Raw genomic sequence first — 227,339 nt, forward strand, 5'->3', positions numbered from 1 at the left:
GGATTTAGGACGCAGGTCGATCCCTTTTGAGTAAGGCAGTGCATCCATAGCGCTTGGCCGTGAACCGAGCTTAGCGGTTGTTCTCAGTCCTAATGCCTTCCTCCTGTGCCCGAGGCCTCGGTGATGTCACTCTGTTGGACGTCGGGCTTTGGCCCAGTGATGTGCCTTCTCCTACTACCTTGGTGAGCAGCATTGATCGACCCTTGTTGATCAACACGCTGACGCGTTGGCAGGCATGGGCGATCGAGAGGTGGGGCGCTCCACTCCCCATCATCATGCGGATCCGCGAGTGATCCAGCGACGATGAAAACAGCCGGCAGGCGCCAGTTCGCAGGTACGAATTCACTTCAGCAATCCGAATGCGCAGCAGCGCAGTGAGCTGCCCTCAGCGTAGCAGGCTCAGGGGGGAGGTTCAGTTGCGTAGGTTGACACATCGAAAAATCTGCATAGAATTCGAAGTTGACATATTTCAGTTTTTGCAGAATTTGAGGATGGCTTGATGATCGTTAACCAACACCCCAGTCAATTCGAACCTCGTCTGCTCCCTGAGTATGTCGATAGGTTTTGCCAAGAGGTCGCTTCGGTGGCGTATAGCGCTCTCGAAGATGCCAGTGGTCAGTACGACACACCCTACACGCGGGGTACGCTGCTTTTTGGCCGTCAACAAGGCCTGTGCAAGACCTTGGCCGCGGACAAGACCATGCCCTGGCTTCAGCTTCGCAATGCAACTCTGGACTTCACGGTCTCGCTGAACGGGGTATTGCTTCAAATTGTCACCGACGACCCCTTCGCCATCAAGAAGGCTCATCGCACCAGGCCCAACCCGATCGAGCTGCATCAGCTCTCGATTTTTGAAGTCTCCCCAGAGGTCTGCACGTGGCGCGTGTACGTGTCGAGCACATACGATTTGGAATTTCCGAAGATCAACGTAGCCATGGTGGGCTTTGATGCCAGCCACGACGTCGTTTGCATTTGGAAACATGAGCAAAACAATGGCGTCTCGGTCAGGGCCATGGAGCAGCACCAACCTGTTGACGTGCCGGAGGCGAAAGTCATGCGTAAGCCGAAAGGCGCAGATGCGGACAACTCCGGTGCCAAGACACCTGATAATGATGAACAGTGATAATGGATGACAGAACAGGCCAGCTCTCTTTTGAGAATGAGTTTTCTCCAGAGAAGCTTCGATTGGCTCGATGCGCTGCGGGACTTTCCCTCGCAGAACTGGGCGTGCTGCTGGGCGTCAGCCGACAATACGCCCATAAGCTTGAAATCAACGCGGTTCCAAACAGAACGCAGCTGGAGCTAATTACGAAAGCGCTCGGGGTGACGGAGGCTTTTCTTTCCAGTCCAAGGCGTGGCTCCGTCGAGCTGGAGCAGTGTCATTTTCGCAGCCTTCGCTCGTCCACTCAGACGGTAAAAAAAAGCATTGCCTCCCAGGTCGAGCTTTTTGAAATGCTCCTCACCGAGCTTGAGAAGGAGGTGGATTTTCCGAAGGTCGGCTTCGATCCCTTTGAGGAACCCATTACGGGTGATGATGTGATCGAAAGAGCCGCAGAAGGTTTCCGCCGCCAGCTTTCGGTTGGGATCGGCCCGATTGCCAACATCACGCGGCTACTCGAAAGTGCGGGTGTACTCGTGGTCAGCCTGGCGGATGCAGATGATCGCGTGGATGCCTTTTCACTGTTCAACAAACGCCCTCTGATCGTTCGAAATACTGCCAAGGAGAATCCATGCCGGCAACGTTTCGATCTGGCGCATGAGCTTGGTCATCTTGTGATGCATCAAGGCATTGAGACGGGCTGCAGAGAAACAGAGGCTCAGGCAAACCAGTTCGCCAGTGCCTTGTTGATGCCGCGGGCGAGTTTTGGTGGTGAGTTTCCACCGATGCGAGGCCAGTACCTGAATTGGTCGGCCTTGGGAGAGCTCAAGATGCGATGGAAAGTGAGCTTCAAGGCCATTATCTATCGTGCGCAGAGTTTGAACCTGATCACCCAGGATCAGGCCAGGTCGGGGTTCACCTACCTCAATCGTAACGGCTTCACCAAGCGTGAGGAGCTGGATGAGCGCATTGAGATGGAGTGCCCTACGCTCGTTCAGAAAGCCATTGATCTCATGGATCATGCCAGTTGGCGTTTGATCCTGAAGGATTCAGGGCTTACTGATTCGCTGGTCACCGACCGTTTCATGCTCAAAGTACCTGCGGCTCCCCTGTCTTTGGTGAAATGAAGGGCTGTGCTGTCTCGTTAACCTGATGTCCGTTCGAAGTGGTTGAGGTATACGAGGCCAAAATAAGACTTGGAGAGCTTAGGCGGTCTAGTGAGATTACTGCTATGAGCAGTGTGGCAAGCAAGTGCTCGATGATGCGGTTATCAATCGAGCGCGTTGCTCATAGCGCCGACCTAAGCACTGTCTTTCCTCCACATGTCATTTACCGTCGACGTGCTCATCCCTAAGCGATCGGCGGTTTCTTTCTGCGTGAAACCTGCGGCCTTATGCCTAAGTACCTCGGCGAGCTTGTCCGCGTTTTGGGGAGTTCCTCGTGGTCTTGATACCAGCTCTCCGTTGACGATCTGGTCACCAAGCATTTCCATTCCGCCTGATTTCTCAAACTGGACGAGTTCCTGCTTCAAGCGAGATAGCAAAGCAGAGGTAGGCTGATCGTCCTGCGTAGCCAGGGTAAGTGCCAGCAGGGTAAGGGGGCTGACCTCTAGTGCACTGCTCAGCGCCTGCAGTTTGTCCAAGGTAGGGGCAGACTCGCCCTTTTCCAGTCGGCCTACATATGGGCGGCTTGTGGAGCGGGCGACCATTTCCTGGGAAAGCTCTTTGCTGCTGCGTATCGCCCTGAGCGCTGCCGCAAACGCTACTTTGATGTCCATCTATTCGCCGCCCAAAGGCGAGTATGTAGCCATGTTGCGTGATACGGCTCTACACCGTATAGTTTTCAATTCCGGATTACCCCGTTGTGGATGGAGGCGCCTGGTACAGGGCCAGCCAGCGGACAGGACGCTCGCTGGGTGTTCAGTTGGGGTCGTCAATGAATCAATTTACGGCTAAATCGAGTTGGATGCTAATCGAAGTGGCATCGCGCGGTGTCGAGCCTCCTGCGATCAATGTTGAACAAACGCCAAGGCTAGCGCTAAGCATGAAGCTCCTCGTTTATTCCGATCTACATAACGAGTTCGACCCATTCTCCCCACCGATGGTCAATGCTGATGTGGTGATTTTGGCAGGAGACATCTCTACGCGGGTTAAGGGCGTCGAGTGGGCGAACGAGGCGTTCAACTGCCTGTGTCTCTACGTTGCGGGTAACCATGAATTTTATGGCGGCCATCTTGACCGTACCTTGGAGAAGATGAAGGCGGTTGCTGCACCCCACACGCGTGTGCTGGAGAACGAGGTGTTCGTTCACGGCAATGTTCGGTTTATCGGGACGACCGGTTGGACGGACTTCACCAGCAGCGGTGACCAGCTACTTGCCATAGGGATTGTGAGCGATTCCATGAATGACTTTCGCAAGATCCGTACAGAAGATCATCGCCGAATCAGGCCGGATGATCTGGTCAAGCGTAACCACATAGCGCGTGACTGGTTGGAGGCTCAGCTCAGCACTCCTTTCGGTGGGAAGACTGTGGTGATCACCCATCATGCGCCGATGGTGGAAGTTACGGGCCAGAGGAATGACGGCCATGTGATGTCGGCCTTTGCCAATCAATGGCGTGGCTTGGTACTGCAGGCTGACGTGTGGGTATTCGGCCACACCCACAAGGCTGTAGACGCACAGGTGGGCTCCACTCGCGTCGTTTCCAATCCTCGTGGTTACCCAAACGAATCCACTGGATTCAACGCAGAGTTTTTGGTGGAGCTTGGTTGTGTCTGAACGGCGGCGAACTGTCGGTGTGGTCGGCAGTTATTGGTACTGCGTGGATGGTGAGATTGGGCCGTCACATGCGATGCCGTAACGCGGGTGCATCGAGCAAGGTTAGCCAGTGGCTGCTCAGACTTCTGGTGGGGGAGCCGCTTAGTGCTGATGAGCGCCGAGTGACTGAGTCAATTAGGGCGCTCAAAACGCTGAAGGTGATCCAGGGTAGGGTTTCGATTGATCCAAGCGAAGTGCTGGATTACCCGGGGTACTTGGAGTCCAGGCAGAGAGCTGCGGAATGGGTCAGACGCGTAAGGCGTTAGAGGCTTGTGAGGGTGTGGCGCAGCTGTATTCGTCAGCGATTGCGCTGACGCTTAATCGAAGAGGGCAGTGTGGAGCAGCACCTGATTTCCGACATCTTGCATGGCCCCGCCTTGGTGATTGGAGGCTCGGGATTAAGTGATTCCGAGGCTATCAAAGCCGCATCGGAGGAGTTTTCCGGCGTACGATTTTATGTTGTGCGTCAGTGGATGCTGCTTGACGTTGTGGTGTCCGCCGAATGGGAGCGTCACCTGGAAGGGCTCGCCCATATGCCGACGGTGTTGTACGCCCACGCAGTGGTGCATGACAGCGCAGGTCAACTCGAAGCCGGGAGTAGTTTCCTGACAGGCCCGGCACTTGAGTCAAAGGATTGTTTCTTTGCCTGTGGTCAAGGGCTGTTCGTATTGGCCGGCTCAGGTGCGCGCAAAAAAATCAGTCTGCCGGCATTACTTGCCTTGAGTAACGCAGTGGGCACAACGTCGTTGATTGATAGGGCACATATCCGCAACGACCCAGCCATTGTGGCGGCGTCCAAAAGCGTGGCATTCACCAAGCCATGATGGAGTGGCTACCAAAGTTGCCATCCTGATCGGTCAGTTGAACACGCCTGATGTTCCGGGCACGTTGAGATTGTCAGCTTAAGGGAGGAGTACTTTTGTGCTCTCGGCTGAACACTCTCGTTTCGGTACAGCCGCGCATGCAATGGGGGTGCCCCGATCGCTTGGTAACCGCTTTGATGAGGACATCGGGGACAGAGACCGTGCGCTTGATCAGGGCTAAGATCCCGGTTGACTGCTCATGCCCTGGCTAGCACACGTTACTCCTCCGGCAAGTGCCAGAGCCTACCGACAGTGGATTTTGGCAGGCCCAAGCGTGCACTCACAGAGGCCTGGGATTCCCCAGCTGCTTTAGCCTGCCGGATGGCCGTGAGTTTGTGCGGGTCGACTTGCCGACCTGGTCGCACCCGGTTCACCTTGCCATCGTGATAGTGCTCACCGATCCGGTCTCGTGCGCCCAGCGCGTCGATCTTTTGAAACTCGCTTCTCAGCAACTCCAGAACCTGGTCATCGCTGAGTCCTTTTTCCAAGGCGCAGGCGAGCACAACCAGCGCTGCAGGCTCTACCTCAAGTCGTGCGGAAACGGCTTCGAGTTTGCCGATGGTGATACTTGAGCGCCCATTTTCAATGTTGTGCATGTGGCGAGCTTCAACAGAGCCCGACATTTTCTCCTGTGATAGGCCTTTGGCATTTCTGATCACGCGTACCAAGGCTGCAATCGCCGGCATCAGTGGCATCAATATTCCTCGAAATCGAGGATAGAGCCATGTTTCCGACTCCCGAACCATGCAATATAGTGCCTCTATCGGGATATCAGGGTGCCATTGCTTTGTGGCTTCCGGCCACGGTAGTGAGCTTTGAGATGCCGAAGCGGCTGTGCCTTGGGGCGACAGCCTGTCGCTGTCCGCATGGACGAATGTACGCACTCGGGAATGATTGCCCAGTGCAGGAATGGAGTGTTTCCAATGTCGGATGCGATTGTGGTGAAGGGCGTCCTGGAAGTGATGGGCCCATACAACAACCTTCCAGAAGGGAGTGAATACACATACGTCAGGTTGAAAGAGGCCAGCGGCGCAGTACGCTTGATCCGGAAGGTCGGGGTAGGGCACTACATTGCGTCCTACCTCAAGCCTGGAATGGAGGGTGAGTTCTATTTCGTGAAGCTGGGGCGGCTTGGCTTTATTTTGTACGCAATCAAGACGGCAGCTGGTGAGAAGCTCTATGAAGCTGGGGATTCCACGCGCACTTGGACACCCATTCCACGAACACTTGGACAGTGATTCCACGCTGACTTGGACACCCATTCCACGGTCACTTGGACACTGATTCCACGAGCACTTGGACAGTGAGCGCTCACTGATCAGCCCCAAGCTCAGGCAGGCAGCAACGCAGGACTATTCACTACCATCGACCTCTTTTTCGAAGCGAAGAGGTCGTCGTGGAGCGTTTATCCATGCGTAAAATCCGAGAGGTACTACGCCTAAAGTTCGACGCCGGCCTGTCCGTGCGCAAGATCGCCGCAAGCCTGCAAATCAGTAGCGGCAGTGCTGGCAATTACCTGCACCGGTTCAACGCCTGCGGGCTGACTTGGCCAACGTCATTGTCGGATGCCGAGCTAGAACGGCTTCTGTTCCCACCGGCCCCAACAGTACCCAGCGATCAACGCCCGATACCAGACTGGGCATGGGTGCACACCGAACTACGCCGCCCCGGCGTAACCCTGGCCCTGCTCTGGCAGGAGTACCGGCTCAGCCACCCGCAAGGCTTCCAATACAGCTGGTTCTGCGAGCACTACCGCTTGTGGGCCGCCAAGGTCGACGTGGCCATGCGCCAGGAGCACCGCGCCGGCGAGAAGTTGTTCGTCGATTACGCGGGCCAAACCGTACCGGTCATCGACCGGCAGACCGGTGAAATCCGCCAGGCCCAGGTTTTCGTCGCTGTTCTCGGAGCATCCAGTTACACCTTCGCCGAAGCCACCTGGTCACAAACGCTGCCTGACTGGCTGGGCTCGCACGCGCGCTGCTTAGCGTTTCTCGGAGCGGCCCCGCAGATCCTGGTGCCCGACAACTTGCGCAGCGGCGTCAGCAAGGCGCATCGCTACGAGCCCGACATCAACCCCAGCTACCGCGACCTGGCCGAGCATTACGGCATCGCCGTCGTGCCTGCCCGTGCGCGTAAGCCCAAGGACAAAGCCAAGGTCGAGGTCGGCGTCCAGGTGGTTGAACGCTGGATCCTCGCGGCATTGCGCAACCGCCAGTTCTTCTCGCTGGGCGAACTCAACACCGCTATCGCACTGCTGCTGGATCGGCTCAACCACAAGCCCTTCAAAAAGCTGCCCGGCTCACGCCGGTCGGCCTTCGAAGCCATCGACCAACCTGCGTTGCAGGCCTTACCGGAACAGCCCTACGTCTACGCTGAATGGAAAAAGGTACGCGTCCACATCGACTACCACGTCGAAGTGGACGGCCACTTCTACTCGGTGCCGTACCAACTGGTGAAGCACCAGCTCGAAGTGCGCCTGACCGCCCAGACCGTCGAGTGCTTCCACGCGAACCAGCGTGTGGCCAGCCACCGCCGCTCGCCGCACAAAGGCCGCCACACCACGCAAACCGAGCACATGCCCAAGAGCCATCGCGAGCATGCCGAATGGACACCGCAGCGACTGATCCGCTGGGCCGAGCAGACAGGGCCCAACACCGCTGGCGTCATCGCCTACATCCTCGAACGCCGAATCCACCCGCAGCATGGCTTCCGCGCATGCCTGGGCATCCTGCGCCTGAGCAAACAGCACGGCGAAGCGCGGCTGGAGGCCGCTTGCCAGCGTGCGCTGGCACTGGGCGCGTGCAGCTACAAAAGCCTTGAATCGATCCTGCGCCAAGGGCTGGAACGGCTGCCGCTGGCCCAGCAAAACCTGCCCCTGCTGCCCGACGAACACACCAACCTGCGCGGCCCCGGCTACTACCACTGACCTGCAAAAGGAACCTTGAAATGCTACCGAACCCCACCCTGGACAAGCTGCAAACCCTGCGCCTGCACGGCATGATCAAAGCGCTGAGCGAGCAACAGGCGACGCCCGACATCAACGACCTGAGCTTCGACGAACGCCTCGGCCTGATGGTCGACCGCGAGCTGACCGAGCGTGAAAACACACGCCTCACGACCCGCCTCAAGGCTGCTCGGCTGCGCCACAACGCCTGCCTGGAGGACATCGACTACCGCAGCCCTCGTGGGCTGGACAAGTCGCTGATCCTGCAACTGGGCAGCGGCCAATGGCTGCGCGATGGCCTGAACCTGATCATCGGCGGCCCCACCGGCGTGGGCAAAACCTGGCTTGCCTGCGCCCTGGCCCACAAGGCCTGCCGCGATGGTTACAGCGTGCGCTACCTACGCCTGCCACGCCTGATGGAAGAGCTGGGCTTAGCCCACGGTGATGGGCGCTTCGCCAAACTGATGACGGGGTATGCCAAGACGGACTTGCTGATCCTGGACGACTGGGGCCTGGCGCCGTTTACCGCAGCGCAACGGCGCGACATGCTCGAGCTGCTGGACGACCGCTACGGCAGCCGCTCGACGTTGGTGACCAGCCAGATGCCGGTGGACAAATGGCATGCACTGATCGGCGATCCGACCCTGGGCGATGCAATCCTCGACCGGCTGGTGCACAACGCTTATCGGATCGAACTGAAGGGTGAATCGATGCGTAAGCGCACGACGAAATTGACGGTGGCAGGGGCTTCAGACTAACAATGCAACCCTGCGTCGCTGCGCTCCGACTGCCTGTCCAAGTGGACGTGGATCAGGTGTCCAAGTGCGCGTGGAACGAGTGTCCAAATGAGCGCGGGCTGGGTGTCCAAGTGTCGTGGAATCCGCAATGAAGCGGAGGGCTTCACCAGCTGGATAAAAAAGATGCGGCTAACGGGACTTGTGCTGTGCTTGCTGTTTGTCCCACTGAGTTTGGTGGGGCTGTTATTTGGCGGATATCTGGGGGTGATTGTGCCGATCGTGTTCGTATACGTCATCTGGAAGTTGATCGTCAGTTTCCCAAAGGTGCTTAAAGACAGTCACCTTCGCGCGCAGCTCGCGAGCCACGGTTTCAGCGTGTAGCAGCAACTCAAGCCTATCCTTTTGAGCCGCAGTGAGTCGGTTATGCCTCCGATTTATCGCGGCCTTCATTTTGCGATTCTCTTGCCACACTACGTTCGCCATGATTTGGCGTGCACAGACTTTCAGTCTTCGTGGGGCCAACACGCTCATCCTCTCTACTCAGTCCGACGGCTCAGTGCTCAAGTGAGTGATAAGGGCTTGTCTCAGCTCGTTGAGGGCACTTTCTAGCCTGCGATTCTCGCGGGCGTCACCAGGAGGCGGCTCGTAGGTTTTGCATAGGTTAAGAAGAGACTCGGCATCGTTGGTGTTCAAGTCAAAAATGATCATTGGCGGCTTACAGTCCAAGGTGGCAAAGACAGTTGTTCGAAGTTGAATTTGAGATCTGGTTCGGTAGTGGCGTTCGCATCCTCCTTCAGCATTTTTCTCCTTATCATGGAAAGGCCCGTCCGGCTATCGAGCGTTGGTGCTCGCAGCAGCTTTTCTTGATCAACATCAGTTATAGGTACAAACAACCGTAAGGCTGGGTGGTAGAGGCTATCCGTGGTTTATTGAATGGCCATACAATAATGGCCTTTTGATGTCGTGGCGCTTTGGCCGATCCCTTGGCCCTCAGCAGACCTGAGATTCTGATTTTTCCTACTACCAGCGAGGCTAAAAGCATGCTGACTAATGCACCGCTTCGTCTGAAGCTTCTTTCCATTTTGCTCTTGCCTCTTCTCGGCTTTCTAGTGCTCGCAGGGTCGTACCTGTCCGACAATTTCCGAACCTATCGCGACATGGAAAACACCGTTGATGCTAGCCGTGTAGCGCAGTCGCTGAGCCAGTTGATCACTGTATTGCAGCGCGAGCGAGGTGCCAGTGGAGTGTTCCTTGGTAGCAAGGGCGCGAGCATGGGCGATCGACTGGGCCCGTTGCGCAGTGAGAGCGACGCGGCCCTGGAAGCCGTCCGGCGCATGCCGAACGCCAACGATGCCGAGCTTGACGCGCTGCTGAGTAAGCTAGACGCCCTTGCGGGCCTGCGCAAACAGGTCGATCAACTCGCAATCGACAACGTCGAATCTGGAGCTAGGTACACAGAGATCATCGGGGCGTCGATTGGCTACACGCACTCCCTGGAGGGGCGCGTCAGCAGCAAGGTCGTTATCCACGCGCTTAATGCCCTCAACCAATTCATTGAGCTTAAGGAAAGGGCCGGGCGAGAGCGCGTGCTGCTTGGCCTGGTTTTTAACCAGGATCATTTCGACGCCAATCTGCTGTCGCGGTTTAGTCGGAATCTGGGCGAGTATTCTGCTTACTATCAGAGCTTTGGGCGGAAGGCTTCCGTTGAAATTCTGGCCAAGTTCAAGCAGAGCCAGGAGGCGCCGGCTGCTCAAGAGGTGGCCAGGCTGCAGCGACTCGCATCCGATGTGCCATTAGGTCAACCATTGGGTGTTGAGCCTGAGGTCTGGTTCAAAACTGCCACGGCCCGCATCGATCAGATGGGCGACATCGAGAAGGCGCTGGCGCAAAGGGTTGAGTTGCTGGCCGATGATGCCCGTGGCGGCGCGATTCGAGCGCTCTGGATAACCGTCGTCGGTGCGTTGTTCGCGTTGTGCATGGTGGCTCTGTTGTCTTGGCTTATTATCAACAGCATCAGCAAGGCGGTGAAGGAGATTAATTCAACCCTGGACGGACTTGCTAACCGCGATCTCACAGCGCGAGTGAGCTTCCGCAGCAGGGACGAATTTGGTCAAATCGCCGAAAACCTGAACCGAATGGCCAATGAACTCGCGGAGATCGTACAGGAAATAGGAAGTGCTACCGCCCAAGTGGCCACGGCTGCCGAGGAATCCTCGGCAGTCACGCTGCAAACGACCCGGAGCGTCGAGCAACAGCGTCAAAGCACAGAGCTGGTAGCGACTGCCATCAACGAAATGAGCGCTACTGTGCGGGATGTAGCGCACAGCACCAACGACGCTGCCAACCTTTCGCAGCAGATCCAGAGCAGTACCGCTCAGGGGCGTGTTGAGGTTGATGGGACTGTTGCGCTGATTCACGACCTGTCGAACCAGGCAGAGCATACATCGACGATCATCGTGGAGCTCAAGCGTGAGTGTGATGAAATCTCGTCGGTGCTTGACGTGATCCGTGGAATCGCCGAGCAGACTAATCTGCTCGCACTTAACGCTGCTATCGAAGCAGCACGCGCCGGTGATCACGGTCGAGGCTTCGCTGTAGTAGCCTCTGAAGTTCGAACCTTGGCACAACGTACTCAAGAATCCACCGGCAGTATTCAGCAGATGATCACCAGGCTGCAGGTAGGTTCGGATCGTGCGAGCACCTCCATGCTTGAAACCTTGAGTAAAGCACAATCGGGTGCTGAGCGGGTAGCGCGTGCGGGTGACCTGCTTACTTCTATCACCGAGGGCATTGCACGTATCACGGATCGCACCATTCAGATTGCATCTGCGGCGGAAGAGCAGAGCGCAGTCTCTGAAGACATCAATCGTAGTGTCAATGAGATCAATGACCTGGTCATTCAAGTGAGCGCTGGAGCTCAACAGACGGCTGTCACGAGTCAGGAGTTGGCCCGCCTGGCTGAGCATCAACAAGAGTTGGTGGGTCGCTTTCGGACTGCATGAGTGGTGTACGATGACATGGCCAGTTTGTTTGCCCAGTGACGCGTATTGAGGTCGTCCAGCTGGGCAACCGGACTGATGGGTTGGACTGTTCTGAGACAAGAGATTGCGGCGCTGCCTTGTTCAGACTCCCCAAGCCAAATGTAGGAAAGGCGCTGGGTGAACGTTGAGCATCCTGCTTACAGCGGACGCTCTTCAGTGCCGCGCTCGAAATGCATCAGACGCCTTGTTGCTCCAATTCCACTGCTCGCTTCCAGCTATTCAGGGAGGTCAAACGTTGGAGGTAGGCAGAGAGGTGTGGATGCGTGTGCCCTTCACCGAGTTGCTCGACGACTGTCGTGGCAACGAAAGCCAGCATGAAATCAGCTCCCGACAATTTGTCTCCCACGATAAAGGTTTTGTCTGCAAGCACGTCATCCAGGAAGCCCAAGACCTTGCCGAATTCGGTCTGAGTGTAGCCATCAAGGAAATTCAGCTTCGTGCCTGAATTGGACTCGAATTGTGTGAAAACCTTAAGCAGGATCGGCACCATCGCAGAGCTTTCCGCGAAGTGTATCCATTGCAGATAAGGGACGTAGTCTGGAGAGGTAATTGGGGGTTCCAGCTCCGGCGCAAATCGGCGGATTAGGTACTCAACGATGGCTCCTGACTCAACCATGACCTGATTCTCAAACTCAATCACCGGCGACTTGCCGAGCGGGTGAATGTTTTTGAGGGTGTCCGGCGCGAGTTGGGTGACGGGGTCGCGTTGGTAGCGAATCAGCTCGTACTTCACGCCCATTTCTTCTAGCAGCCACAGAATTCGCAGAGAGCGCGATGCGTTGAGGTGGTGAAGTTTGATCATGGAAGGTCTCATTTGGAAGTGTCGGATTGTGCCGCGCCTGAACTCTTGAGGAGTCCAGGCAGGCCTACTACTTATTTCAGCTGAGCGACCAGTGCCTTGGCTACGCCCTCAGAGCTCGCTGGATTCTGTCCGGTGATCAGCCTGCCGTCCTCGATTACGAATGGTGCCCAATCACCACCTTTTTCATAGAGACCGCCAAGCTTCTGGAACTCGTCCTCGATCAAGAATGGCACAACCTCCGTCAGTTCGACTGCGGCCTCCTCACCATTGGTAAAGCCAGTAACGCGGCGTCCTTTGATTAGTGGGCTACCGCCAGCAGTGCTGACGTGACGCAGCACACCTGGTGCGTGGCAAACAAAGCCAAGTATCTTGCCCGCACGTTCAAAGGACTCAATCAGGCTGATGGAGGTCTCCGACTCTGCGAGATCCCACAAAGGGCCATGTCCGCCTGGGTAGAACACGGCATCAAACCCTTCCTCACTCACCGAGTCGAGTCTGACCGTATTTGCCAAAGCTGTATGCGCCTCTAAGTCGCCGTTAAAACGGTGGGTCATTTCAGTCTGGAAATCTGGCAGCTCGCTTTTCGGATCAAGCGGTGGCTGACCGCCTGCCGGCGATGCCAAAACAACTTCGGCTCCTGCATCCTTGAACACGTAGTAGGGCGCGGCGAACTCTTCAAGCCAGAATCCTGTTTTCAAGCCGGTGTTACCCAATTGGCCGTGAGACGTCAAAACCATCAAAACTTTCATCACAATTTCCTCAACGTTAGGTTGCACCCTCGATGACAGCGTCAGCCGTGGGCATTTTCAGTACTAGCCAGTACAGCAAGACAACTGCTTAGTTGGTAAAGAACGCTTGCAGCACCCCAGCTTTCTCCGCGTAGGGCGCCCGCAATCGGAGATTCGACGCGCCGTCTTCACTCTGCACTACTACCGGCTTCGCATGGGTAAAGCGACGGAAGCCGTGAATACCATGGTATGCCCCCATACCCGAAGCACCGATGCCACCGAAGGGTAGGCTGTCAATTGACGCATGGGTCATGACGTCATTGATTACCAGGCCACCTGAGGTCGTCTGGTGCACAAACTGTTGTTGTTGAGAGTCATCATCGCCGAAGTAATAGATTGCCAGAGGTCGCGGGCTTGCATTGATGTAAGCGATAGCTTCAGAAGCACTGCGGTAAGTTTTTACCGGGAGCAGTGGCCCGAAAATTTCTTCTTGCATGATCGCCATTTCTTCGGTCACATCGAGCACCAGGTGGGGTGCGATCTTGCGAGTGGCACGGTCAAAAGCTGGCTCGTTCCCAGGTGCGAGATTTATCAGGGTAGCGCCCTTTTTCTCCGCATCAGTCAGAAGGGCGATCAGTCGCTTGAAGTGTCCCTCGTTGATGATTGAGGTGTACTCAGGGTTGGCGATGACCGTGGGAAATGTTTTTTCGATGAAGTGCTTGCTGAGGATCACCAACTGTTCCTGTTGCGCCTCGGTTACCATCAGGTAATCAGGTGACAGGCAGATCTGACCGGCGTTGAAGGTTTTGATGGTCAGGGTTCTTTCGACTGCCTTGTTCAGGTCATAGTCCTCCGCAACTACCACCGGCGACTTCCCTCCCAATTCGAGAGTGACCGGCGTTAGATTCTCTGCCGCCGCCCGCATGACATGACGACCTACGGCAGTGCTGCCAGTGAACACCAGATGATCAAATGGCAACGCGCTGAAAGCAGCTCCCACACCGGCATCGCCCAGAACGACGGCGAGTTCGACTGGGTCGAAATACCCCGCGATAAGCTCGGCCAGTAATTCGGACGTGTTTGGCGTCAGCTCCGACGGCTTGAGCATGGCCGTATTGCCGGCTGCAAACACACCTGCCAAAGGGCCAAACGCCAAGTTGATCGGGAAGTTCCAAGGGCTGATGATCCCGACGACGCCAAGCGGCTGCTGCTCAATCCAAGCCTGCATACCTTGGCCAGGACTCTCAACCTGCTCAAGCTTCATCCATCGCTCTACGTTCATTGCCGAGTCTTCAAGCATTTTGACTGTAGTGGCCATGTCGGCAATCATCGACTGATAGATACTGCGATTACCAAAATCGGCGTTGATGGCAGCGCTGATGGCTGAGTGGTTTTCGCGAATCAACCTGGCGCCACGAAGCAGTCGGTCTTTTCGAAGCGCCGCATCAGCAGGGCCTGTAGCAAGATGTGCCCGTTTCATTGTGCGTAATATGATCTTCAAATCGTCAACACTCGGCTGGAAGCTCATCGTTCTTCTCCTCGGTAGATGCTTGAATTAGCAGAGTCCGCGCCTGCACCTTGGGTCACTGACGACTGCGTTCAATCTGTGCGCTCATCCTAGGGGGCTAGCCCGACAGTGAATAGACAGAGTATTTTGGGGCATGCATAAACAGTATTATGAGTACGGTATGTCACTTCTAAGACTGAGGACTTTCGTTGAGGTGTATCGGCAGCGCTCGATAACTGGCGCGGCTCGCACGCTCAATCTCACGCAACCCGCCGTCTCGCAGCACATCGCGGGTCTAGAAGCCGCGATTGGGAGAAGTCTCTTTGACAGGCAAGCTCGTGGTGTAGAGCCCACCTCTGCAGCGAAGGAGCTTGCTGCAGACATCGGCGACAAACTGGATGACGCGGAGGCAGCACTTGCTTCCGCAAGAGCCCGCTCTATTGAGCTAGCAGGTGCACTGCAGATCGTAGGCCACGCTGATTTTCTCGCAGAGGTAATTTCCAGGCAGTTGAAGCCGCTGCTGGAAGAAGGGATTCGCATTCGAATGCAAAGCGGGAACCATGAGTCGATCTGCCGCTTGCTAACGGAGGGTGAATGCGACTTGGGTATTTCTGCCGCGGCTCCTACCAACCCACAGTTGCGCGGTGAGCTTTTGTATACCGATGACATAATTGCAGTCGCCTCTCCGGTAGTTGCACAGCGACTTGCTGCCGCCAACGACTTCATAATCGCGCTTGAGGATGAGCCGATACTTGCCTACAGCCTTGCTTTGCCGCTCATTGATGATTGGCTGGCCCTGAACAGAGTCACACTGAAAAACGCTATGCCTGCCATGGTGGGCCAGGACTTGAGGGCTTTACGAACACTGCTTATTGACGGCTTCGGTTGGAGCGCTCTTCCTGATTACCTCTGCAGGCCATTCATCGAAAAGGGCGAGCTTCAGGAACTACCCGCGCCGGTTGGCCACTCAAGCCGAAGCTATTACCTGATTTGGACACCAAGTGCTTTGCGCCAGCCCAGGGTTGCCCACGCCAGGCAGGCGCTTCTTTGGCGGCTAAGGGAAGGCCGCCTGGGCTGACAAAACGATTCGCTGCCGCTTTTGTGGATTGGGGCGCGAACCGCTCACGGTTAACGCAGTCATTGATCGTATGCGATCCTCCATCTAGCGCTACCGTCGTCAGGCCAATGATGACCGCGTCTCTGTATCAAAAGGTTCGCCGCTGGATTCCCCTTAGGGTGCCAGCAGCGACCCAAACCCTACGCTTGCATAGCTACCTAAAAGCCCTATCTTTCGAGCTTGTAGGCAATGACATAATCACCCATTTTGGTGCCGAGCGAACCATGGCCACCTACGAAGGACAGGATGTACTGTTCTCCTTTCTTACCCGTGTAGGTCATAGGTGTTGATTGACCGCCCGCCGGTAAGCGCGCAGACCAAATTTCGCGACCCGTGTGGAGATCGTAGGCACGGAGGTACTGGTCAAGCGTGCCGCTCATGAAAGCCAACCCGCCAGCAGTAATGATTGATCCTCCCATACTTGGCACGCCGAGATTCATACCTATCGGAATGGGTGAACTGTCTCTCGACGTACCGTTTCTGTGTTTCCAAACGACTTCGTTGGTTTTGAGGTCTATGCCTGCTACATAACCCCACGCAGGCGCCTGGCAAGGTACACCGAAGGGCGACATTAGCGGGTGCATGATGACTGCATAGGGAGCTCCCGTATTGGGTTGCACGCCGCTTGTCTCACTGACGCGTTTACTGTCAGCCGACACTTCGTCGCGGGGAACCAGTTTGGATACGAATGCCATGTAATTAGGATTGCTGAAGATCAGCTGCTTGTGCGGATCAACTGATATCGACCCCCAGTTGAAGACGCCTACGTTGCCTGGATAGATGATGCTCCCCTGCACGGAAGGCGGGGTGTACTGACCCTCGTATCTGAGGGACTTGAACTGAATACGGCACATCAATTGGTCGAAGGGCGTAACACCCCACATTGATTTCTCTTCCAAAGGGGGAGGGAGCAGGTTCAGGTCAGAAACGGCCTGAGTAGGTGCCGTGTGATCTCCTTCCACGGCGCCAGAGGGCGCGGCAACCTCGCGGATTGGTACGATTGGTTTGCCTGTAATGCGATCTAGAACATAGAGACTGCCTTGCTTCGTAGGCTGAATCAGTGCCTGCTTTATCCCCTCAGGCGTATCGAGATCGATCAGCGTCGGCTGGCTAGGTACGTCCATGTCCCAGAGGTCATGATGAGTAAACTGCGGATTCCACGCCATTCGGACACTCAGCCCACGCTGATCCGGACACCTGTTCCACGATCATTCGGACAGGCAGTCGGAGCGCAGCGACGCAGGGGTTGCATTGTTAGTCTGAGGCGCCCGGCGCCGTCAATTTCTTCACCCGCTTTCTCATCGACTCGCCCTTGAGGTTGATCCGGTAGGCGTTGTGCACCAGGCGGTCGAGGATGGCATCGGCCAGGGTTGGATCGCCGATCAGTTCGTGCCAGTTGTCCACGGGCATTTGGCTGGTCACGAGGGTCGAGCGCTGGCCGTAGCGGTCGTCCAGTAGCTCCAGCATGTCGCGGCGCTGTTCGGCGGTGAACGGGGCCAGGCCCCAGTCATCAAGGATCAGCAGGTCGGTCTTGGCATAGCCGCTCATCAGCTTGGCGAAGCGCCCGTCGCCATGGGCTAGGCCCAACTCTTCCAACAGGCGCGGCAAGCGCAGGTAACGCACGCTGTAACCCTCTCGGCAGGCCTGGTGTGCCAGGGCGCAGGCCAGCCAGGTTTTACCCACGCCGGTGGGCCCGTTGATGATCAGGTTGAGTCCGTCGCGTAACCACTGACCGCTGCTCAGCTGGAGGATCAGCGCCTTGTCGAGTCCGCGCGGGCTGCGGTAGTCGATGTCTTCGAGGCAGGCGTTGTGCTTGAGCCGGGCCTGACGCAGGCGGCTGCTGAGGCGCTTGTCGTCGCGTTCGGTCAGTTCGCGGTCGACCAGCAGGCCGAGGCGTTCCACGAAGCTCAGGCTGTCGATGTCGGGGGTTTTCAGTTGCTCGGCGAGTGCCTTGAGCATGCCGGTCAGGCGCAGGGTCTGGAGCTTGTCCAGGGTCGGATGGGGCAGCATGGTGGGATTCCTTGTGTTCAGTGGTAGTAGCCGGGGCCGCGCAGATTGGCGTGGTCGTCCGGCAGCAGGGGCAGGTTGGCTTGAGCCAACGGCAGGCTTTCCAAACCCTGGCGCAGGATCGATTCGAGGCTCTTGTAGCTGCACGCACCGAGGCTGAGGGCGCGACGGCAGGCCAACTCCAAGCGCACTTCGCCATGGGTCTTGCCCAGGCGCAGGATGCCCAGGCAGGCCCGGTAGCCTTGGGTTGGGTGGATGCGCCGTTCGAGGATGTGGCTGATCACGCCGGCCGTGTTCGGCCCGGTCTGCTCAGCCCAGCGGATCAGCCGTTGTGGCGTCCACTCGGCGTGCTCGCGATGGCTCTTGGGCATGTGCTCGGCCTGTGTGCTGTGCCGGCCCTTGTGCGGTGAGCGAAGATGGCTGGCCACCCGCTGATTGGCGTGGAAGCACTCCACCGTGCGCGCTGTCAGGCGTACTTCCAGTTGTTTCTTCACCAGTTGGTACGGCACCGAGTAGTAGTGCCCATCAACCTCGACGTGGTAGTCGATGTGCACACGCGCCTTCTTCCACTCGGCATACACGTAGGGTTGCTCCGGCAGCGGCCGCAGCACCGGACGATCCAGGGCTTCGAAGGCCGAGTGCCGGGAGCCCGGCAGCTTGCGAAACGGTCGTCGGTTGAGGCGCTCCAGCAATAAGGCGATGGCGCTGTTGAGTTCGTTCAAGGAGAAGAACTGGCGGTTCCTCAGCGCGGCGAGGATCCAGCGCTCGACCACCTGCACGCCGACCTCGGCCTTAGCCTTGTCGCGCGGCTTACGCGCCCGCGCCGGCACCACCGCCACGCCATAGTGCTCGGCCAGATCGCGGTAGCTCGGGTTGATGTCCGGCTCGTAGCGATGGCTCTTACTCACCGCGCTGCGCAGGTTGTCCGGCACCACGATCTCCGGCACGCCCCCGAGGAAGGCGAAGCAGCGGGTATGCGAGCCCAGCCAGTCCGGCAGCTGCTGCGACCAGGTGGCTTCGGCGAAGGTGTAGCTGGAGGCGCCGAGCACCGCGACGAACACCTGCGCCTGGCGGATCTCGCCGCTGTGCCGGTCGATCACCGGCACCGTCTGCCCGGCGTAGTCGACGAACAACTTCTCGCCGACGCGATGTTCCTGGCGCATCACCACGTCCAGCTTGCCCTGCCAGGCCCGGTAGTGCTCGCAGAACCAGCTGTACTGAAAACCCTGCGGCTGGCTCAGGCGATACTCCTGCCAGAGCAGCGCCAGGGTCACGCCGGGGCGACGCAGCTCGGCGTGCACCCAAGACCAATCAGGCAGTGGCCGCTGCTCACTGGGCACCGCAGGGGCCAGTGGGAACAGTTGCTGTTCCAGTTCGGAATCGGACAACGAGCAGGGCCAGGCTAGACCGCTGGCGGCAAAGCGACAGAGGTAATCACCGGCACTGCTGTGGCCTATGCCCAGACTGCGGGAGATCTTACGGACAGACAGCCCGCAATCGAACTTGAGGCGCAACACCTCACGGATTTTACGCATGGACAAACGCTCCACGACGACCTCTCTGCTTCGAAAAAGAGGTCGATGGTAGTGAATAAATCCTGCGTAGCTGCCTGCCTGGAAAGTGTCCGGATGGCCGTGGAATCGGTGTCCGGATGCTCGTGGAATGAGTGTCCGGATCAGCGTGGAATCACTGTCCGGATGTGCGTGGAATGGGTGTCCGAGTCAGCGTGGAATCCGCAGAGTAAACTGATAATTCCATCTCACCTGGCCTGTGGCGATGTCGAGTGCAACGGTGCCAGAGCTGTATTTTTCAGCGCCGGGCGATCGGGCAGCCCCCCACTGATCAGGCATCTGATTGCCGAGCGGTATATAGACGAGCCCTGCGCCCTCGTCGACGCTGGGAATAGACCACATGTTAGGTGAGTTGCGGGTGTAAAACGCGTTCTCAGCAAGAGGTGTAGTCACCTCTGGATTACCTGCGTCCCAGTTCCAGACCAAGTGCCCGTCGTGCACGTCATACGCACGAATGACCCCCGAGGGCTCATCAACAGACTCATTATCCGTCACATGGCCGCCAATGATGACCAAATTCCGCGTGATGGCTGGTGGGGACGTCGAGTAGTACCCGCCCGGAGTGAATGGGCCGATGTTCGCTCTGAGGTCGATGGTGCCGTTCTTGCCGAAATCGCTACAGACTTCACCTGTATCTGCGTTGATGGCCATGAGGCGTGCATCAGCGGTAGGCAGAAAAATCCGTTTGGGGCAGGCTTGAGCCACAGCAGAACCAGCGGTCGAAAGCGGTGATGCACCTCGATCATTATCAGCAGCACTGTATTTGGATTCGTCGTAGTAAGAGACACCCCGGCAGGTCATGTGTGCCCAGCCACGAAAATCGTTGCCATTGGCACTCTGGATTTTGGGATCGAAACGCCAAACTTCTTTTCCGGAGTCAGGATCCAAAGCAAGGAGCTTGCTGTGTGCGGTACACACATACAGGAGCCCGTTGACCTTGAGTGGGGTGTTCTGGTTGGTGATCTCAACGGGATCAAGGCCAGTCGGGAGGTCACCCGTTCTTATGCGCCAGGCTTCTTTGAGCTTATGTATATTAGTAGTATTTATCTGCGACAACGGTGAATAGCGTTGGCCATATTCGGTTCCCCCGTAAGAGCGCCACTCCCCATCGGGCTGTACTTGATTTGCGCTACCGAGCGTGTCCCCGTCACCACTCCACGAGTCGGTGACTTCTCCATAGTTTGTGAACTGCGATATCAGAGCGCACGCGCCTGAAACAACAACGGCAAAGATCAATGCCGATGAGCCATAGGGCGCAGGGCGAGTGAGGGTGAGCGGTTTTCTAAACCAGGGTAACCAGAGCACCAAACCGAAGACGAACCACATCGAGAGGCGGGGTACGAGTTGCCACCAGTCCAAGCCGATCTCGTAAATCGACCAAACAGTGCTGCCTAGAAGGAAAATCGAATATGCGGTGAGCGCAAGAGAGCTACCCAAGAGAAGCAGACAGCCCGTTATAAATAAGGTAAGGCCTGCGATCACGTAATAGGGAGATCCACCCAGAAGAAAAAGTTTTATGCCGCCTGCAAACAGCACCAGACTTACCAAGATAAGAATGGCGCCCACTGCCGTGGGCGGTCTGCGTGTTTTTGAAAATGCACCGTTAAAAGGCATCTATGTATCCTCGCTCTCTACTTCCGCAATTAGAAGCTCGCTGTTTGTAAGGTTAGTAAATTCGTGGTTTAGTTCAGACAGGGGCTGACTAGACGTCGTTCAGTGTACGTTGATAGGTCGCGAGAGGGATGTCGGTAGAATAACCAGTGTTTATTTGTATGTATAACTACAGGTTAATTGCAGGGCGCTGATTTTCTTCGCCGCTAGTGTATGCTGGAAGGCTGTAGTCTCTTTCGTGAGGCGGCATCAATGCACAGTTCATAATGAATGAGGGGCGCGAGTGATGCCTTATTCAAGAAAAATGATTTAAAGCAATGGCATCGTCAGGTTTTCCTGAGGCGGATGATTGAACCCTTAGAGTTGAGCCGTTTAAGTCCTCGAAATAAGAAAATGGCTTGAAAGCCAAGATGAGGTGGCAGCATGAGTATTCATATCTCGCAGACTGATGAGATTCAGGCGTTTTTTAGGCAGGTAGCAGGACTAGATAGCGAAGCAGGCAGTCCGAGGATCAAGCAGATCCTGATTCGAGTATTGCAGGATTGCGCGAAGGCGATCGAGGATCTGGAGATCACCGATGACGAGTTTTGGCGGGCCGTGGACTATTTGAACCGTATGGGAGTAAATCAGGAAGCGGGGCTCCTGGTGGCCGGGCTTGGGCTGGAACATTTCCTTGACCTTCTGCAGGATGCCCGAGACCGTTCAGCGGGGGCTGGAGGCGGCACTCCTCGCACTATCGAAGGCCCACTCTATGTTGCAGGTGCGCCTCTTTCAAATGGGTATGCACGCCTGGATGATGGAACTGATCCCGGTACGGTAATGTACCTGCACGGTCGTGTGACCGACACTCAGGGTAACCCTATCGCGGGTGCAATTGTGGATGTGTGGCATGCCAGCACCCAAGGCACATACTCCTATTTCGATAAAAGCCAGTCTGACTACAACCTGCGTCGTAGAATTGTTACCGATGAACTGGGGTATTATAAGGCCCGGAGTATCGTCCCTAGCGGTTATGGCTGCCCGGTAACAGGTACAACTCAAGAGGTTTTGAATGCCCTTGGGCGCCACGGCAATCGGCCTGCCCACATTCACTTCTTCATTTCTGCTGCAGGACACAAGCATCTAACAACACAGATAAACTTCCAGGGCGATGAGTATCTGTGGGACGATTTTGCCTATGCGACCCGCGAGGGCCTGATCGGTGAGTTGCAGTTCATCGACGATGACAGCAGGGCTAAGCAATTGGGCTTGAATGTTAATTCATTTGCCGAACTCAGGTTTGATTTTCAGGTTCTGAGAGCAATCGAGCCGGAATCTGAGCAGCGAAGCAGTCGCCCAAGGGCTCTGCAGCAGCTCTAAGAGCTTCAGTGTACCGTAACGGTATCATGAGGGAGTCCGGGGGTTCACCACGCATGAATTCCCCGGTTTCAGAGTCCAGCCTGAACTTGTCGCTAGATATTGAGTTTTTTCCTGCGTCGATATGTGAGCTAATTGCCATATTTATGGTCAGTGTTTTAAAGTTACGGTGCGAGCTTTTTGTATTCCGTAGCTTGATGAGTAAGATTGATCCAGCTCCCTCCCATTAGTTTCCATACCCTGGTGAATCTCGCATACTTAGTGGGCTGTAGGGTGCCGTTGGTGACGATGTCGTTGTGGTAATCGCCAGTCGCTATTGCGATATCTTTCTGAATGCTTATATGCATTCTGTCAATGATGAAACTTTTGAATCTGTAATCCGAGTCTATCAAGCCCTGCAAAAATTCATCGCGATTTCTTAATTTTCCATTACTCTCGACATGGATGTAATCGGTAGCAGTCATAGCTTTGAGCTTTTCTATATCTGCGGTCACCAGAGCAGCGGAGCGCGCTGCTTCTGCATTTCGGACTTGGAGCTGGGCCTGTTCAACAGGGCTTTGGGCGCAGGCGGCTGCAGAAAACAGCAACGTAGCTGATAAACCACCCGGGATACGCGCGCAGCGAATTTTAAAAATAGTGCTCATGTGGCTTCCTGTTCAATTGTTAGGTTGTCTCTTCACAAGCTCAGCTGTCATAAGCGTAGAAATCTCGTGAACCAAGAATTACCACAAAGGAAAAAGCGTAAGGGAAGGGGAGAGTAAAACTGGGGGTGTGCCGACGTCTTGTCCAGACGTCGGCCTGTCACGAGGGCTTGGTGTTTAGAAGCGGAACACAGCTTGTAGCCACAGTTTGTCGCCTTCGGCTCTGTTGACGACATTCGACTCGTGTTGCCACTTGGCTACAAAACCCCAAGCAGGCGTTTGGTACTTGATCGCGGGGCCGATGGCGAAGGCCCGGCCTTTGTTATCCTCGTTCAGTCCGGTGTAGTTGTCTTGGTCGTCGCCTGTGATTTGCTTGTAGAAGTATCCACTCACGCCAACTTGCAGGGTAGGAGTAATGTTGTACCCGATGTTGTAATCGACGTTGAATTCATCGCCCGATTTGTAATGTGTAGCACTGTTCTCTTTGTTAATAATGTAAAGGGCCTTGGCGCTAACTTCGAGGTTCTTGATCGGGTAGGCTGTAATGCCGTACCAGGGCGCAAACGACCAGTAATTACGTCCTGGGTTGAACAGGCGATCTTTGTCGTAAGAGCCAGTTGGGGTGAAGATATCAACGGCCACAATTTGGCTGAGGCCGGGTGAGCTCCATCCCAAGAGTAAAGGTACAAGAGTGATGTCGCCGATGCCTTCCTGCTTGTCACTGCGATGAACGCGCCCAGCAGGGGTGTCCACATCGAAACTGACCTTCCCCTTGACAAACGGCACGATGAAACGGCTTGAGAGTGTCGCACCCAGCAGCGAGTAATCCGAATAGACGTAGTCAAAACGCATGGACAGGGCTTTTACGTTCAGGTCGAAATCATGGATGTTAGGCTTTTCCGAACCGTCATTCCCCATTGTCTTGTCCGCTTTGTATTCGGACACATAGACGAAATTAGTGAGACCTGGAGGCGGCAGCTTTCCTGACAGTACAGTGTTTACACCGAGTGGGTAGGTTGAGCCACCACCCTCTGTGGCATGAGTTGGTGCAGAAAAGGCTATCAAGCCGAAGGCGAGACCAACAGGCGTGAGGATGCGCTGTGCAACACAAGGGATGTGTTTCATTGTTATGCCCTACATATGTTTGTTGTTATTTTAAAGCAGAGTCTTTTTGCAGCTTTTAAAGTGAGAGTCAGCGCGGGTTTGACCCCGCGCTTAGGTTCAAACGATTTTGTTTTCGAGCGTACCCAGCCCTTCAATCCACACGGTGAATACGTCGCCGCGCTGAATGAACGTTTGTTTTTCCATGCCGACCCCGGCAGGTGTACCGGTCAAGATGATGTCGCCAGGGAACAGCTCGATACGCTGGCTGATGTAGGCAATCTGGTCAGCAATTGTGTAAAGATGATTTGAGGTATTTGAATCCTGCTGGAGATCACCGTTTCACCAAAGCTTAATGGCAAGATTTTCAGGGGATTCAACGAACTGCGCAGGTGTCAACAGAGGGCCTACCGGGCAGGAGCCATTGAAGGTCTTATGACCGATCCAGTCGAAGCGGAACGGTGAGCTCTCGTCTACCTGGGGGCGTTTCAAATGATCGCGCGCTGAGAGATCGTTCGCGCAGCTATAGCCGGCGACGTGCTCAAGCGCCTCCTCCACCGAGACCTTGTCTGCACGCTTGCCAATGAAGACCGCCAGTTCAGCTTCCCAGTCAAGCATGTGGGTATTTGCGGGAAAGTCGATGTCTTGAGCGTGTGCAGCCAACGAACCTCGGCTGGCCTTGATGAAGTGCCAAGGCGGAATGCCTTCACTTTTCGGATCTGCACAGAGGTTCATGTTGAGCGCTTTAGCCATCGCTTCCACATGATCACGGTAGTTGGCGCCGGCTCCGTAGATCGTGCCTGGACGGGTCAGCAGCGGGGCGTAACGGAGTTTTGTGAGCAGGATCTCATGTGCTCCATAGCCCTGGGGCCATCCTGAAATATCCTTGGCGAGTGAGCCGAGCCAAAGATTGGCTTCCTCCCAGCGCTCAAGGATTTCATCCAGCGTGACGTTTGCTGCAGAAGAGCAAGCGCCTTGAAGGTCATAGGCAGTATCCCCGACCATGATGCCGGGAGCGACGGTGGCGCCGTCTTTGAAATAGTTAAATAATTGGAATTTCATATGTCAGGCCTTACTTATATTGGGTATGCGGATTTAATGGTTGATGGGGCACCTTCCCCTCACCAACCTGATGCTACCCTCAGATGGTTGATAGATCGACCCCGTAGTTGAGCTCCTCTGCGAGGTCTGGCAGTCCGTAACCGATGGTTTTCTTGTAGAACGGAGAGACCTTCGCAGTCGGGGCCTTCTTCTTGTGCTTCGTGGTGTAGAGCATTCGCGCCCGCATCACCTCAAAGGAATAACCTCGTCCTTCACGGTTCTTGTCCTTGGCCAGTCGGTTGATGGACTCCGTGAAAGCGTTGGTGACAGGTATGTCCGTCTCGAAGTAGGTCATGATCTCCTCGCGCCAGTTGCCCACCGCCCTAAACAGATCGCTCCAGACTTCTTTCTGGCCCTTCGGGATGGTGGATATCCACTCGTCCAGGGCGGCTTCTGCCTGGGGTCGTGTGGTGGCGTCCCAGATGCTGTAGAAGCGCTCCTTGTGCTCGTAGGCAGCCAGCAGTTGCGGGAATGCGCCTGTCCAGGTTTCCATGATCAGCCGCTCCCGGTCTGAGACTTCGTGAGCGCGCTTCAGCAGGATTTTCCGGTCTCCCTTGAGGGTTCGGATCTGGGCTGGTTTCAGCTCTTTCCGGAGCCCCTTGCGCACCTTCTCCAGAGCATCGTTGGCCATGCGCACCACATGGAATTTATCGACCACGATGCGGGCCTGTGGCAGCACCGCCCTGACCGCCGTTCGATATGGATTCCACATGTCCATGCTGACGATATCGATCTTCTGCCGGTCTTTCAGCTTCATCAGGTAGTTAGTCACGACGTCCTGACGGCGAGTGGCCAGCAGATCGAGCAGGGTCTTCTCCTCAATGTTGGTCAGGATGCAGCGGTAGCGCTTGTTCAGGTACAGCTCGTCGATGCCCAGAATGCGAGGCGTTTCGAAGCGGTGCCAGCGGCCTAAGAACGCGGCGCGGGCGTTGAAGATGTCCCGTACCGTCTTCTCGTCCAATCCGGTTTGCTGCGCCACGAAAGTGTAGGGGTGGTTAAAGGACTCCTTCTCTACGTATTCATGTAGCCGCAGTGTCATGCGGAAGCCGTCCACCACCTCCGGTAGCTGGGGCCTGAAGGTAGCCTCGCAGGCCCGACAGATGTACCGGCGGCGGAGCACCCAGAGGGTGACCCGCTTGCCGTGGATGGGCAGATCATGATAGGGAACATCACGCTTGCCGAAACGCACGAACTCACCCTGCACCCCGCATTCCTCGCAAGCAATGGGATCGGGCGCGTCTACCTGGAAGTGCATTTCATCGTCGGTGGCTTTGCAGCCCAGCACCTGGTATGAGGGCAGGTGCAGGATGTTGTCGGGCATTTCGGTCATACGTTATTCTCTTAAGACGACTAGCAACTGGCTAAAGCGTTCTTAAGAACCTAGGCAACACGCGAAGGTTGGCGACTAAGAAGAAGCAGGATGCCGAAAGCAATCATTCCTCCACCTGAGGCGCGTTGAAACCAGTGCAGCTTGTTTGCTGCGAAAGCTGCTGCAAAACGCCCTGCTGACGCATATATCGCTATTGCAACGGCCTCTAGCGCGATAAAAACCGTCCCAAGAGTTGCATAGCTCAGCCAGTAATTCGTTATATCCACGAATTGCGGGAAGAATGCCGCGAAAATGAGGATTGCTTTGGGGTTACTGATGGCGATCAGCGCCTCACTACGGAATGCCTTACGAAGCGAAGGTTTCATTGCATCTGCGTTTAGGTTAGTCGAGCCAGATGTTGTTCTGAGGAGCTTGATGCCCATCCAGACCAGATAGGCGGCACCAACGATCTTGATCACGTTGAAGACCAACGCCGAAGCAGACAAAAGCATCCCTAAACCAAGCGCGCTAGCAGCAATCATGGGCACGAAGACGGCAAGCCGTGCTGTGCTTGCCATAAAGGAAAACCCTACGCCCTTTTGCGCACCGTGTGTCATCGCAACGAGGTTATTGGGGCCGAACGCCAGGTTCAGTGCGAAACATGCCGGGAGGAAAACAAGTAGATCGATCATTAGCTTTGTTGTGACCTCAAGGGAGTAGGTTGGATATGCATGGTCAGTGCACCTCGTTCAAGTAGGGCGTGACATTACGCAACATCCGCTCAATGTAGTCTTCCATCTTGCCGACCGGCGCGACATGGTGCAATGCACCCCGAGCCGCCTCAATACCTTCTAGCCGGGCGATGACCCAACTGGGGAGGTACTGAGCCCGTAGGCTACCACTCTTCGTGGCAATATTGCTTTTGGCGAAGAAAGGCTGGCTGAGCACAACGACACCCGCTTCTTGTACCGGGGCTATTGTCAAGACAGATATGCCTAGTTTTCAAGTGTTCCCTACATATGGCTATAGGGAAGGGGATCTGGAAAGACCGGCACGGTTAGCTATCAACCATTTAGTCCGTTGTGGATTTAGTTTTCCCTTCCGCTTTCTACTTCACATATCAACCATTAAATCCGCATACCCCAAAATACTTGCTCAAGATTGAGCTAGCCCGGATTTCTCATGACCGCATAAACAAAAACGGCTGAAAGCCTTATGATTCTTGTCGCCAAACAAAGCCCCATAAGTCTTCAGCCGCGCACAAAATGCTACCAGAAAAACTCCACTTTTCACCCCTCTCTCGCCGCCTCGTCGAGGCCTCTTTCACCGGTGGTCACATCACCTCGGATGCGGGCTTGTTGCTGCTGCGCGAGGTCGACCAGCAACATGGCTTGACCCGCCGCCTGGCCAAAATCGTTCCCGATCGGCGTGATCCTGGGCGTGTCCAGCACGGACTGCAGACACTGCTCGCCCAGCGTATCTATGCACTGGCCGCCGGCTACGAGGATCTCAACGATCATGACGGCCTGCGCCATGACTACGCGCTGCAGACTGCGGTCAACCGCCTGCAACCGCTGGCCGGCAAATCCACTCTGGGGCGCCTGGAACAGCAAGCCGATCGCGAAACGGTGGTGCAAGCCCATCGCCTGCTGTGGGAGCACTTCATCGCCCAGCATGACCAGGCGCCGGCTGAGATCGTGCTCGACTTCGATGCGACCGATGTGCCGGTGCATGGTGATCAGGAAGGGCGCTTCTTCCATGGCTATTACGACCATTACTGCTTCCTGCCGCTCTATGTGTTCTGTGGTCGCCATCTGCTGGTGAGCTATTTGCGCCCGAGCAACATCGATGGCGCCCGACACAGTTGGGCCATCCTGGCACTGCTGGTCAAGTTCATTCGCCGCTTCTGGCCAGAGACCCGCATCGTGTTCCGCGGTGACGGCGGTTTTTGCCGACATCGCATGCTCGACTGGTGTGACCGCAAGCAGGTGGATTATGTGGTGGGTCTGGCCCGCAACACCCGCCTGCAGCGGATGGCGGCGCCGGCCATGCAAGCTGTCGCCGAGGCCTACCAAGAAACCGGGCAGAAGATGTCCGGCGTGTATCGCTTCCTCTATCAGGCCGGTAGTTGGCGTAGGCGCCGCCTGGTCGTGTCGCGCCTGGAACATGGCGAGCAGGGTGCCAATCCACGCTTCATCGTCGTGTCCCGCTTTGCCGAGGATGCTGCCCAGCAGTACTACGAAGACTACTGCGGCCGTGGCGACATGGAGAATCGGATCAAGGACCAACAGTTGGATCTGTTCGCCGACCGCACCTCCAGCCCACGCTGGTGGACCAACCAGTGGCGGCTGATGCTGTCGGCCTTTGCCTATGTGCTGTTCGAACGGCTACGCGATCATCTCCAGGGCACCGCATTGGCGCGCATGAGCATCCATAACCTGCGCTTGAAACTGCTCAAGATCGGTGCGGTGATCATTCGCAACAGCCGGCGCATCCGCGTGCTGATCAGCGAGGCCTATCCGCATCAGGAACTCTTTGCGGGGCTGGTTGCCCGCCTCAAGCCGACCTGAACAGGCGGGCGCCCCCGGCCCGGCTCAATGGGGGAAAGGGGGCAGTGCGCCCCATACGCGGGAATTGAATAAAAAACGATCAATTTTTAGCGGTGGAAGGCAGGTTGTTGATACACCGAGGCTTCACCGGCCACGCCTGCCGGCCTCATGAGAAATCCGGGCTAGATAATTTGATGCCGTAGAAAGGTTGGTCTGGCCGCACTACGCAAAACGTGAAAATAGTCGCCCTGCGTATTTTTTAGTGGAAATACTGCTTTCTCATCTGATGCAATTGGCTCAGCTGCAGTGCGCCTAAGAAAGATGACGCGCTTTCTATCTTGCACTAGTTCGTCAAGTTTAATTTGGAACGCGCCACTTATGAGTGGCATCACGCTTAACCTCCTTCGACAACTAGAGAAACACGAACTGCCCCACGATATCATCGCAGCTATCAATGGCTATCTCCGCAACCATGGCCTGAACTTACGTCAGGTAGTCATTCGCGCATCGAACTAGGCCAATAACAAGTGCGGCAAGCAAGTGCAATCCGCCATTCCATCCAAGACTAAGTATGAATGTCCGCATAAGCGCCTATTAAACATCGATTTTAGATGTTTAACATAGCCGTTACCGCACCCGATGCTTGAGACGTTGCACGGATCGATAGCTAATATGCTACGAGGATAATGTCGTCGGCCGACATGGCCTGGTTAAGAACGCCGCGCGGTTAATCACGTTTCTCGCGCTGCCCAACCAGTCGATGGTGCAAAAATATTTATTAAAGAATGCAGCATACGTGCACTTAAAATTTAGGTAATAGCGGTGACGAAATATTCGCAGCGCACAAAGGCGTCAAATAGGATATCAATTTTATGTTTCTTAACCTTCTTACCACTTTCTAAACCAAAAAACGGGAGCAGACTGAAGTGGCTACTTCAGTCGCTCCTAATAAATGCCAGCACCAGCTGGAGCTTGATTTTCTAGCTCAAAGCATCGGTACGGCATAAAAAAGAGGCCCTTTTTGTATAACCTCCCTCAACAGCTGCTTGAACTAGACTGAGATGAGGCTTTAAATTTTTAAAATTTACGGAGCTCACACCCAACCTAAATGGTTACTTTATGAATTTAGATAAAGCCAATGGCTATCGTCAGTCTCAAAACGCTTAGTTCGCATTTCGAAACAACAAACTCATAACGCAGAATTGAAAAACCATGGCAATTAGACAGGTACAACCTCTATCAGAAGAGCTTCGCTAGCCTAATATTAAATTGCCCGTCTTTTCTGAGGCCGTTTTCAACCTGAATGTCTTGTCCATATTGAAATTGAATATTGAAGTCAGGGGAAACCCAACTGGAAACAGTCGCCAGCCAGCGACTGTTATTTTGCTCATCTGCTCGATTGAATCCATCAACCTCACTTTCACCGTTCCATGAATGATAATACGATATCGACACACTAGAGCTAGCAGTTATTTTATATGTTAAGTGCCCCATAGCACTTACGGCATCATCCTGTTTCAACGTCTTACCATAGTAATCATCATTATCACCATAAATAGCATACTCACCTATTAACTCCACAAATATTCTATCTGATAATCCTTTAGCCAAACCCAACTGAAAGATAGCTTTCCAGCGGTTTTCACCAATATTAATTCCTCCCCGATCAGAGCCATAATCCCCAACAGGTAGAGACAAATAAATAGGTACACCTATCCAAGTTCTTGAAGTCGGATCAGAAACCAGCCAAGTCGTAGCCCCTATGATCGGATCTCCAAAACCCGAATTACTAACAGACTGTTGATTACCTGAACTATTATCAAGCTCAACCTTCCCATATGGCAGTATCGCTTGAGTCGCTACGGTTAGACCACCAACGTCAATAAAACGGACAAGCCTCAGAAGACTAACGCTTGCTTTAAGGTCAGTATCATCAGAAACCTTATCGCCTCCCGCATATAGCCTATTGCCTTTAGAATTTTGATGATACAACGCGATCAACGAGGTGCCGGTCGGCAGCGCAATTACATCACCTGGATCAACAGAGAGCACCTCTGCCCTTACCTCCCCACTAAGAAAAAACACAGCCATTAGAGCAGGAGCAATAGTTCTTTTTATATTTTTTTTTTCTGCATTTTTATACACCTTCGAGATAGATCTTATAGTTATACATATGAATAATTATATTTAGCGTGCTGGTTGGAGAGCGTTACGTGGACGTCGAAACTGCCCTCCATAAGCAACCATTTCTGGATGGTGATGGCATACACGCCATTGCTAATGAACGGGTCTTTACGAATGATCGCTTCTGCATGAACTAAGTCTTTTGCGCGGACGATACTCATGCCGCCCACCGAGCCGGGTGGGGACTCATCCTTCATGAACGGCCCGGATGCAAACAACTCACCTTTTTTCTCGGCTGCGATTGCCCACTTCAAATGATCGTGTAGGAGATCCGGCAATTTGCTCAAGTCCAAAGGGTGGCGCATTACCACATACAGGGGGAGATTGAGCATTCCCTGCAGCAAGTTGAGTGTCTCTTCCGAGGCGGGCATGTTACTTTCGCTCCTCAAAGTTCTCGATAAACTCAGGCGGAGGAGGAGTGGTCGCCCATACCGCTGTCAGCTCCTGAGGCGAAGCATTCAGTGGCTCCCACTCAGAGTCGTCTTCCGAGATGACATCGATATCCCAGAAATACTCAACCAGGCTGTTCCATGGGTCTCGGATGTAATGGAAGTAGTTCGAACCAGCAACGTGTCGGCCAAGCCCAAAAGCACTCTTATATCCGAGATTGATCAGGTGCTGAGCGCCCATCTGAATTTCGTCGATGTCCATCACTTCGAAGCTCAGATGATGTAGACCGCTGTGGCTGCTCTTGGCTAGGCCCAAGACATGGTGATCGCCTCCAGAGCCACAACGCAGGAAAGCAAGAACATCGCCCGCCTGGTCGGATACCTTCATCCCCAATGCCTCGGTATAGAATTCAATCGAGCGGGTAACGTCTGGGGCGAACTTGATCAGATGGCCTAGTCGTAGTGGCGTAGCCTTCTTACTCTGCGAAGCTGGCGTGCATGCACGCTCATTCACACGGCGATATCGCCCTGGGGTATTGATTTCCGGAACGTCTTTGGCCTCTATGGAAGCAGACTCGGCAATGGTAACGTGTACCCAGTCATTGCTGGGATCTTTGAACCAGATGCCCGATGATTCGATCTCAAAAGGCGCCGATTCGATAGCCACACCCAACCGCTCGAGGTTGTCGAGGACATTCTTGAAGCCTTTTGAGTCAGTGCCAAACGCCACATAGCTGAGTTGCTTTGGGCTGCCTGGCATCAGGCGAATTTGATCTTGGTCACGACCTTTACAGCGCAGCACAAGATCATGGCCCGCTATCTGTGCTTCCAGGCCGAATGCCTCATAGAACGTTCTACCGATACCCAGATTGGGTACGGTCATTCCAACGTGATGCAATGACTTAATCATGAGAATGCTCCGTCACCGGATAGGTGAAAAACTCGCACCGCTGAGAATTTCGGCGTGTTGTGCGGTGACAAAGCCACCCGCTTTGCCCAAGAACTCGCGCCATTTGGGGTTTGCAGACAGCGCTGCGCGGCGCGAGTTACGGTCTTCCAGGCTTTCAAAGCCCCAGAGATGAATGACTCGGTTTAGGTCGCCAGTCTGTGGCTGGAAGTACCCAATTAGATTTCCCAGGGCCTCAGACTGATACTCCGCAAACGAGAAATGGTGGCGGGTATCCAGCCATCCGTGATCCTTGCCACCCAGTTTCGAAAAAGGACGTAGCTCAATCATGTTCTGACCTCTGAGAGAATATTCAAGCGAGCGAAGGCTCCTAGGTTCGTTACTGAACATCGGCCTGAACTAGCCGGAAAAGCCAAATAATTAGAACAAAGGTATCTAATTCATCGATCTGAATCAGCCAGACAAGTAAGCACGGGGGCGTCAGCGTATTTACAGAGCGCGGGTATGCGGTTTGCCAAATGCAAACGCTGCGTTCGTGATTTCAGGAAAGTGGCCGCTTCAAGCCGTAATCGCCCTTATATTCAACCTCCATAAGTAAAAAGCGGCGGCCGCTTTCATCCCTTATCGATTCCGGGTTTTGGCGGCTATGGCTAACCCCACCTGCAGCGGTTTACTCTCGACAATCGAGAACAATAAGAAGGTTTTGAGGCGGTGTCATGGATCGTTTACTCAGTGTCGAAGCGTTTGTACGGGTTGCCGAAACGGGTAATTTCGCTAAAGCCGCGTTGCAGTTGGGCGTGACCCGCTCGGTCATCTCGCATCGCATCCAGCAGTTGGAGCAGTTCATCAATGCGCCGCTGTTTCATCGCAGCACGCGGCATGTGCGGTTATCGGACGTGGGAGAGACCTATTACAAGGAATGCTCCGACATGGTCGCGAACTTCAATTCCTTGACCGAGCACATGCGCGAGTTGCGCTCCAAGCCCACCGGGAAACTGCGGATTCAGATGCTGCCAGGGTTTGCAATCGGCCATTTCGGCCGAATGATGGCTGAGTTCAACCGTCTCTACCCGGATATCGAAATCGATGTGGTGGTCAATGATCGTGTGGTCGATCCGATCGAGGAAGGATTCGATGTTGCCTTTCAGATGTTCCCGCCGCTGAGCGAAACCCTGATCGAACGCAAGCTGTTTTCCGTACGCCGATTGTTCTGCATGTCACCCCAATACGCGGCTGAATTCGGTGTGCCGCAGCATCCAGACGATCTGCTCAACCACAAGATCGCCATGTACGCCGGGTACCCCTCGCGTAACCGTTGGGTGTTTACCCACGGGGGCGAGCAGTTGAACCTGAGCCTGCCAGGGCATATGCGCTCCAACTCGGTTCACCTGTTGCGCGATTACGCCGAGACGGGGGTGTGCATTGTTTGCCTGCCGACGCTGGTCGCCAGCGATGATCTGCTGGCAGGGCGGCTGATTCCGGTGTTGCCAGAGTACAGTCTGTCGTCCTTCAATTTCTCTGCGGTGTTTCCGGCGACGCAGCGTCGGGCGCTGAAAGTGCGCGCGCTCATCGAGTTTCTGGTCGAGCGGTTCGGCGAGGAACCCAGTTGGGATCGTCCGTTGCTGGAGCGTGGCTGGGTCGTCTGACATTGAGCAGTGTTCGCGTTTCGCAAACACTGTTGTCGTCGCCTGTGTAATTGTTCCTGATGTGTCATCGCCGTACCGTGACTTCACCCCAATAACAACAAGTGCGGTGAATGCGATGAGTACTGCTGCAATCAAGACCGTCTTCGGCTCGCTGGAAAATTACACCAAAGGGACCGTGGAAATTATCAGTGGCGAAGCCCGCCATTATGCTTTTTCGAACATTTTCGAAGTGGCTGAAAAATCCCCTCCTTACCAGAAGGTCGTAGTGGGCCTGAACCTCGGTTATGTGATCGAAACCCTGCGTGCGGAAGGCCAGTCACCCTGGTTCACCGCCGCTCACGATGAGTTCGCCATCGTCATGGATGGTGAAGTCCGCGTCGACTTCCTCAAGCTAGACACACCTTTGGCAGAGGGCGAGGGCACTCGTCTGGCGGGCGAAATCCCGGCCGGCAAGCCAATGGGCTACGTACTGCTCAAGCGCGGCCACCAGTGCCTGTTGCCAGCCGGCACGGCCTATCGCTTTGAGTCCAGCCGCCCTGGTGTGCTGCTGCAGCAAACCATCAAAGGTCCGCTGTCGGTCGAAAAATGGGCAGAGATCTGCCTGAAGTAATTCGCTGATCGCCACTAATCCCTTCCGAGAACAAGAGGAATTTTTCCATGGCCATGCTGGAATCCGCCGTTGAGGCACCATCGTTCGCTGATGACGAAGTCAATGCGAGCGCTCCCCACCCCATCACCGGGTATCGTTCCTTCCGCCTCGGTGCTTTCGAGTTGTCGCGTGATGAGTACTTCGCCCGTATCACCTGGCCTGCAAAAGGGGAGACCCGTTCGCACCTGATTCCGGCGGACATCTTCCTGCGTGCGCTGATGCGTGACGTGGCCTGGGGCTTTTTCTATGGCTGGGTCAACTTCGACAGCGTCATCGGTACTCGCAACTACTACGGCAAGGTCGACCTGTACGCCGGTACGTTCAACGGCGTATTGAAAGAAGCCGGGGTCAACTACACCGAGAACTTCGAAACCCCGCTGATCATGGCGACATTCAAAGCCATGCTGCGTGACTGGGTGAACTGCACCTTCGACCCGTTCGCCGCGCCACAGGAAACCGGCACTGCGTTCGGTCGCAAGAACGGTGAAAACCTTGAAGCCATCGAGCGTTTCCGGATCGCCACCAAGCGTATGCCTGGCCTGCCGGATGACTCGCCGCTGCGCAACGATCTGGAGATCAACCGTCATTTCGCCGATGTCAGCCAGGATGAGCCGCAGATTCACGCGGCAGAGGGCTTCGAAGGCGAGCTGCACGCGTTCAGCCTGTTCAAATACCTGTCGCGCTCTGACGTGACCTGGAACCCGTCGGTGACCTCGGTGTGCAAGGCCAGCCTGTTCTGTCCAACCACCGAAGAATTCATGCTGCCAGTGTTCCACGGCAACGACCGGGTGGAGTGGTTCCTGCAAATGTCCGACGACATCGTCTGGGACGTCGCCGACAAGGACGAAGGCAATCCACGGGCGCGCATCACCATGCGTCCTGGTGACATCTGCGCCATGCCGGCCGATATCCGCCACCAGGGCTACTCGACCAAACGCTCGATGTTGATGGTCTGGGAAAACGCCACGCCAAACCTGCCAGAGCGCTACGAGAGCGGTGAACTCACGCCGTATCCGATCGAGTTCTAAGCCCTCTCGGGCCCGGCCTGACCGGGCCCGTTTCCAGTCAGTCGCAAGCGCCGTGCAGGTTGCACGGCGAGAGGACAGCACCATGCAAAACCTGCTTTTTATCGATGGTCGATTTGTGGAGGCCGTGGGCGGCGGCATGATCGATGTGGTCTCACCGCACGATGGCGCGCTGCTCACCCGGATCGCTGCCGCCGAAGCGGAGGACGTTGATCTGGCAGTGGCGGCTGCCAAGCGGGCATTTCCGGCCTGGGCGGCGATGGGAGCAGCCCAGCGTGGCAGGCTGCTCATGAAACTGGCAGACAAGATCGAAGAGTGTGCCGAAGAGCTGGCGCAACTGGAGTCGCTCGATACCGGTCATCCTATCCGCGACTCGCGCGGCCTCGATGTGCCGCGCACGGCTGCCTGCTTCCGTTACTTCGGCGGTATGGCCGACAAGGTTGAAGGTTCGGTCATTCCTGTCGATCCCGGATTCCTCAACTACGTACAACGCAAGCCGGTCGGTGTGGTCGGGCAGATCGTGCCGTGGAATTTTCCGCTGATGTTCACCAGCTGGAAGATGGGCCCGGCGCTGGCGGCAGGTAACACCGTTGTGCTCAAACCTTCGGAAATCACGCCGCTGTCGACGTTGCGCATCGCCGAGCTGATGAAAGAGGTGGGCTTTCCGGATGGCGTGGTCAACATCGTGCCAGGCTACGGTCACACCGCCGGTCAACGTCTCGCCGAGCACCCTGACGTCGGCAAGATCGCCTTCACCGGCTCCACCGCCACTGGCCGCCGAGTCGTTGAAGCTTCGCAAGGCAACCTCAAGCGCGTTCAACTGGAGCTCGGTGGCAAGGGTGCCAACATCGTGTTCGCTGATGCCAACCTCGACGCAGCGGTCAACGGCGCGGCGTGGGCGATCTTCCACAACCAGGGCCAGGCGTGTATTGCTGGCTCTCGCCTGATCCTGCACAAGGACATCGCCGACGAGTTTCTGGAGCGCTTCATCACGCTGGCGAGGTCGATTCGCCTGGGTGATCCGATGAATCCGGAAACCGAGATGGGCCCGCTGACCTCGGCGCTGCACCGTGATCGCGTACTGGCGTATGTGGACATTTGCCGGGAGCAGGGCGGGCGAGTCCTCACCGGAGGCCGGGCGCCTGCCGACCCTGCGCTGGCCAATGGGTTCTATGTCGAACCGACCGTGGTCGAAGCCGCGCCGAGTGATCGTGTCTCCCAGGAGGAAGTGTTCGGGCCATTCGTGACGGTTCTGCGCTTTGAAACCGACGAAGAAGCGCTGGCGATCGCCAACTCGACGGAGTACGGGCTGGGCAGCGGTCTGTGGACGCAGAACCTGACGCGAGCCCACAAGATGGCTGACGCGATCCACGCCGGTATGTGCTGGATCAATTGCTACAAGCGCGTAAGCCCGGGCAGCCCGTTCGGTGGTGTAGGGCGTTCCGGATACGGCCGCGAGATGGGCTTCGAAGCGATGCACGACTACACCGAAGCGCGTTCTGTATGGGTCAACGTTGACGCCACCATTCCTGCTCATTTCAAACGCTGAGGCTGGCCATGAATCCATTTGTCTACCAAAGCCTGCCGACACGTGTGGTGTTCGGCTGGGGCAAGCTGTCTGAGCTGGGCCAGGAAATTGATCGGCTGGGCGCCCGGCGCGCGTTGATTCTGACCACGCCGGAGCAAAAAGAGCTGGGTGAGCAGGTCGCGGCCATGCTGGGTTCGCGCTCGGCGGGTGTCTACCCCAACGCGGTGATGCACGTACCGATCGAGGTCGCGCAAGCGGCCCGGATCGAGGCTGCGCGCCTGGATGCCGATTGCTGCGTCGCCGTCGGCGGTGGCTCGACCATCGGCCTGGGCAAGGCGATTGCCATGGATTCGGGCCTGCCGATTCTGGCCGTGCCGACGACCTATGCCGGCTCGGAAATGACGCCTATCTATGGGCTCACCGAAGACCGTCTGAAGCGGACCGGGCGTGACCCCAGAGTGCTGCCCAAAACCGTCATCTACGATCCGCAGCTGACCTTGTCGCTGCCGGGGCAGGTGTCTGCCTGTTCGGGGATGAACGCAATGGCGCACGCGGTGGAAGCTCTGTATGCCCAGGATGCGAATCCGATCATCAGCTTCATGGCCGAGGAGTCGATTCGGGCGTTGGCGGAGTCGTTGCCGTTGATCGTCGATGATCCCGAGCACACCACTGCGCGCAGTCAGGCGCTCTATGGCGCGTGGCTGGCGGGCATCTGCCTGGGCTCGGTGGGCATGGCTCTGCATCACAAGCTCTGCCATACACTCGGCGGCACATTCAACCTTCCGCACGCCCAGGCGCATGCAATCGTTCTGCCTCACGCAGCGCACTACAACTGCGAAGCCGCCGCGCAACCCCTGCAACGCGCTGCCCGGGCACTGGGCGGTGATGACGCCAAGGACGTCGGTCAACTGCTGTTTGCGTTGAATGAAAAACTGGGCATCCCGCTGGCGCTCTCTGAATTGGGAATGCCCAAGGATGGACCCGCCGAGGCGGCCCGTATCGCCTGTGCCAACCCCTACTACAATCCCAGACCGTTTGAACAGGCGCCCATCGAAGCGCTGTTGACGCGGGCCTGGAACGGTTGGTCGCCTGCTTGACATCAACCACGCCGGAACACTCAGTGCTCCGGCGTTTTGCTATCTCCAACCTCATCGGAATAACAACAATGACCGATCATTACAAAGCCGTGGAGGCCTTGATCTCCGACCAGGCTGTCGACAGTTTCGAGACCAGCCCCAACCCGCGCTTCAAGCAGATCATGCAGAGTCTGGTGCGCCATCTGCACGACTTCGTCAGCGAGGTCGAGCTGACCGAACAGGAGTGGTTCGAGGGCATTCGTTTTCTGACTGCAACCGGGCAGAAGTGTGACGGCAAGGTTCGCCAGGAATTCATCCTGCTGTCTGACACACTGGGCGTGTCGATGCTGGTGGATGCGATCAATCACCGGCAGAGTACCAACGCTACGGAGACAACGGTTTTCGGCCCGTTTTTCATCGAAGGCATGCCTGATCGTGGTTACGGCGAGAACATGGCGCTGACCGATGGCGTGCCGGCCCTGGTCTATGGCCGAGTGCTCGATGTGCAGGGTCGGCCGGTGGTCGGCGCCGTGCTCGACGTCTGGCAAACCGCCGACAACGGGATGTACTCGGGACAAGATCCCGATCAGCCGTTTGGCAACTTGCGCGGGCGCTATCGCAGCGACAACGACGGCTGCTTCGCCATTCAGACCACGGTGCCCGTGTGCTACCCGATTCCCACCGATGGCCCTGTAGGCGAGATGCTTGACGCGGCCAATCGTCATGCCTGGCGACCCGCGCATCTGCATTTCATGATTCAGGCGCCGGGCTATCGCAAGCTGGTCACGCACCTGTTCAACAGTGACGATCCTTATCTGGATTCCGATGCTGTGTTCGGCGTCAAAGGGTCGTTGCAAGTGAAGTATGAAGATCGCCCTGCCCACGATGAAGACGCAGGCGGGCTGGACATGCCTTATCCGTACAAGAGCGCTTACTACGAATTCGTCATGGAGGCGGAATAAGGTATGGGACAGTTCTTCGCTGTTTTCGCCACCGACAATGAAGGCTCTCAAGCGTTGCGCGAAAAGCTGCGGCCCACCCACAGAGCCCATTTGCGAGCCCCCGGCAGCCATCACGTAGTGGTGCGCCTCGGCGGGCCGACACTGAACGACGCCGGCGCGGCCATGAATGGCACGCTGCTGGTGATCGAGGCAGCCAGCCTGCCGGAAGTCGAAGCCTTTCTGCAGGACGATCCATACGTGCAGGCCGGTCTGTTCTCACGAATCGAAATCCGTCCGTGGAACTGGAGCCTGGGTAACCCGGCTTTGCGTGATTCCGTATGAGCACCATCACGCTTTGTCAGCTTGAGGACATTGCTGATGGGGGAGCTCTGGGGCTGCCGGATCATAAGCAGCTACACCCGTCAGGTCTGGTTGCTGTGCGCCAGGCGCAAGCGGTGTGGGTGTATTTGAATCGCTGCCCGCACTTCTCGGTGCCCTTGAACTATCGGCCGCAGACCTTCTGTACGTATCGCGGCAAAGTCCTGATGTGTGCCCATCACAGCGCAATGTTCCGTTTTGAAGACGGCATGTGTGTAGAGGGCCCTTGCCAGGGCGCACGGCTGGACCGTGTGGAGGTAAGGGTGGAAGCCGGCAGCGTGGTGATGGACGTTCACGACTGAGGGCAATGCGTAAAAGAGAGGCCCGACCCGCAAGGTTCCTTTTTTGGATGCCTTGCCGGTCGGGCCTCTGTCTTTTTGTGCGGTGTGAACATCAAGACGGGGGTGCCCGGTGGGGGGCAGAGACAACAACTTCCCGTCTGTAAAAAAAGTCGTTGTCTCGTTGCTGTGAACGGTACCCCTCAGGTGACGGGCACACCGCGGTGAATCAGTTGACGTTTTGCTTCAGACGCTTGGCGATGCCGGCGACGTGCTCGCCCTGGAAGCGTGCGATCTGCAGTTCGTTTTCGCTTGGCTGACGGGAGCCGTCGGGGCCGGCGAGGGTCGAGGCACCGTACGGTGTACCGCCGGAAATTTCGCTCATGTTGACCAGGCCTTGCTCGGAGTACGGAACGCCGACGATGACCATGCCGTGGTGGAGCAGGGTGGTGTGGAAGCTGGTGATGGTGGTTTCCTGACCACCGTGTTGCGAGGCGGTGCTGATGAACACGCTACCCACCTTGCCGATCAGTCCGCCGGACATCCACAGGCCGCCGGTCTGGTCGAGGAAGTTGCGCATTTGCGAGCACATGTTGCCGAAGCGGGTCGGCGTACCGAAGATGATGGCGTCCGCTTCTGCCAGTTTTTCCGGCGTGGCATAAGGGATGGAAGCGAAGGCGGCACGGTAGCCCTTGATGCCGCTTTTCACCAGGACTTCTTCCGGCATCAGCTCCGGGATCTGCAGCAGCGTGACCTCAACATCCCCGACCGAACGGGCGCCAGCGGCGATGGCTTCGGCCATCTTGTAGATGTGCCCGTACGAGCTGTAGAAAACGATCTGGACTTTAGTGGTCATGTGAATTCCTGAATACGTCATTGTTAGAAGAAACGGCAACCTACGCGTCATTAAACCTGTTGATCGCCCAATGCAGCATGAGCATGGCAAGGGTACAAAACAACACTAAGCAGGTTTTGAATTTGCAAACGTGGTGGTTGTAAATGGCGAACGCCGACATTGGTGGTTAATGCGCGGAGTTATAAGTGTCATTTGTCCAGTTGAAGCGGGCTAAGTGTCTGGTTTTATGAAGTATTAAGAAAAGTTCATAACGTGGTTGCCGTCCGTGACCTCTTAAAAGCCGATCAGTCTGTTCGCGTTTCGCAAACGTGGCTGTATTGCCTCTCTAAGTTCAGGTGATTAGGCTGAACTCACTCGTCTGATCAATAGCTTCGAACAAGAAGGATCAGGCGCCTTCCCAGCAAATGGGCCGTGATAGGAGACACAAGATGGAAACAATTGAGGGTGTGGTCGTTGTCGGCGGGGGCCCTGTTGGGCTGCTCACCGCATTGAAACTTGGCAAAGCCGGTGTGCGGGTCGTTGTCCTGGAGTCTGAATCAGGCGTTTCACCTTCACCGCGGGCAGTCGCCTACATGCCACCCACCGCCGCAGCACTGGATCGTTTCGGGTTGCTCGACGACATTCGCAAACGCGCCGTATGGTGCCCTGATTTCGCCTACCGTCACGGTAACGGCGAACTGATCGCGAAGATGGACTGGGCCGTTCTGGCACAGGACACCGATTACCCTTACATGTTGTTGCTGGCGCAGAACCATGTGTCCAATGTGATCGTGGAGCACCTGCGCAAGTTGCCCAACGTCGAAATCCGCTGGAACCACAAGGTCGAGGAAATTGACCAGGACGACGACTATGTGACCATGGAAACCAGCGGCCCGGCAGGCAAAGCCAGCTTGCGGGCCAAGTGGGTAGCGGCCACCGACGGCGCTCGCAGCACCGTACGCGGGAAAATCGGCCTGACGTTCGACGGCATTACCTGGTCGGAACGCCTGGTTGCCACCAACGTGTTCTACGACTTCTCCCTGCACGGCTATTCCCGGGCCAACTTCGTTCACGACCCGGTGGACTGGGCTGTCGTCGTGCAGCTCGACAAAACCGGCCTGTGGCGCGTGTGCTACGGCGAAGACCCCGACATCTCCGAGGCTGAAGTCCGCCGTCGCTTGCCGGAGCGCTTCAAGCGCCTGCTGCCGGGGGCGCCGACGCCGGACCAGTATCGGGTCGACTACCTCAACCCGTACCGCGTTCACCAGCGTTGCGCAGCCGAGTTCCGTCGTGGGCGGGTGATCCTCGCCGGTGATGCGGCCCATGCCACCAACCCGATGGGTGGTCTGGGGCTGTCCGGTGGCGTACTCGACGCCGAGCATCTGGCCGAGGCGTTGATTGCGGTGATCAAGGAGGGCGCTTCGACCAAGGTGCTGGACGAGTATTCAGTCGATCGGCGCAAAGTATTCCTGGAGTTCACCTCGCCGACGGCGACCGCCAACTTCACTTGGATGAAAGAAAGTGATCCGGCCCAGCGCGCTCGCGATAACGCGATGTTCGATCATGCGGGCAAGGACTTGAAAGTCATGCGTGAAATTCTGCTGGACTTTGAAAAGTTGAATGGTCGACGTGTGATTGCGCCACGACAACATGCGCCAGAGCATGAACTGGTAGGGGCTTGATAAACAGGCTGTCGCCTTCTGCGTGTCATAGATAATTAGAAATATCCGTAAACATCGAGCGTGCAGCGTGACTGTGCGGACAGTCGTGCTCGCGCTCGATTCAAGATCAAACGCTTCAGCAATACAGTAAGGATTTTTATAAAACAGTAGTGGCATCGCCTCGTCTGAAACTTTCCTGTGACAAGGAAGTTTCCCGAGTGTCCAGAAAATAAAAATTATAAGTCAGGGTTACTCTATGAACGTGAAAGCGAACATCAGCGTTGTACCCGCAAGACCCTCGTTGTGTTACATGCATTTTGCCGTGGCTGCTGCTGTGTTCGGCATACAGGGCATACCGTCTGCACAGGCTTTTCAGATCGACACCGGCAGTACCGATTACTCGGTGGCGTGGGACAACACGCTCAAATACAGCGCCGCCTGGCGTGTCGAGAATCAGGACCATGCTGTCCGGCCCGCCTATAACCCCAACCTCGATGACGGGGATAACAACTTCAATCGCGGATTGATTTCAGATCGTCTGGATCTTCTGTCCGAACTGGACATGAGTTATCGGCATACCTACGGGGTGCGCATCAGCGGTGCTGCCTGGTACGACGATGTTTATAACCGTGGTAACGACAACCACAGTGACACCGTCAACAGCTCATCGGTGCGCAACGATCAGTTCACACACGACACCCGGGATCTGCAGGGCCGGGACGGCGAGCTGCTGGACGCGTTCGCCTATGGCAAGTTCGCCCTTGGCGACATGTCGTTGTCGCTCAGGGGAGGGCGTTACAGCCAGGTCTACGGTGAAAGCCTGTTCTTCGGTGGTAACGGTATCGCGGTGGCCCAGTCTCCGGTCGACATCATCAAGTTGCTGTCTGTCCCCAACTCTACCTTCAAGGAGATCATCCGGCCCGTCAGTCAGGTGGGCGGCACGCTGCTGGTCAATCAGAACCTGACCCTGGGCGCGTATTACCAGTACCGCTGGGAGCCGGCACGGTTGCCCGGAGCCGGCAGCTATTTCAGCTACGCCGACTTTGTCGACGAGGGGGCGAGCAGTTCTTCATCGGCCCCGGCCAAGCCCTCAGGCGCGGCAAGGACATCGACGCTTCCGACTCCGGACAGTACGGCTTCGAGGTCAAGATGCAGTTCGGCGACTTCGAATACGGTCTGTATGCCGCTCGCTACCATGACCGTTTTCCGCAGTTCTACCTGCGCCCTCAGCAAGGTGATTACGAGCTCGTCTATGGCGAAGGCATCAGGACGTTCGGTGCCAGCATCAGCACGCTGATCGGCGAGACCAACGTTGCGGCGGAAGCCTCGGTCCGGCGCAACACGCCGTTGGCCGCCACCGGCAACGTGGTGCTGGACCTCAGTGGCCGGGGCGACGGTGATCACGATCCGTTGTATCCGGTGGGCAACACCTTCCATGCGCAGGTCTCTGCGATCAGCGTCGCGCCCGGAAACTCGCTGTGGGACGGTGCAACGCTGCTGGGTGAACTGGCCTACAACCGCATCACCAGCATCGATAAGAACCGCGACCAACTGGACCCCAACGTCACGCGTAACGCGAGCTCGCTGCGGGTGCTGTTCACCCCTGAATACTTCCAGGTCATGCCCGGCGTCGATCTCAGTGTGCCGATCGGTATCGGCTACGGCATCAACGGCAACACCGCCGTGTTGGGCACTGGCTTCTCGCCGGAAGGCGGGGGTGATGTGAGTCTTGGGTTGCAGTTCGATTACCGCAAAACGTGGCGCGGCGGTATCAGCTTTACCCACTACTACGGAAGCGCGGGCGGGATCGTCGATGCCTCCAACGCCCTGTCGGGCGATCAGGTTTACGCCGACCGTGATTTCGTTTCCGTGTCGTTGCAGCGCACCTTCTAAACCCGAAAGGAACAGAACAATGATCAACAAAACATTCCTTGGTTTGTCACTCGCGGCCGGCCTGGTTTCAGGCGCGCCGGTTTGGGCAGCAGTCAGTGCGCAGGAAGCGGCGAGTCTGGGGGCGGCCTTGACGCCTCTGGGTGGTGAGAAAGCCGGTAATGCCGACGGCAGCATCCCGGCCTGGGACGGTGGCACCCGACAAACACCTGCAGCCGGCAACAACTTCATTCCCGCTGACCTGTTCGCGTCTGAAAAGCCTGTGCTGAAAATCACGGCGGCGAACATGGCCAAGTACAGCGAGAAGCTGTCGGAAGGCACCCGTGCGCTGTTGCAGAAGTACCCGGAAAGCTTTCGCCTCGACATCTACCCGACCCATCGCACGGCCGCTGCGCCGGACTATGTGTACAAGAATACCGCGCTCAACGCGCAGAACTGCAAGCTGACGCAAAACGGCCAGTCGGTGGAAGGCTGCTTTGGCGGCATTCCGTTTCCGGTGCCCAAAAGCGGCCTGGAAGTGATCTGGAACTTCCTGTTGCGGGTAGAGCCCGAGGCCGTGGAGTACGGGTTCAAGAACGTCGTGCTCACCAGCGATGGAGGGCAGACGCTGGCGACACGTAACGACAACGCCTGGCAGTACCCGTATTACTATCAGAAGGGCTCGGCGCAGAACTGGTCGAAAGAGTATTTCCTGCAGCGCTTCAGCACCACGGCTCCGCCCTTCAAGGCGGGTGAGACGCTGGTGATTCGCGACAGTGTCGATCCACAGCAGTCGCGTCAGGCCTGGCAGTACCTGGTTGGGCAGCGCCGCGTACGGCGAGCACCGACCGTTGCCTACGACACGCCCGACTTCGTTGCGTCCGGGGCCAACTACTTCGACGAAGTGCAGGGCTTCTTCGGTATGCCTGACCGCTACGACTGGAAAATCGCCGGCAAGAAGGAAATCTACGTCCCTTACAACACCAACGGACAGGTGACAGCAGCGGCTGACAAAGCGTTTGCACCCCACCATTTGAACCCGGACACCCTGCGCTGGGAATTGCACCGCGTGTGGGTCGTTGAAGCGACGTTGGCCAGCGGCAAGCGCCATGCAGTGCCAAAGCGCACCTTCTATTTCGACGAAGACACCTGGTTGCTGACCCTGCTCGACGGTTACGACGCGGACGGCAAACTCTGGCGCACCTCGCAGGTGTTGCCGTTCGTGGTGCCGTCGGTACCGGCCGTGCTGGTCAAACCGGTCGCGGTGTTCAACCTGCAGGCGGGCACGGTCAGCAACGTACAGGCGTTCAACGGCGAAAACTTCCGGGTGGTGCCGCTCAAGCCCGAGTCCTATTTCACCGGTGATGCAGTGGCGGCCGAAGGCGTGCGCTGAGTCACGAAGACGCGGCCCGGCTCGCGGGCCGCTTGCTAACCGATCGGTGGAATCAAGTGATGATCAGTCTGAAGTTTCACAACGTGTGCACGATGCTCCGGCTCCTCGGTTTGTCGTGTGCGCTGGCTGGCGCTGTCTGCGATGTCGCGTTCAGTGCCCCGATGGACCTGCTGGACACACCGGCAGCCCTCAATCAACACGCCGAAAAAGCGGTTTTACTGGCGATAAGCCGTGCAGGCCAGCGGCTGGTCGCCGTCGGCGAACGTGGCATCGTGCTGCTTTCCGATGACATGGGCCGCAGCTGGCGGCAGGCTCGCGCGGTACCCAGTAGCGTCGCGCTGACGGCGGTCGATTTCGTCGATGCTCATGACGGCTGGGCTGTGGGGCATGGCGGAATCATCCTGCACAGCACTGACGGCGGCGAAACCTGGGAGCGCCAACTGGACGGCAACCTTGCCGCTCAACTGGAGCAGCAGGCCGCGCAAGAACAGGTGGCGCTGGGTGCTGAAGGCGCACAACGGCACCTGGACAACGCCAGGCAGTGGGTCGCCGACGGTGCCGACAAACCGTTTCTCGACGTGCATTTCACTGACGCTCGACACGGCTTGGCAGTAGGGGCGTACGGGCTGGCGATGTTGACCGAAGACGCAGGGGCGCACTGGCGTTCGGTGACCGGCGAGCTGGATAACCGCGCCAGTCTGCATCTCTACAAAGTGTTGCAAGACCGTCAGGGCGTGATGATCGTCGGCGAGCAGGGCACGTTACTGCGCGCAAGCCGCTTGGGCGATTCCTTCAAGCAGGTGCCGACGCCGTATCACGGCACCTGGTTCGGTGCATTGCAATCGGGCTCCGGGTCGGAACTGGTCTTCGGACTCAAGGGCAATCTCTATCGCAGCGGCGACGCTGGCGACTGGCAAGCCATCGCAACAACCGAAAGCAGCAGCCTTACGGCGGGCAGAGAACTGCAGGATGGCAGCCTGGTGATAGCCAGTGAGGCAGGGCGGTTGCTGCGCAGTAGCGATCATGGAGAACACTTTCAGCCGTTGCCGGCCCGCGAACTCGATGGATCGCCCATCACCGATCTGGTGCAGACCGCTGATGGTGCACTAGTGGTGACCGGTCTGCGAGGCGTCAAGCGCCTCGATACCCTCGTCATGAACAAAGAGAATGAGCTATGAATGCGCACCATGAACTCGCCGCAGACGACATTGATTTGATGGCTCAACGAGGGTCATGGGTGGAGCGTTTGCTATTCGGCCATCGCGGGCTTTTCCTGCTGCTCTGTGTGCTTGCCACCTGCTGGCTGGGCTACAAGTCGACAGGGCTGGAGCTGAATGCGGCATTCGAGAAAATGCTCCCCAGCGGCCATCCCTACATCGTCAATTATCTGCAAAACCGTTCGCAGTTGGCAGGTGCGGGCAACACCTTGCGGGTCGTGGTCGAAGCCAGGGAGGGGACGATTTTCGATCCCGGGTATCTGGACACGGTGAAGAAGCTGACCGACGAGTTGTTCCTGCTGCCGGCCGTTGATCGGCCCTACATGAAATCGATCTGGACGCCTGCCGTGCGCTGGACGGCGGTGACGGAAGACGGTCTGGACGGTGGGCCGGTGATGCCGGATGACTACGATGGCTCTGCGCGAAGCCTGGTCCAGGTCAGACAAAACATCGAGCGCTCTGGCGAGATCGGCCAACTGATCGCGGACGATTTCAAATCCAGCATCATCCTGGTCCCGCTCCAGGAGCAGCGTGCAAGCGATTCGGCGCCCATCGACTATCAGGTGCTGTCCGAGCGTCTGGAAGCGCTGAGAACTCAGTATTCGTCCGAACGGATCGACATCCATATCACCGGATTCGCCAAGCTGGTGGGGGACCTGATCGAGGGCATGCGCCAGGTCATGGTGTTCTTTCTGGTAGCTGCCGCCATTTGCCTGGTCATTCTGATCGGCTACACGCGCTGCATTCGCAGTGCGCTGGTGGTGCTGAGCTGCTCGCTGGTGGCGGTGGTCTGGTTGCTCGGTGCGCTCGCCAGCCTGGGTTTTGTACTGGACCCTTATCTGGTGCTGGTTCCGTTTCTGGTGTTCGCGGTGGGTCTGAGCCATGGCGCCCAGAAGATGAACGGGATCACCCAGGACATCGGTCGCGGCGTGAGCCGGCAACTGGCTGCCAGACTGACCTTCCGCCGGCTGTTTCTGGTCGGCCTTTCGGCGCTGGTGTGCGATGTCGTCGGCTTCGCGGTACTGATGGTGATCGACATTCCGGTGATTCAGGATCTGGCGATCTGCGCCAGCATCGGCGTCACCATCCTGATTGTCACCAATCTGATGCTGCTTCCGGTCTTGCTGTCGTTCATCGGCGTCAGTGATTCGGCCGCCAGCCGCGCGGCGTCGCTGGCATCGACGGATCTTGCCGGTCTCTACCTCAGCAAACACCCGGTCTGGGCGTTTCTGGATCACTTTACCCAGCGGCGCTGTGCTGCGGTTGCGCTGCTGACAGCCGTGGCATTGGCGGCGCTCGGTGTCGGTTATGGCAGTCAGTTGAAGATCGGCGATACCAGCCCCGGTGCGCCCGAGTTGCGGGCTGACTCTCAATACAACCGTGACAATGCCTTTGTCGTCAGCCATTACTCAGCCAGTAGCGATGTCTACGTGGTGATGGTGAAAACCCCGCAGTTTGCCTGCGCGCTTTACGATACCGTGCGTTCGGTCGATCGCCTGGAGTTCGAGCTGTCGCAATTGCCCGGGGTCGAGAGCACCAAGTCGCTTGCAGGTCTGGCCAAGGTCGCGGCGAGCGCCATGAACGAAGGCAGCCTGCGCTGGTACGAAATCCCGCGTAACCAGGACATGCTTAACGCGATCATCACACGGGCGCCGAGGGAAATGTTCAACCAGAACTGCGATCTGCTGAGTGTGTACGTTTACCTGCGTGACCACAGGGCTGACACGCTCAACGACGTGGTCAACGTCGTCGAAGGGTTTGCCCGGCGCAACGACTCAACGAGCTACCGCTTCCTCAATGCCGCCGGCAACGCGGGGATCGAGGCGGCCACCAACATCGTGGTCAAGGAAGCCAATCGCAAGATGCTGTGGTTGGTCTATGCCGCCGTGATCATCATCAGCCTGGTGACCTTCCGCTCGTGGCGCGCAGTGTTGTGTGCGGTCTTGCCGCTGATGCTGACGTCGGTGCTCTGCGAAGCGCTGATGGTTTGGCTGAACATCGGCGTCAAGGTCGCAACGCTGCCGGTGATTGCTCTCGGAGTGGGGATCGGGGTGGACTACGCGCTGTACATCATGACGGTGATGCTGCGGTATCTGCGCGAGGGCGTCAGCCTTTCCGAGGCGTATTACCGCGCGCTGATGTTCACTGGGAAAATCGTCGTGCTGACCGGTGCAACGCTGGGCATCGCTGTTGCCACTTGGTATTTCTCGCCCATCAAGTTTCAAGCGGATATGGGCGTGCTGCTGGCGTTCATGTTCATCTGGAACATGCTCGGCGCGCTGATTCTGTTGCCGGCGCTGGCTTACTTCCTCTTCCCGTCAGCAAAGTCGCAACCATTTACGGCAAGTGCGTGAGCAATCGCGGGTAGTAACGGGAGATAAGGCGAGGTGGCCGGACACTGCAGGTATCGGGATTGCCGAGTCCTGCAGTGTCATGTCGATGGAGGCGAGGGATGCGTTCAGCAGTTTGCAAGGGCAGGGGTGGTTTCAGGGCTTTGCGACAGTCCCAGCCGTCTGTCCCATTCGGGCTCCATGGAGAATGTCGACGACAGCAAGTCCAGGAACAGCTTGACCTTGGCGGTCAGGCGATGAGACGTCGGGTAAACGGCGGAAAAGTAGGGGGTATCGGTCTGGTAGTCCGGCAATACGCGGACAAGGCGCCCCTGCAGCAAGTCTTCGCAGGCCACCATGGTAGGAAGGTAGGCAATCCCCATGCCGCGACGGGCAAACTCTTGAATGAGGTGCACGCTGTTGGAGCGCAACGCTGGCGTCAGGGTCACCTCGCTCTGTTGCTGGTGCTCCTGATTGTTCAGCGACCAGCGGCGCCAGGGGTAATAGCGGTAACAGGCGAAGTCGTGCAGGCAAAGATCGTCAGGTGTTTCGATGGGCGGCTTGCCTTCCAGATAACCCGGAGTGGCCACGAAAACGCCGCGCATCAGAAACAGACGTCGTTCGATCAGCGAGTCGGAAGCCGGGGGGAATATCTGCAGGACGATGTCATAGCCTTCCTGTACCGGGTCAACGACCTGATCATTGGCGAAGACATCGAGTTGCACGTTGGGGTGGCTTTTGCGGAACGTTTCGATGACCTTCGGCAGGTGCTCCAGGGCGAAGCCGTTAAGCGCCGCCACTCGCAGCGTACCGCTGACGGAAGCGCAGGCATCGCGCGAGCGTTGCGAGAGGGCTTGCATGTGATCGATCAGTTCCTGGCAATCGGTGTAATACGATGCACCGACTTCGGACAACTTCACGGCCCGGCTGGAGCGGTGAAACAGCGAAACACCCAGGTGCTCTTCCAACTGTTGCACCCGGGTGGTGATGACCGACTTTGCCACGCCGATCTGCCGGGCGGCATTCGCGAAGTTACCTGCTTCCGCGGCACGCACGAATGCTTCGATACTCAAATAAATGTCCATGCTGTGCCTCTATCTTTTTTGTTCTGAGGGCCGGCGGACGGGTATCGATGTTTGCGATACCGGACCGGTCCTTCTGCTGGCTTGACGAGCGCTTTCCTTGAAACATGGCACGTCTTGCGCTTCAGCTTGAGCAGTCGCCGGCGACAAAACAACAGGGCCGTGGTTCGTCATTCGCAAACCTTGCGATTGCCAAATCAGCACCAGATTACTTGGGAACCCGATGGCCCACAAATCCCGACCGGCCCGTTCGCGAACCGCAAACCCTGGCGTGTTGCCTCGTCAAATACTGCTCGTTAGCCTTTGCCGACGCGTCTGATGCTGCTGTTTCTGCGTCAGATACTTGTGTGCAGCTACCTGATGGGAAAAAAACAATATGGAAAGTATAGAGGGGGTGGTGGTAGTCGGAGGCGGGGCCGTCGGCCTGCTGACCGCGTTGATACTTGGCAAGGCTGGCGCCCGGGTCGTGGTGCTCGAATCCGGACCGGACGTTTCACCCTCATCCTGGCCTGTGGCCTATACGCCCTCCGCTATTGCAGTACTGGAGCGGGCCGGATTGCTGGAGGACATCTGCAAGGCCGCCATACGCACGGATGATGTCGCCTACCGCCATGCCGATGGAAACCTGATCGCCCGGATGGAGTGGAACGCGGTGAGCGAGGACAGGGAACACCCGTACATGCTCCTGCTCGCACAGCATCATGTTTCCGGCGTGATCGTCGAGCACTTGCGCAGGCTGCCCAATGTCGAAATCCGCTGGAACCATCAGGTCAAAGGCCTGGAGCATGACGGCTCCTGGGTCACGCTGAGCAAATGCACCCCGGGAGGCGATAGCGAACTGCGGGCACGCTGGGTGGTGGGAGCCGACGGGGCGCAGAGTACGGTACGCAAGCATCTGGGGGTGAGTTTCGATGGCATCACGTGGCCAGAACAGATGGTGGCCGTGAACGTTTTCTACGACTTTGCCCTGAACGGCTATTCCCGAATCAACTTTGTGCACGATCCTGCCGACGCCGCTGCCGTCATCCAGCTCGACCAGAGCGGTCTGTGGAGCGTTTGTTATGAAGAAGATCGCGCATTGTCCGAGGCCGAGATCCTCAAGCGCGTGCCTTTGCGTCTGGCGCGCCTGTTGCCGGGCACGCCGACACCGGATCAGTTCCGTGTCGAGCGCGTCCGGCCATATCGTGTTCAGCAGCGCTGTGCCGGGGAGTTTCTGCGCGGGCGGGTGATTCTCGCCGGCGACGCGGCACATATGGCGAACCCGATGGGCGGCTTGAGTTTGTCCGGCGGCGCCGTGGATGCCGAACATATCGCACTGTCGTTGCTGACCGAACTCAACGAAGCAGCGTCGGATTCGGCGTTTGAGGAGGCGCTGATCGCCCACCGGCGGAGGGTGCTGGAGCTGATATCACCCACGGCGACACCCTATTTGAGCTGGAACAGCGAGTCTGACGCCAGCCGGCGAGCGCAGGACATCGCGCTGTTTGAGGTAGCCGGGAATGATCGCGCGGTCATGCGCTGCTTTTTGCTGGATTTCGAGAGGATCAACAGCCGTCGTCCGAAATCCGTGATGGCCTGGCTGAAGGCGTTGCCCAGCACGTTGAGGTGGTCGGTCCGCCTTGCAGGGCAATGGCTGTCGCGGATCACCATCCAGCCCCCGCTCTGTGTCCGCAATGGCTGTGGGACCCATATCACCCCTCAGTATTTCGAATAGCTCAAGCGACTGGGCGGTGCCGATAGGGGATCGGCACCGATTCGATGTGGAACCCCTGCCTAGCCCACGCTACGCAGGGCTTTGTTCAAACCATCCTGGCAGATCAGCAGCGCTTCCTTGATGCTATCGAGCGCTGTTTGCAGGCGCCAGACCGGGCCGACCACGTCAATGGCGTAACTGCCTTGTGGCGTCTGCAAGCCCACCGCCACAGCCCCCACGCCTTTGGTGTGTTCGTCAAAATCGTAGGCGAAACCTTCTTCACGGATAAGCTGCAACTGGGCCAGCAACTGGCTCATCGTTGGCGTTTGCGGCGTCAACGGCGTGAGCTCCGGCCCCACCAGCTTGATGACCGCATCATCGGACATTCTCGAGAGCAGAACCTTTCCGCCTGACGTGGCGTAGATGCTGAACATGTTGCCTGCGACAGGCGATACCCGCAGGGCCTGGCCGGACACGACCGAATGCAGAATCAGCAGATTGTCGCCGTTGGCGGTTTCCAGCACCGCCGTTTCGCCTGTCATCTGGGCCAGCTTTTCCAGGAACGGGCGAGCCTGTTGCGTGATATCGACATGGCTGTGGGAGGCCAATCGCATCAGGGCCGGGCCCAGGCAAACGCCTCCGGCCCCGTGCAACTCCAGCAGCTCTTCGATCACCAGAGCGTCGACCAGTCGCTGGACCGTGGAGCGAGGCAGCTCAATCCGTTTGGCGATCGCGCCCAGACTCAAACCGTTCGGTTCGCTTTCCAGGCAGCGCAGGATGGCTGCCGCTCGGGTAATCACTTGTATGGCACTGCGACCGGACGACGGTTCTGTCATGTATCTTGCCTCTCGTATCGTTGATCGGTACAGTGTACCGAAATAAAAAGCTGTCCCTAAATTCTAGCGCAAGTTTCGCGCTGGGCCTGTTCTGACATCGATTCCAGGAGCCTTGTGTGTCGCCACCCGCTGCCCCACCCGCTATCACGCCGTTTGGTTGGCGCCTTGCCATTGGTCTGGTAGGGGTACTGATTGCCGCGCTTTCGTCAGGTATCAACGACCGGGTCACTGAAATCACCCTGATCGACACGTTGGGTGTCTTTGGTCTGGGCCATGACGAAGGCACTTGGGTCAGTACTGCCTACGCTGCCGCCGAGGTTTCGGCGATGCTGATCGCGCCGTGGTTGGCGATCACGTTCTCGATACGTCGGTTCGCCATCGTCGCCACCGTGGCGTTCGCGCTGTTGGGCGTGGTGATTCCGTTTGCGCCCAATCTGGCGACGCTGCTGACGTTGCGCGTGCTTCAGGGACTGGCAGGCGGGGCGTTGCCGCCGCTGCTGATGACCGTGGCCCTGCGGTTTCTCCCCTGGAACATCAAGCTTTATGGCCTGTCAGCTTATGCGCTGACGGCCACGTTCGGTCCCAATCTGGCGATGCCGCTGTCGGCGTTATGGACAGAGCACAGCGACTGGCGTCTGGTGTTCTGGCAGATCGTTCCGGCCGGGCTGGCAGGCGCGGCACTGATTGCCTATGGACTTCCCCAGGATCCGCTGCGCCTTGAGCGACTCAAGCAGGCGGACTGGAAGGGGGCGTTGCTGGGCATCGGCTGGATTTCCATGCTGGTGGTTGCACTCACTCAGGGCGAGCGTCTCGACTGGCTGAACTCGCCGCTGATCGTGGTGCTGTTGCTGGGTGCGGCGGTGTGCCTGCCGCTATTCCTCTTGAATGAATGGTTTCACCCATTGCCGCTGTTCAAGCTGCAGTTGCTGGAACGGCGCAATTTCGCCTACGGGATCATGACGTTGTGCCTGTTCGTGATCGTCGCCACTGCTGGCAGCGCGATTCCCGCAGCCTATCTGACCGAAATTCAGGGTTACCGACCGCAGCAGGTGATGCCTATTGCCTTGCTGATTGCGGTACCGCAGCTGCTGCTGGCGCCATTGGTCGCGTTTGTGATCAACCGTCGCTGGGTGGATTCGCGTTATGTCCTGGCCACCGGGCTGTGCCTGCTGACGGCTGCCTGTATCGGCGGATCGCTGATTACCAGTGAGTGGGTACGCGAAGATTTCTACGGCCTGCAGGCGCTGCACGCGGTCGCTCAACCCATGGTGGTGGTGCCGCTGTTGATGAATGCCACCGGCGTCATCGCGCCGATGGAGGGGCCGTTCGCGTCTGCCATGGTCAACGCGCTGCGCGGGTTGGCGGCTGTCATCGCCGGCTCCGCGGTGGAGAACTTCCTCACCCAGCGCGAGCACTTCCATTCCAATATTTTGTTGAACGCTTTCGCCTCCCGTCAGCCGACGTTGGCGCAGCCACTGGATCAGGGTTCGATCCTGGAGCTTGCCGAGCGGCTGCGCGAGCAGGCGTTCGTGCTGAGTTTCAGCGATGCGTTTCTGGCGTTGTTGCTGGTCATCGCGGCGCTGCTGTTGATCCTGTTGACCCTCCCCAAACGAGCCTATCCACCGCAACCTCCGGTAACGCCATGAAACATAGAACTTCTCTTTCTCTCATCACCGCAGCCGTGGCGGTGTGCGCCATTTATGGCGGTTATCGTCTCTTGAGCGGCGGAACGGTCGAGACCACCGACGATGCCTACGTGCGTGCAGATTCGGTTTTCGTGGCCCCTCGGATCTCCGGGCAAGTGGCAAGGGTCGCCGTTGAAGATAACCAGATGGTCAAAGCCGGCCAATTGCTCGCGGAACTCGACGACCGTGATTTCGTAGCCGCGAGGGCAGCGGCGGCGGCAGCTGTACAAGCCGCCGAGGCTGAGCTGAAGAATCTGGGCGCCAATATCGAGCGACAGGCGGCGGTGATTGATCAGGCGGCCGCGACGACCCGTTCCACGGTAGCTTCGCTGAAGTTCGCCCAGGCCAATGCGCAGCGTTACCTGAACCTGTCCAACTCGGGCGCAGGCACGCAGCAGGAACGGCAGAAGGCCGAGTCTGAACTGTCGGGCCTGCAAGCCGGGCGTGATCGCGACGAAGCTTCTCGTGTCGCCGCGATCAGGGCACTGGACGTGCTCAAAGCGAAGGTCGACGTTGCCAAGGCAACGTTGGCCAAAGAGCAAGCGAACCTGCAGCAGGCCGATCTCAATTTGTCCTACACCAAAATCACCGCGCCGCAGGACGGTATGGTCGGACAGCGTTCAGTGCGAGTGGGCGCTTATGTTTCGCAGGGACATCCATTGCTGGCTGTGGTCCCGTTGCATGAAGCATTTTTGGTCGCCAATTTTCGCGAAACTCAGCTCAAGCACATGCAGCAGAAGCAACGGGTCGACATTCGCGTAGACGGTTTTTCCGGACACGCTTTTACCGGATATGTCGACAGCGTCGCGCCGGCCAGTGGCGTGTCTTTCTCGGAAATCGCACCGGACAACGCCACGGGTAATTTCACCAAGGTGACCCAGCGCATCCCGGTAAAGATCGTCTTCGATGAGAATCAGGCTGACCTGGACCGGCTCCGTGTCGGTATGTCAGTGGTGGTCAGCATCGACACGGCTCAGGTGCTATGACATGAGACGCGTATTTTTGATGCTGGCCATCGCCAGCGTGGGTGCCTGTACGGTCGGGCCCGATTTTGAGAAGCCGCAGACGCAGTTGCCGGACAGTTGGCAGGCGCCGGCGCGGACGGGCACCGCCATCGGCGCGGTTGTCGATAGCCAGTGGTGGCAGCAACTGGGCGATGCGCAACTCACCTCTCTGGTGAAGCGTGCTGCGCAGTCGAACCTGGATGTGCGCACGGCAAGCAGCCGTCTGGAGCAAAGCCGGGTGATGCGTCAGGTCACGGGCAGCCAGCAATATCCGGGCGTCAGCACCGGTGGCAGCTATCAACGTCAGCGCAGCAGCTCCGAGGGGCTTCTCGACCCTTCGAACCTTAACGGCAAGGCGCCCTATGAGCTGTGGGATGCTACTGTGGACGCCAGTTGGGAACTCGATCTGTGGGGGCATGTGCGGCGTAACGTTGAAATGGCCGATGCCGACATTCAATTGACTCAGGCTCAGCGCGACGGGGTGCTGTTGAGCATCGCTGCGGAAACCGCGACCGATTACATCCATCTGCGTGGTATCCAGGCGCGGCTGATCGTGGCCAGGCAGAACCTGGAAATCGCCCGACAGAGCGCCCGGTTGACGCAGAATCGCTTCGACAACGGCGTTACCACCAACCTCGACACGGCCAACTCCGCTGCTCAGGTCGCGACAATCGAAGCGACCATTCCGGTACTGCGCGCGCAGGAAGAAAAGCTGATCAACGCGTTGAGCTACCTGCTGGGCGAGCCGCCTCACGCCCTCAGTGCCGAGCTGCTGACAGTCAAAGACATCCCCCATCCAGCGCCGGAAGTGCCGGTCGGTTTGCCCTCCGAGCTCGCCCGGCGGCGCCCGGACATCCAGCAAAGCGAAGCCGCATTGCACCGTGCCACTGCAGCGATCGGTGTAGCCAAAGCCGATTTCTACCCGCGGGTCAGCCTGGGGGCCAGTGCTGGCTTCCAGGCGATGAACGGGTCGGACCTAGGGGCCTGGAATTCGCGCCAGTGGTCATACGGACCGAGCCTGTACTTGCCGATTTTCCAGGGCGGCCGGCTGACCGGCACGCTGGAGCTGCGCAAGCGCCAAGAGCAGGAAGCAGCGTTGGATTATCAAAAGGTCGTGCTGGCCGCCTGGCATGAAGTGGACAACGCGATGAGCGATTACGCCGCAGAGCAAGAGCACCATGCGGCGCTGGAGGAAGCCGTTCGGCAGAACACGCTGGCCCTGAACACCGCACGAGATCGCTACAACCAGGGCGCCACGGACTTCATCAACGTGCTCACCGTACAGCGCGCGTTGTTGGCCACGCAGAGTGATCTGGTCGACAGCGCGACGGATGCTGCAATCGACAGAGTGCGTTTGTACCGCGCCCTGGGTGGTGGCTGGCCGAGGACCTGATTCCCGGCACACGCCGTACCCGGCGGTCGGGCGATCGATACAGCGGATCGCCCGACGCCTTTCAGATCATGCTGATGATCATCTTCCCCGCAGGGCGCGGCCGTGTGCCGTCCAGTATTTCATGGACTTCTCTGGCACGTTCGAGTGAGAAGACCGGACCGACGTGGGTTTTCACCTTGCCCGCGTTCAGCAGCCCGGCAATTGTCGACAAGGCTGCGGCCGATACGTCCACCAGAAAGAAAAACGCCGTCACGCCGTGGCGGGCAGCTGCGGCCTGATCGGGGTTGGAAACGGCCGAGACCAGAAGCCCCCCTGATTTGAGCACGGCGAAAGACTGGGTCTGGGTATCACCCCCTACGAGGTCCACCACAAGATCAATGCCTTTGACCGTGTCTTCGAAGCGCTCGGTCTTGTAGTCAATCACACGGTCTGCGCCGAGTGCTCGGACATACTCTCGATCTTTTGCCGACGCTGTCGTGATGACGTGAGCGCCTGCATCCCTGGCGAATTGAATGGCGTACGCACCGACACCGCCAGCCCCTCCATGCACAAGCACCGTCTGCCCGGGTTTCAGGTGGCCCTTGTCGAACAATGCCTGCCATGCAGTCACGGCAATGACGGGGACAGAAGCCGCCTCGGCTGCTGTCAGCGCATCAGGTTTGCGCGCGATCATGTTCGCCTGGGCAAGCGCGTAGTGCGCATAGGCACCGGTGAACTGCCCGTTGGTCACGCCGAAGATTGCATCTCCCACCTTCAAGGCAGACACCTCGGGCCCCACCGCGACAACGACGCCGGCGAGGTCGGAGCCCAATGTCAAAGGCAGGGGCTGGGGAAGGGCGCTGTTGCCTGATCTGATCCAGCCATCCCACGGTCCGACGCCGGCAGCGCCCACTTGAACCAGTACCTCACCGAGCCCCGGGGCTGGTGTCGGAATCGTTTCTACGGAGATGCATTCAGGGCCGCCGAAGTGATGCACCCGGGCAGCGAGGGTCGTTGCAGGTATTTGCGTAACGGGCTGGCTGCTGGTTGTTGCGTACTCCTCGTTCATGGCGTACCTCGGTGGTTTTTGAGAGAGATCCCGGGATCTTTGGCCGGTGAGTGTAGCTCGCCGCGCTGTCTCGCCATGTTGAATTTAATCAATATCGAGTGATGACCGGTCATTTAAAGAGTTAGTTCGGTTGTTTATGTTGTAAGCGCGGTTTTATAGCGCCATCGCGTTGTAGCTATATACAGGTATACCAATAAAGAAATAATCGAATAGTCCAATTCCTTGCCGTGGCAGATAAGCAGTTTTTCATTAAAATTTATTTGTCTTGATAGGGCGCGGGCAGATATCTATCCTTAAGTAACGTTGGTGATGGCCGAAATATTATTTGCCTCTTCGCAGAAGTTTTAATTTTCATTTCGTGTCGCAAAAAAACACGCTTCAGGCCCTGACGTCATCCAGTGTCGGCGCCTGCATTTGTCTTGTTTCGAGGCGCCGATCAAGCGCCAGTACGCCAAGGAAGTCAGCATGATAGTCAACAACGTTTCAAATACCGCATCGTCGGCTTACGCCAATGCCTCACTACGAAAGACCGCGTTCGATGCAGGTGTCAACGGCTCAATCCCTCGGGCTTACGAGACCCATCAGCCTGACGAGAGCAATCAGGTTGACGGTGTAAGTCTTTCAAGCACGTCGGCGCATTACAGCCATTCCATCGCCAACTATGCGGTCTACTTTCCGGCGCGTCCGGGCATGGCCGCCGATGCTCTGGTACTGGGCGTATCGCAGCCGGGAGCCGTTTCTAGTTCCAAGGGAAAGTTGTTCCCGGAAGTGGCGTCCGATGTACGGTCGCGCCTGGATGACAAATACGCGCTGATGAAAAGCAGCGGAAAACCGTACGACGGTAGTGACACGGACCGCAATTCGCTATTGGGCGATCTTGATCGCCGCTCTTTATACGCTGTGGCCACCAACCAAGGAGGCCAATTCAGTGCTGAAGAACAGGCCGCCGCCAAAGGGCTGATGCGTCAACAAGAACGGCTCGCCACCGGTTATTACAGTGGGCCTGAGGATCAACAGAAAAACTTTACGGATCCTTATGCGAACGACCCGGTAGGTCGTGCCAAGGCCGCACTAGCGTTTCTGGAAAACATGAGCCCGGAAGAGAAAGCGGCACCCGAATGGCTGGTTCAGCACCAGACGCTGAGTGATGCCCTTGAGCAGACTGGCAGCGACAATCCGACGGCCAAAAAGGACAAGGGACATTTTCACAACCTGTCCGAAATCCTTGCCGGCATAGACACCGACGGTTCGGAAGAAAAGCAGACTGCTTTGGGCAGTGGCGAGGGTTCTAACAGCTATGTGTTTGAACAGGTCCAGACTGCACTGCGCGCGCAGCAGAGTGCCGCGGACGCGGAATGACCTGAAAGCCCATCCAGCATCTATATCGATGCTGGATGGGCTAGTTACCTTGTCTTCACCGACATTTGTCATCCCGAGCCGGTTTCAACGGATCCGCTTTACTTGGCCAGCAATTCGTCCAGTTGGCCGAACAAGGTAGCCAACTGCCGTGCAGCCTCTGTGCAGTTGTCGCATGTCGTCAGATGTTTACGCAGTGCGCCATGCTCATCCTGCGTCAGCGCTCTGTCCCGTTCGTCACAAACCAGCATTGCAGCATCGCGGCAACTGATATCGCACTCTGAGTCGTTCGTCATAAGAGCTCTCCCCAACCCCGTACCACGCACTCACGCAGGCGCAACCGCGCGCGGTGCAAAATGACCCGAAGGTTGCCGGGTGTCAGGCGCGTCTGCGCGACGATCTCATCAATGTCCATGCCTAAATACTCTCGCATCAAAAACAACCTTGCACTTTCTCCAGGCAGGGCGTGCATGCAGAGTTCGACCAGCTCTAGCGCTTGTTGATGCACCGCTTCTCCCTGAGGACATTGCGTACTGACAAAGCGAGCCGGGCTCCAGCCTCCTGCCTCGGTGAACATGCCTCCCTCGTTGGGATCTACCGTTGCGGACTCCAGCGACTCGAAGCGGTAGCTACGACGGAAGATATCCGTGACCTTATGCCTGAGAATTCCCACCAGCCACGCCCGCATCAATCCGCGCCCGGTGAAGCTCTGAATGGATGACATTGCAGCCAGCAAGGTTTCCTGCAGGGCATCCTGGGCATCGGCGTGGTTTCCCAGTTGTAACAGCGCCAGGTTCTCAAGGAACCTGCGATGTTCCAGTAGCCCAGCTGGCCAAACGGTGCCGTCAGCCGAGTGAGAAGGGCGAGTGCTCATCTCTGGCGTCTGGCCATCGATACGCCGTAGGCCGCTCCTCGGGCTTTCAGGACCGAATCATCGGGATGGCTTTCGATCCCTTGGGGAAGCTGAGCGGGTGTGAACACCAGGCCTTCGCAAGTCTGGAGTGGAGCGAGTGCGCTGATTTTCAAGTGCCCCAGTTCGATTGCAGCCCCGCCGTCACTACTCCACAGTACCGAAGGATCAGTCAGCGAATCCCCCGGCGCCGCAGGCTGAATCAGCAATGTGAACTCGACCAGCCCCCTCGCGAGGCGTGACCCCAGTTCGTCTTCGAGAAATTTATCGGGTAAGCCGGCTTCTGCTTCAGCATCCAGATACTCCGTGCCGGCAGACGGCAGCATCTGCAAACGCCCCCACAAACTCTCGCCTTGAGCATTGGTAAAGCGGAATGCATGTGTGGCGAAATACGGGGTAGTCGCATAAGACGCAGGCGCTGGGTGTGATGCCAGCAGCGCCGGTTGTAATTTCCCGTCGGGGAACCGTGCTTCGTACGCCCTGATTTTTTCGGGGTCAGGCTTCTTGGTCTCCGGATCAGGCACTCGGGCCCGCAGAAAATGGACAAATGATTCGGGTGTAGCAGCAAAGAACACCGGCTCAGAGATCATCAGCAAATCGAAGGTCTCGTCTGCGCCCTGCAAGCGCACCGATAAACCGCGTACCGAACGGCTCTTGTCAGAGATATTGGGATTTCCGCCACCCACTGACCATCGCACGATTGCTGTTGATGCGCGGGTGAAGAGGGGGGCACGAACGTGGCGTGAAGCATCGCCAGCCGGTACGAAAATGCCTTCGGCGCAGAACCCCTTTGCATGGGATGCACGTGCTTGAGGGTGGCGACCAAAGACGTTGTTCAACGAATCGATCAACAGTTCCGGCGCAGAAAAGGTCGATGTCGCAAGGGTGCCGTCAGGGGTATTCATGAACGCTGGCCTCCGTCGGCCGAGAAAATTAATTCAAGCTGATATCTGCAAAAAAGCTGCACCGATTGATGCAGTTGCAGATATGTCGAGGGAGGGGCTGTATTCGTTACAGGCAGAATGAGATTTTTGGGATTAAGGGGCAGAAATGCACCCTGTCCAGCCAGCTTTGGTTCTATGACTCGATGAATTTATCGAGCAGGCGGCGAAATTCATCGAATTCTTCCCGGCTGAAATGTTTCAACCGTGCGTTGAGTACTGGAGGAACGATTTCCGGGATATGAGCAGCTACCTCCTGCCCTTTTGCGGTGAGCGCCAGGTTGACGATGCGACGGTCGTCATCGCTGCGTGAGCGTTCCAACAAACCTTTGTCTTCCAGCTTGTCCAGTGTCCGCGTCATTAACCCGGTGTCTATTCCCAGCAGGGTCGACAGCTCAAACGGGGTGTTCGCCATCGCGCGATGAAGCGAAAGCAAAATGCCCATTTGCTGGCTGGAGATGTCGTGTTCTTTCAGCGCCGCGTCAATTTCTGCTGTCACCAAGTTACGAGCCTTGGCCAACGTAAAACCGACGCTTTGGGTAAGCATGAAATTTCGTTTGTTGTAGTGATTCACGGTCCCTCCATCGGTGAAACAAGGTCATACCTAGTGTGCACTAACGTTCGCCGCCGATGCAGTCTGTTTTTGAGGATGTGTTATCCAGATTAGCGGCACGATTGCCACGAAAACCACCGAAGACAGCCAGAACATGTCGTTAAGACCTAGCATGGCGGCCTGCGCATTCATTTTCGTCTCCGCAAAGGCTAACGCTTGATCAAGGCCTACGTTCAGCTTGTGCTGCAGCGACGAAATAAACGCTGTGAACGTCGGGTTATAGACCGACAACTGCTCGGCGAGCCGCGCGTGGTGCTCGATGGTGCGGTGGTTCCAACCGGTGGTCAGTAATGATGTACCCACTGCGCCGGCAAAAATCCGAACGAAATTCGACAGGCCTGCAGCAGCGGGGATTTTTTCCGGAGGCAAGCCTGAAAGGATGATGGCTGTCAGCGGCACGAAGAACAGCGCAGTCGGAATTCCTTGCAGCAAGGTTGGAAGCACCAGGGTGTATGCATCGACGCCGGTGGTGTAATGGGAGCGCATGAAAAACACGCCTGCGAAGCCTAGAAAGGCCAACGTCGCCAGAATTCTTGCATCCGTCTTTGGCATGATTTTGCCCATCACGGGGGCGAGTATGACGGCGAATATCCCAAGGGGCGCCGTGACCAAGCCAGCATCTACCGAGCGATAGCCTAAGTAGCCTTGAATCCACTGGGGAAGTAGCACCAGATTGCCAAAAAATATGGCGTAGGCCACCGATATCGCGAGGGTTCCGCCGAGAAAGTTGCGCTTGGTAAACAGCCGCAGGTCAATGATCGGCCGGTCATCGGTGAGCTCCCAGATCAGAAAGAACAGGAAGCTGACCAGAGCGAATACCGCGAGTGCGCAAATTAACGGTGAGCTGAACCAATCCAGATCTTTGCCTTTATCAAGCATGATTTGCAGCGATCCAACCCATGCAATAAGCGAAATCAGACCGACCAGATCAATCGGTAGTCTGCGGCCAGGGGTGTCTCGATCACGATAGATCGCCCAGATAACACCCGCAGCAAACAGTCCTACTGGAATATTGACATAGAAAATCCATGACCAGCTGTAGCTGTCGGTGATCCACCCACCAAGCGCCGGGCCCGCAATGGGTCCGACCGTGGCTGTCATAGCCCAAAGCGAAAGAGCACTGGAGCTTTTGTGCTTCGGAAAAGTCCCGAGCAAAAGAGACTGGGACAAGGGCACAAGCGGTCCAGCAGCAATACCTTGAAGCACTCTGGCGGCGAGCAGTATCGGAAGTGTGGGGGCGATTCCACACAACCATGATGCGAGGGAGAACAGCAGGATTGCTGCTACAAACAGACGCACCTGGCCCAAGCGCTGCGATAGCCAGCCAGTGAGCGGGATTGAAATTGCGTTTGCAGCTGCGAAAAGGGTGATGACCCATGTGCCCTCATCCACCGACACTCCCAAATTGCCTGAAATAGTGGGGATGGCGACGTTTGCGATTGACGAATCCAGGACATTCATAAACGTGGCAAGGGAGACCGCGAGCGCACCAAAGAAGAATTTCGATCCGGTAAGGTCGGGCAGCGGGGAGGGCGCAGTTGCAGAGGGCATCGAGCCTCCAGAGTGAACGGAAATATTGTCTGACTTTGATGTTATCTGACATGTCAGATATATCAAGCTTCCGATTTTTTTTCGGATCGAAGGTCGGGCTTGTACGTGGTTGCGGGTTTGATCCAGATGCTGAAAGCGCTGTCACGCTGACGCGTCGCCAGACCGGGGCAATCGTTGATGCCAATTGGCTGCATGCAGAGGAGGATCTTCCGTCCAGAGCGGACGCTCGTTATCGACTGCCCCGAATCAGGGCTGATCAAACGGTTTGCGATCCAGCAGGCAATCAATGAACGCGCCGAGAGCAGCGGGGCGATGCAACCTGTTCGAGTAGTAGAGGAACAGCCCGGGGCGCGAAATCGACCAGTCGGCCAGGATTTGTACCAGCTGGCCCTGGGCCAGAAACTCACTCACGCCATCTCGTTCAAAATGATAGGCGATGCCCATTCCCTGTAGCGCGGCAGCTACGCCTATGTCAGGGTGATTGGTGATCACGGGGCCGTCCACCGCAACTTCGAATTGTTGCCCCCGTTTCTTGAACTCCCAGCGATAGTGTCTACCGTCCGCCTGGAGCCGCCAGTTGATGCACGCATGTTCATGCAAATCGGCAGGGGATTGAGGTATACCTCGACGCGCGAGGTAATCCGGTGACGCCACGGCAACCATCTTCAAGTCGGTGGTGAGTCGAACGGCAACCATGTCTTTCTCAAGCTGTCCTCCCACGCGGATGCCCGCGTCAAAGCGACCTGCAACGATATCGGCCAGCGCATCATCGACCACGATGTCGAGCACCACATCAGGATGGACCTTGTGGAAGCGTGAGAGTCGAGGGGCAATGATGGTTCTCGCTGCAATCCCCAGCGTGTTGATGCGCAGCGTGCCACTGATCTGCCCGGTCGACTCGCTGGCCTGGGCAACAGCAACGGCCATTTCTCGAAACAACGGAGCGATGCGCCTATAGAGTTGCTCGCCGCTGGCCGAAGGCGCGACGCTTCGAGTCGTACGATTCAGCAGGCGTGCGCCGATACGGTCTTCCAGCTGCCGGATGGTCTGGCTGAGCGCCGAAGGCGACAGGCCCAGATGTTCTGCCGCCCGGGCGAAGCTCTGCCGCTCCACGACAGCAACAAATGCTTTCAACTCGGCAAACTCAGATCCGCGCATTATGCATCACTCTCTACATAGCCAATGCGGATTCTAGGGGATTCTTGAAAGGGTCGCCAAGATGCATCCTTTGAGCCATCTCAACCAAGGAGTCCATCATGTCGGCTATAACGCTCCCCGTTCCCATCGCTGCCTATTTCGTGGCAGACACGCAAGGCCCCGATGCAGTCGCGCGCTGTTTCACAACGCAGGGCGTCGTGAAAGATAAGGGGCAGAACCACAACGGTCGCGACGCCATCAAGGCATGGAACGCCGAGTCATCGACCCTCTATACCTGCACCACCGAGCCTTTTTTGCTTGAGCGGGATGGCGGTATCGATACTGTCCACTGCCATGTGGTCGGTAACTTTCCGAGCAGTCCGATTGATCTGAAGTTCATCTTCCGCCTTGAGCGCGGCCTGATCGCGAACATGGAGATCACGCTATGAGTTTCGATCTTCAACTGGAGGGTCTGCGGGCGGTGGTCACCGGCGGCACGATGGGCCTTGGTGCGGCGGTCGTGCAAACCCTGGTGGAGGCGGGTGCCCGGGTCGCCACATCTGCGCGCGACGTGTCAGCACGACCTGCGCAAGGCGTCACCTACATCCGTGCGGATCTGACGACGGCTGAAGGCGTGGCTCACGTCGCCCAGACTGTTCTGCAGGATTGGGGGGGTGTCGATATCGTGATCAATGTGGTCGGTGGTTCGAACACACCCGGTGGTGGCTTTGCTGCCATCAGTGACGAGCACTGGCTGGCTGAGTTGAACTTGAATCTGATGCCCGCAGTTCGCCTGGATCGCGCTCTGTTACCCGCCATGCTTGCGCAAGGCTCAGGTGTAATCATTCATGTCAGCTCGATCCAGCGCATGATGCCTCTGCCTGAGTCCACCACTGCCTATGCTGCCGCAAAAGCAGCGCTTACCACCTACAGCAAGTCCCTTGCAAAAGAAGTCACGCCCAAAGGGGTCCGGGTACTGAGCGTTGCCCCGGGATGGATCGAAACCGAGGCGTCCGTGAGACTGGCAGAGCGGTTGGCTGCCCAGGCTGGAACAGACTACGAAGGTGGCCGGCAGATCGTCATGGATTCGATAGGCGGGATTCCACTGGGCAGACCGGCCAAGCCCCAGGAGGTGGCCGATTTGATCACATTCCTGGCGTCACCGCGGGCCACCTCGGTTTCGGGATCCGAGCATCGTATAGACGGCGGTAGCGTATCGACGCTTTAACCACGAGTGTAATCAGGCGAATGGCGGTCAGTCTCTGAGGCTGCCAACCAATCAGTTCCGGCAGCAGGTCAAGCATGGCTACTCGTTGTTGTCCGACCGGCGCAAGAAACCGGAAGCTTACAGCTTTCTTCCGGCACTAGCGCTTATTGATCCTGACGTTTTGCGGAAACAAGCAGGCAGACGCTGGCCAATATCAACAAACAGGTGCTCGTCGCCAGCAAACCGGTGAAGCCCCAGGCTGGATAGGCCCAGCCGGCCAGCGCAGCGCCTGCACCAATACCGCAAAACACAAACGCAGCTGTCAGCGCCAAAGCGGCCCCTCGATATGCCGCCAGGTGCTCGATGACTCTGCGTTGTTGCGATGGCCAAATCACGTCTGTCGCAATTGCCCAGACAACCAGCGCTGCAAAGAACCAGGCGAGTGCGTGTGGCCCTACGCTCAGCATCAACATCAGGATGCCCAGCACCCCCATGCTGGTTATCAGCAAACGGTCAGAGCTGTAACGCGCAGCCAGGCGAGTAACCAGAAGGTTGCCCAGCACTCCCGCGACACCCAGCACTAGCAGTGCCACGGAAACATCGTGTGAGCTTCCGTCATAGACATCCTGTACGACCGGGACGATAAACGTATAGGTCGTGTAGACGGCGGCAGTCACAAAAAAGGCGACGCCGAACACGCTTAGCGAATGCAGGTGGGTCAGCATGCGCACAAGCGTGACAAATGCGACCCGCTGGCCCTCGGTTCTGTTAGGGACTTGCCAGGCAATCAGCAGGGCCGTTATCCAGGCCGTAACGCCGATGCCGATGAAAAGGCTGCGAACGCCCACTTGATAGGCCACCCAGCTCGACAACGGAATGCCGACGAGCCCAGCAACGCTGAGCCCTAAAAGGACCATGGCAATCGCGCTTCCCTGACGTTCGCTGCTGACCAGACTTGAGCCCAGTGCTGCAAGGACAGGACCTATGAAGGCGGCTCCCAGGCCCATGACAACCCTGGCGATGATCAACACCGTGTAATTGGGCGCCGCGGCGAATAACAGTGCGCCGAGGCCAAAACTGCAAAGACCGAGCAACACCTGACGCTGCCGGCGAACGTGCCCCAGAAATACTTGAAGCAACGGAGCCGCCAGCGCAAACGTGACGCCGAAAACGGTCATGAGATAGGCGCTTGCCGTGTTGTCCAGATGCCATTCGCGCCCTATGGGCTCCAGGCTGCCGATTACGGAGAGCGCTCCAACAGCTTGAACAAAGTAGGCGACACTCAAAATCCGCAGCGCTCTCGTCGTGGGCGGGTCGATGCTCATCATGATTCCTTGGTCGATCGAACGGGTTGCTTTGTCTGAGGTGGAGCGGGCAGGGGATGCAGCATTGGCGTGACGCTGTTTCCCGACGTACGCCTCTCCATCAGTGAGGGCGTTTCACGGCGCTCACTGATGGAGATGACTGACGATTTCAGCTGTTCAACTTTCGGTACGTCGAGCGCCCTGCGGGTGACCGGAGAGCAAGGTGACTCAATCAAGAAACAATGGGGGCTTCGGCAGTTTCTGGTTGTCCACCGGCTCATGTTGAATGACCAGGGTGGCATGGGTCTTGGCGATGACCTCGTCAAGCTTCTTGCCGGACGTCATGGTTTGCTCATGATCGTAATTCCAGATGGGCACTTGATGACGTTCATGGTTCTCGGTGAAGTGCCACTGGTCGCCAGAGAGAATGTAGGGGCCCGCTTTCTTCAGGTTGAGCAGCAGTGCCATGCTGCCGGGCGTGTGACCGGGCGTCTGGATCGTCTTCATGGTTCCGTCGCCGAAAAGATCGACATCGCCATCAATGACCCTGACATGCTGCAGCTTGTCTCCTGAAAGATGGGAGCTGAACAGATCCGCCATGATGTAGTGCTCGGACGCTTTTTTCGTATCCTTCATCGCTTCCAGCTCGGCGCGCTGAATGATCAACGTCGCGTTGGGGAAGTCGTTCACCTGCCCGGAATGATCGAAGTGAGCGTGCGAGACCGCGACATATTTGATGTCGTCCGGGCGCAGACCCAGGTCGGCGATCTGATCGACCACGGTGCGATTCAGTTTGGTCGTGAAGGTGCCTTCGGTCAGTGGGCCTTTCAGATACTTCTCGGGCAGCCCCGCGTCCCACAGTAACCAGTCGTTACCGTGTTTGATCAGATAGCAGGACATGACAATGTCATAGGACTGCCCTTTGTACAGTCCGGTATCGGACATCATCGATTTGTCACCCAGGGTCATCTGACCGCAGTCGAGCCGGTACATCCTGACCTCCGGGGCTGCCGCGAAAGCGTGCCCGGCGGCCATCAGGGACAGCATGCTTGCCGCAAGTGTCGACAAAAAGCGATTCATTGTTTATCTCCCGCATCTTTATGGATTTCGATCAGGCGTCGCTTGCCGTTCAGCATCCGGCAGACCGTAAACGGCCACCATCACCGCCTGGCATAGAGGGATCTATACGTTTGTATGGGGCTGGCTAGCTGGCGGAGTACGGGGGGTAATCGATGTATCCCCTGGCTGTGCCGATGTAAAACGTGTCTCTGTCCGGCACGGTCAGTGGCCAACCGTGTTTGAGCCTTGCGACCAGGTCAGGGTTGCCGATGTAGGGTTGCCCAAAGGCCGCCAAGTCAATCAGACCGGCCTCTGTCAACGCTCGGGCGCGTTCAATGGTCATGTCGCCGGCGAGTATCAGCGCCGTGTTGCCCAATACTGCTTTGCAGCGCTTGAGCAAGTTGCGAAGTGATTGCTCCTGTTCAGCGCCTTCGCCGCCGTTCAGGAAAAAGTGCGATTGATCCATGACGTGCACGTAGGCCAGGCCGCGCTGACTCAGACCGGCACACAATGCCGTGTAGGTTTCGTCGATCTGCGGGTACACCGGCATGTCGTACAGCTGGCCGTACGGGGAAATGCGATAGCCCACTTTATCTGCGCCGATTCTGGCGCTGACCGCATCCACGACTTCGAAAGCAAAGCGCAGACGGTCTTCCAGATTGCGCGCCGAATACCGGTCGGTCCGGTCATTGACCAGCGGGTTCATGAACTGCTCGAACAGGTAGCCGTTCGCACCATGGATTTCCACGCCATCGAACCCAGCGGCCATGGCGTTCTCTGCCGCTTGCGCAAACTGCTCGACGATGTGCGCAACCTCTTCGGTTTTCAGAGCGCGCGGTGCCGAAGTATCAACAAAGCCTGTTTCACCTGACTCTGCGTAGGCATAGACCGTGGCGCCTTTGGCAACCCTGCTGGTGGAGCTGACAGGTGGCTGGTTATCTACTTGAAGGGATGTGTGGGAAATCCGTCCAACGTGCCATATCTGAGCAAACATTTTGCCGCCGACGCTGTGCACGGAATCGGTGACAAGCTTCCACCCCTCGATCTGTTCCGGGGTGTAGATACCCGGGTTGTAGAGGTAACCGTGGCCTGCCCGGGAGACGGGTGTGCCTTCGGAAATGATAAGGCCCGCTGTAGCGCGTTGCGTGTAATACAGAGCCAGTTGCTCATTGGCCACCTCAGAGCGTGCGCGGGAGCGCGTCAGTGGGGCCATCACAATGCGGTTTTCAAGTGATAAACCCTTGAGATTGAAAGTTTCAAAGAGATCAACCATGTGCCTGTTTCCTGAAGCGGGCATGGCCTGGCTGTCGATCAGCAAGCTGCCCGGAAGGGAGAAGGAGTCGTTTCCGACGAGTCAGGAGAAGTCTATGGCTGTGCTACATTCGCTACAATTCGGCGCCATCGCAAAACAGCAGTGCTAAAAAAACATGGCAAATACCTGCCATTCGTTCTTTTTTTGAACGTGTGTAGAACGTTTGCTCCATTAATCGAAAGGGTAGAGGTGCCCATGCAACTGAAAGCGCAGCGATACCTTGCGATGGTCGCAACCACCGGGAGTTTTTCGGCGACGGCTCGGCATTTCCGCGTGCCATCGTCGTCGGTATCGAGATTCATCGCGGCGCTTGAGCGAGAAGCAGGGCAGCAACTGCTTTACCGGAATACCCGAGGCGTAAAGTTGACCGAGGCGGGCGAGCGGTATTATTCGCAGATCCGTACAGTCCTGGAGTTGCTCGATGCTGCGGATGAGGAGCTGGCGGGCAATGCCGGCAAAATCCGGGGGATTGTCCGAATCAATGCGCCTGCCACATTCGGGCGACTGCATTTCGGAAAACTGATCACTGAGTTGCGGTCGGTCTACCCGGAACTCATCATCGAACTCACCCTCACCGATGAATTGATCGACCCAATCAAGGAAGGCGCAGACATCATTTTCAGGATCAGCCACCTGGAAAGTTCGGGTTTGATCGGTCGCCGTATATGCGAGCAGCGGTATGTCCTGTGTGCCAGCCATGGTTACTTGAGCCGACACACAGAACCACGGCATCCAGAGCAGTTGAGAGACCATGTGTGCCTTGTGCATTCCGGAAACGGCGGCGCCGAGCGCTGGTTTTTCCGTGATACCGGTTCGACGGCAGCCATTGGCGTCGATGTGACAGGTCCCATTCGCAGCAACAACAGTGAATTGCTGCTCCATGCTGCGTCGGCGGGTGAGGGGATTGTGCTGGTCCCGTCATGGCTTCTTCATGGAAAGAACGTTGAAACAGAGCTGAAAGTCCTCATGCCTGATTTCGGTGGAGCACTGAGCACTGTGCCGGCCCAGATGTACCTGATCTCCCCCGAAAACAGACTGCGGTCGCACAAGGTGCGGGCAGTCTGGGACTTTTTGTTGAAGGCGATCGGTTCGCCGCCTTATTGGGATCAATGAAAGATTGGAGGTGCTGTCTGGTTTCGCGGACAGCAGCTCCTTTCTTGCAGTCTATTCCTCGTCTCCCTGCGTCCGGCATCTTTAGGCTTTCTCCGTTGTTCAGCAGGTGACATGCCCATGGTCAGCATCCTTTGTAGCCCGCCGCCACACGCCTTCCAGCAGTGCAGGCACCCATTGTTCTGCCGGGCAGCGACTCCACGAATCACCAAGGAAAACCATCGATTCATCACCACTGGCCTGTCTGGCTTTTTCCAGTTCCAAAAGAAAAAGCGTACCGGACGAGAATGGGCAACCGCTGATTTGTCCCTTTGTGGTCGCTTGGCGAAGCACGACGCCAGGGGCATAAAGACAGAGATGTCCGACCATTTCGGGAGTAAGTGTGTTGCGATGCGACGGGTCGAGGTAAAGCGTACGCATCTGATGCATGCCTTTGACGACATTGTGGATAGCCACGCTAATGCCGTGGACGCCCGCCAGGTCGCCGTTAACTCTCGAAGCAAGCAAAGCCTTGGCTTGAGTCACCTTTCCAGATAGCCGCCAACGGAGATTACGCCACGTGTTACCGGGCGTGAGTGACCCGGCAATCACCTGAGCTGCAGTCCAGGTGTTCTCATCAGCACGGAAATCCTGGTTAAACAATCTACCAATGACCTCCTGGAGCAGTGGACCTACAGCGATATCGCTGTTCGCGTTTCGGGTCCAGTCTGCCAGAGGCTGCAAAGAGTCGGGAGCGGCACGGATTTCTGGAGCCGCTGCGTTGAGTTTTCGCCACAAATCGTCTTGCTGACGTTCTCGACCGCTTGCATTTTTCGCACTCATCGTCGGGAATCGACGCCCCTCGTAAGACAACACCCTGAGGATACGGCCAACCAGCAGAGAGTTCAGAAGTGGTTTGCGGGGCCCGAATGCGCGATCAAACGCGCCATCTCGCGCGATTTTGAGAATATCGGCAGGCTGGTCGACCTTGATGACATCGATCAAGCCAGAAATATGCTTATGTTCCACGATTGTTTCCGTCGAAGAGAGATTATGCTTTCACCTGCCCGGCATGTGCCTGGCAATCCTGGGGGGCTGTGAAGACCGCTGCGCCTGACGACCGTCTTTCTCATCCGTCCCGAGCTCTAATCATCTATTCAAAACACGCTGCTTTCTGTCGGCTAGCCGACACACCGGTGCTAAATGTTTTTTGAAGCTCAACGCTACAGGCCGCAACTGGCAGCCACGTCCTGGTACGGAGGATTACCTGTTGATTTGCAGGACTATCTGCTTGCTCATTCCAGTTTAGTCCGCCTGAACAAGGGCCAGCGTCTATACAGGCGTGGCGATCACTTCTCTGGGCTGTACGCCATCCTTGACGGCGCGTTAGCGATGGGCACGGTGGTTGCGGATGGTAGAGAGGCCTTGCATGCCGTACTCGGCCCGACCGCCTGGATCGGCGAGATTTCCATGTTTGATGGATCGCCGCGCCCGCATGACGCATTAGCGATGACTAATGTGCTCGTACTGCATGTACGTGGCTCAGCTCTGAAAAGCCTACTGAAACAACAACCGGTCTATTGGCGTGACTTTGGGTTGTTGATGGCGCAAAAAATTCGCGTGTCCTTTGAAAACAATGAATCGATGCAGCTTCTATCAGCCGCACAGCGCCTGGCGAGTCGTCTCCTGCTGATCGCCAATGGTTACAGCGGGCTCAATGAACGACAAAGCAGCTTGAGGATTTCGCAGGACGCTTTGGGGTCGATGATTTCGTTGACCCGACAGACAACCAATCAACTGCTTAGAAACCTGGAGAGTCAGGGAATCATCAGCTTGAAGGTTGGAGAAATTACTATTCGAGACTTTGATCGTTTGAGGGCCGCGAGCCTGGGACAGGCTAGTCACTGACTGTTCAGCAGTCAGCCAAGTAACGGTTGATGTCTGTAGGGGCAGTTTCAGTCCAGGTTGATGAACACGCAGCAACATCGGTCGTCATCGACTTCGCAGTGCCTGTCGAGGTAAAGGCGGTCTTGGAAGACACCATCGAAGCCCCAGTCGCTTCCAGCGAAGAGCAGACACTGGAGATTGCTTAGGCCCGCATTGCGCGGTCCCGCGGTGGCCAAACTACGGTAGGGCAACAGGGTGAGTATCGAGTTACTGAGGAAGTCGCTCGGTTACTTGGCGTGATACGCCTTACTGGCCTTGCGCGTCAGCGGATAGAGCGGATTTTGCGGGCGTAAGACGTAAGGAGTTACGGAGCCCTTTCGCAGGGCTCCGCTAATGTCAGAACAGCGATCCAGACTGGGTGCCAATGGGCATCAATCAGCCGTTGGAACAGCCGCTGCCGATGATCGTGTAATCGAGGGTATGAACGAGGCCTCTGGAGTCCTTGTACACCAGGTGCATCGGTATGAAGCCACAGCTGCCATCGTCGGTGGTCTGGCTGATGACCTGGACGATGTCCAGTGCCCGTGCCGAGGCCGGCAACGCGTCCTGTGCGAAGGCATTCGCAGTGAAACAAGCAAAAACGAGTGAAAGTGCGATTTTTTTCATTAGACGCTCTGAGCCTCGTATGCCTGTGGGGCCGGTTTTTCCTGAAGCAATTGGCGAGCAGAATCCGCAATCATGACCACGGCTCCCGCCAGCATCAGCACATCCTTGAGCACAAGTCGCCCGCCTCCCGACAGGTAGGGAAAGCCGAAGTCTGCATCTCCAAGGTTCGATACCCACGCTTCGGGTGTAGTGATCAGGAATGACAGCGTCACCAGCGGCGTCAGAAATGCGAGGACAGAACCGACCATGCCCATGCGTCTTGAGAAGGCGTACGAAAGCACCAGCAGGCCAATCAGAATTTCGACTGTTCCCAGGCCGTCAGAGAATGCGTAAGTGTGGTTGTCGGTTTGCCATTGGCGCTGCACAGGGTCGAGCTGGCCTTCGTGAGTCAGGTGAGCCTTGTATTGCTCGGGGTGTTCGTAGAAGAACGACATGACAGGGCTGTTGGCCACGAACGGCGTAATACTGTCGGCTTCGTACGGCACGAATTTCAGCGCACCAATCCAGATGAAATGATTGCAACGCCGATACGGATCAGATGCACGCCGAGTTTATCGAGCTGTGTTGCCTGGATTAGCAGCTTTTGAATCAGGGTATTTGGGGAGTTCATGATGATGAGCCCTTAAATTGGTGTGGGCTCAGAGTAAAGGGAGGGCCGAAGCCTGTTATTCGCGATGGGATCAATTCTTTGCGTGATCTGCTCAATCTCGGCGTGACGTTTTTCGAGCATTGCTGACAGCAGCTTCAACGAAAACGGCCGCTGCCAAATGGCAGCGGCCGTGCTGTAACACTCACAAGGGATAAGCGATCAGGCCAATGTCGAATAATCGGTGTACCCGTCCGCATAGCCCTGCGGGCTGCTGCCAAAATAGGTGCTGGGGTCGGCGACATTGAGCGGTGCATTGCTTTTCAATCGGCGAATCAAGTCGGGGTTGGCTAGCGTCATTTGTCCGTACGATTCAAGTTCTGCCAGACCGTTGGCAATGTCTTTCCCGACGTCTTCACGCGGTCGCTCAGGTCGGTTCAGAATGAGCGCCTGGTGCCAGAGCTTGCGCAGATCGTGCAAAAGCGCGTCGTCGCCGTAGTGAACAATATGCAGATACGCGAGGCCGAGCTTGTCGAGCTCACCCACCAGATAACGATACAGATCAGGGGCCTCATCACCGTGGTTGAGTCCCATCCCGCCAAAGCCGGGCGACAGGCGAATACCCGTTCGATCCGCTCCGATTTCCTCCACGACAGCCCGTGCAACCTCGATGGCAAAACGTGCGCGGTTCTCCAGCGTACCGCCGTAGCGATCCGTACGCTGGTTGCTGCTGATCGCCAGGAACTGATGAATGAGGTAGGCGATGCCATGAATCTCCACACCGTCGCCACCGGCATCCACTGCCCGGCGCGCGGCGTGGCGGTACTCGTTGATCACCTGCGGGATTTCATCGAGTCCAAGGGCTCGCGGTACCGGAATGTCCTTCATGCCTGACAAGGTGTAGATCTGTTCACCAGGAGCGATGGCCGAGGGCGCCACACCTTGCCGATGATGAGGCGTGTTTAGCGGATGTGACATGCGCCCGGCATGCATCAGTTGAAAGAAGATGCGAGCGCCCTGAGCGTGTACTGCGGCTGTAATTTCACCCCAGCCCGCCACATGTGCATCCGTGTAGATGCCGGGCGTTGCGGGATATCCCTGGCCATCGTCGGAAGGCTGGGTGCCTTCGGTGATGATCAAACCCACGCTTGCGCGCTGTGCGTAGTATTCGGCAGCCAGCGGTCCTGGGGTTCCATCGCTGTTGGCACGGGCTCGGGTCATCGGCGCCATGACGATGCGATTTTGAAGTAATGCGCCGCCAAGTATCGTAGGTGCGAACAGCTGATTCATGCCTGCAACTCCATCTTCACCAGATTGGGACCTGCCAGCGGGCCTGCCGGTGGCTGGAACAATCGACTGCCTGTTTCGATATCTCCCATGTCGGCGCCAAAGAACCCCAGGCGCTCGACCAAAGACGCGATCTCAGCCTTGGCCGCAGCATCCTCGCCTGCGTAGAACAGAATCCGTTGACCGCCTTCTTTCGTGGCCTTGGCGGCCAGATTCCAATAGGCGTGATGATTGAACGCCTTGACCAAACGGGCACCTGGGACCATTTGCGCGACCAGCGCTGAAGAGGCGTGACCGCCGATATCGATGGCTGCAAAGGGCTGTTTTTGCAGTGGGTTAGTCGTGTCCACCACGATGCGACCTTCAAAGTTTGGCAGGCCCGTGAGTGCTTCCTTCAACTGCTTCCAGGGCACCGCCACGAACACGATATCCTTGGCAGCCGCCTCCTCACGTGTCCCGGCCTTGATCGAAGGCCCAAGTTGCCTGACCAGCTCGTCAAGGGTTTCAGGTCCTCGGCTGTTGGCCAGCGTGGCTTCAATGTCCAAACGCGCGAGCTGCTGAGCGATTGCGTTGCCGATTTGTCCGGCGCCAATGATTCCGATGCTTTTCATATCTGCTCCTGTTTATCCTTCACTCGAAGCGGCAGGCTTCCTCGAAGGGCAGCCGAGGGTCGCGTGGGTAGAGGCGCGCGTCATCGCCATGGCCAATGGTGAAAATGAAGTTTGCTTTCCATGACGTACCGTTGAAAAAAGCCTCATCGATGATCGCGTTGTGGAAACCGGACATGGGGCACACATCCAGCCCCAGGCCGCGCGCCGCGATCATCAGGTAGGCCCCTGTCAGCGAGCTGCTGCGGTAGGCAATCGACTCGGCAAAGGCCGCGTCGGCCTCGAACATCGGCTTGAAATTCATGCGGGGGAACAGGCGAGGTGCCTGGTCAAAAAACCTCGTATCCTGAGCCACGATGGCCGTTACAGGGGCCATCCGCACTTGCTCGGGGTTGCTGCCCATGCCCTCAAGCGCGGGGTAAAGCTTGCGTTTCCCTTCCTCGGAGCGGACAAAAACGATGCGGGCAGGCTGAAGGTTCCCGCTGGTCGGGCCCCATTTGGCCAGTTCGTAGAGTGCCTTGAGCGACTCGTCCGATACCGGCCTTTCTGTCCAGTGATGATGGGAGCGGGCGTCCGTGAACAGTTGAGCCAGGACATCGTTGGCCATCGCAGAGCGAATAGACATGGTGTTCTCCTCCGAAGCTGTTATCGGATGTACCGGCGGTCCAGGCGACCTTCTTCGACTAGGCGTTTGCCGATGGTTTGGATGTGGGCTTCTCCGACCCTCAGCGCCTGCGGCGAGGTGTGAACCGAGTAATAGCCCAGAGCGAGGTCGTGTTTGTGAGGTACGGCAGATCCCAGGATGAACTGGGTGTCAGTCAACGCCTCGAAGTGAACCGACTGACTGGAACGTTCGAACACCACCAACTCTTCAGGGTGAAGCTCTTCACCGTTGGCCAGCAGCCGTCCTTCAACGGGTGAAATCCAGAGCACCGTGTGTCCCTTTGGCGAAACATAGGTCCATCGCTCACCGGCCTTGAGTTTCACGGCCAGGAAATTCATGGGCGACGGAGTTTCGATTGTGCTGCTGACACTGCCGTAGCTGCCCAGCAGCACACGTGCCGGGCCTGCGCTGACGATGTCTTCGGCCCTCTGAAAGGCAGAGCGTGTCGGCCCGAGTTCCGACTCAGGTGGCAGAGCAACCCAGAGCTGAAAACCACGCACCCGACCATGATCCTCATCGCCGACGCTGCCGCCGTGCCACATGCCTTTACCTGCCTGCATCCACTCGACGCCGCCGCTGGGCAGAACGACCGTGGTGCCATCCGGATCAATCAAGTCCATCCGCCCATCGATCAGATAAGACAAGGTCGCAATACCCGAATGTGGATGAAGGTCGCCCACAAAAGGCGGACCCTGCATGTCGAAGAAATCCAGGAACACGAACGGTTTGAGGATCTGGCCGAAGTCGGACGGGCTCATCAGGCGCACGGCAGGGCCGTTGCGTCGCCCATGGGTGCGATGAGTGATCTGACGCAGGTGCACATTGGTTTTTTCAGCAGCGCGGGACATGGTCATTTCCTCTATCAGGCGGTTGTGTTGCGGGCGGTTTTGAGGGCAGCCGCCCACCAGAGCAGGTCGTCGATCATGCGTCCCGCCTGATCGTTCTGTGCCTGCAACGCGGCCTCGATTTCATCGGTTTTGCCCTGGAAATGGGCATAGATCGCGCCGACCGGGATATGCACTGCTGTGCGAATCGAAGCCATCTGAAGCTCGGTCGCGATTTCGCGCAGTTGCTGTACGGCGCGGGCGCCACCAACGCTGCCCCAGCTCACGAAACCAATCGGCTTGCGGTTCCACTCCGGGTAGACCCAGTCCAGCGCGTTCTTCAGAACCGCGGGCGGGCCAAAGTTGTATTCGGCCGTGGCCACCACGAACGCATCAGAGGTCGCAATCTGTTCAGTCCAGCGACGAACATTTTCGTTTTCATACGCCGGACGGCCAGGAAAGCCAGGAAGCATGGCGCTATCGAAGAAAGGCAGATCAAAATCGCGCAGGTCGAGCAAGCGCACGTTCAGCCCTTCACGTTGTTCCAGGTGGTGCTTGATCCAGTTGGCTGGGGCGCTGGAGAAGCGGCTGTCACGAGTGCTGCCGACGATGACGGAAACGGTGGTCATGGTGAGTCTCCTGAGAAAAAGTGAGGCGCCTGTGCGCCATGGAGCCCACTTTAGAAAGTCTCCGATCATTCAGAAAGATGGGTGGGTGAGATGCACTCGCTCATAGATGAGTGCAATTAGTGGGACTACTGGCCGGTTCAGGCTCGGTCTAGAATGGGCGGATCTCTCTCACTCATGCAGAAACGGCGGTAATCACGTGGACCTGAATGATGTCGCACTTTTTGTTCAAGTCGTTCGAGCGGGGAGTTTCGCCGAAGCAGGGCGGCGTCTCGGCATGCCACCCAGTACTGCCAGCAGGCGTGTGCAGCAATTGGAGGCCGCGTTAGGTACACGGCTGATGCAGCGCACCACGCGGCGTTTAGTGTTGACCGATGCAGGGACCAATTTTTACGCCAAATCTGCCGATCAGATCGATGCGTTGCTGCGGGTTGCCGGTCAGGTGACGAATGATTCTGCCGAGATTGCCGGTCGCGTCCGGGTGGCGGCTCCTGTGGATTTTTTCAACTGGTTTCCAGCACAGGCTGTGGCGCAATTCACCGCCGAGCATCCGCGAGTACGTCTTGAATTCGAGCTGAATGACGCGCGCGTCGATCTGCTGGGCGAAGGAATAGACGTCGCCATGCGCGGAGGTGATCGCGATCCATCGCTGTTCGCACGCAAACTGGGCACGAGTTATCAAACGATGGTGGCGAGCCCAGACTACTTGGCGGCACATGGCGTACCGGCAGAGCCTGGCGATTTGAGCACCCATCAATGCATCACCTCACCGTCTCACGGTGGTCCTCGCACCACTTGGCGGCTGGGCGGTGTCGACCATCAAGCGGTGACCATCGAAGTGGACGGTCCTTTTCAAGCTAATACCTCTTCTGCGCAGCTTGAAGCGGCGCTGGCAGGATTGGGTATTGCGCTGCTGCCCATAGCACTCAGCGCTGCCCATATCGACGCAGGGCGATTGAAGGAAGTGCTCCCTGATTACACTTCAGGCGCAATAGGCGTGCATCTTGTCTATCACAGCCGCCGTCAACTGCCTCGTGCGGTATCTGCGTTCATCGAATTCGCAGCAAACACCATCAAGGAAATGGGGTTGATGGACAGCGGTAAACGCAGTGAGAAGTCATCGCTCAAAAGATAGAGATCCGCCGGCCAACCGAGTGAGGCTCTCCTTTCGACCCGTAAGGATCCAGAGCCTCACTCGAAATGGGAACCCGTGCCTGACCATCCCGAAAGCTCATTCGGATAGCGTTCAGGGCGCCATTCGTGCGCCGCCCGGTTATCCAGAAATTGCCTCAGCTCAAGTCTTCCCAGGAGGGCATTTCACGGAGCATAGGGATGTTCGGCCAGGCGGGTAGGCGCCCCGGTAGCAAAAATTGACCAGTCCTTATGTCCCAGCCCACGGGCCACTGCCTCTGTCATTTTGGCTCGCACCGCGTCGGCTGCGGGCAATTCCAGGTTTACGCTTTTGGCTGCCTTGATGGCCAGGTTTATGTCCTTCAGACCCAGCGACAACTTGAAGCCAGGCTCGAACGTACCGTGGATGATGTTCTGCCCATACCGTTGATAGCTGGGGGAGGGGAAGAGCGTTTGGGTCATGAGGGGGATGAAAACATCGGGCCTCACTCCGTAACATTCGGCGAGTGCGCTGGCTTCTCCGAGGGACTGGATCGCCTGGGTGATCATCATGTTGCCCGCGATTTTCGCGATGGACGCCTGAATGGGCTGATCGCCGAGAGGCCAGGTGTGCTTGCCCAGCACGTCAAAGATTGGCTGGACAATCGCGATAGCTGACGGCGAGCCGGCCACCAGGATATTCAGCTCGCCTCTGGCTGCCACTGCGGGCACACCAAACACTGGCGCAGCGACCAATGCGACACCGCTGTCGTGATGAGCGGATTGAAGCTCCGTCATCAGCACAGGCGATAGCGTCGACATCACAATGTGTACGCAACCTTTATCGGCGCTGCCCAGAGCGTTCGAAGCGAACAGCACCTCGCGCACTGCCTGATCATCCGCCAACATTGTGATGGCCACGTCTGCCTGGAATGCGCCTGACGGTGAATCCAGAGGGCGTACGTCTGGCAGATCCACCAGCGCATCCGCGCTGCGGTTCCAGGCCGATACACAATGCCCTGCGTCGATGAGCAACGGGATCATGGCTTTTCCCATGCTGCCCGTGCCGATAAAACCGATCTTCATCTCCAACTCCTGCCTTGCTGTTGAGTGAACGTGCCTGCGAGCCAGTATGTGAGTTGGGGGATTGCTACGGGAGTGTCATTGTTGCAACCTCGTCGTTCATTTTTGTACGGGGTGAGGCATGGACTGGAGTGACATGCGGGTCTTTCTGGCGATTGCCCGCAGCGGCTCATTAGGCGCGGCGGCGAAGCAGCTGGGTGTCAGCCATCCGACGGTAGGCCGCCGCTTGCAGGTGCTTGAGCAAAGCAGTGGCCAACCCTTGTTTTTACGCACGGTCCAAGGGCTGGTGCTCACTGACACCGGTGAACGGATTCTCGGTCTGGCGGAGGAGATGGAGCAGAGTGCACTGTCGATCGAACGTCGCCTTGCCGGTGACAGTGATCAGCCTGAAGGGCTGTTGCGAATTTCGTGTGCGGAGTGGTTCGCCGGTTATGTCCTGACGCCAGTGTTTCGTGAGTTGGCTCGACGCTATCCGTTGATCGCGCCCGAGGTAATACCCGGCCATCGACTCTTCGATCTGGCGCGGCGTGACGCAGACATTGCCTTTCGCATCGTGCCTTTCACCGAACCCGACATCGTGCACCGCAAGCTGACCACCATGCGCTACGGCCTGTATGCGAGCGCAGGCAGTGCCGCGCCAAGGTCCGACGGCGAGGGCGTGGGGCTGATATTGATGAATATCGCCCAAGCCCACTATCCCGACGTGCATTGGCTGCAGCAGCGATATCCGCTGGCCCGCACTATGTTCACCAGCAGCAGCCGCACGGTGCAGGCCCAGATGTGCGCGAGCGGCCTCGGAGTGGCGGTCCTGCCGCGACCCCTCGGTGATCGAACGCCGGGCCTGCAATTGCTGGACCCGGACGAGCCGCCACCGGGTAGAGACATCTGGATGGGCTATCACCAGGACATGCGCCAGATGGACAGGCTGCGCGCGCTCGCTGACCTGGCATCCAGCATGATCGGGTCCGACTGACGATGCGCTGAACCTGCTGGATCGGGTGCATCGTTGAGCAGGGGATTATGCGTTACCAGGTTGACGCAAGAGGCTGAAACTCAGCCCTGCACCCAGCGTCAGGAAGGCGGCGATGCAGAGAACGGAAACGCAGAAAGCGTGCGTAATCACTGCCGCGTCCGTGTGCGTCCCCAGCAGGGTATAGAAGACCCCACCAATCACAGCGACGCTCAGCGACGTACTGATCTGCAACGACGCGCTGGTGATCCCCGCGATCATGCCCGAGTAGTCCGGCGCCACCCTTCCCGTGACCATTCGCATTAACGTTGGCAGAGCCAGGCCTTGCCCAAATCCGATCACAAACAGAATGACGGCCAGCAGCGGACCAGACGGAGTGAGGTCAGTGGGCGTCGCTGACACAAGCCATGCCAGCGCCAGGAATCCGATGACCTCCAATGCCATGCCCACAGGATTGACGTAAGCGCCAAAGAGGCGTTTGAACTGGCCGGTCGACAAAGGCCCCAAGAGAAAGCCCGCACCAAAAGGCAGAAAGATCAGACCCGCATGGAGCGGTGTTGCGTGCAGAGCGCCCTGCAGATAAATCGAAAACAACAGGAAGAACACACCGATCGCATAGAAGCACAGCGCGACCAACAGTGCTCGGCACAGGCCTGGCGCCTTTAACGCGGCAGGGTTGAGCAGGGGGGTACCACCGGCGCGATGCAAACGGATTTCGTATTGCCAGAACAGCCAGGCCAGAACGGGGACCGCAGCCAGCGACAGCCAGGCCCACAGCGGCCAGCCGGCTTCGCGGCCTTCGATCAAGGGTACGATCAACGCACCCAACGTCAGGATCGACAACGCGGTGCCGCAGAGGTCCAGCTTGCTTGCATGCGCCGCGCGGGTTTCCTTGAACACGGGAATCCCGAACAATACAACCAGCAGTGCAATCGGTAGGTTCACCAGAAAGATCGCTCGCCATCCCGTCCCCATGACGTTGAGGGCAATCAGAACGCCGCCCAACGCCTGACCGATCACGGACGCCAGCCCAAATACGGCGCCGTAGATGCTCAACGCCAGGGGCTTTTCAGATTCCGGGAAGATGGCTTGCACCGATGCGAGTGCCTGAGGCGCCATCACGGCCGCGGTCACGCCTTGCAGGGCACGCCCGATAATCAGTATCCATGGCGAGGAGGCGAGCCCACAGAGCAAGGATGCTGCCGCGAACCCGGCCAATCCCAGAAAAAACATCCGCCCGCGACCGTACAGATCGCCCAGGCGCCCGCCGGTGATCAGTGTGACGGCATACAGCGTCGCGTAAGAGGAGATCACCAATTGTTCGGCGGAAGAGCCCGTTCCCAAATCATTCTGAATGGAGGGCAGGGCAACGTTGACGATGAAGAAATCCAGAGGCGGCAGGAACGCGCCGACCAGCAGGATGATGAACATGAACCAGCGTTTTGGTTCGAGGGAGAGGGTTGCGTTCTGTGACATGAAAGGGCTTCTTCAAGAAAACTGAGTGGCCCCAACTTAGCGATTTTCTCAGCCGTTTTCGCCTCACAAAAATGCACGGTCCACGTTCAGTTATGGCAGTGCCGCCGCCTGCAGATGCCGCTCACAATGGCTCGACTGGTGTTTCAGTTGATCCACTCATCCAATGCTGAGGAGTCAGGCATGTCAGGTAAATTCACTCATCAGATTGCCGTTGTAACAGGCGCGTCCACCGGCATCGGATTCGCTATTGCGCAGGGGCTTATTGCCGAAGGTGCCAAGCGCGTTTACATCACCGGCCGTTCGCCAGGCACGCTGGAGGCGGCGATTGCCAAGCTGGGCGACAAGGCCGTGGCGGTGATCTCCGATGTTTCCCGCCAGGCTGATCTTGATGAGCTCAAGGCTGTGATCGAGGCACGGGGTGACCAAGTAGATGCTGTGTTTGCCAACGCGGGTATCTGCGAAAAGAATCCACTGGGCGAGACCAGTGAGGCGGCTTACTCCACGATGTTCGACATTAACGTGAAGGGTGTCTTCTTCACTGTTCAGACGCTGCTGCCGCTCATGAAAAATGGTTCGTCGATCGTCCTGACCGCCTCGATCTGCTCCGGCAATGGTATGGAAGGGCTGAGTCTCTACAACGCTTCCAAGGCAGCCGTGCGGTCCTTCGCACGCACGTGGGCCAATGAACTCGGGGGACGCAGAATTCGGGCAAACGTACTGAGCCCCGGTTTCACTCGCACCCCGCTGATGGACAACGGTTTGGGGATGAGCGAAAGCGACATCGCCGAGCTGCGCAAGCACGTGGAGCAAATCACGCCACTGGGCTACATGGCGCAACCTGAGGAGATCGCCTCGTCCGCCCTGTTCCTGGCGTCCTACGATGCGCGGTATGTGAACGGTGTCGAGTTGATGGTCGATGGTGGCTTGTCTCAAATCTGACGTTTCGTTGGGCATTCGCAAACCGACACTAGGCTGCCCTCGGCTTGGACTGGGGCCTACTCATCGGGTAACAGTGCCGGCGCTAACTCCAACTTTTCGCGTACTGACAGTTGACCCACCCGCGCGCGCCATTCGTATGGATTTCATTGCGGAGGAAGGGGGCCGGCCGGGGCGATCATTGCTTAATCAGGAGATCATTATGAACATCGAAACTCTGAGCGCTCGACTCGACGCACTGGAAAGTCGCGCTGCGATAGATCGACTTATCAGCGTTTACGCGAACGCGTTTGACCGTATCGATGCAGCTCTCTTGCGGGACATCTGGCACCTGGACGCCAGCCTGGATCTTCCGGGGTTCGGCAGTGCCGTGGGACGTGACGGGATCCTTGCCATGGCTGAAAGCAGCTGGCGCCAGATGCCTCACATGCACCACTGGATGGCAAATCCTTTAATAGATATCGCAGGGGAAGGCGCAACAGGAACGGTCGCTGCAAACTGCCTGTTCCATGACATTGACAAGGGCCCAGTGCAAGTCAGTGGGCTGTATCACGACCGGTTTGAACGGCGGGCAGGGGTGTGGGCGTTTTTGTCGAGGCGATTCGAACTGCACTATCTGACGCCTTTGCGTGACTGGCGACCGGTTGCGGGAATGGAGGTGTTCTCGGGGGGCTCGATCGCACTGGCCGCAGGTTAAATACAGCTTGCGGATCCCAAGTGGACGCTGCCCTGGCAGCAGGGTTAGCGTTCGCACCGTCTATTCAGGGCTCCCCGACCATGACTGACCGTAAGATCATTATTCCAGATGCTATGAAATTGCTCAGCGAGCGTGCTGGCTATGCACCGGCTGTGAAGGTGGGAAAAACTCTGTACTGCGCAGGTCAGGTAGGCCGGGCGCCGGACTTATCCGTTATCGAAGATCCTGAGCAGCAGTTTTTGGCAGTATGGGACAACCTCCGGCTCGTGTTGGATGCCGGTGGCTGCACATTTGAAGATGTCGTAGAAATGACGACATATCACGTAGATATGCACAATCACATGCCAATTTTTAGACGCGTGAAAGATGCGGTCTTTCCCAGGATCACTTGTGCATGGACGTGCGTGGGTGTCGCTGAACTGGCTCGTCCCGGCCTTCTTGTGGAGATCAAGTGCATTGCAGTGGAGCGATAGTTGCGTTTGGGAACTGGTAGCTGCCCCGACAGAGCCAAGCTTGACGACCTGGCCTGCAGAAAAGAGATTAGTCTTTCGCCTTTGGTCTGAGCGGCTGAATCCACGGTCGATAACAATCACTGGCCACCGCCTCACGTGCGCATGTTTTGTATGGAGGTGATGCGGAATTGACCCAGTTGCCGAGATATCGCTGAACCATTCGGATTTTGTGCAGCCCATCGCCTTTGCTGGATTTGACGCAACATAATTTGGGTCATTCTTGCGTCGGCACCTGGTTCAATTCAGCATCATCACCAACACGCTCAAGTCAGCCAGCCTCCTGACGAGGATGAATTTCCAGTACAAAAGGGAGCGTGTTCGACCGCTCCCAATGGCTTGGCAATCTGGCATCAATCTGTAATGTCATGCGTGCTGTAGATTGGCTGTCAGACCTAAACGGACTCGAAGTGATCAGCAAATGGATAGTCGGTGTAGCCGACTTCACTGCCACCAAAGAATGTTGTTGCGTCGGCGCTGTTCAACGGTTTTCCGTATTTGAGTCGGGAGGGCAGATCAGGGTTGGCGATGAACGTGCGACCAAAGGCAATGATGTCTCCGCGTCCGCTAGACAGTGCTTGTTCGGCGGCTTCTGCATCGTAGCCGCCAGCGAGCATGAGGACGCCGGTGTATCGGGTGCGCAGGTGTTTGATGATGGAATCCCAACGAGGGTCATAGTTCTCGTCACGCACTATTCCGACTATCGCTGGTTCAACTAGATGTAGGTAGGCGAGGTTCATCGTATCGAGCTGTTTCGCGATGTAGCCAAATGTCTCCTCGGGAGTTGCGTCCCCCATACCCATAAACCGTCCCATGGGGGTGAGCCGTACGGACACCCTGTCGGCTCCTACTTCCTCAATAACAGCCTTCGTCACTTCGAGTAGCAAGCGTGCGCGATTCTCGACGGAGCCGCCGTACATGTCGTTGCGCTGGTTGCTGTTGGAGTCGATGAATTGGTCTAACAGGTAGCCATTTCCGGCGTGAATCTCAACGCCGTCCATTCCTGCCAGGATGGCATTGCGCGCAGCAGCTCTGTAGTCCTGAATGATTGATTGGATGCCTTCAACGGAGAGCGCTTGGGGGGGAGGGACGGGCGCCCATATCCCGTTGCCATGTTCGTCGACGATGAACGTCTTGCCGTCGGGGACTGGCACAGCACTGGGGCCTACGGGGGGGCCTCCGTTCACCTGGAAACTCGGGTGGGAGATTCGTCCTACATGCCAAAGCTGCAAGAAGATAATGCCCCCCTCTCGATGTACTGCTTCGCTTACCGCCTTCCAACCCTCAACTTGCTCAGGTGTGTGGACACCTGGAGTCCATGCATACCCCTGGGCTTGTTGGGAGATCTGAGATGCTTCAGTGATAATGAGAGCGGCGCCGGCCCGCTGGCGGTAATACTCTGCGTTCATTACGGTGGGGACATTTCCCGGTTGACCTGCGCGGGAGCGGGTGAGGGGAGCCATCGCTACACGGTGCTTAAGAGTGTGGCGGCCCACTTTGATTGGGGTGAATAACTTCATGGCGATACTCCGAAGGTTTGGGTGAATATCTGAGTGGTAATCAGCCTTCACACTAAACGTTTGGGTTTCGCTGCTGAATCCGTCTTGTAGGCAACGCTGCTTTGCAGGAAGCGCAACGTATTTGTGACGCCATAGGGTACTCAGGTCCATCCACCACATCCCGCCGGAGGGCCATTATTGCTTCAATCTGGGCTTAATCTCTGCTGTCCCAAGCCTCCATCGACTCATCAATTTTATCCGCCAACTGAGGCGTCTTAGAGAGAACGATACATTGGTGACTGCCGACGACTTCTTCCAGCAGATACAACGAATCACCCACGTCCACCCCAAGCTGTTGAAGGGCTTCGTCGGATATACGAATCGTCCGACCCCATCCCAATCTTCGATGGTCACCTTGAACGATTTGTTCATTTCATAGACCTTGCTGAGGTGCGGTAGTGCTGCTGGACACATTCATATCTGCTTGTCGTACCCGGAAGTCTGAAAGTGTCTCTGAGGCAAGCGCTGTAGCCTAATAATCAGACTCCACAAGCAGCGCTTAGGAGGGCGGGAAGTGCTTCGGCAGCTTTTCCGAAAATCATAAGCTCATTTGGCGTATTAAGAGATACATCGACCAAGTTAACGTGAACGACCACGGCTCCATAGGAAAGCGCTATTTGTGGGATCTCTGCCGCTGGTGTGACGATGCCAGATGTGCCGACAGAAACCAGCACTTGGCAGCTTTGGACTGTTGCGACTGCAGACTTCCAAATGACAGTGGAGAGGTCTTCGCCGAACCATACGATGCTTGGGCGCAGTCTGCCATTGCACCGTGGGCATCGAGGTGGGTCGCGCTCGACGGCATGCTGAGGTAAATCAAACTGGGAGGGCTGCAAGTCCGCAGTCCTATGGCATGCGAAGCATTTGGGGCTTTTAAGACTTCCATGAAGATGCGCAACATCCACCGATCCCGCGCGCTCGTGTAAGTCGTCGATGTTCTGCGTGATCACAGCTACGTTCCTGCCTGTACTTGCCAGGCGTTGTACCGCTAAATGAGCAGCGTTTGGCTTCGCTTGATTCATCTGATTACGCCGCCACAGATAGAACCCCCAGACGAGAGCAGGGTTTTCACGAAAGGCCTTAGCTGTCTCCAGTTTCTCGGGATCGTGAGTGGACCAAAGCCCGGTTAGTTTGTCACGAAACGTAGGTATCCCACTCTCAGCGGAAATACCGGCACCAGTAAAAAACACGATGCTATTGGCCGACCTCAACGCGGCGATTGCCCGCTCCATATCAGACATGTTGCCCTCCCTGTCGAAGGTCGAAGTGGATGACTTGACCAGGTACCGGCTGCATCTATACGTATACCCCGTGGTGAATCTGCGAGAGATAACGCTCAACAGTAGCGAACCCGACTGACGTATCGATGAGGTCAACTGGTATGTGGCCCGAGAAATACCTGCATGGTCGACCTAGCCAATCCTCTGCCAGCGTCTGTGTACCAAAGACGGTCGTCGCTTGCTCTAGGGTCTTCGCGAATTGGAATGCTATTGCGCTTTGTTGGGCATTGAGCCGCACCATTCCGAGGCCGGAATTCAGCAGATGAGCAACCTGCTGCTCGGGCTTTCCCATTACTAGGCAGATTACATTTCGCTTCGTATAGAGCGTTGAACTGGACACCATCATCTGTACGTCCTTCAACGCAAACCCTTCCAAGACGAGTATCACAAGATCCAGGTCGCCAAGCTCCTCCAGCGGGCGCTTTGTCAGTGTCTCTGTTGGTCCCCGAACCTGGCGAGGTCTGGGAATAGAGTCCGGTATTAGATCTTTCATTGCACACCTTGCAGGTTTGACGAGATTGCCTGCTACAGGATCCGACCGTTGTCGGCTTACACACTGATGGCGAAAACGCTATCGGGATTTATTGAGGTCGGTTGCAGCGTCGAAGATCACCTGTATCAAGGTGGCATTCTCTAGAACCCCCGAACCAGAAAGGGCATAGCAGTTACCTCCATCGACCTCGAATGCCTCGCATGGACCGCCTAGGCTGGGAGATTCGAGGACAGATATTCTTGTGAGGGGCTCCATAAGCCAGCGATCAGTACCGTTCATGTGTGCTGGGGTGACAATTTGGACCTGCTCAACCCTCATCCGAGACGTTTCGCGACGCACCAGGGAAGCGACGTCCCTTGCATGCTGAATCATAAGCATGAACGTATCCGGTTCAACTGCGCCTACCCGAACCACGTTGAGGTAAAACCACGGGTACATGAGTTCCTGCTCAACGTATGGCCAGATCTGCGTGTCGTCATATTGATGATCGCCAAGGTCGGGTAACTGAATCTCAGAGCTTCGGTAGGTAGTGAACATAAGCCCCTCCAAAATGAACACTATAGATTGTAGCCCTATAGGACTCAAGAAGGCTTCATCGTTCCTTTTGTGAGCCTGAAAATTGGAACTGAATATCGCGTTTGGAGAGGCACTTCGGGACATCCGCAAGCAACGAGGCCTCACCCAGGAGGATTTCTCGGACGTCAGTAGTAGGACATATCTGAGCACTCTAGAACGTGGCTTGAAGCGCCCTACGATTGACAAGGTGAGTCAATTAGCTGAGGTTCTGAACGTCCACCCAGCCACCCTAATCATGGCAACGTTCCTTAACCAAGAACGTGTAGTCACTCGTAAGGATCTACTCCAGCGGATCTGCATGGAGCTTGATGAGCTCGGCATGCGTTAGTCTGTGAATGCGTTGATCGATGGACGGGGAACGCGAGGACTGGCCTGGGCTTAAGCATTGGCAATGCTTCGATCGGATCTCTGTTCAAATATGCATCCCGGCCGCCCAAGCTCATCGATCTTCAATGCTCATTCATGTTAGGACGAGGCCGCTCTGCTCTCGACTGTTGCAGTACGTATAGACAGCTGTTGCTAGACCCTGATATGGCGAAAGTGGCTGGGCCAGCGTTTCACTAAACAAAGAATCGAATTTCTGCAGTGGTAACCCAAACAACGCATGCTCGAAACGAGCAAAGTAGCCGCTACGCTACTTCCGGGGAAAGCGACTTTTTCTCCAAGAATTAATCCTTGACGTAACTTTTTCTCCAAGGATTACCATCCTCTACGACTCATACTCCAAGATTCACCTCCCGCCGTACTCAAATCGGCTCCGAAACTCGCTGAATTCTCCAAGAATTACATCAGTGCGGGCTATGTTTTTACATGACATGTAACACAGTACGAAATCGTAGGAGGAGTCATGGCTCGCGGCGGCATAAACATGGTATTGGTGCAGAAAGCGCGCGCTGCGCTGCTTGCCCGGGGCGTGTATCCAAGCATTGATGCGGTGCGTGTTGAGTTAGGGAACACGGGCTCTAAGACCACTATTTCCCGCTACCTACAGGAGCTGGATAACGCCGATCCACGGCCTCAGGCTGACCCACGTCGCCTTAGCGATGAGCTGACCGATATCGTTGAGCAGCTCCTAAAGCGATTGCTGGAGGAGGGCAACGTTGCCCTGGCCCAAGAGCGCCTGTCGCATGAACAGAGCGTTGCGGCGCTAGGCAAACAGATCGAAGGGCTTGAAGCTGATCTAAAGAAGGCCCAGCAAGAGACGGCGAGCCGGGACACAGCATTGGTGAGCCAGGCCGAAGAGCTAAGCACTACACAGTCGACACTGCAGACTGAAATGACCCGTAATGCGCGCATCAGTCAGAGCTGTACAGACCTGGAACTGCGAGTACAGGAGAAAGACCAGCAGATTCGCTCACTGGAAGAGAAGCACGCGCACGCTCGTGATGCCCTGGAGCATTATCGCGGCGCCATTAAGGAGCAGCGCGAGCAAGACCAGCTGCGCCACGAAACGCAGCTTCAGCAGCTGCAGCATGAACTGAAGCAGGTACAGCAGTCCTTGATGGTGCGACAGGACGAACTGACTCGCCTTAATCGCGACAACGAACGCTTGCTCGGCGAAGCTCGCCAACACAGCAAGCTCGCTCATCAGAATCAGGATGCTTTGAAGCGGCTGGAAGGGGATCTGAGTCTGGCGAACATGACTGCTGCCAGGGCAGAGGGCGCTAAAGAGATGCTCCAGGATCAGCTGACACTCGCCAGGAAAGAGGCGGAGACTGCAAGCGCTGTGGCGGTGCAGCTCACAGCAACCGCCGCTGAACTCACCAAACAGCGGGATGAGGCACTAAACGACCTCAAGCTTCGCAAGCAAGCCGAGTCTGAGAGAGTTGACTCCGTCGCAAAACCCTCGTGATGCTGCCGATTTTTCGGGGTCGAGGATTGCAGTCGCTCACAGGGGGAGCTGGCGCAGATGCCAAGCACTGGTACTCAAGCAGCTCAGCATAGATCCGCATACAAAGCTCGTTCAGCTTCTAGCAGGCTGGCGATCGCAACCATGCCTTTGCCCATTTCGATGCCCGTGAGAAGGACATGACTCTTACCGACAATGTCGGCGAGATCGGTTTGGGTGATTGCCTGCAGCTTTCGAACCTGTCGAACCGCCGCTCCCAACTCTCCAGCGATGCGCAGTTGCATCAATGAGGTCACGGGCGTGACCGTTAAAAACTAAGCTATAGCTTCGTTTGTGGAAAAACCGGATCCCAGATGAAGAAAATCGTAAGCGTCCGGCGAACTCACCTTGCGTAAGTCAGGCCGGCACCCACTGATGCGGCAGCAACTGTCCGATCTCACTGGCCCGTTGGGTCGGCAGCCGCGTCAGTACATCCTTGAGATAGGCATACGGATCATGCCCATTCATGCGTGCCGACTGGATCAAACTCATGATCGCCGCCGCGCGCTTGCCGCTGCGCAGCGACCCGGCAAACAACCAGTTCGAGCGCCCGAGTGCCCATGGCCGTATCTGGTTCTCGACCTGGTTGTTGTCGATGGGCACAGCCCCATCGTCCAAGTAGCGCGTCAGCGCTACCCAGCGTTTCAGGCTGTAATCGAGGGCTTTGGCTGTGGCTGATCCGTTGGGCACCAAGTCGCGCTGGGCCAACATCCAGTCATGCAGTGTTTTGAGGATCGGCACCGCCAATTCTTGTCGTATTCGCCAGCGCTCTTCATCACTCATGTCCCGCGCCTGACGTTCGACCTCGTACAAGCCGCTGATCGAGTGCAGTGCCTGTTCGGCCAGCTGACTTTTGTTCGCTACGTGCAGATCAAAGAACTTGCGACGGGCGTGAGCCATGCAGCCGATTTCAGTGATGCCTTGCTCAAATCCGGCCTTGTAGCCAGCGAAGTCATCGCAAACCAGCTTACCGTTCCAGTCGCCCAGGAAGTTGCGTGCATGTTGTCCGGCACGGCTTGGGCTGAAGTCGTAAACCACCGCGTTGAGCGCCGAAAACGGCGTCGTGCTGTACGCCCAGACATAGGCCCGGTGGGTTTTCTTCTCGCCTGGCGCAAGCATTTGCACCGGTGTTTCATCGGCGTGAATCACACCCTGGTTCAGCACCGCTTCACGCAGAGCATCAACTAGCGGCTGAAGTCTCACGCCAGTTTGTCCGACCCATTGCGCCAAGGTCGAACGAGCAATTGCCAGTCCGGCGCGACCAAAGATTTTCTCCTGCCGGTACAGCGGCAAGTGATCGGCAAACTTGGCCACCATCACGTGGGCCAACAAACCTGCGGTCGGGATACCTTTGTCGATAACCTGCGCCGGCACCGGCGCCTGAATCAGGGTTTCGCACTGACGGCAGGCCCATTTACCACGCACATGTTGCTCGACGGTAAATACGCCCGGCGTGTAATCCAGCTTCTCGCTGACGTCTTCGCCGATGCGTTGAAGTTGGCAGCCGCAGGCGCACTGGGTGTTTTCAGGTTCGTGACGAATTACTGTGCGTGGAAACTGCGGCGGCAAGGGCGCTCGTTTCGGGGACTGCCGTGGTTCGGCCTGTGGCGCAGCTGGGAGAAGCTGTTTCAGCTCGGCCTCGATAGCCTCAAGGTCGGTGTCGAGCAGGTCATCCAGCAAGCTGCTTTGCGCCGGGCTGATTTGCTCGCTGCGCTTGGCAAACTTGTGGCGTTTGAGCAGGGCGATTTCGAACTTGAACTGTTCGATGAGGATTTCATCGTTCTGGATCTTTCTGCTCATCGCCTCGACCTGGGACTGCAATTGCAACGCCTGTGCCGCCAAGGCACGAAGCTGTTCCGGGGTCATCTGGTCGAGGTTGGGCGAGAAAGTCATACCGCCGATTGTGCCAGAGCAGGCGCGGGACGACGACAAGTAGACCGGCCAAATGGCCGGCGGTTACAGCACGGTAATCACACCGCCTGCACCAACGCGCTGCCACGGCAGGCCCAGTACCAACGCCTGGAGTTGTTCGCTGTCGAGTTCGACCTCACTGCCATGACGAATGCCGGGCCAGTGGAACTTGCCTTGGTTCAGTCGCCGCGCCGCAAGCCAGATGCCCACGCCGTCGTGCACCAGCACTTTCATCCGGTTGGCCCGGCGATTGGCGAACAGATAAGCGCAGTGCGGCTTCGCCGCACCGAACACCGCAATCACCCGAGCCAGTGCCGTCTCGGTGCCGGCGCGCATGTCCATCGGCTCGGTGGCCAGCCAGATGTCATCGATGCGGATCATTGAGCGACAGCCCGAACAAATTGTGCGCAGCCCTCGGGATCTGAGGCTGGCCATTTCACCGTGATCACTTGCCCGGCCACGGGCAATTCGATGATCACTGACGCCTCGACTGGCCGTTTAGGTGCGGCTTTTAGCGGGACGAAAGCCGGTAGTGAAGCCGCTGCGGGCTGATCTCGATAGAGCGGCAGCCATTTGCGGATGACGTTGGCATTGATGCCGTGGCTGATGGCGACACTGGACACGGTTGCGCCAGGTTGCAGGCATTCCTGAACGACCTGGGCTTTGAATGGCTTGGGATAAGAGCTTCGTTGGCGCATGGAAATCCTGGCGATAAGGGTGATCGCGTCCGCTTAAAAATACGCGGACACCATCGCCCTTAATGCTGGAGTTCGGAAGGTGAGTTCGCCGGACGCTTACAGAAAATCTAAGCCATAGCTTAGATTTGGCTAATGCGCGCAGGGTTGTACAGTGCTTGTGAACCAGGTGAGCCTTGGTTGCCATCCATAAAGCCCCAACCGAGCAAGTATTGAAGCATCAAGCAGGCAGCACGAAGAGTTCGCCAGAATCTGTCGCGAGGCGCGTATGGCAACGGCGCATCAGCGCTACCTCCAGGGGCGTTTAATGGAAGATATGCAAAGGTGGGAGAAATCCGAACGTCTTCGAGCGTTCATTGATGCCGTCGCTGCTGGCGCCATAGGCGGTAGCGAGGAGATCGCACAACAGACCGCGGCCTGGGTGGAATGGGCGAGGGCGCAGGTTGACTCGATCGACCCTGTTGGAAATCCAGCGACCACTTCGGTGGAGCCGGAGGAAGCCGGGGCGGCGGAGTACCCGGTCAAAAAAGAGGAACGGTCGTGGTGGTGCTGAGATTTTGCCCTCGGCGGGGGTGAAGATATTAGCCAAAGGGCAAGCTAAAATGTAGCGCCAACCAACGGAACCAAGCTATCTCGCGGCACCGACCACTGGCTGGCGCTAAGTCAGTGCTATGAGGGTGAGGTCAAGCTGCTTCGCTGTTTGCGCTGTCCTTCCTCAGCGGTGACTCCGTTTTCCGTCGGCACGAGCGACCAGATCTTCGCGTCGATCCCGTCGTTCTGAAGCTTGCGCATGAAGTAGCGTGCCTGCAGCGCATCATGGGTCGCGATGACGATTTGGAAGCCGTGATCAACGATGTAATCGCGCAGCAAATCGAAGACCGCGGAGGCATGAACCAGATCGTGGTGTTGCGTCGGATCGTCAAGTAGCAGGGCTTTCCAAGGCGACCATTGGTGACTCATCGCCATGGAAAGCAGGAAGGTCAGTTGAAGATCGGTAAGCTGTGCTTCGCTTGCAACATCAGGTACCGGGGCTGACTTCTTACCCAGTGGCACTGAAACCTCCACCCGCTCCTTATTGTAGGCTGTGAAGAACTTAAGGCTTGCTTCGTGGAACCTCGTTTCGCGCACAACCCGTTTAAGGAGGGCCCGCCAACGAGGTTCAACCTTGCTGACATGCTTCTGAACGTTGCCGATTTCCTTTTTCAAGAAACCATCCAAAGCGTCCATGGCATCAGCCAGCCTTGTAAGATCGGCCAATTGTCCCTTTGCGACCGAGATTCTATCGTTGAGGTATGCAAAGAAACTCTCTTCCGTGTGCTCTAGGCGCTGTACGTCGATGAGTCTTTGCGCCATCTGCGTTTCATTCAGTCTGGCCCAAGCCGATATCTCAACGCCGAGCTTTTCGAGCATTTCCAAATTACTCCCAAGGCTCGCCAACGTTGAGCGCAACGTGCCGGCGCGCGCTTGAGCGGCTTCGGTGAGCGGGTCACCCATCAACCCAAGTCCCTCCCAGCTCCTGCGCATCGTCGCGAGCTGAGTTTGAGCCTGCCTGATCGCCTCTTCAGTCGTCATTACAGCATTGCTTAGCTCCAGCAGTTGGATTTGCTGCGCATCTAGCACCGACTGGGCGTTCTCAGCTTTTCCATTAGCCTCGCGGATTCGATCGTCAAGCTCCTTGAGGTATAGGGTCAACTCTTCAAGTGTTCGCCCATCGGGGGTGCCTGTTGTGATGGCCGACAATGCAGCGACCGCTTGATCACGTCGAGTCTGCGCCTCGTTGTGCTGAGCGCGTGCCTGATCAAGAGCGGCGACAGCCATATTGTATGTGTGGAGAGCCTGATCGAACGTATCCTGAGCAACCAGAGGCTGAAGCCCAGCACGCCGATCTGTCAGATTCCGGCGACTTGCCGAGACTCCCTCCAGTTGAACCCTGAGCGATTCCTTAGCCGAAGGCACTGAGTCGCTAGCCAGAATTGGATCGATTCGGAACTGAACAATCTGGCGCTCCAAGTCGTGGCGAATTTCGTCCAGGGCAGCAAGCTTAGCCTGGCAATCCGCTACCGCTTCGAGCGCATACACCACCGCGGCATCGCTCGATGCTAATGCTTCTGCCGCGGCTTTCAATTGCTGATCGGCAGCAATCAGGTTGGGGTCTATGGCTTGCAACGCATTGGCTACACGTTTGTGCAAGTCTTCTGGGCCATGAGGATACAAACACAGCGGACAGCTATCTTGATCTGCGGGAAGGTGCGCGGCAATTGAAGCTACCGCTTGGCGAATTGCATCTGCTGAAGAACTCAATGCCCGATAATGAGCTCTTGCAGCAGTTTCAGCAGCCTTGCACACTTCCTGTGCAGCACGCTTTTGGGTCAGTTCGGCGCCCAAATGGCTAAGAAGATCCTCATTAAGGTCTGACTCTTTTCGATTCGCTGCCAAGAGGGCTTCGGCAGCTTCCCACTCGATGACCAAGCGCTGGCCGTCAAGCAGCCTTCTCTCTGACTGGTCAAGTGATAGAACCTGGGTGTCGAGCTGAGCGTGCTGATTCCTGATCTGCAGGTTGCGCTCATGCTTTTGTCGCAATGCTGCACAATTCTGATCGGCGATTGATACGGCTGTAGCAGCCTCGGCTAACGCCTGATTACGGTGGTCAACCTGCTGTTTAGCACCTACCTCATTGACCATTCGCTCCAGCGATTGTGCAACACTCACGCGTTCCTGTTGAGTGAGCAGGCTATTTGTCTGGTGCTCTTGGAGAAGCTCGGCGTTCTCGGTTCGGCTTTTCGAATGATTGTCGCGCGTGACGATCTCGACGGCCAATTGGGCTTTTAGCATATCGAGGCGAGACTGCACGACACCGAAGCTCTCGATCAGGCCGTCCGCCTCTGCCAGGTCTGCGATAAGTGCCTGCATCCGCTCCACTTTGATACGCAAGATATCGAGCAGCGCCGAATGCGCGAGGGCCAGGCTGTCTTGATTCACCGGCTCCAAGAGGAGTCCTGGTGGTATCTGATCGAGACTTTCGGTTTGGGCTGCGGCCTCTGAGACGGCCTTGGCGAGGAGCTCCTGAGGACGCAAGGCTCCCACGGCACCAGCTGCAGCAAAATCGCGCTCTTGGATGAGCCGATTCCAGTCAGCCAGCTCTTTTTCGAGTTCAATCAAATCCTTTAGTTGGCGACCCTTCTCCTCGTTCAATGACCGCCGAACTGAGGGAAGCGTGGCGCCAGCGCGTGAACCCTCACGCCCGATGGGAAGCTTTGCCAACTGGGCGCCTGCGTCCTTTTCGTCTGCCTTGACGATCCACTCATTCTCTCGTTGATCAAGCAAGTGCGTCAGTCGGAGCAAAAATGGAAGGTCATTCTTAGGGATGCCGGGGAATAGGGCGCTCAAATCGCCTTCTTGGCTCACCTTACCCGCTGCCGTAACCTTCGACGACGCAGTAAAATCGGCAAAGTTCAAACTCACCTCGGCGAACGCTTCATCATCCCGGATGACATGGTTGATGTCGTCGTGAAGACGGGCAATTCTCCCCGTGAGTCCAAATTCAATGGCCTCGAACAACGTAGTCTTGCCGGTACCATTGGGCGCGAGGACGATGGTTGCGCCAGGGCTGAGTTCAATCTCGACGCCAGGGCCAAATTTACGCAAGTTTGATACCGTTATCGAATTCAACTTGCTCATTGCTGATCCTCGCTGCCAGCCATCGATGCGCGTAGCGATCGGGCGACGTCGGCGCCGTTAGTGCTCGACAGCAACTCCATCTTCCAGAAGTCGATATGGTCTCTTGTCCAGGTTTGAGCAGAGGAGAGCGCCTGGAAGGCTGCAGCCAAGGGATCGCTAAGCTTTTCAACATCTCCGGGGGGATCAAGCGCAGCAAGGAATGTGCGGTCGAGAAAATCCATTGGTGTTTCTTGCTGACGCACTACGACTTTCCGACAAAATCGATCATCCGTCTCAATGCGAGTGGCCTCGTCATGCGTGGTGTCTTGCAAGACGAGGAACATGTACAGGTCGGACGTTTCCGGCTCAGGCAGGACATCGCGAACATTCGCAGCCCACTGGTGTGCTGCTTGAACCGCCGGAGACGGAAGCTCGATCAACAACACGGTTCGCCAGCCAGCATTTGCAAGGCGGGCACGTTTGAGTCGTAGAATCTGCGAGGGGTATTTAACCTCCGGAAGCCCCATGTCATCCGCAAGTTGGATCTCATACCGGCCCTCGACCCGCTGGCCAACCGCCGCAATCAATTGTTGGAGCGTCATCATGATCAGTGTCCTTTCCCACAGGCTTCGATAGCTGCTTCGCGTGCCTGCATCCAGGCGTTCCAGTGCTTTTGAAAATGAGCTTCCAGCTTGGCCAACGTTCCGGTTCTTAGCTGCTTGTATACTTGGAAACGGGTGACCAGGAGGCGCGGCTGGCGCTCAGCAGCCATGCTATGGCCAGCTTCGAGATCCTCAGCCATGCCTGCCTCCAGTAACTCGGTCGCAGACTCTTCTACGCCCGAAAGGATAACTACAGGGGGTGGAGCTTGACCCAGCAGTTTTCGCAAACAGTCATCACCGAGGCGACGGGGCCCGTCGTGGTCGGTAGGCTCCCCAGACCAGTGGCGCAAAGCGATGCTGAGCACATCCCCAATTGGTTCGATCGAGCGCCAATCAACACCGCCAAGCCCCACACACGCTAACAGCAGCATGATGATTGCGGTCTCCATGAGCTCTACCGTCCGAGGCCCAATTCGTAACGCGTGCTTGGCATTAATACCTTCAGTTACGGGATACATCATTTGCTCGAAGAGCAACAAGCGGGCTTCAGGATCTTTGTCTAACTCGGCTCGCCATACCAACCATTTCTCTGCCATCGCAACCGACAAATCATGGTCGTTTATGCCGTTAAGCTTATTTCCGACGCAGATTTGAAGCTGTTGCCACACCACATCATTCATCGCGGCATGAAGATCATCTGACTCGATTTTGGTGCCCGCAGGTGAGCAGATCTTGCGCTCCCTTGCGCACGAAAGGGCCTCGGAACTCTCGAACCAGTGGAGATCGTCTAGATCCCGCTCAGTGTCTCCAAGCGTGCTACGCAATTCACTGTGTGCCCCTTGACGCCATGCGCGCTCGCCTAGGAGCATGGATTCGCTCCCTGTTTTGAGATGCAACGCCAGACGAAGAATCGCGGAAGGTAAGCTAAGTGCTTTGGTGGGGCGAGCATATTCAGCGTGTAGTCTCAGCCGCCGGTTTGGGATGCTCTGGGCCCAATGATGATTTACGACTTGCTCGGCAGGACTGCTAGCTGAGTGGGACGTTGCAGTGCCAAGGTCGTGCGTGCCGGACACTGTCCAGCCTACACCTGGGATAGGGTCAACCAAGTATTGCGTCCAAGTCTGCCCCCCTGCTCGAAGCAGCTTCTGAAGGTGCGTGGCCGTGGTATGGCAAGACACCGCATTCGTGTCCGTCGTGCTGTCCCCGATATAGTCCAGCAACACACTAAGCGTTATGGCCGAGTCGGTGAAGTGCCTGTCGAGAGACTCAAGCGCACTTTTCTCCAAAGCACCTTCATCACCGACGCAGTGAATTTCCAGCACCCGCATCTTCTCGACGATATGGGCCCAGTCATTGAACCCGCACCACGTTGTAAGCCAGGTATAGACATTCTGAGTAGGCTTATCATCGCGCTTACCGAGCCCAGCAAGGTTGACGCCATCCTTGCGACAGAGATCCCAGACTTCGCGCAGGTGCGTGATCCTGAGAACGTCCTGATCCTTTTCTTTCCCTTTAATCACGACCTCAGGGCCAGGCAGGGTCAACGAGAACGTACGCTTGGCCGGTTTCACGCCCACCGGAGGTGGTTGCCAAGCCGCCAAGCTCTTGAAGACTTTCTCCAGCTCAGAATCGAATTTCGTTTCTGAGGCAGACTCTGGTTCTTCTTCAGCAGCAACGATGCCAGCGTCTGGCTTCTTCTTGCGAGGTTTGTAGGAGGCTAGGTAATCATCTTTGTCGAAGTGTTTATCGCTGAAATCGCTGGTCTGCCGCTTGATTTGCAAGTGCTCCCAGTGGTCGTCACTGTGGTAGATGACCACATCGTCCCATTCAGCTATGCCACCCTGCTCAGCACCGATTCCCAGCGGAGCAGGGCGCCCATCCAGGAATTTATCCACCATATCCGACAAGCGCTGGGCGATTACCAGCTTTTCGTAGCGGCCTTTTTGCTCAAGCCGGAACCTTCTAATCATTGTGAATCCCTTCAGGCGTTTCGGCGCCCAAGGCACCAATGGCAGGTGGCCACATAGTAACGAGCCGACTTCACCGAAGGAACTGGGGTTTATGCATAAATTGCTGCCGCATGTTTGGTTACTTGCTGAACGAGCTGGCGCCAGTCGGATAGGTCGATGACTGCCGCTCAGCCAGTGGGGCGCGAGAAGCTCATAGTTGCCATTGAAGCGTTCAGGGACAGGAGCACAAGGACGATGCGGTTGGCGAGTGCGCGTGATGATCCCAGCCCTTGGATGTGATGGAGCGTCACTGTTTCCACGCAGACTGGTGGTCATTGGGCAGTTTTGTGTGTTGGGCAAGGGAGCAGCGGGCTCCTTGGTGCACGACGATAAAAAGTGCACGCAAAAGGAAGCCCGCTGCTAGGCGGGCAAGATCTATCACACGTAGGGATAGCTGAGACTGCGCAAACAGGCGTGAAAAATATGTGAATCAAATGTCCTGGATACGTCACCACTGCCTACGACTCGGGAGTAGACTACACCGGATAGGAGTGCTGACTGCCGGTCAGCGCTGGTAGGTCTTCACGGCGAGGCGCCATCACCCAACAAGACCACCGCGAGCGCTGCAGCTGACAGGAAGAAGTGACATTCCCATCGCCATTCGTTTTACTGAGGTTTCAGCCGTTACCGAAGTGACCAGGCGCCGCCAGAAAGAGTTGTGGCAACCGCCCCGCGGCTAACCAGCAAGCGTAAACACACAAGACCAGCATCAGGCCACCGGTGCTGGATCTGGTCGCCTGCTCTCGTACCCATCGCGGCTAGTGCATGGAAGGTCTCTCCCACGGCCTTTTCCATGGGATTCCGATCAAGATGCGTAGGCATATCCGGTCACTGGCGAGGCAACATCCGATACTGACCAGCATTTTCCCCTGTCCCGACATACCGCACAGCGCAAGTCCCAGCTAGAGCTTGCGAAGCTTCAGCCCCCAAAAGCAGTGACCTGAGTGGATCGATGATATTGATTTTCACGTCTTCGGGGCAGTTAATGTCCGTCAAACGTACGCTGTAGCACCATTCATTGTCATACTCCGTGTGCACCCACCTGAACAGTTGGCCGCTCTCAAGCTCCAGGTCGTAACCGCTATCCAGATCGCAAGGAAAGCCCATCTGAATATCGACGAAATCGATCGGCCACCCCCACTTGCCGATGTGCACCAGAGGCTCTCGATTATCAATTGCCTCAATACCTTCGCCTGCGAGGCTGATTTGAACGATGATGTGGCTAGTGGTCGACCGCTTAGGCTTGGACGCAATGGGCAGCGAAATGCCTATGCCGGTGTACACCCAGCCGTCTTCATCCGTCGCTCGGGAGGTGATCCATGCACTGCTCGGCTTGAAGTACTTGGCAAGCTCAGGCGTCAAAAAAACTCTACTGATTTCCTGCTTGACCAGATCAGCCAGCGTTTCACACTCACCAGCAAGCCTCGACATGAATTTCACCGCATCGGTAATTGACGCTCCAATGCTGATGGGGGAGGACGACATCACTGAGAACTCCATAGGAAATGATTAGGCTTGGGGTTAACCATAACAGGTAGATCTGGCGCCTTCGTGTCGAAGCCGTTCAACGGATTCCAAAACACGTGCGTACGTGCGGGTACTGTTGCAGGCGAGAGTTGCTGAAATCCCTGGAATCGCTTGATGTCCAGTTGACCAAGGAAGCTGGTGACTTGAGATCGCCATTTGCTAAGTCCGTGAATCGCCCCTGGTTTTCTAGACACTCTCCAAGCTCAGGAAATAGCGTTTCTCATACTCTACTGGAGACAGCTGCATAGCACTGCTGTGTCGGCGTTTAGGGTTATAGAACATCTCGATGTAATCGAAAATATCACTTCGGGCTTCTTCACGGGTTGTGTAGATCTTTCGTCGGATTCGCTCTCGCTTCAAAAGCTGGAAAAAGCTCTCGGCTACGGCATTGTCGTGGCAGTTTCCCCGCCGGCTCATGCTGCTGATTACAGGCTCTTCGCATTTAAGGGTGTAGCTGATTTCTAAACCCTCCTGACTTCAGCAAGCACCTGGCTATGTAATTGGTTAAATTTCTAAAGCCCAAGGCGGTACCTCGTAAGTGCTCAAGTCGCCCGTTGATAGCTTCTGTTGGACCGTTGCTGGTTCCTGGCCGGTCGAAGTAGGCAAGGATGCTCTCAGCGTATTTTTTCAGCGTTTCCCCCAAGCCTTTCACCTCGATGAGCGCTTTGGGCAAGTCGCTGGCTGTAATGATATTTATGACCTCTTCCATGAGTTTTTTACCACGTTTTCGATCCGGCTCGTTGTAGGCGCTGACCACCCGTTGGTACATGCTCCAGGTGCAATCCACTTCGAGGTGGTGCTCATCTGCAAACAGCTGGAACAGTTGCTTTTTGTTGGCGTCAGACAGGTAGCTGATCCGAGTCAGTAGCGTTCGACGGCTTTTGTAGAGCGGGTCATTTTTACGCCCTCTGCGGCCCAGGATGTCGTGTTGCACACGCCGGCGGCATTCATCCAGCATGTTGCTTGCCCAGCGCACGACATGGAAAGGATCCAGCACGGTTTGGGCTTGAGGCAGGGCTTCTTGCGCTGCAGATTTAAACCCCGTAAAACCGTCCATGGCAATGCTTTCGATCTGGTCACGCCACGATTTGGGGCGACTCTGTAGCCATTGCTTAAAGGCTTGTTTGGAGCGGCCTTCCAGCACATCGAGCAAGCGGGCCGGCCCGTTTTTGTTACGCACGGGCGTAAGGTCAACCACGATGGTGACGTACTTGTCACCACAGCGTGTATGTCGCCAAACATGCTCATCCACGCCCAGCACGGTCACACCGTCAAAACGTGTCGAGTCATTAAAAAGCAGGCGCCGTCCTTCGTTGATAATGGCATTATTAGCGGTGTGCCATGCAACATCAAGCTGGCTCGCAACACGAGATACCGACAGATGATCCAGCACGATGGCAGCTAATGCCCAGCGTATCGCCCCATATGAAAGCTTTGAACGTGGAGGTGCTGCACTGTTTGTATCTTCATGCCAGAAACAGCCGCAAGCACAACGCCAGCGACGGATACGCAGCAGCAATCTGGTTGGTCGTTGTCCGTAAGGTGTGTGAGCAAGATGCCTATCGACAGTACCGCGTGAAACACCAGCAGCCCCGCACTTGGGGCATGGCTCGGGTGCTTTGGTTAAACGACATTCGATGACGGCGCGCTCTGCACAAAGATGTTGTCCAGTGGCAGTCAGGCCGAGGTTATTCAGTTGGCAAAAGCTGGAAAGATCAGGGCTAGAAAAGGTAAGATTGTTCACGTCGGGGGCTTAGTTTTTGTTGGTGTGAGAGCTTACATTTTCTAAGATCCTCGACTCCTTTTCCAGCCGGTCAGATTTTTTCTACACCCTTAAATGCGAAGAGCCTGATTACATTGTTGGCCTTCAAAAAGCTTTTCCAATCCGAGCTACTGAACTGACTGCCTTGATCTGAGTGAATCATAACTTGCTGCTGAGGCTTGCGTCGCCAAACAGCCATCAACATCGCGTCGATAGCCAGGTCGCTGCACATCCTTGGCTTCATTGACCAACCAATTACTTGGCGTGAGAAGAGATCCAGCACTACCGCGAGGTAGAGCCACCCTTCATAGGTGCGGATGTAAGTGATATCTGTCACCCAGACCTTGTTCGGCTCACTTACCTTGAACTGCCGCGCGAGGTGGTTGGGCGAGGCCACTGTTGGTTTTCCACCATAGAACCCTGGACGCCGCCGATAGCCCGTTTGAGAACGCAGCCCCTCCGCCTGCATCAAGCGCCTGACTCGATTTCGGCCGCATTCCTCTCCCAGCTCACGCAGGTCATCGTGAATTTTGCGGTAGCCGTATACACCTCCGCTTTCCAGCCAAGCGTGTTTGATCAAGCCAAGCAGACGTTGATCTTCTTTTGCTCGGGCAGATTGAGGCTCGGCCAGCCAGGCGTAATAGCCGCTGGGGTGCACCTTGAGGGTTTGGCAAAGGCGCCGCACCGGGTAATCAGTCGAGTGCTTCTTGATGAAGGCGTACTTCAGCCGCACTCCTTGGCAAAGTACGCGGCGGCCTTTTTTAAGATGTCTCGCTCTTCCGTCACGCGCTTGAGTTCAGCGCGTAGCTTGCGCAGTTCGGCCTGCTGATCGTCGTCTTGCTGACGCTGCTCTTGGGGCTTGCTGTAGACCTTGATCCAGGCGTAAAGACTGTGCACGGACATGCCCAGGCGCTGGGCGACATCGGCGACAGGTTTGCCTTTCTCGGTCACTTGCTTGACCGCTTCGATCTTGAATTCTTCGGGGTAACGCTGACGACTCATGGCACCTCCTATTTGGGCCTCATTATGAGGCTTGGAGGTGTCTACGAAACCAGGGGCGATTCATCCCAATGGAAGAGTTAGAACCCAACCATCATCCCGATAGGATAGGTTTTGCATCGAAAAGAAAGGCAGTGCGCTGCTGAATTGTACAGCACTCAGCTCAAAGAAGTGACAACAAGCGTAAACGAATAAAATTCTCTCGCCGCCTTTGACTAGCGAGCAGTTTTGCTCAAGCCACTTTAAATAAGCCAATGATTGAGCGGAGGCGTCCTGTAAGTCACATTCAGGCTGCGCCGGGAGGCTCGGAGGACTTATTACCCCGTAGGCTCCGTTCGAGAGAAACTCTCCAAACATGCGCAATACCCATTTCATGGAGTGCAAGGCCTTTGGCTTCGGTTTGGATATAGGTCTCCAGTCGGGATTAACAGTTTTTTCGGAGCGGTGGTAATCGACAAACCTCGGGCACAGTGACTTTTCGCGGATCCAGTCAGCAGGCGGACTCTGATAAAAAGCCATAAAGGCTGCCATGTCCTGTGCGTCAACAGTTGAGAGGGGCTTGTTGCGGACGCAGAACAACCACAGCACAAAAACTTCAAATAGCCGGGCTTTGAGAATTGAGCGCTCAGGAGTGTCCCTCACGAATTCGATTGCCAGTTCATATGACACCCAGGCATGGCAGGAGACTGGTAACCCGTTTAGGTAGTCGGCAATGCACTTAGATTCCTCTTGCTGGCTAGCAGTCAACATGATGTGCGGATCGAAAAACTGCGGAAACAGCGGATGGAAATTGACTTCCATGATGAGGACTCCCGGATTTCGGATCACGAATGAAGTCACAGCATAGCTGTGACTAGCAGGCAAAATAGGCTCCGGTGCGAACGGGGAAAAAATAAAAATGGAATCTGATTAATTCGTAGAGAAAGCGATGATTTGTTCCAGTTATTTCATCGTCAGTCCCGTGCAGAATCTGATTAATTCGTTGACTCTTATCGCATTGATTCCATTTATCTCGCGGTCGCAGTCGAAAGATAACGAGACTGAAGTTGATCTAGATTCGGAAGGGGCTCCGCTAAGCTCATGAACGACGTACCATTCCAGTGAATCGTTGTTTTTTCTGAAAAACTCTCAACGCTCACAGGGGCAAGGTGGAGTTCTAGGCTTTGGGTGAAAGAGATTATGAACGGGCGCTTCCAAATATGTCATTTAACATAATACTCATTATGCGCTAGCCTATATTTGGTCACCAGACCACGAGTGAGGCACTTTGGGACCAGGGAAAGCTCCCTGGTCGATTTGATCTTCCCGCTCTGATCGATCGCTGGCCCACCAGCGCGGTCGTCAATCCGGTACCTCTGTCCGTGGTGCCTGCGATGCAAAAACGAAATCAGACCTTCGCACCTCAAGCGTCAGGCCAGCCATGTGCTTTCAGATTTGCGCGCAGGCCAGGAGCTTTCGGCATCACCGCACTTACTGTTCAGCCTTGCCCATCCCATTTCCATCCGCTGCCATTTGGAACGCAACGCGTGCGCATCCTCATTCCATGCCTCGTGTATGGATTGCAGGCTACGGCGATCAGTTCACATGATCGGCCTTATCGTTCAGCGCCCTGAATCCAGTCGCGCACCAACCGTTCACGTTGTTCATCAGATAACGCCGGCCTGCTGCAGGCCAAAGTTTACCTTGATCATGAAGTAGCGACCGTCTGCTGGCTTCTTCGCGGGAAAGCCCTGCACCCGCATGTAGAACGCAAGCTTGAGGTTAACGCGGTACCTGTGGGAGCGGCGCCGCGCCGGCTTCTTCACGGTGAACCCTCCCAAAAGTACAACACAAGCTTCAGGTTCACACGATAACTATGGGAGCGGCTTCAGCCGCGGACTGACTGGCATGCGACTACTGACGATACCGGGACAGCACCCTGCGGAACACTACGTTTGCGCCTAATATGCAAATAAATTATAACTATGCTAAATATTCATTTAGAGTAGTTATATTAAAGCACCCACCTACCTGAGCATCCGCACCGAACTGGTCGCATCACAGGCCATATCCAGGTCTTCTCCTGAGAGGATTTGCGCGTAATGATCCTTTAACTCCTGCTCCCAGCTCGCCACTTCTTCAAGCAAATGCTCGGCTTGATCCCGTGTCAGTGCAAAGTGCGTATGGTGGCTGAGCAGATTGCTCCGGCTGACCTGGCTGCCCTCCCGGCCAATCGCCATGGCCAAGGCCTTCGCGGGCCCCTCATCAAGCATCGGCAATACGTCGTACATCGGTGAAAGCCGCCACTTCCCGCCAACCCAGACCACTGCATGGTTGCGCGGATGGTCGTCGGAGTTGCCTGCCAGGGCGTTGTAGCACATGCGTTTGAACAGCTCCTGCAGGTCGCCATCCGGCACTCCCCGCCGACGCATCTCGTCTGCCACGGCGGCATAGCGCCAATCCCTGTGGTGCGGGCCATCCCACTCCGAGTCGAGCAAAGTCAGAGCACTGAGCATCGGTATGCGCCTAGCGCCCTCGGCAATGGGCGTGCGGTCAAAGCGCTCGACCAGCAATGTAGATGGGTTTTCAGCATGCAGCGCGGTCCGGGCCACGTTAATACCCTTCCCCGCCGCAAATGTCATACAGGCGTACTCAATCGTCGGTAGGTCGTAGTGGTCAAACCGATCGCGTGGTTTAGCCAGAATGAGCATCCCTTTGTCCTGAAGGGTGCGTTTCGGTCGTGCGCCACCCAACGCAGAGCGTTGCTGCCGCACATTCAGCGTAGCGGCGGATTCACTGTCGAGCTGCCCGTCATATACCGTTTCACAAGCGGCAACGAATCTTGCCAGACCCATCAGGTTCGGTACCGCACCCCCGCCAATGCCTTCGGCAGGAGTTGTGGCGCTGCCTGCCATCAGGTTGCCGACGCGATCGTTGTTTGGTGATTTGAGCAGAAAGTCGATTGTGCCCAGGTCTTGCCCGTAAGCCCGGTGCAGCAGTCGCTCCCCCCAGCCGTCAGGCATGGCATCATTGATGAAGCCAGGTATGCCGCGGTTCTTGGTAATGCCGGAGTAGGCTTCGGCGCGCAGAGGGTAATTGATCGGGTCAGGTATCCAGCCGCCACGCGCCACCTGGTCTGGGGCATACAGGAACTCGCCCACCTTACCTTTCAGCGTTAGCCGCCCAAGAGTCATGACTTCGCCCGTTTCCGGGTGCTCCATATAGATGTACGCGCGAGACATCAGAACTCCTCGGGCTTGGGCTTCGCCAGCCGTACACGCTTGGCCGCGATGCCCTGATGCGCGTCGTGGCCTCGGGTGAAGCGTGTGATCTGTGAGCTTTTTTCCAGGCCCTCCAGCGACGAGAACACCGTATCACTGATACCAAGTCGCCACAGCACCAGCATGAACGACCGTAGGTCCACTAGCTCGGAGCCGCTCTCGATCTTGCGCAGGGTATGCGCTGAAACATCGATAGCTGCCTTGAGGTCAGCCTGGCGCAGGCCTAGCGCCAGGCGCCGGGCCTTGACCAACAACCCGATTTTACTGAGTGTGTCGGCACATGCGACGGGAAAGTAGTCCGGCATAAGGCTTACCATGGTTAACATTAATCAATTTAAAGTTAACCATATCACACATTACGCAGGGCTTTCCCAAACCTAATGTCTATATGGGTTTACCTTATAAAGGGTAAGGCTCACTATGGTTGACATTATTTTTCAAATCAGCCCGCCAAAACGCCTGTAAAAGCCTTCATTCACATCCGGCAACGGCCCATCAGCCGTCTCCAGCGCTACATTCAGCCATTCTTCCGCCTTGGCAAACACCAGCCGATAGAGGTTACGGCACAACTGTCGCGCGGCCCTTCCCTCCCAATCCCCAGGCAGCAGCTCGTCCGGCAGTTGCGGGTCACGCAGCAGCAGCCGACGGTATTCGTGAATCAGCAGCGTACGCGCCAGGAAGCAATCCTGCGCATCAAGTTGTTGCTGCTCTTTCAAACCTTGCCAGAGCGGCCTGAACAGCTGGATGAACTCGCTGTACTGCTGCCCCAGTTCGTCGATGCGCCAGCTTTCCCTCACCTGGGCACGCATGGCCTTGGATGCCAGCACTTCCTGGGTGTGGGTTTCGAAGACGATGCTGTCGTCGCTCGCCTCCAGGTCACGCAAGGTGGCAGCCAGGTCGGCGCGGTCTGCCCGTGGGCAGCCCAGCAGGTTCGGCGCCATGGTCCCGAAGCCCTGCCACTCCAACTCTTCACGCAAAGCCTTGCGCTTGCCGGCCTCCAGTTGCGAGAGCAAAACCAGTGTCCAGGCACCGTCCCAGGCTGGCTGGCTGGGGCTGTAGACCCGCTTGAAGGCCTTCTCGAAACGCCGGCGGCCGGTACCTGTCAGGCTGTAGTAGCTGCGGCGGCCAACCTTTTCGGCAGTGAGCCAGCCTTCCTTGGTAAGGCGGAAGATCGATGTGCGGATCAGGCGCTCGTTGATGCCGATCGGCTCCAGCAGGTTGATCAGGCTACCCAGCCAGACGGTTCCGCCGTGGGGCTCGATGGCGTCGCCGTACAAAGTGATGATCAGGGAACTGGCGCGGATCGGCGTCTGTTCCTGGAAGCGGGTGATCAGGTTGTTCAGTGGGGCGAGATTGCTCATGGGCGAACTGTGCACGGTTAAAGCACCGACTATACCTGCGCGGCAGGCCGCCTGACCATTGCGTGACGCTGCCAGGCTCATGCCGATGCCTGGCCTTTGGGCCTGACGCCGGTGTCTTCCATGCGTGGGCGCTCGGGCTCGACCTCGGTCAGTGGCGGGCATTCGACCATACTGTTCATGCAGCGTTGCGCCAGGTGCTGATACTCCGCCGTGCCACGTTGCTTCCAGGCCAGTTCCTGTTCGGTCAGTGGGCGCTTGACCTGAGCTGGCGAGCCCATCACCAGGCTTTGTGCCGCACATTCGAAACCCGCCTTGACGAATGCCGTGGCCGCGACGATGCAGCGCGGTGCCACATGGGCACCATCCATCACCACCGCGTTCATGCCGATCAGGGCGTCTTCGCCCACGCGACAGCCGTGCAGCACGGCGCCATGCCCGACATGCCCGTTGCGTTCGACCACCGTATCGCCCCCCGGGAAACCATGCATCACGCAGGTGTCCTGCAGGTTGGCACCCTCCTCCAGCACGATACGGCCGAAATCCCCCCTTAGTGACGCCAGTGGGCCGACGTAGCAACGAGGGCCGACGATGACATCACCAATCAGCACGGCGCTAGGGTGCACGTAGGCTGTCGGATGAACCACGGGCGTCAGGCCGTCCAGTCGATAGCAAGGCATGGCAAAGCTCCTGAAATGATTTCAAATGCGCCTTGATCTTGTATCACAATCTTGTGATGCGTCAATCGCCATGGTCGTGTATCGCTTTTGTCGGGGTCATCGAGCTCCATTAAATGCAGCGTTAATCGTTAATTACAAGGTGATGAAGCGATTCAACATCAGAAAACCCTTTGCTGAGGCAGGTGTCACCCCTGCAAAAAGAGATACATAAAACAATTTTGAATGTTGCTTTTTTGTATCGCGTAATGCATATACTGGTTCCACCTGGACGTGACCCCCGCATCACGCCCCTGCAAACAATTCCAAGAAATGCCGGCCCCACGATGTGCCGTGCGTGCAGCCAGAGGAACCCGACATGCCGCGATATCTTGATGTGCAGGCGCCCGAACAGGGCGTCCAGCTCATTACCCTGCAACGGCCCGAGGCGCTCAACGCCCTGTGCACCGAGCTACTGGCAGAGCTGGCCGCAGCGCTGGAAGCGGCTGGGCAAGACGAACAGACCCGCGCGGTGGTCATCACCGGCAGCCGCAAGGCATTCGCCGCAGGCGCCGATATCCGCGAGATGGCCGAGCGCGACCTGGTCGGCATCCTCAACGACCCCCGGGTGGCCCACTGGCAAAGCATCGCCGCCTTCGCCAAGCCACTGATCGCCGCCGTCAACGGCTACGCCCTGGGTGGCGGCTGCGAACTGGTGATGTGTGCCGACATCGTCATCGCCGGCAGCGACGCCCGTTTCGGCCAGCCGGAAATCAACCTCGGCATTATCCCCGGTGCCGGTGGCACCCAACGCCTGCTGCGGGCAGTAGGCAAGCCGCTGGCCATGCAAATGGTGCTGACCGGTGAAGCCATCACCGCCCCTCATGCATTGCAGGCCGGGCTGGTCAGCGAAATCACCCAGCCGGAACTCACCGTAGAACGCGCCCTGCACATCGCCCGCAGCATCGCCGCCAAGGCCCCGCTGGCAGTGCGCCTGGCCAAGGAAGCGTTGCTCAAGGCCGGCGATACCGACCTGGCCAGCGGCCTGCGTTTCGAACGCCATGCCTTCACCTTGCTGGCCGGCACCGCCGACCGCGACGAAGGTATCCGTGCCTTCCAGGAAAAACGCCAGGCCCGCTTCCAGGGCCGCTGATCATCTTTCCCTCGACTGACGGAGCGAGCCTGTCATGACTTTCCAGCACATCCTGTTTTCCATCGAGGACGGCGTCGCCCTCCTCTCGTTGAATCGCCCCGAGCAGCTGAACAGCTTCAATACCGCCATGCACCTGGAAGTGCGCGAGGCGCTCAAGCAAGTACGCCAGAGCAGCGAAGCCCGGGTGTTGTTGCTGACTGCCGAAGGCCGGGGTTTCTGCGCCGGCCAGGACCTGTCCGATCGCAACGTCGCCCCGGGCGCTGAGATGCCGGACCTGGGCGAATCGATCGACAAGTTCTACAACCCGCTGGTGCGCACCCTGCGCGACCTGCCGCTGCCGGTGATCTGTGCGGTGAACGGCGTGGCAGCCGGCGCCGGTGCCAACATCCCGCTGGCCTGCGACCTGGTGCTGGCGGCCCGCTCGGCCAGCTTCATCCAGGCCTTCTGCAAGATCGGCCTGGTACCCGACTCCGGCGGCACCTGGCTGCTGCCGCGTCTGGTCGGCATGGCACGGGCCAAGGCTCTGGCCATGCTGGGCGAGCGCCTGGGCGCCGAACAGGCCCAGCAATGGGGGCTGATCCACCGCGTGGTGGACGATGCCGCGCTGCGTGACGAAGCCCTCACCCTCGCCCGCCAGCTCGCCACCCAGCCCACTTACGGCCTGGCCCTGATCAAGCGCAGCCTGAACGCCAGCTTCGACAACGGTTTCGATGAACAGCTGGAGCTGGAGCGCGACCTGCAGCGCCTGGCCGGGCGCAGCGAGGACTATCGCGAAGGCGTGAGTGCCTTCATGAACAAGCGCACGCCGACATTCAAGGGGCGTTGATCATGAGCGCACTCGCAAGCAATGCCCAAGTGGCGGTGATCGGTGCAGGCGCCATGGGCGCAGGCATCGCCCAGGTTGCGGCCCAGGCCGGCCACCCGGTAAAGCTCTACGACAACCGCCCGGGCGCTGCCGCCCAGACGGTGGCCGGCATAGACCGGCAACTTGCCCGCCTGGTGGAAAAAGGCAAGATGCAGGCTACCGAACGGGAAGCCATAAGCGCCCGGCTGTGCCCGGTAGACGCCCTCGAAGCCCTGGCCGATGCTCATCTGGTGATCGAGGCCATCGTCGAGAACCTGCAGGTCAAGCAGGCGCTGTTCAGCCAGCTGGAAGCCTTGTGCGCCACCGACTGCATCCTCGCCAGCAACACTTCGTCGCTGTCCATCACCAGCCTCGCCGCCGGGCTGCAACGCCCGCACCAGGTGGTTGGCATGCACTTCTTCAACCCGGCGCCGCTGATGGCCCTGGTCGAAGTGGTCTCGGGCCTGGCCACCGCCCCGGCTGTTGCCGCGTGCATTCATGCCACCGCCCAGGCCTGGGGCAAGCAGCCGGTGCACACGCGCTCCACGCCGGGCTTCATCGTCAACCGTGTGGCGCGGCCGTTCTACGCCGAAAGCCTGCGCCTGCTGCAGGAAGGCGCAGCCGATTGCGCCAGCCTCGATGCGCTGCTGCGTGATGCCGGTGGTTTCCGCATGGGCGCGTTCGAACTCACCGACCTGATCGGCCACGATGTCAATTACGCCGTTACCTGTTCGGTCTTCGATGCGTTCTATGGCGACTTCCGCTTCCAGCCTTCGCTGGTGCAAAAAGAACTGGTGGACGCGGGCCGCCTCGGGCGCAAGACCGGCCAAGGCTTCTATAGCTATGCCGAAGGCGCCGAACGCCCGCAGCCAGCCGAACTGCATAGCCCCGCCATAGTCGATGCCTGCGTCGTCGAAGGCGACCTGGGGGTGATGCAGCCGCTGGTCGAACGCCTGCGCCAAAGCGGCGTCGCCGTGACCCAGCGCGCCGGCAGCGGCCTGATCCAGGTGGGCGATGCCACCCTGGCGCTGTCCGATGGCCGCCTGGCCAGCCAGCGCGCCCGGGAAGACGGCCTGCGCAACCTGGTGCTGCTCGACCTTGCCTTGGACTACACCAACGCCACCCGCCTCGCCATCAGCTGGTCGGCCGACACCAGCGACAACGCTCGCGACCAGGCGGTGGCCTTGCTGCGGCGTGCCGGCCTGAAGGTAACGGCGGTCGCCGACCTGCCCGGCCTGGTGGTGCTGCGTACCGTGGCGATGCTCGCCAACGAGGCCGCCGATGCCGTGCTGCAAGGTGTCGGCAGCGCCGCCGACATCGACCTGGCCATGCGCGCCGGCGTCAACTACCCCTGCGGCCCGCTGGCCTGGGCCGCGAACCTCGGCATCCCCCACACCCTGCGCGTGCTCGACAACCTGCAGCGCAGCTACGGCGAGAGCCGCTACCGCCCTTCCCTGCTGTTACGCCGCTGCGAAGCCAAAGGAGGCACCCTGCATGACTGAAGTCGAACTGGCACAAGCCTGTGCCGAGGCCATGTACGCCCGCGACCAGGCCACCCAGGGCCTGGGCATCCGCCTGCTGGAAGCCGGCCCGGGCCAGGCATGCCTGCGCATGCCGGTACGCGCCGACATGATCCAGGGGCATGGCACCTGCCATGGCGGCTTCCTGTTCGCCCTGGCCGACTCGGCATTTGCCTTCGCCTGCAACAGCCACGACCAGGCCACCGTCGCCCTGGGCTGCAGCATCGAATACCTGGCCCCGGCGCTGCGCGATGACGTGCTTACCGCCTGCGCCAGCGAGGTCAGCCGCAAGGGCCGCACCGGCCTGTACCACGTCCGCATCGAGAACCAGCGCGGTGAGCTGGTGGCGATGTTCCATGGCAAATCCTACAAAGTGCGCGGCACCGTGCTGGCGCAGGAGACGCAAGATGACTGAACACACTCAAGCCGATGCCTTGATCATCGACGCCGTGCGCACCCCCATCGGCCGTTATGCCGGCGCCTTGAGCGGCGTGCGCGCCGATGACCTGGCCGCTATCCCGCTCAAGGCCCTGATCCAGCGCCACCCCGAACTGGACTGGAAAGCCATCGACGACGTCATCCTCGGCTGTGCCAACCAGGCTGGCGAGGACAACCGCAACGTCGCGCACATGGCCAGCTTGCTGGCCGGGTTGCCGATCGAAGTGCCGGGCACCACCATCAACCGCCTGTGTGGCTCCGGCCTGGATGCCATCGGCAATGCAGCCCGCGCCCTGCGCTGCGGCGAAGCCGGGCTGATGCTGGCCGGCGGCGTGGAGTCGATGTCACGCGCGCCGTTCGTCATGGGCAAGTCGGAGCAGGCGTTCGGCCGTGCGGCCGAACTGTTCGACACCACCATCGGCTGGCGTTTCGTCAACCCGCTGATGAAGGCGGCCTTCGGCACCGACTCGATGCCGGAAACGGCCGAGAACGTTGCGCAGCAGTTTGGTATTTCCCGCGCCGACCAGGACGCCTTTGCCCTGCGTAGCCAGCACAAGGCCGCTGCCGCCCAGGCACGCGGGCGCCTGGCACGGGAAATCGTGCCGGTCGAGATCCCGCAGCGCAAAGGGCCGGCCAAAGTGGTCGAGCACGACGAACATCCCCGCGGCGACACCACCCTGGAGCAACTGGCCAGGCTGGGTACCCCGTTCCGCGACGGCGGCAGCGTCACCGCCGGCAATGCCTCCGGGGTCAACGATGGTGCCTGCGCCCTGCTGCTCGCCAGCAGCGCCGCCGCCCGCCGTCATGGCCTGAAGGCTCGCGGCCGCATCGTCGGCATGGCGGTGGCCGGGGTCGAACCACGGCTGATGGGCATCGGCCCGGTACCAGCTACCCGCAAGGTGCTGGAGCTTGTCGGGCTGTCGCTGGCCGACATGGACGTCATCGAACTCAACGAGGCTTTTGCCGCCCAGGGCCTTGCGGTACTGCGCGAGCTCGGCCTGGCCGACGACGACGCGCGGGTCAACCGCAACGGCGGTGCCATCGCCCTTGGCCACCCATTGGGCATGAGCGGTGCACGCCTGGTCACCACCGCGTTGCACGAGCTGGAAGAAACCGCCGGACGCTACGCCCTGTGCACCATGTGCATCGGCGTTGGCCAAGGCATCGCGATGGTCATCGAACGCCTCTGAGCAGCTCAGACCATCGGCTTGTTACCGAACCGAACGCAGCCGTATATGCTGCTTCCATGACACTCACCACGCGGCCTGCAACCGGTACCGCGCGGCGTACAAGAACAATTCGAGTGAAGCCATGAACATGTACCATGATGCCGATCGTGCCCTGCTGGACCCGATGGAAACCGCCAGTGTCGACGCCCTGCGCCAGCACCAGCTGGAGCGCCTGCGCTGGAGCCTGAAGCACGCCTACGACAACGTACCGCTGTACCGCCAGCGCTTTGCCGAGTGCGGTGCCCACCCCGACGACCTCAAGTGCCTGGAAGACCTGGCGAAGTTCCCCTTCACCGGCAAGAACGACCTGCGCGACAACTACCCCTACGGCATGTTCGCCGTGCCCCAGCAAGAGGTGGTGCGCCTGCACGCCTCCAGTGGCACCACCGGCAAGCCGACGGTGGTGGGCTACACCCAGAACGACATCGACACTTGGGCCAATGTGGTCGCCCGCTCGATCCGCGCCGCGGGTGGGCGCAAGGGGGACAAGGTGCATGTCTCCTACGGCTACGGCCTGTTCACCGGCGGGCTTGGCGCGCATTACGGTGCCGAGCGTCTGGGCTGCACGGTGATCCCCATGTCCGGTGGCCAGACCGAGAAGCAGGTGCAGCTGATTCGCGACTTCCAGCCCGACATCATCATGGTCACCCCCTCCTACATGCTCAACCTGGCCGACGAGATCGAGCGCCAGGGCATCGACCCGCAAGACCTCAAGCTGCGCCTGGGCATATTCGGCGCAGAGCCGTGGACCGACGAGCTGCGCCGCTCTATCGAGCAACGGCTGGGCATCGATGCCCTCGACATTTATGGCCTGTCGGAAATCATGGGGCCTGGAGTGGCGATGGAGTGCCTCGAAACCAAGGATGGCCCGACCATCTGGGAGGACCATTTCTACCCCGAGATCATCGACCCGGTCACCGGTGCGGTGCTGCCGGACGGCCAACTGGGCGAACTGGTGTTCACCTCACTGAGCAAGGAAGCGTTGCCCATGGTGCGCTACCGCACCCGCGACCTCACTCGCCTGCTGCCCGGTACCGCCAGGCCAATGCGGCGGATCGGCAAGATCACCGGCCGCAGCGATGACATGCTGATCATTCGCGGGGTCAACGTGTTCCCGACCCAGATCGAGGAGCAGGTGCTAAAAATAAAACAGCTTTCCGAGCTTTATGAGATTCATCTGTATCGCAATGGCAACCTGGATAGCGTCGAGGTGCATGTGGAACTGCGTGCGGAGTGTCAGCACCTCGATGAAGGCCAGCGCAAGCTGTTGACCGGGGAGCTGACCAAGCAGATCAAGACCTATATCGGCATCAGCACCCAGGTGCGCCTGCAGCCCTGCGGCACGCTCAAGCGTTCCGAGGGCAAGGCCTGCCACGTGTACGACAAACGGTTGGCCAGCTGATTCATTCGGCTGCCTTTTCGGCCCCGGCATCGTCCGGGGCTTTTTTTTGGCTGGCCTCTTCGCGGGTAAACCCGCTCCCACAGGAATTGCATGATGCCTGGGGGCTGCACATGACCTGTGGGAGCGGGTTTACCCGCGAAAGGGCCGCCAATGTGATACACAAATCTTATTCGATACACATAAAACTGTTTGACGTTATGTTTTGTATCGCTTACAAATGACTCATGCCTTAGCAGGAGTCGGAACACATGTACGCACAGCTAGTGGAAACCGGAGTCAAGCGCGTCAAGTCGCTGGAAGAGATGTCGCCCGAGGAGCGCAACTTCCAGGAAAAGATCGACGCCGAAATCAAGATCGAAGCCAAGAACTGGATGCCCGAGGCCTACCGCCAGACCCTGATCCGGCAGATCTCCCAGCACGCCCACTCGGAAATCGTCGGCATGCTGCCCGAAGGCAACTGGGTCACCCGTGCCCCCAGCCTCAAGCGCAAGCTGCAGCTGATGGCCAAGATCCAGGACGAAGCCGGCCACGGCCTGTACCTGTACAGCGCCATGGAAACCCTGGGCGCCGACCGTGATGAGGAAATCGCCAAGCTGCACAGCGGCAAGGCCAAGTACTCGAGCATCTTCAACTACCCCACCCTCAGCTGGGCCGACATGGGCGCAGTGGGCTGGCTGGTGGACGGCGCCGCCATCGTCAACCAGGTGGTGCTGCAGCGCACCTCCTACGGCCCCTATTCACGCGCGATGATCCGCATCTGCAAGGAAGAGAGCTTCCACCAGCGCCAAGGCTACGAAATCCTCCTGACCATGATGCGCCACGGCACCCAGGCCCAGCGGGACATGGTCCAGGACGCGATCAACCGCCTGTGGTGGCCGGCACTGATGATGTTCGGCCCTAGCGACGAGCACTCCCCCAACAGCGCCCAGTCCATGGCCTGGAAGATCAAGCGCCAGACCAACGATGAACTGCGCCAGCGCTTCATCGACCAGACCGTGCCGCAACTCGAGCTGCTCGGCTGCACCGCCCCCGACCCCGAACTGAAGTGGAATGCCGAGCGCGGTCACTACGACTTCGGCGAAATCCAGTGGGACGAGTTCTACGAAGTGATCAAGGGCAATGGCCCGTGCAATCAGGAACGTGTCGCCACCCGGCGCAAGGCCATCGAGGACGGCGCCTGGGTACGCGAGGCCGCCGTGGCCTACGCGCGCAAGCAACAGAACAAGAACGCCGCCTGAGCGGCGATTGATGCGGAGATCGAAAATGTCTGTCTGGACCCTCTACGAAGTGTTCGTGCGCAGCAAGCACGGCCTTAACCACAAGCATGTCGGCAGCGTGCACGCCGCCGATGCCGCCATGGCCATCGAAAACGCCCGCGAGCTGTACACCCGCCGCAGCGAAGGCGTCAGCCTGTGGGTGGTGCCCTCGGCACTGATCACCGCCTCTTCCCCGGACGAGAAAGACCCGCTGTTCGCCCCTGCGGACGACAAGGTCTACCGCCATGCCAGCTTCTACGAACTGCCCGACGAAGTCGGACACATGTGAGGTTGGCCATGCACAACGAAACCCTTGTCCCCTACCTGCTGCTGCTCGGCGACAGTGCCCTGGTGCAGGGCCAGCGCCTCTGCGAATGGTGTGGCCGCGCCCCGGCCATCGAAGAAGAACTGGCCCTGATGAACGTCGGCCTCGACCTGGTAGGCCAGGCGCGCAACTGGCTGGAATACGCCGCCGAGCTGCTCGATGATGGCCGTGACGCCGACGCCCTGGCCTTCCGCCGTGACGAGCGCGCCTATCGCAACCTGTTGCTGGTCGAGCAGCCCAACGGCGATTTCGCCGTGACCATGACCAAGCAGTTCTTCTATGACGCCTGGCATTTCGCCGTGCTTCAGGGGCTGGTCGGCTCGAACGACGGGCGTATCGCCGGTATTGCCGCCAAGGCCCTGAAGGAAGTCACCTACCACCTGCGCCGCTCCAGCGAGTGGGTGCAACGCCTGGGCGGTGGCACCGAAGAAAGCCGCCAACGCATGCTCGCGGCCATCCCGGCACTGTGGCGCTTCACCGTCGAACTGGCCGCCGGTAGCGACAATGAAGTGCACCTGGCGCAAGCGGGTATCGCCGCCGACCCCGCTGCCGTCGGCGCGGCCTGGCTCAAGCAGGTTGGCGAGACCTTCGCTTCGGTCGAACTGCCGTTGCCCAAGGCCGCCAGCCACTTCTACCTGGACGGCCGCAAAGGCCTGCACACCGAGCACCTGGGCCTGCTGCTGGCCGAGATGCAGTTCCTGCCAAGGGCCTACCCCGATGCAACCTGGTGAGCTGATTGCCGGCGACCGTGGCGCCCGCGCGCCACGCGGCGATGACCTGGCCCGGGCCTGGGCGGTACTGGCCCAGGTCATGGACCCGGAAGTGCCCGTGGTCAGCGTGGTCGACCTGGGCATCGTGCGCGACCTCGACTGGCGCGCCGGGCACCTGCACCTGGTCGTCACACCGACCTACTCCGGCTGCCCTGCCACCGAGGTGATCGAAGGGGATATCCGCCAGGCGCTGGAGCAGGCCGGCTTCCCCGCGCCGCTGCTCGAGCGCCGGCTGACCCCGGCCTGGAGCACCGACTGGATCAGCGAACTGGGCCGCGAGCGCCTGCGCGCCTACGGCATCGCCCCGCCACAGGGCAGCACCAGCAAACGCAGCCTGCTCGGCGAGGCGCCGCAGGTTTGCTGCCCGCAGTGCGGCAGCGCCCATACCGAATTGCTCAGCCAGTTCGGCTCCACGGCTTGCAAGGCGCTTTACCGCTGCCGCGAGTGCCTGGAGCCGTTCGACTATTTCAAATGCATTTGAGCCGTGGAGAACGCCATGAGCCAGTTTCACAGCCTGACCATCAAGCAAGTGCGCAACGAGACCCGCGATGCGGTGTCGATTGCCTTCGACGTGCCCGAGCACCTGCAGGCGCAGTTCCGTTTCACCCAGGGCCAGTATCTGGTCATGCGCACCCACCTGGATAACGAAGAAGTCCGCCGTTCCTATTCCATCTGCAGCGCCGTGCAGGATGGCGAACTGCGTGTGGCGGTAAAACGCGTGCCAGGCGGGCGCTTCTCGTCATTTGCCAACGACGTGCTCAAGGCAGGCCAGCAACTGGAAGTGATGCCGCCGTCGGGCAGCTTCTTCGTGCCACTGGAACCGGCCCGCCAGGGCAACTACCTGGGCGTGGCTGCCGGCAGCGGCATCACGCCGATCCTGTCGATCATCGCCACTACCTTGGCCAGCGAGCCGCACAGCCGCTTCACCCTGCTGTACGGCAACCGCTCCAGCTCTGGCGCACTGTTCCGCGACAAGCTGGAAGACCTGAAGAACCGTTACCTCGACCGCCTGAACCTGATTTTCGTGTTCAGCCGCGAGCAGCAGGATGTCGACCTGTACAACGGCCGCATCGATGCCGACAAGTGCGGCCAGTTGTTCTCGCGCTGGATGGACGTTGCCAACCTGGACGCTGCATTCATCTGCGGCCCACAGGCGATGACCGAGACGGTGCGCGACAGCCTGCAGGCCAATGGCCTGGCCAAGGACCGTATCCATTTCGAGCTGTTCGCCGCAGCCGGCAGCGAAGCCCGCCGGGAGGCCCGCGAGGCGGCGCGCCAGGTGGATTCGGCGCTCAGTCACATCACCGTGATCAGCGACGGCCGCGCGCTTACCTTCGACCTGCCACGCAATACCCAGAACGTGCTGGACGCCGGCAATGCAATCGGCGCCGAACTGCCGTACTCCTGCAAGGCCGGCGTGTGCTCGACCTGCAAGTGCCGGGTAATCGAGGGCGAAGTGGAGATGGACAGCAACCATGCCCTGGAGGATTACGAAGTGGCGGCCGGGTATGTGCTGTCGTGCCAGACCTACCCGGTGAGCGACAAGGTGGTGCTCGATTTCGACCAGCTCTGAGACCGCGTCGCCTGCTTCGCGGGTGAACCCGCTCCCACAGGGACTGCACAAGACCTGAGAGCAGCGCCCTACCTGTGGGAGCGGGTTCACCCGCGAAGAGGCCCTAAGCAACACCGCAACACCCGCGTGACCTCAACAAAACAATTACAACACCCAGAGATCGCAACCCATGACACCCGAACGCATAGAAAGCATCGCCAACCACCCCGACTTCCAGCACCTGGTGCAGCGCAAACGCCGCCTCAACGGCAGCCTGACCCTGGCCATGCTGGTGATCTACTACGGCTTCGTCCTGCTGGTGGCGTTTTCCCCCAGCACCCTCGGCCAGTCCCTCAGCGGTGGCGTGACCACCGTTGGCATGCTGGTGGGGGTGCTGATGGTACTGCTGTCCTTCGCCTTGACCGGCATCTACGTGCACCGCGCCAACAACGTGCTCGACCCGCTCAACGACAAGGTCAAGCAGGAGTGCGCACAATGAACTGGACTGCCATCTCGATGTTCATGGTGTTCGTCTGCTTCACCCTGCTGGTCACCCGCTGGGCTGCCATGCGCACGCGCTCGGCCAGCGATTTCTACACCGCCGGCGGGGGCCTGACCGGCATGCAGAACGGCTTGGCGATCGCCGGCGACATGATCAGCGCCGCCTCGTTCCTGGGCATTTCGGCAATGATGTTCATGAACGGCTATGACGGCCTGCTGTATGCCCTGGGCGTACTGGCCGGCTGGCCGATCATCCTGTTCCTGATCGCCGAGCGCCTGCGCAACCTGGGCAAGTACACCTTCGCCGACGTGGTCAGCTACCGCCTGGCGCAAACCCCGGTGCGCCTGACCTCGGCCTTCGGCACCCTGGTGGTGGCGCTGATGTACCTGGTGGCACAGATGGTCGGTGCCGGCAAGCTGATCGAACTGCTGTTCGGCATCAGCTACCTGTACGCGGTAATGCTGGTCGGTGTGCTGATGGTCGCCTACGTCACTTTCGGCGGCATGCTCGCCACCACCTGGGTGCAGATCATCAAGGCGGTGATGCTGCTGTCGGGCACCAGCTTCATGGCCTTCATGGTGCTCAAGCATTTCGGCTTCAGCACCGAAGCGATGTTCGCCAGCGCCGTGGCCGTGCATGCCAAGGGCCAGGCGATCATGGCCCCGGGCGGCCTGCTGTCCAACCCGGTGGATGCCATTTCCCTGGGCCTGGGCATGATGTTCGGTACTGCCGGCCTGCCGCATATCCTGATGCGCTTCTTCACCGTCAGCGATGCCAAGGAAGCGCGCAAGAGCGTGTTCTATGCCACCGGGTTCATCGGTTACTTCTACCTGCTGCTGATCGTCATCGGCTTTGGTGCGATCGTCATGGTCGGCACCGAACCGTCCTACCGTGATGCCACCGGCGCCATTATCGGCGGCGGCAACATGGTCGCCGTGCACCTTGCCCAGGCCGTAGGTGGCAATCTGTTCCTCGGCTTCATCTCCGCCGTGGCCTTCGCCACCATCCTGGCAGTGGTCGCGGGCCTGGCGCTGTCCGGTGCATCGGCGGTTTCCCACGACCTGTATGCCTGCGTGGTGCGCCAGGGCAAGGCTAGCGAGCAGGAGGAAATGCGCGTGTCGCGTATCGCCACGCTGCTGATCGGCCTGCTGGCGGTAATCCTCGGCCTGATGTTCGAGTCGCAGAACATCGCCTTCCTCTCGGGGCTGGTGCTGGCCGTGGCCGCCTCGGTCAACTTCCCGGTGCTGCTGCTTTCGATGTTCTGGAAAGGCCTGACCACCCGCGGCGCAGTGTGCGGCAGCATGGCCGGCCTGGTTTCGGCGGTGCTGCTGGTGGTACTGGGCCCGGCGGTGTGGGTCAACGTGCTGCATCACGAAACGGCGCTGTTCCCCTACAGCAACCCGGCACTGTTCTCCATGAGCCTGGCCTTCCTCGGCGCCTGGGTGTTCTCGGTTACTGACAGCTCCGAACGCGCCAACCAGGAACGTGGCCGCTACCTGGCCCAGTTCATCCGTTCCATGACCGGAATCGGCGCCGCCGGCGCCAGCAAGCACTGACTCTCAGGGAAGAACAACCATGTCGGGTAAAACAACAACAATGAACCGCACGCACTTCATTTCGGCCGCCTGGCTGGCGACCCTCGCCCTGCCGATGCCGGCGATGGCAGACTTCATCGGCGACAGCCACGCCCGGTTGGAGCTGCGCAACCATTACCTCAACCGCGACTTCCGCCAAAGCAATGCACCGCAGGCCAAGGCCGAGGAATGGGGCCAGGGCTTTACCGCCAAGCTGGAGTCGGGCTTCACCGAAGGCCCGGTCGGCTTTGGTGTCGACGCCATGGGCCAACTGGGCATCAAGCTCGACTCCAGCCGCGACCGGCGCAATACCGGCCTGCTGCCTTTCGGCCCGAACAGCCATGAACCGGTCGACAACTACAGCGAACTGGGCCTGACCGGCAAGGTGCGGGTGGCCAAGAGCACCCTGCGCCTGGGGACCTTGCAACCGATCCTGCCGGTGGTGGTGTACAACGACACCCGCCTGCTGGCCTCCACCTTCCAGGGTGGCCTGCTCACCAGCCAGGACCTGGCCGGCCTGACCTTCAACGCCGGCCGCCTGACCAAGGCCAACCTGCGTGATTCCTCGGGCCGCGACGACATCGGCTACGGCGCCGCCAGCAGCGACCACCTGGACTTCGGCGGCGGCAGCTACGCCATCACCCCGCAAACCAGCGTCAGCTACTACTACGCCAAGCTCGAAGACATCTACCGCCAGCAGTTCGTCGGCCTGATCGATACCCGCCCGCTGGGCGAAGGCCTGAGCCTGCGCACCGACCTGCGCTACTTCGACAGCCGCAACGACGGCGCCGAGCGTGCCGGCAACATCGACAACCGCAACTTCAACGCCATGTTCACCCTTGGCGTACGGGCCCACAAGTTCACCGCCGCCTGGCAGCAGATGTCCGGCGACAGTGCCTTCCCGTTCGTGAACGGCGGCGACCCGTTCACCGTCAACCTGGTCACCTACAACACCTTCACCCGCGCCGGGCTGGACTCGTGGCAGGTGCGCTACGACTACGACTTCGTCGCCATGGGTATCCCCGGCCTGAGCTTCATGACCCGCTACACCGATGGCCGCCACGCCGAAACCGCCACTGTCAGCAACGGCCGTGAGCGTGAGCGCGACACCGACATCACCTATGTCATTCAGAGCGGCCCGTTCAAGGACGTCAGCCTGCGCTGGCGCAACGTCACCTTCCGTTCCGGCAATGGCCTGACCAACGCCGTGGACGAAAACCGCCTGATCATCGGCTACACCGTGGCGCTGTGGTAACAGCGCCCCCCTCTACATTGGAGAACAGCATGTCTGCCGCCCCTACCCTGCAAAGCTTCATCGCCGGCCGCTGGCTTGGCCAGCACGGCGCCCAGGCCCTGCGTAGCGCCCTGGATGGCCACGTCCTGGCCTACAGCCACGAAGAGCGCCCGGACTTCGCCGAAGCCGTGGACTTTGCCCGCACCCGTGGCCTGGCCACGCTGATGGCCATGGACTTCCAGCAACGCGCTGCCCGCCTGAAGGCACTGGCCCTGTATCTGGCCGAGCGCAAGGAGCAGCTCTACGCCCTGTCCCACCACAGCGGCGCCACCCGTGCCGACAGCTGGATCGACATCGAAGGCGGCAACGCCACGCTGTTCTCCTATGCGGGCATCGGCAGCCGTGAGCTGCCGTCGGGCAATCTGGTGCACGAAGGCCCGGCCATCCCGCTGGGCAAGCAAGGCCATTTCGCCGGCAGCCACATCCTGGTGCCGCGCGCCGGCGTGGCGGTGCACATCAACGCCTTCAACTTCCCCATCTGGGGCATGCTGGAGAAGTTCGCGCCGACCTTCCTGGCCGGCATGCCGTGCATCGTCAAGCCGGCGACCTCGACCAGCTACCTGACCGAGGCCGTGGTGCGGCTGATGAATGCATCCGGGCTGTTGCCCGAAGGCAGCCTGCAACTGGTGATCGGCAGCACCGGCGACCTGCTCGACCGCCTGCAAGGCCAGGACGTGGTGACCTTCACCGGCTCCGCCGACACCGCCGCCAAGTTGCGCGTCACGCCGAACCTGGTGCGCAACTCGGTGCCGTTCACCGCCGAAGCCGATTCGCTCAACTGCGCCATCCTCGGCCCGGGCGTGACCCCGGACAGCGAAGAGTTCGACCTGTATATCAAGGAGGTGGTCCGCGAAATGACCACCAAGGCCGGGCAGAAGTGCACCGCCATCCGCCGCGCCATCGTACCGGCCAAACACATCGACGCGGTTGCCACGCGCCTGCGCGAGCGGCTGGCCAAGGTGGTTGTCGGTGACCCGTCGCTGGAAGGCGTGCGCATGGGCGCCCTGGCCTCCCACGACCAGCAGCACGATGTGGCCGACCGAGTGCGCAGCCTGCTGCAGAGCTGCGACCAGCTGTTCGGTGCCAGCGATGGCTTTGCGCCGCGTGGCGAGGGCGTGGCCGAGGGCGCGTTCTTTGCCCCGACCCTGCTGCAGGCCCGTGACCCGCATGCCGAAGGCGGTGCCCACGATATCGAAGCGTTCGGCCCGGTCAGCACGCTGATGGCCTATGACGACCTCGATGAAGCCCTGGCGCTGGCCGCGCGGGGCAAAGGCAGCCTGGTGGCGACCCTGGTCACCGCCGACCGCAGCGTGGCAGCCAAGGCCATTCCAGTGGCTGCCGCCTGGCACGGCCGCCTGCTGGTACTCGACAGCGAGGCGGCCAAGGAATCCACCGGGCATGGCTCGCCATTGCCGCAACTTAAGCACGGCGGCCCGGGCCGCGCTGGTGGTGGTGAAGAGCTGGGTGGCCTGCGTGCCGTCAAGCATTACCTGCAGCGTGCCGCAGTACAGGGTTCGCCGAGCATGCTGACGGCGGTAACCGGCGAATACGTGCGCGGTGGCGAAGTGATCGAAACCGAAGTACACCCGTTCCGCCGCTATTTCGAGCAGTTGCGCATCGGCGAGTCGCTGCTCACCCACCGGCGCACCGTGACCGAAGCCGACCTGGTCAACTTCGGTTGCCTGTCGGGTGACCATTTCTACATGCACTTCGACGAGATCGCCGCCAAGGAATCGCAGTTCGGCAAGCGCATCGCCCACGGCTATTTCGTGTTGTCGGCAGCGGCCGGGCTGTTCGTCTCCCCGGGTGCAGGCCCGGTACTGGCCAACTACGGCCTGGATACCCTGCGCTTCATCAACCCGGTGGGCATCGGCGACACCATCCAGGCGCGCCTGACCTGCAAGCGCAAGATCGACCAGGGCAAGACCAGCCCGTTGGGCCAGCCCCAGGGCGTGGTGGCGTGGGATGTGGAGGTGACCAACCAGCTGGGCGAGCTGGTCGCCAGCTACGACATTCTCACCCTGGTGCTGAAACAGCCCTGACAGTGCCGTTGGTCAGGGGCGGTGGATATCCAACCGACCTCCCCTGGCTGTTGCCGCTCTCATTCAATGAGGGGTGGTCAATGGCTTCGCCTCTCACTCCTGTATTGGGCCCGCCTGATCGCGGGCCTTTTTTTCATCGAGAGCGAGGGTTGCGAGATGAAAGAGTTAACTGCGATGGGTGGCGGCAGCGCACAGGATGACTGGCCGGAGCTCGAGCCGGACCGGAGCAATGACCGGTCAGATGACCCGGATGCCGAGCCCAATGTGACTGAAGACGAAGAAAACCGCCCGGGCGTACCGGCCAGCGACCCCGAGTCCGGTGCCTGACCGTCATGCAGACGGTCTGCGCGATCCCCTGTGGGAGATTGCCCAGCCCTTTGGGCCGCGCTTTCGCACAGATAACTGAATTCGCAAGCGATCCTCGTACCCTGTGGGAGCGGCTTTAGCCGCGAAGAATCCAACGCGGTGCATGGCACCGGCTGCGCCGGTGTTCGCGGCTAAAGCCGCTCCCACAGAGGATCGTGCCAACTTTTAGAATTTGAGCAGGACATTTGTTCCCGCACGGATTGTGCAGTCGGGGAATCACATTGTCGCCGCAGACTGGTTCGGCTTGCTGCCGGATACCCGCCAACTCACCGCGGTAATCCCGTAGCGCTCGGCCATCGGCCTGCTGACTTTCCTGATTTTTTCGCGCCCGAACTTCGGAATGATGCCGATGCCCGCATCACAACTTGCCCAATGCCAGGCCTCGGCGTTGTCCAGCGTCTCCAGACGGATGATGAAACTGCGCGGCTTGCCATGCAGTTGGTAATCGATGATGTATAGCTGTGGGCCAGGCATCGCAGGGGCCTCCTCTTCTCCATGGATGACACCCTGATTGATCGGGGTACGGCCAGAAGATTCAAAAAAATGTCGAGCAACAGGTACCAAAGGCCATTGCAGCCTCGGTACACAGGAGGTGGCCGGTACCCGGCACTGCGGGTACCGGGTGCCCAGAAGCATTCAACTCACTGTTGGCGGCCCCCGCCGTGGCTGTTCTGGCCGCCCTTGCGACCGGCCTCCGATGCGCGTTGGCGGTCGTTGGCGAAGTTGCCGCCAGAAGCCTGCCCACCCTTGTGCCCCGCACGGGAGGCCCGTTCCCGGTCATTGGCAAAATTGCCAGGGTTGGTTTCCTTGGTGCCGCCGCGCTGGCTGGTTCGTTCTTGATCCTGCTCCATGTGGTATCTCCTTGCGATGGATTGGCTGCTCGCATGGATGTTCGCCATGCCTTGGTTCCGAGCCGCCAATCACGCAGTCTGCTCAATGGTTTTGCCGGCAACTGACCAGTGGCACCAAACATGGGCCGGCAAAAGGTTTGCGTGACGGAAGCAGGCGGGTCGCACTTTCCTTCGCAAGCAGAGGTCTCAATAACATGGCGACGGCCTATAATCCCGCCACACACACGCCCGATGATGCTGCTAAGGGCGGAACGTTCCGGTCTGCACAAGGCTCCGTCCATGAAGTCGTCCCCCAAGCAACCTGCCTCGCCCCAGAACCCGGCACTCAGCCCCAGCCACCTGGATTTTCCGGTGGTGGGCATCGGTGCATCGGCAGGCGGCCTGGAAGCGATCTGTACGCTGTTCCGGCAAATGCCCAGCGATTGCGGCATGGCCTTCGTCGTGGTCCTGCACCTGTCCCCCGACCACCAGAGCGTCGCCGACCGCATCATCCAGGACACCACGCAAATGCCGGTGCGCCAGGTGACCGAACCGGTGCCCATCGAGCGCAACCATATCTACGTGATTTCACCGGCCAATCGCCTGTCCACCAACGACGGCTACCTGCGGGTGACCCCGGCCAACCGGCGCCGTGGCGACCACGTGGCCATCGACCTGTTCTTCCGTGACCTGGCTGATGTGCACAAGGACCACGCCTTCTGCGTGGTGTTGTCCGGTACCGGTGCCGATGGCGCCGTGGGCCTATCGCGGATCAAGGAGCAAGGCGGTGTGACCCTGGCGCAGACACCGGACGACGCCCAGTACGACAGCATGCCCCGTGCCGCAATCGAGACCGGCATGGTCGACCTGGTGCTGCCGGCGGCAGAAATCCCGCAGAAGCTGCTGGAGCTGTGGCGCAATGCCCGCCAGGTCAGGCTCCCGGAAATCGAGGACGATACCCTGCCTCCGGCCTTGGGCACCCGAGTCGGCGATGCCCAGGCCAGCGAGCCGATGCTCGAAGAGATCCTGCTGCAGTTGCGCAGCAATACCGGCCACGACTTCCAGCACTACAAGCGCGCCACGGTACTGCGACGCATCGAGCGCCGCCTGCATGTGACCGGCCAGGCAGACCTGGCGGCCTACCTGCATTACCTGGAACAGTACCCCGCGGAATCCAGGGCCTTGCTGGCCGACATGCTGATCGGCGTGACCAATTTCTTCCGCGACCGCGAAGCGTTCGAAGCCCTGGAGCGCCATGTGTTGCCACAGCTGGTCTGCGAACGCGACCCGGCCGAGGGCGCGGACGAGATACGCGTGTGGTCGGCCGGCTGCTCCACCGGCGAAGAGGCGTACAGCCTCGCCATGCTGGTTTGCGAGCAGCTGGCACTGGAGCAGCGCTCGCACAAGGTACAGGTGTTCGCCACCGACCTGGACGAACGCGCCATCGGCATCGCCCGCAGTGGCTCATACCCCGAGGCGATCGTCACCGACGTGCCGCCCAGCCGGCTGCGCCAGTTCTTCCTCAAGGAAGACCAGCATTACCGGGTGCGCAAAGAGGTTCGCGAAAAGGTGCTGTTCGCACGGCACAACCTGCTGTCGGACCCACCGTTCTCGCAGATCGACCTGATTGTCTGCCGCAACCTGCTGATCTACCTGGACCGCGAGGTGCAGCGTGACATCCTGCAGATGTTCCACTTCGCTCTGCGCCCGGGTGGCTACCTGTTCCTCGGGTCGTCCGAGTCGGCCGACATGGCCAGTGAACTGTTCGCCCCGGTGGACAAACGCAACCGCATTTTCCGCGCACTCGATGCCAGCAATACCGGCCGCCGTTCCGGCCGTCAGCTGGCCGGCACATCTGCCGCCAGCATGCCACTGGAAACGCTGGCCAAGGCCAAGCCGGGGCGCAAGCCATCCTTCGCCGACCTGCACTACCGCGCTCTGGCGCGCCGCATGCCGCCCAGCCTGATCGTCGATATCGACGGCAATATCCTGCACATGAGCGAAGGCGCAGGGCGTTTCCTGCAACTGGCCGGTGGCGAACCGAGCCGCAGCCTGCTCAGCCTGGTGCTGCCGCCCCTGCGCCTGGCCCTGCGCAGCACCTTGTTCCAGGCGCGTCAGGGGACCGAGGCGGTGACCTCGCGCCCTGTCGACCTGGCGGAAACCATGGGCAAACTGCAGGTGGAGATCACCGTGCAGCCGTACAAGGACGACCTCAGCGCCAGCGATTGCCTGCTGGTGGTGTTCGAGGAACGCGCGCCCGACCCATCCCTGCCGTTGCCCGGCGTCATCCGCCAGACCGACAGCATGGTGCTGCACAACCTCGAACGCGAACTGCAGCGCACTCGCCTGCAACTGCAGGAAACCATCGAGCAGTCAGAGGTCTCCAGCGAGGAGCTGACGGCTTCCAACGAAGAGATGCAGGCCATCAACGAGGAGTTGCGGTCGGCCAGCGAAGAACTGGAAACCAGCAAGGAAGAGCTGCAGTCGATCAACGAGGAACTGCTCACGGTCAACTACGAGCTGAAGAACAAGGTCGAGGAAACCGACAAGGTCAACGACTACCTCAGCAACCTGATCGCCTGCACCGAGATCGCCACGGTGTTCGTCGACCGCAACCTGCATATCCGCTGGTTCACCCCGCGCGCCACCGACCTGTTCAATATGCTGCCGGTCGATACCGGCCGTTCCCTGCTCGACATCACCCACCGCCTGGATTACCCGGCGCTGGCCGACGATGCCCGCGCCGTGGCCCAGGGCGAGGCCATCATCGAGCGTGAAATCGGCGGCCAGGGCGATCACTGGTACCTGGCGCGCCTGCTGCCCTACCGCTCCAGCGAGCAGAAAATCGACGGCACGGTGCTGACCTTCATCGACATCAGCAGCAGCCATGCCGCCGAGGAGCGCGTGCGCCTGGGCGAAGAGCGCCTGAGCAAGCAGTTGGCCGAGACGCAGAGCAACAACCACATGAAGGACGAGTTCTTCGCCGTCATGTCCCATGAGCTCAAGCACCCGCTCAACCTGATCCAGCTCAATGCCGAAATCCTGCGCCGCCTGCCGTCGCTGCGCAACATCAGTGCAGCGAGCAAGGCCGTGGGTACCATTTGCGACGCGGTAACCAGCCAGGCGCGGATCATCGACGACCTGCTGGATGTGGCGCGCATTCGGACCGGCAAGCTTAAGCTCAAGACCCAACCTGTGGATCTGCTCGCCCTCCTGCAGGGCATCCATGATGTGGTGGTGAGCGAGCAACACCCCTGCCCGGTTCGCCTGGAGCTGCCCGCCGACACCCTGCCGGTGATGATCGAAGGTGACGTTACCCGCCTGGAGCAGATCATCTGGAACCTGCTCAACAACGCGCTGAAGTTCAGCCCGGCGGGCAATGAGATACGCCTGGTGCTGAGCCACGACGAAAACCACGCGCGGTTGCAGGTGATCGACCATGGCGTAGGCCTGAGCCACGACAGCCTCGAGCACATCTTCGACCTGTTCAGCCAGGCTACGCCGCAACAGGCCAGCCACAGCCGCGAGGGCCTGGGCATCGGCCTGTCGCTGGTACGGCAACTGGTCGAGGCCCATGGCGGTAGCGTACGCGCCAAGTCACCGGGGCTTGGCCTGGGCTGCACCTTTGAGGTCACCCTGCCACTTTGCGATACGCAACTCCCGCAGCGTGAGCAAGGCTCGGAGCTACTGAGCGAGGGCCGCCTTAATGGAATTCGCGTGTTGCTGGTGGACGATTCCGTAGAAGTGCTGGCGGTAATGCAGGAGCTGCTGGAAATGGAGAGCGCCACTGTCAATGCCTTCAGCAAGCCACGTGAGGCCCTGGACGCCGCTGCGGGTGAGGAGTACGACATCATCCTGTCCGATATCGGCATGCCGGTGATGGACGGCCATGCGCTGATCAAGGCCCTGCGTGGCTACGTGCACCTTCGCCATACCCCGGCCATCGCCCTGACCGGCTATGGCGCCAGCGCCGACCAGTACAAGTCACGCCAGTCCGGCTTTGACCGGCACCTGAACAAACCGGTGGGCTATGACGAGCTGGTCGAGGCGATCGAGGCCCTCAGCGGTTCGGTGCCTTACTGACCGTTGCAGGCAGCGGAGCGTGATTTGCTTGAGGAAACCGGGTTGCAGGCAGAATCGCTGACCCTGCTGATGCGCCACGAAGCGGCAGAGCGCATGCATTATGTGTTCGAAGCGGAGTTCGCCGACGCCCCACATCCCAAGGCCCTGCGTGAAATTGCTGATTGCCGGTTCGCCCACCCGGACCAGGTGCCCATGCTCAAGGACGAGATCAAGCTGCTGATCCGCTCGTTGCTGGCGTGTGACCGGGCAATGGCAGCGTCAGTGAGGTAGACCTTTTTCTCCTGTGCCGGCCCTTTCGCGGGCTTGCCCGCTCCCACAAGTACTTCACCGCTTCTGAAGCATGTGCTGAACCTGTGGGAGCGGGCATGCCCGCGACGAGGCCGGCACAGGTATCAGCTAGGCATGCACACTCCACTGACAAGCCTCCGCCTCGATCGGCATCTCGTCTATGGCATGGATCATCCCGTTCGCCAATGCCTCCCGGGGCCCGAGTATCCGCGGGTAGGCCATCAGATACCGTGGTACATCCAGCACCTCGTCCGCCCCTTCGGTCCGCTCGGCGACGATTTGCGCGTACAGCCGCAGGTCATAATCCAGGCTCATCGCATATTCAGCCATGCGTGAGTGGTCGACCGAGCCATGCAAGGTCCAGTGGAAAGGATGAAACAGGAACTTGCTGTAACTGCATGCCGTGCGCCGTTCCCCGGCCAGGAAGATGATGTTGCCCATGGATTCCACCGTGCCCAGGTTGTGGGTAAGCACCTCGACCGGTAACGCCCGCAGAAAGTTGTACAAGGTAAACCCGTAGCTGCACTCGCCGCCCATGGTGGCGATGTTCAGTTGCAGGACGTCGGCGCCCTGCTGCAACGCCCGCGAACAGGTGTTGATCAGGTTGCCGCAGGTGGATGAATTGATAGGCCCGGTGAAGTGGACGATATGTCTGGCCATGCTTGCCTCCAGGGTTGGCAGGTCATTCCTTGGTTGAATGCGCATCGTCACCCTGCCCGGCCATCTGCCGGTATTGCTTGCGCAGGGCATGCAGCTCGGCCGGATCCATGTCTTCAAGGTCCAGCAGCGCCTTGTGCGCCTTTTGGGTGGTGCGCAACAGCTCATCGATCTTGATGTGCAGTTCGTCGTTGTCGCGGTTCTGGGTGTTCTGGATCAGGAACACCATGAGGAAGGTGATGATGGTGGTCGAGGTGTTGATCACCAGTTGCCAGGTGTCGTTGAAGCCGAACAGCGGCCCGGTCACTGCCCAGATCAGGATCAGCAGGCAGGCGATGCCGAAGGTCAGCGGGCGGCCGGCCCAATTGGCCAGCCATTGGGCGAAACGGTCGAATTTCATCCTGGTGCCCTTCCTCGTAGCAGGTATGCGGTGGAAACGCCGCGGGCCGCAAAGTTCCACGCCGCATCAGCCTTTTCCGTTGGTCAACCGTGCTGAACCCTGGCCGCTGTTCACCAGTCGCACCTTCAGAGTGACCGAACAAGGACTGGCAATGAGGAAGGCAGCGTGAGCGATATCCGCATCGGCATCTCCGGTTGGCGCTACGGCCCGTGGCGCAAGGATTTTTACCCGAAGGGCCTACCCCAGGACGACGAACTGGCGTTCGCTTCGCGGGCGGTCAACAGCATTGAAATCAACGGCTCGTTCTACAGCCTGCAAACACCCGAACGCTACCAGGGCTGGCATGACCAGACGCCGCCCGGCTTCGTGTTCGCGGTAAAAGCCCCGCGCTACATCACCCATGTACGCCGGCTCAAGGACATCGAAGAAGCAGTGGCCAATTTTTTCGCTTCCGGGCCGCTGCTACTCGGCAAGAAGCTCGGGCCATTCCTGTGGCAGTTTCCACCCAACATGAAGTTCGACGAGGCCCGCTTCGCCCGTTTTCTCGAACTGTTGCCGCACAGTCGCAAGGCTGCCCGCGAATGCGCGCAGGGGTGTGCGCAACAACTGCGGAACAACGGCAGCACCGATATCAAGGGCAACGCTCGGCTGCGCCACGCTGTGGAGATCCGCAACGAAAGCTTTTTGTGCGAAGCCTTCATCAAGCTGCTGCGCAAGCACCGGGTAGCGCTGGTCGTGGCCGACAGCGCCGGGAAATGGCCGTATGTCGAAGACCTTACCGCCGACTTCGTGTACATGCGCCTGCATGGCGATGTCGAGCTGTACAGCAGTGGCTATACCGCCCAGGCGCTGCGGCGCTGGAAGCAGCGCATCCAGCACTGGAGCCAGGGCCGCCAGGCCGACGATGCCCAGCTGGTGGTACCTGGGCCGCCACCACGGCGCGCTGCCCGGGACGTCTACTGCTATTTCGACAACGACCAGAAAGTCCATGCGCCTTATGACGCCCGGCGCCTGTTGCAGAAGCTGTCGCTTGACCATGAACTGATGACCGAGCCTGGCGTGGTGCCGGAGGTGACCCTGTGAACAGGACCCTGCCTGCCCCGCACGGCATCATCGACAAGATCACCGCCGTGCGTCGGCTGAATGTGCTGACGTTGAACGTGCACAAGGGCTTCACCTTCTTCAATCGGCGCTTCATCCTGCCCGAGTTGCGCGAAGCCGTGCGCGCCACCGGCGCCGACCTGGTGTTCCTGCAGGAGGTGCACGGCAGCCACCAGCAACATGCCCTGCGCCACCCGGCCTGGCCGGATACGCCACAGTACGAGTTCCTGGCCGACAGCATGTGGCCGCAGTTCGCCTACGGCCGCAATGCGGTGTACCCCCATGGGGACCACGGCAATGCGCTGCTGTCGAAATTCCCCATCAGCCGCTTCGACAACCTGGATGTCTCGGTGCAGGGCAACGAGCAGCGCGGGCTGCTGCATTGCCAGCTGGAGGTGCCGGGCCATGACCAGGTGCATGCGGTGTGCGTGCACCTCGGCCTGCGCGAGGCCCACCGGCAACGCCAGGTAAAGCTGCTGCTGGACTTGCTCGACAGCCTGCCGCCCAAGGCGCCGGTAATCATCGCCGGCGATTTCAACGATTGGCGGCTGAAGGCCGATGCCGTGCTGAGCGAACACCTGGTAGAGGCCTTCGGCGAACATTTCGGCACCCCGGCGCGCAGTTTTCCGGCGCGTCTGCCGCTGTTGCGCCTGGACCGCATCTACCTGCGCAATGCCATGCCCGGCACGGCCCAGGTGCTGTCCAAGTACCCGTGGTCGCACCTTTCCGACCACGCCCCTCTGGCTGCGGAGATCAAACTGTGAACCGACCCTGGGTAGACGGCAACAGCGTGCAGTTGCTGATCAATGGCGAGCAATACTACCCCCGCGTGTTCGAGGCCATGGCCCAGGCGCGGGAGGAAATCCTGCTGGAGACCTTCATCATTTTCGATGACAAGGTTGGCCAGCAATTGCAGCAGGTGCTGATCGATGCCGCCCAACGCGGCGTACGTGTCGAAGTGGCCGTGGATGGCTATGGCACGGCCGACCTGCCCGACTCCTTCATTGCGGCCATGACCGATGCCGGGGTCAGTTTCCATGCCTTCGACCCTCAGCCAAGGCTGGTGGGCATGCGCACCAACCTGTTCCGGCGCCTGCACCGCAAGATCGTGGTGGTCGATGGCGAGCGGGCCTTCATTGGCGGCATCAACTACAGCGCCGACCACCTGGGCGACTTTGGTGCCATGGCCAAGCAGGACTATGCCGTGGAAGTCGCCGGCCCGGTGGTGGCGCAGGTGCATGCCGCCAGCAAGCGCTTGATGTCGCCGGTGCTGCAGCCGCCCAGCGCGGTACGGCCGCTGACCGAGCCTGCCGGTACCTGCAGCGCCGTGCTGATCGAGCGCGACAACGGGGTGCGCAGCACCGATATCGAAGCCCACTACCTGCAGGCGTTTCGCAGCGCCCGGCAGCGCATCGTGGTGGCCAACGCGTATTTCTTCCCGGGCTACCGGTTGATGCGTGAACTGCGCAATGCGTCCCGGCGTGGCGTGGAGGTGCGGCTGATCCTGCAGGGCCAGCCAGACATGCGCTGGGTGCGGGCGCTGTCGCGGCTGTTGTACAACTACCTGCTGCGCGATGGTGTGGCCATTCACGAGTATTGCCAGCGGCCGCTGCACGGCAAGGTGGCGCTGGTGGACGATGAGTGGGCCACGGTCGGCTCCAGCAACCTGGACCCGCTCAGCCTGTCGTTCAACCTGGAAGCGAACCTGTTCATCCGTGACCGTGCCTTCAACCAGCAGCTCAACCAGCACCTGCAGCAGCTGGCCCACGAACAATGCAAGCCGGTCACCCTGGAACGCATGGTTCGCGGATACTGGTGGCGGGCGCCGTTGATATTCGTGTGCTTCCACGTGATCCGCCATTTCCCGCGGATTGCCGGCTGGTTCCCGGCGCACCGCCAGCACCTGCGCTCGGTGCAGCCGGAGGCCGAGGCACAGGGTGACTACCACGAGGGCCAAACCTGATGGCGCGTAAGAACTGGCAAACCTGGGGCAAGCGGCTGTTCACCCTGGCATTCCTGATCCTGATCCCTGCGCTATTGTACCTGCTGGCGCGCAACCTGGACTGGAACGAGGTGCGCCAGTCGTTGCTGGCCTACAAGCCCGGCACTCTGGCCATAGGCCTGGCGCTGGCCGGGTGCAGTTACCTGACGTTCGCCAGCTACGACCTGCTGGCCCGAGCCTACACCGGCCACCACCTGCCGGCACGCCAGGTTTTGCCAGTGGCTTTCGTGTGCTATGCCTTCAACCTCAACTTCACCACCTGGGTGGGTGGCGTTGCCTTGCGCTACCGGCTGTACAGCCGCCTGGGCCTGGACACGGCTACCATCACCCGCATCCTCACCCTGGGCCTGCTGACCAACTGGATGGGCTACATGCTGCTGGCTGGCACCGTGTTCGCCTTGCGCCTGGTCGAGCTGCCCGCCAACTGGGCGGTCGGTGCCAGCGGCCTGCAACTGATCGGCGTGGTGTTGCTGGCGATTGCCGCTGGCTACCTGCTGGCCTGTGGCTTCGCCAAAAAGCGCACCTGGCGCTGGCGCGACCATGAGGTAACGCTGCCGTCGCTGCGCCTGGCGCTGTGCCAGGTGGTACTGGGTGCCAGCAACTGGGCGCTGATGGCGCTGCTGATCTTCTGGTTGCTGCCTGGCGAAGCCTTTTACCCGTCGATTCTTGGCATCCTGCTGATCAGCTGCGTTGCTGGTGTGGTTGCGCATATCCCGGCCGGGCTGGGTGTGCTGGAAACGGTGTTCCTGGCCCTGCTGCATGGGCAGCTTGCCCAGGGCACGCTGGTGGCGGCCCTGCTGGGCTACCGCACGCTGTACTACCTGGTGCCGCTGTTGCTGGCGGTGCTTGTCTACCTGATCCTCGAGAAACGCGCCAAGGCCATGCGCCGGCGCGACAAGCCTGCCTAGACCTGACAAGGGCCATTGGCCCGGGAGGTGGCAAATGCGTGGCGCTGTCTTGAAGCCGATGTTGATACTGATGATGGCCAGCCTGCTCAGCGGCCAGGCCCTGGCCGAAGCCTGCAACGTACTCACTCGCTCCTCCAGCGAGGCGGTAACGCCGGTGGAGCGACACAGCTGCTACAGCTACAGCAACCTACCCGCCGAAGCGATCAACTGGTCGTGCAGCAATGAGAGCAAGGACATGCTCAACAGCGAAAAGCACAAGGTCGCGCGCTGTGCCGATGGCAGCGTTGGCAGTTGCATCGCGCCATTGACCCAGGAGGCATTGGCCAACCCCAAGGCAACTGGCGGTGACAAGCCGTCGTTGCCCAAGGATGCGCGGGTGATCACCTACTACTACGACACTCCCAGCCTGGGCCAGGCCCGCACCGATTGCGAGCGTAGCAACGGCATCTGGCAGACTCACTGATTCTGCAGGCTCGCGCGCTGCTTTTTGTGGGAGCGGCCTTGCGTCGCGAAAGGGCCGCAGCGCGGCCCCAGGATTTCAGCTTCGCACGGAAAATTGCCGGGGCCGCTTTGCGGCCCTTTCGCGACACAAGGCCGCTCCCACAGGATCATCACAGCCCTATAGACCTATGCAGAACCTATGGGACGGCGATGTTTCAGGGCGAAATCGGGTCACTCGCCGGGAAGGTCTCGTCCAGCGCATTGTCCACGGCGCTTTCCTTGGTTTTTTCCCCGCAGTGGCAATCCGGCATCCGGCACGGCTCGCCATTGCGATGCCCGTTGGCACAGGCCTCGCAGCAATACACCTTGCCTTCGAGCCGCAAGGCATTGGCATCCACGGTGCAGGAACAATCTGCACAGGCACAACGCAACTCGTTCATGGCTTGCTCTCCTCGTCATCGATCACATCATCGGTCCACGGTTCGCCATCAAGCGGTGCGGAGCGGGCCAGTTCGGCTTCGTCCAGGCCTATGCCGCCGCCAATCTCATTGGCCTCTACCCGCCTAAGGGTCTTGTCTGCAGGGCCACCGCTGCCACCGGGTTCGTGCGGGTCACGGGCACCGGTCTCGTCCAGCAAGGTGTCCGGGCTCAGGTCGTCGTAGGTGACGTTGTCCTCGTGCAGGCTGTCGCTCAACGCCTCGCCGCCAGTCATGCCGCTTTCGGCCACGCGCCGGGGCGGGAACTCGCGGGCCACGTCCGCGGCCGGTCGCTCGTCACCCGCACGCCCCTCGCGCTCGTCCAGGCGCTCGTCGAAGTCCAGTTCATGCACGCTGCCCATGCGGTCTTCGGTGTCGTCGATTTCAGTGGGGGTATAGGGCTTCGGTTTATCTGTTCGGGCCATGTGCGTTCTCCGTCAGGTGGCTTCATTCGGTCGACTGCACTTGCTGTTTGAAGATTCAGAGTTTTTTTGAACTACCGCCCGGGCCGTTGCCTCCCAGATTAGAGACTGCGAACCGCCCGGAGCCCGCCATGGCCAAGCCCCTGCAGGAATATGCGCGCAAGCGCGACTTCAATGCCACGCCCGAGCCCAGCGGCAAGCGCAGCCGTGGCAAGCGGGCCCACGCGCTGCAGTTCTGCATCCAGAAGCACGATGCCAGCCACCTGCACTACGACTTCCGCCTGGAACTCGATGGCACGCTGAAAAGCTGGGCCATCCCCAAAGGGCCGTCGCTGGACCCCAAGGTGCGCCGCCTGGCCGTGCACGTGGAGGACCACCCGCTGGACTACGCCGACTTCGAAGGCCATATCCCCGAAGGGCATTACGGCGCGGGCGACGTGATCGTCTGGGACCGGGGCATCTGGGAGCCCGAAGGTGATGCGCATGAGGCCTATGCCAAGGGCAAACTGCGTTTCCGCCTGCAAGGCGAAAAGCTCGGCGGTGTATGGAACCTGTTCCGCACCCACCTGGCCGGCAAGAAGGAGCAGTGGATGCTGGTCAAGTCGCACGACAGCCAGGCGCGCAGCGAAGCCGACTACAGCATCGTCGACGCCCAGCCCGACAGCGTGCTCAGCGACCGCACGCTGGTGCCGCGCAAGCCGACAGCAAAAAAGGCCGCCGCGCCACGTCGCAAAGCCGCCAGCAAAGGCCGGAAGGTGCCGTTGCCGGCGCAGCTGCAGCCACAACTGGCGACCTTGGTCGACTCCCCGCCCAGTGGCGACTGGCGCTACGAGGTCAAGTTCGACGGTTACCGCATCCTTGCCCGCATCGACGGTGATGACGTGCGCCTGTTCACCCGCAATGGCCATGACTGGAGCGGCAAGATGCCCAGGCAGGTTGCCGCTTTGCGCGCGCTGGGCCTCGATTCGGCCTGGCTCGATGGCGAGGTGGTGGTGGCTGGCGAAAACGGCGCGGCGGACTTCCAGGCGTTGCAGAACGCTTTCGACACCGAGCATGACGAGCACATCACCTATTACCTGTTCGACCTGCCCTTCCTGGGCAGCCAGGACCTGCGCCAGTTACCGCTGCAGGACCGGCGAGACACCCTGCAGCGCCTGCTGGAGCACAACGAATCGGACGTGCTCAAGTACTCCGACGATTTTGACCAGCCGGTCGAATCCCTGCTCGACAGCGCCTGCCGGCTGCAACTCGAAGGCCTGATCGGCAAGCGCGTCGACAGCCCCTACAGCGGCCGCCGAAGCCCCGACTGGATCAAGCTCAAGTGCAAGCAGCGCCAGGAGTTCGTGATCGTCGGCTACACCGACCCCAAAGGCAGCCGCAGCGGCTTTGGTGCCCTGCTGCTGGCCTTGCACGACAACGACAGCGGCGAGTTGCGCTATGCCGGCAAGGTCGGCACCGGCTTCAGTGCAACCACGCTGGCCAGCATCCATGCCCGGCTGAAACCTTTGGAAACCGCCAAGCCGGCCCTGCCCAACCCGCCCACCGGGGCCGAAGCCCGGGGCGTGCACTGGCTGAAACCGCAACTGCTGGCCGAAGTCGCCTATGCCCAGATGACCCGTGACGGCATCGTGCGCCACTCGGTGTTCCACGGCCTGCGCGATGACAAACCGGCTACCGCCATCGACCTGGAGCGCAGCATGCCCGCCAAGACCCTGCCCAAGCGCAAGCAGGCCAAGGCCCCCGAGGCTTTGGGCGAGCTGCGCCTGACCCACCCCGAGCGGGTGGTCGACGCCACCAGCGGCGTTACCAAGCGCGAGGTCGCCGAGTACTACGCCGCTGTCAGCCAATGGATACTGCCCCAGCTCAAGAATCGCCCGGTGGCGCTGGTACGTGCTCCGGACGGGCTGGCCGGGGAGCTGTTCTTCCAGAAGAACGCCGGCCAGTTGCATCTGCCCAACGTGCTCAGCTATGACAAGGCCGAGGCCGGCCAGGCGGCGATGGTCATCAATCGCGCCGACACCTTGATCGGCGCAGTGCAGATGAACATGCTCGAACTGCACACCTGGAACGCCACCGACAAGGACTTCGACAAGCCCGACCGCTTCGTCCTCGACCTTGACCCGGACCCGGCACTGCCGTGGAAGGCCATGCTGGAAGCCACCCAACTGGCCCTCACCTTGCTGGATGAGCTGGGCCTGAAGGTTTTTCTCAAGACCAGTGGCGGCAAAGGCATGCACCTGGTAGTGCCCCTGACCCGGCGTGCCAGCTGGGATGAAGTCAAGGCATTCAGCCACGGCATCGTCGATTACCTGGCCAGGTTGTTCCCCGACAGGCTCAGTGCCGTGTCCGGGCCCAAAAATCGCATCGGGCGCATCTTCATCGACTACCTGCGCAACGGCAAGGGGGCTACCACCGCCTGCGCGTATACCCTGCGCGCACGCGAAGGCCTGCCGGTATCCGTGCCGATCTGGCGCGAGGAACTGCCGCAACTCAAGGGCGCCAACCAGTGGAACATCGGCAACGTGCTTGAACGCCTGGGTGATGTCGACGACCCCTGGGCCGATTATGGCAAGACCAGGCAATCGATCACCGTGGGCATGCGCAAGCAGCTGGGGCTGGCCTGATGACGGCTTGCCTTCAGCGCTACCCCCGCAATGCCTGACCAAGGAGCCGAGCCCATGAGCATTGTCCAGGATTTTGACCTGACCAACCTCGATCGCCTGTTGCGAGCCTTCGGCGAGCGGCAGCAACCGCTCAACCTCGATACCCAGTTGCCGCAGCTGATTCAGGCACTGCAAGCCGACCACCTCGACCTGCTGCCCCTGCCCGGCCAGGGCAATACGCTACGGCGCTGGCAAACCCTCGCCCGGGTGGCAGGCTGTGACCTGGTCTTGGCCAAGCTGTACGAGGGCCACACCGACGCGTTGGCGATCCTTGCCGAATGCGCGGCTGCACACCACGCTGCCGAGGGTATATGGGGCGTGTGGGCCGCCGAACCGCCGGATGCCCGCGCCTGCATTGTCGCCCGTGATGGCGACCAGGTCCGCCTGGAGGGTCGCAAGGCCTGGTGTTCGGGCGCACTGCAGATCGATCGGGCGCTGGTCACGGCCTGGGACCAGCATGACCAACCCCAGCTGGTGGCCATCGAACTGTCCCATCCCAGCCAGGGCCTTGCCATAGACCGCTGGCAGGCCATTGGCATGGCCACCACCGCTAGTGTCGAAGTCGAGTTCAACCACACCCCTGGCATCGCCATCGGCCGCCCCGGGCAATACCTGTCACGCCCCGGCTTCTGGCATGGCGGTGCTGGCATTGCAGCCTGCTGGTACGGCGCCGCCGAGGCGTTGGCCGATTACCTGCGCGAACACTGCCGCAACCCCCGCCCCGACCCACATGCCGACGCTCACCTGGGCGCAGTCGACTCCGCCTTGTACGGCGCCAGGGCGGCACTGCGCGAATGCGCGGCATGGATCGACCGCCAGCCAGGCTCAGACGCCAGCTTCGAAGTGCGCCGCACCCGCGCCCAGGTAGAACAGGCCGTTGAACAGGTGATCCACCACGTTGGCCGGGCGCTGGGCGCCACTCCTTTCTGCCGTGACAACCACTTTGCCCGGCTGAGTGCCGACTTGCCGGTGTTCCTGCGCCAGAGCCATGCCGAGCGCGACCTGGCGGCGCTCGGGGAGCAATTGGCAAAACAGCCGGCGGGAGTCTGGCAACTATGAGCGAGAACCTGATCCAGGCGAACAGCGGTACACCGTGGGCGGACTGGCAGCAGGCCGCGCACCTGGCCAGGGCCACCTGGATCACCCCTCAGCAATTGTGCCCGCCGGGCCGCCGCCTGGTGCTGCTGGCACCGCACCCCGATGACGAGATTCTCATGGCCGGCGGGCTGCTGGCGGGCTTCCACGGCCGGGAAGACGACCTGGTGTTGATCTCCGCCACCGATGGTGAAGCCAGCCACCCTGGCTCTACCCACTGGAGCGAACGCCGCCTGCGCCGGCAAAGGCCACTGGAGAGCCACCATGCCCTGCAACAGCTTGACCTAGACCTCGGCCGCCTGGACTGGCGACGGCTCCACCTCAAGGACGGCGCGTTGCCACGTGACGAGGCATTTCTGCTCAACCACCTGAGCCAGTTGCTCAGGCCTGACGACCTGCTGATGGCTACCTGGAGCGGCGATGGCCACTGTGACCACGAAGCCGTAGGCCGGGCTGCCGCGCAGGCGGCCCGGATGCGCAAGGCGCAATGCCTGGAAGTACCCGTGTGGGCGTGGCACTGGGCACGACCGGACGACCCGCGTCTGCCGTGGCCGCGTGCCCACCGCATTCAGCTGGACGAGGCCCGCCTGGCCCGCAAGCGCAAGGCCCTGGCCGCCCATGTCAGCCAACTCGAACCGGACGGCCAGCGCCCGCCCGTACTGCCGCCGAACTTGCTGGATTGTCTGCTGCAACCTTTCGAACTGGTGTTCCTGTAAATGGAGTTGTCATGAGCCTCGACCCACAGTATTTCGCCGACCTGTACGCCACCAGTGAAGACCCTTGGGCCTTTCGCACCCGCTGGTACGAAAAGCGCAAGCGCGAGCTGGTCATGGCCTGCCTGCCGCGCCAGTGCTACCAGCGCGTGTTCGAGCCCGCTTGCGCCAATGGCGAGCTCAGCGCCTTGCTGGCCGAGCGTTGTGCCAACCTGGTGTGCCAGGACCTGGACCCTACTGCGGTAGCGCTGGCCGGTGAACGCTTGGCTGGGCTGCGCAATGTCTCGGTGGAACTGGCGCGGCTGCCGGCGGACTGGCCAGGTGGGCGTTTCGACCTGATCGTGCTGAGCGAGGTGGGTTACTACCTCGACCCGACCGACTGGTTGCAGGTGATCGAACAGTCGGTGGCCAGCCTGACCTACGACGGCGGGCTGCTGGCCTGCCACTGGAAGCATCCCATCGCCGGCTGCCCGCAGGACGGGCGTGAAGTGCACCGCATGCTGGCCCGGCACCTTCCGCTGTATCTGCAGTTCCAGCATGACGAGGCGGACTTCTTGCTGGAGTACTGGTCCTCTCAGCCCAGCGTGGTCGACCTCGATGAGACCTGCCCATGATTGCCGTGGTGATCCCGGCCCACAACGAGGCCCGGCGCCTTGGGCGCTGCCTGCGGGCAGTACTGGCTGCCGCCCTGCAGGCGCAGCAGGCGGGGCACCAGGTGGAGGTGCTGGTGGTGCTGGACCGCTGCAGCGATGGCAGCGCCGCCGTGGCAAGGCGGTTCGGTGTACAGGTGCTGACCGTGGATGCCGGCAACGTCGGTATGGCCCGCCGGGTGGGCGCGGCATACATGCTCGAGCGCGGCGCGCAGTGGCTGGCGTGCACCGATGCCGACAGCCGGGTGCCGGCGCACTGGCTGCTGTCGCAACTGGCCTGCAGGGCCGAGGTAGTGTGCGGCACGGTGCACGTCGAGTACTGGCAACCCTGGCAGACAGCGGCCTTGCGCAAGCTGTACCACAGCCGTTACCAGGCACATGAAGGGCATCGGCATGTGCATGGGGCCAATCTGGGAGTGTGTGCCGACGCCTATGATCGCGTGGGCGGCTTCCAGCCACTGGCGGCGCATGAGGATGTGCAACTGGTCAGCGACCTGCAGGCCAGTGGTGCGCAGATCGTATGGACCGCCAGGCACAGCGTGGCCACCAGCAGCCGGCGCGACAGCCGCGCCCGCGAAGGGTTTGGTGATTATCTGGCGGGGTTGCAGACACAGATCTGATAGTGGTTCGCAAGCGGCGCGTACCCTGTGGGAGCAACTGTCTTGCTCGAATCCTAAAAGCCGGCGCGATCCCTGTGGGAGCGGCTTTAGCCGCGAAGAATTCAATGCGGTGCATGGCACCGGCTGCGCCGGTGTTCGCGGCTAAAGCCGCTCCCACAGGAGCCCCGCGTTATGTACAGTTCCATGCGAGCTGGCTTGCGGGGACGATCTCTTTCACGACGCCTTGCGTGTCTTCTTCGCCGGCTTCTTGCCACCGAGGCTGCGCTTGAGCAGTTCGGTGAGGTCGAGGATGTCCGCGCCTTTCCCTGCTTCCGTCGCCTCGCCCTTCTCCACGGTCTCGATCTTGCCCTTGCTGGCCTTTTCTTCCACCAGGTCCATGATGGTCTGGCGAAAGGCATCGTGGTAATCCGCAGGCTTCCACTGCCCGCTCATGTCTTCGACCAACCGCTTGGCCATGTCCAGTTCGCGCTTGTCCACCTTGGCCTCGGTGACGCTGCTGTCCAGCTCCAGCGTTTCCAGCCCACGCACTTCTTCAGGCCAGCGCAAGGTGATCATCACCAGTGCATCATCCAGCGGCCGCAACAACGCCAGGTGCTGGCGGGTGTGCAGCACTACCGTGGCCAGCGCCACCTTGCCGGTCTTCGCCAGGGTTTCGCGCAGCAAGGCGTATACCTTGCCGCCACGGCGGTCGGGGGTAAGGTAATACGGCGTGTCGAAGTGCTGCAGCGGGATCTCGCCAGCCTCCACGAAGGAAAAGATATCGATCGTCTGGGTCGCCTCGGGCCGGGCCTTGCGGATTTCCTCCTCGCTGATCACCACGTAGCGGCCCTTCTCGAACTCGACGCCCTTGACGATGTTTTCCTTGTCGATTTCCTTGCCAGTGACCTTGTTCACCCGCTTGTAGCCGACCGGCTCCATGCTGCGCTTGTCGAGCCAGTCGAAATCGACCCGCTCGGTGCGCACCGCGGTATTGAGGGCCACGGGGATATGCACGAGGCCGAAACTGATGGCGCCTTTCCAGATTGCCCTAGCCATTGAAGGTGCTCCCAGGGTTGCCTGCCAATACCTGAATCGACTGCAACGGGCGGCGAAGGTTTAAACGCCCCGCCCTACGGCAGCGGGTTGCCGCCGGTCACGCCGAACACCTCGCCGGTGATGTAGCTGGACTCCTGGCTGGCCAGCAACACATACACCGGCGCACACTCGGCGGGTTGCCCCGGTCGCTTCATCGGCGTTTGTGCGCCGAACTCGGGGATTTTCTCCGGCGGCTGGCCGCCACTGGGCTGCAGCACGGTCCAGATAGGCCCCGGGGCCACGGCATTGACCCTGATGCCGCGCTCGATAACCTGCTTGGCCAAGGCCTTGGTAAAGGCGACGATCGCGGCCTTGGTGGTGGCATAGTCGAGCAAGGTGGCCGAAGGCTGGTAGGACTGGATCGAGGCGGTATTGATGATGGTCGCCCCCGCCGGCATCAGCGGAACAGCTGCCTGGCACAGCCAGAACAGCGCGTAGACGTTGGTTTTCAGGGTGTGATCGAACTGTTCGTGGCTGATCTGGCTGATGTCCTTGCGCGCCTCCTGCTTGCCGGCGACGTTGACCAGGATGTCCAGCCCGCCAAGTTGCTCATGGGCCTGGTCGACCAGCTCCTTGCAGAACTGCTCATCCTTCAGGTCACCGGCAATTGCCACCACCTTGCGGCCTTCGGCTTCAATCAGCTTGATGACTTCGCGGGCATCGGGTTGCTCGATGGGCATGTAGTTGAGGGCAATGTCGGCACCCTCACGGGCAAAGGCGATGGCCACTGCACGGCCGATGCCCGAATCCGCACCGGTGATAAGCGCCTTGCGCCCTGCCAGGCGGCCAAAACCCTTGTAGGTGGTTTCGCCGTGGTCTGGCTCGGGCTGCATGTTGGCATCCAGCCCCGGTGCTGGTTGGCCTTGGGCCGGGAATGGTGGATGCGGGTACTGGGTCAGCGGGTTCTGCATGCTGAACTGGTCGTGGGGTTTGTTAGGCATGGGGGCCTCTCCTCTGGTGTACCGGTGTTGGCCCATTCGCGGGCTTGCCCGCGAAGGCCGTCTTACCGTTTTCGAGGAGAGCCCTCATCGATGGTTTTTTTCGACTGGCCCAAACACCGACCAGCGGTCACACCGGGCTAAACAGCACCCGCCTGAAGGCCTCGGCAGCCAAGTGCACCTGTACCGCCCAGTCCTGCGCCGCGTCACTGCCGGCATCATCGGAAATGTACTTCAGGCACACGAACGGGATGCCTTCGCTGCGTGCGATCAGCGCCAGCACGTAGGCTTCCATGTCGACCACGTCATAGGGTGCATCGCCATGGTTGATCTCGAAGCTGTCACCACTGCCGCAGGTCTCCAGGGCCAGGCCGGGGATCTGCGCGCCATGCTCCAGCACCAGCGGGATGTCCGACAGAGGCGTCTGGTAGCGGGCGAAACCCAGCGGGGTCACATCCATGTCGCGCTGCACGAAGCGGGTGCAGCACACCACCTCGCCCTTGCCATGGCGCTGGCTGCCGGCCGAGCCGAGGTTGACGATCAGCCTGGGCCGGCGCGCAGCAATGGCCTTGGTCAGGGCGATGGCGGCATTGACCTTGCCGATGCCGGTGAACACGGTGTTGACGTCAGCGAATACATCGCCGGCCTCGGCTTCGAGGGCGAAGACAAACAACGTGTCGTCCAGGGAAATGTCGGGGAATTGCTTGATCAGCATCATGGCGCAGGTGGTTCCGGGTGGCTGCGAAAGGCGCGGCCATTTTCGGTCAACCCCGGCTAATTGCAAGCCCCGGCGGCCACCACGGCTCGTAATGCCTGCGCCCTGCCCAAGCCTGCAGCGCTGGCCTGGGCCAGGCATTGCAGCTGCTGGTCGGCATGGGTGCCATCGCGCAGCAGGCGCTGTGCATGCAGGAAGGCGCGTTCGGCGTCTACAGTGTCGATCGGCAACTGTTCCTGCAACTGGGCCAACCAACCTGCGGCCGTGACCGGCTGCTGCTCATGCAGACCAATGAACTCGCCCTGGCGCCCATGGCGCATGGCGCGCCAGTAGTTTTCCTGGGTGATCCAGCGCTGCTCGCGGTTGCAGGCGGACGAGTCGTGCCGGTACACGATGCTGTGCTCGACCAGGTGACGAAATAGCGCGGCGATGCACAGCGCGTCCTCCAGCCGCGGGCAGCCATCGCAGATGCGCAGTTCGACCGTCGGGAAGCGCCGTGAAGGCCGGATCGCCCACCAGAAGTCGCCATCCGCGGCCAGCGACCCTGTGCGTTGCAGCAATGCACGGTAGCGCTCGTAGGCAGCCCAGTCCGGCAACGGCTCGGGCAAACCCATGTGCGGCCACTCCCCGCAAATTACCCGCCGGTAGCTCATGTAGCCGGTGCACTGGCCTGCCCACAGCGGGGATGACGTGCTCAGCACCAGCAACAGAGGCAGCCAGCCCAGAACACGGTTGATCAATTGGATGCGGTCGCAACCTGGCGGTACGCCCACGTGAACATGCAGGCCGTTGAGCAGGCTGCGCCGCGCCACATGCCGGTAGTCAGCGAACAGTTGCTGGTAATGCGCAGGGGTTGCAGGTTTCTGACGCAGCCAGGCGGCATTGGGGTGGCTTGCCGCGCCGTACAGGCCCATGCCCTCTTCGGCCAGCGCTGTGTTCAGCCGCTGGCGGCTGTGCTGGAAGAACTCGCGTGCCTCGAACAGGTTGGCGAACACCGGCGAGGCCACCTCGATCTGGCTGCGGAACATTTCCTGGGCAAAATGCTGGCCCAGCGCCTTGCGACAACGCCCGAGCACGGCTGGCGAAGGTGTGGCTGGCACCTGCCCCGTGTTCAGGTTCACCAGCAGGTATTCTTCCTCGATGCCGAACGTGCAGGGTCGGGCCATGCTGCCTCAGCTGTTGCGGGTGACTGTGAGCACCACCGCGGCGATGCGCTCGACCTGCTCGTAACCGGGTTCGTTCAGTTGCTCGCCAAACACGTCCGGGTCGATTTCCCGATACACCCAGGACCATTCCGGGCCTGCCAGGCGCAGGCGAATGGCTTCGAGCAAGGCATCACGGCCTTCGCTTATCGCCACGCCGGTATACAACAATAGCGAGCCCCCCGAGCCGAGCCGCTCGCAAGCTTGCTCGACGATACGCAGCGAAAGCTGCGCGCCGAGCGAACCACCGCCATGCCGATAGGTACGTTGGCAGGCATCCAGCATGTACGGCGGGTTGGCAACGATAAGGTCGAACAGCCCGGTAATGCCGTCGAGCACGTCACTGGGTTCCACGGAAACATTGCTCAAGCCCGCCAATGCCGCGTTGATCGCGGTATAACGCAGCGCGAGCGGGTTGATATCCACGGCGCTGACCTGGGCATGGGGCGCCGCGCGGGCGATCAGCAAGGCGCCGACACCCGTGCCGCACCCGATATCCACGGCATGCTCGACACGCTTGGGGATGCGTTGCAGGTGATCGTGAATCACTTGGGCGAAACGGTAACTGTCGGGGCCGAGAAACACTGCGTCGGTTTCCTCGGTGGGGTAAGCAGAGTGCAGCAGCAGCAGGTCGTCGATCGTGGACCAGCGCACGGTGCTGATCAGCAGTTCTCCGTGCTGCTTAAGCACCTGGGCCCGCCGCATCTGGTCCAGCTCATCGGCAGAAACCAATGACGAACGGAACGGGCGGCTCCAGCCGAACACATCGCGCACTGTCCTGGCTTGCCCGGCTTCCGGGCGCGCATTCACGCGAGCATGGGTTGCCGGGGTGACACAGGTGAAGCGGTAGCCGTCGGCGCGCAGGCGCCTGCCCAATTGCAGCATTGCCTGGTCAGCCTGGATTTGTTGTGGATCGAGCAGCATCAGCGGGTTACCTCCTGATTCAGGCCGGTAGCACGCAAGTAGCGCCGGGTGGCCAGCAACCCTTCCGGTGTCGCATGACGGTTACCGGACATCGTGTCGATCAACGTCTGGATATCGGCGTCCGGGGCAGGAGTCGCGAGCGTATCATCCGATTCCACCTTCACCTCCCAGCTGCCGGGCAGCACGCGACGCCCGCGGGCTTGCAAGCCTGCAGCGATCCAGTCGTGCCATAGCTGTTTTTCATACGCCGTGAACACGCCATACATCGGTGCCGAGGGGCCATCGATGAGTCCCCACCAGCGGCTGTTGGCGGGTGCTTCACCACGGCGGATCCAGCCCTGTGCCTGCAAGGCTTGCAGAAACGCGGGCATGGCACCGGGCTCGGCCAGCCATTGGTTGACGGTGCGTTTTTGCAAGCGGCAATGGTCGGAATGCATGAATTGGCCAAAATTGCGCTTGCGCTCCAGTGCCGACAGCAGCTCGGATTCAAGATCGAAGCTGCTGATCAGGCTGGGTGTATCAAGCCCCAGGTCATTCAAGCGGTACCCGCTGCGCACCCGCTGGTAGAACTGACCAGCGTCGTCGACCGGGCAGAATTGGCGTAGCGCCTGGATGGACAGATGCGCATGCCCGCTGGCCGCGTTGTCGATGGTCACATGGAGCTGGAAATAATGGCCATCGATGCCCACTTCCGCCAGTTCGTAAGTGGTAATCAGCAAATGCAACGGTGGTTGTTCATAGCCCAGGTTGTAGCCGATCAGCTCGGGAAGAAAATCATCGCCATGGCGCCCCAATGCCAACTGCAAGGCACCTTGCAGGTAACGCTGGTCGTCCAATTCAGGCAGGCCCAGGCAACCCAGCCGGCTCAACAGCCGTTGGTAGATCAGCACATGGTTGCAGCGCGGATCACCGCCACCCAGTTCTTCCAAGTAGGTGCGAATCAGGCCGTGATAGCGCGGATCGCCCCAGTGACGCAAGGTGCTGTGCAGCCATGCCCCGTCCACTGCCTTGGTGGGCGCCACTTGTTGCAGGAACCACAACGCCTGGGCGCGGTTGGCAAAGTAGCGCCGAGGTGCGCCTTGGCGGCGTTGTTCGAGGTAACCGGCATAAGCTTCGGCCACCTGGCTTGCATGGCCAGCGCTCCAGGCTTCCAGCTGAGCAGGATCGGCAGGCAGGTCATCCGGCAAACGCTGCGCGCGTGCCAATTGTTCGCTCAGCCAAGCTTTGCTCGTGGTGTCGTGGCTCACGAGCAGCTTGTGGTAACGCTCCTTCAGGCTTGGCCCAGTTGCCGAAGCCGGTATCACCGCGCCGGTCTTGCGGGTCATTACCGTCATGCCGTAGTCCTTGTCCGCGTTTTATTGGCTGGGTTTCTGCCCGGGCATCGGTTCAGGGGCCGGCGCCGGTTGGGTAGCGGGTTTGTCGCCGGGTTGCTGCATCTGCAGCGAAGGTTTGCTTTGGTCTGCATCCTTTGCCGGGTGGTCGTTGTCCCGGTCGAAACAGCCACCCAGCAAGCCAAGCGTGCCCACCAGCGCTATCAGGGGGATCAATCGCATGGGGTTCTCCTCATGTGCAGAATCGCAGTGCCCGATCACCCGGGCACTGCGTAGGCTCACTTACGAACGGCCGCCCTTGCGGCCCGATTCGCTGGTACGGCCACCACCGGATTGCTGGCCGCCCTTGCGCCCAGCTTCGGAGGCTTTTTCGCGGTCATTGGCAAAGTTGCCCGGGTTCTTGTTGCCACCCTGGCTGCCTTGCTGGTTGCCGGTGCGGCTGTTCTCTTTGTTGGCCATGGTCTTAAACCTCGTATGACTTCGGAATGCACGGCATTACCCGCCGTACACCTGTTGGGAGTTCGGTCATTTCGGCGGATTCGGTTTAATGCGAAGCGTTCGGACCAGCGGCATTAAATAAGCGGCATCAGCATATTTGGCGCGCCTGTCAGTCGCGCGATGTGCTTTCCAGGCGTGCCTGTCGCCTTCCCAGCACCCCGCCGGTCAGCGCCCAACCCAAGGCAATCAACGTACCGATCAACATCGCCAGTTGCGGATACTCGCCCATCACGTCCAGCGCGCGTTTGAGCCAACCACTCAACGCATCACCGCCGCGGTAAACCACGGTGTCGATGAAGTTCTTGGCCTTGTACTTGTCCTCGACGGGCAGCACGGTGAACAGCATCTCCCGCCCCGGCCGCACCAGCGCGTACTCACCCGCCCGACGCACCACCATCACCACCACGAACCCGGCGAACATCGGGGCCAGTGCCAGCCACAGGAAGCCCGCAGCCATCACCAGCGGCACCGCCACCAGCAGCACGCCCACCCCCAGCCGGCGTGCCAGGCGACCGGTGAGGAACACCTGGGTGAGGATGGCCAGGGCCTGTACCACGCTGTCGATCAGGCCGAACACCTGGGTTTGCCGGGTACGGTCGGTGAAGGTTTGGCTGACGATGCGTGCCTGCTCGAAATACAGGAAGGTGCTGACACTGGCGAGCAACACCACGAACAGGGCAATGCCCAACAGGTAGGGCGAGCGCAGTACGGCAGTGGCACCGGCAAACGGGTTGCCGCCCAGTGGCCGGGAATCCACCCGCTCGGCTTGCGCCGGTAGAAGGTTGAGCTTTCGCCAGCGTTGCAAGTACAACGTAGCGCCAATGCTGCCCAAAAGAAGCGCTGCGGCCAGCAACAGCAAGCCGGCATGGCCCAGCGGCGCTACCAGCAGCGTGCCCAGGATGGGGCCGCTGAGTCCACCCAGGCTGGCCCCGGCCGCCAGCAGGCCGAACAGGCGCTTGCCTTGTGCGGTGGAAAACAGGTCGGCGAGCACGCTCCAGGCCAGCGAGATGCTCAGCAGGTTGAACACCGACAACCAGATGTAGAAGGCCCGCGCCGCCCATGAAGCTTCCGGATTGCGGGCAAACAGCACGGCGAACAGCAGCAGGTTGCTGGCGAAAAAGCCGTAGGTACATGGCAGGATGTACCGGCGCTGCACCTTGGAGGCCAGCCAGCCAAACAACGGCAGGCACGCCAGGGTGGCGACGAAAGTGCCGGTGAACAGCCATTGCAGGTTGTCCACGCCACCGGCGACGCCCATGGTTTCGCGCACCGGGCGCAGCATGAAATAGCCAGTGAACAACAGGTAGAACAGCAGCAAACCGGCGATCACCGCCGGCCCTTCGCCGGGCTGGATGTTCAGCCCCTGGTCCAGGCGCCGCCGCCAGGCTGCCATGGTGTCAGGCAAACTGCTTGATCAGCGCCTGTTGCTGCGCCAGGGTCAGCAACGGCCCGTGCCCGGCCTTGATCTGGTCAAGTTGGCGCTCGGGCCGGCTGGTCGCGGGGATGACCGTGGTCACCGCCGGGTGACTGATGGCGAACTTGAGAAACAGCTGCGCCCAGCTGCCGACACCCGCCTCTGCGGCCCAGCCGGGCAAGGCCTGGTCCTTCACCCGGGCGAACAGGCGGCCATCGTCGAACGCCCGGTTGACCAGCACGGCGACGCCCTTGTCCTGGCACAGCGGCAGCAGTTCGCGGGCGGCGTCGGGGGCATTGACCGAGTAGTTGATCTGGATGAAGTCCAGCGGCTCGCTGCGCACGATGCGGGCTACCTCGTCCTGGCCACTGTTCAGGTAATGGGTGATGCCGACATAGCGGGTCTTGCCCTGCTGCTTCAATTCGCGGGCATAAGGCAGCTGGGTCTGCCAGTCGCGCAGGTTGTGGATCTGCAGCAAGTCGACCTTGTCGGTGCGCAGGCTCGCGAGGCTGCCGGCCCATTGCGCTTCGGCGTCTGCCCGGCTGTCGGCGGCGATCTTGGTGGCAATGAAGCATTGCCGGTGCCAGCCGCCCTCTTCCAGCAGCTGGCCGAGAATGCTGTCGGCGCCGCCGTAGTTGGGCGAGGTGTCGATAACCCGGCCACCGCCTTCGAAGAACGCCTGCAGTACAACTTTCAGCTGCTGGTACTGGGCAGAACCGGCTTGCACTTCGAAACTGCCGGAGGTACCGGCGCCGATCGCCGGCAGCGCTTCACCGGTGCTCGGCACTTGGCGGGTCAGCAAACCCGCCGGGGCAGCGGCGTGCAACCAGGGGCTGGCGGCCAGCAAGCCCAAAGTGGCACCCGCACGTAGGACATCACGACGTGCGTACATGGAAAAGCTCCCGTCATGAAGCGGAAACTTTCAAGGCTAGCCGCTGCCCCCGGCTGCGTCCGGTGTTTCTGTATCTGGATGTTTAGCGATCAGGCTTGCAGCAACAGGCTCAGGTCGACACCCGTCTCGCTCATCGGCGGACACCAGTAGTATCCACCGGTCAGTGGCCGGCTGAAGCGGTACAGGCCGTCGATGATGCCGTCCTCCAGGCCGCTCATGCGCCGCAGCTGCACCTCGAACGCATCGAAGCTGTGGCCCAGGGCCACGAAGGCCAGGCCAGCGCCCCGTTGGTCTGCCCAGGCCACCGAACGACGGACCATGAACGCTTCTGGTTCGAAACTTTCCTGGGCCGTGCGCTTGACGTGGGCGGACTCGGGGGCGTCGTCGAGCTCTTCGTTGTCGCTAAGGCGCCGGCCGATGATGTTGTCCTGGTCAGCCTGGGGCAGCGACTTGAAGTACTCCAGGTCGTGCTTCCACAGCTGGAACGCGGCAAAGCTGGAGCCATCGGCGCCAATTGCCGCCTGCACGGCTTCTTCGTCCACCGGGTTTTCGGTGCCGTCCTCATAGCCGGTCAGGTCATGGCCGCCACGGTGCAGGAAGCCATCGACGCTGTCGGCCAGGCGCAGGGCCGGAGCCAATGCCAGCTCAAGGGCCTGGGCCCGCAGCAGCAGGTCACCGCGCTCGTCGCCACGCAGCCACAGCCACAGGGCGTGTTGGGTGCTGGGGTTCTCCACTGCAGCATCCAGCTGAGGGAAGGCGCGCAAGCCAGGTACGTCACGGCCCAGGGCCTTGGCCAGCGGGGCGCCGACACCCAGAATCAACTGTTCGCCATCGACCTGCGGCAGCAAGGCATCCAGGGCGACAGGCAGGGCCTCGGGCGACTGCAGGGAGAAGAACAGGTGACGGGCGTGGGCCGGCACCGGGGTGGCAAGCAGACCTTGCTGGAACGGCATGACAGGCTAATCCTCGGTAAAAACAGGAATGCTACTGCGCCTGCGGGCCTGCTGCAACGCGGCATACAGCCTCGCTGGGCGCTGCGCTCGGTAACAAACGGTTACCAAGGGCTGGCGTTTTGCCATTAGCTATCAATCGGGGCCGACCTACACTCCACCGGATCCTTCGCCCGAGAGACCGCCCATGACCGCCTCCCCTTTGCTCACCGCTTTTCTGCCGCTGGCCCTGGGCATCATCATGCTCGGTCTCGGGTTATCGCTGACCCTGGCCGACTTCGCCCGCGTGGTGAAGTACCCCAAGCCGGTGGTGGTAGGCCTGGTTTGCCAGATCCTGCTGCTGCCGCTGGTGTGCTTCCTGATCGCCAACGGGTTTGGCCTGGAGTCGGCGCTGGCGGTGGGGCTGATGTTGCTGGCCGCCTCGCCGGGCGGTACCACGGCCAACCTGTTCAGCCACCTGGCCCATGGCGATGTGGCATTGAATATCACCCTGACGGCAGTCAACTCGCTGATCGCGATCCTGACCATGCCACTGTTGGTGAACCTGTCGCTGAGCTGGTTCATGGCATCGGACCAGGCCATACCGCTGCAGTTTGCCAAGGTGATGCAGGTGTTTGCCATCGTCCTGCTGCCGGTGGCGCTGGGCATGCTGGTTCGCCGCTTTGCACCCGCCTTCGCCGCGCGCATGGAGAAGCCGATGAAGCTGGTGGCTGCGTTGTTCCTGGCGTTCACCATCGTCCTGGCGCTGGCCAAGGACTGGCAGACCGTGGTTGCCTACGCGCCGGTGGTGGGCCTGGCCGCGCTGCTGTTCAACCTGCTGAGCCTGAGCGTGGGCTACTGGGTACCGCGCCTGCTGAACATTCCCAAGCGCCAGGCGATTGCGATCGGCATGGAGATCGGCATCCATAACGGCACCTTGGCGATTGCCCTGGCATTGAGCCCTTCGCTGCTGAACAACGCCACCATGGCAGTGCCGGCGGCGCTGTACAGCCTTATCATGTTCTTCACCGCGGCGGCGTTTGGCTGGTGGGTGAGCCGCGGGCATGTGGTGGCGCAGCCCAAGGGTGAAACGGTGAATTGAGGGCCTTTCCACGTACCCTGTGGGAGCGGGTTTACCCGCGAAGAATCCAACTCGGTGCATGGCACCGGCTGCGCCGGTGTTCGCGGCTGAAGCCGCTCCCACAGGGTCCCTGCTGACTCAATGAGTCATGTGCAGTTGCATCATCGTGGGCTGCTCTGCCAGTCCCTGTCACAACTGGCTGCGCTTGTGCCGCAACTGCTGTTTCAACACCTTCAACGGCGGTGCATAGAAGAACCCGAACGACACACTCCCCGTTCTCCCCTTCACCGCATGATGCAACCGGTGTGCGCGGTGCAGGCGCTTGAGGTAGCGGTTGACCGGCCGTGGCTTGCGTGGCCAATGCCGATGAAAGAACCCGTCGTGGGCCACGACATACAGCACGCCGTACCCCGCCACGCCGCCACCCACCCACTGCAAGGGCGCAAAACCACCCTTGCCCAGAGCCACCAGCAGCGTGGCGATCAGCCCCAGGGCTACCAGGTACAGGTCATTGGTTTCGAGCATGCCCAGTTGCGGCTCATGGTGCGAGCGGTGCAACCACCAGCCCCAGCCATGCATGATGTACTTGTGAGCCAGCGTGCCAACGCCCTCCATGGCCACCAGGGTGCCGAACAGTACGGCGAGATTGAACAGCATGGAACGGTCCGGGGGATGGCAAGGGAAGGCGCAAGGGTACCGATTGCCCGCGTTTTTTTCCATGCAGGCGTGACCGGTTGCGGGCCCTTGCGGATGAAGCCATTGTCATGTTTTTGCCCTTGACCTGGCCTGCCACGGGGCGTAACGTCCGCGGCGCAATTTTGCATCCCTGAACAGGAGACCTGCATTGGACAGTAGCCCCAGTCGCATGCGACAGGCCCACGTGGCGCGCTAGTCCGGCAGTGTCCTGCACTGTCTGGCCGGCCTGGCAAGACGGTGGTTTCTTGTAATCCCCCTCTTCTTCCTCCCCCTTCGTGGTCCTGCGCATTTTCTGGTTTTTCAACCGCGCCAGCTGATGGCGTTCTTGCGGGCGTGTGCCCGTGGAAGAGGTTTGCTATGGATTGGAAAGTATTTCTGCTGCGTGTCAGCATCGCCCTGCTGCTGGGGGCGCTGATCGGTGCCGAACGTCAACTGCGCCAGCGCCTGACCGGGCTGCGCACCAATGCACTGGTCAGCACCGGTGCCTGCCTGTTCGTGCTGATGACCCAGGCGGTGCCGGGCATGGCGCCCACCGATGCGTCGCGTATCGCCGCGTACGTGGTATCGGGCATCGGTTTTCTGGGTGGCGGCGTGATCATGCGTGACGGGTTCAACGTACGTGGCCTGAACACTGCCGCCACGTTGTGGTGCACGGCCGCAGTCGGCGTGCTGTGCAGCCTCGGGCTGCTGCTGGAAGCGACGCTGGGTAGCCTGGTGGTGCTGTGTGCCAACATCCTGTTGCGCGACATTGCCCAGCGCCTGGACCGCCAGGAAGTGGTGCCGGCCAGCGAGGTGGAGCAGCACTTCGAGGTGCGCATCGTCTGCCGCGCCGAGGACGAGATCCAGGTCCGCAGCCTGATGTTGCACAGCCTGGGCGACCCGCAGCTGCGCCTGCAGTCACTGCACAGCGAAGACCTGGCGAACCCCGCACGCCTGGAAGTACGCGCCGAACTGCTCGGCACCGCGCAGGCGCCAGCGCAACTGGAACGGTTGGTCAGCCGGGTGAGCCTGGAGAAAGGTGTAAGCTCGGTGCGCTGGCAATTGCAGCCGCAGGTGCTGGCGGCAGACTAGAACGAAAGGACTTCTTCATGCGCATTCGCCCTACCCTCGTGCAAGACATTCAATGGCTCCCGGACGTCGAGCGCTCGGCGGCCCAGGCTTTTGCCGCCCGGCCGGCGCTGGCATGGCTGGCGCAAGGAGATGTGATGGACTGCGGCGCCCATCAGGCATTTGTCGAAGCTGGCGGGAGCTGGGTGGCCGAGGGGCCGGATGGGCGCATTCTGGGGTTTGCCTGTGCCCGGCTCGTGGATCAGGCGCTGCATCTTCATGAAATTTCGGTGCGCCGGGAGGCCCAGGGGCAAGGTGTCGGGCGCAAGCTGCTGCAGCAGGTGGTCGATGCGGCGCGCCATGCGGGGGCGCGGGAGCTGACCTTGACCACCTTTACCGATGTGCCATGGAATGCGCCGTTCTATGCGCGGTTAGGGTTCGAGGTGATCGATGAGGGGCTGCTGGATGCACGCTTGCAGCAGATTCTGGCGGACGAGCGTGCCCATGGGCTTGCGGGCCGTTGTGCGATGCGCCTTGGCTTAGATATTTAGACCCCGGGGCTGCTTTGCAGCCCATCGCCGGCAAGCCAGCTCTTACCTTGACCGCATCGGCCTCGAGCCATGCGCTATCCCCTGTGGGAGCTGGCTTGCCGGCGATGGGGCCGGTACAGGCAATCGAGGGCCTTTATTCATCTACGCCCACCACTGCACGTTCTGCCAGGCAATACCCGTCCCGCCCCCGGCGCTTGGCCTGGTACAGCGCCGCATCCGCTGCCGCCATCAGGCGCTCGGCCGTCACCCCCTCCCGCGCCAGGTCACCCACGGCAATCCCCGCGCTGCACGACACCCGCCCCAGTGGGCTACCTGCATGCTCCAGCATCTGACGCCGCAACAGCTGTTGCACTTCCTGCACCAGCAGCTCCGCCCCGCGGGCATCGGTATCGGGGAGCAGCAGTGTGAACTCCTCGCCCCCATAGCGCACAGCCAGGTCGGCCGGCCGCTTCAGTGCCTGCTGCAGCACCTCGGCAAAGCGCCGCAGGCACTGGTCGCCCGCTGGGTGCCCGTAACGGTCGTTGTAGGCCTTGAAGTAATCCAGGTCGAGCATCACCAGCGCCAGCGAGTAGCCCTGGCGTCGTGCCCGACGCAGTTCCGGCTCGAACACTGCGTCCAGCCGCCTGCGGTTACCCAGGCCGGTCAGGCTGTCGGTCAGTGCCAGGGCCTTGAGGGTCTGGTGTGCCTGGTGCAGCGCCCGCTCGATGACAATACGCTCGCGTAACTGGCGCAACACCACACCACCAAACGCTGCCAGCCCCACCAGCAACAGCAGCAACACTGCCACCGACTTGATCGCATCGTGCCGCCAGGGCGCGACGATCGATTCCCGCGACAAGCCGGCCTCCACCACCAACGGGTAGCTGGCCAGCGCGCGATAGCCATACAGCCGTGGCGTACCGTCCACCACGGCGACCGCCTCGGCCACCCCTTCGCTTGCATGCGGCAGGTGCTTGCGGAAGATCTCGCTGCTGCTAAGGCTGCGGCCAATCACCTGTTCGACGAACGGCCGCCGTACCAGGATGGTGCCGTCGCGCTTGGCCAGTACCAGCGCGCCGCGTTCGTCGATCTTGAAGTCGCCGTAGTAGCGTACGAACCAGTCCACCTTGATGGTGCCCAGCAACACCCCGGCGAAGCTGCCATCGGCGTATTGCAGGCGCCGCGAAATGGGGATGATCAGGTCGCCAGTAGAACGGCTGCGCACCACCGAGCCGATGTGGACCCTGCGGTCGGTATGCTCGCGGTGGTAGATGAAGTAGTCGCGGTCGGCATTGTTGGCATTGGGCGGGACTACCGCCTGGTCGGTAACGATCCAGCTGCCATCCGGGCCATACACGAACAACCCGTGCAACTGCGGCATGATGCTTTTCTGCTGGACCAGCAAGGTATGCAGGCGCGGCCGGTCGATGTGCTCGAAGCCGTCGCCTTCCAGGCGCTCGGCCAGAGCCGCGGTAATTGCGTCGACCTGGCGGATGGCATCTTCCGCATGCTGCGCCGTGGCCCGGGCCAGATTGGAGACCATGTTCTCGGCATTGGTGAAGGCGTGCCGGTAGTCGCGCCAGATGCGCCAACCTTCCACCACGACGAAGGCGAGCATCACCACCAGCATGAACGCGAGTACCAGGCGGAACAGCGCCACGGCCCGGCCCTCGCCGGTTATCGCGAAGAGCCCGTCCTCATCCTGTTTCCTGGCTGCGCACATTGAAATCCCTAGCCTTACCGCGTTTGCCGCGTTTCACTATAGTTCAGCATCACCTGAGCGCAGCCGACCAGGAAAAAGATTAAACCTTTGCTCCCCATTCACCCTCAACCGTACGCGACACTGAGGTCGCGCCACGGTTTAAGGAGTGAAGCATGAGCAGTCTCTTCATCAAGCGTGTCGGTTTTTCCATGGTGTTGGGCTTGGCATCGGTGCAGGCAATGGCGGCGAGTTCCGATGACTTCGTCGAAGCGGCCACCGAGGCCGGTATTGCCGAAGTGGTCACCGGCAAGCTGGCTCTGGAAAAAACTCAGAATGCCGAAATCAAGACCTTTGCCCAGCAGATGGTCAGCGACCACACCAAGGCCAATCAGAAACTCGGCGACATCGCTCGCAAGCTCGACATCTCCGTACCCGATGAGGCGGCAATAACCGACAAGGTCAAGAAAATGATCCTGGAATGGCGAGAGGAGTCGTTTGACAAGTCTTACGTCAACAACCAGGTCGACGCTCACGAAAAGGCGGTGGAGTTGTTCAAGAAGGAAGCCGCATCTTCCGACAAGGCTGAATTGAAGGCCTTTGCCAGCGAAACCCTGCCCAAGCTCGAACAGCATCTGGAGCATGCCAAGGCGCTTCAGGCCAAACACGGCAAGTGAGGCCCGCCATGAGTAACGATGCATTGAAAGCCGAAGTGCTGACTCGCCTGTTGCATGCTCACCCTCAGGGGCTGGGCAAGGAAGTGCTGGACAACTACCGGGGCGAGAAAGCCGTGGCCGGCATGCTCAAGACGCTGCAGGAGGCCGGTTTGATCCAGGATGGCAGCGTGGCGGTGAGCAGCGACCACCAGATCAGCGTGAACTACCCCATCAAACTCTCGGCTGCGGGCGTGGAGGCAGCCAGGCAGGCAGAGTCCTGAGTCAAGCGAGCGTAGCTTGCCTGGCAAAGGCCTCGAGACAGCGTGCCCCAAGCAGTACCGTGTTGATCGCGGGGGCCGCTGAGCGGCCCTTAGCGACAAATGCCACCTTCACGGGGATTTTTCGACGTCCCGCGGTGGCTTGGCAGGTCCTTGAGGGTCGACTTGCGGATCCTCCACATCTGGCGAATCGGGGTCGAAACCCAAGTCCTGGCGTTTGTTCGCCTTCTCGGACGAATGGGGCCCTTGGGGATGTTTTTCTGGCTGTTGTGGTTCAGGCATGAGGCTTTCTCCGGTGAGTGTCTAGGGAAGAAACCACCGGCCGGGAAAAGTTTGATTAATCTACAGCTAGCCGGGCTCGGCATTGAACCAACGCTTCATCACGTTGCTTCAGCTGCTCCTCGAGCTGCTGCAGTTGACGAGCCTGCTCCGTGCACAAGTCGCGCCTGGCCTCGAGGCTCTGTGCCTGCACATCCAGCTGCCGACGCATTTCCTCGCTTGCACCCTGCGCCTGGGCCAGGATCGTGCGCAAGCCCTGGATCTGTGCATCACGCTGCTCCAGCAACTCGTCCGTAAGGGATCCATGAACACCACATTCAAAGCCGACAGTTGATCCCTGAAGCTGTGCTCCCGATTTCTCTCTGGAGCCAGCACGTCATGATGCGACCCGACACCAAAGTCGAAAAGGTATACCTTTACCCCAAACCGGTGGACTTCCGAAAATCCATCGACGGTCTGGCCGCCCTGGTCGAACTAGATATCAAGGTGGCCGTGTTCGACCCTGTGCTGTTCGTTTTTCTTAATCGGCCCCGTAATCGAGTGAAAATCCTTTATTGGGAGCGCAACGGCTTCTGCCTTTGGCTCAAGCGCCTCGAATCCGAACGTTTTAAAACATCTCCCGATATCACCGACGACGCCATCGTGCTGACGGTTCAGGAGCTGAACTGGCTACTCGACGGCTTTGATCTGTGGCGCAACCGTCCACATCAGGTTTTGACCCCGCGATTCGTGGCTTGATTGGGTATAATCCGCGGCATGATTTCCATGCCCGACACCCTTCCCGATGACCCGGCTGTGCTCAAGCAATTAATTGCTCAGATGCAGTCCAAGGTCGTTCATCTTGAAGAGCAGAATGCGCTGCTGCGCCAGCGCTTGTTTGGTCGCAAGTCAGAACAAACGACTGATCCGGCAACACCGCAATTAGTATTGTTCAACGAAGCCGAAAGCGTCGCTGAACCTGTTGCCGAAGACGTTGATGAAGAAGCCGTCGCGCCGACTAAGCGCCGTGGTAAACGCAAGCCGCTGCCTGCGGATTTGCCACGCATCGAAGTTATCCACGAACTCCCCGAGCACGAACTGACCTGCACCTGTGGCTGCCGCAAACACACCATCGGTGAAGAAGTCAGCGAGCAGCTCGAAATCGTGCCGATGCAGATCCGCGTGATCAAACACATTCGCAAGGTTTACGGTTGCCGCGGTTGTGAAACCGCCCCGGTCACCGCCGACAAGCCGGCGCAGCTGATCGAAAAGAGTATGGCCAGCCCCAGTGTTTTAGCGATGCTGCTGACCACCAAATACGTTGATGGCCTGCCACTGCACCGCTTCGAAAAAGTGCTGAGCCGTCATGGTATCGACATCTCGCGTCAAACCCTGGCCCGCTGGGTGATCCAGTGCGGCGAACATCTGCAACCGCTGCTCAATCTGATGCGTGATCGGCTACTGGAAAGTCGCGTGATCCACTGCGACGAAACCCGCGTGCAGGTGCTGAAAGAACCGGATCGAGAGGCGACCAGCCAATCCTGGATGTGGGTGCAAACCGGCGGCCCACCCGGCAAACCAGTGATCCTGTTCGACTACTCGACCAGCCGTGCGCAGGAAGTGCCTTCGCGTCTGCTGGAAAGTTATTGCGGCTATTTGATGACCGACGATTACGCCGGTTACAACGCCGTGGCCGTACAACCAGGTATCGAGCGTATGGGCTGCTGGGCGCATGCTCGACGCAAGTTTGTTGAAGCGCAGAAAGTGCAACCGAAAGGCAAGACTGGGCGGGCCGATATCGCGCTGAACTTGATCAACAAGTTGTACGGAATCGAGCGTGACCTGAAAGACGCCAGCGACGAGCAGCGCCACCAAGGTCGTCAGCAAGACAGCCTGCCGATCCTTGCGCAACTGCACGGCTGGCTGGAGAAAACCCAGCCGCAAGTGACCGCGCAAAACGCACTGGGCAAAGCCGTCGGTTATCTGGCCAGCAACTGGAACAAACTCAAACGTTATGTCGAGGCGGGTCACCTGCCGATCGACAACAATCCGGCAGAAAGAGCGATAAGGCCTTTTGTCATTGGGCGCAAGGCCTGGCTGTTTAGCGACACGCCCAAGGGCGCCGTTGCCAGCGCTCAAATCTATAGCCTAGTCGAGACCGCCAAAGCCAACAGTCAGGAGCCCTATGCGTGGCTGCGCCACGTGCTGGAGCGACTGCCGCATGCGCAGTCGGTGGCGGACTATGAAGCGCTGCTGCCGTGGAACTGCTCGCGAGAGTTACCACGTCAAGCCTGAACCTATCCCAGGGTGGGTCATGCCGAGGCTCTCTTGGGATGTCCTTTGTTGTACCGCCAAATACGCCAAACACGTAATAGACTCGGGACATTTTTTGGGGCTGCCTCCCCTGGAAAACTAGAAAGTCCTGAGCCCGATACAAAAAAAGTCCTACCCCCGGTACAGGACCAAAGGGGCTCAAATGAGGACAGAAAGAACAGAATCCTGCATTTCCGTGGCATTAAATGGCAATTCTGTGGCACAGAAATGGTGCTAAATAGTCCGATTCCATTCAGTCGGTATAAGAATGCCAAGGCCAGGCCATTTCAGTGGCACAGAATCGCCAGGTAATGGCTATTCAATGGTGCAAAATTTGGGTTCCGCGCCTAGCAGCCTCTGGCCCCTGGTGAGTTACGGGTAGAAAACCTTGGCATGGAGGATCGACTGACAGTAATGCTGCGCAGGTTTCATCCTCAGTTGGGGAAGGTTATCGACGAAAAGCACGGGTCAAATACCGCGAGATTGATGTCCGACTTGACCAGAGCAGGTAGGCCGTCGATGGATTTTCAGAAGTCGACGGTTTGGGCTAGAGATTTTTGACTTTTGCATCGAGGTCGCATCATGGCGGATGGGCGCCAGCAAGAAATCGGGAGCACAGCATCCGGGATTAGCTAAACGATTTGAATGTTGGGTTAATGGAGCAGTTACACTCGTCCTGCGCCCTGCAGGCGCTGGCGGCCTGGCGATGCTCACCCAGCAAGCGCTCGTTGTCGCGGTGCAGGCGGGTCAGCTCGTCCTGCTTGACGATCATGCCTTGCTGCAGTTGACGCACCTCCACCTGCAACTGTTGCAGCTGCGCTTCGTGGCGGCGCTGCTCCTGTTCACGCTGTTCGCGGCTGGCGTTGCGGTAGTGCTCCAGCGCGTCGCGGGCATGACGGTGCTTGTCTTCCAGTGATTTTACCTGCTCCTCCTTGTCGGCCAGGCGCACCTGCAACTCGCCCAGCGACTGGTTGAGGCTGGCACTGCGCAGCTGTTCGGCCTGCAGGGTGCTTTGGGTGGAAAGCAGTTTTTCCGATTCGGCGGCCAGTGCGGCCACATCGATCTGATGCTGTTGGTGCGCCGCAGCCAGTGCCTGCTGGGCAATGGCCAGTTGTGCCTCCAGCTGTTCGCGCTGTCGTGTGAAGGCGCTTTCCGCCTGCTCGATCTTCAGGTCGGCCTCGTCCTGCAACTGGGTTGCCAGTTGCCCGACCATTCGGCTCAGCACGTCACTCAGCGCAATGCCACCCTCGGAAGCCACGGGTTGCTGGCCGTTCAACTCTTTCAGGTAGCGGTGAATCGTGGTCTTGGAGCCGGTGTTGCCCAGCTCGATACGTATCGCATCGATGCTGGGGTTCTCGCCCCGGGCAATCAGCGCCTGACGTGCCTGCTGCACTACAACCTTGTTTATACCGCCCCGGGCCATGCTTGCTCCTACGATTTTGTACCGTGTTATGTACCATGTAATTACATACCGATTATGAAGGCAAGCCATTGCCCGAGCAAACATTTCCTATGGTGGAATAATCACGGCTTATCGCATGTGAATGGTTCCTGGGAGCTGTGCGCTGGGATAAACCAGTACGCCAGACAGCAAAGCGCCCCGCTCGGCTTCAAGCCGGCGGGGCGCTGCAGAATGCTGAAGCAGGGAGCGTCAGCTGTAGTGTTCAACCCTGGCAGGTGTTCTACGCATGAGCACCTTGCCGTTGCGTACCGACACCAGCGCATGCCCCTGACTGCGCACCATTTCGTAATCGTCCGGCGCAGACAGCAGCAACAGGTTGGCCGGCCGCCCCACTTCGATGCCGTAACGCTCGCCCAGGTTCAGGGTGCGGGCGCTGTTGTCGGTGATCAGGTCCAGGCAACGCTGCAGGTCTTCGTAGCCAAGCATGTGGCAGATGTGCAGGCCGGCCTCCAGAATACGCAGGATGTTGCCATTGCCCAGCGGGTACCAAGGGTCGACGATGGAATCCTGGCCAAAGCACACGTTCATCCCGGCCCGGTCGAGTTCGGCCACGCGGGTGACGCCGCGGCGTTTCGGGTAGTTGTCAAAACGCCCTTGCAGGTGAATGCTCTCGGTCGGGCAAGATACGAAATTGATACCCGACTGCTTGAGCAGGCGGAACAGCTTGTAGCAGTAGGCATTGTCGTACGAGCCCATGGCCACGGTATGGCTGGCTGTCACCCGGGCGCCCATGTCGCGCACCCGCGCCTCTTCGGCCAGCACTTCGAGAAAGCGCGACTGCGGGTCGTCGGTCTCGTCGCAATGCACATCCACCAGGCAGCCGGTACGTTCGGCCAGGTCCATCAGGAACTTGACCGAAGACACGCCCTGGTCGCGGGTGTTCTCGAAGTGTGGAATGCCGCCGACCACGTCGGCACCGATGGCCACCGCTTCGGTCATCAGCGCCCGGCCATTGGCGTACGACTCGATACCCTCCTGGGGGAAGGCGACGATCTGCAGGTCGAGCAGGTGGCGCACTTCGTCACGCACTTCGACCATCGCCTTGAGCGCGGTCAGGGTGGGGTCGGTGACATCGACATGGGTACGCACATGCTGGATGCCATGATCCACCAGCATGCCGATGGTCTTCTTTGCGCGGTTCTTGATGTCGTCGTGGGTGGTGATTGCCTTGCGCTCGGCCCAGCGCTCGATGCCTTCGAACAGGGTCCCGCTCATGTTCCACTGCGGCTCGCCGGCGGTCAGCGTGGCGTCCAGGTGGATGTGCGGTTCGATAAAGGGCGCCACCACCAGGTTCTGCCCGGCATCCAGGTCATCGGCAGCGCGCGCCGCCACCCCTTCGGCCTGGGGCACGATGGCGGCGATGCGTTCGCCGCTGAGTTCGATGCGGAACAGGCCAGGCTTGCCGCGCAGGCGTGCGTTGATGATGTTCATGATGCTTCTCCCTGGGCTTTGCGGGTGGCCCTACCAGCATAGTGGCCGAAATCTCATCTGCCCGGTTAGCGCGGACCTTTGTAGGAGCGCAGGGCCATGCAGTGCGTTATTGGCTAGCCAACCCCATCTGCCAGAAGTCCGCCTCCAGGCTGGACGCCTGGCCGAAGATCTCCACCAGCTCGGCAAACCGTTGCTCGGTCATGCTCCGCGCTGCCAGCTCGTCCAGATGCTTGCGCGCCGCTGTGGCGACACCCTGGTAGCCCTCGCCGGCATACTCGGCGATCCACTCGCGGTACGGGTGATTGCTCAGATCGCCAATGCGCTCGGACAACGCCCGGCCAATCTCGGCATAACCGATCACGCAAGGCGCCAGCGCCACATGCAACTCCAGCAGGTCACCCGCGGCACCGCAGTCCAGCACATAGCGGGTATAGGCAACCGTGGCCTGGTGTTCGGGCGCGGCCTCGATATCAGCCTGGGTCAGGCCCCAGCGCGCGCACAGGCGCAAGTGCAGCTCGGTTTCATCCAGAATCGCCGCCAGCCCGGCCTGCGCGGCGCGGATGTCGGCCGGTCGACGGCTCTTGTAGGCAGCCAGTGCCCAGGCGCGGGCGAACTGGATGAGGAACAGGTAATCCTGTACCAGGTAGGTGCGGAAGGCGGCTTCGCTCAACGTACCCTCGCCCATCTGGCGCACGAATTCGTGGTCGACGTAGCTGTTCCACTGCGGCGTGGCGGCAGCCTTGAGGCGGTCGAAGATATCCATGCTCATTTGTCCTCCGGGTAGACGGCATCGAAGAAGGCCAGCTCCAGCGCCACGGTGCGCTGGTAGAAGTCACCCGCCAGCACGGCGTCCTGCGGGCCGACGCGGTCGAGTTCGGCTTGCAGGAAGGCAACGAAGTCCTGGAATGCCGGGTTGTCATGCAGGGTGATCCATTCAGCGTGGACGAAGTTGTCCGGCATCGGCTTTGGCGCCTTCAACGCCCAGTCCAGGTACAGGCCTTCGGCGACGTTGAGCACCGCCAGCGCGGCCGCATAGGACCGGGTGGCCGCCGCTTCGCGCATGATCGCCTTGAAGCCTGCGGTTGGGACGGTGTCGGCTGGTTCGCTGCGTTGTGCGGGGCTTACCCCCAAGGCCTCGAAGGCGCGCAGGAAGTAGGTGTTCTCGTCACTGGAGATCATCCCGGCAAAGCGCCCGAAGCGCAGGCGCGCCTCGAAGGTGTCGGCGGTGGCGATGGCCGCGCCCAGCAGGGTCAGGAAGCTGTCGAGGAAGCGGTGGTCCTGCACCAGGTAGTCGACCATGATCGGGTCCGGCAGGCTGCCGTCGCACAATTGGGTGACGAAGCGGTGGCCAACGGCCGCCGACCAGGTCGGCTCGCTGCGGCGGCGCAGGGACTGGCTGAAGCGTTCGGTCATGTTGCTGTCCTTGATGGGGGGTGACAGCGAGACCGCGGTGATTGGCATGGACGGGCCTCGCAGTGAGGCCGGCAAAAAGGCAGGTTTCAAAGTCCCATCCCTTCGCCGGCATGATCCGGATCAGGTTCGAAGGGTCACCGCGCTGCAGCATCCAGCGGTTTCTCAGCCCGTTCCCGGGCTCCCCTTGGTGGCGCTCAGGTATACCCCAGGGCGCCGAAGCTGTCACCACCCAATCTGTGGGCAATGGGTGACCCACTAGTGGGGGCCCTCACCCATTTTTGACGCCGTGGCATTTAGCGCGCATCAGGCGCCACAAGGATTTATTTAGAAACATATTCCTCGTATTTGGGTTGGCACACCCGTTGCTCCAGCCCCGGAAACGGGCAAATAGCCATGACGGCGCAAACGAGGCGCAAGGCAATGAAAACACCTGCCATGATCCACCCTGCAAGGCATGCATTCCAGCTGTCCACCGTCGCTACGCTGATGCTCGGCCTTGGGCTGGTCACGGCGACAGCGGCGCCCATGGACGACAACAGCATGCCCCCGCCGACCGACCCGTCGGCCTACACTGATCAGCCGGCTGACCCGACCCAGCCCTTGCTGGACCTCTATAGCATGCCAGAGGCGAATCAAGGCTCACTCGAACTGACCGATGGCGTGTACGGTGACCGCAACACGGTAAGCGCAAACAACGTGTTGCCACCGGCCCTGCAAACCGGGGAAAAATACCCCACCAATGGCAAGCCAAGCCCGCTGTTCGGCGCGTTGCCGTTTACCCAGCAGTTACTGCTATTCGAGGAATTCGGCACGGAAAGGCTCGACCCCACGCTGCCGCCGCCCACTCTGACCTTCCCGGTGCCGACCCTGGGCGCGGCACCAGCGCAGGACCCCAACGTGGTGGCCCGCAGCGGCCCCAGCGGTACAGCCCTGGAAGCCTTCCTCAAACAGCCGGGCCTGTACCCCTTCCCGACCCAGTATTCCAACGTGCTCGACCGCAACCCATGGAAGGCGCAGATCGAGATGTTCCTCAACCGCCAACCGGTCGGTTCGCCTGCGGAAGGCCGGCCACCAGGAAAAGGTTGGTCGCACCAGCGCTGGAACGAGTTCTACCCGCAGGCGGGGTTCAAGACCGCCCAGGCCGGTGCGCGCATCAACCTCGGCCTGCGTGACCGCAAGCAGCTGCACAACTATGCAGTTGGCGAGTTCGCCCCGGGCGGCCTGTACTACCAGACTTCCGATATCCCGAACACACTGGGCACCACCAAGGGCATCGACACCCGCTTCCACCCGAAGATGCCGCTGCAAAACCACAAGTCGCTATGGACCTTCGACGGCACCTTCCCGCCCAAGCTGCTGATGGTGCGCTATGGCCAACCGATCCTGATGCGCCATTACAACGCGTTGCCGATCGACCCCTCGGCCAACGCCGGGTTTGGCCTGCACACCCTTTCGACCCATGAGCACAATGGCCACTCCCCGGCCGAGAGCGATGGCTATGCAAACGCCTACTTCTTCCCGGGGCAGTACTACGATTACCGCTGGCCGCTGCAACTGGCTGGGTATGACACCATCAACACCCGTGCCGAAGACCCACGCGCTGCGTTCCCTTGCTCGGCGGGCGAAACCTTGTTCGTCAACGATGCCAACCCCGGCCTGAAAACCTGCCAGAACGGCAGCATCAAGATTCGTGGTGACTGGCGCGAAACCATGAGCACCCACTGGTTCCACGACCACATGATGGATTTCACAGCGCAGAACGTCTACAAGGGCAACGCCGTGATGATGAACTACTACAGCGCCCTGGATCGCGGCAACGAGGCCCTGCAGGATGGCGTCAACCTACGTTTCCCCAGTGGCTCGGGCATGCCGTGGGGTAACCGCGACTACGACGTCAACCTGGTGATCGCCGACAAGGCCTGGGATGCCAACGGCCAGCTGTGGTTCAACCCGTTCAACACCGATGGCTTCCTCGGCGACCAGATCCTGGTCAACTGGCAGTACCGGCCAACGCTCAAGGTACGCGCGCGCAGCTACCGCTTCCGTATCCTCAATGGCTCGGTGTCGCGCTACCTGAAGCTTGCCGTCGTGCGGGAGATCGCCGGCAACAGCGGCGAGTTCAAAGGCCCTACCGGCTCCAACCTTTCATACGCGCGGGTACCGTTCCACATGATCGCCAACGACGGCAACATCATGGAACACACCGTGCCGTTCGACGGCACCATGGACCTCAACGGTGACGGCAACCTGCAGGACAACAACGGCGTCCTGCCGCTGCAGGGTATCGCCGAACGCTACGACATCATCATCAACTTCGCCAAACACGGCATCAAGGTCGGCGACAAGCTGTACCTGGTCAACCTGGAGGAACATCAGAGCGGCAAGGGCCCGGAGGGTGCCATTGCCCTGGCCGATGTGCTGTCGGAAAAATACAAGGCGGTGATCAAGCAGACCAGCAACGGGCCTGAGTGGGACAACGGCGACCCGGCGATCGGCAAGTTCATGCAGTTCGTGGTTCAGCCCTACAGCGGCCAGGACCTGAGCATGGACCCGGTTGCCTATGAACCGGCCAAGCCGGGCAAGGCCGAAGGCCTGAAAATGCTGCCGCTGCCGATAGACCGTAATTCGGCCACCGACCAGGCCAAGCTCAAGGATGCCCGCCATCGCGAGTTCATCTTCGGCCGCTCGGACGGTACCGACACCCAGCCCTGGACCATCAAGACAGATGGCAGCTTTGGCTACTCCATGGACCCACGTCGCATCAACGCGGCGCCACAGTTGACCCAGCAGTCTACCGACGGCGGTTTCAGCGGCGACGGTACCCTGGAAGTATGGAAGATCATCAATGGTGGCAATGGCTGGAGTCACCCGGTGCATGTGCACTTCGAGGAAGGGGTGATCCTCAGTCGCGACGGCAAGGCCCCGCCAGAATGGGAAAAATGGGCGCGCAAGGACGTGTATCGCATAGGGCCGGATACCGACTCGTCCAAAGAGGTGGAAATGGCCATCCGCTTCCGCGAATTCGCCGGTACCTACATGGAACATTGCCACAACACCCAGCATGAAGACTCGTCGATGCTGCTGCGCTGGGACCTGGAACACCCAGGCCAGTTCCAGGTGATGCCGACCCCACTACCGGGTTGGGATGGCGTGGAGTACGTGGCTTCGGTTGGGCTGCCGACCTTCCGCACCGAAGGCCATGATAACGACGACCCGACCAACAAACCGCCGGTTGCGGCCAACGACAGCGCGGCTACCACGGCCGGCAAGCAGATCACCTTGAACGTGCTGGCCAACGACACCGACCCGGAAAACAACCTGCCGTTGACCGTAGTCGGCCTCAGCCAGCCGGACTCCGGCCAGGGCACTACCAGTACCGACGGCAGCACGGTCACCTACGTCCCACCGGCCACGGTAACCACAGCGTTCACCGCCAGCTTCAACTACACGGCCCGTGACGCCAAGGGCGCCGAATCGGTGGCCCCGGCCACGGTCAGCATTGCGGTGAGCCCGGCAGCGGCGGTTGACCAGATCCAGGTCACCAGTGCCACGGTGCAGGTGCGCAGCGGCAACCGCTTTACCTGGGATATTTCGGGCACCACCACGGTGGCCACCGGCAACAGCATCACCGTGACTGCGGCAACCACTAGTGGCCCGCTGCTGCTGGGTACGGCCACGCTGAGTACCACTACCAGCGGCGCCCGTTGGCGCTTGTCGACCACAACCACCGGCAGCGGCCCGGCCACACCGGCGACCGTGACCGTGAAATCGGCGCTGGGGCAGAGCGTGACGGCGCCGGTCAGCATCAGGTAACCGAAAAGCGGGGGCTGCCATGCAGCCCCCGCTACCGTTTTCGACGAGGACCGCATCATGTCCGGCTCATGGCGTTTCCTGCTGGTGCTCTCGCTGTTCGCCGCCAGTATCCCGTTCTGGCCGTTGCAACCACAGCAACCCGTGGCCGAGGAAGCTGCAACTCCCTGGGGCGCAAACTATTTCCCCAACATCTCGCTGCTCACCCAGGACGGTGAAAAGGTGCATTTCTTCGACGACCTGATCAAGGACAGGGTGGTCGCCATCAACTTCATCTTCACCGGCTGCTCCGACTCCTGCCCGGTGGAAACCGCGCGCCTGCGTCAGGTGCAGAAAATCCTCGGTGACCGGGTCGGCAAGGACATCTTCCTCTACTCCATCAGCATCGACCCCTACAACGACACCCCCGCCACCCTCAAGCGCTACGCCGAAAAGTTTGGTATCGGCCCCGGCTGGACGCTGCTCACCGGCGAGCCGGCCGATATCGAACAATTGCGCCGCAGCCTGGGCCTGTACATCGATGGCCTGGAAAACGGCCGCTCCAAGGACCACAACCTGAGCCTGATCATCGGCAACCAGGCCACCGGCCGCTGGATGAAGGCCTCGCCCTTCGAAAACCCGTACATTCTCGCCGACCGCCTGGGCAACAGCCTGCACAACTGGAAACAGGCCAGTGCCATGGCCAATGACTACGCCCAGGCTCCCGAGGTGCGCGCACCCAGCAGTGGCGAGCAACTCTTCCGTACCCGCTGCTCGTCCTGCCACACCCTGGGCAATGCCGAGCCCGGACAACCCGGCATCGGCCCCGACCTGCTCGGCGTGACCCGCCAGCGTGATGCCAACTGGCTGACCCGCTGGCTGAAGGAGCCCGACCAGATGCTGGCCCAGAAAGACCCCCTGGCCATGCTGCTGTACGAACAATACAACCGCGTGGCCATGCCCAACATGCGCCTGGGCGATACCGAAGTCAGCGCGCTGATGAGTTACATGGAGGAAGAAACTGCGCGCCTGCAGACGCCGCTGGCCGATAAGGGAAATCCTTAAAGGCAATTGGCCACCAGTCATTAGGCTGTCATCTTACTGTCGTATTTTTCGACCATCACCCAGGGTCGGGAACTATCAGCAGTGATTCGCCGTTCGCTTTCATCCGCCAGCCTTCTGCGGCTGCTGATCCTGATGCTCTGTGCAGCCACCCTGGCCTTTGTCTGGGGGCTGCATGTTTCGCAGAAGGTTGCCGCCCGCCAGGACACGCTGTCGGCCAAGGCCGCCGAGCACCTGAACCTGGCCAGTATCGTTGGCGAAAGCCTGCGCCAGTTGGTGGATCGCGCCCAGGCCGTGGGCCGGGTCGCCCAGGACGACATGAAGATGCTGAGCCAGGGCAGCGTCAGCCTGGCGCGCATGCTTGCCGAAGACCCGGTATTCAAGCGCATGAGCCTGTACGACCGGCAAGGCCGGCTGTTGTCGGCCAGCCATGCCGACGAGGCCGCCGAGCTGCCCGAAGACTGGCTGCGCCAGCTGCAGCGGCACGTTGCCCGCTACGGTTTCAAACCGTTCCTGCCCAGCGTGCAGCCCCCCGGGCAAGCGACCACCGTGCCCAACTGGCACCTGCCCTTCCTGCTGCCGCTGACCAACCTGCCCGGTCGCGAAATCGACAATATCCTGGTGGTGCAGCTGGACATCGGCTACCTGGCGGTGCTGCTGCAGCACATCGACCTGGGCGGCAGCGGGCTGGTGCGCCTGCTGCAGGATGACGGCCTGGAGCGGGTGCGCATCGATAGCAGCGGCGTGGTGGCCGGTGACGCACTGCTGCCCGGGCTGCCGGACAGTGGCAGTGAAGCAGGCATGCTGACCCAGTACGCGGCCGGCGCCCCCTACCAGAGCCTGTACCGGCGCCTGCCGGAGCGGGGTTTCAGCGTGGTGGTCAGCCAGCGCCAGGACGAAATCCTCGCGCCCTCGACGCTGGCCTATTCCCGGCAGTTCTGGTTGAACCTGAGCATGACCCTGATGATCCTCGCCAGCCTGCTGTGGACCTTGCGCCTGTTGCGCAAGCGCCAGGAGGCCTTCAGCGCGCTGGAACAGGCGCAGCAGGTCAACCAGCAGTTGATCGACCGCCTCGAGGACGAACACCGGCGCAGCAGCCATGCCGCGGCCACCGACCACCTCAGCGGCCTGCACAACCGCCGCCAGTTCGTCGAGGTGGCCGGCCAGGTGCTGACCCGGCAACGCGGCAAGCGCCGGCTGATGGCGATCCTGTTCATCGACATGGACCGCTTCAAGTCGATCAACGACTCGCTCGGGCACAAGATCGGCGACCTGCTGCTGCAGGCCGTTGCCGGGCGTATCCAGCGCCTGCTGGAACCCGGCGACGAGGCTTCGCGCTTTGGTGGCGACGAGTTCGTGGTGCTGCTGGCCGGCGAGCGCAGCGAGGAGCAGATCAATGCCTGGGTCCGCGTACTGGTGCAGAAGCTGTCGGCCACCTACGCGCTGGACGGCCAGGAGGTCAACACCAGCCCCAGCGTAGGCGTGAGTATCTGCCCGCGCGACGGCCAGGACATCGACAGCCTGATCCGCAGTGCCGATGCCGCGATGTACTCGGCCAAGCAGGCCGGGCGTGCGCAGTACCGTTTCTTCGACCCATCGCTGAACCTGGCCGACATCCACGCCTTCACCCTCGAACAGGCCTTCGGCAGCGCCCTGGCCGAGCGCCAGTTCGTGCTGCACTACCAGCCACAGATCCGCCTCGACACCCAGCAGGTGCTGGGCTACGAAGCGCTGGTGCGTTGGGACCACCCCGAGTTCGGCCTGCTGTACCCTGACCGGTTCATTGACCTGGCCGAACGCAGCGGCTTCATTGTCGAGCTGGGCTGGGAGGTGTTGCGCCTGGCCTGCGAGGCCCTGTCGGGTTGGGACGCCCAAGGCCGGAAGACGCGGCTGGCGGTCAATGTATCTGCGCTGCAGCTACGCCAGGCAGACTTCGCTGCACGGCTACTGAGCGAACTGCAGCAGTACGCCATCGCCCCGCAGCGGCTGGAGCTGGAAATCACCGAAACCACCATCCTCGACCCCGAAGGCACGGCGGTGGCGCACCTGCACACTCTTCGCGACGCCGGGCTGGGCATCAGCCTGGACGATTTCGGCCGCGGCTACGCCGGTTTTGCCCATCTGCATTCGCTGCCGCTGAGCAAGCTGAAGATCGACCGCTCACTGATTGCGCCGCTGTCCAACAGCCACGACGACAGCCCGATCGTATCGTCCACCATCATCCTTGCCAAACGCCTGGGCCTAGAAGTGGTGGCCGAAGGCGTGGAAACCCGCGAACAAGTGGTGTGCCTGAAGCTTGCCGGCTGCGATATCGCCCAGGGCTACCACTTCAGCCGGCCGCTGTCGCCGGCGCAGCTGCGTGACTACCCGCTCTTCAACGGTGTCGAGGACAAGGCCTGCGTGTAACGCAAGCCAGATTGGGGCTGCTTTGCAGCCAGGACAGGCAATCCATTTCGGTTTATCGTGTGCCCATCATCCACTCGCCCCCGCACCATGACCGACATCGAGCGCTACCTCCGCGCCGCCACCCGTGACAACACCCGGCGCAGCTACCAGGCCGCCATCGAGCATTTCGAAACCCACTGGGGCGGTTTTCTCCCGGCCACGGCCGAGAGCATCGCCCGCTACCTGGCCGACCACGCCGACCAGCATGCCGTCAGTACCCTGCGCCAGCGCCTGGCGGCGCTCAGCCAATGGCACGTCGCCCAAGGTTTCCCCGACCCGACCAAGGCGCCGCTGGTGCGCCAGGTGCTGCGCGGCATCCGCACCTTGCACCCGACACCGCCCAGGCAGGCGGCGCCGCTGTTGCTGCAGCACCTGCAAAGCGCAGTGCAATGCTTCGAAGAAGAAGCCCGCCAGGCCCGCGAACAGCATGACCTGGCCACCCTGCGCCGGGCGCGTCGCGACGCTGCGCTGCTGTTGCTGGGCTTCTGGCGCGGTTTTCGGGGTGATGAACTGGCACGCCTGCGCGTGGAGCACATCCAGGCCGAGGCCGGCGTCGGCATCACCCTGTTCCTGCCGCGCAGCAAGGGCGACCGCGAAGCCCTGGGCGTACAGCATCGCACCCCGGCCCTCAAGGCCTTGTGCCCGGTCACGGCCTACCTGCAATGGCTGGAAGTCGCCGGCATCGCCCATGGGCCGGTGTTCCGCAAGCTCGACCGCTGGGGCAACCTCGGCGACACCGCGCTCAACAGCAACAGCCTGGTCGGCCTGCTGCGGCGCATGCTGGAGCGCGCCGGGGTACCGGCGGCGCTGTATACCGGGCACTCGCTGCGCCGAGGTTTTGCCACCTGGGCCACGGCCAACGGTTGGGAGCTGAAGGCGCTGATGAGCTATGTGGGCTGGAAAGACGCGAAGTCGGCGTTGCGCTACATCGACGCGGCGCAGCGCTTTGGCGAACTGGCCGTGCTACCGGCCAGCCAGGCGCAAAAGCTTATTCCTTGAAGGTGTGACGGGCGATGCCGCCAATTTCCGGGTTGATGGCATACAGGTCGCCAGCGTCGGGGTAATGCTGCAAGTCTTCGGCACTCATGCCCAAGCGCGCGGTGCTGATGAACAAGGTATTCATCCCCTCCCCACCGAAGCAGCAACTGGTGGGGCACGGCACTGGCATCAGTACCTGGTCGGTGAGGTGGCCATGGCGGTCATAGCGTAACAGGCAACTGCCATGGTACTGACACACCCACAGGCCGCCGTCACGGTCCAGCGCAAGGCCGTCCGGCCGCCCCAGTTCGGCAGGGGTTTCGGCAAACAGAGTGACCGCGCCAAGCCGGCCTTCGGCCAGGTAACTGGCGCGGTAGATCGAGCGCGCCGCCGAGTCCACGAAGTACACCGTATGGCCGTCCTGCGACCAGGCCAGGCCGGTGGGCAACGCCATGTCGTCGTGGATCACCTGATCATTCAACTGCCCGTCAAAGCGGAACAGTGCCCCGGTGTTGCCGCTCAGGGCATCGTCCATCAGCCCGGTCACGAATCGGCCCTGCGGGTCGCAGGCGCCGTCGTTGAAACGGTAGGTCGACCGCGGGTGAACCGACACCGAATGCCGGCGCACCTTGCGCAGCGATACGTCGAAGATGGCCACGCTGGCGTCTTCGGTGAAAATCAGGTTGCCCTGGTCGGTCAGCGCCAGCGCACCAATGCGTGCCGCGGATTCGTACAGGCACTCGGCCTGGCCATCAGGCATCAGGCGGTTGATCCGCCCGCCAGAGATATCGACGAAGTACAACGCGCCGCTGCCTTCATCCCAGACCAGGCTTTCGCCCAGGTCGGCGCGGGTGCTGGCGACGTTGACTGGCACGTAGCGGCAGGCCTTGAGGCGGTTGCGCAACTCGCCCACCTCCGCCAGCGTCATGGAACAGGCCAGTCCCAGGCCCTGTGCGGCATCGGTAAACACCGCAACGTTATCGTGGAAAGGCTCTGTGACGGGCATTTGCTGGCTACCTTCGATTCTCCTTTCTACGATAACAACAAAAAAATCAATGACCAAGCGCGGGGTGCGGCAGACTGCAGCGGTCGATCAAGTTCGCGTTGCGCAGCGCCACAGCCGCCCGATATCACAAGCCCGCGCCCGCAGCAGCTCAGCAGCATTGGCACAAGCCTGCTCCAGGCTCATCGGCCCGCTGGCCAAGGCAAAGGCAGCGTCGACGCCATGGGCATACAGCTGCTGGTAGCCTTCACCCAAGGTCCCGGCCAGCACCACCACCGGCACCCCATGGCGCTTGGCAACCCGAGCCACCCCCATCGGCGTCTTGCCACGCAAGGTCTGGGCGTCGAAGCGCCCTTCGCCGGTCACTACCAGGTCTGCACCTTGCACCAAGGCATCCAGGCCGGCCAGTTCGGCCACCACTTCCACCCCAGGGCGGAATTGCGCGCCCATGAAGGCCCGGGCTGCGAACCCCATGCCGCCAGCAGCGCCACAGCCTGGGTAGTCCCGCACATCCTCACCCAGCAGTTGCGCACAATGGTCGGCAAAATGCCCCAGGGCCTGGTCCAGCGCCTGCACCTGCTGTGGGTTGGCGCCCTTCTGCGGGCCGAAGATCGCCGATGCGCCGTTGGCGCCACACAGCGGGTTGTCGACGTCTGCCGCGACTTCGAACTGCACCTCGGCCAGGCGCGGGTCAAGGTCGCTGGCATCGATGCGGACCAGCTTGGCCAAGGCCAGGCCGCCCTCTTCCAGCGCTTGCCCGTGGGCGTCCAGCAGGCGCAGGCCCAGCGCCCGCAACATGCCGCTGCCCGCGTCGTTGGTGGCGCTGCCGCCAATGGCCAGCACTACCCTTTGCGCGCCGGCGGCCAGGGCGGCGGCAATCAGCTCGCCGGTACCCCAGGTGCTGCTGCGGCAGGCATCGCGCTGGCCAGTGGGCACCAGTTGCAGGCCACTGGCCTGGGCCATTTCGATGATCGCCGTGCGGCTTTGCGGCAGCCAGCCCCAGCCCGCCTCCACGCTTTGCCCCAACGGCCCGCGTACCGTCTGACGACGCAGCTCGCCGTGGCTGGCGGCAAGAATCGCATCCATGGTGCCTTCGCCACCGTCGGCCATCGGGCACTCGACCAACTCGGCCTCCGGCCAGGCCTCGGCCAGGCCCGCCGCGATGGCGCGGGCGACACCGGCGGCGTCGAGGCTGTCCTTGAACGAGTCGGGGGCAATGACGATCTTCATGGGGTTTCTCCTGTCCTGATGAGCGGCATGCTGACAGGTGGCTGCCAAGGAGGCCTCGGTCAAATGCACAAAACGCCGGGCGGGTTGTTTGGGCAGATGCCTTTCACCTGCACTGGCCCTTCAGTCGGCAGGCAGCAGCTGCAACCCCAGGTACAGGCTAAGCATCCCTTCCATGCGCAGCGGGTCGACCTCGCCCAGCTCGGCAATCCGCTCCAGGCGGTAGCGCAAGCTGTTGCGGTGGATGCCCAGGGCATCGGCACAGGCCTGGCTCTGGCCGTCATGGGCACACCAGGCGCGCAGGGTGGTGAGCAACTGCCCACTGCTGTCCTTGCTGCGAATGCTCTGCAACGGCTCCAGCAATTCATCCAGCGCATCGTCGTTGCGGTGCCGCCACAGCAATGCCGGCAACCGGTAGCGCTGCAGGCTGAGCAAGCGCTCGCCGGGCAGTACCTCGCGCCCATAGGCCAACAGGTCGCGCACCCGGCGATAACCCCGGCGCAGTTGCTCCAGGCTTTGCGCGACACTGCCCAGGGCCAGCCGCTCCACGTCCCAGCCATGGCGCTGCAGGCGTTCCAGCAGGCGAGTTTCGTCCAGCGCCACACCTGCCGGGCGACACCACAACAACGACTGGCGGGCCGGGCTTACGCACCAACTGTCCGGGTAGCGGCTCATCAACCATGCCGCCAGGGTTTCGGCGGCTGGCCCCGAGGCCAGCTCGAACAGGCACGGTACCCGCGGCAGCTGGGGCTTGAGGCCCAGTTGCCGGGCCTCGTCGAGCAACCGGGGAGAATCGCCGCTGCCGCCCAGCAACAGGGCCAGCAAATCGTCACAGCGCTGGCGTCGCCATTGCTGGTCGGCCTGCAAATGGCGCTGGGCCAGCAGCATTTCGGCGGTCATGCGCACCAGCTCGCCATAGGTGCGCACTTGCTGCGGGTCACCGGTCAGGCCGAGTACGCCCATCAATCGGCCATCCAGCATCAGCGGCAGGTTCACCCCGGGCTGCACGCCCTTGAGGCACTTGGCAGCGTCCGTATCCAGTTCGACGATGCGGCCGTTGGCCAGCACCAGTTGCGCACCCTCGTGGCGGGTGTTGATACGCTCAGGTTCGCCACTGCCGAGGATCAACCCCTGGCTGTCCATGACATTGACGTTGCATGGCAGAATGGCCATCGCGCGGTCAACGATATCCTGCGCCAGGTCATGGTCGAGTTCGAACATTGAGCGGTCCTTTGGGTGTCAGGGATTTGGGCTCGGGCACAGCAGCCCGGTGCAAGTGCTGTGCAAAAGCACAAAGACAGGCACGCCGCAGTCCCCGAGACTCGTCAGGGCGAGCGCCGGAACAGGCGACGCGGCGACAACCATAACAACAGAGAACCCGATCATGGCATACAGCCCCGCCCCTGACCAAGGCACGGACATCACCCGCAACGCGCTGTACCGGCGCATCACCCTGCGGCTGATTCCGTTCATTTTCATCTGCTACCTGTTCAACTACCTGGACCGCGTCAACGTCGGCTTTGCCAAGCTGCAGATGCTCGACGCCCTGAAGTTCAGCGAAACGGTGTACGGCCTTGGCGCCGGCATCTTCTTCATCGGCTACGTGCTCTGCGGCCTGCCGAGCAACCTGGCGCTCAACCGCTTCGGCCCGCGGCGCTGGATCGCGCTGATGATGATCGCCTGGGGCAGCCTCTCCACCTGCCTGCTGTTCGTCACCACGCCCACCGAGTTCTATGCCTTGCGCCTGTTGACCGGCGCCGCCGAAGCCGGCTTCTTCCCGGGCGTGGTGCTGTACCTTTCGCGCTGGTTCCCGGCGGCCCGCCGCGGCCGTATCATGGCGCTGTTCATGTCGGCGATCCCGGTATCGGGCCTGCTCGGCGGGCCGTTCTCCGGCTGGATCCTCCAACACTTCGCCGCCGGCCAGCACGGCCTGGCCGGCTGGCAATGGATGTTCCTGATCCAGGGTCTGCCGACCGTTGCCCTGGGTGTACTGGCGGTGTTCCTGCTCAGTGACGGCTACCAGAAAGCCGCCTGGCTGAGCCCGGCCGAACGTCAGCTGATCGCCGCCGACCTGGACGCCGATGCCGCGAGCAAGCCGAGAACCACCGGCGACGGCGTGCTCGCCGTGCTGACCAACCCGCTGATCTGGACCTTCGGCTTTGTCTACTTCTGCATCCAGAGCGGTGTGTATGCGATCAACTTCTGGCTGCCGTCGATCATCAAGAACATGGGCTTCGACAACCCGCTGCTGATCGGCTGGCTCAGCGCCATCCCGTACCTGCTGGCCGGCGTGTTCATGATCCTCTGCGGGCGTTCTGCCGACCTGCGCAACGAGCGCCGCTGGCATCTTGTGGTGCCGATGCTGATGGGCGCCATCGGCCTGCTGATCGCGGTGAACTTCGCCGGCAACCCGACCATTGCCATCCTCGGCCTGTCGATCGCCACCATGGGCGCGCTCACGGGCCTGCCGATGTTCTGGCCGATGCCCACCGCGCTGCTCAGCGCCGGCGCGGCTGTCGCGGGTCTGGCGATCATCAACTCGGTGGGCCAGATGGCCGGCTTCCTCAGCCCGTACCTGGTCGGTTTCATCAAGGACCAGACCGGCTCGACCGATGCTGCGCTGTATTCGCTGGCGGCGTTGATCGTGCTGGGTAGCCTGGTGGCCTTGCGGGTTACCCGGGCTGGTGCGCTGAGTACTGCAAGGGCCAGTTGAGGCATTCGCGGGTAAACCCGCTCCCACAGGATCACCACCAACTCGAAGATGGTGGGATCCATGTGGGAGCGGGTTCACCCGCGAAGAGGCCCGCCCAGGCCACACACAATCCACACCCTCCACCGATCGTCAGCTCAACGCATCCCCTCTCCAGCCCAGGCGTCAAATGGTTCCAAAGGTCCCTTTGGAGAACCCCCATGACCCAGCACGCCGTGGCCCGACTGGCTCAACTCGACGAACACCGCCCCCTGCGCGTCCAGGCCGGCAGCGAGGAGATCATCCTCATCCGCCAGGGCGACCAGGTGCACGCCTACCAGGGCAACTGCCCCCACGAAGGCGCGCCACTCAATGAAGGCGTGGTGTGCGGCGGCCTGCTGGTGTGCCCCTGGCACAAGGCCGCGTTCGCCGTGGACGAGGGCGCGGTCTGCGAGCCGCCGGCCCTGGCCGACCTGCGCCGCTACAAAACCTGGGTCAAGGGCGACGAGGTCTGGGTCGACGACCAACCCCTGCCCAGAACCGAGCCGCCCCGCCACAGCGACGCCCGCTGTTTCGTGGTGGTCGGCGCTGGTGCCGCGGGCAGTGCCGCAGTTTCCACCCTGCTGGCCCATGGCTTTGCCGGCCGCCTGGTCTGGATCGATCAGGAGCGCCAACCAGCCTACGATCGTACTTCCCTGAGCAAATTCGTGATCGCCGGGCAGATGCCGCCCGATGAAGTACCGGCCCTGCTCGAGCCCGATGCTCTGCGCAAGGGCCAGCTGGAGCGCAAGCATGGCAAGGTGCGCACCCTGAACACCCAGAAACGCCAGGTCACCCTGGCCGACGGCCAGCAGATCGACTACGACGCCTGCCTGCTGGCCACCGGCGGCAAGGCGCTGCGGCCCGATATCCCCGGCGTCGACCTGCCTGGGGTATTTACCCTGCGTTCACGGGAGGATGCCGCGCACCTGCTGGATGCTGCCGAGCCCGGCCAGCCGGCAGTGATCGTCGGCGATGGCTTCATCGGCCTGGAGGCCGCGTCGGCCTTGCGCAAGTACGGCGTGCAGGTGCACCTGATCACCCGCCATGAGGTCCCCCTGGCCCGGCAACTGGGCGAGCGCATTGGCCGTAGCATCCGCGAGTTGCACGAACGCAAGGGGGTCACCTTCCACGGCCCTACCGAGGTCGAACGGATCGAGGGTCAGGACAAGGTCGAGGCCGTGCTGCTGGCCAACGGTGAGCGGCTACAGACGCCATTGGTGCTGCTGGGCACCGGGGTAAGACCTGCGACCGCGTTCATTCAGGGCGTGCTGCTGACCGAGGACAAGTCAGTGCAAGTGGACGCCGAAATGCGCGCCGCAGATGGCCTGTGGGCCGCGGGGGATATCGCCACCTTCCCCCTCAGCGGGCGCCCGGTGCGTATCGAGCACTGGCGGCTGGCCCAGCAACATGGAGTGATCGCCGCCGCCAACATGCTCGGCGAGCAGCGCCGCTACGCCGACGTACCGTTCTTCTGGACCTATCAGCACGGCCGCACCTACGACGTACTGGGCCACGCGCGGGACTGGAACCGTATCGAGTTCGTCGGCGAGCCGGAAAAAGGCGACTTCATTGCCTTGCAATGCGTGGATGAGCGGGTCGAGGCAGTTGTCGCCAAGGGCTATTCCGATGCCATGGCGACGCTGTCGCAACGCCTGAAGCGCCCGTTGACCTTGCAGGAGGCCTTGGCGCTGATCGGTTGAGGCTGCCTTTCATTGCGCCCCGGTTGTGTGTAAAACGGGTAGATCAGCCGACCGCACAAGGACCCAAGCGCATGATCTACCGCCCCCTCGGCCACAGTGGCCTGCAGGTTTCCGCCCTTACCCTGGGCAGCATGATGTTCGGCGAGCAGACCAGCACCGAGGACGCCCTGCGCATCATCGACAAGGCCTGGGACCAGGGCATCAACTTCATCGACACTGCAGACGTGTACAACGCCGGACGCGCGGAGGAAATCGTCGGCGAAGCGGTGGCCCGCCATCGCCATGACTGGATCGTGGCCAGCAAGGTCGGCTTTGGCCCGGCCGATGGCCTTCCCAACCGCAGCGGCCTGTCGCGCAAGCACATCTTCAATGCCCTCGATGCCACGCTGACGCGCATGGACATGGACTACCTGGATATCTACTACCTGCACCGCGAAGACCACAAGGTACCGCTGGAGGAAACCGTGCAGGCCATCGGCGACCTGCTGCGCCAAGGCAAGATCCGCTACTGGGGCGTGTCCAACTTCCGCGGCTGGCGCATCGCCGAGGCGTGCCACATTGCCGAGCGCCTGGGCGTGCCCAGGCCGGTGGTGAGCCAGCCGCTGTACAACATCGTCAATCGCCAGGCCGAACCGGAGCAGCTTACCGCTGCGGCCGCCCATGGCCTGGGCGTGGTGCCATTCAGCCCGCTCGCGCGGGGCGTGCTCAGCGGCAAATATGCGCCGGGGGCGGTGCCGGATGCCGGTAGCCGTGCCGGGCGCCAGGACAAGCGCATCATGGAGGTGGAATGGCGCCAGGAGTCGCTGGCCATTGCCCGGCAGATCCAGGCCTATGTCGAGGCCAAGGGCGTGGGTATCGTCGAGTTCGCGATTGCCTGGGTGCTGAACAATCGGCTGGTCAGTTCGGCGATTGTCGGGCCGCGGACGGAAGAACAGTGGGATACCTATGGCGGGGCGCTGGCAGTGAAGATCACGGCGGAGGATGAAGCGTTCATTGATTCGCTGGTCACACCAGGGCATGCGTCGACGCCGGGGTTCAATGATGTGGCGCATTTTGTTAGCGGCAGAATTACCGTGCATTAACACTTGTCAACACACGCGTGGCATCGAGCAGCAGTCACAAGGCGCGGCCTGGTATTTCTGCCAGTTGTCCACCAGTGCTGCTCTGCATAGGGTGAGGTCACTCACTTGAACGGGGCGTAGCCATGTCATCCACCGCCGTCACTGACCGTTTTTTCTATCAACAGGACCGTTTGGTGTCCAGGTATCGCGACAAACACGCAAGGTTGCTATACGCCGAGAAGCTGCTTGCGCAGCTGGACGCCAGAACGGATGAACATTCAATGCTGCTGCAGACCGATTCGAACGGATCGGTGCTGAATGCGCGGGGGCAACAGCGTATTCGTGCTTACACGCCTTACGGTTTTTCTCCTGATGATTCGGGGAAGGTACTCGCAGGCTTCAATGGCGAGTATCTGGATGTCGTGACGCTCGGCTATCCGCTTGGGCAAGCCAAACGGTTTTATCTCGCCAGGGCAAGATTCAACAGTCCCGACCCATTGAGCCCGTTCGGGGAAGGGGGAACCAATTGCTATACCTACTGCGAAGGTGACCCTGTGAATTTCGCCGATCCGACAGGGTTGCGCAGGTTTTATGTTTCTTCTCCGCCAAGACTTCCTTCAGGACGTCCTTCAACACTTTTTTCAAGACTGGTTTCAAGAATTTCTCCAAACCGAAACTCTGCGCGAGGTGGCAGTAATCCGCCACCAAGTTCGTCGTTGAACATCTCCAACCAGTCCAGCCATCAGTCAGCCCACAGAGGCCACCAAGCTGCAGGAGCGCGTCCGCAAGAAACTGAATTGAGACGAATAGGTTCAGGAGGGGAAAGTCCTGCAAACCTCAATGAGAGGGAGAGTTTTAACCTCAGTCAGGCGTGGAATCGACCAGGCACTATCATGCAAAATCTCCAGATCGCGATCTATCTTCCCTACAGCATCGCCAGAAGGTATCCAGCGATATCCATTCTTGCAGTTATCGGTATTGTCGGAGGTATAACAGCTGCAGTACTTCTTACAAGGAAGAACTGACTGAAGATTGGCTGCCAGTCTCTATCACCATGGGGAGCCCAATGCCGGGCTCCCGGTCCCCCTTTCCCCAGTCACCCCGGTATCGTGCGCACCATTGGTTTTCTATCCGCGAACTGGCCAAGCGCAACCTTGCCTACCTGCACCTGTCCGAACCGGACTGGGCCGGTGGCAAGCCGCTGCGTGACGAATTCCGCCAAGCGATTCGTGCGGTCTACCCGGGGGTGATCATTGCTGCCGGTGCCTACACCGCCGAGAAAGGTGAAGACCTGATCGGGCGTGGCTTGATCGATGCCGTAGCGTTCGGGCGCTGCTTCATTGCCAACCCGGACCTTGTAGAGCGGCTGCGGGTGCAGGCGCCGTTGAATGCGCACCGGGCGCAGTTCGATTATGCCAATGGGGCTGAGGGGTATACGGATTATCCGTTCCTCAAGCAGCCTTGATGCTGAAAAAGGGAGCTCATGGGCTCCCTTTTTGTTGCCGGTGCCCGCGAAGAGGCCTGTAGGCTTAGCTCAGTTCAGCCAGGGCCTGCGCGGCATAGGCATGCGAACGCTGCCGTGCCAGCGGGTCGTGGATGCGGCAGTCGATCATCAGTTCATCCGCACCGGTCTGCTCGATCAGCGTGCGCAACCCTTCCCTTACCCGGTCCGGCCCGCCGGCCACGGTGCAGGCCATCACCTGCTCGAGTACCTCGCGCTCATGGCCCGGCAGGCTCTCGACATACCCCTCCTGCGGCTTGGGCAACAGGCCGAAGCGCCCGACATGCAAGTCCAGCATCCACTTGCGATGGGAGCTGGCCAGGTAATCCGCCTCGGCATCGCTGTCGGCGGCGAACAGGTTCATGCCCACCATCACATACGGTTTGGCCAGTTGTGCCGAAGGCTGGAAGTTGGCCCGGTAATGGGCAATGGCCTGCAGCAGGTAGCGCGGGGCAAAGTGCGAGGCGAAGGCATAGGGCAGGCCCAGTTTCGCTGCCAGGTCGGCACCGAACAGGCTGGAGCCGAGAATCCACACCGGTATGTCATGCTTGCCAGGCACGCCGCGCACCCGCCGTTTGCCATTGTCAGCCAGGTAGTCGCGCAGTTCGGCTATGTCCTGGCTGAAGTCGCGCTCTGGCGCAGCACCACGCAAGGCGCGCACGGTAGGCCCGGAGCTGCCCGGCGCACGGCCGAGGCCCAGGTCGATGCGGCCAGGGTACAGGGTGTCGAGCGTACCGAACTGCTCGGCCACAACAAGCGGCGCGTGGTTGGGCAGCATGATGCCACCGGCGCCAACGCGGATATGCCGGGTGGCGTTGGCGATTTCGTTGATGACCAGTGACGTGGCGGCCGAGCCGATGCCCGGCATGTCGTGGTGCTCGGCGATCCAGTAGCGGCTGTAGTGCTGTTGCTCGACATGGCGCGCCAGTTGGCGGGACTCTTCGATCGCGTCGGCGAAGGTCTTGCCTTCGCCGATCATGACCAGGTCCAGTACGGACAGTGCAGTCATGGGGTCTCCACAGGGATTATCAGTGACTGCCAGTTTCCCTGCTGCGCAGCCAGTGATAAACCCGGCTTCAGGCCCGGCATAGGGGCCTGCCATTCCCCAATCAGTCTTCCCAGGGCACGCCCGGTTCCCAGCTGGCTACCAGCAGGTCAATGAAGCCGCGTACCCGTGGCGACAGGTGGCGCTTGCTTGGGTAGACGATGCGAATCGGGTCCGCCGGTGGCCGATAGGCTTGCAGCACCTCCACCAGGGTGCCCGTCGCGCAGGTCGTCGCCGGTGATGTAGGTGGGCAGGTGAACCAGCCCGAAACCCGCCCGGGCGCCGGCGAGCATCGCCTCGGAGCTGTCGATGTTCAGCCGCCCGGGGTCTTCGCACAGGTGCAGTCCCGCTTCGGTATGAAAGCGCCACGGCATGACCTTTTCGCCGGCCAGGAAGGCGATCTTGTCATGGCCGTAGAGGTCGCCGGGCACCTGTGGTACGCCGCGTTCGTCCAGGTATGCGGGCGAGGCGCAGGTGACGAACTGCTGCAAGGCCACCGTACGGGTCAAGAGTTGCGAGTCTTCCTTCGGTACACCGATACGCACCGCAACGTCGATACCCTCCTCGACCAGGTCGACGAAACGGTCGGTGAAGCGTATATCCGCGCGCAGCTCGGGCCACTGCTTCAGGTAACGGTCGAGAATCGGCAGCACATGGCGCTGGCCGAACGACAGGGGTGCTGTCAGGCGCAGGGTGCCGGTGGGCTTGCCACGGCGCTGGGCCATGGTGCTTTCCACCTCGTCCAGGTCATCCAGAATCTGCCGCCAGCGCTCGTAGGCCACCAGGCCCTCGTCGGTCAGGCTCAGCTTGCGCGTGGTGCGGTTGAGCAAGCGCACGGCCATGCGCGCCTCCAGGCGAGCGATGCTCTTGCCCACCGCCGAGCGCGTCAGGCCCAAGGTGGCGGCGGCGGCGGTAAAACTACCGGCCCTCGCGGCGCTGACGAAGGCGGCGATGTCGCCGAAGCGGTTGGGTTCCATGGGTGGTTCCTGAGTCTGGTGCGGCTGGTTTAGATAGGTATGGATTTGTGAAATGCAAGCAGGGCTGTCGAGAGCGATCAAGCGAAGACCTTGATCACCAGTAGATGCACCGGATAGAACAGGTAACCCCAACGCCCCACCGCAGGCACCCGCCAACCCTCCTGACGCAGCAACGACCACCCGAGCGGAATCGCCAAGGCCGCGGCCATCAGCGTCAGCACGGTAAACGGCGCCAACAGATGCTGCTGCAACCAGCTGTTGGTCAGGTTCCCAGCCATGGCCAACAGGCTGGGCAACAACCAGGCCGCCCCTTCCTTGCGCCGGGCCATCAACCAGGCGCCCGGCAGCATCACCCCCGGCAGCCCGTACATCAGCTGTTCGCTGAACAGCCACCCTGCAAGCAGACCGGCAAAGCCAAGCACGCGCGCCGAAATCAACGGATGATGCACACCCCAGGCAACCAGCAACCCCAACACCAGGGTCGGCATCACGCTGAACGTTGACGAACCACTGTCCAGCCAACGGTACGCAGGTTCCGACAGCACCGCGAACACCAGCATCAGCCCCAGATAACGCAGGTTGCCGCGGGTATAGAGCGCACCGCACCTGGTGCGCGCCACATTCACCGCAATCGCCAGGCAAAACAGTGGAAACGCCAACCGGCCAACCACGAACAAGCCATCGGCATCAGGCCACAGAAAACGCAGGTGGTCGGCGACCATGGTCAGCATCGCCGTCCACTTGACCAGGTCCAGCCCGGCTGAGCGCACGCCTCAGCGCCCGCGCTCGACTGTGGCAGGCCCCAGGTAGCGATCGGTCCAGGCGGCCAGCGGCAAAGGTGGCTGCTGCTCGACGATCCGTCGCCAGATCAGCACCAGGTCGTCGCCATTGAACGCCGCCCCTGGCCCGGCACCCTCCCACAGCGATGGCACATCGGCAATCCAGTGCCCCTGGCTGTCTCGGTGGGCCATGTTGAAGCGGAACGTGTAGTTACCCGGGATGCCCATGCGCAGGTCGCTGACCACCAGCGCATCGCCGACCTGGTCGTAGCGCAGCCAGTCATCGGTGAACCAGCGCAAGCGCTGGTGCAACGGGTGCCCGGCCAGTGCTTGCGCCAGTTGAAGATTACGCGGCAAACGTTGCATTTCTGGCGGATGCTGGTCGAACCCGCTGCTGATGCCTTCGTAGTAATCGCCATCCGGGGTCTTGGCCAGCACCCGCCAGACCAGGCTGTTGAACGCGATCGGCACGGCACGCACCTGGCTGACGGCGATGCCTTGGCGGTCGAGGGCAGCCTGGAACCGCTGCTCGGCCGCCATGCGTCCGGCCAGGCCGAACCCCAGGTAGGCTGCGCTGAAGAGCAAGGCCAACGTCATTAGCCGCACCGCCTTGCTTGTCAGCCCCTTTATGCTTGCGTAGATCACCGCGGCCAGCAGTGGCACGGTGTAGACCGGGTCGATGATGAACACCGCCGCCCAGCTTTCCGGGGTGGCCTGCAAGGGCCAGAACAACTGCGTGCCGTAGACCGTGAAGGCGTCGAGCAACGGGTGGGTGACCAGCACCAGCCAGAACGCCAGGAACAGCCTGGGCAAGTTATAGCCTTTGCCTGGCCAGCATTTGTTGACCAGCCAGGCCAGCAGCAAGGCCAGGCCGGTGAGCACGAACAAGGAATGAGAAAAGCCGCGGTGGTAGGTCATCTGCGACACCGGGTCGGCGTAGCGGATGATCACGTCCAGGTCGGGAAGCGTGCCCAGCGCCGCACCATACAACAGCGAGCGGCGGCCCTGGATGCGGCCGAGCACGGTACCTTGCAAGGCCGCGCCAAGTACGGCCTGGGTGATGGAGTCCAAGGGTGGCATTCCTGAAAAGGTGGTTTCCAGAAGCTACCTTCATCCAGCCCTGATGCGCAATTCCCTTGGTTATGGGCTTTCATTGTGGGAGATGGCCCAGCCCTTTGGGCTGCGCTGTCGCGTAGATAACTGAAATTGCAAGCACTCCGCATACCCTGTGGGAGCGGCTTTAGCCGCGAAGAATCCAACGCGGTGCATGGCACCGGCTGCGCCGGTGTTCGCGGCTAAAGCCGCTCCCACAAAGGTCCCGCTGGCAACCTGTGGATGCGTCAGAACAACTGCCAGGTGTACACCAGCGTCAGACGGTTCTCGTCGATGTCGCTGCGGTAGTTGGACCGGGCCATGGCATTGCGCACCCGGATCCCCAGCCCCTTCAGCACACCGCCCTGCACCGCATAACCGATGTCCAGGTCGCGCTCGAGGTCGCGCCCTTCGTAACCCAGCCCGGTATCGACATTGTTACCGGTTATGTAGCGCACGGTCGCGGTCAGCCCCGGCACGCCCATGGCCGCGAAGTTGTAGTCGTAGCGCACCTGGTACGAGCGTTCGTCGGTGTAGGCGAACTCATAGGTCGGTACTTCGTTACCCAGCGGCGAGATGTTGGCGAACACCCGTGGGAAAGGGCTGTCGCCATAAATGCCCTGGTAGCCGGCATGGAAGCTGTGCCCGCCATGCCGGGCAGTGAACATCGAAAAGAACGCCTGGTTGTCGATATTGCCGAGCAACGCATCGCCGTCCTCGCGCGCGGTGAAATACCCCAGGTTGGCACTGAGCACCCAGTTGCCCAGGGGCTTGCTGTGCTTGAGGCCGACAAAGCCCTGTTCGTAAATGTCCTCAAGCTGCCCATACCACAGGCTGACGCTGCTCTGGTTGGCATTGAACACATAGTCCCCGCCCAGGTAGTTGAAGGCGTCGCTTTCTACCTGGCGGATCGGCACATGGCCGAGCATGGCGTTCATCTTGCCGTCGCCGCCTTCGTTGCGCAGGTGGGTGCTTTTCAGGTGCCCGGCCTGCACGGTCAGGCCGTCGATTTCCGCCGAGCTCAGGCTGGCGCCCTGGTAGGTCGGTGGCAACAGGCGGATGTCGCTGAAGGTCAGCACCGGCAGGTTGGGTTGCAGTTCGCCGACGCGCAATTCGGTTTTGGACAGCCGGGCCTTGAAGGTGGGCGCCAGGCGGCTGTATTCGTCGGCGGCGCGGCCATCGCCGTGCACCGGCAGCAACCCGGTGTTGGTGCGGTCTGGGCTGCTGTCGAGCTTGATGCCCAGCAGGCCCAGGGCATCAATGCCAAAGCCGACCGTGCCCGGGGTGTAGCCCGACTTGAAGTCGAGGATGAAGCCCTGGGCCCACTCCTCGGCCTTGGATTGCCGGTTTGCCCCGACGATGTCGGAGAAGTCGCGGCTGAAGTAGTAGTTACGGGCACTCAGGGTGGCCTTCGAATCTTCGAAGAAGCCGCCTTCGGCGGCCAGCAACGGTTGGCTGAGCAAAGTCAGGCCCAGGGCGACGCAAGGGGTGTGGTTCATTCCGAAGCTCTCTTGATCTTGTTTTTATGGGTAAAGCGTTGGAAGCACGGCGGTTCATGGGGTACGGCGCAGCACCTCGCGGGCACGTGGCTGGCGCAGCCTCAGCAACCCATGGCTCAGCAGGCCGAACAGCAGGCCCCAGAACGCTGCCGACAGGCCCAGGAAGGCCACCCCCGAAGCGGTGACCAGAAAAGTGAACAGCCCGGCATCGCGCTCGTTTGGTTCCGCCAGGCTGCGGGCCAGGGCTTCGCTGATGGCGCCATACAGGGCCAGCCCGGCCAGGGCGGCGATCAGGGCGGCGGGGAATGCTGCAAACAGCGACATCAGCGTGGCCCCGGCGATCCCCAGCAGCAGGTACAGCGCACTGCCAGCAACCGCCGCGACATAGCGCCGCCGTGGGTTTTCATGGGCCTCATGACCGGTGCACAGGCTGGCGGTGACCGCCGCCAGGTTCAGCCCGTGGCAACCGAACGGCGCCAGCGCGGCACCGGCCAGGGCGCTAGCGCTGATGATCGGGCTGGCCGGCGTGGGGTAGCCGGCGTTGCGCAGTACTGCCATGCCCGGCATGAACTGCCCGGTAAGGGCCACCAGCACCAGCGGCAGTGCCAAGCTGAATACCGCTGCCAGGCTGAACTGCGGGGTGACCCACTGCGGCGACGCCAGTTCCAGCACCAATGCCTCGCTGCGAAACGCCCCGCTGGCCACGGTCACCAGCGTGCCCACGCACAGCACCGCCGCCACGGCGTAGCGCGGCTGCACCCGGCGCATCAGCACGTAGGTGACGAACATCGCCAGTACCAGCAGCGGTTGCACCGGCAAGGCGCGGAACACCTCGATGCCGAAGCTGAACAGGATGCCGGCCTGCATGCCGGCGGCGATGGAGCCCGGCAGCCGCGCGATGATGCGGTCGAAGGCCCCGCTGATGCCGATCAGCAGCAGGACCAGGTTGGCTACCAGGTAGGCGCCAACGGCCTGTTCCAGGCCCAGTTGCGGCAAGGCGGTGACCAGCAGCGCCGAGCCAGGGATCGACCAGGCGATCACCACCGGCACCCGGTAGCGCAGGCTGAGCAGCGCGCCGAGTACGGCACTGCCCATGGACACTGCCCAGACCCAGGAGGACAGTTGCCGATGGGACAGGCCGGCGGCTTCTGCGGCGTGGAAGATGATCACCAAGGGGCCTGCGTAGGAGATCATCGTGGCGATGCAGCCGGCGACGATGGCGGACAGCGAACTGTCCTTGATCAGGGTTTTCATGGCACCTCTCGCAAGGCATCTGGCCGGGCTAGGTGACCGGCTCTTGTTCTTGTGTTGCCTTCTTCGCGGGTAAACCCGCTCCCACAGGGACTACACAGGTTCCAGCATTTGCGCCGTACCTGTGGGAGCGGGTTCACCCGCGAAGAAGCCAACTGGGTGGATCAGGCCTCTTGCAAAGCCCGCGGCCGCCCACTGCGCTGCTCATCGGCACCGCCCCGGGCCTGCTGCAACTGGAAGTCGAATTTCAACTCGGCATGTCGCCCCGCCTCGCCCTCGACGAACACCACCTCGCCCACCAGCCCATCCCGCGTGGCATAGGCAAAGTCATCCCACAGGTATTTGTCTCCGGCCAGGTTGATCTGCGTGGTCAGGTGTCGGTACCCCGGTGCCGAGATGAAGAAGTGCACATGCGCCGGACGCTGGCCGTGACGGCCGAGCAGGTCCAGGCACTCCTGGGTCGGCCCCTGTGGATCGCAGCCATACCCGGACGGCACGATGGAGCGCGCGCGGTAGCGGCCTTCGCCATCGGTGATGATGCGTCGGCGCAGGTTGTACTCGGACTGGCTCTGGTCGAAGAACGAATAGGTGCCACGGGTATTGGCATGCCACAGGTCGACCGTGGCCCCAGGCAACGGCCGCCCTTGTGGGTCGAGCACCTGGCCCTCGAGGTACATCGGCGTGGCCACGCCCTCCTCGCTACCGTCATCCATGCGTACTTCACCTTCGGCGATCGGCGCGCCGGCCACGTACAGCGGGCCTTCGATGGTGCGTGGAGTGCCGCCGACAAGGCCTGCTTGCTGGTCCTTGGCATCCTGCAGCAGGTCGAGGAAGTGCTCGATGCCCAACCCAGCCACCAGCAACCCGGCCTCGCCGCGGCCACCCAGGCGGTTGAGGTAGTCGACGGCATGCCAGAACTCGTCTTCGCTGATTTCCAGGTCTTCGATCAGCCGCGCGGTGTCTTGCAGCACGCGTTGCACGATGCGCTTCAGGCGCGGGCTGCCGGCATCGTTGCCAAAGCCTGCGGCCTCTTCGAAGAACTGCTGTACCTCGGCAGTGTGGGAAATTTTCACGGTCATGGTGGTTTACCTCATGTTGTTTTTCTGGAGTTACGCCTGTGCCGCAACCGCCTGGGCGTGCCGACGGCCGCTGGCCAGGTGCACGGCCATGGCCAGCGCGGCAATTGCGCCAGGGATGGCGAAAGCAATGAAATTGAGCTGCAGGGGCAGGTTGATGCCCATCAGCGCACCACCCAGCAGCGGGCCGACGATGGCGCCGTTGCGGCCGATGCCCGAGGCCCAGCCCAGCCCGGTGGAGCGCACCGATAGCCCGTACAGTTGAGCGGCGCCGGCATACAGCAGGATCTGCGTGCCGATGGTGGTGGCGCCGGCAATGAAGATCAGCAGGTACAGCACCGGCATCGGGCTGTTGACGCCCAGCAGGCTGATCGACAGCGCGGCGGCGATGAAGAACGCCACTTTGACTTTGACCAGGCTGTAACGGTCGCCCAGCCAGCCACCGAGAATCGCCCCGGCCATGCCACCGAAGTTCAGCGCCAGCAGGAACGACAGGCTCGAGCCGAGGCTGTAGCCGGCGTTGGCCATCAGCTTCGGCAGCCAGGAGCTGAGCGCGTAGACCATCAGCAGGCAGCAGAAGAACGCCAGCCACAGCGCCAGGGTGCGAATGGCCAGGCCGTTGCGGAACAGCTCCAGCACCGACGCCCCGCCGCCTTTGCGGTCGGCTGCCTGCAGCACATCATCCGCCTGCACGTCGCAATCCGGGTCCAGCCGCTTGAGCAGCTTGCGGGCCTCTTCGGTACGGCCCTGGCGTACCAGGAAACCGATCGATTCAGGTAGGTAGTACAGGATTACCGGCAACAACAGCAGTGGCACCGCTGCGGCGAAGAACATCGATTCCCAGCCAAAACGCGGCAGCATGAAGATGCCGACACCCGCCGAGAGCATGCCGCCGAGCGAGTAGCCACTGAACATGATCGCTACCAGCGTGCTGCGCAGGCGCTTGGGCGCGTACTCGTTCATCAGTGCCACGGCGTTGGGCATCAGGCCGCCACAGCCCAGGCCGGCAATGAAACGGTAGATGCCGAACTCGCTCGGGCTGCTGGCAAACCCGTTGAAAATGGTTGCCCCGGAGAACAAGGCGAAACAGATGGCGATGCCCTTCTTGCGCCCGATGCGGTCGGCCAGGCTGCCGAACGCCAGGGCGCCGAACATCATGCCGAACAGCGCATAGCTGCCCAGTGCACCGGCCTGCAACGGGGTCAGGCCCCACTCTTTCATGATGACCGGCAGTACCACGCCGTAGATGAACAGGTCATAGCCGTCGAAGATCAGCAGCAGGCCGCACCAGGCCATGACCATCCAGTGGAACGGGGTAAAGCGCGCATTATCGATGATCGGGTGTACGTCAAGGGTTCGCATGGCATCTGTCGCTCTTGTTTTTGTTGTGGAAGAAAGCTTTTTGCCTTGGGGTGTCGCTCAGCCGAGGTCGCCGCCCCCTACCGGCAAGGTCACGCCGGTGATGTACGAGGCTTCGTCGGAGGCCAGGAACAGGATTGCGCCCACCTGCTCGTCGATGCTGCCGTAGCGGTGCATCAGGCTGCTGTCGAGGGTCTGGTCGACGATCTGCTGGTACCAGTGCTTTTCCTGTTCGGTCTGCTCGGCACTGTTGCGCGGTACGCGCCGGGGTGGCGCTTCGGTGCCGCCGGGAGCAGTGGCGTTGACCCGGATGCCACGGCCGGCGGTTTCAAAGGCCAGGCACGCAGTCAGCGCGTTGACGCCACCCTTGGCTGCGCCGTAGGGCACGCGGTTGACGCCACGGGTGGCGATGGACGAGACGTTGACGATGGCGCCGCTGCCACGTTCGAGCATGTATGGCAGTGCGGCATGGCAGCACCACAGGGTGGGGAACAGCGAACGGCGTACTTCGGCTTCGATCTGGTCCACTTCGTAGTGTTCGAAGGGCTTGGCCCAGATGGTGCCGCCAACGTTGTTGACCAGGATGTCGAGGCGGCCGAACGCTTCAACCGCGTTGGCCATGACCCTGGCGCAGTCACCATATTGTTCCAGGTCGGCGGTGAGGGTGAGCATGCCCTCGCTGGCCAGTTCGTGAACCAGTTCGGAGCGGTCTACCGCAATCACTTGCGCGCCTTCGGCCTTGAGCCGCCAGCACACGCCACGGCCGATGCCCTGGGCGGCACCGGTGACCAGGGCGACCTTGCCTTGGAATCGGTTGTTCATATGCAAATCTCCGCTAGCCCGCGGTCCCTGTGGGAGCGGGTTTACCCGCGAATGCGTCCGACAAGACAAAACCGCTGTACCTGCCGGCCTCTTCGCGGGTGAACCCGCTCCCACAGAAGCGGTGTTATGTTCGGATGAAGGGAATCAGGCCGCCGCCGCGAACTTCTCGTAATAGAAGTTCGCCGGTGTAATGCCCTGCTCGCGCACGTACTGGCTCACCGCCTCGACCATCGGTGGCGGGCCGCACAGGTACACATCCACATCGCCATCGTTGAGGTGGCGCGGTTCGATGTGCTGGGTCACGTAGCCCTTCTGCGGGTACTGGCTGTCGGGGTTGGCCACGCAGGCACTGAAGGTGAAGTTGGGGATGCGCGCCGCCAGCGCCTGCAGGCGGTCGAGTTCGACCAGGTCGAAGTCGTTGGTCACGCCGTAGATCAGGTGCAGTGGGTGCTCGCTGCCCTGCTCGGCGATCTTCTCCAGCATCGCCGTGAACGGCGCCAGGCCGGTACCACCGGCCAGCAGCAACAGCGGGCGCTGGATCGGCCGCAGGTAGAAGCTGCCCAGCGGCCCGGCCAGGGTCATGCTGTCGCCGGCCTTGGCCAGGTTGGTCAGGAAACTGCTCATCAACCCACCCGGCACGTTGCGGATCAGGAAGCTGACCTCGCCGTCCTTCTGCAGCGAGCTGAACGAATAGGCTCGGCTCTGCTCGCTGCCCGGCACCTTGAGGTTGACATATTGCCCCGGCAGGAAGGCCAGGCGGCTGAGGGATTCACCCTTGATCGACAGGGCAATGGTGCTGGCCGACAGTTGGCGGACATCACTGATGGCGGCCTCGAAACTGGCCTGTTCGGTCTTGCACAGCTGCGACGAGGCCGGGATGCGGATGACGCAGTCGCTCTCGGCGCGCATCTGGCAGGTCAGTACGTAACCTTCGGCGATTTCATCTTCGCTCAGGGCATCTTCGATGAAGTTGTCGCCCAGGTCGTAGCGGCCGGACTCGGCCTTGCACTTGCAGGTACCGCAGGCGCCGTCGCGGCAGTCCAGCGGGATGTTGATGCCCTGGCGGTAGGCGGCGTCGGCCACGGTTTCATGGCCGGTGGCCTCGATGAAGCGGGTAACCCCGTCTTCGAAATTCAGTGCGATCTGGTAGCTCATGTTGCACCTCGCGGGCGAGCCGGGCCACGGCACGTCGCAGGACGCACCGGGCAGTGCTCGCAAAACCCTGGATCAGATGTGGTAGATGTCGATGACCTGGCGAACGTAGTCGTTCTTCAGCACCACTTTCTTGGCCTTGATCAGCGGCTGCTCGCCGCGCAGGTCGAGGGTGTAGAAGCTGGTGCCGAAGTAACTGTCGGTGGTCTTGTAGCGGAAGCTCAGGGTGTGCCAGTTGAAGCGCACCTGGCAGCTGCCCTCGCCCTGCTCGACGATCTCGATGTTGCTGATGTTGTGCGAGGTGCGGGTGTCGGGCACGGTCGCACTGGAGCGCTCGGTCTTGATGCGGAACACCCGGTCTTCCAGGCCGCCTCGGTTGCCGTACCAGATCAGCGAGATTTCGCTTTGTGGGTCTTCGGTGAGGGTGTCGTCATCGTCCCAGCTCGGCATCCAGAAGGTGCAATCGCTGGCGTACATTTCCAGCCACTGATCCCACTGGGCGTCATCCAGGTAACGCGCTTCGCGGAAAAGGAAGTCGCGCACGGTTGCATACAGGCTCATTGCACGGCCTCCACGGGGATCAGTTGCTGTTCATCCTTCAAGGCCTGGATCATGGTTTCCTGCCAGTACTTGTGCTGCAGCACGAACAGGCCTTCGTCCTCGGTGCGTACGCCCGACAGCAGCGGCTTGAGTTCGATTTCCCGGGCCGCCTCGTCGGCGCCTTCCACCCAGTGTTCAGCGCCGCGGGACATGTCATTCCAGCCGGTACCGCCGCCGTAGCCGGTCTGGCACGAGCGGAACTCTTCCAGGTCGTCGGGGGTGGCCATGCCGCTGACGTTGAAGAAGTCTTCGTACTGGCGAATGCGCTTGGCGCGGGCATCGGCGCTCTCGCCTTTCGGTGCGATGCAGTAGATGGTGATTTCGGTCTTGTTCACCGAAATCGGCCGGGCGATGCGGATCTGCGAGCTGAACTGGTCCATCAGGTACACGTTCGGGTACAGGCACAGGTTGCGCGAGTTCTCGATCATCCAGTCGGCACGGGCCTGGCCGAAGTCGGCGGCCAGTTGGTCGCGGCGCTCGTAGGCCGGGCGGTCCTCGGGGTTGGCCCAGCGGGTCCACAGCAGCAGGTGGCCGTGGTCGAAGGAGTAGAAGCCCCCGCCCTGCTTGGCCCAGGCGCCAGCGCTCATGGTCTTGATCTCGTCACCCGCCTCGCGCTGCTTGCGCTGGTTCTGGGTGGCGGCATAGTTCCAGTGCACGGAGCTGACGTGGTAGCCGTCGGCGCCGTTCTCGGCGGTGAGCTTCCAGTTGCCTTCGTAGATGTACGAACTGGCGCCGCGCAGCACTTCCAGGCCTTCCGGCGACTGGTCGACGATCATGTCGATGATCTTGGCCGACTCGCCCAGGTGCTCGACCAACGGCTTGACGTCGGCCTTCAGGCTGCCGAACAGGAAGCCACGGTACGACTCGAAGCGTGCCACCTTGGTCAGGTCGTGGGAGCCGTCGCAGTTGAAGCTGGCGGGGTAGCCGGCGTTGCTTGGGTCTTTGACCTTGAGCAGCTTGCCGCTGTTGTTGAAGGTCCAGCCGTGGAACGGGCAGGTGTAGCTGGAGCGGTTGCCGCGCTTGTGCCGACAGAGCATGGCGCCGCGGTGGCTGCAGGCGTTGAGGAAGGCATTGAGTTCACCGTCCTTGTTGCGCGCGATGAAAATCGGCTGGCGCCCCATGGTCAGGGTGAGGAAGTCGTTTTTCTCGGGTATCTGGCTTTCATGGGCCAGGTAGATCCAGTTGCCCTCGAAGATGTGTTTCATCTCCAGGTCGAACAGGCGTGGGTCGGTGAACATCTCGCGCTTGCAGCGGTAGATGCCCTTTTCACGGTCGTCCTCGAGCAAGGCATTGAGGTAGTCGAATCCCAGGGACATGGCCAGGGTCTCCCTTGTTATTGTTTAGACCTGGTCAGGTTAGGGAGACGGCTGGCGGGGGACTATCCCGGATTTCTCATGACCGCATAAACAAAAACGGCTGAAAGCCTTATGATTCTTGTCGCCAAACAAAGCCCCATAAGTCTTCAGCCGCGCACAAAATGCTACCAGAAAAACTCCACTTTTCACCCCTCTCTCGCCGCCTCGTCGAGGCCTCTTTCACCGGTGGTCACATCACCTCGGATGCGGGCTTGTTGCTGCTGCGCGAGGTCGACCAGCAACATGGCTTGACCCGCCGCCTGGCCAAAATCGTTCCCGATCGGCGTGATCCTGGGCGTGTCCAGCACGGACTGCAGACACTGCTCGCCCAGCGTATCTATGCACTGGCCGCCGGCTACGAGGATCTCAACGATCATGACGGCCTGCGCCATGACTACGCGCTGCAGACTGCGGTCAACCGCCTGCAACCGCTGGCCGGCAAATCCACTCTGGGGCGCCTGGAACAGCAAGCCGATCGCGAAACGGTGGTGCAAGCCCATCGCCTGCTGTGGGAGCACTTCATCGCCCAGCATGACCAGGCGCCGGCTGAGATCGTGCTCGACTTCGATGCGACCGATGTGCCGGTGCATGGTGATCAGGAAGGGCGCTTCTTCCATGGCTATTACGACCATTACTGCTTCCTGCCGCTCTATGTGTTCTGTGGTCGCCATCTGCTGGTGAGCTATTTGCGCCCGAGCAACATCGATGGCGCCCGACACAGTTGGGCCATCCTGGCACTGCTGGTCAAGTTCATTCGCCGCTTCTGGCCAGAGACCCGCATCGTGTTCCGCGGTGACGGCGGTTTTTGCCGACATCGCATGCTCGACTGGTGTGACCGCAAGCAGGTGGATTATGTGGTGGGTCTGGCCCGCAACACCCGCCTGCAGCGGATGGCGGCGCCGGCCATGCAAGCTGTCGCCGAGGCCTACCAAGAAACCGGGCAGAAGATGTCCGGCGTGTATCGCTTCCTCTATCAGGCCGGTAGTTGGCGTAGGCGCCGCCTGGTCGTGTCGCGCCTGGAACATGGCGAGCAGGGTGCCAATCCACGCTTCATCGTCGTGTCCCGCTTTGCCGAGGATGCTGCCCAGCAGTACTACGAAGACTACTGCGGCCGTGGCGACATGGAGAATCGGATCAAGGACCAACAGTTGGATCTGTTCGCCGACCGCACCTCCAGCCCACGCTGGTGGACCAACCAGTGGCGGCTGATGCTGTCGGCCTTTGCCTATGTGCTGTTCGAACGGCTACGCGATCATCTCCAGGGCACCGCATTGGCGCGCATGAGCATCCATAACCTGCGCTTGAAACTGCTCAAGATCGGTGCGGTGATCATTCGCAACAGCCGGCGCATCCGCGTGCTGATCAGCGAGGCCTATCCGCATCAGGAACTCTTTGCGGGGCTGGTTGCCCGCCTCAAGCCGACCTGAACAGGCGGGCGCCCCCGGCCCGGCTCAATGGGGGAAAGGGGGCAGTGCGCCCCATACGCGGGAATTGAATAAAAAACGATCAATTTTTAGCGGTGGAAGGCAGGTTGTTGATACACCGAGGCTTCACCGGCCACGCCTGCCGGCCTCATGAGAAATCCGGGCTATCCGGATTGTGCAGAGCGTTATCCAGTTTGCACAAATTTGCCGTGACTTTGCAAAAGCTAGCATTGACGGCCAGGGTCAGCTTCGAATTTGCTTCTGTAGCGATTGAAGATACTTATCAGCTTCAGCAAGCTTAGTGGCCATTTTAATATTAAGCTCGGACGGATTCTCCTGGACTCTTCTGCGACAAACCGCGGCGTGCCTGCTCACAGCTGCGATATTCAAATCCAAGTTTGGATCCATCACGGGCAGACCCTCACTAAGCCTGTGGACCGTATAACCAAACTTTCGCCCATATTGCTCAGTTATAAAGCCTCTAATTTCGACCTCTGGTTTTGTTTCAGAAATCCGTTGGTTATGTTGTTTTAACTTCTTATCCATGGATGCATTTAAAAAATTTTGGTCCAGCGATCGGCGTTTTTGCAGGGGGCGAAGTTCTACCAGTACAGGAATTTTTGAGCCACGATTCCTTCGGGGAGACAATGCTCTGAGGAAGCGGCTACCTATCCACGACCGACCACTGGGGTCACTCCGATTAATGGGATCGCCCCCACAATAGCTGTAGGCGTTCAGCCCTCCCTCATCATGTGGGCTAAGTGTGTCAGGAGAATTGAACCGCATGCAGATGGGGCTATACGTACGATGACCGTTTCCTAAATGATAGCCTTCGATTGGTCGGTCTTTCCGCTGGCTGTTAAATCGCAATACAGAAGCGCATAACTTGTCACTATCATACCCATACAGTGTGTACTACAAGGAACACAGCTCGCCGCCTTCCAGATATTGTGCTATCGACCCTAGTATATCTGTCCCGTACAATGCGACCTGATGACCATCCCGCTGAGCCAATACACGCCCCGTAGCACGCATTAAGGCCGCCTCCCCCGAACTGCTATGTTTGACAAGCGTAAGGCCTTCCGCAGAATAGAAATACAATTGTTGCTGTAACTTCGCCATGATTGCCACCACTTACCGGTAAAGAGTAAATCGTGGTGTGGGCTCAAAGCACTCGCAACTGGCAAAAATGCTAGGTCCGATGACCAAACGCTATCATTCGCGCCGCTTGAACGTCTGCGAAGGCAGCTCACCAAACTGCTGCCGGTACACCTCCGAGAACCGCCCCAGATGCAGGAATCCGTAATCCAGGGCCAGCTCGGTCACACTACGTACGCCACAAGTCGGGTCGCTCAGGCACGCATGCACCCGCTCCAGCTTACGCTGGCGCACGTAATGCTTTGGCGTGATGCCCAAGTGCTGGTCAAACAACGCATACAACGAGCGCAAGCTCATGCAGGCCTGCTCTGCCAGTACCTCAGCCGACAACTCCAGCTTCAGGTTGCGCTCGATGTAGTCAAGAATGCGCTCAAGCCCCGCTTGCGGCCCGCTCAGGCATTCGCGACGGATATTGGTACTCATCAGGGTCAGCAGCTTGCTGGCGACGATCTGGCTGTAGTGGCCCTGCACCCTGGGCAGCGAATCGCTCACCTCTGCTTCCTGGCAGACCATGGCCAGCAGGTTGACGAACCCGTCCAGCTCGTCCAGCCGGTAATGGTTGCGCAAGAACCGCACCCCGCCCTCGGGTCGGTGCCAGCGCTGTTCGTCGCAGATCGAGTCCAGTAGCCGGGTCGGCACCTTGAGGATGAATTTTTCGCAGTCTTCCGAGTAGGTCAGGTCGACCGGGTCGTCGGGGTTGATCAGCAACAGCTCGCCCGGCACCAGGTGATGCTCGCGCTTGTGCCCACGCCACAGGCAGTTGCCGTTTAGCAGCACCTGCAGGTGGTAGATGGTTTCCAGTGCCGGCGAGGTAACGCGCACGCTGCCGCCGTAGCTGATGCGGCACAGGTCCAGCTCAGCGAACTTGCGGTGGCTGAGGCTGGCTTGCGGATGAGTGGTGCGGGACAAACCGATGCAATGCTGGCCTACGTGCTGGTTGACATAATCGGACACAGCATAAGGGTCGGCGTGATGAAACACGCTACTGCGCTCGCTCAGCAGGCGGCTTTCCATAGGCAAGGTTACCCGGATCGTTATTGTTCTGGTTGCCGCATCCTACGGCCCGGCGGGCTGTGGTTGCGGTCGTCACGGTCATTCTATCGAGCCGGCTGCGAGTCGCGGGGGCAGGCGACAACCGGTGGATGGGCACACTTAAGCAAAAAGGCGGGGGTTGGGCAATGCGACCTTGGGAATGGATGGGCGGATAGCGAACAGTAAGGACAGGTCAGTGTTCGTTTATCGAACGGCTCAGGCAACCCGGCACCGCTCACTTCACTGCACCGGCAGGAAGTTCATCAACAGCAGGCTTTGCGCATAATTCAACCCAATTCGTCGATAACGCTCATCCAGCAACTCCGCCAGCAAGTCCAGCCGTGCCACGATCTTGCCGAACTCCACGGCAAAACTCAGGTTGCTGCCCTCTTCCGAGATTTCGTTGGAGAACAACAGCAGCACACCATTGGCATCCTGCCGCTGGCTCAACATCCAGGTGGCCTTCTCGATATTGCGCGCCGCGTTGTTGACGAACAGCGGGTCGATGGTATCGGTCATGTAGAACTCGGTACGGCCGCCGTGCGCGGTAATCAGCATGCTGCCGATGGCGTAAATGAACGCACCGACCCGGTCACCGCGAAACTCGGGGCTCAGGGCGTAGCTCAAGGCTGCCAGGTCGCGACGGTTGCCTAGTTGTGGCAAGGGCTGGCGTTGCTCGATGGCGATACGGATCTGCCGCTCGGCAGTGGCAGCGTCAACGTAGCCGGACAGCTTCCACTGGTTGGGGTTGCGCAGGTACAGCTTGTTCATCAGCAGGTACAAGCTCTGCAGGTTGTCGCGCATGGACAGCGTGGCCAGGCGGTCGACGCTGGTCTGGAACAGTTCGCTGGGCTTGCCGTTGCCGAACTGCTCGAGCACGTCGCGGCCCTGCTGTTGGGTGCAGGCGCACAGGCATGTGAGGGCGCCTGCCATTAGCAGGCGGGGGAAGAATTTTGGCTTGCTTGCAACCATCGGCACCGGGTCGATATTCGGCGGCCGCACCGTGGATCAGTGTGGCCTGGCCATGCATAGAGCCCGGAAATTGGAAAAAGTGCGGTGATCGGGGGTTTTGGATACCTGCGCCGGCCTCTTCGCGGGTAAACCCGCTCCCACAAGATCACCACATATCTTGAATACTGCGCAGTACCTGTGGGAGCGGGTTTACCCGCGAAGAGGCCGGCCCAGGCAACACATGAATCACATGGCGTGACGCAACATCTCCACCACCTGCGCATGCAGCGCCGGGTCGCCACAGGCCACCACGCACCCGCCATTCTGTGCGCTGCTGCCATCCCACGCCGTGATCACCCCGCCCGCCCCTTCGATGATCGGCATCAGCGCCTGCACGTCATATGGCTGCAGGCTCGCCTCGACAATCACGTCGACGAACCCGGAAGCCAGCATGCAATAGGCATAGCAATCGCCACCGTAACGCATCAGGCGCGCCTTGCCGGCAACGGCCTCGAACGCAGCCTTGCGCGCGGCGGTATCGAACATGTCCGGCGTGGTGCACATCAACGTGGCCGAGGCCAGGTCGGCACAGGCACGGGTCTTCAACGGCGCACCGCTGTGCCAGGCGCCTTCCGGCGTTCCGACAAAGCGTTCGCCGGTGAACGGCTGGTTCATCACCCCGACCACCGGGCGGGTGCCGTCGTTCAGCGCAATCAGCGTGCCCCACAGCGGCAGGCCGGTGATGAAGGCGCGGGTGCCGTCGATCGGGTCGAGCACCCAGGTCAGCGGGCTGCTGCCGACTGCCACGCCGGCTTCTTCACCGAGGATGCCGTGGTCGTGATAGCGGGCCTGGATCAGCTCGCGCATGGCATCCTCGGCTGCCTTGTCGGCCACGGTCACCGGGTCGTACAGGCGCCCACCCTTGTCCTCGACGTCCAGGCTGGCGCGAAAGTATGGCTTGATCGCCACGGCAGCGGCATCGGCCAGCTGCTCGGCAAAGGCGCGGAATTCGCCGATCTGTTCAGCACTCAGGGACATGGGGCGGGCCTCGTGAAAATGATGGGGCCCGCATCATACCCGACACGCCGTGCCGCGCCAGCCTCCACCAGGCTGCTCATGCGCCCTGCGCGGTCTAGACTGAACAAGACCAGATCACCGGGGGGCTGCCACACGTGGAGGTGTGAGATGAGCCAGTTCAAGCGTCTGTTCGTCATGCTCGGCCCGCAGATGCGCCACACGCCAGCGCTGCAACGCGCTGCGGCGCTGGCGGAATCCAGCGGTGCGTTGCTGGATATCAACGTGTTCGTCGACGATGTCGACACCTTCGGTTTGATGAGCGATAGCCGCGAGCGGGAACGGCTGCTCAGTGACAACCGCCAATGGCTGGCGGACGAAGCCGAGCAACTGGCCAACGCCGGCCTGGATGTATCTACCGAACTGCTGCTGACCCGCGACCCGCTGAGCAGTGTGCTGGAACGGGTCGAGCGCCTGGGCTGCGACCTGCTGATCAAGGATGTGCAGCACGAACCGGTGCTCAAGCGCCTGCTGGTAACGCCACTGGACTGGCAGTTGCTGAAGGACAGCCCGGTCGCCGTGCACCTAGTCAGCGATATCCGCCTGCCCCTGCCCCGGCAGATTGCCGCCGCGGTGGACCTGAACAGCCATGGCGCAGGCGAGCATCTGGATGAGCAGGTGATCCGCTGCGCCCATGCCCTGGCCCTGCAGTGCAATGCCGAACTGCACCTGCTGCATGTGTGCGACGCGGCCAAGACACACATTGCCGACTTCGGCGCTGGCACGGTGACCATGCCCGGCTTCGATGTCAGCGTGCGCACCGCGCAGCGGGCGGCGTTCAACCGGCTGGGCGACCACCACCAGATCCCGCTGGAGCGCAGGCACTTTCTGGAAGGGGCCGCGATCAAGGCGATTGCCCAGTTCGTCGGCCACAGCCGGGCGGATGTGATCGTGATGGGCAGCCACCGGCATGATGCCATGCAGACGTTCCTGGGCGGGACCACGGCGCATGTGCTGGAACATCCGCTGTGCAATGTGTTGGCGATCAAGGCGGTTCGGTGAGTGCTGGTATACCTGCACCGGCCTCTTCGCGGGTAAACCCGCTCCCACAGGAATTCCACTGACCTCAGGCTTGGTGAAACCCCTGTGGGAGCGGGTTTACCCGCGAAGAAGCCAACACGGATTCTACCCTTGGCATCTGGTACACCAGTGCCACATAAAAAGAATGCATTTGATAATGATTCGTAGTAGTTTCTCGGCGCTTGCCCACCCTACCCTCAGCGCCCTACTCCAGGATCGTACCGTCGATGCGTCGCACGTTCGTTTCGCTTTGTGTGCTTCATGCTGTCTCTCCGCTGACCTTTGCCGAGCCTGAACCGCTCAGCGAACCCACCCAGATCGAACTCCAGGCCCTGAACATTACCAGCAGCGCCGACAGCGAACGTGCCGATGGCCCGGTCGAGGGCTACAAGGCTACCCGCTCGGCCAGCGCCACTCGCACCGACACTGCCCTGCACGAAACCCCGCAATCGGTCAGCGTGGTGCCCAAGGATGTACTGGAAGACACAGGCGCCACGCGTCTGCAGGACGGCCTGGACTACGCCGGCGGCGTCGGCCGCGCCAACAACTTCGGCGGCCAGGGCCTGACCACCTTCACCGTGCGTGGCTTCACCACCGGCGAGTTCTACCGCAACGGTTTCCCGATCAACCGCGGCTACCCCAACGCCCCCGACGCCAACACCGTCGAACGCCTGGAAGTGATCCGTGGCCCGGCCAGCAGCCTGTACGGCCGTGGCGACCCAGGCGGCACCTTCAACGTGGTCAGCAAGCAGCCGCTGCCAGAGTCGAAAGTCACCCTGGGAAGCCAGTTCGATGACCAGGGCATGCACCGCGCTACCCTGGACGCCACCGGGCCGCTGAACCAGGACGGCTCGCTGGCCTACCGCCTGAACCTGCTGGGTGAAGGCGGCGAAAGCTTCCGTGACGATGTGGAAAGCGAGCGCTATGACGTGGCGCCTGTAGTCAGCTGGCAGGTCAACGACAGCACGAAGATCGTCTTCGAGGGCGACTTCATGCGCAACAACCACCCGCTGGACCGTGGCCTGACCCGCCTGCCCGGCCAGCTCGGCACAGCTTCGCGCGACACCAACATCTGGGAAAAGGGCAGCGACAACCTGCTGCACAACGACAACAACATGGCCCAGTTGCGTTTCGAGCACCTGCTCAACGACAACTGGACGCTGGGCGGTGGCATGCAGTGGCTCGACGGCTCGCTCAAGGGCAACGCCGTGGAGGCCAACGCATTGCAGGCTGACGGTCGCACGCTGGGGCGCAACTTCAACTACCGCAAACTGGAGTGGACCGACCGCGACTACCAGCTCAACCTCACCGGCCACTTCGACACCGGCGGCTACGCTCATACACTGCTGACGGGCATCGAGTACGAAGACTACGACTACAACTCGATCATCCAGCGCTCGGCCAGCGGTGCCGATAAGTACCCGATTGACATCTTCGACCCGGTACTGGGCCAGCCACGCCCTGCCCTGACCCGCACCACCACCCATGACAAGGAAAACCTGAAGACCTGGGCGGCATTCATCCAGGACCAAGTGGCCCTGACCGAGCGACTGAAGGCGCTGGCGGGTGTGCGCTTCGAGCGCTTCGAGCACGATTACGACGACAAGCTGCCGACCAACCGCGACTTCAGCAAGGGCGAAAACGGCGTCACCCCACGCTTCGGCCTGATCTACGACCTGACCGATACGGTTGCGGTCTATGCCAACACCGCGCGCTCGTTCAAGCCCAACACCGGCACGCCAAGCGGAGGCGGAGGCTTCGACCCGGAGAAAGGCAAGTCCTACGAACTGGGTGTGAAATGGGAGGCACTCGACCGCCAGCTGAGCATCGACGCGGCGATCTATCACATCGTCAAGGAGAACGTCCTGGCGCGCGACCCGAACGACCCCACCGGTACCTACAGTATTGCGGCCGGCGAAGTGCGCAGCCGTGGCCTGGACATCAACATCGCCGGCAACCTGACGCCGGAGTGGCGCGTGATCGGTGGTTATGCCTACGTGGACGCGGAAGTGACCCAGGATACGACCCTGCCCAAGGGCACACGCCTGGCCAACATCCCGCGCAACAGCTTCAGCCTGCTGAACACCTACGAGTTCCAGGATGGCCTGGCCAAGGGGCTGGGGTTGGGGGTTGGGGTGAAGTACGTGGATGATCGCGCCGGTCAGACGGCAGCTACGACCTACACCATGGAGCGCTACAGCGTGGTGGACCTGCTGAGCTTCTACAAGGTCAACGAACACGTGCGGCTGAACCTGGACGTGAAGAACGTGTTCAACAAGGGCTATGACGAAGGCGCTTTCAACAACTACGTCTACCCGGGTGCGCCGCGGACGGTGCAGGCTGGGGTTTCGTATACCTTCTGAATTGCCGGGGCTGCTTCGCAGCCCTTTCGCGACACAAGGCCGCTCCCACAGAAGTTACGCGCATACCTGTGGGAGCGGCCTTGTGTCGCGAAAGGGCCGCAAAGCGGCCCCCGGCCTCAGAACCCTTTGCTGTAGAACAACGAGTACGATTCGATGCCGTCGTTAGGCTGCTTGAGCCCCGCGTTGGAGTAATGCATCGCGCGGCCACCTTCTGCTCCCCCGGCAGTTTCAGGCCGAAGCCGATGCGGTCTTCGAAGTTGACCGACGAGCCCAGGCGCTGGTCGCCCACGTCGGTCTTGGAAAACGCCGCCAAACCAATGCCGGCCTCGATATACGGGGTGTAAGTAAAACCGCTGAACTCGTAGGTGAATACCGGGCTGAACGACAGTGAGTGTGCACCACTGGCCTCACCGCCTTCCCAATAGGTGTAGGCCGCATCCCAGTATCCGGTCAGATGACCGGCGCTGCTTTCCAGCCATTTCTTGTCCCAGTCGAACGACAGGCCAATACGGTAGGTCATGTCACCTTGGCCAGTGGCGCCAACGGCGCCGCTCACCTGCGCTGCCTGGGCCAGATTCGCCCCGGCAAAGGCCAGCACTGCAGCAGCCAGCGAAGCTGCTAGACGGGTTTTCATCAATGACTTCTCCTGATGGTCTACACGGCAAGCGGAGGCTTGGGCCCCTCGATCTTATGTGGTGACCGGATACATCCAGACCGGTCACAGGAAGTAATACTTTTCTGATTATCGTCCAGATAAACAGAAAGTTGAAAGTGAATTGCCACCATTGGCTAATACCCTGCGCCAGCATCTGCCATGCCGAGCAGCAGCACTCAGTCGTATTCCGCTTCTTCGTGCTCGCCCAACAGGCGCCTTTGCCTGGGTGTGGCTTCCTCCAGTACCTGCGGGTTGAAACGCCAGTTCAGGTATGGCGAAAACTTCTGCGCGACCATGCGCCGGCCATAGTGCACTTGCAGCATGTCGCGCTGGCGTGATTGGGTGCAGTTGGCCCCGCCGCTATGCCAGACATCGCTGCGAAACACCAGCGCGTCCCCGGCCTTGCACAGCACCGGCTGGGCCTCTCGGCCCTGCCAGTGTTGCTCGCCAGCCTGCGGTGGCCCTGCCGCGCGGTGGCTGCCGGGCACAATCCAGGTCGGCCCGATGTGATGGTCGATATCGCTGAGGTACAGCTGCGCAGTCAGGATCTGCGGGGGCTGGGTGAAGTCGCCGCGCTCGCTGAGCCAGTCGGGCAACTGCATGGGCAAATGGTCCAGGTGCAGGGCCATGCCGGTGTAGCCCGGGTGGCTGCGCCAGGCAGTCTGGCCGATCACATGGCAGTCGGCGCCCAATGCCGCTTCGGCCAGGGCAATCAGCGGCGGCAGGTCGAGAAAGGGTAACCACAGCGGGTTGCGGTTGAACACGCACTTGTAGTGTTCCAGCAGCCCTTGGTAATCCCAGTGGATGGGCTGCAGGTCATCGATGGCGCAGCGCAGCAAGGCGATACGCAAGGGTTCGAGCACACCGGGGAGCAAAACATAGCCCCGCTCGTCCAACATCTCCAGCTGAAGATCCAGGCTCATGGCGATGTGCTCCTTAGCAGGCAGGAGCACATCCGTACTCCTGCCCGTTTTTCCATCAACGCCAGTTCAGGTTCACGGTGGTGGGGGTCTTGCCATTCACGGTCACCAATTGCTGCACCGTCTCACCCTGGGCGTTGCCAGTCACTTTGTATTTGCCGGGAGGCAACTGCACATACAGCAGCGGCCCGGCATCCGTAAGACTGAGCACGGGCTGGCCCTGTGCATTCTGGATGTCGACGGTAGCACCGCTCTGGAACTTGCCTTCCGGGCCGGTGGAGAGTTCTACGTGCAGGTCATAGCCCGGGGTCTTGCGCAGGGCGTTGGCTTCATCCTGGCCGATGCCGCCTTGCAGGTAGCGGACGCCGTTCTGCTCCTGCTGTTGCAGTTGCACGGCCTGCATGTCGATGGGGGCATTGTGGTCGGAGGCGGCCGCCAGGGTCCATGGCAGCGCCAGAGCGATCAGCAGCGCCGCGCCGAGGGCATAGTGATGGTTACGCATGATACGACCCTCCTTTCGAGGATGGCTTACCTATTATCAGATCCTTCGGGCGTAACGGCGTTCGTGCTGATGCATGGTCGTCTTGATGAAATTTGCATCAATGGTATGGATGTTGCGCTGGAACATCAGGTTGCGCGCCCTTCCTCGAGCAGTTTCACGAACATGCTCAAACTGCGCGATACCGTGCCCCGGCGCCACACCAGCCAGGTTTTGAGGTAACGGAAGTCCTCCGACATCGGCCAGGCACTGACGGTGCTGCAACCGGGCATGTTGTCGAGCATGCTGCGCGGCATCATGGCCAGGCCGGCGCCGGCGCTGACGCAGGCCAGCATGCCGTGGTACGACTCCATTTCGTGGATCTTGCCCGGTACCGCCTGGTCCTGCACGAACCAGTTCTCGAAGTGATGCCGGTATGAACAGTTGGCGCGGAAGGCGTAGATGCTTTCGCCGTTGACGTCCTGGGCGCGGGTTACCGGGGCGTGGTTGAGCGGCGCGATGACCATCATTTCTTCCTCGAACACCGGCATGCCCTCCAGCGTCGGGTGCAGCACCGGGCCGTCGACGAACGCCGCTACCAGGCGCCCCGACAGCACGCCTTCGAGCATGGTCCCGGAAGGCCCGGTGGACAGGTCCAGGTCGACCTTGGGGTAACGCTGGTTATAGGCCGCCAGCAAGGCCGGAATGCGCACCGCCGCCGTGCTTTCCAGCGACCCCAGGGCGAAAGTGCCCTGCGGGTCTTCACCGGCCACTGTCAGCCGCGCCTCGTGCACCAGGTCAAGGATGCGCCGGGTGTACTCGAGGAAGTTCCAGCCTGCGGGGGAAAGGCGCAGGCGGCTCTTTTCACGTATGAAAAGCTCCACGCCCAAGTCCTCCTCCAGTTGCTTGATACGCGTGGTCAGGTTCGACGGCACCCGGTGGATATGCTGCGCAGCGGCACTGATGCTGCCCTGCTCTGCCACGGCCTTGAAGATCTCGAGTTGCACCAGGTCCACAGCCATTCTCCAAACGTGAATGTTTCGCTCATTATTATTCAGTTTTCATTAAAGCCATAGCCCACTAGTCTGGCGTCACGGATCAATTACAACGAGAGTGTCCCGCCATGAGTGCGATCAGCAGCCTGACCCACGCCATCTCCCTCGACCCGTACAGCGGCGAGCAGATCGGCGCCTACCCGTTCGACACCGACGCCGCACTGGAAGCGGCGCTGCAACGCGCCAAGGTTGGCTACCGCCAGTGGCGCCAGGTGTCGCTGGGTCAGCGCAGCGAGTACCTGCTTGCCTTGGCCAGCACCCTCGAAACCAAGGCCGAAGCCTTCGCGCAAATGATCAGCCGCGAAATCGGCAAGCCTGTCGCCCAGGCCCGTGGTGAAGTCAGCAAGTGCGTCGGCCTGTGCCGCTGGTACGCCGAACACGGCCCGGCCATGCTCGCCCCCGAGCCGACCCAGGTCGAGAAAGCCCGCATCGAATACCGCCCGTTGGGCCCGATCCTGGCGGTGATGCCTTGGAACTTCCCGGTCTGGCAGGTACTGCGTGGCGCCGTGCCGGCAATCCTGGCCGGCAATACCTACGTACTCAAGCACGCGCCGAACGTGATGGGCAGCGCCTACCTGCTGGGCGAGCTGTTCAAGGATGCCGGCCTGCCGGAAGGCGTGTTCGAAGTGCTCAACGTGACGCCGGACGGTGTCACTCGCGCCATCAACGACCCACGCATCGCCGCGGTGACCCTGACCGGCAGCGTGCGTGCCGGCATGGCGATTGGTGCGCAAGCCGGCGCGGCGCTGAAGAAGTGCGTGCTGGAGCTGGGCGGTTCCGACCCGTTCATCGTGCTGGCCGACGCGGACCTGGATGCCGCCGTCAAGGCTGCGGTGATCGGCCGTTACCAGAACACCGGCCAGGTCTGCGCTGCCGCCAAGCGCCTGATCGTCGAGGAAAGCATCGTTGACGAATTCACCCGCAAGTTCGTCGAGGCCACTCGCGAGCTGAAGGTCGGCAACCCGCTGGAAGAAGGTACCTACATCGGCCCTATGGCCCGTTACGACCTGCGCGACGAGCTGGATGGCCAGGTCCAGGCGACCATCGCCGAAGGCGCCACCCTGCTGCTGGGCGGCCACAAGGTCGATGGCGTGGCCAACTTCTACGCGCCGACCGTGTTCGCCAACGTCACCCCGCAGATGACTGCGTTCAAGCAGGAACTGTTCGGGCCGGTGGCTGCGATCATCAGCGCACGTGATGCGGAGCATGCGGTGGAGCTGGCCAACGACAGCGAATTCGGCCTGGCCTCGACCATCTACACCGCCGACTACGCGCTGGCCGAACGCATGACCGCGGCGCTGGATACCGGCGGCGTGTTCATCAACGGCTATTGCGCTTCCGACCCCCGCGTGGCGTTTGGCGGGGTGAAGAAGAGCGGCTTCGGGCGTGAACTGTCGCACTTTGGTGTGCGTGAGTTCACCAATGCCCAGACTGTGTGGCTGGACCGTAACTGATCCAGCGTAACAGGGGCCGCTTTGCGGCCCTGTGGGAGCGGCTTTAGCCGCGAAGAATCCAACGCGGTGCATGGCACCGGCTGCGCCGGTGTTCGCGGCTAAAGCCGCTCCCACAGGGTACGAGGATCGCTTGCGAATTCAGTTATCTGGGCTGGGCAATCTCCCACAGGGACTTTGAAGGGCTGAAAAAGCAGCCCGAGGGGCCTCAATCCCGAATCTGGTCCTTGACCCAGTCCAGCATCCCCCCCGGCACGATCAGTTCATGCCGGGCCCGCGAACAGGCGGTATACAACCCCGCCAGCATCCGCGCCCGTTCATTGCGGTTCCCCGCTACCTGCGGCGCTACCATCAGCTCCGGCGACACCATCACCCGGGCGAACTCCATGTTCTTCACATCGCGCACCCGCCCCAGGAACAGTTTGGGCGCCTTGTCCCAGCGGTAACGGCTCTTGGCCCTGGCAAAGTGCTCCGGTGTGTAGCCCTTGCGCAGCATGTTGGCCACGGCGACGAATGCCTTGTCGTCACCCTTGTCCTGCTCCAGCGCCTGCCAGCTGGCATAGCGGAACAGCATCGGGTGACGCGGCCGGGTGCCATGGCGGTACAACTCGATGCAGTCTTCAACGAACAGCTCGAAGTCCTTGCGCGCGCTTTTCAGCAGCACGAACGGCACGCCCTGGTGGGTCAGGCGCTGGAACCAGCCAAACAGGCCCCATTCATCGTCGACGATCAGCGCCGTAGGCTGTTCCGGCACCGTTACCGCATCGAAAAAGCTGACCCGGGTGTAGTGCTCGGCGCTGCCACTGAAGGCCGCCTGGATCGCCGCCGGGTGGGCATTGATCAGCGGGTTCAGCACGTTGTCCATCGCCGGCCCGGCCCGCAGTGAATGGTCGATGTAACGCTGGCGGATAAAGCCGCCATGGTGCGCGCTGAGGCCGTTGAGGTTCTGCAGCTCGTCACCCAGGGCAATGATCGACTGCGGGCTGCGGTCGAGCACGCCAAGCATCGGTGCCGACAGCTCGTGGGCCTCGTCGACGATGACATGGGTGTAGCGGCTGTCGATCACATGACCGGTCAGCGACAGCAGTTTGACCCGATGGTAATCGCGCACCGGCAACTGGATCTCCCGTGCCGACGGGCGAATCAGCTCCTGCCAGTACAGGCGTGCCTTTTCCAGCAACACTTCCTGGTCCAGCGGCGTGGTACCCGGCCCGGCCCACGGCAGGTGCTGCAACTGCAGCTGGGTATCGGCGCTATGGCAGAACGTGCGTACCGCGCGGATGCACAAGGCAACCACATCACGCGCGGCAAGCGGGCCGATGTCGGGAATGGCCAGCCAACGTACCACCTGCGCATCCTGCGGGCGCCACGAAAGCTTGGTGCGATAGGGGTCGCGCAGGCGCCAGCCGTTGCTGGTGAGGTCGCGGTTGAGCAGCTCGTCGGCCAGCTGGCCGAAGGTCAGCGCGGTGTAGGCGGCGGCGTCCTTGACCCGCGCCTGCAGGGCGCGCAGCTGGCCTTCGGTCAAGGCCAGCAACAGCGTGCGCTGGGGCTCGAGCAGGCGGGCGAACTGGTGAATCAGGAAGGTCTTGCCGGTGCCGGCAAAGCCCTGCACCGCCACCGACTCATCGATACCACTGAGGAATTCGCGCAGCAGGCGGTTCTGTTGGTCGCTGAGCATCAGGTCGCTGGCAAGGGAAGGCAGATACACCGGGTGCAGCGGTGTTGCCCGCTGGCGGTAGCTGTCGGCGAACTGGAAATTCCACTGGCCCTCGGCGTCCAGCAACTCCTCGGCCTGGTACTCCACCTCGGTCGATAGCAGTGCAATCCCGTTTTCGCCCAGCATGCCCAGGCCCATGGCGAAGGCTTCGCGATCGAAGTGCTGCGCCACCTGGCCCTGGAAGCGCCCCGGTGCGGCGCTTTCGACCTCGTTGGCAATGCGCACGATTTCGGCAAAGCGGCGTTCCTGCGCATCCGCCGAGGCGGTGGCGGGCTGGCGCGGCAGGTTCTGCACGAACAGCACAGCGGCGGCGTCGAGCACGCTGGCGGTGGTGAAGAAGTCGGTGGTGGGCTCGCTGGCGAGGCGGTCGGCCTGGTCGCTGGGCAAAGGCAGGTAGAACATCGGCACCTCGGGTGGAATCAGGGCGGCACGATAGCAATTTTTGCTGTGGAATGCTGGGTTGTGTATTGCCTGGGCCTGCCTCTTCGCGGGTGAACCCGCTCCCACAGGGACCTCACATGCCTGGCACTGAGGTAATCCTGTAAGAGCAGCTATACCACCAAGCTACACCACCAAATTCAGCCCCTGCCCCGCCTCAAGGTCTCGCTGGGAAACTCCTTGAACAACTGCCGGTAACTCTCTGAAAACCTTCCCAAATGCCAGAACGACCAACGCATCGCCACCTCGGCCACGGTCACACCATCGCCACGCAACAGATCGCGCCGCGCACCGTTCAGCCGGCGCAGGCGCAACCAGTGCGCCGGCGGCATTCCGGTAAACGCTTTGAAGGCCTGTTGCAACTGACGCAAAGAAACCCCGGCAGCATCCGCCAGCTCCACCAGGTTCAGCGTCTCCTCCGGGCAGTCGGCCGCCCATTCGCTTACCCGGCGCATGATCGCCCGTTCCTCGTCACGCCGGCCCAACGCCACGCCCTGCAGGCGCTGGCAGGCGTTGTCGAGGATGAACAGGCAGTCCTCCAGCAGCTGCTCCGCCAGGGCCTGCCCCTGCAGCGGGCAATCCGCCTGGCCCAGGCGGGTCAATGTCGCGCTCAGCCAGCTGCCGAACAGCGCGTTCTGCCCGCTGCCCAGCGGCACCATGAACAACCCTTCCAGGCGTTGCGGGTCAAGCCCATGGCGGGCCAGGAAGGCCTGGTCGAACACGACCGCCACTTCCTGGTAGTTCTCTGGCGTGATCCAGATGTTCCGGCTCTGTTCGTTCAGCAGGTACAGGCTGTTCTCGCTGCGGTCGAAGCAGAACGCCAGCGAACCGCTCGGCGCGCGGAAAAACTGCTCCACCCGGGTGTTCAGCCGCTCCTCGTACACCTCCACCCCGTCCAGCCCCAGGCAACGCAGCTCACCGCTGAAATGCCCGGGCGACATCTGCCGGTACTGCTGCTGCCAGCCAGGGGTGGCACGTACTTGTTCGGTTACGTCGGTGGTGTGGTAAGCCTGGACTTGCAGGGCATTGGCGGTTGTCACGCTCGGTCCTAGTCGCACTCTTTTGGTGCATTCATTGCCGGAGAAAGTGGATAGATCAGCCTTGCGGGCTGCGACCAAGATAGTCTCCAGCGCGTCACCTGGGAAGCGGGACGCCTTCGAAACCCTGGAACGGTTTACGCTGGCACGCCTGCTCCCACACCAAAACCCAACCAAGAGGTCTGTATGAACGCCCCCTTCGATCAGCTGTCCGCCTGGCTGAAAGAACACCGTATCACCGAAGTCGAATGCGTGATCAGCGACCTGACCGGCATCGCCCGCGGCAAGATCGCACCCACCGCCAAGTTTCTCCACGAGCGTGGCATGCGCCTGCCCGAGAGCGTGCTGCTGCAGACGGTCACCGGCGACTATGTCGACGATGACATCTACTATAACCTGCTCGATGCCGCCGACATCGACATGGTCTGCCGCCCAGACCCGAGCGCCGTGTACCAGATCCCGTGGGCGATCGAGCCGACCGCGATCGTTATCCACGACACCTTCGACAAGCAAGGCAACCCCATCGAACTGTCGCCGCGCAACGTGCTGAAGAAAGTGCTCAAGCTTTATGCAGACAAAGGCTGGCAGCCGATCGTGGCACCGGAGATGGAGTTCTACCTGACCCAGCGCTGCGAAGACCCGGACTTGCCGCTGCAAGTGCCGCTGGGGCGTTCCGGCCGTGCCGAAAGCGGCCGCCAGTCGTTCTCGATCGATGCCGCCAACGAGTTCGATCCGCTGTTCGAAGACGTCTACGACTGGTGCGAGATCCAGGGCCTGGACCTGGACACGCTGATCCATGAAGACGGCCCGGCGCAGATGGAGATCAACTTCCGCCATGGCGACGCCCTGGACCTGGCCGACCAGATCACCGTGTTCAAGCGCACCATGCGTGAAGCCGCGCTCAAGCACAACGTGGCCGCCACCTTCATGGCCAAGCCGATCACCGACGAGCCCGGCAGTGCCATGCACCTGCACCAGAGCGTGGTCGACATCGCCACCGGCAAGCCGATCTTCGCCAATGAAGACGGCAGCATGAGCCAGCTGTTCCTGTACCACATCGGCGGTTTGCAGAAGTACATCCCCAAGCTGCTGCCGATGTTCGCGCCCAACGTCAACTCGTTCCGCCGCTTCCTGCCGGACACCTCGGCACCAGTGAACGTCGAGTGGGGTGAGGAAAACCGTACCGCCGGGCTGCGCGTACCCACCTCAAGCCCCGAGGCAATGCGCGTGGAAAACCGCCTGCCGGGCGCCGACGCCAACCCGTACCTGGCCATCGCCGCCAGCCTTCTGTGCGGCTACCTGGGCATGGTCGAGCGCATCGAGCCCAGCGCACCTGTGCAGGGCCGTGCCTACGAACGGCGCAACCTGCGCCTGCCGATCACCATCGAGGACGCGCTGCAGCACATGGAAGACTGCGAGACCGTGCAGCAGTACCTGGGCAAGCAATTCGTCCAGGGTTATGTGGCGGTCAAGCGTGCCGAGCACGAGAACTACAAGCGGGTTATCAGTTCGTGGGAGCGTGAATTCCTGATGCTGAGCGTCTGACCTTTTCGCGGTACCTGTGGGAGCGGGTTTACCCGCGAATGCTGTGGTGCATTCAACGACGTATTCGCGGGTAAACCCGCTCCCACAGGGCACGAGCCCTTGCACCGAACTCGAAGAACAATACCAACGAGGTGTCCCCATGCGTCATCTGCAAGCCCTGATCCCCGCCGCATTCACCCTGCTGTTCGCCACCACTACCCAGGCCACTCCCTCGGTCAGCGTGTACAACTGGACCGACTACATCGGTGACACCACCGTGGCCGACTTCCAGGCCAGCAGCGGGATCAAGGTGGTCTATGACGTGTTCGACTCCAACGAAACACTGGAAGGCAAGCTGCTGGCCGGGCGCACCGGCTATGACGTAGAGGTGCCATCCAACCACTTCCTCGCACGCCAGGCACAGGCGGGTGCCTTCCTGCCGCTGGACCGCAGCAAGCTGCCGAACTGGCAGCACCTGGACCCCAAGCTGCTCAAGCAACTTGAACAGAACGACCCGGGCAACCAGTACGCCGTACCCTACCTGTGGGGTACCAACGGCATCGGCTACAACATCGACAAGGTCAAGGCGGCCCTGGGCGTCGACCATATCGATTCATGGGCGGTGCTGTTCGAACCCGAGAACCTGAAAAAGCTCAAGCAATGCGGCGTGGCGTTCATGGACTCGCCCGATGAACTGTTCCCGGCCGTGCTCAACTACCTGGGCATGAACCCGCGCAGCGAAAAACCGGCCGACTACGCCAAGGCGGAAGCCCGCCTGCTCGAACTGCGCCCCTATATCACCTACTTCCACTCCTCCAAGTACGTTTCCGACCTGGCCAATGGCGATGTCTGCGTGGCCTTCGGCTACTCCGGCGACGTGTTCCAGGCCGCCAACCGCGCCGTGGAAGCGAAGAATGGGGTAAAGATCGCCTACAGCATTCCCAAGGAAGGCAGCAACCTGTGGTTCGACCTGCTGGCCATCCCCAAGGACGCCAACAACCCCGAACAAGCCCTGGCGTTCATCAACTACCTGCTCGACCCCAAGGTGATCGCCAAGGTCAGCGCCACGGTCGGATATGCCAATGCAAACCCCGATGCCCAGGCCTACATGGACGCATCGCTGGTAAACAACCCTGAGATCTACCCACCCCAGGACGTGCTGGACAAGCTGTACATCTCCAGCACGCCGAGCCCGAAGATCATGCGTGTCATGACTCGCTCCTGGAGCAAGATCAAGTCCAACCGCTGAGTCGAGAACGCCCATGTCTTCTACTACCCAACACACCGCTTCGTACTATGCCGCCACGGCACGCGATGCAGCGCCCTATCCCAGCCTGGACGGCGAACTGAGCGCCGATGTGTGCGTGGTCGGCGGCGGGCTGACCGGGGTCAATACCGCCCTGGAACTGGCCGAGCGCGGGCTCTCGGTGGTGCTGCTTGAAGGCCGGCGCATCGGCTGGGGCGCCAGCGGCCGCAACGGCGGCCAGCTGATTCGCGGCATCGGCCATGACGTCAACGGCTTTGCCCGGCATGTCGGCCAGGACGGCGTGCACTACCTGAAACAAGCCGGCATCGATTCGGTAGCGCTGGTGGCCAGCCGCATCGCCCGGTACGGCATTGCCTGCGACCTGCGCTGGGGCTTCTGCGAACTGGCCAACACCCCTGCGCAGTTCGCCGCCTTCAAGGACGAACAGGACGATCTCGACGCACTCGGCTATCGCCCTGAAACCCGCCTGGTCAGTGCCGACCGGCTGCATGAAATCGTTGCCAGCGACCAATACGCCGGCGGCCTGGTAGACATGGGCTCGGGCCACCTGCACCCGCTTGATCTGGTCCAGGGCGAAGCCCGCGCCGCCCATGGCTTGGGCGTACGCATCTTCGAGCAGAGTCCGGTGTTGCGCATCGAGCATGGCCCCCGCGTGACCCTGCACACGGCTCGTGGCAAGGTGCGGGCAGGCAGCCTGGTGCTGGGCTGCAACGCACATCTCGATGAACTGGAGCCACGCCTGAGCGGCAAGGTGCTGCCGGCCGGCAGCTACGTGGTGGCTACCGAACCATTGCCCGAGTCACTGGCCAGCAGCCTGATCCCGCAGAACATGGCGCTGTGCGACCAGAAAGTCGGCCTGGACTACTACCGCCTCACGGCAGACCGGCGCCTGCTGTTCGGCGGCGCCTGCCACTATTCCGGTCGCGACCCCAAGGACATCGCCGCCTACATGCGGCCCAAGGTGCTGAAGGTGTTCCCGCAGCTGGCCAACGTGCGTATCGACTACCAGTGGGGCGGCATGATCGGCATCACCGCCAACCGCTTCCCCCAAGTCGGGCGCCTCAGCCAGCACCCCAATGTTTACTACGCCCAGGGCTATTCCGGGCATGGGCTGAACGTGACGCACTGGACAGCGAAACTGCTGGCCGAAAGCATCGCGCTCGGCCACAGCCAGGGGCTGGACGTGTTCAGCGCCGTGCCACACCTGACCTTCCCCGGCGGCAAGGCACTACGCTCGCCGCTGCTGGCGCTGGGGATGTTGTGGTATCGATTGCGGGAGGTGCTGGGTTGAGTTCGCCACGAGCTTTGCGGCGCTCGGTCTCACAGGCGCAGAAAAACTCAAGACAAACCCTTCCACCCCCTCCAACTTTCTACCATTTCACAATCGATTGAACCTACCCACTGGCCAACTGCCCCGCACCTGCTAGCGTTGTTCTGGCCGACCTATCATGGATGCATCTTCATCATGAAATCATTGCCCCGCATTACCCTGTTGTGCGCCGCACTGCTAACCATGGCCGCCTGCTCCAGCAATCGCGTGGACCCGAAGGACTACTCCGGCTTCCTCAAGGATTACAGCCGGCTGCAGGAAGCCAAGAGCCCGTCGGGTGACCCGGTGATGCGCTGGATCGACCCCAAGGTCAACGTCAACCAGTACAGCCAGGTGTTCATCGAGCCCAGCCAGTTCTACCCCAAGCCGCAGCCGACGCCGGTCATCTCGGCGCAGACGCTGCAGGAAATCACCCGCTACTTCAACGAAGCGCTGCGCCGTGAAATGGGCAGCGTGGTACCGCTGGCCAAGGGCCCCGGCCCGGGCGTGATCGTGGTGCGCCCGGCCATCACTGCGGTGTCCACCAGCAACGAGGGTCTCAAGCCTTATGAGGTCATCCCTATCGCGCTGATTTCAGCCGGTGTGAACACCGCCATGGGCGGCCGTGACCAAGAGGTGGATGTCGGCGTGGAAGCTGCGTTCCTCGATGGTGCCAGTCAGAAAGTGCTGGCCCAGGTCGTGCGCAAGGGCACGGGGCAGGATCTGGAGAACAAGACCACGCAACTGACCCTGAATGACGTCAAGCCGGTGCTGGATGGCTGGGCCAAGGACATGCGCGCGAGCTTCCTGGAAGCGAAGCAGAAAGCCCGCTGATACCGACCGGACACGGAACCTGTGGGAGCGGCCTTGTGTCGCGAAAGGGCCGCAGAGCGGCCCCGGGATCTCAGCTCAGGCGTATGAATGGGGCTGCTTCGCAGCCCTTTCGCGACACAAGGCCGCTCCCCCAAGACCGCGCTGACCGTTGCGGTGACTCAGCACTCGACGAAGGCAACGGCCAGGCCTCCGCGCGAAGTCTCCTTGTAGTTGGCATGCATGTCCGCCCCGGTATCACGCATGGTGCGGATCACCCGGTCGAGCGAGATGAAGTGCTCGCCATCCCCTCTCAACGCCATCTGCACGGCGTTGATCGCTTTCACCGCAGCAATCGCGTTGCGCTCGATACACGGCACCTGCACCAAGCCGCCGACAGGGTCGCAGGTCAGCCCAAGGTTATGCTCCAGGGCAATCTCGGCGGCATTTTCCAGCTGCGGCGGCGTAGCGCCCAGCACCTGGGCAAGGCCGGCAGCGGCCATCGAACAGGCCGAACCTACCTCGCCCTGGCAACCAACCTCGGCCCCGGAAATCGACGCATTCTTCTTGCACAGGATACCGACCGCCGCTGCCGCCAGCAGGAAGTCCACCACGTCCGCGTCGCACGCCCCCGGGTTGAACTTCATGTAGTAATGCAGCACCGCCGGGATGATGCCGGCAGCACCATTGGTAGGTGCTGTGACCATGCGCCCGCCGGCGGCATTCTCTTCATTCACCGCAAGGGCGAACAAGTTGACCCATTCCATGGCACTGAGGGTGGAGCCGATCACGTTGGGCTTGCCCAGCTCCTGCAGGCTGCGATGCAGCCGCGCCGCACGGCGCTTGACGTGCAACCCGCCCGGCAGGATGCCTTCATTACGCAGGCCATTGTCGACGCATTCACGCATGGCACCCCAGATCCGCAGCAGGCCCTCGCGTACCTCGGCCTCAGGGCGCCAGGCGCATTCGTTGGCCATCATCAGCTGCGCCACACTCAAGCCATGGCTCTTGCACAAGGCCAGCAATTGCGCAGCGCTGTCGAACTCGTACGGCAGCACCACCGCGTTCGCTTCGAGCGCTGGCGCGTCGATCTCGGCTTGCTCGACGATAAAACCACCGCCCACCGAATAGTAGGTCTGGCGCAACAGGCTGCCCTGCCCGTCCATGGCTTCCAGGCTCATGGCATTGGGGTGATACGGCAGGTTCTCGTCGAGCAGCAGCATGTCGCGGCTGTACTCGAACGCCAGCGGGTGGCTGCCATCGAGCATCAGGCAGTGCTCCTGCATCACCTGGCCAATGCGCGACTCGATGGTGGCCGGGTCGATGCGGTCCGGCCACTGGCCCATCAGGCCGAGCAGGCAGGCGCGATCGGTCGCATGGCCAACCCCGGTTGCCGACAGCGACCCGTACAACCGCACCTCGACACGGCTTGCCTGGGCCAGCAGCCCCTGTTCGCGCAGGGCCTGGGCAAAGGTAGCCGCCGCCCGCATCGGGCCGACGGTGTGGGAACTGGACGGCCCGATGCCGATTTTGAAAAGGTCGAAAACACTGATAGCCATGCTAATGCCTGACCGTGCCCGGGTATGAAGCCGCAGCGCGGTTATCTGGAGAAATTGAGCGATATTGCGATTTTGCGCGATACTGCCGCGCTGGCTCACGGATGACCAACGAAACTTCCTAAGCAAGGCTTTAGTGGTACTAAACGATGCGACGACAACTCAATGGCCAGACGTTCGTCTGGCTACACGTGTTCGCCTGTGCGGCCCGGCACTTGTCCTTCACCCGCTGTGCCGAAGAGCTGCACATTACCCCGGGCGCCGTCAGCCAACAGATGCGCCAGTTGGAGGAACGCCTGGGCTACCAGCTGTTCCTGCGTCGGGCACGTGGTGTGGAACTGAGCGCCGAAGGGCAACGCCTGGCACAGACGGTGACCGAAGCCTACGGCAGCATCGAAGCCGAACTGCTGCGCCTGGATGCAGGTGAGATCCGCGGCACCTTGCGCCTGCGCTCGATCCCGTCGTTCCTGGCCAAATGGCTCACGCCTCGCCTTCCGCGTTTTCAACAACGCTACCCGGACATCGAGTTGCGTCTGGTGGCCGAAGACAGTGCCCAGGCGTTGACACCGGGCGATTTCGACCTGGCCATCGACCTGAACGATGGCAGCTACCCCGGCATGCTCTCGACACCACTGCTGGACGAGCAGATCTTCCCCGTGTGCTCCCCCACCTTGCTGCGCGGGCGCCCGCCGCTGCACGGGCCGGCAGATCTTGTGCACTACCCGCTGCTGCACGACATTACGGCCTGGCGCGGCAGTTCGGAATATGCCGAATGGGAGTTCTACCTGGAGGGCATCGGCGCCGCCGGCCTGGATGTGCGGCGCGGGCATACCTTCAACCGCAACCACCTGACCATCGAGGCGGCGATTGCCGGCATTGGTGTGGCGATCGCCCGACGCACGCTGCTCAACGACGAACTGGAGCGCGGCGCACTGATCGTGCCGTTCGGGGTGCCTATCGCCAATCACAAGCGCTATGTAGTGCATTACCCACCGGGCGGGCTGAACCAGCCGGGGGCGCGGGCGGTGCATGACTGGCTGGTGGAGGAAGCGCGGGGGTTCAGGGAGTTGCACCCGCTGAACAAAGACTAGGCCAGCCAATTGTGCTTGCACGCTGCAAATGACTCATTGAATTGGCAGGGACCCTGTGGGAGCGGCTTTAGCCGCGAACACCGGCGCAGCCGGTGCCATGCACCGCGTTGGATTCTTCGCGGGTAAACCCGCTCCCACAGGGTGCGCAGAGCGCTTGCGAGATTTGTGCGTCAGTAGGCCTGCTTGCCGGTAAACGCATTCAACGTGCGCACCAGGATGACGAAATCCAGCCACAGCGACCAGTTGTTGATGTACTCGATGTCCGAGTCTACCCGCTGGATCATCTGCTCGATATCCCTGGTTTCGCCCCTGAACCCACGTACCTGCGCCAGGCCGGTCATGCCAGGCTTGATATTGTGGCGAGCGAAGTAGTCCACGATGTCCTGCGAATACAACGTGTCATGCTGCAACGCATGCGGCCGCGGCCCTACCAGCGACATCTCCCCGGTCAGCACATTGAACAACTGCGGCAGTTCATCGAGGCTGGTGCGGCGGATAAAGGCGCCGACCCGGGTCAGCCGTGGGTCATCCCTCTGCGCCTGCTTCACCACGCCATCTTCCGGCTGGTGGACATGCATGCTCCTGAACTTCCAGATACGGAACGCTTCCCCCGTCCAGCCGGTGCGCTCCTGACGGAAGAAAACCGGGCCGCGGCTATCGAGCTTGATGGCCAGCGCAACGGCCAGCAACACCGGCGATGCCAGCAGCAGGATCAGCGCCGCCAACACCCTGTCCTCGAGGTTCTTCAAGAACAGGCTCATGCCCGTCAGCGGTGTTTCCGACAAGGTCAGCACAGGTATGCCGGCAATTTCCCGCACACTGTGATTGATCAGGCGCAACGAGAAGATATCCGGTACCCAGTTCACCGCGATGCACTTGTCGAGCAACTTGAAATACACATCGTTGATGACCTCGGAACCGCCCAGCGGGGTCACCAGGTACACTGTGCGAATGCCATGGCGGGCCACGATATCGTCGAGCTCGGCAACATGCCCGAGCACCGGCATGCGCTGCTTTCCTTCGGCACTTTCGCGCCCCGGCTCATCGGCATTGTCGATCAGCACGCAACCCAGCACGCGTTCGCCGAACCAGGGGTTGTTGCTGATTTTCTGATACAGGAAGTTGGCCAGATCACCGGCACCAATGATCAGGGCGTTGTCCAGGCGTGCATGGGCGGTGAAGCGCTTTTGCAATTCGCGCACGGCAAAGTGCAGGAACAACTGGGCGATGTAGCCAATGATGAACAACTGCACGACCAGCAGTCGCGAATAGGTTTCGCTCTGTTTGGCCAGGAAGGCCATGACCACCAGGAAGCAAAAAGTTGCCGACCAGGCCTTGAACAGCCGGAAAGCCTTGATGGAAAGCCCGACGTTGGTACGGTAGATCGCATAGTGATCGTAGATGACTGCCAGTGCGCCAACCAGCAACAGCAGCATGATCACGTAATCGGAAGTGATGTAGCCAAACTGGTCGTAGATCAGGTACCAGGCAATGCCGATGACTGCAATTCCATCGAGGCCGGCCTGAATAGCGTTACTTACGCTGCTTCTTCTCTGCAATAAGGAACGACTGCTTCTGGGCTCTAAGACCATTTCAGACCTCATCAATTTGCGTGCAGCAAATGCCTTCCACCAACAAGCAAGCCTTGACAACGGCTCATGCAAAGCCCGTGGAGCAAAATCCTGCAGCCGCAAGCCATTGATCAAACTGTAGCAGCCATCCGCCATCAGCGTACCCGGAATCACCGCTCGGGCGGATTCTGACGCTCATACGGTGTGCCTGGCCGTCCCCCGTCGCAGCGGAACAGCAGGGTACGCACCAGGAACAACGGGTTGCCCACAACATAACGAATGAACAAACGCTTCGGCTCGCGCAACAGCCGGTATAGCCACTCCCCACCCAACCGCCGCAACCACTCGGGCGCCCGGCTGACCTTGCCGCCGAGAAAATCCAGGATCGCGCCGCCACACACGATCAGGCACGGCCCCCCAGCTGCCGCCAGCCTTGCGGCCACAACCTCCTGCCTGGGCATTCCCATGCCCAGCACGATCAGCTCAGGTTGCAACTCCCTGGCCAGTTGCAGGTAGGTATCGACGCTGGCAAAGCCATCGTGGACCGACACCGGTACCACCCCGAACGTGGCTGTGCTTCGTTGCACGGCCTGGTCCAGGTACGGCTGTCGGGTGCCCCAGAACGCAACTCGCCGCCCGCGGTAGGCAGCCAGAAGCCGAGGAATGAAGTCGGTGCCATTCATGTTGAGCCCTGGCTCAAGCCCCAGCCGGCGATACAGGATCGCCAGGCCGGAACCATCGCGCAGCAGTACGTCGGCCGCCGACAATGCTTGGTGGCAGGCGCCATCACGAACCACCAGGTTCATTGCATGGGCATTGACGAAGCCCAGCACGGTCGCGGCTTTCGGGACGCTGAGCCTGTCCAGCAGGCGCTGCGCGGCAGTGGCATCCGGCACCACTTCGAGCTTGCCGACAAGGGTGTTCCAGCGTTCTTGCCAATGAGCCATCAGTCTTCATCCCGTTTCGAACGTACCCATTCAACCTGTCGCTTGATCAGGAACCGCAGATACAAGGGGAGCTTCCTTGCGGCGTAGAACGGCGCGTACAGCAGCACGGAGAACGGGATCAGTTCACGACAGAAACGCGCCCAGGCCACTGCGACGGCAAGGCCGAGCAATGCCAGCGCGCAAAGGGCGATCCACGCAGGTGCCGCCAGGCCGAACAGCAGGTACGCCAGCCAGGCCACCAGGTTTAGGCCGAGCAAGGCCAGCACCAGCAACGCCAGCGGCGGCACCAGCAGGTCCAGGGTCATGGCCAGCAAGCTGCCGTTACGCTGGGTGATTGCCGCCAGCACACGCTTGGGCGCATCGGCCAGCATCAGGCTCAGGTGCCCATGTTCCCAGCGGGTGCGCTGGCTGCCCAGGCCTTGCTGGCTGGCAGGGAACCGGCTGCTGACTACGGCCTCGGGGCAGAACACTGGCGGCTTGCCCTGCTGGCACAGGTCCAGGCCCAGCTTCACATCCTCCACCAGGTGCCCGTTGGCCAGGTCGATCAAGGCCAGGTCACGCCAGCCGAATGCCATGCCGGCGCCCATCAGCTGGCATGGCAGGTCCAGCCGCGCCCATCCACGCGGGCGCACCAGGTTCTTGACCCGCCAGGCGAACTCGGCAACCTGCACTGTCAACCCAGCCCCTGCCGGTGCGTACATCAGGTACAGCGCCTGCACCGGGCGAGCGACTTCGCGGTAGCGCCGCGCCAGGCGCTCGATCGCCCCCTCGCCCACCTGGCAGTCGGCATCCACCACGATCACCACCTCGGGCGGCTGGTCGGCCAGGTGGCGCACGCCAAAGTCCAAGGCGTAGCCCTTGCCGCGCAACCGTGCATCGTGGCGCTCCACCACTTCGGCACCCGCCTCGCGCGCCAGTTGCGCGGTGTCGTCAGTGCAGTTGTCCGCCACCACCAGCAAGCGGTCGCCAGGCCGCAACTGCGGGGCAATGCTCGCCAGCGTGGCACCAATTATCGAAGCCTCGTCGTGAGCTGGCACCAGCACTGCCACCTGCGGACGGGCGGTGTTGCCCATCGGCTGCGCGCGTGCAGGCAAGCAGGCCATCAGCACCTGCACCAACAGCAGCAGCACCGGCAACAGGACGATGGCCGCCAGCATGCCCAGTATCCAAGCCAATACACTCATCATGCGGATGCCTTGAAATAGCTGGCCAGCCTGGCCGCCTCGGTATCGATGTCATGCCGTTGCAGCACACGCTGGCGTGCCGCCTCGCCCATGCGCTGCAGCACTTCGGCAGGTTGTGCCAGGCAATCGGCCATGGCCGCTGCCAGCTCGTCCACGGCGCCGGCAGGGAACAACCAGCCGTTTTCGCCCGGCCGCACCAGCTCGGGAATGCCTGCCACATAGGTGGTCAGCACTGGCCTGCGCAAGGCCATCGCCTCCATGATCACCACCGGCAAACCTTCGGCAAAGCTGGGCAGCACCAGCGCACGCGCCGCCAGGATTTCCTCGCGCACCTGTGCGCTGCTGATCCAGCCGGTGATGCGCACCTGCTGCTGCAAGCCATGCCGGGCGATCAACGCCTCGACCTGGCCACGCATTTCACCGTCGCCGGCCAGCACCAGTTCGAAGGCGATCGACCGGGCGACCAGTACTCGCGCGGCCTCGAGCAGCAGCAGCTGGCCTTTCTGTTCGCACAGGCGGCCGACGCACACCAGGCGCGGCGCCGTGGGCACGCCAACCGGCGCCACCTCATGGAAACTGCGCTCGAGGCCGCAATGCACCACCTTCACCTTGGCCCAGTGGTCGTGTGCCACCCAGCGAAACAACTGGCTGCGCCCGTACGAGCTGACCGCCGCGACAAATGCGGCACGCCGCACCTTCTCGCCCATGTGCAGAAACTGCGGCTTGTCGAACTCCTCCGGCCCGTGCACGGTAAAGCTGTAGGCCGGCCCGCCCAGCACATTGGCCAGCATCACCACCTCGGTGGAATTGGTGCCGAAATGTGCATGCACATGTCTTGCCTCGCCAGCCTGCAACCATTGCAGTACCTGGCAGGCCTCGGCCAGGTAGACCAGGTGGTAGGGCCAGGCGCGGTCGGCCCGCAAGCCAACGCGCATGGCCAACTGCAGCGCCCGGAAGAACCGGCGCGGCTGTGCTCGCAGCACTTGCCAGGCCGGTGCCAGCAACCCCTTGATGCCATGCTGCAGCACATAGCGGGTCTTGGCCCGTTCGCTCGCGTCGTCGGCATCCTGCAACTCGGCGTCCCACCCGCGCAGGGCAATACGCTGCACCTCTACCCCCTGGCGCTCCAGCGCCAGGATCTCGCGGCGGATGAAACTGTGGCTGACCTTCGGGTACTGGTTTATGAAGTAAGCAATGCGCATAGAAATCCAGATCAAGACCCGCGTAGTGAACATTCAGACCTGCCGCGGCAGGGCTGGCGATTACTTCAGGCTGTCGACTACCGGCGGCCGGGGCCCCGCCGATGCCATCTCGTCAGATACATCCCCCTGTTCCCCTTGTAGTCCAAGGTTGTGACCGCTGCCTGGCAACACGGCCTGCAAGCGGGCGAAAACATCGTCGAGCAGCACCTGGCGGCGGCGGTACATTGCCCGTTTCTTCGCCGGAATATCCTGTTCCGCCCGCTGTACCGCAGCCAGCGGAAGGGCGAAGAAGTCAGCATGGCTCGATGCAGTAGCACCGTGTTCCAGCCAGATCACATCATAATTGGCCGCCAGGTCCTGGCCCTTGTCGCTGCCAAAATACGCGTGCCGATGGTGGCGGCAAGCATCACTGACGGCATACAGGTGCACCACGTCCAGGGTCCTGGCCAGGCACTTCAATGCCTCGAGCAACAGGCTGCGCGGGCGCAGCCCTTCGAAGTCCTTGGTCAGGTCGCGATAGATGGCCAGTGAGGTTTCGCTGTCGATACCCTTGTGGATGCCCTGCACGGCACCAATGAACAGGCAAAGCTCGCCCCGGCTGCGGCACAGGCTGAATGCCAGGGATGCCACGCGCAGGTCGCTCTGGAACAGGTTCAACACCAACTCGCCTTCGCGCTTGAACCAGATCGGTCGGTCCAAAACCAGACGACAACCCGGCGAATGGCTGGACAGCTCGCACAACGTCAGGCTTTCGTCCCGCCCCAGCAGCAACAGCGCCGGAAACTGCCCGGCCAGCACTTCGAAGTGCGAAGCCACCACCTCCAGGCGCTGCGGGGCTTCCCAGCATTTGCTGAGGTAAGGCCACTGCACGACACCGATGCAATCCACCCCTAGCCGCTGCAAGCCTTGCTGGCCCAACGCCGCCGTCATGCGCTGCAGGAAGGCATTCAGTTCAGGCCATTGCCTGGCAATCTGCAGCGCCAACCTGTACTTGTTGTTCAGCGCCCGCAACGAGTAGCCCGGTTGCAAGGTAAACACGCTTTTGACGATCGTGCCGAGCATCATGGGCCTCTCTCACTTGTACTCGATCAACGTCGATTTGCCGGCCGCGATGCGGTGGCGCAGGAACTTCAGTTGCCCGAGCATTTCCGGGAACTTGCCCAATACCAGAAACACCGCCTGTAGCCAGTTCTCCCTCACCGACTTGCCACCACGGCGGGCCAGGCGTACGGCCTGCAGCGGGTAGACCGCCAGCAGCAGCAGGCCCCAGCCGCCCAGCAGCAGGCAGGCCAGCACGATTACCACGGGGATGCCCAGACCCCACAGCCAAGCCCGGCGCGATTCGCGCAACCAGTGCCGCTCGGGTGGCTGACCATGCAGGTAAGCCCCTTCGGCATAGGCGTGGCCAGCGCGCAGGCTACGCCGCCACCACTGGCTGAAACGGGTCATGCCGGCGTCGTGCAGGGTCATCTCGGCGTCCAGGCGCCAGACTTTCCAGCCCTTTGCCCGTAGGCGCACGCACAGCTCGGGCTCCTCTCCGGCAATCAGCTCGGGGCGAAAGCCGCCGACGGCGGCAAAGGCATCTGCTCGCATCAGGGCATCGCCACCACACGCCTTGGCCTCGCCAATGGGGGTGTCCCACTCCAGATCACACAACAGGTTGTACACCGACCGCTGGGGGAAGCGCTCGCGTCGGCGGCCACACACCACGGCCACGTCGGGGTGGTCGTCGAGAAACGCCTGCGCCGCGGCCAGCCAGCCGCCATCCACCTCGCAATCGCCATCGACGAACTGCACCCGTTGCAGCGACGGCAACAGCCGTTGCAAGGCGAGAAAGCCTTCGTTGCGCGCGCGTGCGGCAGTGAACGGGGTGTCCATGTCCAGCGCCAATACCTCTACCCCCAGGCTGCGAGCCAGGTGTGGTGAACCATCGGTAGAGCCGGAGTCGACGTACATGATCTTGTCCGTACCCTGTAGCAGCGAACGCAGGCAACGCTCCAGGCGCAGGCCTTCGTTGCGGCCAATCACCACCACTCCGATGCCGCTCGCCATGGGCCTCACTCGACGGGCGCCGTGGCGGCCGGTTGCCTGGCCTTGATGATGGCCGGCACCCCCACCGCCAGCGAATTGTCCGGCACATCCACCAGCACCACGGCGTTGGCACCGATGATCACGTCGTTGCCGATACGGATGCTTCCCAGCACCTTGGCCCCGGTGCCAATATCGACGTTGTTGCCGAACACTGGTGCAATCGGCTCATCGACGTTCTTCAGGCCCACCACTACCCCGTTGCGGATGCGGCAGTCATCGCCAAACCGGGCATAGCCGCTGACTACGATGCCGCCAAAATGGTCGATGACGAAGTTGCGGCCGATCACCACCTCGCACGGCAGCTCCACACCCGTGATGATCTGCACGAACTTGAACAGGACCTTGTAGATGAGCGAAAACAGTTTTCGCAGCAGTGCCGGGCGCACCCCATAGCGCCAGCGGCCGAAGCGGTACACCAGCAATACCCAGAAGCCCTGGGCGCCCCAATCGCCCCCATGGGCACGCAGGTCGGCACGTATATTCTCGAACATGGCTCCACCTACCTTGTCGGTTGGCTGGCGTACC

General features: G+C 60.4%; 205 protein-coding genes, 13 pseudogenes and 1 riboswitch (1 of these 219 cut by a window edge). Of the genes and pseudogenes, 95 read left to right on the forward strand and 123 right to left on the reverse strand.

The genetic code is table 11. The features are described 5' to 3' along the window. Positions 1-499: 499 nt before the first annotated feature. Both KDB76_RS14610 and KDB76_RS14615 read left to right on the forward strand, forming a co-directional pair. Positions 500-1,123 carry a hypothetical protein gene (locus KDB76_RS14610; RefSeq protein WP_038410320.1) on the forward strand — a complete coding sequence of 208 codons (624 nt, stop codon included), beginning with the start codon at positions 500-502 and terminating at the stop codon, positions 1,121-1,123. Positions 1,124-1,125: 2 nt separating this feature from the next. Further along, positions 1,126-2,226, forward strand: coding sequence for an XRE family transcriptional regulator (locus KDB76_RS14615; protein ID WP_038410321.1), 1,101 nt, complete (start codon positions 1,126-1,128; stop codon positions 2,224-2,226). A gap of 173 nt (positions 2,227-2,399) precedes the next feature. On the opposite strand, the gene KDB76_RS14620 is transcribed toward KDB76_RS14615, so the two are convergent. Continuing rightward, positions 2,400-2,876, reverse strand: coding sequence for a helix-turn-helix domain-containing protein (locus tag KDB76_RS14620; RefSeq protein WP_038410322.1), 477 nt, complete (start codon positions 2,874-2,876; stop codon positions 2,400-2,402). A gap of 266 nt (positions 2,877-3,142) precedes the next feature. Between KDB76_RS14620 and KDB76_RS14625 the strand changes: the two genes are divergently transcribed. Together KDB76_RS14625 and KDB76_RS14630 are read left to right on the forward strand one after the other, a co-directional pair. Further along, on the forward strand, positions 3,143-3,877 hold the full coding sequence (locus KDB76_RS14625) for a metallophosphoesterase (RefSeq protein ID WP_038410519.1): 735 nt from the start codon (positions 3,143-3,145) through the stop codon (positions 3,875-3,877). 374 nt (positions 3,878-4,251) lie between these two features. Next, on the forward strand, positions 4,252-4,740 hold the full coding sequence (locus KDB76_RS14630) for a hypothetical protein (RefSeq protein WP_049870844.1): 489 nt from the start codon (positions 4,252-4,254) through the stop codon (positions 4,738-4,740). Positions 4,741-4,997: 257 nt separating this feature from the next. On the opposite strand, the gene KDB76_RS14635 is transcribed toward KDB76_RS14630, so the two are convergent. Continuing rightward, positions 4,998-5,474 (reverse strand): helix-turn-helix transcriptional regulator, encoded by a 477-nt coding sequence (locus KDB76_RS14635; RefSeq protein ID WP_038410323.1) that lies wholly within the window; start codon positions 5,472-5,474, stop codon positions 4,998-5,000. Between the two features lie 228 nt (positions 5,475-5,702). Here KDB76_RS14635 and KDB76_RS14640 point away from each other — a divergent pair, with 228 nt between their 5' ends. The 5 genes from KDB76_RS14640 (at position 5,703) to KDB76_RS14660 (ending at position 11,462) form a co-directional block, all read left to right on the forward strand. Continuing rightward, a complete protein-coding gene (locus tag KDB76_RS14640; protein ID WP_235208024.1) occupies positions 5,703-6,017 on the forward strand; it encodes a hypothetical protein in 315 nt (104 codons plus the stop codon). A gap of 173 nt (positions 6,018-6,190) precedes the next feature. Further along, the gene (istA, locus tag KDB76_RS14645) at positions 6,191-7,705 is read left to right on the forward strand and encodes an IS21 family transposase (RefSeq protein WP_038410324.1); all 1,515 of its coding nucleotides are present in this window, start codon (positions 6,191-6,193) and stop codon (positions 7,703-7,705) included. 20 nt (positions 7,706-7,725) lie between these two features. Continuing rightward, on the forward strand, positions 7,726-8,481 hold the full coding sequence (istB, locus tag KDB76_RS14650; RefSeq protein WP_038410325.1) for an IS21-like element ISPre4 family helper ATPase IstB: 756 nt from the start codon (positions 7,726-7,728) through the stop codon (positions 8,479-8,481). An 87-nt stretch (positions 8,482-8,568) separates the two neighbouring features. Then, positions 8,569-8,841 carry a hypothetical protein gene (locus tag KDB76_RS14655; RefSeq protein ID WP_235208025.1) on the forward strand — a complete coding sequence of 91 codons (273 nt, stop codon included), beginning with the start codon at positions 8,569-8,571 and terminating at the stop codon, positions 8,839-8,841. Positions 8,842-9,500: 659 nt separating this feature from the next. After that, positions 9,501-11,462 carry a methyl-accepting chemotaxis protein gene (locus KDB76_RS14660; RefSeq protein WP_038410326.1) on the forward strand — a complete coding sequence of 654 codons (1,962 nt, stop codon included), beginning with the start codon at positions 9,501-9,503 and terminating at the stop codon, positions 11,460-11,462. Between the two features lie 214 nt (positions 11,463-11,676). Here KDB76_RS14660 and KDB76_RS14665 read toward each other — a convergent pair whose 3' ends face one another. The 3 genes from KDB76_RS14665 to KDB76_RS14675 all read right to left on the reverse strand — a co-directional run bounded on the left by KDB76_RS14665 (position 11,677) and on the right by KDB76_RS14675 (position 14,559). Next, positions 11,677-12,303, reverse strand: coding sequence for a glutathione S-transferase (locus KDB76_RS14665; RefSeq protein ID WP_038410327.1), 627 nt, complete (start codon positions 12,301-12,303; stop codon positions 11,677-11,679). 71 nt (positions 12,304-12,374) lie between these two features. Then, a complete protein-coding gene (locus KDB76_RS14670) occupies positions 12,375-13,052 on the reverse strand; it encodes a type 1 glutamine amidotransferase domain-containing protein (RefSeq protein ID WP_038410328.1) in 678 nt (225 codons plus the stop codon). 88 nt (positions 13,053-13,140) lie between these two features. Then, positions 13,141-14,559, reverse strand: coding sequence for a coniferyl aldehyde dehydrogenase (locus KDB76_RS14675; RefSeq protein WP_038410329.1), 1,419 nt, complete (start codon positions 14,557-14,559; stop codon positions 13,141-13,143). A 133-nt stretch (positions 14,560-14,692) separates the two neighbouring features. Here KDB76_RS14675 and KDB76_RS14680 point away from each other — a divergent pair, with 133 nt between their 5' ends. Beyond that, positions 14,693-15,616: a LysR family transcriptional regulator gene (locus KDB76_RS14680; protein WP_200873963.1), complete on the forward strand. Its 924-nt coding sequence runs from the start codon at positions 14,693-14,695 to the stop codon at positions 15,614-15,616. A gap of 206 nt (positions 15,617-15,822) precedes the next feature. On the opposite strand, the pseudogene KDB76_RS14685 reads toward KDB76_RS14680, so the two are convergent. The 4 genes and pseudogenes from KDB76_RS14685 to KDB76_RS14700 all read right to left on the reverse strand — a co-directional run. After that, positions 15,823-16,824: pseudogene (locus KDB76_RS14685) on the reverse strand (PQQ-binding-like beta-propeller repeat protein); the annotation flags it as partial. Positions 16,825-16,909: 85 nt separating this feature from the next. Next, positions 16,910-17,665 carry an IS21-like element helper ATPase IstB gene (gene istB / locus KDB76_RS14690; protein ID WP_038408850.1) on the reverse strand — a complete coding sequence of 252 codons (756 nt, stop codon included), beginning with the start codon at positions 17,663-17,665 and terminating at the stop codon, positions 16,910-16,912. Positions 17,666-17,682: 17 nt separating this feature from the next. Then, entirely contained in the window at positions 17,683-19,197 is a 1,515-nt protein-coding gene (gene istA, locus KDB76_RS14695; protein ID WP_038408847.1) for an IS21 family transposase, read from the reverse strand. Between the two features lie 204 nt (positions 19,198-19,401). Next, positions 19,402-20,847, reverse strand: a pseudogene (locus KDB76_RS14700) (PQQ-binding-like beta-propeller repeat protein); the annotation flags it as partial. 420 nt (positions 20,848-21,267) lie between these two features. Here KDB76_RS14700 and catA (KDB76_RS14705) point away from each other — a divergent pair. Beyond that, on the forward strand, positions 21,268-22,203 hold the full coding sequence (gene catA / locus KDB76_RS14705) for a catechol 1,2-dioxygenase (RefSeq protein ID WP_047934721.1): 936 nt from the start codon (positions 21,268-21,270) through the stop codon (positions 22,201-22,203). A gap of 161 nt (positions 22,204-22,364) precedes the next feature. Here the strand turns inward: catA (KDB76_RS14705) and KDB76_RS14710 are convergent, their stop codons facing one another. The 6 genes and pseudogenes from KDB76_RS14710 to KDB76_RS14735 all read right to left on the reverse strand — a co-directional run bounded on the left by KDB76_RS14710 (position 22,365) and on the right by KDB76_RS14735 (position 27,336). Beyond that, positions 22,365-22,844 carry a nuclear transport factor 2 family protein gene (locus KDB76_RS14710; protein ID WP_047934719.1) on the reverse strand — a complete coding sequence of 160 codons (480 nt, stop codon included), beginning with the start codon at positions 22,842-22,844 and terminating at the stop codon, positions 22,365-22,367. Positions 22,845-23,018: 174 nt separating this feature from the next. Then, positions 23,019-23,966 carry a transporter gene (locus tag KDB76_RS14715; RefSeq protein WP_049870825.1) on the reverse strand — a complete coding sequence of 316 codons (948 nt, stop codon included), beginning with the start codon at positions 23,964-23,966 and terminating at the stop codon, positions 23,019-23,021. A 96-nt stretch (positions 23,967-24,062) separates the two neighbouring features. Next, positions 24,063-25,004, reverse strand: a pseudogene (locus tag KDB76_RS14720) (fumarylacetoacetate hydrolase family protein). Between the two features lie 79 nt (positions 25,005-25,083). Beyond that, the gene (locus tag KDB76_RS14725; protein WP_033939138.1) at positions 25,084-26,373 is read right to left on the reverse strand and encodes an ISL3-like element ISPst9 family transposase; all 1,290 of its coding nucleotides are present in this window, start codon (positions 26,371-26,373) and stop codon (positions 25,084-25,086) included. A gap of 50 nt (positions 26,374-26,423) precedes the next feature. After that, positions 26,424-27,044, reverse strand: coding sequence for a LysE family translocator (locus KDB76_RS14730; protein WP_014819627.1), 621 nt, complete (start codon positions 27,042-27,044; stop codon positions 26,424-26,426). A 43-nt stretch (positions 27,045-27,087) separates the two neighbouring features. After that, positions 27,088-27,336 carry a hypothetical protein gene (locus KDB76_RS14735; protein WP_099167931.1) on the reverse strand — a complete coding sequence of 83 codons (249 nt, stop codon included), beginning with the start codon at positions 27,334-27,336 and terminating at the stop codon, positions 27,088-27,090. 281 nt (positions 27,337-27,617) lie between these two features. Here KDB76_RS14735 and KDB76_RS14740 point away from each other — a divergent pair, with 281 nt between their 5' ends. After that, complete coding sequence (locus KDB76_RS14740) at positions 27,618-28,922, forward strand: IS1380-like element ISPa33 family transposase (protein ID WP_038409882.1); 1,305 nt, start codon at positions 27,618-27,620, stop codon at positions 28,920-28,922. 1,218 nt (positions 28,923-30,140) lie between these two features. Here the strand turns inward: KDB76_RS14740 and KDB76_RS14745 are convergent. Genes KDB76_RS14745 through KDB76_RS14760 form a run of 4 tightly spaced genes read right to left on the reverse strand, consistent with a single transcriptional unit; the run spans position 30,141 to position 32,711 of the window. Further along, positions 30,141-31,046, reverse strand: coding sequence for a transporter (locus tag KDB76_RS14745; RefSeq protein WP_212632147.1), 906 nt, complete (start codon positions 31,044-31,046; stop codon positions 30,141-30,143). Between the two features lie 20 nt (positions 31,047-31,066). Continuing rightward, positions 31,067-31,456: a YciI family protein gene (locus KDB76_RS14750; RefSeq protein ID WP_038409881.1), complete on the reverse strand. Its 390-nt coding sequence runs from the start codon at positions 31,454-31,456 to the stop codon at positions 31,067-31,069. 1 nt (position 31,457) lies between these two features. Further along, entirely contained in the window at positions 31,458-32,384 is a 927-nt protein-coding gene (locus KDB76_RS14755; RefSeq protein WP_038409880.1) for a VOC family protein, read from the reverse strand. A 12-nt stretch (positions 32,385-32,396) separates the two neighbouring features. Further along, a complete protein-coding gene (locus KDB76_RS14760; protein WP_080708172.1) occupies positions 32,397-32,711 on the reverse strand; it encodes an NIPSNAP family protein in 315 nt (104 codons plus the stop codon). Between the two features lie 386 nt (positions 32,712-33,097). Here KDB76_RS14760 and KDB76_RS14765 point away from each other — a divergent pair, with 386 nt between their 5' ends. The 8 genes from KDB76_RS14765 to KDB76_RS14800 all read left to right on the forward strand — a co-directional run bounded on the left by KDB76_RS14765 (position 33,098) and on the right by KDB76_RS14800 (position 39,926). Then, a complete protein-coding gene (locus tag KDB76_RS14765) occupies positions 33,098-34,027 on the forward strand; it encodes a LysR family transcriptional regulator (RefSeq protein ID WP_038409879.1) in 930 nt (309 codons plus the stop codon). Between the two features lie 115 nt (positions 34,028-34,142). After that, positions 34,143-34,637 (forward strand): hypothetical protein, encoded by a 495-nt coding sequence (locus KDB76_RS14770; RefSeq protein ID WP_038409878.1) that lies wholly within the window; start codon positions 34,143-34,145, stop codon positions 34,635-34,637. A 47-nt stretch (positions 34,638-34,684) separates the two neighbouring features. Then, on the forward strand, positions 34,685-35,704 hold the full coding sequence (locus KDB76_RS14775) for a hydroxyquinol 1,2-dioxygenase (protein ID WP_038409877.1): 1,020 nt from the start codon (positions 34,685-34,687) through the stop codon (positions 35,702-35,704). An 82-nt stretch (positions 35,705-35,786) separates the two neighbouring features. Beyond that, positions 35,787-37,250 carry an aldehyde dehydrogenase family protein gene (locus tag KDB76_RS14780; RefSeq protein ID WP_038409876.1) on the forward strand — a complete coding sequence of 488 codons (1,464 nt, stop codon included), beginning with the start codon at positions 35,787-35,789 and terminating at the stop codon, positions 37,248-37,250. Between the two features lie 8 nt (positions 37,251-37,258). Beyond that, complete coding sequence (locus tag KDB76_RS14785) at positions 37,259-38,326, forward strand: maleylacetate reductase (RefSeq protein ID WP_038409875.1); 1,068 nt, start codon at positions 37,259-37,261, stop codon at positions 38,324-38,326. Positions 38,327-38,394: 68 nt separating this feature from the next. Further along, positions 38,395-39,267, forward strand: a complete 873-nt coding sequence (locus tag KDB76_RS14790) for an intradiol ring-cleavage dioxygenase (RefSeq protein ID WP_038409873.1) — start codon at positions 38,395-38,397, stop codon at positions 39,265-39,267. 3 nt (positions 39,268-39,270) lie between these two features. Beyond that, complete coding sequence (locus tag KDB76_RS14795) at positions 39,271-39,588, forward strand: YciI family protein (protein ID WP_038409872.1); 318 nt, start codon at positions 39,271-39,273, stop codon at positions 39,586-39,588. Continuing rightward, on the forward strand, positions 39,585-39,926 hold the full coding sequence (locus KDB76_RS14800; RefSeq protein ID WP_038409870.1) for a Rieske 2Fe-2S domain-containing protein: 342 nt from the start codon (positions 39,585-39,587) through the stop codon (positions 39,924-39,926). Before KDB76_RS14795 ends, KDB76_RS14800 begins: the two co-directional genes overlap by 4 nt. 205 nt (positions 39,927-40,131) lie before the next feature. Here KDB76_RS14800 and wrbA read toward each other — a convergent pair whose 3' ends face one another. After that, a complete protein-coding gene (wrbA, locus tag KDB76_RS14805; RefSeq protein WP_038409868.1) occupies positions 40,132-40,758 on the reverse strand; it encodes an NAD(P)H:quinone oxidoreductase in 627 nt (208 codons plus the stop codon). Between the two features lie 428 nt (positions 40,759-41,186). On the opposite strand from wrbA, the gene KDB76_RS14810 reads away from it, so the two are divergent. From KDB76_RS14810 to KDB76_RS14830, 5 genes and pseudogenes are all read left to right on the forward strand, one after another. Beyond that, positions 41,187-42,419: an NAD(P)/FAD-dependent oxidoreductase gene (locus KDB76_RS14810; RefSeq protein ID WP_047933050.1), complete on the forward strand. Its 1,233-nt coding sequence runs from the start codon at positions 41,187-41,189 to the stop codon at positions 42,417-42,419. Between the two features lie 289 nt (positions 42,420-42,708). Beyond that, positions 42,709-44,291 (forward strand): annotated as a pseudogene (locus KDB76_RS14815) (DUF1302 domain-containing protein). Positions 44,292-44,310: 19 nt separating this feature from the next. Beyond that, positions 44,311-45,660, forward strand: coding sequence for a DUF1329 domain-containing protein (locus tag KDB76_RS14820; RefSeq protein ID WP_038409866.1), 1,350 nt, complete (start codon positions 44,311-44,313; stop codon positions 45,658-45,660). A gap of 59 nt (positions 45,661-45,719) precedes the next feature. Continuing rightward, entirely contained in the window at positions 45,720-46,838 is a 1,119-nt protein-coding gene (locus KDB76_RS14825; RefSeq protein WP_038409864.1) for a YCF48-related protein, read from the forward strand. After that, on the forward strand, positions 46,835-49,231 hold the full coding sequence (locus KDB76_RS14830) for an MMPL family transporter (RefSeq protein ID WP_038409863.1): 2,397 nt from the start codon (positions 46,835-46,837) through the stop codon (positions 49,229-49,231). Before KDB76_RS14825 ends, KDB76_RS14830 begins: the two co-directional genes overlap by 4 nt. A 104-nt stretch (positions 49,232-49,335) precedes the next feature. Here KDB76_RS14830 and KDB76_RS14835 read toward each other — a convergent pair whose 3' ends face one another. Next, on the reverse strand, positions 49,336-50,292 hold the full coding sequence (locus KDB76_RS14835; protein WP_038409861.1) for a LysR family transcriptional regulator: 957 nt from the start codon (positions 50,290-50,292) through the stop codon (positions 49,336-49,338). A 373-nt stretch (positions 50,293-50,665) separates the two neighbouring features. On the opposite strand from KDB76_RS14835, the gene KDB76_RS14840 reads away from it, so the two are divergent. After that, complete coding sequence (locus KDB76_RS14840; RefSeq protein ID WP_047933054.1) at positions 50,666-52,003, forward strand: FAD-dependent monooxygenase; 1,338 nt, start codon at positions 50,666-50,668, stop codon at positions 52,001-52,003. Between the two features lie 59 nt (positions 52,004-52,062). Here the strand turns inward: KDB76_RS14840 and KDB76_RS14845 are convergent, their stop codons facing one another. Further along, on the reverse strand, positions 52,063-52,818 hold the full coding sequence (locus KDB76_RS14845) for an IclR family transcriptional regulator (protein ID WP_038409860.1): 756 nt from the start codon (positions 52,816-52,818) through the stop codon (positions 52,063-52,065). 116 nt (positions 52,819-52,934) lie between these two features. Between KDB76_RS14845 and KDB76_RS14850 the strand changes: the two genes are divergently transcribed. Genes KDB76_RS14850 through KDB76_RS14860 form a run of 3 tightly spaced genes read left to right on the forward strand, consistent with a single transcriptional unit; the run spans position 52,935 to position 56,900 of the window. Beyond that, positions 52,935-54,464 carry an MFS transporter gene (locus tag KDB76_RS14850; RefSeq protein ID WP_038409858.1) on the forward strand — a complete coding sequence of 510 codons (1,530 nt, stop codon included), beginning with the start codon at positions 52,935-52,937 and terminating at the stop codon, positions 54,462-54,464. Further along, on the forward strand, positions 54,461-55,489 hold the full coding sequence (locus KDB76_RS14855; RefSeq protein ID WP_038409857.1) for an HlyD family secretion protein: 1,029 nt from the start codon (positions 54,461-54,463) through the stop codon (positions 55,487-55,489). Before KDB76_RS14850 ends, KDB76_RS14855 begins: the two co-directional genes overlap by 4 nt. A 1-nt stretch (position 55,490) precedes the next feature. Next, positions 55,491-56,900 carry an efflux transporter outer membrane subunit gene (locus KDB76_RS14860; protein WP_038409854.1) on the forward strand — a complete coding sequence of 470 codons (1,410 nt, stop codon included), beginning with the start codon at positions 55,491-55,493 and terminating at the stop codon, positions 56,898-56,900. 61 nt (positions 56,901-56,961) lie between these two features. On the opposite strand, the gene KDB76_RS14865 is transcribed toward KDB76_RS14860, so the two are convergent. Next, on the reverse strand, positions 56,962-57,948 hold the full coding sequence (locus KDB76_RS14865; protein ID WP_047933056.1) for an NADP-dependent oxidoreductase: 987 nt from the start codon (positions 57,946-57,948) through the stop codon (positions 56,962-56,964). Between the two features lie 465 nt (positions 57,949-58,413). Between KDB76_RS14865 and KDB76_RS14870 the strand changes: the two genes are divergently transcribed. After that, complete coding sequence (locus KDB76_RS14870; RefSeq protein ID WP_038409853.1) at positions 58,414-59,307, forward strand: hypothetical protein; 894 nt, start codon at positions 58,414-58,416, stop codon at positions 59,305-59,307. Between the two features lie 98 nt (positions 59,308-59,405). Here KDB76_RS14870 and KDB76_RS14875 read toward each other — a convergent pair whose 3' ends face one another. From KDB76_RS14875 to KDB76_RS14900, 6 genes are all read right to left on the reverse strand, one after another. Then, positions 59,406-59,600, reverse strand: a complete 195-nt coding sequence (locus KDB76_RS14875) for a hypothetical protein (RefSeq protein WP_038409852.1) — start codon at positions 59,598-59,600, stop codon at positions 59,406-59,408. Then, complete coding sequence (locus KDB76_RS14880; protein WP_047933058.1) at positions 59,597-60,178, reverse strand: sigma-70 family RNA polymerase sigma factor; 582 nt, start codon at positions 60,176-60,178, stop codon at positions 59,597-59,599. The genes KDB76_RS14875 and KDB76_RS14880 overlap by 4 nt, the downstream gene beginning before the upstream one ends. Then, entirely contained in the window at positions 60,175-61,119 is a 945-nt protein-coding gene (locus KDB76_RS14885) for a catalase family peroxidase (protein ID WP_080708171.1), read from the reverse strand. Before KDB76_RS14885 ends, KDB76_RS14880 begins: the two co-directional genes overlap by 4 nt. Before the next feature lie 172 nt (positions 61,120-61,291). Further along, positions 61,292-61,729, reverse strand: coding sequence for a MarR family transcriptional regulator (locus tag KDB76_RS14890; RefSeq protein ID WP_038409851.1), 438 nt, complete (start codon positions 61,727-61,729; stop codon positions 61,292-61,294). A 30-nt stretch (positions 61,730-61,759) separates the two neighbouring features. After that, positions 61,760-63,319 (reverse strand): DHA2 family efflux MFS transporter permease subunit, encoded by a 1,560-nt coding sequence (locus tag KDB76_RS14895; protein ID WP_038409850.1) that lies wholly within the window; start codon positions 63,317-63,319, stop codon positions 61,760-61,762. Positions 63,320-63,565: 246 nt separating this feature from the next. Beyond that, entirely contained in the window at positions 63,566-64,477 is a 912-nt protein-coding gene (locus tag KDB76_RS14900; RefSeq protein ID WP_038409849.1) for a LysR family transcriptional regulator, read from the reverse strand. Positions 64,478-64,575: 98 nt separating this feature from the next. On the opposite strand from KDB76_RS14900, the gene KDB76_RS14905 reads away from it, so the two are divergent. Together KDB76_RS14905 and KDB76_RS14910 are read left to right on the forward strand one after the other, a co-directional pair. Then, positions 64,576-64,905, forward strand: coding sequence for a polyketide cyclase (locus KDB76_RS14905; RefSeq protein ID WP_038409848.1), 330 nt, complete (start codon positions 64,576-64,578; stop codon positions 64,903-64,905). Continuing rightward, positions 64,902-65,684, forward strand: a complete 783-nt coding sequence (locus KDB76_RS14910) for an SDR family oxidoreductase (RefSeq protein ID WP_038409847.1) — start codon at positions 64,902-64,904, stop codon at positions 65,682-65,684. Before KDB76_RS14905 ends, KDB76_RS14910 begins: the two co-directional genes overlap by 4 nt. A 143-nt stretch (positions 65,685-65,827) precedes the next feature. On the opposite strand, the gene KDB76_RS14915 is transcribed toward KDB76_RS14910, so the two are convergent. The 3 genes from KDB76_RS14915 to KDB76_RS14925 form a co-directional block, all read right to left on the reverse strand. Beyond that, positions 65,828-66,988, reverse strand: coding sequence for an MFS transporter (locus KDB76_RS14915; RefSeq protein WP_230684646.1), 1,161 nt, complete (start codon positions 66,986-66,988; stop codon positions 65,828-65,830). A 207-nt stretch (positions 66,989-67,195) separates the two neighbouring features. Next, entirely contained in the window at positions 67,196-68,047 is an 852-nt protein-coding gene (locus KDB76_RS14920; RefSeq protein WP_038409845.1) for an N-acyl homoserine lactonase family protein, read from the reverse strand. A 124-nt stretch (positions 68,048-68,171) separates the two neighbouring features. Next, entirely contained in the window at positions 68,172-69,299 is a 1,128-nt protein-coding gene (locus tag KDB76_RS14925) for an alkene reductase (RefSeq protein ID WP_038409844.1), read from the reverse strand. Between the two features lie 234 nt (positions 69,300-69,533). On the opposite strand from KDB76_RS14925, the gene KDB76_RS14930 reads away from it, so the two are divergent. After that, positions 69,534-70,451: a LysR family transcriptional regulator gene (locus tag KDB76_RS14930; RefSeq protein ID WP_038409843.1), complete on the forward strand. Its 918-nt coding sequence runs from the start codon at positions 69,534-69,536 to the stop codon at positions 70,449-70,451. Positions 70,452-70,550: 99 nt separating this feature from the next. Here the strand turns inward: KDB76_RS14930 and KDB76_RS14935 are convergent, their stop codons facing one another. Continuing rightward, positions 70,551-71,456, reverse strand: coding sequence for a hypothetical protein (locus tag KDB76_RS14935; RefSeq protein WP_038409842.1), 906 nt, complete (start codon positions 71,454-71,456; stop codon positions 70,551-70,553). A gap of 174 nt (positions 71,457-71,630) precedes the next feature. On the opposite strand from KDB76_RS14935, the gene KDB76_RS14940 reads away from it, so the two are divergent. Next, positions 71,631-72,335: a Crp/Fnr family transcriptional regulator gene (locus KDB76_RS14940; RefSeq protein WP_038409841.1), complete on the forward strand. Its 705-nt coding sequence runs from the start codon at positions 71,631-71,633 to the stop codon at positions 72,333-72,335. Between the two features lie 414 nt (positions 72,336-72,749). On the opposite strand, the gene KDB76_RS14945 is transcribed toward KDB76_RS14940, so the two are convergent. From KDB76_RS14945 to KDB76_RS14975, 7 genes are all read right to left on the reverse strand, one after another. Next, positions 72,750-72,980, reverse strand: a complete 231-nt coding sequence (locus KDB76_RS14945) for a DUF2790 domain-containing protein (protein WP_038409840.1) — start codon at positions 72,978-72,980, stop codon at positions 72,750-72,752. Further along, positions 72,980-73,465 (reverse strand): DUF417 family protein, encoded by a 486-nt coding sequence (locus KDB76_RS14950; RefSeq protein WP_283090937.1) that lies wholly within the window; start codon positions 73,463-73,465, stop codon positions 72,980-72,982. Before KDB76_RS14950 ends, KDB76_RS14945 begins: the two co-directional genes overlap by 1 nt. A gap of 323 nt (positions 73,466-73,788) precedes the next feature. Continuing rightward, positions 73,789-74,856, reverse strand: a complete 1,068-nt coding sequence (locus tag KDB76_RS14955; protein ID WP_038409839.1) for an alkene reductase — start codon at positions 74,854-74,856, stop codon at positions 73,789-73,791. Further along, positions 74,853-75,464 (reverse strand): NAD(P)-binding domain-containing protein, encoded by a 612-nt coding sequence (locus tag KDB76_RS14960; RefSeq protein ID WP_038409837.1) that lies wholly within the window; start codon positions 75,462-75,464, stop codon positions 74,853-74,855. The genes KDB76_RS14955 and KDB76_RS14960 overlap by 4 nt, the downstream gene beginning before the upstream one ends. A gap of 19 nt (positions 75,465-75,483) precedes the next feature. Then, complete coding sequence (locus tag KDB76_RS14965; RefSeq protein WP_038409836.1) at positions 75,484-76,068, reverse strand: malonic semialdehyde reductase; 585 nt, start codon at positions 76,066-76,068, stop codon at positions 75,484-75,486. 38 nt (positions 76,069-76,106) lie between these two features. Continuing rightward, positions 76,107-76,973, reverse strand: a complete 867-nt coding sequence (locus tag KDB76_RS14970) for a pirin family protein (RefSeq protein ID WP_038409835.1) — start codon at positions 76,971-76,973, stop codon at positions 76,107-76,109. A 14-nt stretch (positions 76,974-76,987) separates the two neighbouring features. Next, entirely contained in the window at positions 76,988-77,578 is a 591-nt protein-coding gene (locus KDB76_RS14975; RefSeq protein WP_038409834.1) for an NADPH-dependent FMN reductase, read from the reverse strand. Between the two features lie 196 nt (positions 77,579-77,774). Between KDB76_RS14975 and KDB76_RS14980 the strand changes: the two genes are divergently transcribed. Then, on the forward strand, positions 77,775-78,710 hold the full coding sequence (locus KDB76_RS14980) for a LysR family transcriptional regulator (protein ID WP_047933068.1): 936 nt from the start codon (positions 77,775-77,777) through the stop codon (positions 78,708-78,710). 182 nt (positions 78,711-78,892) lie between these two features. On the opposite strand, the gene KDB76_RS14985 is transcribed toward KDB76_RS14980, so the two are convergent. After that, positions 78,893-79,771, reverse strand: a complete 879-nt coding sequence (locus KDB76_RS14985) for an NAD(P)-dependent oxidoreductase (protein ID WP_047933071.1) — start codon at positions 79,769-79,771, stop codon at positions 78,893-78,895. Between the two features lie 118 nt (positions 79,772-79,889). Here KDB76_RS14985 and KDB76_RS14990 point away from each other — a divergent pair, with 118 nt between their 5' ends. Next, positions 79,890-80,741 (forward strand): LysR family transcriptional regulator, encoded by an 852-nt coding sequence (locus KDB76_RS14990; protein WP_038409833.1) that lies wholly within the window; start codon positions 79,890-79,892, stop codon positions 80,739-80,741. 45 nt (positions 80,742-80,786) lie between these two features. On the opposite strand, the gene KDB76_RS14995 is transcribed toward KDB76_RS14990, so the two are convergent. After that, positions 80,787-82,214: an MFS transporter gene (locus tag KDB76_RS14995; RefSeq protein ID WP_038409831.1), complete on the reverse strand. Its 1,428-nt coding sequence runs from the start codon at positions 82,212-82,214 to the stop codon at positions 80,787-80,789. Positions 82,215-82,394: 180 nt separating this feature from the next. Between KDB76_RS14995 and KDB76_RS15000 the strand changes: the two genes are divergently transcribed. The 3 genes from KDB76_RS15000 to KDB76_RS15010 all read left to right on the forward strand — a co-directional run bounded on the left by KDB76_RS15000 (position 82,395) and on the right by KDB76_RS15010 (position 84,320). After that, the gene (locus KDB76_RS15000; RefSeq protein ID WP_038409829.1) at positions 82,395-83,153 is read left to right on the forward strand and encodes an SDR family oxidoreductase; all 759 of its coding nucleotides are present in this window, start codon (positions 82,395-82,397) and stop codon (positions 83,151-83,153) included. A 199-nt stretch (positions 83,154-83,352) separates the two neighbouring features. Then, positions 83,353-83,847: a nuclear transport factor 2 family protein gene (locus KDB76_RS15005; protein ID WP_038409827.1), complete on the forward strand. Its 495-nt coding sequence runs from the start codon at positions 83,353-83,355 to the stop codon at positions 83,845-83,847. Between the two features lie 80 nt (positions 83,848-83,927). After that, positions 83,928-84,320, forward strand: a complete 393-nt coding sequence (locus KDB76_RS15010; protein ID WP_038410449.1) for a RidA family protein — start codon at positions 83,928-83,930, stop codon at positions 84,318-84,320. Positions 84,321-84,751: 431 nt separating this feature from the next. Here the strand turns inward: KDB76_RS15010 and KDB76_RS15015 are convergent, their stop codons facing one another. From KDB76_RS15015 to KDB76_RS15030, 5 genes and pseudogenes are all read right to left on the reverse strand, one after another. Then, positions 84,752-85,882 (reverse strand): alkene reductase, encoded by a 1,131-nt coding sequence (locus KDB76_RS15015; RefSeq protein WP_144241810.1) that lies wholly within the window; start codon positions 85,880-85,882, stop codon positions 84,752-84,754. A 187-nt stretch (positions 85,883-86,069) separates the two neighbouring features. Next, positions 86,070-86,287, reverse strand: a pseudogene (locus KDB76_RS29835) (AbrB/MazE/SpoVT family DNA-binding domain-containing protein). A gap of 107 nt (positions 86,288-86,394) precedes the next feature. Continuing rightward, the gene (locus tag KDB76_RS15020; protein WP_038409825.1) at positions 86,395-87,156 is read right to left on the reverse strand and encodes an NAD-dependent deacylase; all 762 of its coding nucleotides are present in this window, start codon (positions 87,154-87,156) and stop codon (positions 86,395-86,397) included. A 55-nt stretch (positions 87,157-87,211) separates the two neighbouring features. Beyond that, positions 87,212-87,688: an MbcA/ParS/Xre antitoxin family protein gene (locus KDB76_RS30160; RefSeq protein WP_047933074.1), complete on the reverse strand. Its 477-nt coding sequence runs from the start codon at positions 87,686-87,688 to the stop codon at positions 87,212-87,214. A gap of 78 nt (positions 87,689-87,766) precedes the next feature. Continuing rightward, positions 87,767-88,225: a hypothetical protein gene (locus tag KDB76_RS15030; protein WP_038409824.1), complete on the reverse strand. Its 459-nt coding sequence runs from the start codon at positions 88,223-88,225 to the stop codon at positions 87,767-87,769. 82 nt (positions 88,226-88,307) lie between these two features. Here KDB76_RS15030 and KDB76_RS15035 point away from each other — a divergent pair, with 82 nt between their 5' ends. Next, the gene (locus tag KDB76_RS15035; RefSeq protein WP_038409822.1) at positions 88,308-88,592 is read left to right on the forward strand and encodes a helix-turn-helix transcriptional regulator; all 285 of its coding nucleotides are present in this window, start codon (positions 88,308-88,310) and stop codon (positions 88,590-88,592) included. Between the two features lie 519 nt (positions 88,593-89,111). Beyond that, a complete protein-coding gene (locus tag KDB76_RS15040) occupies positions 89,112-90,116 on the forward strand; it encodes a DNA-binding protein (RefSeq protein ID WP_049870823.1) in 1,005 nt (334 codons plus the stop codon). A gap of 83 nt (positions 90,117-90,199) precedes the next feature. Here the strand turns inward: KDB76_RS15040 and KDB76_RS15045 are convergent, their stop codons facing one another. The 4 genes from KDB76_RS15045 to KDB76_RS15060 all read right to left on the reverse strand — a co-directional run bounded on the left by KDB76_RS15045 (position 90,200) and on the right by KDB76_RS15060 (position 92,761). Further along, positions 90,200-90,397 (reverse strand): helix-turn-helix domain-containing protein, encoded by a 198-nt coding sequence (locus KDB76_RS15045; RefSeq protein WP_038409821.1) that lies wholly within the window; start codon positions 90,395-90,397, stop codon positions 90,200-90,202. A 112-nt stretch (positions 90,398-90,509) separates the two neighbouring features. Next, positions 90,510-92,045, reverse strand: coding sequence for an IS66 family transposase (locus KDB76_RS15050; protein WP_038409819.1), 1,536 nt, complete (start codon positions 92,043-92,045; stop codon positions 90,510-90,512). A gap of 63 nt (positions 92,046-92,108) precedes the next feature. Continuing rightward, positions 92,109-92,444 carry an IS66 family insertion sequence element accessory protein TnpB gene (gene tnpB / locus KDB76_RS29845; protein ID WP_038409817.1) on the reverse strand — a complete coding sequence of 112 codons (336 nt, stop codon included), beginning with the start codon at positions 92,442-92,444 and terminating at the stop codon, positions 92,109-92,111. Then, on the reverse strand, positions 92,441-92,761 hold the full coding sequence (locus tag KDB76_RS15060; RefSeq protein WP_080708168.1) for a transposase: 321 nt from the start codon (positions 92,759-92,761) through the stop codon (positions 92,441-92,443). The genes tnpB (KDB76_RS29845) and KDB76_RS15060 overlap by 4 nt, the downstream gene beginning before the upstream one ends. Positions 92,762-93,065: 304 nt before the next feature. Between KDB76_RS15060 and KDB76_RS15065 the strand changes: the two genes are divergently transcribed. Next, the gene (locus tag KDB76_RS15065; protein WP_144241774.1) at positions 93,066-93,311 is read left to right on the forward strand and encodes a hypothetical protein; all 246 of its coding nucleotides are present in this window, start codon (positions 93,066-93,068) and stop codon (positions 93,309-93,311) included. Between the two features lie 116 nt (positions 93,312-93,427). Here the strand turns inward: KDB76_RS15065 and KDB76_RS15070 are convergent, their stop codons facing one another. From KDB76_RS15070 to paaY, 13 genes and pseudogenes are all read right to left on the reverse strand, one after another. Further along, positions 93,428-96,436: an AAA family ATPase gene (locus KDB76_RS15070; protein WP_038409813.1), complete on the reverse strand. Its 3,009-nt coding sequence runs from the start codon at positions 96,434-96,436 to the stop codon at positions 93,428-93,430. After that, positions 96,433-97,020 (reverse strand): ABC-three component system middle component 1, encoded by a 588-nt coding sequence (locus KDB76_RS15075; protein ID WP_038409812.1) that lies wholly within the window; start codon positions 97,018-97,020, stop codon positions 96,433-96,435. The genes KDB76_RS15070 and KDB76_RS15075 overlap by 4 nt, the downstream gene beginning before the upstream one ends. A 2-nt stretch (positions 97,021-97,022) precedes the next feature. Continuing rightward, a complete protein-coding gene (locus tag KDB76_RS15080; RefSeq protein ID WP_038409810.1) occupies positions 97,023-98,987 on the reverse strand; it encodes an ABC-three component system protein in 1,965 nt (654 codons plus the stop codon). Positions 98,988-99,854: 867 nt separating this feature from the next. Further along, positions 99,855-100,511: a hypothetical protein gene (locus tag KDB76_RS15085; RefSeq protein WP_038409809.1), complete on the reverse strand. Its 657-nt coding sequence runs from the start codon at positions 100,509-100,511 to the stop codon at positions 99,855-99,857. A 228-nt stretch (positions 100,512-100,739) separates the two neighbouring features. Further along, a pseudogene (locus KDB76_RS15090) lies at positions 100,740-100,976 on the reverse strand (IS3 family transposase); the annotation flags it as partial. 19 nt (positions 100,977-100,995) lie between these two features. Continuing rightward, positions 100,996-102,297 (reverse strand): ISL3-like element IS1411 family transposase, encoded by a 1,302-nt coding sequence (locus KDB76_RS15095; protein WP_011920678.1) that lies wholly within the window; start codon positions 102,295-102,297, stop codon positions 100,996-100,998. A gap of 106 nt (positions 102,298-102,403) precedes the next feature. Continuing rightward, positions 102,404-103,317: pseudogene (locus tag KDB76_RS15100) on the reverse strand (IS3 family transposase); the annotation flags it as partial. A 60-nt stretch (positions 103,318-103,377) separates the two neighbouring features. Further along, complete coding sequence (locus KDB76_RS15105; RefSeq protein ID WP_212632148.1) at positions 103,378-104,115, reverse strand: hypothetical protein; 738 nt, start codon at positions 104,113-104,115, stop codon at positions 103,378-103,380. Between the two features lie 845 nt (positions 104,116-104,960). Then, positions 104,961-105,119, reverse strand: a complete 159-nt coding sequence (locus KDB76_RS15110) for a hypothetical protein (protein ID WP_155418799.1) — start codon at positions 105,117-105,119, stop codon at positions 104,961-104,963. A gap of 201 nt (positions 105,120-105,320) precedes the next feature. Next, positions 105,321-106,535: a type II toxin-antitoxin system HipA family toxin gene (locus tag KDB76_RS15115; protein WP_023663235.1), complete on the reverse strand. Its 1,215-nt coding sequence runs from the start codon at positions 106,533-106,535 to the stop codon at positions 105,321-105,323. Next, positions 106,535-106,879: a helix-turn-helix domain-containing protein gene (locus KDB76_RS15120; RefSeq protein WP_013972604.1), complete on the reverse strand. Its 345-nt coding sequence runs from the start codon at positions 106,877-106,879 to the stop codon at positions 106,535-106,537. The genes KDB76_RS15115 and KDB76_RS15120 overlap by 1 nt, the downstream gene beginning before the upstream one ends. A gap of 132 nt (positions 106,880-107,011) precedes the next feature. Continuing rightward, positions 107,012-107,935 carry a phenylacetic acid degradation operon negative regulatory protein PaaX gene (paaX, locus tag KDB76_RS15125; RefSeq protein WP_024087123.1) on the reverse strand — a complete coding sequence of 308 codons (924 nt, stop codon included), beginning with the start codon at positions 107,933-107,935 and terminating at the stop codon, positions 107,012-107,014. A gap of 77 nt (positions 107,936-108,012) precedes the next feature. After that, positions 108,013-108,612: a phenylacetic acid degradation protein PaaY gene (gene paaY / locus KDB76_RS15130; protein WP_038409635.1), complete on the reverse strand. Its 600-nt coding sequence runs from the start codon at positions 108,610-108,612 to the stop codon at positions 108,013-108,015. 355 nt (positions 108,613-108,967) lie between these two features. On the opposite strand from paaY, the gene paaF reads away from it, so the two are divergent. The 16 genes from paaF (at position 108,968) to KDB76_RS15210 (ending at position 124,816) form a co-directional block, all read left to right on the forward strand. Continuing rightward, positions 108,968-109,741 carry a 2,3-dehydroadipyl-CoA hydratase PaaF gene (paaF, locus tag KDB76_RS15135; RefSeq protein ID WP_038409636.1) on the forward strand — a complete coding sequence of 258 codons (774 nt, stop codon included), beginning with the start codon at positions 108,968-108,970 and terminating at the stop codon, positions 109,739-109,741. Between the two features lie 34 nt (positions 109,742-109,775). Then, positions 109,776-110,567: a 2-(1,2-epoxy-1,2-dihydrophenyl)acetyl-CoA isomerase PaaG gene (gene paaG, locus KDB76_RS15140; protein ID WP_038409637.1), complete on the forward strand. Its 792-nt coding sequence runs from the start codon at positions 109,776-109,778 to the stop codon at positions 110,565-110,567. 2 nt (positions 110,568-110,569) lie between these two features. Next, positions 110,570-112,087 (forward strand): 3-hydroxyacyl-CoA dehydrogenase PaaH, encoded by a 1,518-nt coding sequence (paaH, locus tag KDB76_RS15145; protein ID WP_038409638.1) that lies wholly within the window; start codon positions 110,570-110,572, stop codon positions 112,085-112,087. Further along, positions 112,080-112,520 carry a hydroxyphenylacetyl-CoA thioesterase PaaI gene (gene paaI, locus KDB76_RS15150; protein WP_038409639.1) on the forward strand — a complete coding sequence of 147 codons (441 nt, stop codon included), beginning with the start codon at positions 112,080-112,082 and terminating at the stop codon, positions 112,518-112,520. The genes paaH and paaI overlap by 8 nt, the downstream gene beginning before the upstream one ends. Then, on the forward strand, positions 112,513-113,733 hold the full coding sequence (gene pcaF / locus KDB76_RS15155) for a 3-oxoadipyl-CoA thiolase (protein ID WP_013972611.1): 1,221 nt from the start codon (positions 112,513-112,515) through the stop codon (positions 113,731-113,733). The genes paaI and pcaF overlap by 8 nt, the downstream gene beginning before the upstream one ends. 121 nt (positions 113,734-113,854) lie before the next feature. Next, positions 113,855-115,174 (forward strand): phenylacetate--CoA ligase PaaK, encoded by a 1,320-nt coding sequence (paaK, locus tag KDB76_RS15160; RefSeq protein WP_013972612.1) that lies wholly within the window; start codon positions 113,855-113,857, stop codon positions 115,172-115,174. Between the two features lie 248 nt (positions 115,175-115,422). Beyond that, the gene (paaA, locus tag KDB76_RS15165; RefSeq protein WP_015270325.1) at positions 115,423-116,412 is read left to right on the forward strand and encodes a 1,2-phenylacetyl-CoA epoxidase subunit PaaA; all 990 of its coding nucleotides are present in this window, start codon (positions 115,423-115,425) and stop codon (positions 116,410-116,412) included. A 25-nt stretch (positions 116,413-116,437) separates the two neighbouring features. Continuing rightward, positions 116,438-116,719 (forward strand): 1,2-phenylacetyl-CoA epoxidase subunit PaaB, encoded by a 282-nt coding sequence (paaB, locus tag KDB76_RS15170; RefSeq protein WP_013972614.1) that lies wholly within the window; start codon positions 116,438-116,440, stop codon positions 116,717-116,719. 8 nt (positions 116,720-116,727) lie between these two features. Next, positions 116,728-117,486, forward strand: a complete 759-nt coding sequence (gene paaC / locus KDB76_RS15175) for a 1,2-phenylacetyl-CoA epoxidase subunit PaaC (RefSeq protein ID WP_038409640.1) — start codon at positions 116,728-116,730, stop codon at positions 117,484-117,486. Further along, entirely contained in the window at positions 117,473-118,006 is a 534-nt protein-coding gene (paaD, locus tag KDB76_RS15180; RefSeq protein ID WP_013972616.1) for a 1,2-phenylacetyl-CoA epoxidase subunit PaaD, read from the forward strand. The genes paaC and paaD overlap by 14 nt, the downstream gene beginning before the upstream one ends. A 15-nt stretch (positions 118,007-118,021) precedes the next feature. Further along, entirely contained in the window at positions 118,022-119,098 is a 1,077-nt protein-coding gene (gene paaE, locus KDB76_RS15185) for a 1,2-phenylacetyl-CoA epoxidase subunit PaaE (RefSeq protein WP_024087129.1), read from the forward strand. A 169-nt stretch (positions 119,099-119,267) separates the two neighbouring features. After that, the gene (locus tag KDB76_RS15190; RefSeq protein WP_004376242.1) at positions 119,268-119,576 is read left to right on the forward strand and encodes a DUF485 domain-containing protein; all 309 of its coding nucleotides are present in this window, start codon (positions 119,268-119,270) and stop codon (positions 119,574-119,576) included. After that, positions 119,573-121,135: a cation acetate symporter gene (locus tag KDB76_RS15195; RefSeq protein WP_013972618.1), complete on the forward strand. Its 1,563-nt coding sequence runs from the start codon at positions 119,573-119,575 to the stop codon at positions 121,133-121,135. Before KDB76_RS15190 ends, KDB76_RS15195 begins: the two co-directional genes overlap by 4 nt. A gap of 40 nt (positions 121,136-121,175) precedes the next feature. After that, entirely contained in the window at positions 121,176-122,408 is a 1,233-nt protein-coding gene (locus tag KDB76_RS15200; protein WP_038409641.1) for an OprD family porin, read from the forward strand. 29 nt (positions 122,409-122,437) lie between these two features. Then, positions 122,438-124,489, forward strand: coding sequence for a phenylacetic acid degradation bifunctional protein PaaZ (paaZ, locus tag KDB76_RS15205; RefSeq protein WP_038409642.1), 2,052 nt, complete (start codon positions 122,438-122,440; stop codon positions 124,487-124,489). Between the two features lie 156 nt (positions 124,490-124,645). Next, positions 124,646-124,816 (forward strand): hypothetical protein, encoded by a 171-nt coding sequence (locus tag KDB76_RS15210; RefSeq protein WP_158491229.1) that lies wholly within the window; start codon positions 124,646-124,648, stop codon positions 124,814-124,816. Positions 124,817-125,071: 255 nt separating this feature from the next. On the opposite strand, the gene KDB76_RS15215 is transcribed toward KDB76_RS15210, so the two are convergent. Beyond that, positions 125,072-125,329 (reverse strand): DUF6555 family protein, encoded by a 258-nt coding sequence (locus KDB76_RS15215; RefSeq protein WP_038409643.1) that lies wholly within the window; start codon positions 125,327-125,329, stop codon positions 125,072-125,074. A 167-nt stretch (positions 125,330-125,496) separates the two neighbouring features. Then, positions 125,497-125,706 carry a general stress protein gene (locus KDB76_RS15220; protein WP_038409644.1) on the reverse strand — a complete coding sequence of 70 codons (210 nt, stop codon included), beginning with the start codon at positions 125,704-125,706 and terminating at the stop codon, positions 125,497-125,499. A 279-nt stretch (positions 125,707-125,985) separates the two neighbouring features. Here KDB76_RS15220 and KDB76_RS15225 point away from each other — a divergent pair, with 279 nt between their 5' ends. Continuing rightward, positions 125,986-129,768: a CheR family methyltransferase gene (locus tag KDB76_RS15225; protein ID WP_038409645.1), complete on the forward strand. Its 3,783-nt coding sequence runs from the start codon at positions 125,986-125,988 to the stop codon at positions 129,766-129,768. Beyond that, positions 129,769-130,038, forward strand: a pseudogene (locus tag KDB76_RS15230) (NUDIX domain-containing protein); the annotation flags it as partial. A 126-nt stretch (positions 130,039-130,164) separates the two neighbouring features. On the opposite strand, the gene KDB76_RS15235 reads toward KDB76_RS15230, so the two are convergent. Both KDB76_RS15235 and KDB76_RS15240 read right to left on the reverse strand, forming a co-directional pair. Further along, the gene (locus KDB76_RS15235; RefSeq protein ID WP_038409646.1) at positions 130,165-130,716 is read right to left on the reverse strand and encodes an ATP-dependent Clp protease proteolytic subunit; all 552 of its coding nucleotides are present in this window, start codon (positions 130,714-130,716) and stop codon (positions 130,165-130,167) included. A 22-nt stretch (positions 130,717-130,738) separates the two neighbouring features. Next, complete coding sequence (locus KDB76_RS15240; protein ID WP_003259456.1) at positions 130,739-131,113, reverse strand: low affinity iron permease family protein; 375 nt, start codon at positions 131,111-131,113, stop codon at positions 130,739-130,741. Between the two features lie 165 nt (positions 131,114-131,278). Between KDB76_RS15240 and KDB76_RS15245 the strand changes: the two genes are divergently transcribed. Genes KDB76_RS15245 through KDB76_RS15265 form a run of 5 tightly spaced genes read left to right on the forward strand, consistent with a single transcriptional unit; the run spans position 131,279 to position 135,587 of the window. After that, positions 131,279-132,196 carry a DUF72 domain-containing protein gene (locus tag KDB76_RS15245; RefSeq protein ID WP_024087134.1) on the forward strand — a complete coding sequence of 306 codons (918 nt, stop codon included), beginning with the start codon at positions 131,279-131,281 and terminating at the stop codon, positions 132,194-132,196. Next, positions 132,193-132,978 (forward strand): endonuclease/exonuclease/phosphatase family protein, encoded by a 786-nt coding sequence (locus KDB76_RS15250; RefSeq protein WP_024087135.1) that lies wholly within the window; start codon positions 132,193-132,195, stop codon positions 132,976-132,978. Before KDB76_RS15245 ends, KDB76_RS15250 begins: the two co-directional genes overlap by 4 nt. Beyond that, positions 132,975-134,177 carry a cardiolipin synthase ClsB gene (clsB, locus tag KDB76_RS15255; protein WP_024087136.1) on the forward strand — a complete coding sequence of 401 codons (1,203 nt, stop codon included), beginning with the start codon at positions 132,975-132,977 and terminating at the stop codon, positions 134,175-134,177. The genes KDB76_RS15250 and clsB overlap by 4 nt, the downstream gene beginning before the upstream one ends. Further along, the gene (locus KDB76_RS15260) at positions 134,177-135,124 is read left to right on the forward strand and encodes a lysylphosphatidylglycerol synthase domain-containing protein (protein ID WP_013972628.1); all 948 of its coding nucleotides are present in this window, start codon (positions 134,177-134,179) and stop codon (positions 135,122-135,124) included. Before clsB ends, KDB76_RS15260 begins: the two co-directional genes overlap by 1 nt. Positions 135,125-135,158: 34 nt before the next feature. Next, entirely contained in the window at positions 135,159-135,587 is a 429-nt protein-coding gene (locus KDB76_RS15265) for a hypothetical protein (RefSeq protein ID WP_023661124.1), read from the forward strand. 193 nt (positions 135,588-135,780) lie between these two features. Here KDB76_RS15265 and KDB76_RS15270 read toward each other — a convergent pair whose 3' ends face one another. Next, positions 135,781-136,005 (reverse strand): metallothionein, encoded by a 225-nt coding sequence (locus KDB76_RS15270; RefSeq protein WP_023661123.1) that lies wholly within the window; start codon positions 136,003-136,005, stop codon positions 135,781-135,783. Continuing rightward, a complete protein-coding gene (locus KDB76_RS15275) occupies positions 136,002-136,466 on the reverse strand; it encodes a hypothetical protein (RefSeq protein WP_038409647.1) in 465 nt (154 codons plus the stop codon). Before KDB76_RS15275 ends, KDB76_RS15270 begins: the two co-directional genes overlap by 4 nt. Before the next feature lie 128 nt (positions 136,467-136,594). On the opposite strand from KDB76_RS15275, the gene ligD reads away from it, so the two are divergent. Genes ligD through KDB76_RS15300 form a run of 5 tightly spaced genes read left to right on the forward strand, consistent with a single transcriptional unit; the run spans position 136,595 to position 142,204 of the window. Beyond that, the gene (gene ligD / locus KDB76_RS15280) at positions 136,595-139,087 is read left to right on the forward strand and encodes a DNA ligase D (protein ID WP_038409648.1); all 2,493 of its coding nucleotides are present in this window, start codon (positions 136,595-136,597) and stop codon (positions 139,085-139,087) included. A 54-nt stretch (positions 139,088-139,141) separates the two neighbouring features. Then, positions 139,142-140,185, forward strand: coding sequence for an acyl-CoA dehydrogenase family protein (locus KDB76_RS15285; RefSeq protein WP_013972633.1), 1,044 nt, complete (start codon positions 139,142-139,144; stop codon positions 140,183-140,185). Further along, positions 140,182-140,937, forward strand: a complete 756-nt coding sequence (locus tag KDB76_RS15290; protein ID WP_013972634.1) for a PIG-L family deacetylase — start codon at positions 140,182-140,184, stop codon at positions 140,935-140,937. Before KDB76_RS15285 ends, KDB76_RS15290 begins: the two co-directional genes overlap by 4 nt. Before the next feature lie 11 nt (positions 140,938-140,948). Further along, the gene (locus tag KDB76_RS15295) at positions 140,949-141,548 is read left to right on the forward strand and encodes an SAM-dependent methyltransferase (RefSeq protein ID WP_013972635.1); all 600 of its coding nucleotides are present in this window, start codon (positions 140,949-140,951) and stop codon (positions 141,546-141,548) included. Beyond that, complete coding sequence (locus KDB76_RS15300) at positions 141,545-142,204, forward strand: glycosyltransferase (protein ID WP_038409649.1); 660 nt, start codon at positions 141,545-141,547, stop codon at positions 142,202-142,204. The genes KDB76_RS15295 and KDB76_RS15300 overlap by 4 nt, the downstream gene beginning before the upstream one ends. 213 nt (positions 142,205-142,417) lie before the next feature. Here the strand turns inward: KDB76_RS15300 and KDB76_RS15305 are convergent, their stop codons facing one another. The 11 genes from KDB76_RS15305 to KDB76_RS15355 form a co-directional block, all read right to left on the reverse strand. Beyond that, positions 142,418-143,239 (reverse strand): Ku protein, encoded by an 822-nt coding sequence (locus KDB76_RS15305; RefSeq protein WP_038409650.1) that lies wholly within the window; start codon positions 143,237-143,239, stop codon positions 142,418-142,420. 74 nt (positions 143,240-143,313) lie between these two features. Further along, positions 143,314-144,219, reverse strand: coding sequence for an SDR family oxidoreductase (locus KDB76_RS15310; protein WP_013972638.1), 906 nt, complete (start codon positions 144,217-144,219; stop codon positions 143,314-143,316). 127 nt (positions 144,220-144,346) lie between these two features. Continuing rightward, the gene (locus KDB76_RS15315) at positions 144,347-144,934 is read right to left on the reverse strand and encodes a nucleosidase (protein WP_023661554.1); all 588 of its coding nucleotides are present in this window, start codon (positions 144,932-144,934) and stop codon (positions 144,347-144,349) included. Positions 144,935-144,990: 56 nt separating this feature from the next. Next, complete coding sequence (locus KDB76_RS15320) at positions 144,991-146,097, reverse strand: carboxylate-amine ligase (protein WP_023661555.1); 1,107 nt, start codon at positions 146,095-146,097, stop codon at positions 144,991-144,993. Between the two features lie 6 nt (positions 146,098-146,103). Continuing rightward, complete coding sequence (locus KDB76_RS15325) at positions 146,104-147,057, reverse strand: class I SAM-dependent methyltransferase (RefSeq protein WP_023661556.1); 954 nt, start codon at positions 147,055-147,057, stop codon at positions 146,104-146,106. Next, on the reverse strand, positions 147,057-148,391 hold the full coding sequence (locus tag KDB76_RS15330; RefSeq protein ID WP_024087141.1) for an iron-containing redox enzyme family protein: 1,335 nt from the start codon (positions 148,389-148,391) through the stop codon (positions 147,057-147,059). The genes KDB76_RS15325 and KDB76_RS15330 overlap by 1 nt, the downstream gene beginning before the upstream one ends. A gap of 21 nt (positions 148,392-148,412) precedes the next feature. After that, the gene (locus KDB76_RS15335) at positions 148,413-148,610 is read right to left on the reverse strand and encodes a hypothetical protein (protein WP_023661558.1); all 198 of its coding nucleotides are present in this window, start codon (positions 148,608-148,610) and stop codon (positions 148,413-148,415) included. Between the two features lie 60 nt (positions 148,611-148,670). Beyond that, complete coding sequence (locus tag KDB76_RS15340) at positions 148,671-148,847, reverse strand: KGG domain-containing protein (RefSeq protein WP_003259933.1); 177 nt, start codon at positions 148,845-148,847, stop codon at positions 148,671-148,673. 148 nt (positions 148,848-148,995) lie between these two features. Continuing rightward, a complete protein-coding gene (locus tag KDB76_RS15345) occupies positions 148,996-150,279 on the reverse strand; it encodes an MFS transporter (protein ID WP_024087142.1) in 1,284 nt (427 codons plus the stop codon). Between the two features lie 4 nt (positions 150,280-150,283). Then, positions 150,284-151,192: an aldo/keto reductase gene (locus KDB76_RS15350; protein ID WP_038409651.1), complete on the reverse strand. Its 909-nt coding sequence runs from the start codon at positions 151,190-151,192 to the stop codon at positions 150,284-150,286. Between the two features lie 89 nt (positions 151,193-151,281). Then, the gene (locus tag KDB76_RS15355; RefSeq protein ID WP_024087143.1) at positions 151,282-152,145 is read right to left on the reverse strand and encodes a Dyp-type peroxidase; all 864 of its coding nucleotides are present in this window, start codon (positions 152,143-152,145) and stop codon (positions 151,282-151,284) included. Positions 152,146-152,329: 184 nt separating this feature from the next. On the opposite strand from KDB76_RS15355, the gene KDB76_RS15360 reads away from it, so the two are divergent. Continuing rightward, positions 152,330-153,223, forward strand: coding sequence for a bile acid:sodium symporter family protein (locus KDB76_RS15360; protein ID WP_023661652.1), 894 nt, complete (start codon positions 152,330-152,332; stop codon positions 153,221-153,223). A 168-nt stretch (positions 153,224-153,391) separates the two neighbouring features. On the opposite strand, the gene KDB76_RS15365 is transcribed toward KDB76_RS15360, so the two are convergent. Continuing rightward, positions 153,392-153,859 (reverse strand): sterol desaturase family protein, encoded by a 468-nt coding sequence (locus tag KDB76_RS15365; protein ID WP_015270356.1) that lies wholly within the window; start codon positions 153,857-153,859, stop codon positions 153,392-153,394. Positions 153,860-154,255: 396 nt separating this feature from the next. Here KDB76_RS15365 and KDB76_RS15370 point away from each other — a divergent pair, with 396 nt between their 5' ends. Together KDB76_RS15370 and KDB76_RS15375 are read left to right on the forward strand one after the other, a co-directional pair. Then, a complete protein-coding gene (locus KDB76_RS15370) occupies positions 154,256-154,969 on the forward strand; it encodes an MgtC/SapB family protein (protein WP_013972648.1) in 714 nt (237 codons plus the stop codon). 17 nt (positions 154,970-154,986) lie between these two features. Continuing rightward, a complete protein-coding gene (locus tag KDB76_RS15375; protein ID WP_024087144.1) occupies positions 154,987-155,496 on the forward strand; it encodes a GNAT family N-acetyltransferase in 510 nt (169 codons plus the stop codon). 133 nt (positions 155,497-155,629) lie between these two features. On the opposite strand, the gene KDB76_RS15380 is transcribed toward KDB76_RS15375, so the two are convergent. Next, complete coding sequence (locus KDB76_RS15380) at positions 155,630-157,198, reverse strand: sensor domain-containing diguanylate cyclase (protein WP_038409652.1); 1,569 nt, start codon at positions 157,196-157,198, stop codon at positions 155,630-155,632. Between the two features lie 152 nt (positions 157,199-157,350). Between KDB76_RS15380 and KDB76_RS15385 the strand changes: the two genes are divergently transcribed. Then, on the forward strand, positions 157,351-157,851 hold the full coding sequence (locus KDB76_RS15385; RefSeq protein WP_013972651.1) for a DUF4142 domain-containing protein: 501 nt from the start codon (positions 157,351-157,353) through the stop codon (positions 157,849-157,851). Positions 157,852-157,859: 8 nt separating this feature from the next. Then, positions 157,860-158,111, forward strand: a complete 252-nt coding sequence (locus KDB76_RS15390) for a hypothetical protein (RefSeq protein WP_013972652.1) — start codon at positions 157,860-157,862, stop codon at positions 158,109-158,111. Between the two features lie 108 nt (positions 158,112-158,219). Here the strand turns inward: KDB76_RS15390 and KDB76_RS29850 are convergent, their stop codons facing one another. Both KDB76_RS29850 and KDB76_RS29855 read right to left on the reverse strand, forming a co-directional pair. Next, positions 158,220-158,390: a DUF6021 family protein gene (locus KDB76_RS29850; protein WP_230397094.1), complete on the reverse strand. Its 171-nt coding sequence runs from the start codon at positions 158,388-158,390 to the stop codon at positions 158,220-158,222. Between the two features lie 55 nt (positions 158,391-158,445). Continuing rightward, positions 158,446-158,679, reverse strand: a pseudogene (locus tag KDB76_RS29855) (cointegrate resolution protein T); the annotation flags it as partial. An 86-nt stretch (positions 158,680-158,765) separates the two neighbouring features. On the opposite strand from KDB76_RS29855, the gene tnpB (KDB76_RS15400) reads away from it, so the two are divergent. Further along, a complete protein-coding gene (gene tnpB, locus KDB76_RS15400; protein WP_024086151.1) occupies positions 158,766-159,125 on the forward strand; it encodes an IS66 family insertion sequence element accessory protein TnpB in 360 nt (119 codons plus the stop codon). A gap of 18 nt (positions 159,126-159,143) precedes the next feature. Further along, positions 159,144-160,661 (forward strand): IS66 family transposase, encoded by a 1,518-nt coding sequence (locus KDB76_RS15405; protein ID WP_024086152.1) that lies wholly within the window; start codon positions 159,144-159,146, stop codon positions 160,659-160,661. Positions 160,662-161,349: 688 nt separating this feature from the next. Here the strand turns inward: KDB76_RS15405 and KDB76_RS15410 are convergent. The 4 genes and pseudogenes from KDB76_RS15410 to KDB76_RS15425 all read right to left on the reverse strand — a co-directional run. After that, a pseudogene (locus KDB76_RS15410) lies at positions 161,350-162,102 on the reverse strand (DNA-binding protein); the annotation flags it as partial. A gap of 228 nt (positions 162,103-162,330) precedes the next feature. Then, positions 162,331-163,572: a cytosine deaminase gene (codA, locus tag KDB76_RS15415; RefSeq protein WP_015270361.1), complete on the reverse strand. Its 1,242-nt coding sequence runs from the start codon at positions 163,570-163,572 to the stop codon at positions 162,331-162,333. 106 nt (positions 163,573-163,678) lie between these two features. Next, on the reverse strand, positions 163,679-164,341 hold the full coding sequence (gene tenA / locus KDB76_RS15420) for a thiaminase II (RefSeq protein WP_013972655.1): 663 nt from the start codon (positions 164,339-164,341) through the stop codon (positions 163,679-163,681). Further along, a complete protein-coding gene (locus KDB76_RS15425) occupies positions 164,338-164,985 on the reverse strand; it encodes a TenA family protein (protein ID WP_024087147.1) in 648 nt (215 codons plus the stop codon). Before KDB76_RS15425 ends, tenA begins: the two co-directional genes overlap by 4 nt. Positions 164,986-165,065: 80 nt before the next feature. After that, a riboswitch (TPP riboswitch) is annotated at positions 165,066-165,180 on the reverse strand. 225 nt (positions 165,181-165,405) lie between these two features. Here KDB76_RS15425 and KDB76_RS15430 point away from each other — a divergent pair. The 4 genes from KDB76_RS15430 to KDB76_RS15445 all read left to right on the forward strand — a co-directional run bounded on the left by KDB76_RS15430 (position 165,406) and on the right by KDB76_RS15445 (position 173,280). Continuing rightward, positions 165,406-168,798, forward strand: a complete 3,393-nt coding sequence (locus KDB76_RS15430) for a multicopper oxidase domain-containing protein (protein WP_038409653.1) — start codon at positions 165,406-165,408, stop codon at positions 168,796-168,798. Positions 168,799-168,855: 57 nt separating this feature from the next. Next, the gene (locus KDB76_RS15435) at positions 168,856-169,839 is read left to right on the forward strand and encodes an SCO family protein (protein WP_038409654.1); all 984 of its coding nucleotides are present in this window, start codon (positions 168,856-168,858) and stop codon (positions 169,837-169,839) included. A gap of 81 nt (positions 169,840-169,920) precedes the next feature. Beyond that, positions 169,921-172,242 carry an EAL domain-containing protein gene (locus KDB76_RS15440; RefSeq protein ID WP_038409655.1) on the forward strand — a complete coding sequence of 774 codons (2,322 nt, stop codon included), beginning with the start codon at positions 169,921-169,923 and terminating at the stop codon, positions 172,240-172,242. An 87-nt stretch (positions 172,243-172,329) separates the two neighbouring features. Beyond that, on the forward strand, positions 172,330-173,280 hold the full coding sequence (locus KDB76_RS15445; protein ID WP_013972660.1) for a site-specific integrase: 951 nt from the start codon (positions 172,330-172,332) through the stop codon (positions 173,278-173,280). Here the strand turns inward: KDB76_RS15445 and KDB76_RS15450 are convergent. From KDB76_RS15450 to KDB76_RS15460, 3 genes are all read right to left on the reverse strand, one after another. After that, the gene (locus KDB76_RS15450) at positions 173,270-174,187 is read right to left on the reverse strand and encodes an SMP-30/gluconolactonase/LRE family protein (RefSeq protein WP_230397105.1); all 918 of its coding nucleotides are present in this window, start codon (positions 174,185-174,187) and stop codon (positions 173,270-173,272) included. The two genes, KDB76_RS15445 and KDB76_RS15450, sit on opposite strands and share 11 nt — an antisense overlap. 165 nt (positions 174,188-174,352) lie before the next feature. Continuing rightward, a complete protein-coding gene (locus KDB76_RS15455) occupies positions 174,353-175,492 on the reverse strand; it encodes a glycerate kinase (RefSeq protein ID WP_038409656.1) in 1,140 nt (379 codons plus the stop codon). 120 nt (positions 175,493-175,612) lie between these two features. Then, entirely contained in the window at positions 175,613-176,710 is a 1,098-nt protein-coding gene (locus KDB76_RS15460) for a sugar diacid recognition domain-containing protein (RefSeq protein WP_038409657.1), read from the reverse strand. A gap of 163 nt (positions 176,711-176,873) precedes the next feature. On the opposite strand from KDB76_RS15460, the gene KDB76_RS15465 reads away from it, so the two are divergent. The 5 genes and pseudogenes from KDB76_RS15465 to KDB76_RS15485 form a co-directional block, all read left to right on the forward strand. Then, positions 176,874-178,202, forward strand: coding sequence for an MFS transporter (locus tag KDB76_RS15465; protein WP_023661989.1), 1,329 nt, complete (start codon positions 176,874-176,876; stop codon positions 178,200-178,202). Between the two features lie 197 nt (positions 178,203-178,399). Continuing rightward, a complete protein-coding gene (locus tag KDB76_RS15470; protein WP_038409658.1) occupies positions 178,400-179,920 on the forward strand; it encodes an FAD-dependent oxidoreductase in 1,521 nt (506 codons plus the stop codon). A 71-nt stretch (positions 179,921-179,991) separates the two neighbouring features. Continuing rightward, positions 179,992-181,002 (forward strand): aldo/keto reductase, encoded by a 1,011-nt coding sequence (locus KDB76_RS15475; protein ID WP_013972666.1) that lies wholly within the window; start codon positions 179,992-179,994, stop codon positions 181,000-181,002. A gap of 122 nt (positions 181,003-181,124) precedes the next feature. Continuing rightward, entirely contained in the window at positions 181,125-182,006 is an 882-nt protein-coding gene (locus KDB76_RS15480) for an RHS repeat-associated core domain-containing protein (protein ID WP_080708161.1), read from the forward strand. Positions 182,007-182,110: 104 nt separating this feature from the next. Continuing rightward, a pseudogene (locus tag KDB76_RS15485) lies at positions 182,111-182,446 on the forward strand (alkene reductase); the annotation flags it as partial. A 64-nt stretch (positions 182,447-182,510) separates the two neighbouring features. On the opposite strand, the gene KDB76_RS15490 reads toward KDB76_RS15485, so the two are convergent. From KDB76_RS15490 to benA, 12 genes and pseudogenes are all read right to left on the reverse strand, one after another. Continuing rightward, entirely contained in the window at positions 182,511-183,491 is a 981-nt protein-coding gene (locus KDB76_RS15490; protein ID WP_038409660.1) for an LLM class flavin-dependent oxidoreductase, read from the reverse strand. A 100-nt stretch (positions 183,492-183,591) separates the two neighbouring features. Further along, positions 183,592-184,504, reverse strand: a pseudogene (locus KDB76_RS15495) (LysR family transcriptional regulator). 77 nt (positions 184,505-184,581) lie between these two features. Continuing rightward, positions 184,582-185,274, reverse strand: a complete 693-nt coding sequence (locus KDB76_RS15500) for a TraX family protein (RefSeq protein ID WP_038409661.1) — start codon at positions 185,272-185,274, stop codon at positions 184,582-184,584. 3 nt (positions 185,275-185,277) lie between these two features. Then, positions 185,278-186,354 carry a metal-dependent hydrolase gene (locus KDB76_RS15505; RefSeq protein ID WP_038409662.1) on the reverse strand — a complete coding sequence of 359 codons (1,077 nt, stop codon included), beginning with the start codon at positions 186,352-186,354 and terminating at the stop codon, positions 185,278-185,280. 269 nt (positions 186,355-186,623) lie between these two features. After that, entirely contained in the window at positions 186,624-187,874 is a 1,251-nt protein-coding gene (locus KDB76_RS15510) for an OprD family porin (protein WP_038409663.1), read from the reverse strand. Between the two features lie 54 nt (positions 187,875-187,928). Beyond that, on the reverse strand, positions 187,929-189,128 hold the full coding sequence (locus tag KDB76_RS15515; protein ID WP_013972673.1) for a benzoate/H(+) symporter BenE family transporter: 1,200 nt from the start codon (positions 189,126-189,128) through the stop codon (positions 187,929-187,931). Positions 189,129-189,289: 161 nt separating this feature from the next. Then, positions 189,290-190,204 (reverse strand): catechol 1,2-dioxygenase, encoded by a 915-nt coding sequence (catA, locus tag KDB76_RS15520; RefSeq protein WP_023661753.1) that lies wholly within the window; start codon positions 190,202-190,204, stop codon positions 189,290-189,292. Between the two features lie 30 nt (positions 190,205-190,234). Beyond that, positions 190,235-191,563 carry an aromatic acid/H+ symport family MFS transporter gene (locus tag KDB76_RS15525; RefSeq protein ID WP_038409664.1) on the reverse strand — a complete coding sequence of 443 codons (1,329 nt, stop codon included), beginning with the start codon at positions 191,561-191,563 and terminating at the stop codon, positions 190,235-190,237. Positions 191,564-191,620: 57 nt separating this feature from the next. Next, positions 191,621-192,382 (reverse strand): 1,6-dihydroxycyclohexa-2,4-diene-1-carboxylate dehydrogenase, encoded by a 762-nt coding sequence (locus tag KDB76_RS15530; protein WP_013972676.1) that lies wholly within the window; start codon positions 192,380-192,382, stop codon positions 191,621-191,623. 144 nt (positions 192,383-192,526) lie between these two features. Further along, positions 192,527-193,537 carry a benzoate 1,2-dioxygenase electron transfer component BenC gene (gene benC / locus KDB76_RS15535; protein ID WP_013972677.1) on the reverse strand — a complete coding sequence of 337 codons (1,011 nt, stop codon included), beginning with the start codon at positions 193,535-193,537 and terminating at the stop codon, positions 192,527-192,529. Positions 193,538-193,609: 72 nt separating this feature from the next. Beyond that, positions 193,610-194,095, reverse strand: a complete 486-nt coding sequence (benB, locus tag KDB76_RS15540; RefSeq protein ID WP_013972678.1) for a benzoate 1,2-dioxygenase small subunit — start codon at positions 194,093-194,095, stop codon at positions 193,610-193,612. Then, entirely contained in the window at positions 194,092-195,450 is a 1,359-nt protein-coding gene (gene benA, locus KDB76_RS15545) for a benzoate 1,2-dioxygenase large subunit (protein WP_013972679.1), read from the reverse strand. Before benA ends, benB begins: the two co-directional genes overlap by 4 nt. 161 nt (positions 195,451-195,611) lie before the next feature. On the opposite strand from benA, the gene KDB76_RS15550 reads away from it, so the two are divergent. After that, the gene (locus KDB76_RS15550; RefSeq protein ID WP_038409882.1) at positions 195,612-196,916 is read left to right on the forward strand and encodes an IS1380-like element ISPa33 family transposase; all 1,305 of its coding nucleotides are present in this window, start codon (positions 195,612-195,614) and stop codon (positions 196,914-196,916) included. Positions 196,917-197,156: 240 nt separating this feature from the next. Here KDB76_RS15550 and KDB76_RS30165 read toward each other — a convergent pair whose 3' ends face one another. The 4 genes from KDB76_RS30165 to hisN all read right to left on the reverse strand — a co-directional run bounded on the left by KDB76_RS30165 (position 197,157) and on the right by hisN (position 201,092). Beyond that, positions 197,157-197,783 carry an RHS repeat-associated core domain-containing protein gene (locus KDB76_RS30165; RefSeq protein WP_200873953.1) on the reverse strand — a complete coding sequence of 209 codons (627 nt, stop codon included), beginning with the start codon at positions 197,781-197,783 and terminating at the stop codon, positions 197,157-197,159. A gap of 345 nt (positions 197,784-198,128) precedes the next feature. Beyond that, positions 198,129-199,085 (reverse strand): benABC operon transcriptional activator BenR, encoded by a 957-nt coding sequence (gene benR, locus KDB76_RS15560; protein ID WP_013972680.1) that lies wholly within the window; start codon positions 199,083-199,085, stop codon positions 198,129-198,131. 258 nt (positions 199,086-199,343) lie between these two features. Further along, positions 199,344-200,075, reverse strand: a complete 732-nt coding sequence (locus KDB76_RS15565) for a hypothetical protein (RefSeq protein WP_024087153.1) — start codon at positions 200,073-200,075, stop codon at positions 199,344-199,346. A 225-nt stretch (positions 200,076-200,300) separates the two neighbouring features. After that, positions 200,301-201,092 carry a histidinol-phosphatase gene (hisN, locus tag KDB76_RS15570; RefSeq protein ID WP_038409665.1) on the reverse strand — a complete coding sequence of 264 codons (792 nt, stop codon included), beginning with the start codon at positions 201,090-201,092 and terminating at the stop codon, positions 200,301-200,303. Positions 201,093-201,239: 147 nt separating this feature from the next. On the opposite strand from hisN, the gene KDB76_RS15575 reads away from it, so the two are divergent. Then, positions 201,240-202,130: a universal stress protein gene (locus KDB76_RS15575; RefSeq protein WP_013972683.1), complete on the forward strand. Its 891-nt coding sequence runs from the start codon at positions 201,240-201,242 to the stop codon at positions 202,128-202,130. Positions 202,131-202,375: 245 nt separating this feature from the next. Continuing rightward, positions 202,376-204,511, forward strand: a complete 2,136-nt coding sequence (locus tag KDB76_RS15580; protein ID WP_023660648.1) for a TonB-dependent siderophore receptor — start codon at positions 202,376-202,378, stop codon at positions 204,509-204,511. A 116-nt stretch (positions 204,512-204,627) separates the two neighbouring features. Here KDB76_RS15580 and KDB76_RS15585 read toward each other — a convergent pair. From KDB76_RS15585 to KDB76_RS15600, 4 genes and pseudogenes are all read right to left on the reverse strand, one after another. After that, positions 204,628-205,145, reverse strand: a pseudogene (locus KDB76_RS15585) (acyloxyacyl hydrolase). Between the two features lie 197 nt (positions 205,146-205,342). Beyond that, positions 205,343-206,089, reverse strand: coding sequence for a phytanoyl-CoA dioxygenase family protein (locus KDB76_RS15590; RefSeq protein WP_038409667.1), 747 nt, complete (start codon positions 206,087-206,089; stop codon positions 205,343-205,345). A 55-nt stretch (positions 206,090-206,144) separates the two neighbouring features. Beyond that, a complete protein-coding gene (locus tag KDB76_RS15595) occupies positions 206,145-206,588 on the reverse strand; it encodes a hypothetical protein (protein ID WP_013972687.1) in 444 nt (147 codons plus the stop codon). Positions 206,589-206,713: 125 nt separating this feature from the next. Then, positions 206,714-207,580, reverse strand: coding sequence for a LysR substrate-binding domain-containing protein (locus KDB76_RS15600; protein WP_013972688.1), 867 nt, complete (start codon positions 207,578-207,580; stop codon positions 206,714-206,716). A gap of 107 nt (positions 207,581-207,687) precedes the next feature. Between KDB76_RS15600 and KDB76_RS15605 the strand changes: the two genes are divergently transcribed. Beyond that, positions 207,688-209,073, forward strand: coding sequence for an aldehyde dehydrogenase family protein (locus KDB76_RS15605; RefSeq protein ID WP_013972689.1), 1,386 nt, complete (start codon positions 207,688-207,690; stop codon positions 209,071-209,073). 205 nt (positions 209,074-209,278) lie between these two features. Here KDB76_RS15605 and KDB76_RS15610 read toward each other — a convergent pair whose 3' ends face one another. Next, positions 209,279-211,189, reverse strand: coding sequence for an AAA family ATPase (locus tag KDB76_RS15610; protein WP_038409668.1), 1,911 nt, complete (start codon positions 211,187-211,189; stop codon positions 209,279-209,281). A gap of 176 nt (positions 211,190-211,365) precedes the next feature. After that, a complete protein-coding gene (locus KDB76_RS15615; RefSeq protein ID WP_024087155.1) occupies positions 211,366-212,265 on the reverse strand; it encodes a helix-turn-helix domain-containing protein in 900 nt (299 codons plus the stop codon). A gap of 183 nt (positions 212,266-212,448) precedes the next feature. Here KDB76_RS15615 and KDB76_RS15620 point away from each other — a divergent pair, with 183 nt between their 5' ends. The 4 genes from KDB76_RS15620 to KDB76_RS15635 all read left to right on the forward strand — a co-directional run bounded on the left by KDB76_RS15620 (position 212,449) and on the right by KDB76_RS15635 (position 217,196). Further along, a complete protein-coding gene (locus KDB76_RS15620) occupies positions 212,449-213,807 on the forward strand; it encodes a glutamine synthetase family protein (RefSeq protein WP_013972693.1) in 1,359 nt (452 codons plus the stop codon). 139 nt (positions 213,808-213,946) lie between these two features. Further along, positions 213,947-215,035, forward strand: coding sequence for a polyamine ABC transporter substrate-binding protein (locus KDB76_RS15625; protein ID WP_038409669.1), 1,089 nt, complete (start codon positions 213,947-213,949; stop codon positions 215,033-215,035). 13 nt (positions 215,036-215,048) lie between these two features. Then, positions 215,049-216,344: an FAD-binding oxidoreductase gene (locus KDB76_RS15630; RefSeq protein WP_013972695.1), complete on the forward strand. Its 1,296-nt coding sequence runs from the start codon at positions 215,049-215,051 to the stop codon at positions 216,342-216,344. Positions 216,345-216,518: 174 nt separating this feature from the next. Beyond that, complete coding sequence (locus tag KDB76_RS15635) at positions 216,519-217,196, forward strand: DUF3313 domain-containing protein (protein ID WP_024087157.1); 678 nt, start codon at positions 216,519-216,521, stop codon at positions 217,194-217,196. A 158-nt stretch (positions 217,197-217,354) separates the two neighbouring features. Here the strand turns inward: KDB76_RS15635 and KDB76_RS15640 are convergent, their stop codons facing one another. Beyond that, entirely contained in the window at positions 217,355-218,731 is a 1,377-nt protein-coding gene (locus KDB76_RS15640; protein ID WP_013972697.1) for an L-serine ammonia-lyase, read from the reverse strand. Between the two features lie 146 nt (positions 218,732-218,877). Between KDB76_RS15640 and KDB76_RS15645 the strand changes: the two genes are divergently transcribed. After that, the gene (locus KDB76_RS15645) at positions 218,878-219,819 is read left to right on the forward strand and encodes a LysR substrate-binding domain-containing protein (RefSeq protein WP_013972698.1); all 942 of its coding nucleotides are present in this window, start codon (positions 218,878-218,880) and stop codon (positions 219,817-219,819) included. Positions 219,820-219,989: 170 nt separating this feature from the next. Here KDB76_RS15645 and KDB76_RS15650 read toward each other — a convergent pair whose 3' ends face one another. From KDB76_RS15650 to KDB76_RS15685, 8 genes are all read right to left on the reverse strand, one after another. Then, positions 219,990-221,411, reverse strand: a complete 1,422-nt coding sequence (locus tag KDB76_RS15650) for an undecaprenyl-phosphate glucose phosphotransferase (RefSeq protein ID WP_024087158.1) — start codon at positions 221,409-221,411, stop codon at positions 219,990-219,992. A gap of 149 nt (positions 221,412-221,560) precedes the next feature. Then, entirely contained in the window at positions 221,561-222,337 is a 777-nt protein-coding gene (locus KDB76_RS15655; protein ID WP_013972700.1) for a WecB/TagA/CpsF family glycosyltransferase, read from the reverse strand. Then, the gene (locus tag KDB76_RS15660) at positions 222,337-223,524 is read right to left on the reverse strand and encodes a glycosyltransferase family 2 protein (protein WP_023660601.1); all 1,188 of its coding nucleotides are present in this window, start codon (positions 223,522-223,524) and stop codon (positions 222,337-222,339) included. Before KDB76_RS15660 ends, KDB76_RS15655 begins: the two co-directional genes overlap by 1 nt. After that, positions 223,521-224,723 carry a glycosyltransferase gene (locus tag KDB76_RS15665; RefSeq protein WP_023660600.1) on the reverse strand — a complete coding sequence of 401 codons (1,203 nt, stop codon included), beginning with the start codon at positions 224,721-224,723 and terminating at the stop codon, positions 223,521-223,523. Before KDB76_RS15665 ends, KDB76_RS15660 begins: the two co-directional genes overlap by 4 nt. 60 nt (positions 224,724-224,783) lie before the next feature. Further along, a complete protein-coding gene (locus tag KDB76_RS15670; RefSeq protein WP_023660599.1) occupies positions 224,784-225,788 on the reverse strand; it encodes a VirK/YbjX family protein in 1,005 nt (334 codons plus the stop codon). A 9-nt stretch (positions 225,789-225,797) separates the two neighbouring features. Beyond that, a complete protein-coding gene (locus tag KDB76_RS15675; RefSeq protein WP_023660598.1) occupies positions 225,798-226,775 on the reverse strand; it encodes a glycosyltransferase in 978 nt (325 codons plus the stop codon). A gap of 5 nt (positions 226,776-226,780) precedes the next feature. Beyond that, complete coding sequence (locus KDB76_RS15680) at positions 226,781-227,305, reverse strand: serine acetyltransferase (protein ID WP_013972705.1); 525 nt, start codon at positions 227,303-227,305, stop codon at positions 226,781-226,783. Positions 227,306-227,313: 8 nt separating this feature from the next. Next, positions 227,314-227,339, reverse strand: the end of a protein-coding gene (locus KDB76_RS15685; protein ID WP_003259801.1) for a glycosyltransferase family 2 protein. Its footprint extends 931 nt past the window's final position; the window shows 26 of its 957 coding nt (coding positions 932-957); the start codon falls outside the window, past its right edge — the gene reads right to left on this strand; the stop codon is at positions 227,314-227,316.

The organism is Pseudomonas sp. JS425 (assembly GCF_018223845.1).
Lineage (GTDB): Bacteria > Pseudomonadota > Gammaproteobacteria > Pseudomonadales > Pseudomonadaceae > Aquipseudomonas > Aquipseudomonas asiatica.

What these genes read in the sequence shown, in the direction of transcription:
- KDB76_RS15530 (WP_013972676.1), bottom strand. Translation starts at nt 192,382, where the DNA reads ATGAACAACCGATTCCAAGGCAAGGTCGCCCTGGTCACCGGTGCCGCC.
- ligD (WP_038409648.1), top strand. Translation starts at nt 136,595, where the DNA reads ATGGCCAAGCCCCTGCAGGAATATGCGCGCAAGCGCGACTTCAATGCC.
- KDB76_RS14610 (WP_038410320.1), top strand. Translation starts at nt 500, where the DNA reads ATGATCGTTAACCAACACCCCAGTCAATTCGAACCTCGTCTGCTCCCT.
- KDB76_RS14625 (WP_038410519.1), top strand. Translation starts at nt 3,143, where the DNA reads ATGAAGCTCCTCGTTTATTCCGATCTACATAACGAGTTCGACCCATTC.
- KDB76_RS15375 (WP_024087144.1), top strand. Translation starts at nt 154,987, where the DNA reads ATGCGCATTCGCCCTACCCTCGTGCAAGACATTCAATGGCTCCCGGAC.
- KDB76_RS15455 (WP_038409656.1), bottom strand. Translation starts at nt 175,492, where the DNA reads ATGAAGATCGTCATTGCCCCCGACTCGTTCAAGGACAGCCTCGACGCC.
- KDB76_RS14895 (WP_038409850.1), bottom strand. Translation starts at nt 63,319, where the DNA reads ATGCCCTCTGCAACTGCGCCCTCCCCGCTGCCCGACCTTACCGGATCG.
- KDB76_RS14635 (WP_038410323.1), bottom strand. Translation starts at nt 5,474, where the DNA reads ATGCCACTGATGCCGGCGATTGCAGCCTTGGTACGCGTGATCAGAAAT.
- KDB76_RS14770 (WP_038409878.1), top strand. Translation starts at nt 34,143, where the DNA reads ATGAGTACTGCTGCAATCAAGACCGTCTTCGGCTCGCTGGAAAATTAC.
- KDB76_RS15330 (WP_024087141.1), bottom strand. Translation starts at nt 148,391, where the DNA reads ATGACGGTAATGACCCGCAAGACCGGCGCGGTGATACCGGCTTCGGCA.
- KDB76_RS15445 (WP_013972660.1), top strand. Translation starts at nt 172,330, where the DNA reads ATGACCGACATCGAGCGCTACCTCCGCGCCGCCACCCGTGACAACACC.
- KDB76_RS15020 (WP_038409825.1), bottom strand. Translation starts at nt 87,156, where the DNA reads ATGTCTGATATGGAGCGGGCAATCGCCGCGTTGAGGTCGGCCAATAGC.
- KDB76_RS15335 (WP_023661558.1), bottom strand. Translation starts at nt 148,610, where the DNA reads ATGCGATTGATCCCCCTGATAGCGCTGGTGGGCACGCTTGGCTTGCTG.
- KDB76_RS15010 (WP_038410449.1), top strand. Translation starts at nt 83,928, where the DNA reads ATGACTGACCGTAAGATCATTATTCCAGATGCTATGAAATTGCTCAGC.
- paaC (WP_038409640.1), top strand. Translation starts at nt 116,728, where the DNA reads ATGCACAACGAAACCCTTGTCCCCTACCTGCTGCTGCTCGGCGACAGT.
- KDB76_RS14855 (WP_038409857.1), top strand. Translation starts at nt 54,461, where the DNA reads ATGAAACATAGAACTTCTCTTTCTCTCATCACCGCAGCCGTGGCGGTG.
- KDB76_RS15085 (WP_038409809.1), bottom strand. Translation starts at nt 100,511, where the DNA reads ATGTCGTCCTCCCCCATCAGCATTGGAGCGTCAATTACCGATGCGGTG.
- KDB76_RS14790 (WP_038409873.1), top strand. Translation starts at nt 38,395, where the DNA reads ATGACCGATCATTACAAAGCCGTGGAGGCCTTGATCTCCGACCAGGCT.
- catA (WP_047934721.1), top strand. Translation starts at nt 21,268, where the DNA reads ATGAGTATTCATATCTCGCAGACTGATGAGATTCAGGCGTTTTTTAGG.
- KDB76_RS14900 (WP_038409849.1), bottom strand. Translation starts at nt 64,477, where the DNA reads ATGCGCGGATCTGAGTTTGCCGAGTTGAAAGCATTTGTTGCTGTCGTG.
- KDB76_RS14930 (WP_038409843.1), top strand. Translation starts at nt 69,534, where the DNA reads ATGCAACTGAAAGCGCAGCGATACCTTGCGATGGTCGCAACCACCGGG.
- KDB76_RS15575 (WP_013972683.1), top strand. Translation starts at nt 201,240, where the DNA reads ATGAGCCAGTTCAAGCGTCTGTTCGTCATGCTCGGCCCGCAGATGCGC.
- KDB76_RS15590 (WP_038409667.1), bottom strand. Translation starts at nt 206,089, where the DNA reads ATGAGCCTGGATCTTCAGCTGGAGATGTTGGACGAGCGGGGCTATGTT.
- KDB76_RS14875 (WP_038409852.1), bottom strand. Translation starts at nt 59,600, where the DNA reads ATGACGAACGACTCAGAGTGCGATATCAGTTGCCGCGATGCTGCAATG.
- KDB76_RS15060 (WP_080708168.1), bottom strand. Translation starts at nt 92,761, where the DNA reads ATGCGCCAACGAAGCTCTTATCCCAAGCCATTCAAAGCCCAGGTCGTT.
- KDB76_RS14765 (WP_038409879.1), top strand. Translation starts at nt 33,098, where the DNA reads ATGGATCGTTTACTCAGTGTCGAAGCGTTTGTACGGGTTGCCGAAACG.
- KDB76_RS14640 (WP_235208024.1), top strand. Translation starts at nt 5,703, where the DNA reads ATGTCGGATGCGATTGTGGTGAAGGGCGTCCTGGAAGTGATGGGCCCA.
- KDB76_RS15305 (WP_038409650.1), bottom strand. Translation starts at nt 143,239, where the DNA reads ATGGCTAGGGCAATCTGGAAAGGCGCCATCAGTTTCGGCCTCGTGCAT.
- istA (WP_038408847.1), bottom strand. Translation starts at nt 19,197, where the DNA reads ATGCGTAAAATCCGTGAGGTGTTGCGCCTCAAGTTCGATTGCGGGCTG.
- KDB76_RS15240 (WP_003259456.1), bottom strand. Translation starts at nt 131,113, where the DNA reads ATGAAATTCGACCGTTTCGCCCAATGGCTGGCCAATTGGGCCGGCCGC.
- KDB76_RS14995 (WP_038409831.1), bottom strand. Translation starts at nt 82,214, where the DNA reads ATGTCACAGAACGCAACCCTCTCCCTCGAACCAAAACGCTGGTTCATG.
- KDB76_RS15380 (WP_038409652.1), bottom strand. Translation starts at nt 157,198, where the DNA reads ATGTGCGCAGCCAGGAAACAGGATGAGGACGGGCTCTTCGCGATAACC.
- KDB76_RS15390 (WP_013972652.1), top strand. Translation starts at nt 157,860, where the DNA reads ATGAGTAACGATGCATTGAAAGCCGAAGTGCTGACTCGCCTGTTGCAT.
- KDB76_RS14780 (WP_038409876.1), top strand. Translation starts at nt 35,787, where the DNA reads ATGCAAAACCTGCTTTTTATCGATGGTCGATTTGTGGAGGCCGTGGGC.
- KDB76_RS14760 (WP_080708172.1), bottom strand. Translation starts at nt 32,711, where the DNA reads ATGATTGAGCTACGTCCTTTTTCGAAACTGGGTGGCAAGGATCACGGA.
- istA (WP_038410324.1), top strand. Translation starts at nt 6,191, where the DNA reads ATGCGTAAAATCCGAGAGGTACTACGCCTAAAGTTCGACGCCGGCCTG.
- KDB76_RS14990 (WP_038409833.1), top strand. Translation starts at nt 79,890, where the DNA reads ATGGACTGGAGTGACATGCGGGTCTTTCTGGCGATTGCCCGCAGCGGC.
- KDB76_RS14825 (WP_038409864.1), top strand. Translation starts at nt 45,720, where the DNA reads ATGATCAGTCTGAAGTTTCACAACGTGTGCACGATGCTCCGGCTCCTC.
- KDB76_RS15550 (WP_038409882.1), top strand. Translation starts at nt 195,612, where the DNA reads ATGCTACCAGAAAAACTCCACTTTTCACCCCTCTCTCGCCGCCTCGTC.
- KDB76_RS15435 (WP_038409654.1), top strand. Translation starts at nt 168,856, where the DNA reads ATGTCCGGCTCATGGCGTTTCCTGCTGGTGCTCTCGCTGTTCGCCGCC.
- KDB76_RS15625 (WP_038409669.1), top strand. Translation starts at nt 213,947, where the DNA reads ATGCGTCATCTGCAAGCCCTGATCCCCGCCGCATTCACCCTGCTGTTC.
- KDB76_RS15350 (WP_038409651.1), bottom strand. Translation starts at nt 151,192, where the DNA reads ATGTACGCACGTCGTGATGTCCTACGTGCGGGTGCCACTTTGGGCTTG.
- KDB76_RS15355 (WP_024087143.1), bottom strand. Translation starts at nt 152,145, where the DNA reads ATGCCGTTCCAGCAAGGTCTGCTTGCCACCCCGGTGCCGGCCCACGCC.
- KDB76_RS15235 (WP_038409646.1), bottom strand. Translation starts at nt 130,716, where the DNA reads ATGGCCAGACATATCGTCCACTTCACCGGGCCTATCAATTCATCCACC.
- KDB76_RS14860 (WP_038409854.1), top strand. Translation starts at nt 55,491, where the DNA reads ATGAGACGCGTATTTTTGATGCTGGCCATCGCCAGCGTGGGTGCCTGT.
- KDB76_RS15425 (WP_024087147.1), bottom strand. Translation starts at nt 164,985, where the DNA reads ATGACCGAACGCTTCAGCCAGTCCCTGCGCCGCCGCAGCGAGCCGACC.
- KDB76_RS15315 (WP_023661554.1), bottom strand. Translation starts at nt 144,934, where the DNA reads ATGATGCTGATCAAGCAATTCCCCGACATTTCCCTGGACGACACGTTG.
- paaH (WP_038409638.1), top strand. Translation starts at nt 110,570, where the DNA reads ATGAGCGCACTCGCAAGCAATGCCCAAGTGGCGGTGATCGGTGCAGGC.
- KDB76_RS15405 (WP_024086152.1), top strand. Translation starts at nt 159,144, where the DNA reads ATGATTTCCATGCCCGACACCCTTCCCGATGACCCGGCTGTGCTCAAG.
- KDB76_RS15195 (WP_013972618.1), top strand. Translation starts at nt 119,573, where the DNA reads ATGAACTGGACTGCCATCTCGATGTTCATGGTGTTCGTCTGCTTCACC.
- KDB76_RS15005 (WP_038409827.1), top strand. Translation starts at nt 83,353, where the DNA reads ATGAACATCGAAACTCTGAGCGCTCGACTCGACGCACTGGAAAGTCGC.
- KDB76_RS14960 (WP_038409837.1), bottom strand. Translation starts at nt 75,464, where the DNA reads ATGAAAAGCATCGGAATCATTGGCGCCGGACAAATCGGCAACGCAATC.
- KDB76_RS14725 (WP_033939138.1), bottom strand. Translation starts at nt 26,373, where the DNA reads ATGACCGAAATGCCCGACAACATCCTGCACCTGCCCTCATACCAGGTG.
- KDB76_RS14750 (WP_038409881.1), bottom strand. Translation starts at nt 31,456, where the DNA reads ATGCCCGCCTCGGAAGAGACACTCAACTTGCTGCAGGGAATGCTCAAT.
- benA (WP_013972679.1), bottom strand. Translation starts at nt 195,450, where the DNA reads ATGTCCCTGGGATTCGACTACCTCAATGCCTTGCTCGAGGACGACCGT.
- KDB76_RS15275 (WP_038409647.1), bottom strand. Translation starts at nt 136,466, where the DNA reads ATGGCCCGAACAGATAAACCGAAGCCCTATACCCCCACTGAAATCGAC.
- KDB76_RS15075 (WP_038409812.1), bottom strand. Translation starts at nt 97,020, where the DNA reads ATGATGACGCTCCAACAATTGATTGCGGCGGTTGGCCAGCGGGTCGAG.
- paaK (WP_013972612.1), top strand. Translation starts at nt 113,855, where the DNA reads ATGAACATGTACCATGATGCCGATCGTGCCCTGCTGGACCCGATGGAA.
- KDB76_RS15620 (WP_013972693.1), top strand. Translation starts at nt 212,449, where the DNA reads ATGAACGCCCCCTTCGATCAGCTGTCCGCCTGGCTGAAAGAACACCGT.
- paaI (WP_038409639.1), top strand. Translation starts at nt 112,080, where the DNA reads ATGACTGAAGTCGAACTGGCACAAGCCTGTGCCGAGGCCATGTACGCC.
- KDB76_RS15080 (WP_038409810.1), bottom strand. Translation starts at nt 98,987, where the DNA reads ATGATTAGAAGGTTCCGGCTTGAGCAAAAAGGCCGCTACGAAAAGCTG.
- KDB76_RS15210 (WP_158491229.1), top strand. Translation starts at nt 124,646, where the DNA reads ATGAAAGAGTTAACTGCGATGGGTGGCGGCAGCGCACAGGATGACTGG.
- benB (WP_013972678.1), bottom strand. Translation starts at nt 194,095, where the DNA reads ATGAGCCTGTATGCAACCGTGCGCGACTTCCTTTTCCGCGAAGCGCGT.
- KDB76_RS14670 (WP_038410328.1), bottom strand. Translation starts at nt 13,052, where the DNA reads ATGAAAGTTTTGATGGTTTTGACGTCTCACGGCCAATTGGGTAACACC.
- hisN (WP_038409665.1), bottom strand. Translation starts at nt 201,092, where the DNA reads ATGTCCCTGAGTGCTGAACAGATCGGCGAATTCCGCGCCTTTGCCGAG.
- KDB76_RS29850 (WP_230397094.1), bottom strand. Translation starts at nt 158,390, where the DNA reads ATGCCTGAACCACAACAGCCAGAAAAACATCCCCAAGGGCCCCATTCG.
- KDB76_RS14655 (WP_235208025.1), top strand. Translation starts at nt 8,569, where the DNA reads ATGAGCGCGGGCTGGGTGTCCAAGTGTCGTGGAATCCGCAATGAAGCG.
- KDB76_RS14840 (WP_047933054.1), top strand. Translation starts at nt 50,666, where the DNA reads ATGGAAAGTATAGAGGGGGTGGTGGTAGTCGGAGGCGGGGCCGTCGGC.
- wrbA (WP_038409868.1), bottom strand. Translation starts at nt 40,758, where the DNA reads ATGACCACTAAAGTCCAGATCGTTTTCTACAGCTCGTACGGGCACATC.
- KDB76_RS14920 (WP_038409845.1), bottom strand. Translation starts at nt 68,047, where the DNA reads ATGAATCGCTTTTTGTCGACACTTGCGGCAAGCATGCTGTCCCTGATG.
- KDB76_RS15345 (WP_024087142.1), bottom strand. Translation starts at nt 150,279, where the DNA reads ATGGCAGCCTGGCGGCGGCGCCTGGACCAGGGGCTGAACATCCAGCCC.
- KDB76_RS14795 (WP_038409872.1), top strand. Translation starts at nt 39,271, where the DNA reads ATGGGACAGTTCTTCGCTGTTTTCGCCACCGACAATGAAGGCTCTCAA.
- KDB76_RS15635 (WP_024087157.1), top strand. Translation starts at nt 216,519, where the DNA reads ATGAAATCATTGCCCCGCATTACCCTGTTGTGCGCCGCACTGCTAACC.
- KDB76_RS15640 (WP_013972697.1), bottom strand. Translation starts at nt 218,731, where the DNA reads ATGGCTATCAGTGTTTTCGACCTTTTCAAAATCGGCATCGGGCCGTCC.
- KDB76_RS15285 (WP_013972633.1), top strand. Translation starts at nt 139,142, where the DNA reads ATGAGCATTGTCCAGGATTTTGACCTGACCAACCTCGATCGCCTGTTG.
- KDB76_RS14785 (WP_038409875.1), top strand. Translation starts at nt 37,259, where the DNA reads ATGAATCCATTTGTCTACCAAAGCCTGCCGACACGTGTGGTGTTCGGC.
- KDB76_RS15050 (WP_038409819.1), bottom strand. Translation starts at nt 92,045, where the DNA reads ATGACTTTCTCGCCCAACCTCGACCAGATGACCCCGGAACAGCTTCGT.
- KDB76_RS14820 (WP_038409866.1), top strand. Translation starts at nt 44,311, where the DNA reads ATGATCAACAAAACATTCCTTGGTTTGTCACTCGCGGCCGGCCTGGTT.
- KDB76_RS14870 (WP_038409853.1), top strand. Translation starts at nt 58,414, where the DNA reads ATGATAGTCAACAACGTTTCAAATACCGCATCGTCGGCTTACGCCAAT.
- KDB76_RS14835 (WP_038409861.1), bottom strand. Translation starts at nt 50,292, where the DNA reads ATGGACATTTATTTGAGTATCGAAGCATTCGTGCGTGCCGCGGAAGCA.
- KDB76_RS15580 (WP_023660648.1), top strand. Translation starts at nt 202,376, where the DNA reads ATGCGTCGCACGTTCGTTTCGCTTTGTGTGCTTCATGCTGTCTCTCCG.
- KDB76_RS14965 (WP_038409836.1), bottom strand. Translation starts at nt 76,068, where the DNA reads ATGGCCAACGATGTCCTGGCTCAACTGTTCACGGACGCCCGCTCCCAT.
- KDB76_RS15310 (WP_013972638.1), bottom strand. Translation starts at nt 144,219, where the DNA reads ATGCCTAACAAACCCCACGACCAGTTCAGCATGCAGAACCCGCTGACC.
- KDB76_RS15200 (WP_038409641.1), top strand. Translation starts at nt 121,176, where the DNA reads ATGAACCGCACGCACTTCATTTCGGCCGCCTGGCTGGCGACCCTCGCC.
- KDB76_RS15120 (WP_013972604.1), bottom strand. Translation starts at nt 106,879, where the DNA reads ATGCCGGACTACTTTCCCGTCGCATGTGCCGACACACTCAGTAAAATC.
- KDB76_RS15070 (WP_038409813.1), bottom strand. Translation starts at nt 96,436, where the DNA reads ATGAGCAAGTTGAATTCGATAACGGTATCAAACTTGCGTAAATTTGGC.
- KDB76_RS15340 (WP_003259933.1), bottom strand. Translation starts at nt 148,847, where the DNA reads ATGGCCAACAAAGAGAACAGCCGCACCGGCAACCAGCAAGGCAGCCAG.
- KDB76_RS14775 (WP_038409877.1), top strand. Translation starts at nt 34,685, where the DNA reads ATGGCCATGCTGGAATCCGCCGTTGAGGCACCATCGTTCGCTGATGAC.
- KDB76_RS15040 (WP_049870823.1), top strand. Translation starts at nt 89,112, where the DNA reads ATGGCTCGCGGCGGCATAAACATGGTATTGGTGCAGAAAGCGCGCGCT.
- KDB76_RS15645 (WP_013972698.1), top strand. Translation starts at nt 218,878, where the DNA reads ATGCGACGACAACTCAATGGCCAGACGTTCGTCTGGCTACACGTGTTC.
- KDB76_RS14910 (WP_038409847.1), top strand. Translation starts at nt 64,902, where the DNA reads ATGAGTTTCGATCTTCAACTGGAGGGTCTGCGGGCGGTGGTCACCGGC.
- KDB76_RS15525 (WP_038409664.1), bottom strand. Translation starts at nt 191,563, where the DNA reads ATGCGAACCCTTGACGTACACCCGATCATCGATAATGCGCGCTTTACC.
- KDB76_RS14675 (WP_038410329.1), bottom strand. Translation starts at nt 14,559, where the DNA reads ATGAGCTTCCAGCCGAGTGTTGACGATTTGAAGATCATATTACGCACA.
- KDB76_RS15260 (WP_013972628.1), top strand. Translation starts at nt 134,177, where the DNA reads ATGGCGCGTAAGAACTGGCAAACCTGGGGCAAGCGGCTGTTCACCCTG.
- KDB76_RS15370 (WP_013972648.1), top strand. Translation starts at nt 154,256, where the DNA reads ATGGATTGGAAAGTATTTCTGCTGCGTGTCAGCATCGCCCTGCTGCTG.
- KDB76_RS15565 (WP_024087153.1), bottom strand. Translation starts at nt 200,075, where the DNA reads ATGGTTGCAAGCAAGCCAAAATTCTTCCCCCGCCTGCTAATGGCAGGC.
- KDB76_RS14830 (WP_038409863.1), top strand. Translation starts at nt 46,835, where the DNA reads ATGAATGCGCACCATGAACTCGCCGCAGACGACATTGATTTGATGGCT.
- KDB76_RS15665 (WP_023660600.1), bottom strand. Translation starts at nt 224,723, where the DNA reads ATGCGCATTGCTTACTTCATAAACCAGTACCCGAAGGTCAGCCACAGT.
- KDB76_RS15595 (WP_013972687.1), bottom strand. Translation starts at nt 206,588, where the DNA reads ATGCGTAACCATCACTATGCCCTCGGCGCGGCGCTGCTGATCGCTCTG.
- KDB76_RS14915 (WP_230684646.1), bottom strand. Translation starts at nt 66,988, where the DNA reads ATGAGCATCGACCCGCCCACGACGAGAGCGCTGCGGATTTTGAGTGTC.
- KDB76_RS30160 (WP_047933074.1), bottom strand. Translation starts at nt 87,688, where the DNA reads ATGAAAGATCTAATACCGGACTCTATTCCCAGACCTCGCCAGGTTCGG.
- codA (WP_015270361.1), bottom strand. Translation starts at nt 163,572, where the DNA reads ATGAACATCATCAACGCACGCCTGCGCGGCAAGCCTGGCCTGTTCCGC.
- paaG (WP_038409637.1), top strand. Translation starts at nt 109,776, where the DNA reads ATGACTTTCCAGCACATCCTGTTTTCCATCGAGGACGGCGTCGCCCTC.
- KDB76_RS15515 (WP_013972673.1), bottom strand. Translation starts at nt 189,128, where the DNA reads ATGAAAACCCTGATCAAGGACAGTTCGCTGTCCGCCATCGTCGCCGGC.
- KDB76_RS15490 (WP_038409660.1), bottom strand. Translation starts at nt 183,491, where the DNA reads ATGACTGCACTGTCCGTACTGGACCTGGTCATGATCGGCGAAGGCAAG.
- KDB76_RS15510 (WP_038409663.1), bottom strand. Translation starts at nt 187,874, where the DNA reads ATGAACCACACCCCTTGCGTCGCCCTGGGCCTGACTTTGCTCAGCCAA.
- KDB76_RS15450 (WP_230397105.1), bottom strand. Translation starts at nt 174,187, where the DNA reads ATGACGCTGGCGGAGGTGGGCGAGTTGCGCAACCGCCTCAAGGCCTGC.
- paaA (WP_015270325.1), top strand. Translation starts at nt 115,423, where the DNA reads ATGTACGCACAGCTAGTGGAAACCGGAGTCAAGCGCGTCAAGTCGCTG.
- KDB76_RS14800 (WP_038409870.1), top strand. Translation starts at nt 39,585, where the DNA reads ATGAGCACCATCACGCTTTGTCAGCTTGAGGACATTGCTGATGGGGGA.
- KDB76_RS15115 (WP_023663235.1), bottom strand. Translation starts at nt 106,535, where the DNA reads ATGTCTCGCGCGTACATCTATATGGAGCACCCGGAAACGGGCGAAGTC.
- KDB76_RS15630 (WP_013972695.1), top strand. Translation starts at nt 215,049, where the DNA reads ATGTCTTCTACTACCCAACACACCGCTTCGTACTATGCCGCCACGGCA.
- tnpB (WP_024086151.1), top strand. Translation starts at nt 158,766, where the DNA reads ATGATGCGACCCGACACCAAAGTCGAAAAGGTATACCTTTACCCCAAA.
- KDB76_RS15655 (WP_013972700.1), bottom strand. Translation starts at nt 222,337, where the DNA reads ATGGCTCATTGGCAAGAACGCTGGAACACCCTTGTCGGCAAGCTCGAA.
- KDB76_RS14880 (WP_047933058.1), bottom strand. Translation starts at nt 60,178, where the DNA reads ATGAGCACTCGCCCTTCTCACTCGGCTGACGGCACCGTTTGGCCAGCT.
- KDB76_RS14955 (WP_038409839.1), bottom strand. Translation starts at nt 74,856, where the DNA reads ATGAATCAGCTGTTCGCACCTACGATACTTGGCGGCGCATTACTTCAA.
- paaX (WP_024087123.1), bottom strand. Translation starts at nt 107,935, where the DNA reads ATGAGCAATCTCGCCCCACTGAACAACCTGATCACCCGCTTCCAGGAA.
- catA (WP_023661753.1), bottom strand. Translation starts at nt 190,204, where the DNA reads ATGACCGTGAAAATTTCCCACACTGCCGAGGTACAGCAGTTCTTCGAA.
- KDB76_RS15680 (WP_013972705.1), bottom strand. Translation starts at nt 227,305, where the DNA reads ATGTTCGAGAATATACGTGCCGACCTGCGTGCCCATGGGGGCGATTGG.
- KDB76_RS15215 (WP_038409643.1), bottom strand. Translation starts at nt 125,329, where the DNA reads ATGCCTGGCCCACAGCTATACATCATCGATTACCAACTGCATGGCAAG.
- KDB76_RS14810 (WP_047933050.1), top strand. Translation starts at nt 41,187, where the DNA reads ATGGAAACAATTGAGGGTGTGGTCGTTGTCGGCGGGGGCCCTGTTGGG.
- paaE (WP_024087129.1), top strand. Translation starts at nt 118,022, where the DNA reads ATGAGCCAGTTTCACAGCCTGACCATCAAGCAAGTGCGCAACGAGACC.
- KDB76_RS14845 (WP_038409860.1), bottom strand. Translation starts at nt 52,818, where the DNA reads ATGACAGAACCGTCGTCCGGTCGCAGTGCCATACAAGTGATTACCCGA.
- KDB76_RS15660 (WP_023660601.1), bottom strand. Translation starts at nt 223,524, where the DNA reads ATGATGAGTGTATTGGCTTGGATACTGGGCATGCTGGCGGCCATCGTC.
- KDB76_RS14905 (WP_038409848.1), top strand. Translation starts at nt 64,576, where the DNA reads ATGTCGGCTATAACGCTCCCCGTTCCCATCGCTGCCTATTTCGTGGCA.
- paaZ (WP_038409642.1), top strand. Translation starts at nt 122,438, where the DNA reads ATGTCTGCCGCCCCTACCCTGCAAAGCTTCATCGCCGGCCGCTGGCTT.
- KDB76_RS15670 (WP_023660599.1), bottom strand. Translation starts at nt 225,788, where the DNA reads ATGATGCTCGGCACGATCGTCAAAAGCGTGTTTACCTTGCAACCGGGC.
- istB (WP_038408850.1), bottom strand. Translation starts at nt 17,665, where the DNA reads ATGCTGCCCCATCCGACCCTGGACAAGCTCCAGACCCTGCGCCTGACC.
- KDB76_RS15295 (WP_013972635.1), top strand. Translation starts at nt 140,949, where the DNA reads ATGAGCCTCGACCCACAGTATTTCGCCGACCTGTACGCCACCAGTGAA.
- KDB76_RS14940 (WP_038409841.1), top strand. Translation starts at nt 71,631, where the DNA reads ATGTTTTTTGAAGCTCAACGCTACAGGCCGCAACTGGCAGCCACGTCC.
- KDB76_RS15470 (WP_038409658.1), top strand. Translation starts at nt 178,400, where the DNA reads ATGACCCAGCACGCCGTGGCCCGACTGGCTCAACTCGACGAACACCGC.
- benR (WP_013972680.1), bottom strand. Translation starts at nt 199,085, where the DNA reads ATGGAAAGCCGCCTGCTGAGCGAGCGCAGTAGCGTGTTTCATCACGCC.
- KDB76_RS15650 (WP_024087158.1), bottom strand. Translation starts at nt 221,411, where the DNA reads ATGGTCTTAGAGCCCAGAAGCAGTCGTTCCTTATTGCAGAGAAGAAGC.
- KDB76_RS14975 (WP_038409834.1), bottom strand. Translation starts at nt 77,578, where the DNA reads ATGACCACCGTTTCCGTCATCGTCGGCAGCACTCGTGACAGCCGCTTC.
- KDB76_RS15105 (WP_212632148.1), bottom strand. Translation starts at nt 104,115, where the DNA reads ATGGAAGTCAATTTCCATCCGCTGTTTCCGCAGTTTTTCGATCCGCAC.
- KDB76_RS15190 (WP_004376242.1), top strand. Translation starts at nt 119,268, where the DNA reads ATGACACCCGAACGCATAGAAAGCATCGCCAACCACCCCGACTTCCAG.
- KDB76_RS15610 (WP_038409668.1), bottom strand. Translation starts at nt 211,189, where the DNA reads ATGTTCTACCTGCCTTTGCCCAGCGACCAGGCCGACCGCCTCGCCAGC.
- KDB76_RS15465 (WP_023661989.1), top strand. Translation starts at nt 176,874, where the DNA reads ATGGCATACAGCCCCGCCCCTGACCAAGGCACGGACATCACCCGCAAC.
- KDB76_RS14715 (WP_049870825.1), bottom strand. Translation starts at nt 23,966, where the DNA reads ATGAAACACATCCCTTGTGTTGCACAGCGCATCCTCACGCCTGTTGGT.
- paaY (WP_038409635.1), bottom strand. Translation starts at nt 108,612, where the DNA reads ATGCCTTGCTATCGACTGGACGGCCTGACGCCCGTGGTTCATCCGACA.
- KDB76_RS14680 (WP_200873963.1), top strand. Translation starts at nt 14,693, where the DNA reads ATGCATAAACAGTATTATGAGTACGGTATGTCACTTCTAAGACTGAGG.
- tnpB (WP_038409817.1), bottom strand. Translation starts at nt 92,444, where the DNA reads ATGATCCGCATCGATGACATCTGGCTGGCCACCGAGCCGATGGACATG.
- KDB76_RS15365 (WP_015270356.1), bottom strand. Translation starts at nt 153,859, where the DNA reads ATGCTGTTCAATCTCGCCGTACTGTTCGGCACCCTGGTGGCCATGGAG.
- KDB76_RS14665 (WP_038410327.1), bottom strand. Translation starts at nt 12,303, where the DNA reads ATGATCAAACTTCACCACCTCAACGCATCGCGCTCTCTGCGAATTCTG.
- KDB76_RS15000 (WP_038409829.1), top strand. Translation starts at nt 82,395, where the DNA reads ATGTCAGGTAAATTCACTCATCAGATTGCCGTTGTAACAGGCGCGTCC.
- KDB76_RS15290 (WP_013972634.1), top strand. Translation starts at nt 140,182, where the DNA reads ATGAGCGAGAACCTGATCCAGGCGAACAGCGGTACACCGTGGGCGGAC.
- KDB76_RS14660 (WP_038410326.1), top strand. Translation starts at nt 9,501, where the DNA reads ATGCTGACTAATGCACCGCTTCGTCTGAAGCTTCTTTCCATTTTGCTC.
- KDB76_RS14985 (WP_047933071.1), bottom strand. Translation starts at nt 79,771, where the DNA reads ATGAAGATCGGTTTTATCGGCACGGGCAGCATGGGAAAAGCCATGATC.
- KDB76_RS15460 (WP_038409657.1), bottom strand. Translation starts at nt 176,710, where the DNA reads ATGTTCGAACTCGACCATGACCTGGCGCAGGATATCGTTGACCGCGCG.
- tenA (WP_013972655.1), bottom strand. Translation starts at nt 164,341, where the DNA reads ATGAGCATGGATATCTTCGACCGCCTCAAGGCTGCCGCCACGCCGCAG.
- paaD (WP_013972616.1), top strand. Translation starts at nt 117,473, where the DNA reads ATGCAACCTGGTGAGCTGATTGCCGGCGACCGTGGCGCCCGCGCGCCA.
- KDB76_RS15675 (WP_023660598.1), bottom strand. Translation starts at nt 226,775, where the DNA reads ATGGCGAGCGGCATCGGAGTGGTGGTGATTGGCCGCAACGAAGGCCTG.
- KDB76_RS15045 (WP_038409821.1), bottom strand. Translation starts at nt 90,397, where the DNA reads ATGCAACTGCGCATCGCTGGAGAGTTGGGAGCGGCGGTTCGACAGGTT.
- KDB76_RS15320 (WP_023661555.1), bottom strand. Translation starts at nt 146,097, where the DNA reads ATGGCCCGACCCTGCACGTTCGGCATCGAGGAAGAATACCTGCTGGTG.
- KDB76_RS15030 (WP_038409824.1), bottom strand. Translation starts at nt 88,225, where the DNA reads ATGTTCACTACCTACCGAAGCTCTGAGATTCAGTTACCCGACCTTGGC.
- KDB76_RS14755 (WP_038409880.1), bottom strand. Translation starts at nt 32,384, where the DNA reads ATGATTAAGTCATTGCATCACGTTGGAATGACCGTACCCAATCTGGGT.
- KDB76_RS15430 (WP_038409653.1), top strand. Translation starts at nt 165,406, where the DNA reads ATGAAAACACCTGCCATGATCCACCCTGCAAGGCATGCATTCCAGCTG.
- KDB76_RS15385 (WP_013972651.1), top strand. Translation starts at nt 157,351, where the DNA reads ATGAGCAGTCTCTTCATCAAGCGTGTCGGTTTTTCCATGGTGTTGGGC.
- KDB76_RS15265 (WP_023661124.1), top strand. Translation starts at nt 135,159, where the DNA reads ATGCGTGGCGCTGTCTTGAAGCCGATGTTGATACTGATGATGGCCAGC.
- KDB76_RS15065 (WP_144241774.1), top strand. Translation starts at nt 93,066, where the DNA reads ATGGAAGATATGCAAAGGTGGGAGAAATCCGAACGTCTTCGAGCGTTC.
- KDB76_RS15325 (WP_023661556.1), bottom strand. Translation starts at nt 147,057, where the DNA reads ATGCTGCTCGATCCACAACAAATCCAGGCTGACCAGGCAATGCTGCAA.
- KDB76_RS14615 (WP_038410321.1), top strand. Translation starts at nt 1,126, where the DNA reads ATGGATGACAGAACAGGCCAGCTCTCTTTTGAGAATGAGTTTTCTCCA.
- KDB76_RS15220 (WP_038409644.1), bottom strand. Translation starts at nt 125,706, where the DNA reads ATGGAGCAGGATCAAGAACGAACCAGCCAGCGCGGCGGCACCAAGGAA.
- KDB76_RS14620 (WP_038410322.1), bottom strand. Translation starts at nt 2,876, where the DNA reads ATGGACATCAAAGTAGCGTTTGCGGCAGCGCTCAGGGCGATACGCAGC.
- KDB76_RS15360 (WP_023661652.1), top strand. Translation starts at nt 152,330, where the DNA reads ATGACCGCCTCCCCTTTGCTCACCGCTTTTCTGCCGCTGGCCCTGGGC.
- KDB76_RS15475 (WP_013972666.1), top strand. Translation starts at nt 179,992, where the DNA reads ATGATCTACCGCCCCCTCGGCCACAGTGGCCTGCAGGTTTCCGCCCTT.
- paaF (WP_038409636.1), top strand. Translation starts at nt 108,968, where the DNA reads ATGCCGCGATATCTTGATGTGCAGGCGCCCGAACAGGGCGTCCAGCTC.
- KDB76_RS14865 (WP_047933056.1), bottom strand. Translation starts at nt 57,948, where the DNA reads ATGAACGAGGAGTACGCAACAACCAGCAGCCAGCCCGTTACGCAAATA.
- KDB76_RS15605 (WP_013972689.1), top strand. Translation starts at nt 207,688, where the DNA reads ATGAGTGCGATCAGCAGCCTGACCCACGCCATCTCCCTCGACCCGTAC.
- KDB76_RS15300 (WP_038409649.1), top strand. Translation starts at nt 141,545, where the DNA reads ATGATTGCCGTGGTGATCCCGGCCCACAACGAGGCCCGGCGCCTTGGG.
- benC (WP_013972677.1), bottom strand. Translation starts at nt 193,537, where the DNA reads ATGAGCTACCAGATCGCACTGAATTTCGAAGACGGGGTTACCCGCTTC.
- KDB76_RS14710 (WP_047934719.1), bottom strand. Translation starts at nt 22,844, where the DNA reads ATGAGCACTATTTTTAAAATTCGCTGCGCGCGTATCCCGGGTGGTTTA.
- pcaF (WP_013972611.1), top strand. Translation starts at nt 112,513, where the DNA reads ATGACTGAACACACTCAAGCCGATGCCTTGATCATCGACGCCGTGCGC.
- istB (WP_038410325.1), top strand. Translation starts at nt 7,726, where the DNA reads ATGCTACCGAACCCCACCCTGGACAAGCTGCAAACCCTGCGCCTGCAC.
- KDB76_RS14730 (WP_014819627.1), bottom strand. Translation starts at nt 27,044, where the DNA reads ATGATCGATCTACTTGTTTTCCTCCCGGCATGTTTCGCACTGAACCTG.
- KDB76_RS14885 (WP_080708171.1), bottom strand. Translation starts at nt 61,119, where the DNA reads ATGAATACCCCTGACGGCACCCTTGCGACATCGACCTTTTCTGCGCCG.
- KDB76_RS14925 (WP_038409844.1), bottom strand. Translation starts at nt 69,299, where the DNA reads ATGGTTGATCTCTTTGAAACTTTCAATCTCAAGGGTTTATCACTTGAA.
- KDB76_RS14740 (WP_038409882.1), top strand. Translation starts at nt 27,618, where the DNA reads ATGCTACCAGAAAAACTCCACTTTTCACCCCTCTCTCGCCGCCTCGTC.
- paaB (WP_013972614.1), top strand. Translation starts at nt 116,438, where the DNA reads ATGTCTGTCTGGACCCTCTACGAAGTGTTCGTGCGCAGCAAGCACGGC.
- KDB76_RS15225 (WP_038409645.1), top strand. Translation starts at nt 125,986, where the DNA reads ATGAAGTCGTCCCCCAAGCAACCTGCCTCGCCCCAGAACCCGGCACTC.
- KDB76_RS14945 (WP_038409840.1), bottom strand. Translation starts at nt 72,980, where the DNA reads ATGAAAAAAATCGCACTTTCACTCGTTTTTGCTTGTTTCACTGCGAAT.
- KDB76_RS15480 (WP_080708161.1), top strand. Translation starts at nt 181,125, where the DNA reads ATGTCATCCACCGCCGTCACTGACCGTTTTTTCTATCAACAGGACCGT.
- KDB76_RS15270 (WP_023661123.1), bottom strand. Translation starts at nt 136,005, where the DNA reads ATGAACGAGTTGCGTTGTGCCTGTGCAGATTGTTCCTGCACCGTGGAT.
- KDB76_RS14970 (WP_038409835.1), bottom strand. Translation starts at nt 76,973, where the DNA reads ATGTCCCGCGCTGCTGAAAAAACCAATGTGCACCTGCGTCAGATCACT.